The 176,595-nt window shown below is 59.0% G+C and carries 147 protein-coding genes and 1 riboswitch (1 of these 148 only partly in view); of the genes, 76 read left to right on the forward strand and 71 right to left on the reverse strand.

Features of this window, described 5'->3' with window-relative positions:
• From ACQZ5Y_RS08695 to ACQZ5Y_RS08710, 4 genes are all read right to left on the reverse strand, one after another.
• Positions 1 to 772, reverse strand: partial view of an HlyD family type I secretion periplasmic adaptor subunit gene (locus ACQZ5Y_RS08695; protein ID WP_065662595.1) — the 5' portion only. The gene continues 593 nt to the left of window position 1, outside the view; the window shows 772 of its 1,365 coding nt (coding positions 1-772); its start codon is at positions 770 to 772; its stop codon lies off the left edge, out of view.
• Positions 773 to 780: 8 nt separating this feature from the next.
• Complete coding sequence (locus ACQZ5Y_RS08700) at positions 781 to 3,003, reverse strand: type I secretion system permease/ATPase (RefSeq protein WP_174050498.1); 2,223 nt, start codon at positions 3,001 to 3,003, stop codon at positions 781 to 783.
• A gap of 76 nt (positions 3,004 to 3,079) precedes the next feature.
• The gene (locus ACQZ5Y_RS08705; protein WP_174050482.1) at positions 3,080 to 5,101 is read right to left on the reverse strand and encodes a hypothetical protein; all 2,022 of its coding nucleotides are present in this window, start codon (positions 5,099 to 5,101) and stop codon (positions 3,080 to 3,082) included.
• Positions 5,102 to 5,252: 151 nt separating this feature from the next.
• The gene (locus ACQZ5Y_RS08710; RefSeq protein WP_112152962.1) at positions 5,253 to 6,233 is read right to left on the reverse strand and encodes a fibrinogen-binding protein; all 981 of its coding nucleotides are present in this window, start codon (positions 6,231 to 6,233) and stop codon (positions 5,253 to 5,255) included.
• A gap of 908 nt (positions 6,234 to 7,141) precedes the next feature.
• Between ACQZ5Y_RS08710 and ACQZ5Y_RS08715 the strand changes: the two genes are divergently transcribed.
• Positions 7,142 to 7,912 (forward strand): helix-turn-helix domain-containing protein, encoded by a 771-nt coding sequence (locus ACQZ5Y_RS08715; RefSeq protein WP_003510893.1) that lies wholly within the window; start codon positions 7,142 to 7,144, stop codon positions 7,910 to 7,912.
• 59 nt (positions 7,913 to 7,971) lie between these two features.
• Here the strand turns inward: ACQZ5Y_RS08715 and ACQZ5Y_RS08720 are convergent, their stop codons facing one another.
• Positions 7,972 to 8,322 (reverse strand): hypothetical protein, encoded by a 351-nt coding sequence (locus ACQZ5Y_RS08720; protein WP_013761572.1) that lies wholly within the window; start codon positions 8,320 to 8,322, stop codon positions 7,972 to 7,974.
• A 395-nt stretch (positions 8,323 to 8,717) separates the two neighbouring features.
• Between ACQZ5Y_RS08720 and ACQZ5Y_RS08725 the strand changes: the two genes are divergently transcribed.
• From ACQZ5Y_RS08725 to ACQZ5Y_RS08745, 5 genes are read left to right on the forward strand one after another with little or no spacing between them, the layout of a single operon-like run.
• A complete protein-coding gene (locus tag ACQZ5Y_RS08725; protein WP_019564672.1) occupies positions 8,718 to 9,740 on the forward strand; it encodes a UDP-glucuronic acid decarboxylase family protein in 1,023 nt (340 codons plus the stop codon).
• Between the two features lies 1 nt (position 9,741).
• Positions 9,742 to 10,725 carry a UDP-glucose 4-epimerase GalE gene (galE, locus tag ACQZ5Y_RS08730; RefSeq protein WP_112524154.1) on the forward strand — a complete coding sequence of 328 codons (984 nt, stop codon included), beginning with the start codon at positions 9,742 to 9,744 and terminating at the stop codon, positions 10,723 to 10,725.
• On the forward strand, positions 10,722 to 12,650 hold the full coding sequence (locus tag ACQZ5Y_RS08735; protein ID WP_174050480.1) for a glycosyltransferase family 2 protein: 1,929 nt from the start codon (positions 10,722 to 10,724) through the stop codon (positions 12,648 to 12,650). The genes galE and ACQZ5Y_RS08735 overlap by 4 nt, the downstream gene beginning before the upstream one ends.
• Before the next feature lie 15 nt (positions 12,651 to 12,665).
• Positions 12,666 to 13,169, forward strand: coding sequence for a DUF995 domain-containing protein (locus tag ACQZ5Y_RS08740; RefSeq protein WP_003510879.1), 504 nt, complete (start codon positions 12,666 to 12,668; stop codon positions 13,167 to 13,169).
• Between the two features lie 12 nt (positions 13,170 to 13,181).
• Positions 13,182 to 14,147 (forward strand): glycoside hydrolase family 26 protein, encoded by a 966-nt coding sequence (locus ACQZ5Y_RS08745; RefSeq protein WP_003510877.1) that lies wholly within the window; start codon positions 13,182 to 13,184, stop codon positions 14,145 to 14,147.
• A gap of 48 nt (positions 14,148 to 14,195) precedes the next feature.
• Here ACQZ5Y_RS08745 and ACQZ5Y_RS08750 read toward each other — a convergent pair whose 3' ends face one another.
• Positions 14,196 to 15,380, reverse strand: a complete 1,185-nt coding sequence (locus ACQZ5Y_RS08750; protein WP_174050478.1) for an AGE family epimerase/isomerase — start codon at positions 15,378 to 15,380, stop codon at positions 14,196 to 14,198.
• 433 nt (positions 15,381 to 15,813) lie between these two features.
• Between ACQZ5Y_RS08750 and bcsN the strand changes: the two genes are divergently transcribed.
• From bcsN to ACQZ5Y_RS08775, 5 genes are all read left to right on the forward strand, one after another.
• Positions 15,814 to 16,713 (forward strand): cellulose biosynthesis protein BcsN, encoded by a 900-nt coding sequence (bcsN, locus tag ACQZ5Y_RS08755; RefSeq protein WP_019564667.1) that lies wholly within the window; start codon positions 15,814 to 15,816, stop codon positions 16,711 to 16,713.
• 82 nt (positions 16,714 to 16,795) lie between these two features.
• Positions 16,796 to 18,985, forward strand: coding sequence for a UDP-forming cellulose synthase catalytic subunit (bcsA, locus tag ACQZ5Y_RS08760; protein ID WP_003510865.1), 2,190 nt, complete (start codon positions 16,796 to 16,798; stop codon positions 18,983 to 18,985).
• The gene (locus ACQZ5Y_RS08765) at positions 18,982 to 21,468 is read left to right on the forward strand and encodes a cellulose biosynthesis cyclic di-GMP-binding regulatory protein BcsB (RefSeq protein WP_174050476.1); all 2,487 of its coding nucleotides are present in this window, start codon (positions 18,982 to 18,984) and stop codon (positions 21,466 to 21,468) included. Before bcsA ends, ACQZ5Y_RS08765 begins: the two co-directional genes overlap by 4 nt.
• Entirely contained in the window at positions 21,465 to 22,520 is a 1,056-nt protein-coding gene (locus ACQZ5Y_RS08770; RefSeq protein WP_019564665.1) for a glycosyl hydrolase family 8, read from the forward strand. The genes ACQZ5Y_RS08765 and ACQZ5Y_RS08770 overlap by 4 nt, the downstream gene beginning before the upstream one ends.
• Positions 22,517 to 24,859, forward strand: a complete 2,343-nt coding sequence (locus tag ACQZ5Y_RS08775; protein ID WP_174050474.1) for a cellulose synthase — start codon at positions 22,517 to 22,519, stop codon at positions 24,857 to 24,859. The genes ACQZ5Y_RS08770 and ACQZ5Y_RS08775 overlap by 4 nt, the downstream gene beginning before the upstream one ends.
• 30 nt (positions 24,860 to 24,889) lie before the next feature.
• On the opposite strand, the gene ACQZ5Y_RS08780 is transcribed toward ACQZ5Y_RS08775, so the two are convergent.
• The gene (locus ACQZ5Y_RS08780; protein WP_174050472.1) at positions 24,890 to 26,044 is read right to left on the reverse strand and encodes an amidohydrolase; all 1,155 of its coding nucleotides are present in this window, start codon (positions 26,042 to 26,044) and stop codon (positions 24,890 to 24,892) included.
• A 60-nt stretch (positions 26,045 to 26,104) separates the two neighbouring features.
• Positions 26,105 to 27,751: a GNAT family N-acetyltransferase gene (locus ACQZ5Y_RS08785; RefSeq protein WP_174050470.1), complete on the reverse strand. Its 1,647-nt coding sequence runs from the start codon at positions 27,749 to 27,751 to the stop codon at positions 26,105 to 26,107.
• Positions 27,752 to 27,984: 233 nt separating this feature from the next.
• On the opposite strand from ACQZ5Y_RS08785, the gene ACQZ5Y_RS08790 reads away from it, so the two are divergent.
• Together ACQZ5Y_RS08790 and ACQZ5Y_RS08795 are read left to right on the forward strand one after the other, a co-directional pair.
• On the forward strand, positions 27,985 to 28,719 hold the full coding sequence (locus tag ACQZ5Y_RS08790) for an SDR family NAD(P)-dependent oxidoreductase (RefSeq protein WP_003510849.1): 735 nt from the start codon (positions 27,985 to 27,987) through the stop codon (positions 28,717 to 28,719).
• Positions 28,720 to 28,757: 38 nt separating this feature from the next.
• On the forward strand, positions 28,758 to 30,110 hold the full coding sequence (locus tag ACQZ5Y_RS08795; RefSeq protein WP_113090243.1) for an aspartate aminotransferase family protein: 1,353 nt from the start codon (positions 28,758 to 28,760) through the stop codon (positions 30,108 to 30,110).
• Positions 30,111 to 30,166: 56 nt separating this feature from the next.
• On the opposite strand, the gene ACQZ5Y_RS08800 is transcribed toward ACQZ5Y_RS08795, so the two are convergent.
• Positions 30,167 to 30,604: an EamA family transporter gene (locus tag ACQZ5Y_RS08800; protein WP_019564660.1), complete on the reverse strand. Its 438-nt coding sequence runs from the start codon at positions 30,602 to 30,604 to the stop codon at positions 30,167 to 30,169.
• A gap of 192 nt (positions 30,605 to 30,796) precedes the next feature.
• Positions 30,797 to 32,143 (reverse strand): dicarboxylate/amino acid:cation symporter, encoded by a 1,347-nt coding sequence (locus ACQZ5Y_RS08805; protein WP_013761559.1) that lies wholly within the window; start codon positions 32,141 to 32,143, stop codon positions 30,797 to 30,799.
• A gap of 236 nt (positions 32,144 to 32,379) precedes the next feature.
• On the opposite strand from ACQZ5Y_RS08805, the gene ACQZ5Y_RS08810 reads away from it, so the two are divergent.
• Complete coding sequence (locus ACQZ5Y_RS08810; protein ID WP_174050468.1) at positions 32,380 to 34,221, forward strand: sensor histidine kinase; 1,842 nt, start codon at positions 32,380 to 32,382, stop codon at positions 34,219 to 34,221.
• A 1-nt stretch (position 34,222) separates the two neighbouring features.
• Positions 34,223 to 35,587, forward strand: a complete 1,365-nt coding sequence (locus ACQZ5Y_RS08815) for a sigma-54-dependent transcriptional regulator (RefSeq protein WP_065661620.1) — start codon at positions 34,223 to 34,225, stop codon at positions 35,585 to 35,587.
• 100 nt (positions 35,588 to 35,687) lie between these two features.
• Here ACQZ5Y_RS08815 and ACQZ5Y_RS08820 read toward each other — a convergent pair whose 3' ends face one another.
• On the reverse strand, positions 35,688 to 36,200 hold the full coding sequence (locus ACQZ5Y_RS08820; protein WP_003510838.1) for a BA14K family protein: 513 nt from the start codon (positions 36,198 to 36,200) through the stop codon (positions 35,688 to 35,690).
• Between the two features lie 176 nt (positions 36,201 to 36,376).
• On the opposite strand from ACQZ5Y_RS08820, the gene ACQZ5Y_RS08825 reads away from it, so the two are divergent.
• Entirely contained in the window at positions 36,377 to 37,087 is a 711-nt protein-coding gene (locus ACQZ5Y_RS08825; protein ID WP_025595694.1) for a GntR family transcriptional regulator, read from the forward strand.
• A gap of 52 nt (positions 37,088 to 37,139) precedes the next feature.
• Here the strand turns inward: ACQZ5Y_RS08825 and ACQZ5Y_RS08830 are convergent, their stop codons facing one another.
• Both ACQZ5Y_RS08830 and alr read right to left on the reverse strand, forming a co-directional pair.
• The gene (locus ACQZ5Y_RS08830; protein WP_174050466.1) at positions 37,140 to 38,396 is read right to left on the reverse strand and encodes a D-amino acid dehydrogenase; all 1,257 of its coding nucleotides are present in this window, start codon (positions 38,394 to 38,396) and stop codon (positions 37,140 to 37,142) included.
• Positions 38,397 to 38,403: 7 nt separating this feature from the next.
• Positions 38,404 to 39,570 carry an alanine racemase gene (gene alr, locus ACQZ5Y_RS08835; protein WP_065687749.1) on the reverse strand — a complete coding sequence of 389 codons (1,167 nt, stop codon included), beginning with the start codon at positions 39,568 to 39,570 and terminating at the stop codon, positions 38,404 to 38,406.
• A gap of 127 nt (positions 39,571 to 39,697) precedes the next feature.
• On the opposite strand from alr, the gene ACQZ5Y_RS08840 reads away from it, so the two are divergent.
• Positions 39,698 to 40,156 carry an Lrp/AsnC family transcriptional regulator gene (locus ACQZ5Y_RS08840; RefSeq protein WP_003500727.1) on the forward strand — a complete coding sequence of 153 codons (459 nt, stop codon included), beginning with the start codon at positions 39,698 to 39,700 and terminating at the stop codon, positions 40,154 to 40,156.
• A 227-nt stretch (positions 40,157 to 40,383) separates the two neighbouring features.
• On the opposite strand, the gene thiD is transcribed toward ACQZ5Y_RS08840, so the two are convergent.
• Genes thiD through ACQZ5Y_RS08865 form a run of 5 tightly spaced genes read right to left on the reverse strand, consistent with a single transcriptional unit; the run spans position 40,384 to position 44,296 of the window.
• Positions 40,384 to 41,181, reverse strand: coding sequence for a bifunctional hydroxymethylpyrimidine kinase/phosphomethylpyrimidine kinase (gene thiD, locus ACQZ5Y_RS08845; RefSeq protein ID WP_003510831.1), 798 nt, complete (start codon positions 41,179 to 41,181; stop codon positions 40,384 to 40,386).
• Positions 41,178 to 41,840, reverse strand: a complete 663-nt coding sequence (gene thiE, locus ACQZ5Y_RS08850; protein ID WP_174050463.1) for a thiamine phosphate synthase — start codon at positions 41,838 to 41,840, stop codon at positions 41,178 to 41,180. Before thiE ends, thiD begins: the two co-directional genes overlap by 4 nt.
• The gene (locus tag ACQZ5Y_RS08855) at positions 41,827 to 42,567 is read right to left on the reverse strand and encodes a hydroxyethylthiazole kinase (RefSeq protein ID WP_019564651.1); all 741 of its coding nucleotides are present in this window, start codon (positions 42,565 to 42,567) and stop codon (positions 41,827 to 41,829) included. The genes thiE and ACQZ5Y_RS08855 overlap by 14 nt, the downstream gene beginning before the upstream one ends.
• 2 nt (positions 42,568 to 42,569) lie before the next feature.
• Complete coding sequence (locus ACQZ5Y_RS08860) at positions 42,570 to 43,514, reverse strand: ABC transporter substrate-binding protein (protein WP_174050461.1); 945 nt, start codon at positions 43,512 to 43,514, stop codon at positions 42,570 to 42,572.
• Positions 43,511 to 44,296, reverse strand: a complete 786-nt coding sequence (locus ACQZ5Y_RS08865) for an ABC transporter permease (RefSeq protein WP_174050459.1) — start codon at positions 44,294 to 44,296, stop codon at positions 43,511 to 43,513. Before ACQZ5Y_RS08865 ends, ACQZ5Y_RS08860 begins: the two co-directional genes overlap by 4 nt.
• A gap of 128 nt (positions 44,297 to 44,424) precedes the next feature.
• Positions 44,425 to 44,527: riboswitch (TPP riboswitch) on the reverse strand.
• Between the two features lie 181 nt (positions 44,528 to 44,708).
• On the opposite strand from ACQZ5Y_RS08865, the gene ACQZ5Y_RS08870 reads away from it, so the two are divergent.
• Positions 44,709 to 45,998 (forward strand): TadE/TadG family type IV pilus assembly protein, encoded by a 1,290-nt coding sequence (locus tag ACQZ5Y_RS08870; protein ID WP_174050458.1) that lies wholly within the window; start codon positions 44,709 to 44,711, stop codon positions 45,996 to 45,998.
• An 85-nt stretch (positions 45,999 to 46,083) separates the two neighbouring features.
• On the opposite strand, the gene ACQZ5Y_RS08875 is transcribed toward ACQZ5Y_RS08870, so the two are convergent.
• The 6 genes from ACQZ5Y_RS08875 to ACQZ5Y_RS08900 form a co-directional block, all read right to left on the reverse strand.
• Entirely contained in the window at positions 46,084 to 48,078 is a 1,995-nt protein-coding gene (locus tag ACQZ5Y_RS08875; protein ID WP_174050456.1) for an alpha-glucosidase, read from the reverse strand.
• A 12-nt stretch (positions 48,079 to 48,090) separates the two neighbouring features.
• Positions 48,091 to 48,948, reverse strand: coding sequence for a carbohydrate ABC transporter permease (locus ACQZ5Y_RS08880; protein ID WP_003500737.1), 858 nt, complete (start codon positions 48,946 to 48,948; stop codon positions 48,091 to 48,093).
• Between the two features lie 4 nt (positions 48,949 to 48,952).
• Positions 48,953 to 49,864: a carbohydrate ABC transporter permease gene (locus ACQZ5Y_RS08885; RefSeq protein ID WP_003510821.1), complete on the reverse strand. Its 912-nt coding sequence runs from the start codon at positions 49,862 to 49,864 to the stop codon at positions 48,953 to 48,955.
• Between the two features lie 173 nt (positions 49,865 to 50,037).
• Positions 50,038 to 51,273, reverse strand: a complete 1,236-nt coding sequence (locus tag ACQZ5Y_RS08890; RefSeq protein WP_013761547.1) for an ABC transporter substrate-binding protein — start codon at positions 51,271 to 51,273, stop codon at positions 50,038 to 50,040.
• Between the two features lie 54 nt (positions 51,274 to 51,327).
• On the reverse strand, positions 51,328 to 52,404 hold the full coding sequence (locus tag ACQZ5Y_RS08895) for an ABC transporter ATP-binding protein (protein ID WP_003510819.1): 1,077 nt from the start codon (positions 52,402 to 52,404) through the stop codon (positions 51,328 to 51,330).
• A 332-nt stretch (positions 52,405 to 52,736) separates the two neighbouring features.
• Positions 52,737 to 53,441 (reverse strand): GntR family transcriptional regulator, encoded by a 705-nt coding sequence (locus tag ACQZ5Y_RS08900; protein WP_065661628.1) that lies wholly within the window; start codon positions 53,439 to 53,441, stop codon positions 52,737 to 52,739.
• A 100-nt stretch (positions 53,442 to 53,541) separates the two neighbouring features.
• On the opposite strand from ACQZ5Y_RS08900, the gene ACQZ5Y_RS08905 reads away from it, so the two are divergent.
• From ACQZ5Y_RS08905 to ACQZ5Y_RS08925, 5 genes are all read left to right on the forward strand, one after another.
• A complete protein-coding gene (locus ACQZ5Y_RS08905; RefSeq protein ID WP_174050453.1) occupies positions 53,542 to 54,699 on the forward strand; it encodes an LLM class flavin-dependent oxidoreductase in 1,158 nt (385 codons plus the stop codon).
• Entirely contained in the window at positions 54,699 to 55,592 is an 894-nt protein-coding gene (locus tag ACQZ5Y_RS08910; RefSeq protein ID WP_019564643.1) for an aldo/keto reductase, read from the forward strand. The genes ACQZ5Y_RS08905 and ACQZ5Y_RS08910 overlap by 1 nt, the downstream gene beginning before the upstream one ends.
• On the forward strand, positions 55,592 to 56,116 hold the full coding sequence (locus ACQZ5Y_RS08915) for a flavin reductase family protein (RefSeq protein WP_013761544.1): 525 nt from the start codon (positions 55,592 to 55,594) through the stop codon (positions 56,114 to 56,116). Before ACQZ5Y_RS08910 ends, ACQZ5Y_RS08915 begins: the two co-directional genes overlap by 1 nt.
• Positions 56,117 to 56,348: 232 nt before the next feature.
• Positions 56,349 to 60,317, forward strand: a complete 3,969-nt coding sequence (locus tag ACQZ5Y_RS08920; protein ID WP_174050451.1) for an autotransporter domain-containing protein — start codon at positions 56,349 to 56,351, stop codon at positions 60,315 to 60,317.
• The gene (locus ACQZ5Y_RS08925) at positions 60,317 to 60,901 is read left to right on the forward strand and encodes an invasion associated locus B family protein (protein WP_111804205.1); all 585 of its coding nucleotides are present in this window, start codon (positions 60,317 to 60,319) and stop codon (positions 60,899 to 60,901) included. Before ACQZ5Y_RS08920 ends, ACQZ5Y_RS08925 begins: the two co-directional genes overlap by 1 nt.
• A gap of 56 nt (positions 60,902 to 60,957) precedes the next feature.
• Here the strand turns inward: ACQZ5Y_RS08925 and ACQZ5Y_RS08930 are convergent, their stop codons facing one another.
• The 7 genes from ACQZ5Y_RS08930 to ACQZ5Y_RS08960 form a co-directional block, all read right to left on the reverse strand.
• Positions 60,958 to 64,101 (reverse strand): efflux RND transporter permease subunit, encoded by a 3,144-nt coding sequence (locus tag ACQZ5Y_RS08930; protein WP_080801184.1) that lies wholly within the window; start codon positions 64,099 to 64,101, stop codon positions 60,958 to 60,960.
• Positions 64,098 to 65,399, reverse strand: coding sequence for an efflux RND transporter periplasmic adaptor subunit (locus ACQZ5Y_RS08935; protein ID WP_111800209.1), 1,302 nt, complete (start codon positions 65,397 to 65,399; stop codon positions 64,098 to 64,100). Before ACQZ5Y_RS08935 ends, ACQZ5Y_RS08930 begins: the two co-directional genes overlap by 4 nt.
• A gap of 294 nt (positions 65,400 to 65,693) precedes the next feature.
• Positions 65,694 to 66,890, reverse strand: coding sequence for a polysaccharide biosynthesis/export family protein (locus tag ACQZ5Y_RS08940; RefSeq protein ID WP_013761539.1), 1,197 nt, complete (start codon positions 66,888 to 66,890; stop codon positions 65,694 to 65,696).
• 412 nt (positions 66,891 to 67,302) lie between these two features.
• Positions 67,303 to 67,461: a hypothetical protein gene (locus ACQZ5Y_RS08945; protein ID WP_174050449.1), complete on the reverse strand. Its 159-nt coding sequence runs from the start codon at positions 67,459 to 67,461 to the stop codon at positions 67,303 to 67,305.
• Between the two features lie 158 nt (positions 67,462 to 67,619).
• Positions 67,620 to 68,138 carry a helix-turn-helix domain-containing protein gene (locus tag ACQZ5Y_RS08950; RefSeq protein WP_174050447.1) on the reverse strand — a complete coding sequence of 173 codons (519 nt, stop codon included), beginning with the start codon at positions 68,136 to 68,138 and terminating at the stop codon, positions 67,620 to 67,622.
• Positions 68,139 to 68,419: 281 nt separating this feature from the next.
• Positions 68,420 to 69,544 carry a glycosyltransferase family 4 protein gene (locus tag ACQZ5Y_RS08955; protein ID WP_174050445.1) on the reverse strand — a complete coding sequence of 375 codons (1,125 nt, stop codon included), beginning with the start codon at positions 69,542 to 69,544 and terminating at the stop codon, positions 68,420 to 68,422.
• 178 nt (positions 69,545 to 69,722) lie between these two features.
• Entirely contained in the window at positions 69,723 to 69,923 is a 201-nt protein-coding gene (locus ACQZ5Y_RS08960) for a hypothetical protein (RefSeq protein WP_127966203.1), read from the reverse strand.
• A gap of 136 nt (positions 69,924 to 70,059) precedes the next feature.
• On the opposite strand from ACQZ5Y_RS08960, the gene ACQZ5Y_RS08965 reads away from it, so the two are divergent.
• The 5 genes from ACQZ5Y_RS08965 to ACQZ5Y_RS08985 all read left to right on the forward strand — a co-directional run bounded on the left by ACQZ5Y_RS08965 (position 70,060) and on the right by ACQZ5Y_RS08985 (position 75,438).
• Positions 70,060 to 71,586: an ABC transporter substrate-binding protein gene (locus ACQZ5Y_RS08965; protein WP_026330678.1), complete on the forward strand. Its 1,527-nt coding sequence runs from the start codon at positions 70,060 to 70,062 to the stop codon at positions 71,584 to 71,586.
• 233 nt (positions 71,587 to 71,819) lie between these two features.
• The gene (locus ACQZ5Y_RS08970; RefSeq protein WP_003510794.1) at positions 71,820 to 72,761 is read left to right on the forward strand and encodes an ABC transporter permease; all 942 of its coding nucleotides are present in this window, start codon (positions 71,820 to 71,822) and stop codon (positions 72,759 to 72,761) included.
• Positions 72,761 to 73,636, forward strand: a complete 876-nt coding sequence (locus ACQZ5Y_RS08975; RefSeq protein WP_019564634.1) for an ABC transporter permease — start codon at positions 72,761 to 72,763, stop codon at positions 73,634 to 73,636. The genes ACQZ5Y_RS08970 and ACQZ5Y_RS08975 overlap by 1 nt, the downstream gene beginning before the upstream one ends.
• Position 73,637: 1 nt before the next feature.
• Positions 73,638 to 74,861, forward strand: a complete 1,224-nt coding sequence (locus tag ACQZ5Y_RS08980) for an amidohydrolase/deacetylase family metallohydrolase (RefSeq protein WP_112524219.1) — start codon at positions 73,638 to 73,640, stop codon at positions 74,859 to 74,861.
• A gap of 82 nt (positions 74,862 to 74,943) precedes the next feature.
• Positions 74,944 to 75,438 (forward strand): RidA family protein, encoded by a 495-nt coding sequence (locus ACQZ5Y_RS08985; protein WP_019564632.1) that lies wholly within the window; start codon positions 74,944 to 74,946, stop codon positions 75,436 to 75,438.
• 6 nt (positions 75,439 to 75,444) lie between these two features.
• Here ACQZ5Y_RS08985 and ACQZ5Y_RS08990 read toward each other — a convergent pair whose 3' ends face one another.
• A complete protein-coding gene (locus ACQZ5Y_RS08990) occupies positions 75,445 to 76,281 on the reverse strand; it encodes an IclR family transcriptional regulator (RefSeq protein ID WP_013761532.1) in 837 nt (278 codons plus the stop codon).
• A gap of 89 nt (positions 76,282 to 76,370) precedes the next feature.
• On the opposite strand from ACQZ5Y_RS08990, the gene ACQZ5Y_RS08995 reads away from it, so the two are divergent.
• Both ACQZ5Y_RS08995 and ACQZ5Y_RS09000 read left to right on the forward strand, forming a co-directional pair.
• Positions 76,371 to 77,567: an aminotransferase class V-fold PLP-dependent enzyme gene (locus tag ACQZ5Y_RS08995; protein ID WP_013761531.1), complete on the forward strand. Its 1,197-nt coding sequence runs from the start codon at positions 76,371 to 76,373 to the stop codon at positions 77,565 to 77,567.
• Between the two features lie 48 nt (positions 77,568 to 77,615).
• The gene (locus tag ACQZ5Y_RS09000) at positions 77,616 to 79,451 is read left to right on the forward strand and encodes an ABC transporter ATP-binding protein (protein ID WP_013761530.1); all 1,836 of its coding nucleotides are present in this window, start codon (positions 77,616 to 77,618) and stop codon (positions 79,449 to 79,451) included.
• A 6-nt stretch (positions 79,452 to 79,457) separates the two neighbouring features.
• Here the strand turns inward: ACQZ5Y_RS09000 and ACQZ5Y_RS09005 are convergent, their stop codons facing one another.
• The gene (locus tag ACQZ5Y_RS09005; protein ID WP_003510777.1) at positions 79,458 to 80,087 is read right to left on the reverse strand and encodes a glutathione S-transferase family protein; all 630 of its coding nucleotides are present in this window, start codon (positions 80,085 to 80,087) and stop codon (positions 79,458 to 79,460) included.
• A 1-nt stretch (position 80,088) separates the two neighbouring features.
• The gene (locus ACQZ5Y_RS09010) at positions 80,089 to 80,454 is read right to left on the reverse strand and encodes an ArsR/SmtB family transcription factor (protein ID WP_003510774.1); all 366 of its coding nucleotides are present in this window, start codon (positions 80,452 to 80,454) and stop codon (positions 80,089 to 80,091) included.
• Positions 80,455 to 80,666: 212 nt separating this feature from the next.
• Here ACQZ5Y_RS09010 and ACQZ5Y_RS09015 point away from each other — a divergent pair, with 212 nt between their 5' ends.
• From ACQZ5Y_RS09015 to ACQZ5Y_RS09030, 4 genes are read left to right on the forward strand one after another with little or no spacing between them, the layout of a single operon-like run.
• On the forward strand, positions 80,667 to 81,533 hold the full coding sequence (locus tag ACQZ5Y_RS09015; RefSeq protein ID WP_013761527.1) for an ABC transporter substrate-binding protein: 867 nt from the start codon (positions 80,667 to 80,669) through the stop codon (positions 81,531 to 81,533).
• Entirely contained in the window at positions 81,530 to 82,657 is a 1,128-nt protein-coding gene (locus tag ACQZ5Y_RS09020; protein WP_025595728.1) for an LLM class flavin-dependent oxidoreductase, read from the forward strand. The genes ACQZ5Y_RS09015 and ACQZ5Y_RS09020 overlap by 4 nt, the downstream gene beginning before the upstream one ends.
• 31 nt (positions 82,658 to 82,688) lie before the next feature.
• The gene (locus ACQZ5Y_RS09025; protein ID WP_174050443.1) at positions 82,689 to 84,521 is read left to right on the forward strand and encodes a TRAP transporter large permease; all 1,833 of its coding nucleotides are present in this window, start codon (positions 82,689 to 82,691) and stop codon (positions 84,519 to 84,521) included.
• 16 nt (positions 84,522 to 84,537) lie between these two features.
• Positions 84,538 to 85,536 carry a TRAP transporter substrate-binding protein gene (locus tag ACQZ5Y_RS09030; protein WP_003510767.1) on the forward strand — a complete coding sequence of 333 codons (999 nt, stop codon included), beginning with the start codon at positions 84,538 to 84,540 and terminating at the stop codon, positions 85,534 to 85,536.
• Positions 85,537 to 85,593: 57 nt separating this feature from the next.
• Here the strand turns inward: ACQZ5Y_RS09030 and ACQZ5Y_RS09035 are convergent, their stop codons facing one another.
• Positions 85,594 to 87,105 (reverse strand): aldehyde dehydrogenase (NADP(+)), encoded by a 1,512-nt coding sequence (locus ACQZ5Y_RS09035; RefSeq protein WP_013761523.1) that lies wholly within the window; start codon positions 87,103 to 87,105, stop codon positions 85,594 to 85,596.
• Between the two features lie 245 nt (positions 87,106 to 87,350).
• On the opposite strand from ACQZ5Y_RS09035, the gene ACQZ5Y_RS09040 reads away from it, so the two are divergent.
• Entirely contained in the window at positions 87,351 to 87,704 is a 354-nt protein-coding gene (locus ACQZ5Y_RS09040) for an antibiotic resistance protein VanZ (RefSeq protein ID WP_034501960.1), read from the forward strand.
• A 28-nt stretch (positions 87,705 to 87,732) separates the two neighbouring features.
• On the opposite strand, the gene uxuA is transcribed toward ACQZ5Y_RS09040, so the two are convergent.
• The 7 genes from uxuA to ACQZ5Y_RS09075 form a co-directional block, all read right to left on the reverse strand.
• Positions 87,733 to 88,941, reverse strand: a complete 1,209-nt coding sequence (gene uxuA, locus ACQZ5Y_RS09045) for a mannonate dehydratase (protein ID WP_174050439.1) — start codon at positions 88,939 to 88,941, stop codon at positions 87,733 to 87,735.
• Between the two features lie 16 nt (positions 88,942 to 88,957).
• The gene (locus ACQZ5Y_RS09050) at positions 88,958 to 90,004 is read right to left on the reverse strand and encodes an L-idonate 5-dehydrogenase (RefSeq protein WP_174050859.1); all 1,047 of its coding nucleotides are present in this window, start codon (positions 90,002 to 90,004) and stop codon (positions 88,958 to 88,960) included.
• A 72-nt stretch (positions 90,005 to 90,076) separates the two neighbouring features.
• Complete coding sequence (locus tag ACQZ5Y_RS09055; RefSeq protein WP_115062632.1) at positions 90,077 to 91,483, reverse strand: TRAP transporter large permease; 1,407 nt, start codon at positions 91,481 to 91,483, stop codon at positions 90,077 to 90,079.
• A 4-nt stretch (positions 91,484 to 91,487) separates the two neighbouring features.
• The gene (locus tag ACQZ5Y_RS09060; protein ID WP_111800201.1) at positions 91,488 to 92,060 is read right to left on the reverse strand and encodes a TRAP transporter small permease; all 573 of its coding nucleotides are present in this window, start codon (positions 92,058 to 92,060) and stop codon (positions 91,488 to 91,490) included.
• 61 nt (positions 92,061 to 92,121) lie between these two features.
• On the reverse strand, positions 92,122 to 93,096 hold the full coding sequence (locus ACQZ5Y_RS09065) for a sialic acid TRAP transporter substrate-binding protein SiaP (protein WP_013761518.1): 975 nt from the start codon (positions 93,094 to 93,096) through the stop codon (positions 92,122 to 92,124).
• 61 nt (positions 93,097 to 93,157) lie between these two features.
• Positions 93,158 to 93,874 (reverse strand): FadR/GntR family transcriptional regulator, encoded by a 717-nt coding sequence (locus ACQZ5Y_RS09070; RefSeq protein ID WP_174050437.1) that lies wholly within the window; start codon positions 93,872 to 93,874, stop codon positions 93,158 to 93,160.
• Positions 93,875 to 94,105: 231 nt separating this feature from the next.
• The gene (locus tag ACQZ5Y_RS09075; RefSeq protein ID WP_019564617.1) at positions 94,106 to 94,792 is read right to left on the reverse strand and encodes an HAD family hydrolase; all 687 of its coding nucleotides are present in this window, start codon (positions 94,790 to 94,792) and stop codon (positions 94,106 to 94,108) included.
• A gap of 410 nt (positions 94,793 to 95,202) precedes the next feature.
• On the opposite strand from ACQZ5Y_RS09075, the gene minC reads away from it, so the two are divergent.
• From minC to minE, 3 genes are read left to right on the forward strand one after another with little or no spacing between them, the layout of a single operon-like run.
• A complete protein-coding gene (gene minC / locus ACQZ5Y_RS09080) occupies positions 95,203 to 95,931 on the forward strand; it encodes a septum site-determining protein MinC (RefSeq protein WP_003510754.1) in 729 nt (242 codons plus the stop codon).
• Positions 95,932 to 95,968: 37 nt separating this feature from the next.
• The gene (gene minD / locus ACQZ5Y_RS09085) at positions 95,969 to 96,784 is read left to right on the forward strand and encodes a septum site-determining protein MinD (RefSeq protein ID WP_003510752.1); all 816 of its coding nucleotides are present in this window, start codon (positions 95,969 to 95,971) and stop codon (positions 96,782 to 96,784) included.
• Positions 96,781 to 97,041, forward strand: coding sequence for a cell division topological specificity factor MinE (gene minE, locus ACQZ5Y_RS09090; protein WP_003510750.1), 261 nt, complete (start codon positions 96,781 to 96,783; stop codon positions 97,039 to 97,041). The genes minD and minE overlap by 4 nt, the downstream gene beginning before the upstream one ends.
• A gap of 45 nt (positions 97,042 to 97,086) precedes the next feature.
• Here the strand turns inward: minE and ACQZ5Y_RS09095 are convergent, their stop codons facing one another.
• From ACQZ5Y_RS09095 to ACQZ5Y_RS09105, 3 genes are all read right to left on the reverse strand, one after another.
• Complete coding sequence (locus ACQZ5Y_RS09095; protein WP_003510747.1) at positions 97,087 to 97,989, reverse strand: amino acid ABC transporter substrate-binding protein; 903 nt, start codon at positions 97,987 to 97,989, stop codon at positions 97,087 to 97,089.
• 67 nt (positions 97,990 to 98,056) lie between these two features.
• Complete coding sequence (locus ACQZ5Y_RS09100; protein ID WP_060642281.1) at positions 98,057 to 98,950, reverse strand: amino acid ABC transporter substrate-binding protein; 894 nt, start codon at positions 98,948 to 98,950, stop codon at positions 98,057 to 98,059.
• Positions 98,951 to 98,980: 30 nt separating this feature from the next.
• Positions 98,981 to 101,299, reverse strand: coding sequence for an EAL domain-containing protein (locus ACQZ5Y_RS09105; RefSeq protein WP_174050435.1), 2,319 nt, complete (start codon positions 101,297 to 101,299; stop codon positions 98,981 to 98,983).
• A 346-nt stretch (positions 101,300 to 101,645) separates the two neighbouring features.
• Between ACQZ5Y_RS09105 and ACQZ5Y_RS09110 the strand changes: the two genes are divergently transcribed.
• On the forward strand, positions 101,646 to 102,998 hold the full coding sequence (locus ACQZ5Y_RS09110) for an amidase (protein WP_174050433.1): 1,353 nt from the start codon (positions 101,646 to 101,648) through the stop codon (positions 102,996 to 102,998).
• Positions 102,999 to 103,045: 47 nt separating this feature from the next.
• Here ACQZ5Y_RS09110 and ACQZ5Y_RS09115 read toward each other — a convergent pair whose 3' ends face one another.
• From ACQZ5Y_RS09115 to ACQZ5Y_RS09125, 3 genes are read right to left on the reverse strand one after another with little or no spacing between them, the layout of a single operon-like run.
• A complete protein-coding gene (locus ACQZ5Y_RS09115) occupies positions 103,046 to 103,687 on the reverse strand; it encodes a ThuA domain-containing protein (protein WP_003510737.1) in 642 nt (213 codons plus the stop codon).
• A 17-nt stretch (positions 103,688 to 103,704) separates the two neighbouring features.
• Positions 103,705 to 104,805 carry a Gfo/Idh/MocA family protein gene (locus tag ACQZ5Y_RS09120; protein WP_174050431.1) on the reverse strand — a complete coding sequence of 367 codons (1,101 nt, stop codon included), beginning with the start codon at positions 104,803 to 104,805 and terminating at the stop codon, positions 103,705 to 103,707.
• A gap of 53 nt (positions 104,806 to 104,858) precedes the next feature.
• The gene (locus tag ACQZ5Y_RS09125; protein WP_003510733.1) at positions 104,859 to 106,058 is read right to left on the reverse strand and encodes an ROK family transcriptional regulator; all 1,200 of its coding nucleotides are present in this window, start codon (positions 106,056 to 106,058) and stop codon (positions 104,859 to 104,861) included.
• 196 nt (positions 106,059 to 106,254) lie between these two features.
• On the opposite strand from ACQZ5Y_RS09125, the gene ACQZ5Y_RS09130 reads away from it, so the two are divergent.
• The 6 genes from ACQZ5Y_RS09130 (at position 106,255) to ACQZ5Y_RS09155 (ending at position 112,954) form a co-directional block, all read left to right on the forward strand.
• Positions 106,255 to 107,556 (forward strand): ABC transporter substrate-binding protein, encoded by a 1,302-nt coding sequence (locus ACQZ5Y_RS09130; protein WP_174050429.1) that lies wholly within the window; start codon positions 106,255 to 106,257, stop codon positions 107,554 to 107,556.
• Positions 107,557 to 107,625: 69 nt separating this feature from the next.
• The gene (locus ACQZ5Y_RS09135; RefSeq protein WP_112650720.1) at positions 107,626 to 108,564 is read left to right on the forward strand and encodes a carbohydrate ABC transporter permease; all 939 of its coding nucleotides are present in this window, start codon (positions 107,626 to 107,628) and stop codon (positions 108,562 to 108,564) included.
• Complete coding sequence (locus ACQZ5Y_RS09140) at positions 108,557 to 109,405, forward strand: carbohydrate ABC transporter permease (RefSeq protein WP_003510727.1); 849 nt, start codon at positions 108,557 to 108,559, stop codon at positions 109,403 to 109,405. Before ACQZ5Y_RS09135 ends, ACQZ5Y_RS09140 begins: the two co-directional genes overlap by 8 nt.
• Before the next feature lie 17 nt (positions 109,406 to 109,422).
• Positions 109,423 to 110,496: an ABC transporter ATP-binding protein gene (locus ACQZ5Y_RS09145; protein WP_174050427.1), complete on the forward strand. Its 1,074-nt coding sequence runs from the start codon at positions 109,423 to 109,425 to the stop codon at positions 110,494 to 110,496.
• 146 nt (positions 110,497 to 110,642) lie between these two features.
• Positions 110,643 to 111,695, forward strand: a complete 1,053-nt coding sequence (locus ACQZ5Y_RS09150; protein ID WP_003510723.1) for a sugar phosphate isomerase/epimerase family protein — start codon at positions 110,643 to 110,645, stop codon at positions 111,693 to 111,695.
• A 71-nt stretch (positions 111,696 to 111,766) separates the two neighbouring features.
• Entirely contained in the window at positions 111,767 to 112,954 is a 1,188-nt protein-coding gene (locus tag ACQZ5Y_RS09155) for a Gfo/Idh/MocA family protein (protein WP_013761506.1), read from the forward strand.
• 117 nt (positions 112,955 to 113,071) lie between these two features.
• On the opposite strand, the gene ACQZ5Y_RS09160 is transcribed toward ACQZ5Y_RS09155, so the two are convergent.
• From ACQZ5Y_RS09160 to ACQZ5Y_RS09170, 3 genes are all read right to left on the reverse strand, one after another.
• A complete protein-coding gene (locus tag ACQZ5Y_RS09160; RefSeq protein WP_003510719.1) occupies positions 113,072 to 113,320 on the reverse strand; it encodes a hypothetical protein in 249 nt (82 codons plus the stop codon).
• A 115-nt stretch (positions 113,321 to 113,435) separates the two neighbouring features.
• Complete coding sequence (locus ACQZ5Y_RS09165) at positions 113,436 to 114,707, reverse strand: glycerate kinase type-2 family protein (RefSeq protein ID WP_174050425.1); 1,272 nt, start codon at positions 114,705 to 114,707, stop codon at positions 113,436 to 113,438.
• Positions 114,708 to 114,711: 4 nt separating this feature from the next.
• Positions 114,712 to 115,065: a DUF1304 domain-containing protein gene (locus tag ACQZ5Y_RS09170; protein WP_174050423.1), complete on the reverse strand. Its 354-nt coding sequence runs from the start codon at positions 115,063 to 115,065 to the stop codon at positions 114,712 to 114,714.
• Between the two features lie 228 nt (positions 115,066 to 115,293).
• Here ACQZ5Y_RS09170 and ACQZ5Y_RS09175 point away from each other — a divergent pair, with 228 nt between their 5' ends.
• The 3 genes from ACQZ5Y_RS09175 to ACQZ5Y_RS09185 are packed head-to-tail and all read left to right on the forward strand — an operon-like array spanning position 115,294 to position 120,765.
• A complete protein-coding gene (locus tag ACQZ5Y_RS09175; protein ID WP_025595750.1) occupies positions 115,294 to 116,058 on the forward strand; it encodes an ImuA family protein in 765 nt (254 codons plus the stop codon).
• Positions 115,973 to 117,490, forward strand: coding sequence for a Y-family DNA polymerase (locus ACQZ5Y_RS09180; RefSeq protein WP_174050421.1), 1,518 nt, complete (start codon positions 115,973 to 115,975; stop codon positions 117,488 to 117,490). Before ACQZ5Y_RS09175 ends, ACQZ5Y_RS09180 begins: the two co-directional genes overlap by 86 nt.
• Positions 117,487 to 120,765: an error-prone DNA polymerase gene (locus ACQZ5Y_RS09185; RefSeq protein ID WP_174050419.1), complete on the forward strand. Its 3,279-nt coding sequence runs from the start codon at positions 117,487 to 117,489 to the stop codon at positions 120,763 to 120,765. The genes ACQZ5Y_RS09180 and ACQZ5Y_RS09185 overlap by 4 nt, the downstream gene beginning before the upstream one ends.
• A gap of 112 nt (positions 120,766 to 120,877) precedes the next feature.
• Here ACQZ5Y_RS09185 and ACQZ5Y_RS09190 read toward each other — a convergent pair whose 3' ends face one another.
• Complete coding sequence (locus ACQZ5Y_RS09190; RefSeq protein ID WP_003510708.1) at positions 120,878 to 121,816, reverse strand: AraC family transcriptional regulator; 939 nt, start codon at positions 121,814 to 121,816, stop codon at positions 120,878 to 120,880.
• Positions 121,817 to 121,998: 182 nt separating this feature from the next.
• Between ACQZ5Y_RS09190 and ACQZ5Y_RS09195 the strand changes: the two genes are divergently transcribed.
• On the forward strand, positions 121,999 to 123,216 hold the full coding sequence (locus ACQZ5Y_RS09195; protein WP_003510707.1) for an MFS transporter: 1,218 nt from the start codon (positions 121,999 to 122,001) through the stop codon (positions 123,214 to 123,216).
• Between the two features lie 127 nt (positions 123,217 to 123,343).
• On the opposite strand, the gene ACQZ5Y_RS09200 is transcribed toward ACQZ5Y_RS09195, so the two are convergent.
• The 5 genes from ACQZ5Y_RS09200 to ytfQ form a co-directional block, all read right to left on the reverse strand.
• Positions 123,344 to 124,078 (reverse strand): FadR/GntR family transcriptional regulator, encoded by a 735-nt coding sequence (locus tag ACQZ5Y_RS09200; protein WP_013761497.1) that lies wholly within the window; start codon positions 124,076 to 124,078, stop codon positions 123,344 to 123,346.
• Positions 124,079 to 124,095: 17 nt separating this feature from the next.
• The gene (gene yjfF / locus ACQZ5Y_RS09205; protein WP_003510704.1) at positions 124,096 to 125,076 is read right to left on the reverse strand and encodes a galactofuranose ABC transporter, permease protein YjfF; all 981 of its coding nucleotides are present in this window, start codon (positions 125,074 to 125,076) and stop codon (positions 124,096 to 124,098) included.
• Positions 125,073 to 126,116 carry an ABC transporter permease gene (locus ACQZ5Y_RS09210; protein ID WP_038493917.1) on the reverse strand — a complete coding sequence of 348 codons (1,044 nt, stop codon included), beginning with the start codon at positions 126,114 to 126,116 and terminating at the stop codon, positions 125,073 to 125,075. Before ACQZ5Y_RS09210 ends, yjfF begins: the two co-directional genes overlap by 4 nt.
• Complete coding sequence (locus tag ACQZ5Y_RS09215; protein ID WP_025595758.1) at positions 126,116 to 127,639, reverse strand: sugar ABC transporter ATP-binding protein; 1,524 nt, start codon at positions 127,637 to 127,639, stop codon at positions 126,116 to 126,118. Before ACQZ5Y_RS09215 ends, ACQZ5Y_RS09210 begins: the two co-directional genes overlap by 1 nt.
• 78 nt (positions 127,640 to 127,717) lie before the next feature.
• On the reverse strand, positions 127,718 to 128,677 hold the full coding sequence (gene ytfQ, locus ACQZ5Y_RS09220; RefSeq protein WP_003510698.1) for a galactofuranose ABC transporter, galactofuranose-binding protein YtfQ: 960 nt from the start codon (positions 128,675 to 128,677) through the stop codon (positions 127,718 to 127,720).
• Positions 128,678 to 129,197: 520 nt separating this feature from the next.
• On the opposite strand from ytfQ, the gene ACQZ5Y_RS09225 reads away from it, so the two are divergent.
• Positions 129,198 to 131,009 carry an IlvD/Edd family dehydratase gene (locus tag ACQZ5Y_RS09225; RefSeq protein ID WP_003510695.1) on the forward strand — a complete coding sequence of 604 codons (1,812 nt, stop codon included), beginning with the start codon at positions 129,198 to 129,200 and terminating at the stop codon, positions 131,007 to 131,009.
• A gap of 270 nt (positions 131,010 to 131,279) precedes the next feature.
• Here ACQZ5Y_RS09225 and ACQZ5Y_RS09230 read toward each other — a convergent pair whose 3' ends face one another.
• The 7 genes from ACQZ5Y_RS09230 to ACQZ5Y_RS09260 all read right to left on the reverse strand — a co-directional run bounded on the left by ACQZ5Y_RS09230 (position 131,280) and on the right by ACQZ5Y_RS09260 (position 137,773).
• Entirely contained in the window at positions 131,280 to 131,474 is a 195-nt protein-coding gene (locus tag ACQZ5Y_RS09230) for a hypothetical protein (RefSeq protein ID WP_013761494.1), read from the reverse strand.
• Between the two features lie 158 nt (positions 131,475 to 131,632).
• Positions 131,633 to 132,751 (reverse strand): pyridoxal-phosphate-dependent aminotransferase family protein, encoded by a 1,119-nt coding sequence (locus tag ACQZ5Y_RS09235; RefSeq protein WP_174050417.1) that lies wholly within the window; start codon positions 132,749 to 132,751, stop codon positions 131,633 to 131,635.
• A gap of 3 nt (positions 132,752 to 132,754) precedes the next feature.
• Positions 132,755 to 133,540: an ABC transporter ATP-binding protein gene (locus tag ACQZ5Y_RS09240; RefSeq protein ID WP_174050416.1), complete on the reverse strand. Its 786-nt coding sequence runs from the start codon at positions 133,538 to 133,540 to the stop codon at positions 132,755 to 132,757.
• On the reverse strand, positions 133,537 to 134,340 hold the full coding sequence (locus ACQZ5Y_RS09245) for an ATP-binding cassette domain-containing protein (protein WP_019564598.1): 804 nt from the start codon (positions 134,338 to 134,340) through the stop codon (positions 133,537 to 133,539). The genes ACQZ5Y_RS09240 and ACQZ5Y_RS09245 overlap by 4 nt, the downstream gene beginning before the upstream one ends.
• Entirely contained in the window at positions 134,337 to 135,167 is an 831-nt protein-coding gene (locus ACQZ5Y_RS09250; RefSeq protein WP_038493908.1) for an ABC transporter permease, read from the reverse strand. The genes ACQZ5Y_RS09245 and ACQZ5Y_RS09250 overlap by 4 nt, the downstream gene beginning before the upstream one ends.
• Positions 135,164 to 136,153, reverse strand: coding sequence for an ABC transporter permease (locus ACQZ5Y_RS09255; protein WP_038493905.1), 990 nt, complete (start codon positions 136,151 to 136,153; stop codon positions 135,164 to 135,166). Before ACQZ5Y_RS09255 ends, ACQZ5Y_RS09250 begins: the two co-directional genes overlap by 4 nt.
• A 9-nt stretch (positions 136,154 to 136,162) precedes the next feature.
• Positions 136,163 to 137,773 carry an ABC transporter substrate-binding protein gene (locus ACQZ5Y_RS09260; RefSeq protein ID WP_113555717.1) on the reverse strand — a complete coding sequence of 537 codons (1,611 nt, stop codon included), beginning with the start codon at positions 137,771 to 137,773 and terminating at the stop codon, positions 136,163 to 136,165.
• Between the two features lie 375 nt (positions 137,774 to 138,148).
• Here ACQZ5Y_RS09260 and ACQZ5Y_RS09265 point away from each other — a divergent pair, with 375 nt between their 5' ends.
• Entirely contained in the window at positions 138,149 to 140,857 is a 2,709-nt protein-coding gene (locus ACQZ5Y_RS09265; RefSeq protein ID WP_174050415.1) for a DNA translocase FtsK, read from the forward strand.
• A 91-nt stretch (positions 140,858 to 140,948) separates the two neighbouring features.
• Positions 140,949 to 142,025: an Ldh family oxidoreductase gene (locus ACQZ5Y_RS09270; RefSeq protein WP_003510674.1), complete on the forward strand. Its 1,077-nt coding sequence runs from the start codon at positions 140,949 to 140,951 to the stop codon at positions 142,023 to 142,025.
• Positions 142,026 to 142,069: 44 nt separating this feature from the next.
• On the opposite strand, the gene ACQZ5Y_RS09275 is transcribed toward ACQZ5Y_RS09270, so the two are convergent.
• Positions 142,070 to 144,064 (reverse strand): putative bifunctional diguanylate cyclase/phosphodiesterase, encoded by a 1,995-nt coding sequence (locus ACQZ5Y_RS09275; protein WP_174050413.1) that lies wholly within the window; start codon positions 144,062 to 144,064, stop codon positions 142,070 to 142,072.
• Positions 144,065 to 144,380: 316 nt separating this feature from the next.
• On the opposite strand from ACQZ5Y_RS09275, the gene ACQZ5Y_RS09280 reads away from it, so the two are divergent.
• From ACQZ5Y_RS09280 to ACQZ5Y_RS09305, 6 genes are all read left to right on the forward strand, one after another.
• Positions 144,381 to 145,427, forward strand: a complete 1,047-nt coding sequence (locus ACQZ5Y_RS09280; RefSeq protein WP_115062606.1) for a class I SAM-dependent methyltransferase — start codon at positions 144,381 to 144,383, stop codon at positions 145,425 to 145,427.
• Positions 145,428 to 145,570: 143 nt separating this feature from the next.
• Positions 145,571 to 146,395, forward strand: a complete 825-nt coding sequence (locus ACQZ5Y_RS09285) for a bifunctional allantoicase/(S)-ureidoglycine aminohydrolase (RefSeq protein WP_065659479.1) — start codon at positions 145,571 to 145,573, stop codon at positions 146,393 to 146,395.
• 174 nt (positions 146,396 to 146,569) lie between these two features.
• Entirely contained in the window at positions 146,570 to 148,075 is a 1,506-nt protein-coding gene (locus ACQZ5Y_RS09290) for a sensor domain-containing diguanylate cyclase (RefSeq protein ID WP_003510668.1), read from the forward strand.
• A gap of 263 nt (positions 148,076 to 148,338) precedes the next feature.
• Positions 148,339 to 149,862 (forward strand): sugar ABC transporter ATP-binding protein, encoded by a 1,524-nt coding sequence (locus tag ACQZ5Y_RS09295; RefSeq protein ID WP_003510667.1) that lies wholly within the window; start codon positions 148,339 to 148,341, stop codon positions 149,860 to 149,862.
• 51 nt (positions 149,863 to 149,913) lie between these two features.
• Positions 149,914 to 150,915, forward strand: coding sequence for an ABC transporter permease (locus ACQZ5Y_RS09300; protein ID WP_112199101.1), 1,002 nt, complete (start codon positions 149,914 to 149,916; stop codon positions 150,913 to 150,915).
• A gap of 89 nt (positions 150,916 to 151,004) precedes the next feature.
• Entirely contained in the window at positions 151,005 to 151,958 is a 954-nt protein-coding gene (locus ACQZ5Y_RS09305) for a substrate-binding domain-containing protein (protein ID WP_003510665.1), read from the forward strand.
• A gap of 207 nt (positions 151,959 to 152,165) precedes the next feature.
• Here ACQZ5Y_RS09305 and ACQZ5Y_RS09310 read toward each other — a convergent pair whose 3' ends face one another.
• The gene (locus ACQZ5Y_RS09310; RefSeq protein WP_003510664.1) at positions 152,166 to 153,059 is read right to left on the reverse strand and encodes a LysR family transcriptional regulator; all 894 of its coding nucleotides are present in this window, start codon (positions 153,057 to 153,059) and stop codon (positions 152,166 to 152,168) included.
• Between the two features lie 537 nt (positions 153,060 to 153,596).
• Between ACQZ5Y_RS09310 and odc2 the strand changes: the two genes are divergently transcribed.
• From odc2 to ACQZ5Y_RS09340, 6 genes are all read left to right on the forward strand, one after another.
• Complete coding sequence (gene odc2, locus ACQZ5Y_RS09315; protein ID WP_003510663.1) at positions 153,597 to 154,730, forward strand: ornithine/lysine decarboxylase; 1,134 nt, start codon at positions 153,597 to 153,599, stop codon at positions 154,728 to 154,730.
• 193 nt (positions 154,731 to 154,923) lie between these two features.
• Positions 154,924 to 155,493 carry a GNAT family N-acetyltransferase gene (locus ACQZ5Y_RS09320; RefSeq protein WP_013761478.1) on the forward strand — a complete coding sequence of 190 codons (570 nt, stop codon included), beginning with the start codon at positions 154,924 to 154,926 and terminating at the stop codon, positions 155,491 to 155,493.
• 144 nt (positions 155,494 to 155,637) lie between these two features.
• Positions 155,638 to 156,039: a MarR family winged helix-turn-helix transcriptional regulator gene (locus ACQZ5Y_RS09325; protein WP_003510658.1), complete on the forward strand. Its 402-nt coding sequence runs from the start codon at positions 155,638 to 155,640 to the stop codon at positions 156,037 to 156,039.
• Positions 156,040 to 156,130: 91 nt separating this feature from the next.
• Positions 156,131 to 157,426, forward strand: coding sequence for an MFS transporter (locus ACQZ5Y_RS09330; RefSeq protein WP_013761455.1), 1,296 nt, complete (start codon positions 156,131 to 156,133; stop codon positions 157,424 to 157,426).
• Positions 157,427 to 157,707: 281 nt separating this feature from the next.
• Positions 157,708 to 158,406 carry an OmpW/AlkL family protein gene (locus tag ACQZ5Y_RS09335; RefSeq protein ID WP_019564584.1) on the forward strand — a complete coding sequence of 233 codons (699 nt, stop codon included), beginning with the start codon at positions 157,708 to 157,710 and terminating at the stop codon, positions 158,404 to 158,406.
• A gap of 212 nt (positions 158,407 to 158,618) precedes the next feature.
• Positions 158,619 to 159,062: a glyoxalase superfamily protein gene (locus ACQZ5Y_RS09340; RefSeq protein ID WP_003510652.1), complete on the forward strand. Its 444-nt coding sequence runs from the start codon at positions 158,619 to 158,621 to the stop codon at positions 159,060 to 159,062.
• A 48-nt stretch (positions 159,063 to 159,110) separates the two neighbouring features.
• Here ACQZ5Y_RS09340 and ACQZ5Y_RS09345 read toward each other — a convergent pair whose 3' ends face one another.
• From ACQZ5Y_RS09345 to ugpB, 4 genes are all read right to left on the reverse strand, one after another.
• On the reverse strand, positions 159,111 to 160,172 hold the full coding sequence (locus ACQZ5Y_RS09345; protein WP_065659475.1) for a sn-glycerol-3-phosphate import ATP-binding protein UgpC: 1,062 nt from the start codon (positions 160,170 to 160,172) through the stop codon (positions 159,111 to 159,113).
• On the reverse strand, positions 160,172 to 161,020 hold the full coding sequence (gene ugpE, locus ACQZ5Y_RS09350; RefSeq protein WP_003510648.1) for a sn-glycerol-3-phosphate ABC transporter permease UgpE: 849 nt from the start codon (positions 161,018 to 161,020) through the stop codon (positions 160,172 to 160,174). The genes ACQZ5Y_RS09345 and ugpE overlap by 1 nt, the downstream gene beginning before the upstream one ends.
• Positions 161,021 to 161,030: 10 nt before the next feature.
• Entirely contained in the window at positions 161,031 to 161,912 is an 882-nt protein-coding gene (ugpA, locus tag ACQZ5Y_RS09355) for a sn-glycerol-3-phosphate ABC transporter permease UgpA (protein ID WP_003510646.1), read from the reverse strand.
• 68 nt (positions 161,913 to 161,980) lie between these two features.
• The gene (gene ugpB, locus ACQZ5Y_RS09360) at positions 161,981 to 163,291 is read right to left on the reverse strand and encodes a sn-glycerol-3-phosphate ABC transporter substrate-binding protein UgpB (RefSeq protein ID WP_173865420.1); all 1,311 of its coding nucleotides are present in this window, start codon (positions 163,289 to 163,291) and stop codon (positions 161,981 to 161,983) included.
• Between the two features lie 355 nt (positions 163,292 to 163,646).
• Between ugpB and ACQZ5Y_RS09365 the strand changes: the two genes are divergently transcribed.
• From ACQZ5Y_RS09365 to ACQZ5Y_RS09375, 3 genes are all read left to right on the forward strand, one after another.
• A complete protein-coding gene (locus ACQZ5Y_RS09365) occupies positions 163,647 to 164,753 on the forward strand; it encodes a CobW family GTP-binding protein (protein ID WP_174059994.1) in 1,107 nt (368 codons plus the stop codon).
• Positions 164,750 to 165,028: a hypothetical protein gene (locus ACQZ5Y_RS09370; RefSeq protein ID WP_174059993.1), complete on the forward strand. Its 279-nt coding sequence runs from the start codon at positions 164,750 to 164,752 to the stop codon at positions 165,026 to 165,028. The genes ACQZ5Y_RS09365 and ACQZ5Y_RS09370 overlap by 4 nt, the downstream gene beginning before the upstream one ends.
• A gap of 94 nt (positions 165,029 to 165,122) precedes the next feature.
• A complete protein-coding gene (locus ACQZ5Y_RS09375; protein WP_003510639.1) occupies positions 165,123 to 165,560 on the forward strand; it encodes a YqaA family protein in 438 nt (145 codons plus the stop codon).
• An 83-nt stretch (positions 165,561 to 165,643) separates the two neighbouring features.
• Here the strand turns inward: ACQZ5Y_RS09375 and zigA are convergent, their stop codons facing one another.
• Positions 165,644 to 166,849 (reverse strand): zinc metallochaperone GTPase ZigA, encoded by a 1,206-nt coding sequence (gene zigA, locus ACQZ5Y_RS09380; RefSeq protein WP_003510636.1) that lies wholly within the window; start codon positions 166,847 to 166,849, stop codon positions 165,644 to 165,646.
• A 357-nt stretch (positions 166,850 to 167,206) separates the two neighbouring features.
• On the opposite strand from zigA, the gene aztA reads away from it, so the two are divergent.
• The 9 genes from aztA to ACQZ5Y_RS09425 all read left to right on the forward strand — a co-directional run bounded on the left by aztA (position 167,207) and on the right by ACQZ5Y_RS09425 (position 176,489).
• A complete protein-coding gene (gene aztA / locus ACQZ5Y_RS09385) occupies positions 167,207 to 168,022 on the forward strand; it encodes a zinc ABC transporter ATP-binding protein AztA (protein ID WP_174059992.1) in 816 nt (271 codons plus the stop codon).
• On the forward strand, positions 168,015 to 168,881 hold the full coding sequence (aztB, locus tag ACQZ5Y_RS09390; RefSeq protein WP_029658870.1) for a zinc ABC transporter permease AztB: 867 nt from the start codon (positions 168,015 to 168,017) through the stop codon (positions 168,879 to 168,881). Before aztA ends, aztB begins: the two co-directional genes overlap by 8 nt.
• A gap of 29 nt (positions 168,882 to 168,910) precedes the next feature.
• On the forward strand, positions 168,911 to 169,894 hold the full coding sequence (gene aztC / locus ACQZ5Y_RS09395; RefSeq protein WP_065661668.1) for a zinc ABC transporter substrate-binding protein AztC: 984 nt from the start codon (positions 168,911 to 168,913) through the stop codon (positions 169,892 to 169,894).
• Positions 169,895 to 170,318: 424 nt separating this feature from the next.
• Entirely contained in the window at positions 170,319 to 171,011 is a 693-nt protein-coding gene (locus tag ACQZ5Y_RS09400) for a FadR/GntR family transcriptional regulator (RefSeq protein ID WP_003510624.1), read from the forward strand.
• The gene (locus tag ACQZ5Y_RS09405; protein WP_174050401.1) at positions 171,008 to 172,180 is read left to right on the forward strand and encodes a PLP-dependent transferase; all 1,173 of its coding nucleotides are present in this window, start codon (positions 171,008 to 171,010) and stop codon (positions 172,178 to 172,180) included. The genes ACQZ5Y_RS09400 and ACQZ5Y_RS09405 overlap by 4 nt, the downstream gene beginning before the upstream one ends.
• 37 nt (positions 172,181 to 172,217) lie before the next feature.
• A complete protein-coding gene (locus ACQZ5Y_RS09410; RefSeq protein WP_019564577.1) occupies positions 172,218 to 173,477 on the forward strand; it encodes an ABC transporter substrate-binding protein in 1,260 nt (419 codons plus the stop codon).
• Between the two features lie 152 nt (positions 173,478 to 173,629).
• Positions 173,630 to 174,574: a carbohydrate ABC transporter permease gene (locus ACQZ5Y_RS09415; RefSeq protein ID WP_003510618.1), complete on the forward strand. Its 945-nt coding sequence runs from the start codon at positions 173,630 to 173,632 to the stop codon at positions 174,572 to 174,574.
• A gap of 3 nt (positions 174,575 to 174,577) precedes the next feature.
• Positions 174,578 to 175,408 (forward strand): carbohydrate ABC transporter permease, encoded by an 831-nt coding sequence (locus ACQZ5Y_RS09420; RefSeq protein WP_003510396.1) that lies wholly within the window; start codon positions 174,578 to 174,580, stop codon positions 175,406 to 175,408.
• A gap of 4 nt (positions 175,409 to 175,412) precedes the next feature.
• Positions 175,413 to 176,489 carry an ABC transporter ATP-binding protein gene (locus ACQZ5Y_RS09425; protein WP_003510617.1) on the forward strand — a complete coding sequence of 359 codons (1,077 nt, stop codon included), beginning with the start codon at positions 175,413 to 175,415 and terminating at the stop codon, positions 176,487 to 176,489.
• The last annotated feature ends 106 nt before the right edge of the window (positions 176,490 to 176,595 follow it).

Below are 176,595 nucleotides of genomic sequence, written 5' to 3' on the forward strand. Positions count from 1 at the left end.
TGGCGATTTCAGCCTCGCTCTGGTTCATCTCGCCGGTCAGTCGGGCGATATCGCCCATGGCATCGGCAATGGCGCGCTCCAGCGCCAGCATGTCGGTCTTGCGGATGACACCGTCCTTGGCAAGCCTTTCCTTGGAATCACGCTCCTGGGTCAGAAGTGCCAGTTGACGGTCGAAGGACTGCTTCTGCCCCTCATAGCCTGCATAACGAAACTCCAGCGACTTGATGTTCTTTTCGATGAGATTCAGTTGCTCGTCGAGCTTCACGATCTTGCTGTGGAACACGATGTTCTGGCTCTGGATGATGGATTTGATATCAGGATCGCTGGCTTCCTTCATGACGATGTCAGGCACCTTGAAGCTTTTTTGGCCCTGTGCCTCGGCGCGCAGGCGCGTGACGATGGTTTCGAGGCGAAGGCGTCTCAGCTGGAACATGCGCTCGTTGGCGAGTGCCGTCGTCTTGTCGAGCGTCAGAAGCACGTCTCCTTCCTTGACGGTGTCGCCTTCGCTGACCATCATTTCCTTGATGATGCCGCCCTCCAGATGCTGCACGACCTTGTTGTTGCCTGTGGCGACAAAGCTGCCCTGGGCAATGATGGCGGCGGAGAGCGGTGCAGTGCCGGCCCAGTACCCGAAACCGCCGAAGGAGGCGAGCAGCACGGCAAGACCGATTGAACTGTGGAGGCGAATGGAACGTGGCACTTCGCTGTACCACTCAAGCTGGCCCTGGGGTTTTACCTCTGCGACGGCGACGGCGGTTTTTTTCTTGAACATGACGATCCTCAACCCTCGATCTGCGGAGACTGGCTACTTTGCCGGCCATTGCCGGAAATAGCCTTCAGTACGTCCATCCGTTCGCCGAACATGGCGACCGATCCGTCCTTCAGCACCATTATCTTGTCGACGCACTGAAGAAGTGCGGGTCGCTGGGTGATGGTGACGGTGGTGATGCCCTGTTTCTTGGCGTGCAGAATGGCTTTTGCCAGCGCCTGTTCGCCCTGCGTATCAAGGTTGGAGTTTGGTTCGTCCAGAACCACGAATTTGGGATCACCGAAGAAGGCGCGGGCAAGCGCGATGCGCTGCTTCTGGCCGCCCGAAAGCGGTGCGCCATCGGCGGCAACCACGGTTTCGTAACCCTGCGGGAAACCGGCGATCAGCTCGTGTACGTCAGCGAGCACAGCCGCCTCGTAGATCTGCCGGTCTTCAACATCGTCACGCATGCGACAGATATTGGCCTTGATGGTGCCGGGAAACAGCTGCACGTCCTGGGGCAGATAACCGATGCTTTCACCGAATTGCCGCTGGTCCCAGTTGCGCAGGTCCATGAGGTCAAGGCGGACATTGCCGGAAGTGGGAAGGATGGAGCCGACCAGCATCTTGCCAAGCGTCGTCTTGCCGGAACCGGAATTGCCGATGATGGCGAGGGATTCACCTTTCTTCAGCGAAAAGGAAATGCCGTTCAAGATCACCTTCTTCTGCGGCGGCGGCACGAAAAGGATACGTTCCACATCCAGACGCCCTTCCGGATTGGGCAGGCGCAGACGCGGGAAATTGAGCGGTGAGGTGATGAGAAGCTGCTTGATACGGCTATAGGAGGCTGCAGATTTGTTGAACTGATGCCAACCCTCGATCGCCCCTTCGATGGGCGCCAGCGCGCGGCCGGAAATGATGGATGCTGCGATCACCATGCCGCCGGTCAGTTCGCCTGCGAGAGACAGATGCGCGCCCCAACCCAGCAGTGCGACCTGCGTGATCATGCGGGCTGCTTTGGAAACACCTGAGAACATGATGTTGCGATCCTGCGCCGCCACATGCGACTTCAGTGATCCGGCTGTTTCACGACCCCACATCTTCACGGCCTCTGGGATCATCGCCATGGCATTGATGATCTGCGAGTTGCGCGACATGGAATCGAGATGGAAATTGGCGCGGCTCAGATAACCGGAGGCTTCCGCGAACTGTCTGGCGGTGAAGCGCTGGTTCAGCCAGGCTATGATGAACAGCACCGCGCAGCAGACCATGATGATGATGCCGAGATGCGGATGTACAAGATAAACCACCACGATGAAGAGGGGCATCAACGGCGCATCGAGAAAGGCGATCAGGGTGCCGGAGGTAATGAAGGAACGCAGCTGCTGCAGGTCCTGCAGAATCTGGTAGTCCTTGCCGCTGCCATGCAGGGAGGCACGGGCCGCTGCCGACAGGATCGGCGCTCCAAGCTGCACTTCAAGCTCGACAGCGGTGCGCATCAGGATGAAGCGCCGGATGGCGTCCATGAAGGCTTGCAACAGAACCGCGCCGAGAACGGCGACCGTCAGCATGACGAGTGTATCCATGGAGCGGCTTGTCAGGACCCGGTCCGAGATTTGAAACAGATAGAGCGGGATGGCAAGCAGCAGAACGTTGATGGCGATGGTGAACAGCATCACGATCGCCATGTTGCGCCGTATCGCGGCGATGCCCTTGGCGAGGCTGGCGGCGAAATTGACGGGTTCACTGCGCTTGTGGAAGCCGCTCTGGCTTCCGCCGCCGCCTCCGCCACCACCGCCATTCTCCGTCGGCTCCTTGCCGTTGCCGCCGCCGCCCGTCACCGGACGGCGCTCGTTTTCACGGATAGGCCCGTCATTATTGTCGATGGTCTTGACGAAGGGCAGGTCGGGTGCGCTTTTCAGCTCGGTATTGTCCACCTTTGCTTCCGGCTCCGGCGGTGAGGCGGGGCGCCGGTCTTGCTGCGGCGGCACTGGCCTTTCCTGCGGAACGTCACGCATTTGCGGTTGTTCGGCGTATGGGGAATGTTGCGGAAGGGGCCGGGCCGGTGTGATCTCAGGGGAGGGCGGGGCTGCTTTCGCGCTCGGTTCCGCGCCGGACAGATGGCGCAGGTTTTCGACGGCCTCGTTTATGGCCGAAATGCAGGCATCAGTCAGCTTGCTGTCTTCCGCATCCTGATCCAGCGGCAAGTCCAGCGAGTGCCCGACGGTAATGTTTTTTCTTGAAATATGATCCATTTTTTTATTAATCCCCTCGGTGATCTCGCGGTTTCTGCGGCTTTGGCGGCGGGTGTTTCTCCCCGCCTGTCAAAACCTATGCAGTGACCGCCTGCATGACGTCGGATGAATGCGCGCTCGACCACGACATGTCGTGACCGGCGTTGATGACGCCATCGGATTCATTCTGAATGGTGGCGGGATCGTCGTGCAGAAACGCGATCACTTCGTTTGCCAGCTGCTGGCCTTGGTGACCCGGTTGCGACGCATCGTTTTCGATGATGCCGCCCTGTATCAGGATAGCATCCGAATAAAGCCCGCCTGCGACGTAGGTGGTGGAACCGAAGCTGTCGTAATCGATAATCTGCGCGAGATTGATGACGGCGTTGCTGCCGGTATCGATATGGATCGTGACGTTCTCGTTGTTTTCGAGAATCTTTGCTGCTGCCTGCGTCACATAGTCGGAATCGCCCAGCACGCTCACCTGTTTGATGATGCTGACGTCATAAAGATTGCCAGTGATGTAAAGGACGTTGATCCCCTGATAGCCCGCAAAATTGGCATCGTGGGCAAGCGCGTCCGGCATGTTCGGATCACGCTCGTTAATCGCTTTCACCGTCTGCGCCATGTAGTCCGGCATGGTTTCGAAACGGTCGTTGCTACCGACATTGTGGATGCTGGCGTCGTTCCACAACAGGTTGTTGCCGGACTGAACGGTGGCACCCTCAGGCGCGTCGGGGTTGGCGCGGATCCAGTCATTGTCGTAAAGCACGGCGATCTGGCTGATGAGGTTCATGTCCAGCACATTGCCGCCGACGATGACCAGATCGTATTGCATGCCGATGCCGAGGAAATTGGCGATGTTGAGGGCAGCGTTGCCACCGCTCAGCAAGCTGACGCTGGCACCCGAAGAGGTAACCGTCAGTGTGTCGTTGTCGCTGATGAACTGGTACTGCTCGATCCAGTGGACGAAGGACACGTCTCCTTCGAGGACGCTGACACGCCAGGCAGTGGGAAATATTGGCGTTTCACCACTATCCTGGCTGCTGTCGGCGCTTTCCGCACCCGGATAGACACTGCGTGAGAAGGTCGCAATATTGTAGGCGGCGGTTGCGTCGTGGTCTTCGGACTGCGTGAAAACGGAATCGACCTCATCGCGGTCGCTATAGACATAGGCCTGGGTGATTGCGTCGATCTGGTGATAATCGCCCATGACGGTGGTGACGGAGGCCATGACGGCAGTATTGACCAGCGTTGCTATGTTGGCGACGACATTTGCGCCGGCAGCTACATCGAGGCTGTTTCCGGCGGGGCTATCCTCATGCAGCGAAACATCGCTCTTTTCCGGCTCTTCAGCGGGCTTGGCAATGCCACGATCCGGCATGAAGTCGTCGAGCGTTGGCTTTTCGCTTGCCATTGAGCCATTGATGTAGAGGCCGTTGATGTCATTGCCGGCGAGAACGAAATCCTGTTCCGCGCCGGTTCCAAGGAACGTCACGTCATTTTCGCGTGCATGGTCGATATAATCATGTGCTGATTTGGCGAGCGCCTGCAACGCGTCGTAGCTGTCGGTGCGCTGGAAAACGGAAAAGGGCGTGAAGACGGCTGCTTCGTTATAGAACTCGACGGTGCGCTGGGTCACGAAACTGGTGTCGCGCGCCACATTGGGGCCGTCCGTCATGTTCAGATAGTCGTCGTCCTGAAGAATGTTGACCTGCGTGACATGGGCGATAACCGAGCCGGGGCCGGTGTGCACCACCAGTTCGCGTTCTTGCTCAAAGGAGACACTGCCCGGAAAACGGAAATGCGCGGCTGACATATCGACCGGTATCGCATTTGCAAGCTGCTGCATGTCGTGTTCGACCATGCGAGCGAAATGCGGTTGCAGATAGTCGAAGTCGTAATAGCCGGCGCGATATTTAACGCCGGGATCGTAATCCTGAAGCTGCAAGTCGTAGTTCTTGTCTAGCAGTCTTGCCGCGTCATCATCCGACAACCGGTCTTGGTTCGCGTGTGCCGTGCCTTCTGCATAGTTGCTTCTTAGACGCGCTTCCTCGATCACCGTGTCGAACAGGCCGATGAAATGCGCAATCATGTCTGAAATTCTGTCGATTTGCATTGCAGGTCCCTCCCTGATCATCGCGGCAGAGCCTGGGCGGCGGGCGGCACACGTCCAAGAGGCGGTGCTTCGTCTTCGCGCAAACCCGGTCCTTCAACCGCAAACTGCACCGGCGAATGCCGGTGCAGCTTTTTTCCTAGAGAGGTACTCGTCAGGAGCCGCTGTCCTCGCCGGTATCAGAAACATGCGAGTTACCGCCTGTGACCGAGACATCAACGGCATTGGAGAGCATGTTGGCGCCCTGCACCAGTTCCAGATGGAAGCCGGAATTTGCAAGGATAGCCGATGCATCTGCAGTGCTGGTACCCGCAGCGTCGTCGCCAGCCTTGAGGTCCCATCCCTTGCCGTCCATGCCTTCTGCGCCAAAGGCGTCGCCGGCATTCGCGCTCAGGTGGTTCTGGGCACCACCATTGTCCATCCTGACATCCCAGGCCTGATCCTGATCCGCCAGGTGGTTGGCCTGCACAAGGCTGAAGCCCGTGTCGTTGCCTTCGCCGTTGAGCGAGCTGTTGAGGATATTGTCGACATCAAGTGTGAAGGAGAAGTCGTCACCGAGGTTAAAGGTGAGGTCTCCGCCAGCGATGCCGAGATTGCCGACATCCTTGACGCCGGCGATGTTGCCGAAGTCGTCATCCGACTTGTAGAAACTGTCGGCAGAGTTGAAGCTGCCGGACGTCGCCGTTGTTGTTGTCGATGTGTCGTTGTCGGAATATGAGAAGGTCTTGGTGTCCGTATCCGTGACCGTCTTCACGTTGATGTCGTTGTCGCTGTACGACTTGCTTTCATAGCTCCAGTCGTAATCCGACTTAATTTCGGTGTTGGTTTCGGTGCTTGTCTTTGTGGTCGTGTCGTTGTCGCTGTAGGACTTGCTGTCATAGCTCCAGTCATAGTCGTTGTCGCGATTGTCGCCGTTGCCCACTGCGACGTCGATTTGGGCATCAACATCCACATTGGTGCTGTTGTTACTGTTGTCACTGTTATCGCTGTTGTCGTTGTTGCGGTTTTCACCGTTTGCGGTGCCGACATTGCTGTCGTCCACCGTCGCGTCATTGGTCGAGGTGTTGGCGAAACCCTCCGAAAGCGCGCCAATCTTGGTGATGTCGTCGCCCGCAGGCTGTGGATTGTAACCCATTTCGATTTCCTCCGAAAAAGCTCGGAGCAGCTTTCGAAATCCCTCTCATCTAAAACGGGATTTTTTCGCGCTTGCTCCGCGTTGCACAAAGATTGATGTTCTGCAGATGCACTCGGTACGTCTCATCTGCGGCTTGGCATCGGCCCGTAACCGGGCTCTTCTCGTTCAGCCCTTGTGCGCTACTCGGTATTAGGGCGCACAAATCCGTTCCTCGCTCCGTTGGGAGCGCGGTGGCTTCGTCTTTTTGCTTTCGTTATGTCTTGAAAAGGAACCGGCGTTTCCAAACACACGTCAAAGGCCGGGGTTGTCTTTCCATCGGTCACTGTTTGCAGCGACGGTCAGACTGTGCAGCAGAAAAATCGCGCTTCCTAGCTATCAATTCGGGCTAAACATATCGGCACCCTTACCACCAATATATATGTCGGAAGGCGGTCGCATGGAGATTTGCCGCCGGTTCAGACGCAAATAATTGCGCTCAGGCCGGGAAAAGCTGCTTTTTCTAAAAATATAGTCAATGGCGGTGAGAAGGGTCCCTATCCCGAAATGGCACATTCCGGAAGCTCGTTTGCCGGGCAGGTATGTAAAGGGATATCAACCAAAAGTTATATTTTCCCGGATTGCAAAACCGGAGCGAAAGCTTTTCCGATGTGTTTGTTTTTACACTGGTTCCGGGCTCAACGATTCATTACGGGCGTAACCAATTTTGTACGTCAATTGCAAGAAATAACCCATTTGGGCCATTTCTTTGCACAGCTTTTCGTATTAGCCTCCTTAATTAACGGGTAATTAATGATAGTTGACATGGCGTGAAGCGGGAGTTGCCCCATTTGTTTCTAGGGGTATCCCGGCGAATGACAGAGCACACAACCAAAAAGAACGTAATGCGTAGCGCTTTAGGGGAGACGTCGATGTTCATGGGAACTTCAGATTATGCGGCAAAACAAAGTGGAGCCGTTGCGCCTATAAATGGAACTTTATTGATCATCGCGGATCCGGACCTGTTTTCCGAGTGCCTCGTGGAGGCGCTGGGCAAAAAGTTCCCTACATTCGCTGTGATGAGCGTTATGTCCTCGGCAACGATCGACGATGACTATGGCGCCGATGTCCGGCTAGTCCTGCCGTACCGTATGTCGGGCGAGCGGCTTCATAGCGTTCTTTCGGCAGTCCACGAAAAGCATCCGGATGCCCCAATTGCACTTGTCGTCGAAACCATCGACAAGTTTGAGGAGCCGCTGAAGCAACTGGTGGGGATGCGTATCATCGATGGCGTGCTGCCGCTTAATCTGCGGCTCGACGTTTTCATGGCGGCGGTTGATCTCCTCATGAAGGGCGGGGAGCATTTTCCCGCTGCCCTTCTCGGCAAGCTCACCCCCTATTCCCAGGCCGTGAACGGCAAAAGCGTTCAAAGCAACGCCGTGATCGCCAACCGCGCCGATGCTCTTGCCGTCAGCAAGAGTGAAATGGCGGCGCTGACGACGCGCGAGGTGCAGATCCTCGACCTGCTTTGCAAGGGAACGCAAAACAAGATTATCGCCGACCGGCTTCACCTGTCCGAGAATACCGTGAAGGTGCACGTTCGCAACATCTACAAGAAGATGAATGTGCGCAACCGAACGGAGGCAGCGTCGCGCTTCTTTCACAAGGACGACGACGCGGCTATCTCCGGCTGGAGAAACTGAACATCTGGCGGCCTGATGCCGCGATGACGCCAGTTTCAAGCAGAGGTTATGCCTGAGGCTCAGGGCCTCAGGAAACAGCGGGACTTCTGACCAAATCCGCTCGGTGAGCAGATATAGGGAGAAGAACCGGAATAGGAATGCCGCGGCGATATCGTCGGTGTGTCGTAAGTATCGGCAACAAGCGTGACGGCTGCGTTGCCTGTCTTGTCATAGCCGTAGGACGCCTTGGCTGGAGCAACCCGGCTCTTGATCGTCGCCGTATTAGCAGATGCGGTCTTGATCAGAACGGCATCTTCAACGACGGAGCACGAGGCCGTTGCGAAAGTGAACGTCGCAAGTGCGGCGGCAACAAGTGCAAAACGACAGCGGCGGGCCGCTTTGCTGTTATGGGAATAAGGCATTTCATTCATGATGTATGTCCCCTGAAATCGACTAGCTGTCGCATCTCGCCGGGTGTTTTGCCCCGGTGGACCGAGCCTTACAAAACCAGAATAGTCCCGACTGGTTGAGCGAAGCTTGCGCTAATGCTCAATAAGAAAGGCATAATGGAGGCGTAGTTAAAAAGTATTAAATCGAGTGATTAATACGAGTAATTCGGGGTAATCAATTGTAATATTTCGATAAAATAAAGTTGACCTGTTTTATGACGCGCCTATCATAAAAGTTGAAATATACCGAATCCAAATATTGAAACCTCCAGAAGAAATAAAAACCGGAGGTGACATTCGAAATATCCTGCAATCTGGAGTTTGATCTAGTTCAAGTCGAATCAGCCGGGCTGGTTCCTCATTGGGAGGAGTGTGTAATGCGTAATTTCGTTCCCAACGACCATGACAACGGCGCTACAATCTATTCCGAGTGGCGGCCAGGCCAGCGCGTTCTGGTCAACGGCGGGGCTGGTTTCCTTGGCTCCCATCTTTGCGAACGTCTGTTGGCTTGCGGTCATGAGGTGATCTGTCTCGACGATCTTTCGACTGGACGGACCGTGAATGTTGAGCATTTGCAAGCCAACAAGCGGTTTTTGATGGTCGAGCATGATGTCCGCAAGCCCTATGACATCGACGTCTCGCTGATCTTCAACTTCGCGTCGCCGGCCTCGCCGCCGGACTACCAGCGTGATCCAGTCGGCACCCTGCTTACCAATGTGCTCGGCGCGGTCAACGTTCTCGAAGTCGCTCGCAGATGCGGTGCAACCGTAGTGCAATCCTCGACATCGGAAGTCTATGGCGACCCGCTCGTCAATCCGCAGCCGGAAAGCTATTTCGGCAACGTAAATACAATCGGGCCGCGAGCCTGCTACGATGAGGGCAAGCGCAGCGCCGAAACGCTTTTTTTCGATTATCACCGCTTTTATGGCGTCGATATCAAGGTTGGGCGCATCTTCAACACCTATGGGCCGCGCATGCGCCCCGATGACGGGCGGGTGGTCTCCAACTTCATCGTCCAGGCGCTGAAGGGGTCGGACATCACCATTTATGGCGACGGCAGCCAGACGCGCTCCTTCTGCTACGTCGATGATCTGATCGACGGGTTCCTGCGTTTTTCAGCCAAGCCGAAGGATTGCACCGGACCGATCAATCTCGGCAACCCGAGCGAAATTCCGGTGCGGCAACTGGCCGATATCGTCATCCGCATGACGAATTCCCGCTCGCGCATCGTGCATCTGCCTGCCGCGATCGATGATCCGCAGCAGCGCCGTCCCGATATTTCGCGTGCCAAGGAAATGCTCAGATGGCAACCGCGCGTACCGCTCGAAACCGGTCTGGAGAAAACCATCGTCTATTTCGATGCGCTGCTGGCCGGCAAGAAGGTTGCGGAGGCCGTATGAGATGTCCCGTACAATCCTCGTCACGGGCGGGGCCGGATTCATAGGCAGCCACATCTGCAAGGCGCTGGCGCATTCCGGCTTCAAGCCCATTGCTTACGATAATCTCTCGACGGGTCACGCGGATTCAGTTCGCTGGGGTCCCTTCATTGAAGGTGACATTCTGGATCGTAGTCTCTTGAAGGCCACGCTCAAGGAGTTCTCGCCAGCCTTCGTCATCCATTGCGCCGCAAATGCCTATGTTGGCGAATCCGTCGAGGATCCGCGCAAATATTACCGCAACAATGTCGGCGGCAGTCTGGCGCTTCTGGATGCCTGTCTCGACCAGAATATCGGCGGGCTGGTATTTTCCTCCAGCTGCGCCACCTATGGCGTGCCGCCGCAATTACCGATCCGCGAGGAAACGGCGCAGATGCCGGTCAATCCGTACGGTCGTACGAAGCTGATTTTCGAAATGGCGCTCGATGATTACGCTGCCGCCTATGGCATGCGTTTCGTCGCTCTGCGCTACTTCAATGCGGCGGGTGCCGACCCGGATGGCGAACTTTACGAACGCCACGAGCCGGAAACCCATCTGATCCCCCGGGCACTGATGGCCGCCGCCTCGCGGCTGCCGCAACTTGACGTCTTCGGCCAGGACTACGACACCAGCGACGGCACCTGTATCCGCGACTACATCCATGTCAGCGATCTGGCTGATGCCCATGTGGCCGCCGTCAACTATCTTGCCGATGGCGGCGAGACCCTGCGTGTCAATCTTGGCTCCGGCCACGGCACATCGGTCGGGGATATCATCCGCGCGATCCATCGCGTCACGGGACAGGAAGTGCCGGTGCATTTCGGCGCAAGGCGCGCCGGTGATCCGCCCGCCCTGTTCGCTGATATAGAAAGAGCGAGGGTGACCCTCGGCTTTGCGCCGAAGCGCTCCGATATAGACACCATCATCCGCACGGCTGGTCCCGGCTTCGGGCTGGAGGTGCTGTCATGAAAGCTCGCTCTACCCCTTCCGTACCATCATCGCGTCCCGTCGCGGGCCAATTGCCAATGCTGCCCGTCTTCACCGGCTGGAACCGCATGGCCTATCGTCTCGGCATTGGCGGTTGGCTGGTGACGCTTGCCTATTTCTGGATCTGGTGGCTGGACCGGGATCGGGTCATCGACTGGCCGTATTTTACGGTCGTTACGGTAACGCTCGCGTGGATCACGCTTCTGCCGTCCTATTTCATCTTCATATTCCTGAACGCCAGGGTCGTCGACCGGCGCTCTCCTCTGCCGCAGGGCAGGGTGGCGATGGTTGTAACCAAGGCGCCGTCGGAGCCATTTACCGTAGTACAAAAGACGCTGCAGGCCATGCTGGAGCAGAAGGGCCTGGAATTTGACGTGTGGCTTGCGGATGAGGACCCGGATGCGCAAACGTTGAAATGGTGCGGCGCGCACGGTGTTTTCGTTTCGACCCGGAGGGGTGTCGTCGATTATCACCGCAAGACATGGCCTCGCCGCACCCGTTGCAAGGAAGGCAATCTCGCTTATTTCTACGATCATTACGGGTATGAGCGTTATGATTTCGTCGCGCAATTCGACGCCGATCACGTTCCGGAACCGGACTATCTGAGTGAAATCATCCGTCCTTTCGCCGATCCGGCGGTTGGATATGTCTCCGCACCAAGCATCTGCGATGCCAATGCAAAGGAGAGCTGGGCTGCGCGTGGCAGGCTTTATGCCGAGGCAAGCCTGCACGGCGCCCTGCAGCTGGGTTACAACAACAGCTGGGCGCCGCTTTGTATCGGCTCGCATTACGCCGTGCGCACCAAAGCCCTGCGTGAGGTGGGCGGTCTGGGACCCGAGCTTGCCGAGGACCATTCCACCACGCTTTTGATGAATGCGGGCGGCTGGCGCGGCGTCCATGCCGTCAACGCAATCGCGCATGGCGACGGGCCGGTGACTTTTACCGATCTCGTGGTGCAGGAATTCCAGTGGTCACGCAGTCTGATGACCATCCTCTTGCAATATTCGCGGCATTACGTGCCGAAGCTTCCCTTGCGGTTGAAATTCCAGTTCCTGTTTTCACAGCTCTGGTATCCCCTGTTTTCCGGCTTCATGGCACTGATGTTCGTGCTTCCCGCTTTTGCACTGTTGAGCGGCCAGGTACTCGTCAATGCCTCCTATCCAGTGTTTCTGGCGCATTTCCTGCCGATTTCATTCATCATGATCGTGTTCGCCTTTTTCTGGCGGGCCACGGGGGCCTTTCGCCCGCATGATGCGAAACTCTTCGGGTGGGAAGCCATCGTGTTTCTGTTCCTGCGCTGGCCCTGGTCGTTGATGGGTGTGCTTGCGGCGATACGCGATACGATCCGTGGTGATTTCGTCGACTTTCGCATTACACCCAAGGGCACGCAGGCGAAACCGCCGCTGCCGCTGCGCGTAATCGCGCCTTACATGGTTCTGGCGGCACTAAGCCTTCTCGCAATGGTGCTGGCGCCGCATGAAAACGCTGCGGAAGGTTTCTTCGTCTTCGCCGCGATCAATGTGGCGATCTACGCGGGCCTTTCGGTTTTTCTTCTCGTCCGACACACCATGGAAAACGGCTTGCCACGGCTGCCGGCATTGCGCGGTGGGGCGACGGTTGCCTCCTGTTCGTTGCTGCTTGTGGCAGGTAGTGCCGCGGAACTCAGTTCCCATGCGATTGGTGGGCTGGAGGCCCTGTCGCACGGGCAACCCTATGTCAGCTTCACCGAAACGCGGTTCACCGTGGCCGGTGCTGGCGTGGAGGGAGCGAGATCGGTGCGTCTGAAACTGCGCATCGTACTGCCGGGAATGCCCGGAATTCGAAACATGCAGGCGGAGCCCATGGTGCCGCCACCGGTCATGACAACCGGAGAAATCATGCTGGCCGACAATAGGGTCGGACAATAGAAGGAGGAGGCTGTGATGAGAACAACAATAAGCAAATGCGGGTTCTCCGCTTTCGTACTCTGCCTTGCGGTGATCGCGCCAAGTGCCGTCCACGCCGCGGGCGGCACGAAGACGCCGAAACCGCTCCGGACCAGCGAAGTCGTAGATATGTATTACGACAAGACCTGGAAATGGGAGACTGGTGGCGGACGCTTCATCGCCGATGGCCGCAAGTTCATCGCCCTGACTGAAGAGAAAGGCAAGAAAGCCGTCGGTGAAGGCCGCTGGACCGTCGATGCCAAAGGTACGCTGTGCATGCGCGCTACCTGGAAAACCGATGCCGGAAACGGCAAGGCCGACACGTGTTTCGACCACGGTCGCATCGGTCAGGTGCTTTACCAGCGCAAGCAGGGCGGCCCCTGGTACGTCTTCCGGCATAATCCGCCACGGCCCGGAGATGAATTCCTGAAACTTGTCCGCAAGGACGACGTCACCCCGCAAATCGCCGCCTATGGCAAGGCGATGACTGCGACGAGGTAGGAGGAAAGTGTCATGCAAATAACAAGAAGAAGACTGCTTTTTGCAAGCGGGGCTGCTGTTGCTGCTTCAGCCAGCATGTACCCCATATTCAAACTGGATGCCCAGGGGGTCGCGCCCATGGGCTCCACGGGCATGAAGACGCTTGCCGACAAACGTCCGACATTGCACGCGGATGGTATACGCTTCGGCGCCTACGATCCGCACGGCGATTTCACCGGCCAGACCGGGGTGGCGACGGAACATCTGTTCCTGCCCTGGGAGGACGTGGATCTCGACAGCCTCGCGCTCGCAGATGCCTATGCTCTGGAGCGCAAGCGTAATGTGTTGATCACGGTCGAACCCTGGTCATGGGACGTCAACTGGCGGCTCACCTCCGACGAGTTGCGTCGCAAGGTGATGGGAGGCGACTACGACAAGAACATGCAGGCGATCGCCGCACGCATGTCCGCAATGAAGAGCCCGCTGATCCTGCGTTGGGGACAGGAAATGGAAGACACATCCGGCCGCTTCTCGTGGTCGGGCTGGAACCCGCAGGACTATATCACGGCCTACAAACGCATGGTGGACATGACCCGCAAGGCGGTCCCCGGCGTCAAGGTGATGTGGTCGCCGAAAGGTCTCGACGGTCTGCGCGCTTACTATCCTGGTGACAATTACGCGGACCTGGTCGGTCTCTCGGTCTTCGGTCTCGAGGACTATGACAAGATCGAATATGGCGGGCCGCAGAAGTTCACCGATCTACTGCGCAAGGGCTATGGGCTTGTCGAAACCTTCAATAAACCGGTCTGGGTTGCTGAACTGGGTTATGAAGGCGGCGATTCCTACGTCCGTCCATGGATGAACGACGTGACGCTGAAACAGGCGGATTTTCCCAAGCTGGAAGAGGTCGTCTATTTCAACGACAAGGACGTGCACCCATGGCCGCACAATCTCGGCAAGCCCGACTGGCGCGTTGTGCGCCCGGCGCGGCTTAACTGAGGCTGGAGCGGGTAGAGCGGACGCCCGGCCCGCTCGCCCGCCCGGACTCTAATGGCTGGAGGCGAGTACGGCCTCGGCCTCATAGATGGCGCAGACGATGTGGTAGAAAGTGCTGGCCGGTGCCGGTTCGTCCAGCATCGGCTTGTCGGCCGGCCATTTGTCGAACCAAAGCCCTTTGACCGGTGTATCGAGGAAAGGCTGCAGCGCGCCGATGGCCCTCAGGCCCGAGGCAAGATAACGCTGTCTTTCTTCACCAATGGTCACGCTGGCAAGGCGCAAGGCTGCCTTCAGCCATTCCGTCTGCGGCCAGAGCCGTGCCAGCCCGTCATGTACCGAAAAATCATCGTACAAGCTCATGATCGCGACCTTGCGGCGTGGGCAGATGCCATGCGCTTCGCCGATCTCGAACATGCGCTTGGCCTTGGCGATTGCCTCGCCATTGTTGCGCAGGCTGCCCCAGCGCACCAGAAGCCAGGCCCATTCGAACTGGTGACCGGGCTCCATGATGCGGCCCTTCTCGCCTTCAAACGGCATCCAGTCATGGCCGAAGAATTCGCGTAGCCCGCCATTGCTGCCATCGATGAAGCGGGTGAGTGCAAGGCCGGCGATCTCGTCGGCCAGCGCGGTCCATGGACCTTCGGGGTCCTGCACTTCCCAGGCAAGCATCGCCTCGAAAAGATGCATATGCGGATTGGAGCAGAGCGGCGTGCGCGGCGGGTTCGCTTCCTCAAAGCCGGCGACGGGGTGTTTGTAGTTGCGATTGAGGACGGCGAGGATATCGAGCGCCCGGGCACGCATCTCGTCCTTGCGGTCGGGAAGGGCTGCGGCCGTCTGTGCTGCGGCGAAAAGCGCGAAAGCCTGATTGTAGAGATCGAAGGACGGATCGATCAGCTTGCCGGTCTGGTCGGCGAGGTTGCCGTAAAGGCCGTTATCGAGGCGATAGACCTTTTCGAACCAGCTCAACCCATGCAGCAACGCATCCTTCCACGGACCCTGCCAGCCGTTCTGGCCGGCGGCAGCGAAACAATAGGCCTGACGAGGCTGCACGCGGGCGCGGCGGTCATCAGAAAAAACCGGTTTCGCATCCTGGCCGAGGCGCTCGTAAAAACCGCCGTCCGGACGGGCGGAGCCAACCTCCCACCACAGCGGCAGTGCGTCCTCTTCAAGCCATTTCCGTAAGGTTCCGATCTCTTCGGCCAGCGCCTGAACGATACTCGGAAATTGCACAGTCATGCGTCAACTCTCTGTTTTTACAGTTGAATGAAAAAAGTGATCAATAAAAATACGTCATTATAGACGCAAGTAGACCATGGGACATATTGCGCTGCAACCGTAAAAATATCGACCTCACGCCGAGCGAACCCGCACCAGCGCGATTTGGTTCCGTCGTCTCGTCCGGCAAAGAAGGGATCCGAAACGATTCGGAGGCCACAAAGCATCAGAAATTACAATATAAATTTGATATTGCTTATTCGCCTGCCTCCAGTATTTCGTAACAATGGTCTGGTCATTAGTGATTCGGTCTCCTTTTAACCTGTTAGGGCTTGGGGAAATAAAGGGGCACGGGGCAGTGAAATTTTCTGCCTTTACTTCATTGCTATTCTCTATTGCAGTTCTTTCGGGCTGCAATACTCCCTCGGGCGTCAGGTCGTTCGGGGGCGCAAAGATGTTGTCTGCGTCCGAAGCACTGGTTTTCCCACCGCCCGGCGGTCCGGAAATCGTCACCGTAGTCAATCGCACCTACTCCAATGCCGTGGCACAGCAGGTCGTATTGCGCGCCGAAGCCGCTACGCCCGGACAGAACTACATCAAGGCCGAGTTCTTCGGTCCGCAGCAAGCCGGCGACACTGATCGCGATGCTTTGACTTTCTCCGGCTTTAAGGCATCCTCCGTCGCGCGGGAAATCCGCTCGGAGTTTCCGGGTGAGAACATCGTCATGTCGGCGAATTATCTGCAGAACGGTTACGGCGCCTTTTCTTATGCGGCCGGCAAGGGCCGGGGCAGCGATACCTGCCTTTATGGCTGGCAGGACATCCGCTCACCCGAAAGCATGCGGCAGGATTTCCGCAACCTGGGGCGTATCAAGGTGCGACTGCGCCTCTGCCAGTCGGGGGCAAGCGTCGAGCAGCTTCTGACGGTCATGTATAATTACACGATCACCGGCACCTATGCCTCGCAAAGCTGGAACCCCTATGGCACGCCGCAGGCGGTGGATCAGAACCTTGGGCGGCCGGGCCATCCGGTCTATCCCATGAAGACCAATGAGGTGCCGATGCGGCCCGGCAGTGAAGTGACTGCGAGCATACCATTGCAACCCGTGCGCCGTGCTGCCGTACCCGTCACGCCTGTTCAGCCGACGGCGCAGCCGCTACCGCCGGTGGCGGCAGTCAGTATTCCGTCACCCGCATCCGTTGGCGCGCCCGCCCAGCCCGCAAGGCCTGCTGTAGTCGGCAGGCGCGCGGCCAGCGTGCAGGTGGAGAGCCAGCAGCCGACGCAGGTTCCGCAGGTGGCTATTCCGTCGCCCACATGTCTGTCCGGTTCGGCAGCGCCTCCGGGATGCAGGTGATGGCTGGAGCAACAGCAGAAGAGGGCATTGCAAAAGATCCCGGTAAAAATTCCGGGCGGGGAAGAGAGCGGAAAGTTTCGGGATGAACAAGGCCATCACAATCATTGTCTGGTTTCTTGTGTCGCTTTGCGTTCTGGCCATCGTCACGATGCCGGTCAGCCTGCAGACGCACCTGGTCGCCACGGCGATCTCGCTCGTACTTCTCGCTACAATAAAGAGTTTCAACGGGCAGGGAGCCTGGCGGCTCGTGGCGCTTGGTTTCGGCACGGCCATCGTGCTTCGCTATGTCTATTGGCGCACCACGAGCACGCTGCCGCCCGTCAACCAGCTCGAAAACTTCATTCCCGGCTTTCTGCTTTATCTCGCTGAAATGTACAGCGTCGTGATGCTGGGTCTCAGCCTCGTCATCGTGTCGATGCCGCTGCCTTCCCGCAAGACCCGGCCTGGCTCGCCCGATTACCGGCCGACGGTCGATGTTTTCGTGCCGAGTTACAACGAGGACGCGGAGCTTCTCGCCAATACGCTGGCGGCGGCCAAGAACATGGATTACCCGGCCGACAAGTTCACCGTCTGGCTGTTGGACGACGGCGGCTCGGTGCAGAAGCGCAATGCCAGCAATATCGTCGAGGCGCAGGCGGCACAGCGCCGCCATGAGGAGTTGAAGAAGCTTTGCGAGGACCTCGACGTGCGTTATCTGACGCGCGAGCGCAACGTCCACGCCAAGGCCGGAAATCTCAATAACGGCCTCGCCCATTCCACCGGCGAACTGGTGACGGTGTTTGACGCCGACCATGCGCCGGCGCGCGATTTCCTTCTGGAAACGGTGGGCTATTTCGAGGAAGATCCCCGGCTCTTCTTGGTGCAGACGCCGCACTTCTTCGTCAATCCCGATCCGATCGAGCGCAATCTGCGCACCTTCGAGACGATGCCGAGCGAAAACGAGATGTTTTACGGCATCATCCAGCGCGGTCTCGACAAGTGGAACGGCGCGTTTTTCTGTGGTTCCGCCGCCGTGCTGCGGCGCGAGGCACTGCTGGATACGGAAGGGTTCAGCGGCGTCAGCATCACCGAGGACTGCGAAACGGCGCTCGCGCTGCATTCGCGCGGCTGGAACAGCGTCTATGTCGACAAGCCCCTGATCGCCGGGCTGCAACCGGCCACCTTCGCAAGCTTCATCGGCCAGCGCAGCCGCTGGGCGCAGGGCATGATGCAGATCCTGATCTTTCGCCAGCCTCTGTTCCGCCGTGGTCTCTCCTTCACGCAGCGTCTTTGCTACATGTCGTCGACGCTGTTCTGGCTTTTCCCGTTCCCGCGCACGATCTTCCTGTTTGCGCCGTTGTTCTACCTGTTCTTCGATCTTCAGATTTTCGTGGCTTCCGGCGGCGAGTTTTTGGCTTATACGGCCGCGTATATGCTCGTGAACCTGATGATGCAGAACTATCTCTATGGCAGCTTCCGCTGGCCGTGGATTTCTGAACTCTACGAATATGTGCAGACGGTCCACCTTCTGCCAGCCGTCGTGTCGGTGATCTTCAATCCCGGCAAGCCGACCTTCAAGGTGACGGCGAAGGACGAATCCATCGCCGAGGCGCGGCTTTCGGAAATCAGCCGCCCGTTCTTTGTCATTTTCGCACTTTTGCTGGTTGCGATGGCCTTTGCCATCTGGCGCATCTACGCCGAGCCATACAAGGCGGACGTCACACTCGTCGTCGGCGGCTGGAACCTGCTCAACCTTATCTTCGCGGGCTGTGCGCTTGGCGTCGTCTCCGAGCGCGGCGAAAAATCGGCGTCGCGGCGCATCACCGTCAAGCGGCGCTGCGAGGTCAAGCTTGAGGGTAGTGACGCATGGGTGCCGGCCTCCATTGACAACGTGTCGGTGCATGGCCTGCTGATCAATCTTTTCGACAGCACCACCGCTATCGAAAAGAACACGACAGCGATCATTAGGGTGAAGCCTCATAGCGAGGGCGTGCCGGAAACCATGACCATCAATGTGGTCCGCACGGTCCGGAACGACGGTTTCATTTCCATAGGCTGCACATTCTCGCCGCAGCGCGCCATCGATCATCGCCTGATCGCCGACCTGATCTTCGCCAATTCCGAGCAATGGAGCGAGTTCCAGCGCGTGCGCCGCAAGAACCCCGGCCTCATCAGAGGCACGGCGATCTTTCTGGCGATATCGCTCTTCCAGACGCAGCGCGGCCTGTTCTATCTGGCCAAGGCGCTCCGGCCCGCCTCCAAAACCGTCAAACCTGCCGGAGTTGTAAAATGAACGGCGGTAAAACGATCAGGAGTTCACTGACAGCGCTGATGTTGGGTGTCGTCGCAACCGGTGCGATGGCGCAGTCCTCACCCTTCGACATGTCGCCGGAGAAGCCCGCACAGACAGCCCCGGCACCCGTGCCGTCGCCGACACTTCCCCCAGCTGTACCGCGCCAGCCGCAGCCAGCCCAGCAATCGACCCAGCCTGCAGTGGGCCAGCCTCATGTGGTAATGCAGCCCGCACCTGCGCCGCAACCGCCGCTGCGGCCGCTGACGCCACCCGTATCCATGCCGCCGCAGGGTCAGGCGAGACCCGCACCCGTTCAGGCATCGTCACCCGCGGCGGATAGCCGTCGCCGGTATATCTTGCCGTACGAAAAGCTCAGCCTTTCCGGCGAAATGGATCGGCGGCAGTGGAGCATTTATCTGACGCCCGAGCAGGTGAATGCCGCCGTTTCGCTGAATATTGGTTATCAGAACGCCATCGTGGTCGCGCCGGAAGACTCGAATTTCCAGGTCAGCCTCAACAATGTTCCGCTGGAGACGGCGCGCATTGAGGCGCCCGACGGTGAGGGCAATGTTTCCTTGAAAATTCCACCCGGTGTCCTGCAGGTGGGCGCGAATGTCGTGACGCTTGGCGTGCAGCAGCGCCACAGAACCGATTGCACAATCCAGTCCACTTATGATCTGTGGACCGATGTTAATCCGGCAAATACCTATATCGGCTTTAACGCCGATGTCGCGGGCAACTTCACCAATATCGACGATATCCAGGCAACCGGTCCGGACGCCAAGGCGGCAACGTCGATCGAGATCGTTGCACCTGCCCTCGGCAATCCGGCATTTGCAGATTCGCTGCTGCGCCTTTCTCAGGCTCTGGCACTCCGAACCCAGATGCCGAACCAGACGATCCGTTTCGTGGCAGCACCCTCCGCCGAACGCAAGGCGGGAACGCTGGTGGTTCTTGTCGGCACCGCACGCGAGATTGCCGGCTTCACCGGCGCGGTGCCGCCCGAGGCGTCGGCGGGTGCTTTTGCCGGCTTCGATACCACTGCACCGGGTGGCCTCTCGCCGCTCTTCGTCAGCGGTCCCACCCCGCAGGCGGTACAGGCGGCGATTGAGACGCTGTTTTCCTCGATCGCGCGCACGCCCGGTGCCCAGAGAACGACCTTTTCCACCCGCAGCTGGCATGCGCCGGATGTACCGCTCGTCATGTCGGACCGTCGCATCGCGCTTTCCGAGCTTGGGCTTGAGAGCAGCGAATTTGGTGGACGGCGTTTCCGCAACGAATTCTACGTCGGCATGCCCGCCGATTTTTATGCGTCGGCCTATGGCGAGGCGGCCATGCTGCTCGATGCCGCCTATTCCTCGCAGGTGCTGCCCGGTAGCCATATAGACATCTACGTCAATGACGAGATCGCCTCGACCGTGCCGATCTCCAACAATGGTGGCGGCATTTTCCGGCATCTGCCCATCAATGTGACGATGCGCCACTTCAAGCCTGGCCCGAACAAGATCACCATCGAGGCCGTGTTGATGACGGCGCAGGATCAGGTCTGCGCGCCGGGAGCGCCGGCCAGCACGACCCCGCGTTTTGCCCTGTTCGACACATCGGAAATCCATATTCCCGATTACGCGCAGATCGGTCGCAAACCGGATCTCGCCGCGATGTCCGGTGCCGGGCAGCCCTACAGGTTTGCCGCAAATCCCGTCGCGCTGTCGCTTGATCGTTTCGATAACGACACCATGTCGGCGGCGGCGACATTGGTCAGCCGGCTGGCAAGCGCTGCGGGATATCCGATCAATGTCGAGACCGTGGCCTCTCCGCTGGTGATCGGCGACCGTGACGCCCTGTTCGTCGGGACGATTTCGCAGTTCCCGCAATCGCTGATCAGCCAGTTCAATCTTGTCCCTTCCAGCCAGATATCCTGGAAAATGGGAACGGGCGTTCAGCCGCCTGCGCAGAACAGCGAAACCCTCTTTAATGACTGGCGAGAGCGGGTGGACGGCGGCATCTGGCAAGGCCAGGTTTCCTCCTTTGAGGAGTGGATGAAGCGGAATTTCGATCTGAGTTCCGATACGCTGCGTTTCCTGCCGGCGGCCGAGCAGCCCTATGCGCCGCCCGGCAATGTCTCCTTCATGCTGGTGCAGGGTCTAAGCCCTTCCGGCGAAGGGGTCTGGACGCTGGCTACCGCCCCGACGTCGGCGGAGCTTCGTGACGGCATGTCTTCGATGGTGCGTGAAAACCATTGGCGCGACGTCACCGGGCGGGTCGCAGCTTACGATGCCGGTGCAGAAAAGATCGAAACGGTCGAGGTGGGGCAGCCGTATTTCTATGTCACGCGGGCGTTTTCCCTCTCGAACTGGAGGTTGATCGCTGCTAATTGGCTGTCTTCCAATGTTCTTTCCTATTCGCTGGCATTCATCGGGTTCGTGTCGCTCCTGGGCTTTGCCACCTTCGCGATGCTGCGTATGATGGGGCGACACCGATGAGGCGTGGGATTTTTAGACTTGCCGGCATTTTCTGCGTGTCGCTGATGGCGTTGATCTCAGGCATCTCGATTGCCCGCGCCGCATCTGTCTCGCCTGAGGCCTGGTCGGCCTATAAAAGTGCGTTTCTCGATCCCGGCGGGCGCATCATCGATACCGGTAACGGCAATATCAGCCACAGCGAAGGCCAGGGTTACGGCATGTGGCTTGCCGTTCTTTCAGAGAACATTGCCGACTTCGAGCTGATATGGAGTTTTACCCGCACGGAACTCCTGGTGCGCGACGACGGTCTCTCCGCGTGGAAATGGGACCCGCGCACCAGACCGCATGTGACTGACATCAACAATGCCACGGATGGCGATATTCTGATTGCCTACGCGCTGGCGCTGGCTGCCGCGCAGTGGAACCGGCAGGACTATGCAGAGGCATCGGCGGCCATCGCATCGGCGGTCCTCAAGAAGACTGTCGTTCAGCGCGGCGGGCGAACGCTGCTTTTGCCCGCCGCCAGCGGCTTTGGCGAGGTTGACCGGGGCGACGGCCCGGTGGTCAATCCTTCCTATCTGATTTTCGAAGCATTTCCGGTCCTCAATCTCGTCGCACCATCGCCACTCTGGAAGGCGCTTGCCGACGACGGCGTGGCGCAGATCGCCACATTTGCTTTCAGCGACAGGAAACTGCCCGCCGACTGGGTGTCGATGAAGACGAAACCGCAACCGGCATCGGCGTTTCCGCCCGAGTTCGGTTACAATGCGGTGCGGATTCCGCTTTATCTTGCAAGGGCGAAAATGGGCTCGCCGGAGCTGCTTGACCGCCTGAAAAACGGCATGACGCTGGAAAGCGGTGCTGCGGGAACCTTCGATCTCAAGAGCGGCGCGGTCAAGGACGTTCTGTCGGATCCCGGTTATCGCATCATTCCGGCGCTCGCAGCCTGCGCCGGCGGCGGCCCGGCTGTGCCTGCCGAACTGAAAGGCTTTCAGCCAACGCTTTATTATCCTTCTACATTGCATCTTCTGGCATTGTCGTTTCTGGCAAGGAATAACGGGGAGTGCCGATGAACAAACCGCTGTCTACCTCGGCTCTCATCCTGCTTCTGATTGCTCTCGCCGCCTTCCACTGGCGCGACACCATTCTCGGACGTGTATCGGACATTCATACTTCGGCGGTTGGCGGCAACCGTGCGGCGCAGCGCGTTTCTCCAGCGGCAGCCAATCCGGCCCAGATCAACGCGTTCCTTAAAAATCGCGAGATGGCGCAGCTAACCCAACCCGTGACGCCAGCGGTAACGGTGCCGGCGACTGATCCGCAACCGCCGGTTACGCAGACACAGACGGGTGGACAGATATCGCAGCCCCAAATGGCGCAGGCGCCCGCACCCCGCCAGACCCAGCCGGCGTCATCAGACATGCCCGAGGTCGATCTCAGCGCGCTGCGCTATTTCGCGGCCAAGGGCGATACCCAGCGGCTTCAGGCTGAAATCGCGAGGCTGCGCACGCTCTATCCGAACTGGACACCGCCTGCCGATCCGCTCGCCATTCCCGTTAACGGCGATCCCCGGCTCGATGCCATGTGGCAGCTTTATAGCGACGGCCGTTACGCCGAGGTCAGAAAGGCGATCGCCGACCGCCAGCAGGCGGAGCCCGGCTGGCAGCCTCCCGACAATCTGACCGGCATGCTTTCCCTCGCCGAGGCTCGCCAGCGGCTCGTCAACGCTTCCGATCTCAAGCAATATTCGACAGTGGTGGACGCGGCCGCCAGCAATCCCGGCCTGCTGACCTGTAGCGAGGTGGATGTCCTGTGGCGGGTTGCCGATGCGTTTGCCAATACCGACCGCATGGGACGGGCGCGCGACGCCTATCTCTACATTCTTAACAATTGCACGACGCCAAGCGACAGGCTCGCCACGGTGCAGAAGGCATCCGCGCTTTTGCCTGCGGAGATGATCGGCGATTTGCTTGCCAAGGAAAAGCCGAACGCAGACGGTCAGCTGGAATTCGAACCGGTCAAGAACGATCTCGCCCGCCAGTTCGTGGCCAAGGCAGGCGAGAAGGAGGGAATTTCCGTTCCTTCCGCCTATCTGATGCGGCTTGAAAGGCTTGCCGAGACCGACAAGCTTGCAAGCGATGCCTTGTTGCTCGGCTGGTATAATATCCGCCAGAAGAACATGGCGGAGGCGGAAAAGTGGTTTCGCAAAGCGCGGGAAGAGGAAGACAGCGCGTCTGCTTCGCAGGGGTTGGCGCTGGCGCTGATCGACCGCAACGAGCCACGTGAAGCCGAGGACGTCATGTATAAGTGGCGCACCGCTTCGGACGACGGGCTTGCGACCTATCTTGCCGCGACAGCCAATCTTCTGGCGCTTGAGCCGCCTGTGGTCCTGCCGCCGGATGTGCTGCAGCGCATCGCCGCTGAAACAATAACTCGCAAGGATGCGGCGACCGCGCAGCAGTTCGGCTGGTATTCGCTTGCTTTCCGGCAGACGCCGCTCGCCTTGCAATGGTTCAGCACAGCACTTGGCTGGAAGGCCGATGACGAACCATCGGCCTATGGCATGGCAGTCAGCTATCACGATCTGCGCAATCTTGCCGGTCTGCGCAGCATACAGCAGCAATGGGCAAGCCGCTCGCAACGCATCGCTGATGTGGGAACGGCACGTATGGTGGACCAGTCCGCGCAGCAGATAGCGCCCGTCACCGCACCGCCTGTCGCCACAGCTTCCCAGACAACGGCACCCGCGCCCTATGCGCCGCAGCCTGAGACAGTGGCGGCTTATAGCCAGCCGTCTGTCCAGCAGCCGGCTCCGGAACCTTCGCGCAAGCAGGCGCGTCTGCCAGCGCAGACGCAGAGGACCGTAAGTGCCTCGTCACGTCCACGCTCCTGCGCGGTCTATCCCGATCCCCAGCGCCTGCCCGCACAGCAGGCGCTTGATCTCGGCTGGTGCCTGATGGAGACCAACCGGCCGGCGGAAGCCCTGAAGGCTTTCGAATCCGCCATTGCTGGCGGCCAGTCGACTGTTAAAAGCGATGCGGCCTATGGCCAGAGCCTTGCCTATCTGCGCATGGGGCTGACGGACCATGCCGCTGTCTCGGCGACGAAATCGCGCATGGACCGCCCGCGCGCGACTGAGTTGCAGGTTTCAATCCTGGCCGACAGGGCGGTTTCCGCCTTCCAGTCGAAACGTTATGCGGAAACGCTTCTCCTGCTTGATCAGCGGGCGCGGCTTGCCGATGAGCGTACCGATCTCATGGTATTACGCGGTTATTCCTATCTTGCCATGAACCGCTACGCCGATGCTGCGCAGATTTTCGAGAGTCTGACGTCCATTGGCGATAAGGAGGGCATCAGGGGACTGGCAGCGGTCCGTGCCGCCCGGCCGAGCAGAGGGCCCCAGGGCGGCTGATGGCGTTGGGCGGCAATGGGCTACCGTTGCTTACCCCGCGTCGGTGAGGTTGCGGATGATGCGCATGAAGATGCGTGCGCCGATATCGATCAGCCCATCCGGAAAGTCGTAGTCGGGATTGTGCAGGTTGGGATAGTCCTTGCCTGCACCCAAAAAGAACATGGCCGATGACGAGACGGCGCGGAACCTTCCGAAATCCTCGGAGGCCCGCATCGGCAAACCTTCCGACCCGTGGGAAATTTTCTCCGCAGTCAGCGCCCGCAGGATATGGTCGACGGCTTCCGGCGCATTTTCGCAATGCAGGAAAATATCATCATAGGCGATATCGAGTGTCAGTTTCTGTTCTTCGGCCACCTTTTTTGCCAGCGCTTCCGCATCCGCGCAGAGTTTTTCCATTCGGTCGTCTGTCAGCGTCCGGAGCGTCGCCCAGATTTCCGCATCTGCCGGAGAGATGCCGAAGGCCGCTTCACCCATCACGGCATGGGTGATTGTCACCATCGAAAAATCGGGTTGCGGTGGAAAGCCGGAACCGAGATCGGTCAAAGCCGGCATCAACTCAGATATCGCCCGCATCGGCGAGACGCCATGCTCCGGTGAGGAGGCGTGCGCGGTCTTGCCGGAGAAGCGGATTTTGATGCCGCGTGATGCGCAGTTGACCGGCCCTTCCACCACGCTGACATGGCCGAATGGCAGGCCTGGAAGATTGTGAAGAGAAAAGGAATAATCCGGCTTCATCTCGCCAAAGCGCGGATCGGCGATGACGGCGGCCGCGCCCGCACCTGTCTCTTCTGCCGGTTGGTAGAGCAGTACGACGCTGCCGGTTTCCGGGCGCTTTCTGGAAAGTCCGAGTGCAAGCGCCGTTAGAATGGTGGAATGACCGTCATGGCCGCAAAGATGGCCCTTACCATCGGTGCCGGAGCGGTGTTCGGCGTCGGTTTTTTCCTGAATGGGCAGAGCGTCGAGTTCCGAGCGGATGAGGACTACCGGACCGCTTTTGCCGCTGTCATAGACCGCTGCCACGCCATGACCACCCAGATCGGTGAACATCCGATCCGGTTTTGCCTGCTCGAGGAAATCGCGAATACGCCGCGCTGTTTCCTTCTCCTCGCCGGAAATTTCCGGATGGCGGTGCAGCTCATGGCGCAGCTCGATGAGGTCAAGCATATCCTTGTTGGTCAGAAACATAAAAAACCCTTGCAAGTCGTCCGGCCGATTTTTTCTGCCGCAACTTACAGGTCATTACGTTCAATGCAAAACCTTTGGCGGACGCCAGCGCTTGCCCGTCGATTTTGGCCTGGCGCTTAGCGTGATGACATCGGCAGGCAGCGGAATCCTGGCCTTTCCCAGTTCCAGCCGGGCAAGGGCTGCGCGCGCCTTTTCGGCATATTCCAGATGCGTAGCGTCGTCAGAATGGTAATGCTGCAATCTGTCGAGGATTTCGGCGCCTTCCATCGTTCTTTCGGCCGCAATCAGCGCCACGGCGCACTTGTAGAGCGCCTCGCGGTGGAAGGGGGCGCGATTGGTCACCTGACGGAATGCTTCGGACGCCTCGTGATATTGCCGTTGCGCCAACCGCGCTTCGCCTATGCGCATCCACAGCAGAACCGGGTCCTGACCGCTGCCGAGGAGACCGAGGAAAGCGATTTCCGCTTCGCGGAATTCACCGCGGTCGAAGGTCAGATTGGCCAGCCCGAATTGTGCGCCAAGGTGATCGGGCGCGGCTGCCAGCACCTGGGAAAAGGCGATGTTGGCGGCCGCCTTCTTGCCCGTCTTGTAAAGTTTGAGACCCTCTTCGTAGACGAAGCGTATGCTGCGCGGGTGGAGCTTGCCACCGAGATTGTCGCCCGAGCGGGTGCGGAACAGCGTGCAACTGAGCTTGTGCTCCTCGGGGCCGAAGAAATATTTGTACGGCTCGTTGCCTCGCAGGAAATCATAAGTCTTGAAACCCTGTTCGATCGCCCTGCGGATGCAGTGTCCGTGCAGCACGAGGCCGGGTGAGGGGGTCTTCCAGTTCTCGTCACGACCGGTAATGTAGAACAATACCGACTTTTTCTGCCGGTCGATGATGTTGGCAAGCGCGCCGAGCGGCTGGTCGCCGAACCACAGGACCGGCACTTCCAGATCGCCGCGTATATAGACATCCATCAGCATTTGCCGTGTTGCGCCGATCAACAGTTCGGTGCGCTCCTTGCCCTTGTGGGGCGCCCAGCGGATGCGCCAGAAATCGAACAGGATGCCCATGTCCCGCTTGATTGTTTCTCTCGTTGCGAAGGTGATGCGGTATTCGTCACCGCCTTCCACCTTCCTCATGAAGCGGCGGAGCTTTTGCCGGGACTGGCTGCTCATATGGCTATCGAGATAGGAGTCGAACGTGTCCGGCAGGGCCACGACCGGGCAGATGCAATTGTTGATGTTATAGGGGTTGGTCGGCATGTTGTCGCGGAACATGACGAGCGGTCCCTGAAGCGCGCGGATCATCGCGTCGCGCCGCTCCGGTGGGCCGGAAAGATAGTCGAGCTTGAGTTCGGTCCAGTTCTGCTGCCGCATATAGGAACAGAAACCGGCAACCGCGTTATTTTCATATTCCGGCAGGGTAATGAAGCCGGTGTAATCCGCCGCGGCATTGCCAGCCATGACGATGCTGTCGTGGAAGCGGCCGGTTTTCTTGTCCGGTTCGGTGACGATGCGTAGCGGAAAAAATGCCACATAGGGCGAGCCTTCGGGACGTTCCCTGAGCGCCAGGATGAACCAGCGCTTGCGGCGCGGCATATAATCCCGCAGCCAGCCCCAGGACAGGAAGTGTCGGGAATGGGGATCGGCCATGAACACCGTTTCCCAGTTTTGCCGGATCGCCTCGAAGCCGGCGTCGGTGTCGATGATGTCGATACGCATTCGTCCCCCTCCCAATACGGATCACAGATTCGGGAGGTTGCATTTTATGAGCAAATGGCCGGCTTCAAATATTCCCTTCGGGTGAAAGGCCTATATCAAATGGGATTAGCCCGTGACGCGGCTCCCATTCGTGCACCGCGACAAAATAGCCCTTGTCAGCGGGTCGCAGCACTCTAACATGCGGGCTGAATGCGCGACCGGCTCAACGGTTCGCATGGCAAAGGAGTTCTTTCATGGCTGTTCCTTTTATGCTTTTGACTGGTGCGAGCCGCGGAATAGGGCATGCCACCGTCAAGCTGTTTCAGGAAAAAGGCTGGAGAATCCTGACCGTATCGCGACAACCCTTTTCGGAGGAATGCCGCTGGCCATCTGCGCGCGAAAGCCATATCCAGGCCGATCTGGAGGACCTGTCCCGCATCGACGATCTGGCCGACGAGGTGCGCTCGCGCCTGCCGGAAGGAAAGCTGGCCGCACTCGTCAACAATGCCGGAATCTCGCCGAAGGGCGAAGGCGGTAGCCGCCTTGGCGTTGCCGACACAACGGCGGAGATCTGGACGCGGGTGCTAAACGTCAATCTCGTCTCGACGGCGCTTCTTGCCCGTGCGCTTTTGCCGGAACTGGAGGCGGCAAAAGGCTGCATCGTCAACGTTACCTCCATTGTGGGCTCGCGGGTGCACCCTTTCGCGGGCGTCGCCTATGCCGCATCGAAGGCGGGACTTGCGGCGCTGACACGGGAGCTGGCGCATGAATTCGGGCCGCGCGGCGTGCGCGCCAATGCCATAGCGCCCGGCGAAATCAACACCGCCATCCTTTCACCCGGAACCGCTGAACTCGTGGAAGCGCAGGTCCCGCTCGGGCGGCTAGGCACAACGGCGGAGGTGGCGCAGACCATCTACTTCCTCTGCTCGGAGCAGTCGAGCTACATCAACGGCGCAGAAATTCTCATCAATGGCGGCCAGCACGTCTGACGCTTCAGTCCATCCAACCGAAACGGAGCCTTTATCCCATGACCATTCTGCCGAATTCCGTCGAGGCACGCGATATCGCCTACCAGATGCATCCGAACGTCAATCTGCGTAAATTCGAAAAGACCGGTGGTCTGGTCATCGAAAGTGGTGAAGGCATCTATGTGACCGACAGCAGCGGCAAGCGTTATATCGAGGCGATGGCAGGGCTTTGGTCTGTGGCGCTTGGCTTCGGTGAACAGCGACTGGTGGACGCTGCGACAAAGCAGATGCAGAAGCTGCCCTATTACCACACCTTCTCCTACAAGACGCACGGCCCGTCGGTCGATCTTGCCGAGTTGCTGATCGAGCTTGCGCCAGTGCCGATGTCGAAGGTTCATTTCACGTCTTCGGGATCGGAGGCGAACGATCTCGTTGCCAAGATGGTGTGGTATCGCTCCAATGCGCTGGGCAAAAAGGACAAGAAGAAGATCATTGGCCGCATCAAGGGTTATCATGGCGTGACGATTGCCTCTGCCTCGATCACCGGCCTGCCGCGCAACCATGAAAGCTTCGACCTGCCGCTGGACCGCATGCTGCATACGGCCTGCCCCTCCTATGTGCACTTCGGCAAGCAAGGTGAAAGCGAGGCGGATTTTACCGCGCGTATTCTGAAGGAACTCGAAGATCTGATCCTCAGCGAAGGCCCGGAAACCGTTGCCGCCTTCTGGGGCGAGCCGGTGATGGGTGCCGGCGGGGTTCTTCTGCCGCCTGAAGGTTATTGGGAAGGTGTGCAGGCGATCCTGAAGAAATACGACATTCTGCTTGTCGTGGACGAGGTCATCTGCGGGTTCGGCCGCACCGGCAAGATGTTCGCCTGCGAGACCTACGGCATCAAGCCGGATGTGCTTGTTGTTTCCAAGCAGATATCCTCATCCTACATGCCGCTGTCGGCGATCATCATGAATGACGGTTTCTACCAGCCGATCGCCGACGAATCCGACCGGATCGGCTCCTTCGGCCATGGTTATACCGCCTCCGGCCACCCGGTCGCGACGGCCGTCGGTCTCGAAAACCTGAAGATTATTCAGGAGCGCGATCTGGTCGGTAATGTCGCGAGGCTGGAAGGCAAGTTCCTCGATCATCTGAAAGCGCTTTCCGACCATCCGCTGGTGCATTCCTCGCGCGGCGTCGGTCTTCTTGGCGCGCTGGAGATAAAGCCGTGGGAAGGTACGAAGCCGGGCGATGCGACGCTCGTCATTGCCGCCGGCATTGAGGATGAGGGCGTGATCACTCGCCCGATCGGCGAATCGATCTGCTTCTGCCCACCGCTGATCATCACGGCCGAGCAGCTTGATGAGCTGTTCGCCGGCGTTAAGCGGGGACTGGACAAGGTTGCGGCCGCACGCGCCTGATGACTTTGCGAATGTCCCGGCCGGTTCGTCCGGCCGGGCGCCGCTGTTAGCTTGCCTTATCCCCGGTATGCCACAAGCACCGCGCCGCAGGCGATTAGCACCACACCCAGCCAGTTGGGCAGCGACAGCCGTTCCCCCAGAAACAGAACCGCGAAGACGGCGACGAACACGACACTGAGCTTGTCGATGGGGGCGACGCGGGCGGCATCGCCGATTTTCAGCGCCCGGAAGTAACATATCCAAGATGCGCCGGTCGCCAGCCCCGAAAGCACGAGAAAGGTCCAGGTACGCGCCGAAATGGTGGAGGGCTGTTGCCAGTTGCCGGTAACATAAACCATCAGGCCAGCGGCAGCGAGAATGACGATGGTGCGTATGAAGGTGGCGAAATCGGAATTGACGTTTTCGATGCCGATTTTCGCAAAAATCGCAGTCAATGCCGCAAAGGCCGCCGATAGCAGTGCCCAGAATTGCCAGGCCAGAAACAGGTTCTTCATAAGGGCCTACTCCGTTTTTCGCATTCGTTCTCGCTCGATCTGGCCTATAACATCCGCACGGCGATAAAAACCGTTTTCGACGGTTGGGAGGGCTTCAAACGATGAAAGGCCGGAGCATCGATCTGATGCGCCGGCCTTCATTCGAGAGCCTGCCCGGACGAACCGGGACAGGCTGGACCTTGGGAGGTCGTGTTATTCGGCGGGCTGAACCGCACCCGGAAGCGAATCCACATCGGCGATGCCAGTGAATTCTTCCTTGCCGCTGAGAACGCGGGCGAGCTGTTCCTGATCCAGTTCACCTTCCCAGCGGGCAACAACGATGGTCGCGACCGCATTGCCGACGAAGTTGGTGAGTGCGCGGCATTCCGACATGAAGCGGTCGATGCCGAGGATGAGCGCCATGCCGGCAACCGGAACCGACGGCACGACGGAGAGCGTTGCGGCCAACGTGATGAAGCCAGCGCCTGTGATGCCGGCAGCACCCTTGGAGGAGAGCATGGCCACGAGCAGCAGCAGGATCTGTTCGCCGAAGGAGAGGTGGATGCCGGTCGCCTGTGCGATGAACAGGGCAGCCAGCGTCATGTAGATGTTGGTGCCGTCGAGGTTGAAGGAATAACCGGTGGGGATGACGAGACCGACGACGGAGCGCTTGCAGCCCGCCTTTTCCATCTTGCTCATCAGGCCCGGCAGGGCGGCTTCCGAAGACGAGGTACCGAGAACCAGAAGCAGTTCTTCCTTGATGTAGCGGATAAGCGCGACGATCGAGAAGCCGTTATAGCGGCAGACAGCGCCGAGGACCACGAACACGAACAGTGCTGATGTGACGTAGAAGGTGCCGATCAGCATCGCGAGGTTGGTGACGGACGAGATGCCGTATTTGCCGATGGTGAATGCCATGGCGCCGAAGGCACCGATGGGGGCGGCCTTCATCAGGATCGCGACCAGCTTGAAGATCGGATACATCATGGCATGCATGAAATCGGTGACGGGCTTGCCCTTTTCGCCGACGATACCGAGCGCGATGCCGAACAGCACGGAGAAGAACAGCACCTGCAGGATATCACCGCTGGCGAATGCGCCGACGATGGTGGTCGGGATGATGTTCATCAGGAAGCCGGTGATGGTCTGCTCATGGGCCTTGTCGGCGTAGGTCGCGACGGCCTTGGCATCCAGCGTGGCCGGATCGATGTTCATGCCGGCACCCGGCTGCACAGTGTTGGCGACGATGAGGCCGACAATGAGCGCGAGGGTGGAGAACACGAGGAAGTAGATCATGGCCTTGCCGGCCACGCGTCCAACCTTCTTCATATCGTTCATGCCGGCGATGCCGGTTGCGACAGTGAGGAAGATGACGGGAGCGATGATCATCTTGACGAGACGGATAAAGCCGTCGCCGAGCGGCTTCAGCTGTTCGCCAAAGGCCGGATAGAAATGGCCAAGCGCGATACCGGCGATAATGGCGACCAGAACCTGGAAATACAGGTGCTTGTAGAATGGCTGCTTGGCGTGGCCTGCCGCCACGGTTGTTGTATCGATCATGTTTTTTCCTCCTCGGCCTCACCCTGCCTTAATTGGCCTCCCGGGATCGCCGTGTCGTTGACGGCTTCGCGCCGATTGAGGAGTCATGTGCAATACGCATGCCAGACTTGCTTATTTGGTGTAACTGGCTGATTTAAAAAGTACTTTTTATTGACGCCGTATCAGCTCGCCGATGTATGTGCGGATATCCGGACAAAACCTCTTGCGGTCTGTGTGTAAATCCGCACAATTGTCGCATGACCCAAGAAGATCAGGCCTCTCATTCCCAGGCACGACGGCGCGCTCAATGGCTGGCGTTGGCGGGCTTGTGGCTGCTCGTCAGCCTGGGAGTTCTGTTGGTTGCCGATGACTTTGCGCGAAACCAGGCAATACGCACCGCCGCGTCCGAGGCCTCCACCGATGCCGAACTCAAGATCGCGCTTCTGAATGTTGCGCTGGAGCGGCCGCGCGCCATTCCGCTGGTTCTGTCCGGCGATCCCGACCTTGCGATTGCGCTGGATGGCGGTGGCGCGCCTGCCATTGACCGGCTGAACCGCAAGCTGGAGGGGCTGATCGAAGGTACGCAGTCCTCTGTCATCTACGTGACCGGACCGACCGGCTTGACAATTGCCTCGAGTAACTGGCGACAGGCCGACAGCTTCGTCGGCTCCAATTATGCCTTCCGCGAGTATTTTCAGGCGGCGATGAATACCGGCATGTCCGAACATTATGCGCTTGGCAATGTCAGCCGCCGGCCGGGCCTTTATATCTCGCGCCGCATCGATGCCGCAGACGGTCGGCCGCTCGGCGTCGTCATCGCCAAGGTGGAGTTCAACCGTCTGGAGGCGGATTGGAACATCGGCGGCAAACCGGTCTATGTGGTTGACAGGAACGGCGTCGTGCTGATGACGAGCGTGCCGGATTGGCGCTTCAAGACCGTAGCGCCGATTGACGAGGCGCGACGCAAAGCCATTTCCGAAAGCCTGCAATTCGGTAACGAGGCGCTTACGACGCTGCCGTTCCGGATGGAGCGACTCTCGAGCGAGGGCGTTCCGCTCGTCCGTGTCGATGACCCGGCAAGTGAGCGCGGCGATTATCTGCGGTTGGAAACGCCGGTGCCGACGACCTCATGGACCCTGCATTATCTGCAACCGGTGGCACCGGCGCTGAACGCCGCCATTCGCGAGGGCAGGGTGGTGGCGCTGGCAACGCTGATGCCGCTGATGGCGCTTTCGGCTCTGTGGCTGTGGCGCAGGCACAAGGCGCTGAGGGAAAAGGAAGAGGAGCAGCGCGCCCGCACCGAGCTGGAAATGAAGGTGCAGGAGCGCACCCGTGATCTGACGAGGACCCGCGACCATCTTCAGGCGGAAATTGCCCTGCACGAAAAGACGACAGGTGAATTGCGCAACGTGCAGCACGAGCTGGTGCAGGCCAACCGTCTCTCCATTCTAGGGCAGGTGGCGGCGGGCGTTGCCCACGAAATCAACCAGCCGGTAGCGACGATCCGCGCCTTTGCCGACAATGCCCGCACCTTGCTGAAACGCGACCGCATGGCGGAGGCCAACGAAAATCTCGAAAACATCGCGGCATTGACCGATCGCATCGGCACGATTACCGGCGACCTGAAGATATTGGCGCGCAAGGGCCGCACCGCTGCCGAACCGGTCAGTCTCAAACTGGTCATCGAAGGCGCGGTGATGCTGTTGCGCAGTCGTTTTTCAGGACAAATGGATGCACTTGATATCGTGTTGCCGGATCAGGACCTGAAGGTGCTTGGCAGCCGCATCCGGCTCGAGCAAATTCTCATCAACCTTCTGCAAAACGCACTGGAAGCCACTGAAGCGATTGATGCGGCGCGTGTCGAGGTGCGGGTGCGCGAGGAAGAGGACATGGTCTTGCTTTCGGTCAGCGACAATGGGACCGGCATTCCCGAAGCGATCCGCGCCCAACTTTTTTCGCCCTTTAATACATCCAAGGAAAGCGGCCTAGGCCTTGGTCTCGTCATCTCCAACGATATCGCCTCCGACTATGGCGGGCGGATTGAGGTAACGAGCAGCGAGGCAGGCACGTCTTTTTCCGTATATCTGAAGCGAGCATGACATGATGGCAGGTGGAACCATATTTCTGGTGGATGACGACTCCCAGCTGCGCAAGGCGATGGTGCAGACGTTGGAACTCGACGGATTGCCCGTCACCTCCTTTTCCCGCGCCGAACAGGCACTTGCGGCGCTCAACGAGGATTTCGACGGCGTCGTCATCACCGATGTGCGCATGCCCGGCATGACCGGGCTTGAGTTCTTCGACCATGTCCGCAGGATCGATGCCGACCTGCCGGTTATCCTCATCACCGGCCACGGTGATGTGCCGATGGCGGTCGATGCCCTTCACAACGGCGCCTATGATTTCATCGCCAAACCATTCCCCGCCGAACGCATGGTTGAAAGCGCCCGCCGCGCGCTGGAAAAGCGCCGCCTCGTGCTGGAAAACCGCGCGCTTCGCCGGGCGAGTGCTCAAGCCGAGGACGATTTGCCGCTGATTGGCCAGACGCCCGCCATGGAACGTCTGCGCACCACGCTCCGGCACATTGCTGATACGGATGTAGACGTGCTGGTGGCAGGTGAGACGGGCAGCGGCAAGGAAGTGGTGGCAACGGCGCTGCATCGCTGGAGCAAGAAGCGATCCAGGGGCAATTTTGTGGCGCTGAATTGTGGTGCGCTGCCGGAAACGGTGATCGAAAGCGAGCTTTTCGGCCATGAGCCGGGTGCTTTCACCGGTGCGCAGAAAAAACGCGTTGGTCGCATCGAACATTCAAGCGGCGGCACCCTGTTTCTCGACGAGATCGAAAGCATGCCGCTTGCCGTACAGGTGAAGATGTTGCGCGTTCTGGAAATGCGCGAGGTCTCGCCACTCGGTTCAAATGAGGAGCGACCGGTCGATATTCGCGTGGTGGCGGCGGCGAAGGTGGATCTCGGCGACCCGGGTGAGCGTGGCACGTTTCGCGAGGACCTATATTACCGGCTGAATGTGGTGACGCTGTCGATACCGCCGCTGCGCGAACGCAAGGCGGATATTCCGCTGCTGTTTTCGCACTTCGTCACCAAGGCCGCCAACCGGTTCAACATGCCGGTGCCGCAGATCAGCGCCGGCGTTTCCCGCCGCCTTAACGACTACGACTGGCCGGGCAATGTGCGCGAACTCGGGCATTTCGCTGAAAGGGTAGTATTGGGGCTGGAGATGGATGCGGCCACCACGACTGTTTCGCAATCGAGCATTCCGGCTTCCGGCACCCTGCCGGAGCGAATGGATGAAATAGAAGCGCAGATCATTCGCGAAACGCTTGTGCAATCTAATGGCGACGTGGCCGAAACCATTGCGACACTCGGCATTGCCCGCAAGACCTTTTACGACAAGCTGCAACGTCACGGCATCAACCGGGCGGATTATGTGAAAAACGGCGCTGCTTGAGGTGCCGCAGGATCTGGGGTGACACTTAATGAAAAGCCGCGGACGTTTCCGTCCGCGGCCTGATTATTAACAGCGATAACTGCGCAGACGTTGTCCCCGATCAGCCCGCTACGCAGAAATGACGCTGGCCGTCATTGCCGACATAGGTGCCGGAGCGGCCGTTGAAGCTGCGATAACGTTGCGAGCAATAGTCGTACCAGGCATTCGTCCATGGCTCGATGGTGCGGTAGGTACGGCGTTGCTGGTAGTAGCCGGAATTATTGTCATAGACCGGTTGGGCACGGTAAACCGGTGCCGGACGATAGACCGGAGCGGGTCGATAAACGGGCTGCGGCTGCGGCTGATAATAGCGGTAGTCCGGCTCTTCGTACACATAGCTCGGTTCATAGCGACGCGGCGGGTCGATATAGACGCGCTCGTCGTCTACCGGTGCCGGGCGGGAAAGGGCTGAGCCAACGGCGACACCGGCGGCAAGGCCAAGCACGCCACCCAGAATAGCGGCATCGCGACGGTCGCGGCGGCCCCAGTCATCGGCGGATGCGCTGTTGAAGGGCACGATGGTGGCGGCGGCGACGGCGATAGCCAGAACGGTTTTAGCTGCAAAGGACGACATGATCTTCTTCCATCCGGATGGCAGGGCGCTGCCAGTTGCAAATTCGATGGTTAAAGAAATATAGCGCGCCTGCTGAACGGGCGCTGAATGAATTGTGGCGGCTGGCGACAGCTCGCAATTCCTGTTTGCGCAAGCCGCGCTTCGCGCTAGAACTCAAGTTCAAACAGGACAATTCCATGAGCCTTGCCCATATAACCGTCAATTCCGATTCATCCCACGAAGACCGTGCCCAGGCTATTCGAGATACGCTGCGCGACGCCATTGTCGACCGACGGCTTGCCCCGGGAACGAAGCTGTCGGAATCGGAAGTGGGAACGCTGTTCGATGTCAGCCGCACGGTGGTGCGGGCGGCTCTTCAGATGCTGGCTTACGAAGGACTGGTCAAGGCCGAGCGCAACCGCGGCGCTTTTGTCTCCAATCCCACACCGGACGAAGCGCGGCAGGTCTTTGCGTCGCGCCGGCTGATCGAGCCCGGCGTTCTGGACGCCGCAATCGAAAAGATCACGCCTGCGGCGGTGAAGCAGCTGAGAGAGCATCTGGTTCAGGAAAGCCGCCACCAGCATGAGCGCGGCCCGCACGCCAGGCGCGCGGAAATCAAGGCATCAGGCGATTTCCACCTGATGCTGGCCTCGCTTGCCGGCAATGCCATCCTCGAAAAATTCATGGACGAACTGGTCGCCCGCTCGTCTCTGGTTATCGCGCTCTACGGGCGCTCGGGCGTTTCAAGCTGCGGCCACAACGATCATGCCGACCTGCTCGATGCACTGGAGGCGAAGGATGCGGCAAAGGCCCGTGCCTTGATGCTGCAGCACCTCGATCACATCGAGGCCGATCTCGACCTTCGCATGAAGGAAGGATTGGCGCTGAAGGATGCACTGGCACTTTGAGCGGCCACCATCCCCGCCTTTCAGACGGGGATAAGCGCCGCCCTGTCGCACTTCAGGCTGCGTAACGGCTGAGTGCCAGATCGTGCGTGTCTATCTCGGGCTTGTTCCCGCTGATGAGATCGGCAAGCACGCGGGCCGAGCCGCAGGACATGGTCCAGCCAAGCGTACCGTGGCCGGTGTTGAGATAAAGATTGCTGTAGCGGGTGGCGCCGATGACAGGCGTACCATCCGGCGTCATCGGGCGCAGGCCGCACCAGAATTTCGCCTGGCTCTGGTCACCTGCGCCGCCGAACAGGTCTTCCACCGAATGGGCCAGAGTTTCCTGTCTTGCTGCGGGCAGATCCTTGCTGAAACCGGCGATTTCCGCCATGCCACCGGCGCGGATGCGCGAGCCGAGCCGGGTGATCGCCACCTTGAACGTTTCGTCCATCACGGTCGAAACGGGCGCGCGTTCCTCCTTCACGATCGGAACCGTGATGGAGTAGCCCTTGACCGGGTAAACCGGCAGGGTAAGGCCGACCTGGCGGACGAATTGCGGGGAATAGCTGCCCAGTGCGGCGACGAAAATATCGGCTTCCACCAGCCCCTTGGTGGTCTCCACGGCCTTGATACGGCCTGCCTCGACGATGGGGCGCATGATGCCGGTATCGTAGATGAAGGTGACTCCCGCCTCTTCAGCCATGCGCGCAAGTTCGGTGGTGAACATGAAGCAGTCGCCGGTTTCATCACCGGGCAGGCGCAGGCCGCCGACGATCTTTTCCCTGGAAGGAGAAAGGCCGGGCTCGATGGCGGCGCAGCCGTCGCGGTCGAGAATTTCGAAAGGCACGCCACCTGCCGTCAGCACGTCCACATCCTTGCCGATGGCATCGAACTGCTTCTGGGTGCGGAAAACCTCCAGAGTGCCCTGCATGCGCTGGTCGTATTCTATCCCGGTTTCGTCGCGCAGCGCCATCAGGCAATCGCGGCTATATTCGGCAATGCGCACCATGCGGCTCTTGTTGATGGCATAACGCGCCGATGTGCAATTGCGCAGCATCTGGCTCATCCAGCGCCACGCCGCCGGATCGGCGGTCGGGCGGATGATGAGCGGGGCATGTTTCATGAACAGCCATTTCATGGCCTTCATCGGAATGCCGGGCGCGGCCCATGGCGAGGAATAGCCGGGGGAAACCTCGCCGGCGTTGGCAAAGCTGGTTTCAAGTGCTGCGGCCGGCTGGCGGTCGATCACCGTCACCTTGTGTCCGGCTTTGGCCAGATACCAGGCGGAGGTCACGCCGACGACGCCGGCTCCGAGGATAGTGACGTTCATGATCGTCTCACTTATGGCTGACAGATGTTGAAGCGACGGCCGGGGTTTCGCCCGGCTGAATATAATTGCGGCGGTAACGGCGTCCGAGGCCGGTCAGGATTTCATAGGCGATCGTGCCCGCGTCCTCGGCAATGTCTTCCAGCGTCTGGTCAGGCCCGATCATCTGCACGAAGCTGCCTTGCGTCAATGTTCCCAAGGGCAGGGCGGATATGTCGAGAATGATGCTGTCCATTGAAACGCGACCAGCAATGGGCAGGCGAACGCCATTGTACCATGCCGCACCGCGATTGCTGAGCGATCGCGGCAGGCCATCGGCATAACCAGCAGCGATCGTCGCAAGCCGCGTCGGCCTGGCCGCTTCGAATGAGCCGCCATAACCGACCAGCGATCCGGCGGGAACGTCGCGGGTCTGAATAACGGCGACATCAAGCCGGACAACCGGTTTCATCGGGTTGGGACGGGTAACGGAGGGCGCGCCGCCATAAAGCGCGATGCCGGGGCGTAGCAGGGAGTTGTGATAGTCGTTGCCCAGAAAGATGCCGCCGGAATTGGAAAAACAGACGGATACATCAGGAAAAGCGACAGCGGCTTTTCGCATCACAGAGAGTTGGGCGGCATTGGAGAGGTGATCCGGCTCGTCGGCGCAGGCGAGGTGGCTCATCACGAAGGCGATGTCGATACCATCAAGCAGTTGCGGCCGGGAGGCGAGGACTTCAAGCTCCTCGGGAGAGAGGCCGAGACGGCACATGCCGGTGTCGATCTGCACTGCGGCGGGTAATGTCTTGCCAAGATTTTTGGCGTGGGCCGCCCATTGGGCGATCTGCTCGAGCGAATTCAGAACCGGTGTGACGGCCATGGCTGCGCAGGAGGTTTCGTTACCGGGCTGAAGCCCGTTGAGGACGAAAATCCGCGCTTCCGCTGAAAGACGCAGCCGGAGCGCCAGCGCTTCATCGATATGGGCGACGAAGAAATTCCGGCAGCCCGCGTCAAACAGCCCCTGCGAGACGATATCCGCGCCGAGGCCGTATGCGTCAGCCTTGACGACCGCTGCCGTCTGCGATGTGGGTGCCATTGCCGCAAGCGCGAGATAATTATCGCGCAATGCGCCAAGATCGATGGTCAGATGGCCGCTTGCACCACCCGCTGCATGCTGGCGGCTGATCTGCATGTCCATGGTCGTTCACCCTCATTTTTATCATATGAGAGTATTGCAACGATTGTCGAATTTCTTGGCTATTGTTCGAATAAGATGCGATAAAAATGTAAACTACGCAACTTTCATTGTCATATTGGAATTTTCTATGTCGTCACTCGACGCGACAGACCGCCACATCATCCGCCTGCTCCGGCTCAATGCCCGCATCAGCAATGCGAAACTTGCTGCGGAAGTCGGCCTTTCGGCCTCTGCCTGCCTTCGCCGGGTCGATATTCTGGAACGGGAGGGTATCATCCGGGGCTATACGGCGCTGACCAGCGGCCTTGCCGGCGGCGAGGTGATCTCGGTCATCGTGCAGATCACGCTCGACCGCCAGACGGAGGATTTTCTCAACAGGTTTGAGAACGCGGTGCGGCGTTATCCAGAAATTCGCGAATGTTACCTGATGACGGGCGGGTCGGATTATTTCCTGCGATGTGAGGCGGAAAGTGCGGGCGATTTCGAGCGCATCCATAAGGAGATTCTGTCGAAGCTGCCGGGTGTTTCGCGGATTCATTCGAGTTTTGCGATCAGGAATGTGCTGGCGACGCCGAAGGCGAGGTGAAGGCGGATGCGCAGAGCGTGGGGCTCACCCCCCTCTGTCCTGCCGGACATCTCCCCCTCAAGGGGGGAGATCGGGTGAGGTTTTCGCCTCGGTACCCATTAACGTCGGTATCGCGATCTCGTCCGCCAACTAAAACGCCCGGGGCAGGCCACTTGTCGATCTCCCCCCTTGAGGGGGAGATGTCCGGCAGGACAGAGGGGGGTAAGCCCTACGCTCCACTCTAACCTTCACCCCCACCACCGATAAAAATGATGCACCGGTCCCCGACCGTTCCCGACGGCAAGCCCCCGACCAGCGTCAAGCGCCCCATTCAGATAGTCCTTCGCAAGACCAACCGCCTCCGCCAGGTTATGCCCCATGGCCAGATGCGCGGTGATCGCCGCCGCCAGCGTGCAGCCGGTCCCATGGTCGTTTTTCGTGTCCACTCGCATAGCGGAAAGCGCCTGCACGGTGCCGTCTGCAAACAGATAATCCGTACTCTGCGGCCCGTCGCCATGGCCGCCCTTGATGAGCACGGCTTTCGCGCCCACCTTCAGGATCATCTCGGCCTGACGGGTGATCTCCGCCTCGGTGTCTGCAATAGGCAAGCCGGTGAGAAGCGCTGCTTCAGGCAGGTTCGGCGTGACGATGGTGGCGAGCGGCAGCAGGTCGCGCCGTAATGTCTCGATCGCATCCGCATGCAACAGACGGTCGCCGGAGGTCGCAACCATCACGGGGTCAAGCACCACCGGCTGGGGCTGCTGCCGAAGCCTTGCAGCTATGGCCGCGATGGTTTCGATCCGCGATACCATGCCGATCTTCACCGCATTGACGGCAAGATCGGAAAAAACCGCATCCATCTGCGCGACGATGGTGGCGACGGAAATATCCTCCACTGCCGTCACACCTTTGGTGTTCTGGGCGGTGATGGCGGTGATGACGCTGGCGGCATAGGCGCCGAGTGCCGAGAAAGTCTTGATGTCGGCCTGAATGCCCGCGCCGCCGCCGCTGTCTGAGCCGGCGATGGTCAATGCGATTGCTGTCATGACTGTCTCGCTTTCAGCGCTGCATCGACTGCCGCGCGGAAGTCCCTGGTTGTGCTGGCAATATCGTTTGCGCGGAAGATTGCAGAAATGACGGCGACACCATCCGCACCGGCGGCGATGACGTTCGGCACCCGGGCAAGATCGATACCGGCGATGGCGCCCACCGGCATGCCCGGCCGCAATTCGCGGAGCAGAGTGCGGAGCGTCGTAAAGCCGTCAAGGCCGACAGGCTTGTCTGGATTGACCTTGGAAACGGTTTCGAACACGCCACCAATGCAGGCGTAATCGGTGGGCATGGAGGCCGCCCGCTCGGCATCGGCGCGGTTCTTGACGGTGAGGCCGATGATCGCCTTATCTCCAAGGATGCGTCTGGCGGTTTTGGCATCCATATCATCGGCGCCGAGATGCACGCCGTCCGCGCCAGAGGCGAGCGCCACATCCACCCGGTCGTTGATGACCAGCGGCACGCCCGTGCCGGCAATGGCTTCGCGAATGGCGCTGGCGTTTTCGATCATCTCCCGCGTGGAGGCGTGTTTGTCGCGATATTGCAGAATGGTCGCGCCGTTGAGTGCGGCCGCCAGAGCAAGCTCGCCCAAGGGCGCAACATCGCCGATGCTCGCATCGACCAGCGCGTTGAGACGGTAATCAACCTTGTTCATGCTCAATCCTCGCATGGTTTATTATGTCTTCGCCGGAAATTTCTGAAAGCACATCCAGAAATGCCGGCTCGAATGTGCCGGGGCCTTTGGCGTTTTTCGCTGCCAGTTCGGCTGCGACACCCGTGATGGCGAGGGCGGCGGCGGCGGCCGTCAGTGCGTCTTTTTCCACCGCCATGAAGGCGGCGATGACGCCACCCGATAGGCAACCCGTGCCTGTCACCTTCGCCATCCACGGGTGACCGTTGACGATTCTGACGCTCCTTGTGGCGTCGCGCAGGTTATCGACAGGTCCGGTCTCTATCCTGATGGCGTTCGGAACAGCACCGATCAGGCTCATCTCAGCGCTGTTGCCGCGCACGATGGTGGGTCCAAGCGAGATCAGGTCACGCGCGAACGCCAGTCGCGATGGCGAATAGTCGCAATGCACGGGGTCCAGAATCCACGGCTTGCCAGCCGCGCGGGCGATCTCGACGGCAAATCGAATGACTTTGCGCCGGTCGGCGTCGAGCGTGCCGAGATTGATCGTCACCGCATCGGCTTTTGTGACGAAAGCACCGATTTCTTCGAGTGAAGTCGTCATCGAGGGTATGCCGCCGACGACGGTAATGCCGTCCGCGGTGAATTTCTGTACCACGGTGTTCATCAGGCAATGCACGCGCGGGCGCGTCTGCCTTACCCTTTCGAGGATCTCTGCGGCCTTCGCCGCAGTCGGAAAACTGTTTGCCATGGTTATTGCAACTCCACGGCAATGTCTTCCGCTGCCGGCGCCTGCTTGATCAGTTGCATGTCCTGCATGAAGGTGCCGAAGCGTGTGTAGCGGGCGCGATCGAGTGCGGCTGGACGTTTGGCGAAACGCGGCAGCGTATCGAAAAACGCCTGTTTGTTCAGCGCGTCGTCAAGGTTCGGATAGGCCTTGATGAAAAGCTGCCAGGATTCTTGCGGGTGGTTGGTGATGAAAATCGCCGCCTGCTCAACGGCCGAGAGAAAACGCGGCAGGCGGCTATCTTTCACGAGATCACGATGGGTGACGAAGATGAGCTCGTCATATGCGGGCACGCCATGTTCCTCGGGGAAGAACGAGCGGCCTTCGTGGCCCTCAAGCTTCATCTGCGTCAGTTCGAAATTGCGGAAACCGCCAAGCGTGGCATCGACCTTGCCGGCGATCAGGGACGGCGAGAGTGAGAAATTGACGTTGACCAGTTCCACATCGTCTTTCGTCAGTCCCTCCTTCTCCAGCATCCGCTTCAGCATCGCATCCTCGAAGCCGGAAACGGAGAAGCCGACCTTCTTGCCCTTCAGGTCCTTCAGGCTCTTGATCGGCCCGTCGGCCAGAACGGTGACGGTGTTCAGCGGGGTTTCGACCAGCGTGCCGAAACGGACGAGCGGCAGCCCGGCATCGTGGTCTAGATAGAGGTTCGGCTGGTAGTGAACGCCGATATCGGCCTGTTTTGCCGAGACGAGACGCGGCACGGCGGATGGGTCCGCAGGCGGAACCAGCTCAACGTCCAGCCCGGCATCTGCGAACAGGCCGCGTTCCTTGGCGATCACCATCGGTGCATGGTCCGGGTTCACGAACCATTCCAGCAATACGGTAAGCTTGTCGGCCGCCTGCGATTGCACGGGCGCAAACACGATTGCTGCCGCGACGACGAGGGAAAGAAGAGTTCGTTTCATGGTGCCGAAAGTCTCCGCAAATGTTTGAAAGGAATGAGATGGTCTGTTTCTTTGGCCCAGGGGGCGAGGTTGGCCGTTGCCCGGTCGACGACAAGCCGCAGCAGCACCGCCATGACGGCGAGAATAGTCATGGCGGCGAACATTGTGTCGGTCTGCATGCGGGCATTGGACTGGATCATGACAAAACCGAGCCCGGCGGAGGCGCCCACCCATTCGCCAATGACCGCGCCGAGCGGGGCGAGCGGAGCTGCGACCCTCAGCCCGGAAATGAGTGCGGGAAGCGCCAGCGGCACACGCAGCCGGGTGAGGATTTGCCAGTGGCTCGCCTCCGTCAGCGAGGCGGCATCGAGGATTGTCCGATCCGTGCGGTTGAGGCCGTCGGTGAAGGCTGAAGCGACGGGAAAAAAGATGATGATCGCCGTCATGACAACTTTCGAGGCCATGCCGAAACCGAACCAGAGTACGAGAATAGGGGCCAGCACGAAGACCGGAAATGCCTGCAACACGAGAACCATGGGCCAGACGAGGCGGCCAAAACGCGGGACGGCGGCAATCGTAAAGGCAACGAGAATGCCGGCGGCAATGCCAGCCGCAAGCCCGACAGCCATTTCACCTGATGTCACCATGGCCTGTCCGAACAGGAAGGCTGGCTGGCGCAGGAGTGCTGCGGCAACATCGGCGGGCGAGGGCAGGATGTAGCGGGGCGGTGCAAACAGCCAGATGCCCAGCTGCCAGACAATCAGAATAAGAACGACGCCCTTCAGCGCATGGGAGGCACGCATCGGCCGGGACTCAGACGCAGCCGTACCGTATACGAAGGGAAGGATGTTTCATCATCATCGTTCGGTCTCCAGCTGTGGCGATCACGGAGATCCGGGCAAAGCGGAGAAGAGAAAGGGCAGTAACGCAAACGCGCTACAGTTTCCGTTCCTACGCCGGCATGACCCGGATCAGGTTCAAGGGTCCGGCTCATCGCCATCTCAGCACCGTCAGGTGCTCCCCTCGGAAGAGACTGTTTTGCTAGGAGGGTTTTGAAGTAATGTCAACGTTGAAAGTTAACGAGAATATTGGCGAATTTGCCGCGAACATATTAGTTGTTGATTATATTAAGTTTATCAAAAATTAGTTATTTATTGAAACCGCTTTTCAATTCCGCTGTATTAGCTTTATCTCCCAGATTGGTTGGGGGCGAACTTGAAAAACTTCTGGCGAGAGAAATCTGGAAATTTTGGCATTCTGACCGCGCTGCTCATGGTGCCTCTGTGCGGGGCTGCCGGTGTGACGCTCGATATTACGCGCGGCATGTCGGTCAAAGCCGATCTGCAGCAGGCAGCGGATTCCGCGGCTCTGGCGGCAGTCGCCGATATGTCCGCAAGTGTTCAGGCGGCAAAGAAGATGTCGGGGGACGGTGTCATTCCCGTCGGCAATGAAGAAGCCCGGGCATTCTTCGATGGCAATCAGCGCGGCGACGCGGACTACACCATTACCTCGGTCGATGTTTCGGTGATCAAGCACGGCAATGTGGTCGAGTCGTCCGTCAGCTTCAAGGCGTCGGTCAGCACGACCCTCTCAGGGCTTCTGGGGAAGGATTTCGTTTCGGTTGCCGGCACGGCCACGGCCAAATACGAAACGGAAACCTTCAGCGATTTCTATCTTCTGCTTGATAATACGCCCTCCATGGGAGTGGGCGCGACACCCACGGATGTTGCCACCCTGGTTGCGAATACTGGCGATAAATGCGCTTTTGCCTGCCACATCGTGAAGGACGGCGTGGCAGACCCGAACAGCTATTACTTCAAGGCCAAGAAACTCGGGGTTACGACGCGTATCGACGTGGTTGCCAAGGCAACCGCCAGCCTGATGGACACGGCAAAGTCCACGCGCAAAAGCAGCAATCAATATCGCATGGCCGTCTATACCTTTGGGGAACGGGCGGAAGATACCAAGCTGCTTGAGGTCGTTTCGCTAACATCGGATCTGGACGCAGCAAAGAAAAAAGCTGGTGAAATCAACCTGATGTCGATCCCCTATCAGGGATACAACAACGACCAGCAAACAGATTTCGACCGGGCACTGATCCAGATTGGAGATAAGGTCGGCAGTTCGGGCACGGGCGCAAGCTCGGCGAACCCGGATAAGGTTATTTTCTTTGTTTCAGACGGGGTGGGCGACAGTTACAAGCCGTCCTCCTGTACGAAAAAACTGACGGGAGGCCGCTGTCAGGAGCCGATCGACATCAAAGACTGTACGAAATTGAAGGAAAAGGGTTTTCGTATCGCGGTGCTTTATACCACCTATCTGCCGCTGCCGACGAATGATTGGTATAATAGCTGGATCAAGCCCTTTCAGGCGGAAATCGGCTCACGCATGCAGAGCTGTGCTTCCCCGGGCCTGTATTTCGAAGTCAGCCCGTCCCAGGGCATCAGTGATGCGATGACGGTGCTGTTCAAGAAAGCCATTACATCACCACGCCTGACGGGCTGATGGCCGTTTAGCGGGGCCTGTTAGAGCATCGGTTGAACGCCGCAATATTTGCGGCGTTTTTTGGAAATGGCCGGAAGGTGATGCTTCAAGCGATATTGCGAAGCTGTTCAAATAACGCAGTAAAGGGCGTTTCAGCGCGGTAGAACACAGCCGGCTGGCCTATCGGAGCCTCCACGGTGATCTCGTGCCCGCCAAAATACCGCGCGCCACTCCAAAGATGCACCCATTCCCCATCACCCGGAAGGTAAAGCGTGCGCTGCGTCTCCCCCGCCTTCCACACGGGTGCGACCAGCATGTCGGCCCCGTAGAGATAGCTGTCCTGAATGGCATAGGTCTGCCGGTCGTTCTCGTGATGCAGGAAAAGCGGGCGCTGTACCGGCAGGCCGGTTTTGGCCGCTTCAGTGGAAAGCGATTTGAGATAGGGGGCGAGTGCGACATAGATTGCCGTCATGCGGGCAAAATGGCCAAGAACGGTCTCGTCCTGATCGATCTGGAGATTGTCGCGCGGGCGATTGCCCTCATGGGTGCGCATGACAGGAGTAAAGGCTGCCATCTCCGCCCAGCGCATGATGAGTTCCGGGGTTCTGACATTGCCGAACAGGCTGGTATAACCGCCAATATCGGAATGGTGATAGGCATTGCCGAGAAGACCGGAGGACAGCGCACCGCATATGACGGTGACGAGACCGTCATGGCGGGAGAAATCGACGGACTGGTCACCGCCCCACAGCAGCGGGCAGTGGGCTTGCACACCGGTAAAGCCCGCGCGCATGAAGAACAGCGCTTCGCCGGTTTTGCCGCGGCTTTCAACGGCCTTGGCGTTGACCTCTGCCCAGAGCGTCGGCCAGGCATTGTGCATCAGCTTGGCGTCGATGCCGTTCGATAGCGTGATGTCGATCGGCAGATATTCGCCGAAATCGGCCATCCAGCCGGAAAGGCCGAAATCAAGCATGTTCTTGCCGATGATCTCTTCGGAAAACCACTCGGCTGCGGCCGGATTGGTGAAATCGACCACGCCACAATCGAACTCGCCGAAATCCACGAGCGCCGTCTTGCCGTCCGCGCCGGTGGCGAAATAACCGGCCGCCTCCGCCTCCGGAAAAAGCGGGCCGTCGACGCAGAGATAGGGGTTCACGTATCCCAGAAAACGAATGCCCTGATCGGCAAGCTCGGCGATCTTCTGACGCAGATGCGGATAACGCGCCTCATTGGCCTGCCAGTCCCAGAATAGCCGGGCGCCGAAGGATGTCTGGCGAAGCCCCACCCAGTCCTCGCACCACAGGCCGGAGACCTTGGTTCCGGCAGCGCGGATTTTTTCCAGCCGGGCAAAGGAGTTGGCGCCATCCTTTAACCCGATGATCGCGCCGCTATAGACCCACCCCGGTAGTTCCGGCTGGCGTCCGAACCGCAGCGAGAGGGCAGAAACGATATCGGTGAAACGATCGCCGGTGAAAAACTCAATTCTTTCGGGGATCGCCCAGATCTCGACTTCGTGGAAATCTTCGTTGCGGAAATCGAAGACCGAATAGGCGCTGGTTTCCACATGCAGCGCATATTTGCGCGACGACAGATAGGTCGGCTGCGGGTAATTGGTGTTGTAATAATCGCCACCCGCCTTGCCGCTGACGTCAGCCTTGAAGGTGATTTCAGCGGTCTTGTCGCGGCCGACACCGGGTTCGGAGGTCCAGAGCGGAAAGCGGCGGCCGCGCATGTCGAAATAGGACATCTGTTCGCCACCGCCCCAGACATGTTCGTCCTCATCTGCGATGATCCGCAGCCACAGCCGATTGATGGTTTCATCCAGCGCCGTGACCCTGATGGCATTTCCATCCAGCGCCAGATGAAGGCGCGCGGCCTGCCCGGGTGCGGAAGACAGCGTAACGCTGTCGCCACTGACTTCGGCGTGGCGGAGCGCAGTTCGTTCGATGACATAGTCCTCGATATCGAAATTGCCGCGATACATATCCATCCGCTCCTTGCCGAAACCAGCAAAGAAAGCCGGGTTCTCAGGCGAATGAGAAAGAATGGTGTGGCTGCCAATCGCAAGCGTGAAGCCGTCTTTGGTCTTTTCGAATTGCATGACTATACCTGTTTAACCCTTAAGACCGCCGGCGGTGAGACCGGAGACGACGCGTTCCTGAAAGATGACGATCAGGATCGCAACCGGGACGATGCCGACCACCAGCGCCGCCGAGATGACGGGCCAGGGGAAAGCGAACTCGCCCTGGTAAAGCTGGATGCCGACCGGCAGCGTGCGCAGTGCCGGATTGGAATTGAAGGAAAGCGCCAGCAGGAATTCGTCCCAGGCGTTCACGAAAGCGAGAATACCGGCGGTGAAGACGCCTGGCGCGCATAGCGGCACGACAACCTTGAACAGCGCGCCGATGCGGGTGCAGCCATCAATCATGGCGGCGTTTTCCAGATCGCGCGGGATGCTTTCGAAGAAGGACACCAGCATCAGCGTGCAGACCGGCAGTGAGAGCACGGTGTAAGGCAGTATAAGAGCGGTCCAGCTATTGAGCAGGTTGAGCGCACGCATGATCTCGAACAGAGGCACCAGCAGCGTTACCAGCGGGAATGTGGAAACGGCGATGATGAGCGAGAGGATCAGCGCCCGGTACTTGAGATCGAGCCGCGCCAGCGCATAGGCTGCCAGCACCGAAATAAGAATTGTGAGTGCCGTGGAAAGCAGCGCGACCATGAAGCTGTTGAACAGGAAGAGGTGCAACGGCTGGTCGGAAAAGGCCTGCATGTAATTGGCGAGCGTCGGCGCATGCGGAAACCATGTGATCGGTTTCACCGTCAGTTCCGCTTCGGTTTTCAGCGAGGTGAACAGGATCCATATCGCCGGAAACAGGCCGTTGACCAGCAATATGGAGGCCGCAATGAAGCGCAGCGGCTTGCCGGAGAAGAAGGAGGACAGACCGGAGGAGGTCGCAACGGTGCTCATGGGATCAGTCCTTCGTCCTGATAATGCGGAGATAAACGGCGGTGACGCACATGGAGAGCGCAAACATCATGACCGCCAGTGCCGAACCGTAACCGAGATCGAGGAAGGAAACAGTGTTCTGGTGAATGTACATGGCGAGCGTCGTGGTTGATGTGCCGGGGCCGCCGCCGGTCATCATGTATGGTATATCAAAAGTCTGCAGCGCCGTAATCGTACGGAAGATGAGAGCAACGACGATCGAGGGCTTTAGGAGCGGTAGCGTGATCTCGAAGAATTGCCTGAGCTTGCCGGCGCCATCCACATCGGCGGCTTCATAAAGCGAGCGCGGAATGGTTTGCAGCCCTGCAAGGATCATCAGTGCCATGAAGGAGGAGGTCTTCCAGATGATGGTCAGGCAGATGGCCGCAAAGGCCCAGTTCGGCGAGTTGAACCAGATGATGCCTTCAAAGCCCAGCCGGTTCAGCACATCGTTGACCACGCCGTATTCGTAGTGGAAAAACCACGCGAAGATGAGGCCGGCGAACGACAGTGGCAGCGCCCAAGGGATGAGCAGTGACAGGCGCATCGGCCATTGCATCGAAAACGGCAGGTTGGCGAGGAGCGCAAGGCCCAGGCCCATGAACAGCGCTCCAGGCACCGTTATCAGCGTTATCAGCACCGTATTCCAGGTCGTTTCCCAGAAAATCGGGTCATCGAGCATCGCCGTGTAGTTTTCAAAGCCGATGAATTCCGCCGGCAGGCCCGATGTCAGCGAAAGGCTGAAAAACGAGGTGTAGACGAGACGCGCCACCGGATAGACGATGATAAGCGAAAGAAGAATGGCTGCAGGCGCCAGCAAAAGCACGGCAAGCGACCGGTCACCGAGATCGAGCCACCGCGTCCAGCGCGGCTGCGGTTTCTCGTCCACCCTGACCATTGTTCTCTCCGGCATCGTCACGTCTGCCACTCCCGCAACTGAATTCACGTCATCGTCTCCCGATCAGACCGGTTAAGTCCCGGCCCGTTTATCGCGCCGTTCAGGCGATTTTCACTGGTTCGGCCAAACAGGCCGGTAACGGCATGTCCTGTATGCCGCCCCGGCCACAGGGCTTAGCGCAATACGCGGCGCAGACGGCTTTCCATCTGCTTTGCGCCGTCTTCCGGCGACATCACGCCCGCAAGCACGCCATTGACGGTGGTGCGGATCGTTTCGCTGACCTCGTTGTAACGCGGTGTGACCGGACGGGCCTTTGCCGTTTCAACAACCGGAAGAGCATCCGCAAACCAAGGGATGGACTTGGTCACATCAGCATCCTTGTAGAGCGAGGCATAGGTGGGCAGCAGCGCGGCATTGATGGCCATGAACTTCGAAACATCCTGGCTGGACAGATATTCCACCAGTTTCTTGGCTTCGTCCTGCTGCTTGGAATAGGCGGAAACGCCGAATTCCCAGCCGCCGAGGCACGTCGTCTGCTCTCCGCCCTTGACGGCCGGCAACCGGGCGACGCCAACCTTGTCGTTCACTTGGGATTCCTTGCCCTGAAAATGGGTCCAGGCGTAGGACCAGTTGACGGCGAAGAGAACCTTGCCCGCCTGGAATTCCTTGCGCGTGTCGTCGGTCGCCACTTCGGAAATGTTCTTCTTGGAAATGCCTTCGTCGACGAAGCTCTTCCAGAGCTTCAGCGAATCCACGGCCGCCTGATTGTCGAAATTCAGCTTGCCGTTTTGAACCAGCGACTTGCCTTCGCTCCAGTAGGGGAGCAGGAACGTGCATACCGCACCTTCGATGGCCTTACCCTGGAAGGAGAGGCCCTGAAGTTCGGGGTTCTTTTCGCCCTCCATCACCTTTTTTGAGGCTTCCTTCAGCTCATCCCAGGTGGTCGGCGGCTGGATGCCGTATTTGTCCAGCAAGTCCTTGCGATAGTAGAGGAACATGGAATCGGCGAATGCCGGCAGCGCCACAATCTTGCCGTTCACGGTGTTTGCTTCTGCATAGGTCGGCAGGTAGGCGGACAAGTCCTTGCCGGAGAAATCGCTGGTCCAGCCAGCGGTTGCGAACTGTGCGGGACGGATGACATCGAGCATCAGCACGTCGAGGCTCGAATCCTTGGCAGACATGACGGTGTTGAGATATTGCGCCTGCATTTCGGAGGTGTTGCCGCCGGTCTCGATCACGACTTTCACGCCCGGCGTCTTCGCCTCATATTGATCGAGCGCCTTGCGCCACACGTCGGGTTGATGCTGGCTGGAAACGAAGATTTTGAGTTCGGCGTCGGCAAAGGCCTGTCCCGAAAAGCTGAGCATCGTTGCGCAGAGCGCCGCTCCCGTAAGGGCTTTGAATTTCATGTTTTCCTCCCGTTATTGAAATCTTGAAGCCGGGCCGGTGGCGGCCCGATCCTGTCACTGAATGGAGCGTTCCGTCGTCACGTCGAACAGGTGCACCTTCGATGGGTCGAGGCCGATCTTCAGTTCCTCATTCGGAGCCGGTTTCATCTCTGGCGGCATTCTCGCTGTCAGCGCCGCATCACCGAGGGTGAAATGCACCAGCGTATCCGACCCCAAAGGCTCCACCACCTGCACCTTGACGGAGAGCTGTGTGTCAAATCCCCCGGCAGGACCGAAATGTTCAGGGCGAATGCCGACGATGACCTCCCGTCCATCGAGCGCCGTTTCACGGGACGGTCTGATTGCTGCCAGTGGAAGAGAGTTACCGTCCGTAAATGTCAGCCTGTCGCCGGTCACTCTGGCGCGGGCGAAATTCATGGCAGGCGCACCGACGAAACCGCCGACGAACACGCTTTCCGGACGGTTATAGACCTCGTCCGGCGTGCCCACCTGCTCGATATCGCCGCCGCGCAGAATGACGATGCGGTCAGCCAGCGTCATCGCCTCCACCTGATCATGCGTCACGTAGATGATGGTGGTGCCGAGCTGCTGGTGCAGGCGCTTGATTTCCGTGCGAACCTGTCCGCGCAGTTTTGCGTCGAGGTTGGAAAGCGGCTCGTCGAACAGGAACACCTGCGGGCGGCGCACGATGGCGCGACCCATGGCCACGCGCTGGCGCTGGCCGCCGGAAAGCTGGCCCGGACGACGGTCCAGCAGATGGCTGATGCCCAGCATATTCGCTGCCTCATCAATGCTGGCATTGGCCTGCGAGGCGCTGACACCACGTACCTTCAGGCTGAAACCCATGTTTTCACGCACCGTCTTGTGCGGGTAAAGCGCGTAGTCCTGAAACACCATGGCGATGTCACGCTCGCGCGGCGGCAGTTTGTTGACAACGCGGTCGCCGATCATCACCTCACCGCCGCTGATGCTTTCCAGCCCGGCGACCATGCGCAACGTCGTGGATTTTCCGCAGCCGGAGGGGCCGACGAAAACCACGAATTCACCATCGTTGATTTCAAGGTCGATACCCTTGACGATGCGCAGGGCACCGTAACTCTTGTCCAGCTTGCGCAGGCTGACTGAAGCCATCTTTTCCTCCTCACGTCCGGGGCGTCCAAAATCGGATGAACGCAAACCCGGCATCAACCTTCAAATCCACGCATCGCTTTTCGAAAAAATCATCCCGATCGTCCGGCGATATCGTGGGACGGCCAAACGCCTGTCTCCCTAGGCCCGTGATATTACCTTTCGTCAAAAGGAAATCAATAGTGTATCAATTTTATTTCTGACAGAAATCAAAAACCGGCAAAGCTTTGATTTGTAGAAATATTTCAACGAAAACCCCTGCGTGGCAGGTCGCGGCTTCCTTGCCTGTGGTCAATTTTCTCTGTCCATGTGGATCACGCGAATTTCGTGCGTTTTCAACGTATGCGTGAAACATACCGTGCGACGGTGTGGTCGAACCATGTCCATGAGACTTCAGCCACGGCTCCGTCCTGCCCCTGGCTCAGGCGAAGGACACGGGGCACCGACGCGCCGGATTTCTGGCCGAATTGTGCAGGCGCCCATTCTGGCACTTCCCCGAGGTCGATGCGGTCTTCTGCCTTCGATATCCAGAGATTGAGGCGGGTGCGATAATAGAGATAGAGCGATTCCGACAGGTTCTCGATGGTAATAGTGTCGACATAGGAACCGTCTAGCCAGATCTCCTCGATTGCCGCCGGTTTCCCCGCGATACGCCTCAGGCGGCGGATGCGGTGGCCTTCCGGCGATGTGCCAAAGGCGGGTAGGGTGGATGGCTTGGCAAGGCGGGCAACATCCAGCACCTCCGCCGTTGGCAGGCCACCGCCTTCGATCATCTCCAGCCGGAAGAAGGCATAAACGCTCTGGGGATCGCTGACCGCGCGGATATAATTGCCGGAACCCTGCACACGCTCCAGCAGTCCACGCTCCTGCAACTCCGCAAGCGCCTTGCGAAGCGTGCCGACAGCAATGCCGAGATCGGCTGCCATATCCCTTTCGGGAGCAAGCTTTTCACCATCTGTCAGACGGCCCGCAGCAACTTCGCGCACCAGCATTTCGGCGATCTGCAAATACATAGGCAGGCTGCCGCCCGTGTGTTTCATGATGCTATCCCCTCCGCAAAACAAAAATTGATACATCATTGATTTACATATTTCTTGATGTTATGCAAGAAAAACGAGAGCGGCCTTGAGGAGGAATTGCATGACCGTCGTACCCGTTACATCCGCTGATCTCGATGCTGCCGAGGTCTCCTGGTTTTCTGCCCTTTGTTCCGATGATTACGCCTATCTGGGCGTGCCGGATGGCAGCCTGCGCTCCAGCTTCGAACATTGCTCGGATATCGTCAAAAAGGCCGAGGAACTCGGTTTTCGCAACATTCTCTGCCCCTCTTCCTATCAGGTCGGCCAGGACACGTTGAGCTTCGTGGCGGGTTGCGCTCCGATCAGCGACCGCATCAATTTCCTTGCTGCAATCCGTTGCGGCGAAATGCAGCCGATCATGCTGGCGCGTACGGTGGCGACGCTCGATCACATGCTGAAGGGCCGCCTGACGCTCAACGTCATCAGCTCCGATTTTCCCGGCGAGGTGGCTGACAGCGCGTTTCGCTACAAACGCAGCCATGAAGTCGTGCAGATTTTGCGCCAGGCCTGGACCCGTGACACGATTGACCATGACGGCGATATCTACCAGTTCAAGGGTATCTCCACCGAGCCTGCACGTCCGTACCAGCAGAATGGCGGTCCGCTGCTCTATTTCGGCGGTTATTCGCCGGATGCGCTGGAGCTGTGCGGCGCGCAATGCGACGTGTATCTGATGTGGCCCGAAACGAAAGACCAGCTCGCAGACCGCATGCGTGCTGCCCATGAGCGTGCCGCAGCCCATGGCCGCACGCTGGATTACGGCCTGCGAGTCCACATGGTCGTGCGCGATACCGAACAGGAAGCGCGCGAATATGCCGAGCATCTGGTTTCGAAGCTCGATGACGAGTATGGCCAGCTGATCCGCAACCGCGCCCACGACAGCGGCTCACTCGGTGTATCGCATCAGGCGCGGGCCCGGGAACTGGCCGACCAGTTCGGTTATGTCGAACCCAACCTGTGGACCGGCATCGGCCGGGCGCGCTCCGGCTGTGGTGCAGCGCTCGTCGGCTCCACCGATAAGGTCCTTTCGGCGCTGGAGGAATACCAGAAAATGGGTATTCGCGCCTTCATCCTCTCGGGTTATCCGCATCTCGACGAGGCTGAACACTTCGGAACCAAGGTCCTGCCGCAAATGAAAACCTGCTCCCTGCCGCATGCATACGGCCGGGTGCCTTCTGAAACACCTGCTACGCCGCTGGGCAACGGGGAACGCCACTGATGGAACGTATCGCTCTTTCTGAAAACCTGGAACTTAGCCGCATCGTTTACGGCATGTGGCGCATCGGCGACGATGCTGATACTTCGCCTTCCCATGTACAGGCAAAGATCGAAGCCTGCCTGGCGCAGGGCATCACCACCATGGATCAGGCTGATATATATGGTGGATACACGGCGGAAGCCATTCTGGGTGCCGGCCTCAAGGCAGCTCCATCCCTTCGCGACAAGATCGAGATCGTGACGAAATGCGGCATCGTGGCGCCAGCCGGGCGTCACTCAGCCGCCCGCGTCAAGCATTACGATACCACGGCTGGCCATATCAACGCTTCAGTCGAGGCCTCCTTGCGTGACATGGGCACAGATCATGTCGATCTCTTGCTGATCCACCGGCCCGATCCGCTGATCGATCCCGAAGAAACCGGCAAGGCGCTCGATGCACTGGTAGCGTCCGGCAAGGTCAAGGCCGTGGGCGTTTCCAATTTCCGCCCTTGGGATTTCTCCCTGCTCCAATCGGCTATGAGCAATAGGCTGGTTACGAACCAGATCGAAATGAGCTTGCTTGCTACCGATAGCTTCACCAATGGCGATCTGGCCTTCCTGCAGGAAAAGCGCGTTTCACCGATGGCGTGGTCGCCGCTTGGCGGCGGTTCGCTGTTTTCCGGTGCGCATGGTGGAACCATGGCTGCCCTGCAGCGCATCGGCAACGAGCAGGGCGTCGATGCCACTGCCGTTGCCATCGCCTGGCTGCTGCGGCATCCGGCAAAGATCGTGCCCGTGCTCGGCACCAACAATATTCAGCGCATAAAAACGGCGGCCGATGCCCTGCGCGTCACCATCGACCGCCAGACCTGGTTTGAGCTTTACACACTTGCAATTGGAAGCGAGGTGCCGTGATGACAGTCGCAGAAGCGATCAAAATGCCCAATGAGCATGTATTTGTTCCCGGCGGCGAAAACAGCCGCAGCTTTCGCAATGCGCTCGGCGCTTTCACCACCGGCGTAACGGTGGTGACGGCAACGACGCCCGAAGGGCCGATCGGTATGACGGTCAACAGCTTCGCGTCGGTATCGCTCGATCCGCCGCTGGTGCTGTGGTCGCCTGCCAAAAATTCATCGCGCTATCCGGCCTTCAGCGGCGCAACGCATTTCGCCATCCATGTGCTGAGCGCAGATCAGGACGTGCTGAGCGCCCGCTTCACCCGCAACGGCCGCGCATTTGACGATCTTGACTGGGAAATCAACGACGAGGGCGTTCCGGTCATTCCGGGCACGCTCGCCCGTTTCGAATGCCGGCAGGCGGCAGCCCACGATGCGGGCGATCACACCATCATCGTCGGCGAAGTGCTGCGTGCCGCCCACCGCGATGGCGATCCCCTGTGCTTTTCAGGCGGAGCCTTCGGCCGGTTTTCAAAGCAGTAGGCAGAACGGGATTTTCCCGTTCGATCTCGGTAGAGATTTACTCCAGCCATCTGTTGCTTATTTAACGGAGCACGCCTGTCGTGCTCCGTTTTTGTTTCGTCTGTCAGTAAAAACCACGCTTTGCGCTGTTCATATTGGAAATCATCTTTCAAACTGGCGTAGTTGATCTGATTCAAAAAATGATTCGCTCGATCAAAGGAAGACCGCACGTCGCGCGGGTTAGGGAGACTGAATGTCCGCTTGTTTCTGCCATGTTTCGGAAGGGGAAACCTGTCCGACAGCGGAAATGCGTGCCTTGACGCCAAGCAGGCTTTTCGTCTGCGGGACGGCGGGTCTTTTTTTCTTTATATTTTCGCTTGCCGCTACATCGGAGGCTATCGCCGAAACGTTGCTCTGGACGGGGTCCGATGGGGGTGACTGGTTTACCGACGCGGACTGGGGTCCGTCGCGCCGCGTGCCTGGTGCCAGCGATGATGTGGTGATCGATACCTACGGCCCGGTCATTACGATAGGGACAAGCGCCAAAGCCCGTGAATTGTTGATAGGCACCGCGCCAGGGGCCGGCACGCTGGTAGTGCAGGGCGGCTTGCAGACAGATTCAGTTTTTCTCGGCGCCGTCAGTGGCGCGTCCGGCACGGCAAGTTTCATCGGTGCGAAATGGCAGAATGACGGTGATGTCTCCATCGGTGGCAGCGGCGTGGGTAACCTTTCCCTTTTGCACGGCACGACGGCATCGTCGAAGAACGTCCTAATTGGCGGAAGCGGGACTGGAAATGGCTCCCTCAAGCTCGATAACTCTTCCACTCTCACGACTTCCGACACCGTTTTTGTGAGCGGGTCGTCTTCCGGAGCTGGCGGCGGTGGAAATCTGGATGTGCTCGGCGCCAGCGAGCTTTACAGCGCGAGAGGCGTTCTGGCCGAAGACCTCGGCACGACGGGAACCGCGCTGGTTTCCGGTGAAGACAGCCACTGGACCATGTCCGGGGATATGGTCGTTGGCGAAGCAGGCGTTGGTAAGCTCACCGTAACCGGTGGCGGCACGGTCATCAGTCAGACAACGACGGTGATTGCCAATCTGGCTTCTGCGGACGGAAGTTCTGTGACGGTAAGCCGTCTGGGCTCCGCGCTGCAAAGCGGCGGATCGCTCGTCGTTGGCAATTCGGGAGCTGCAACGCTTCTCGTAGAGGCCGCAGGGACCGTAACCAGTGGCGAGGCCATTGTCGGCCGCCATTCGGCAAGTGAGGCGACTGTCACCGGCGACGGCTCCAACTGGAGGACCGGCGACCTGCAGGTCGGCGGCGATGTCGCCGATCCGGGCGGTGCCGCCGGCAATGGTAAGCTCAACGTTATGGCGGGTGGCTCCGTTGATAGTACGACGGCGCGGCTTGGTGTTGTGGCGGGTGCGACGGGCGCTGCCGCCGTGGATGGGCAGGGCTCGGTCTGGACAGTCAACCGTGGCGATCTCGAGGTGGGGGTGAATGGCACGGGTTCGCTGGAGGTCACGGGCGGCGGCCTTGTCGATGCAGCGAATATCATCATCGGAACAAATGCCGGCGGTATTGGTTCCGCCCGGGTATCCGGCGCCGGCAGCAAATTGCAAAGCCGCGCCGATCTCAATGTCGGCCTTGACGGCAACGGTTCCATGACCGTCGAGGCCGGTGGCACGGTGGAAAGCCGCGACGGCTATGTTGCGGCCCATGGCGGTTCCACTTCCACCGTAACGGTGGCGGGCAACGGATCGAGCTGGGCGATGACCGGAACGTTTTTTGTCGGATACGGAGGCGGGGCTACAGGAAATGTGTCGGTCAGCGCTGGCGGCGGTATCAAAGCTGCCAAGGTGATGCTCGGTGATCTTGCCGGTTCCTCCGGCACGATGACGATCACAGGAGCGGGTTCGAACGTCACCGCTTATATCGACAACGGCGTTGTGAACTCCGGCTCCGTCGATGTGGGTTTTGAAGGTTCCGGAAGCTTGACCGTTACGAATGGCGGATCGCTTGATGCCTATGATCTCTGTGCGGGCAGTGCGGCGGGATCGAATGGAAATGTTCTGGTCAGCGGTGTGGGATCGCGCGTTGCGGTTGGCAATCTCATGGTCGTCGGCGATGCCGGAAACGGTTCCGTGGAGATAACCGGCGGAGCCTCGCTGGCTGCGCCCACTATTCTCATTGCCGCATCGGCGGGTTCCACAGGGGTGCTCAACATCGGAGCTGCCGTGGGCCAGACCGCCCGCTCAGCCGGTGCGTTGGAAGCGCGCACGATTGCTTTCGGTGCAGGCAACGGCAGCATCGTCTTCAACCATTCCGAGACCGGCTATATACTCTCAGCCGATATTTCAGGTGCGGGCAAAGTCGTTGCCGAAGCTGGCGTCACAACGCTTGGCGGCAATAACAGCTATTCCGGCGGCACCACGATTTCTTCCGGCACGCTGAAAGGCACCTCAAAAAGTTTCGGCTCGGGCGGCATCGCCAATGATGCGCAACTCGTTGTCGATGGTGCCGGCACGCTTTCCAATGCCATCAGCGGTACTGGCACCTTTGAAAAGACCGGCGATGGTAATCTGGTCTTGACCGGAAATAGTACCTATACGGGCACCACTGCGGTTTCCTCTGGAAAGCTCAGCGTCAATGGTTCGGTTGCAAGCGCTGTTTCGGTCGGTCCCGGTGCCACACTCGGCGGCTCCGGCACCATCGGCGGCCTGACCGTCGGCTCGGGTGGCACGCTCGCGCCCGGCAATTCGATCGGCACGCTGGCTTCCACGGGCAGCGCAACATTTGCTAGTGGCTCTCGCTATGAGGTTGAAATCGACGCCGCCGGCAATTCCGATAGGCTTGCCGTGACCGGAACTATCACCATCGACAACGATGTCAGTCTTGTCGTTACGTCGCTGGCGAACCAAACTGCCTATAGCCTCAGCACCCGCTACACGATCCTGACGGCAACGGGTGGAATTACCGGTACGTTTTCAAGTGTCGGCGAAAATTTCGCCTATCTGACCGCAAGGGTAGCCCGGAGTGCCGACGACGGCAGCACCTATCTTTCCTTCGCCCGGGCATCACCGGATGCCGGCTTTCTGGCCGCTGAAACTTCGACGGCCAATGCGCGCGGGGCCGCCAACGCCATAGAGGCGCTTGGGGAAAGCTCGCCGCTCTACGAGGCGGCCGTGTTTCTGCAGCAGGGCGAAACCCAATCCGCCTTCGCGCAGCTTGCCGGGGAAGTTCATCCCTCGCTTGCCATGGCTTTGATCAACCGCAGCCAACTCACCCGCGATGTCATTCTCAACCGGCTGCGCAGTGCTTTCGAAGGTGTCGATGCGCGCCCGATCCTGCCGGTCGCCTATGCTGAAGGCGGATCAAACCCGTTTGACATTGACGAGGGTTCACTCACGTTCTGGTCCAGTGGTTTCGGCTCTCGCGGCCGCATCGATGGTGATGGAAACGGCGCATCGGCCGACATGAAGGGCGGCGGCGTCCTCTTTGGTGTTGACGGAGATCTGGCTGATGGCTGGCGTGCCGGGGTGGCGGCCGGTTACGGCCGCGATGTGATCAGCCAGGGTTCTCCTGCTGCATCCGCTGACGTAGACAGCTACTATGTGGCGGGTTATGCGGGCAAAACAATTGGCCCTGCATCCCTGCGTCTTGGTGCAACCCATGCCTTTCAGGATGTCGAAACGCGCCGGGCAGTTTCCTTTTCAACATTGAAGGATGACCTCACCGCCGGTTACGACGCTTCCACCACGCAGGTCTTTGCCGAAGCCGCCTGGCGGTTCGATTTCGATCTCACCCATATCGAGCCTTACGCCAATATCGCTTACGTGAATACGCGGACGGATGCTTTCCGGGAGATGGGCGGTATCGCCGCCGTGTCTTCGGGTGCCGTCAGCCACGACGAGTTTTATTCGACGCTCGGGGCGCGCATCAGCCGTGACATTGCGTTGGAGGGGATGCTTGGACGCGCGATGCTCGATATCGGGTGGCGTCATGCCTATGGCGATCCGATGATGGAGAGCGCACTGTTCTACGATGGTGGCAGTGCGTTTTCTGTGACAAGTACTGCCATGGCGCGCGACGTGGCATTGATCAATCTGGGGCTTAGCTACAATCTCAACCCATCCGCCACCTTGACATTCCGTTACGGCGCGGTTTTTGGCGCGGGTCTGCTGGATCAATCTGCTTCAGCCCAACTTGGAGTTCGTTTCTGATGAAGCGCAGTCAAAACACGCTTTGGAAAACGGCTCTCACGGTGTTCCTGTCCGCCGGTTTGGTGGCAGGCGGTGCTCCCGCGCAAGATGCAGAAAAAAAGGCGGACGCGCCGTTGCGTGAGGTTCACGGGAGTTGGCAGCTTGCTTGCGTCGCGCCTGCGAAAAAAGATGATAATGAAGCCAGTAAGCCGGTTGCGGAGACGGCAAAACCGCTCTGCGCCATCGCTCAGGTCCAGCTTGAGGAGAAGACACGCAAACTGGTCGTCTCCGTCGAGTTCCGGCTGGATGATGTCGGGACGCCGGGTAAGCTTTCCGGCACCATGGTCATGCCTTTCGGCCTTGCCGTCACAAAGCTGTTTTCGGTAAAATCCGGAAATGTGCGGTTGCAGGAAGTTCAGGTCAGCACGTGTCTGCCCGTGGGCTGCATCGTTTCCTTCACGCCGTTCGTCGAACTTGTAACTGCGCTGAAGGCCGGACAAACCCTGACGATAGAGGCCCCCGATCTGCAGGGCCGAACGGTTTCGTTCCAGTTGCAGGGACAGGGATTTTCCGAGGCACTGGAGCGCCTCGGAAGCTTGCATTAGAGCATTTCCGGTAGAGACCGCATCGCGGTTTGTGTCCGGAAATGCGTATCTACGATCTATGCCGCGACGGAATCGGGTTCGCTGGCACTTTCCGGCTTTTGCGGTTCCGCGTGTTTTTCGGCCGATTTCTTGCGCGAAAACAGCCCGGTGAGGTAGGTACCCAACCTGTCCATTTCCACGAAGATGACCGGGGTGATGAACAGCGTCAGCAATTGCGAGACGATGAGACCACCGACCACGGCAACACCAAGTGGCTGGCGCAGTTCCGAGCTGGCGCCTGAGCCGAGGGCGATGGGCAGGGCGCCCAGCAGCGCGCAGAAGGTCGTCATCATGATCGGCCGGAAACGGCGCACGCAGGCTTCGTGGATGGCGCTGGTGGGCGGTTCGGCCTTTTCGCGGATCAGTTCCACCGCAACGTCGATCATCATGATCGCGTTTTTCTTGACGATGCCGATCAGCATCAACAGCCCGATCAGCGCAATGATCGAGAAATCCATGCCCATCACCTTCAGCGCCACCAGCGCGCCAAAAGCCGCCGCCGGCAGACCGGAAAGGATGGTCAGCGGGTGGATGAAGCTTTCGTAAAGCACACCCAGCACCACATAGATGGTCAACACCGCCGCAAGAATGAGGATGCCGGTATTGCCCTGGCTCTGCTGGAATATCGCCGCCGTGCCGCCATAGCTGGTGAACACGTCCTGCGGCAGGCCGATGGTGGTTTTGATCTGGTCAATACGGCTCGTCGCATCCGAAAGCGCCACGCCATCCGGCAGGTTGAAGGAGACGGTCGTAGAAACGAGCTGGCCCGTCTGGTTGATGGTCACCGGCGCCTGCGTGCGGGTGAGGGTGGCGAAGTTGGAAAGCGGAACCAGAACACCCGATTTTGCCGAGAGAATGTTGATGTCGCTCAGGAAATCGTCATTCCACTGTTTCGAGCTGTCGAATTCGACGATCACATCATAGCTATCACCGGTCGACTGGATTTGCGCCGCCGTATAACCGCCGAACGACATTTCCAGCGTCTTGCGCAATTGGTCGTTGGTAATGCCGAAGGCGGCTGCCTTTTCCGGGTCGACCGAAATCGTCGCCGCAATTGCGCCGTTCTGAGCGTCGGAATTGACGGCGGCGAATGTGCGGTCGCGGCGCATCGCCTCCATCAGCTTGTTCGACCATTCATTGGTCGCGTCGGCGTTCAGGCCCTGAATGACGAGTTGGTATTGGCTGGCGGAGCTGCGCCCGCCCAAACGTAAGCTTTGCTGGGGATTGATATAGGTGCGGATGCCCGCCACCTTCGATGTCGCCTGGCCAAGTTCCGCCAATACCTGGCTTAGCGGTGCACGCTCTTCCTTCGGCTTCAGCTCCACGAACATCGAGCCGTTATTCAGCGGGTTGCGGGAGTTGCCGCCGACTGTAGAGGTCACATGCACCACGGCCGGGTTCTTGCGGATCTGATCAGCCACCTGCGCCTGAAGATCGCGCATCGCGGTATAGGAAATGTCCTCACGCGCCTGCGTCGACACGGAAAGGCGACCGATATCCTCCTGCGGGAAGAAGCTGGAAGGCAAAGTCTCGAACAGATAAAGCGATGCTGCAACCGATGCCAGGAATGCGCCCAGAACCACGCGGCGATGGGAAAGGCACCAGCCGACGGCCTTGCCATAGAGGCGAAGCGTGCGCTCGAAGCCGGCGTCGAACCAACGGATGATGGCTGGCGGTCTGGAGGAATGACCCGAAAGCCTTGAGGCGAGCATGGGCGTGACAGTCAGCGAAACCAGCGCCGACGCCATGATCGCCAGCGTGACCACCATGCCGAATTCGTTAAACAGCCTGCCGATCACTCCGCCCATCAGCAGAATGGGAATGAACACTGCGACCAGCGAGATGGACATGGACAGAATGGTGCCGCTGACTTCCGCGGCGCCCTGAAGGGCCGCCTCGCGCATCGTCAGGCCTTTTTCTTCGTGCAGTCGCAGGATGTTTTCCAGCATGACGATCGCATCGTCCACCACAAGTCCGACCGACAATGTCAGTCCGAGTAGCGAGATATTGTCGATACTGTACCCCAGAACATACATGGCGCCGAAGGCGGTAATCAGTGATAGCGGCACGGCAAGGCCCGGAATAATGGTCGCCGTCAGATGCCCGGTGAAGAGATAGATAACCGCAACCACCAGCCCGATTGTGAGGAGCAGCGTGAACTGTACGTCGGCAATCGCGTCCTTGATTGCAGTCGAGGCGTCATTCATGACGTTGATATTGACCGATGGCGGCAATTGCTGGCGCAGCGCCGGTAACTTGGCCCGGATGGCATCCACCACATCAACGGTGTTGGCGTCCGGCTGGCGCTGCACGGCAAGAACGATCGCCTGTTCGCCATCGAACCAACTGCCGGCATTGGGGTTGTCGATACTGTCGGTGACATTGGCGATATCGCCGAGATGGATGGAAGCACCGTTGCTTGTCGCCACCACCAGCGAGCGGAAGGCCGCTGCATCGGTGCGCTGGGTGTCTGCCTCTATCGTCAGGCGCTGGTTGTCATTCTGCAACGCGCCCACGGGCACCTGATTGTTCGCCTGCGCGATGGCGGTTGTGACGGTATCGACGCCAAGCCCTCTTGCCTGAAGCTGCGAGGGATCGAGGCCAATGCGCACGGCATAGGTCTGCGCGCCGTAGATACTCACCTGCGCGACACCGGAAATGGTTGAAAGCAGCGGCGAGATGATATTCTCGGCGATTTCGTCCACCTTGCTGGTCGGCATCTCCTTGCTGTTGATGGCAAGCAGCAGTACCGGCGCATCGGCCGGGTTGGTCTTGCGGTAACTCGGCGTTGTCGTCATGTTGCTTGGCAACTGCCGCTGTGCGCGCGAGATCGCCGCCTGAACATCTGCTGCCGCTGCGTCGATGTCACGGTTGAGATCGAATTGCAGCACGATGGAGCTGTTGCCCAGAGTGTTGGTGGCGCTGATTTCGCTGACACCCGGAATGGTCTCGAACTGCTTCACCAGCGGCGTGGTGACTGAGGTGGCCATGGTTTGCGGCGAGGCGCCCGACAGCGACGACGAAACGCTGATCGTCGGAAAATCGACTTTCGGCAGCGCAGCGACGGGCAACAGGCGGAAACCGGCAAGCCCGGCGAGCACGAGGCCGATGGCGAGAAGGGTGGTTGCGACGGGTCGGTTGATGCAGAAATTCGGGATCATGGGTTACCCACCTGTTCCTGCTGGGGAATATTGGCGGCCAGATTGGCGGCCGCGCCGCCCTTGTCCGAGAATTGCTCGACCACCTGTTGACCGTCGGCAAGTCCCGACTGGCCTTCGATGATCACATGCTCGCCGCCGGTGAGGCCACTGGCAATGGCTGTCATATCGCCGTTGGAGCGGGCAACTTCCACGGTCGTCATATGAACACGGTGGTTGTCATCGACAGTGTAGACGAAATTGCCCTTCGGCCCCGGCCGCACGGCAACCGTCGGCACGACGATCATCTCCGCGTCGGAGACGAAATGAGCCGTGACGTTGACGGACTGGCCGGGCCACAACAGCCCGCGATCGTTCTTGAATTCCGCTTTAGCAAGTACGGTACCGGACGTTTGGTCTACGACGTTGTCGTAAAAACGCAGCATGCCGCTCATGGGCTCGCCGCCGGTTGCCGCCGGGTCTACATCGACCGCCGTGTCCTTCTGAACGCCTTCGCGCAATTGCGGCAGGTAGCGCTGCGACAGGCGAAAACTGACAGAGATGGGATCGTATTTCGTGATCGTCACAATATTGATGCCAGCGCTGAGATAGGCACCGGGGCTGACGGTAACATCGCCCAGTCGCCCATCGAACGGCGCACGGATCTCCATATGTTCGAGCGTTACTTGGTCGGAAGCAAGCGTCGCCTTGTCGGCATCGATCTTTGCGGCGGCGCTGTCCCTGGCTGCCCTTGCCTGATCCAGCACCTGCTGGGACTCTGCGCTCTGCTTGACCAGATTGGCGGCGCGCTGGAAGGCGGCTTCCGTCTGTTCCAGCGTTGCCTGATCGGCAGCGATATTGGCCTTGTCCTTGTCGACGGCTGCGCGGGCGATACGGTCATCCATCTTGAGGATCAGATCACCCGCCTTGATATGCTGGCCGTCCTTCGCGGAGATTTCCGTGACGAGACCGGCCTGAAGCGGCGCTATATTGGTGATGTCGGCGGCAACCGCCCATCCCGTCGCCGTAGCATCCATTGGCAACGTCGCCTTGTTGACGGCGATGGTGCTGACGGTAGGCGGCCCGCCATTGCGCCGCCCGCCACCTTGCCTCTGGCCTGTCTGCTGGCCGGCTTGACCGTTCTGCGACGTCTGGCCCTTCTTGCCGGCAGATCCATCGGCCGTTGCCGTTTCTGCATGTGGCGAAACGCTGGCGAATTGTTTGAGGTAGGGAATTTGATCAAGGGGCAGGCGATCTTTAAAATACCACGCGCCGGCGGCTGCGATGGCGAGAACGCTGAGGGCGGTCCAGAAACGTTTCATCTGACGGTTCCGCAAAATGAGAGCAATACATGTTTCCCGAACATGTTCGGCAAGCCCTGGGAGCAGCTTTAGCTCCCACAAGACACCCAATGCGCTGCAAAATCACCTTAAACTTTTGTAATGGCGGCGACGATGTCTGCCGTCATGTTGCCTTGCGAAACAAGGGTTGTGGCGCTTTTGGGCATATGCCCGTCGCCGGGCTCGATGCGCGGAACTTGACCCCAATCGTGACCAAAATAAAAAGGCGCCTCGTTTCCGGGGCGGCTTTGAACAGGAGCGGCGAGTTGCCGAGGATCAGAACGCCCGGATTGCGTTGCGCGTCGCAAGTACATCCTCGGAGACGTTGCCGGCCGTTGCGGGAACGGAGCCGACGAGGTCCAGGAACTTGTAAAGTTCGGTTGCCTGCGAGTTGGTGACGTAGATGATATCGCGATCCTGCATAGGGAATTTCGTGGTGGCAAAGAAGGTTGAAGGATCGCGCAGGTTGGCGCGGAAGATGACCGGAACTTCCTGCCCCGGGAACTTGGACATGTCGATGCCAAGCTTCACGAGAAGATCGCGTTTGACGGTACGATAGACATAGACCTGCGCAGGGTCGGCACGGGAATCGAGCAATCCGCCCGCCTTGCCCAGCGCATCCGAGAGCTTCAGCGCGGCGTCCTCAAATTCGAAACGACCATTGAGGCCGGAAGCGCCGAAAGCGAGATAGGTACGGCGTTCACGCTCCACCATGACCGTGTCGCCCGGAACCACATAGATGTTCTCGGAAGGCGTGCTGACAAGGTGATTGTAGTTGACGCGCGCGGTCTTGCCGCGACGGATCAGCGTGACATAGGATTCGATATTTGGGGCGCTGAGGCCTTTTGCATAGGAGATGACGTCGAGAACGCGGTCACCCGCTTCTGAAAGCTGGACCTTCGTCGGCTCCTTGACGTCGCCAAGCACGGATGCCTGTGCGGAGCGGCTGGAAATCTTGGTGATGAGGACCTGCGGTTCGATGGCCCGGTTGGCCAGACGCTCCTCGATCTCGCTCTGCACATCCTCGACATTGCGGCCTGTTGCGCGGATCTTGCCGGCATAGGGAACGCTGATATTGCCTTCCCGGTCTACCGTCTGGTTCGGCAGGCTGATGAAGTTGCCGGGACGGCTGCCCGCATCGTTTGGAATGAAAAGTCCGCCCGCCTGGCTTTCGAAGATTGCGACCTGCACCACGTCACCAACGCCCATCGGCAACGCCGGAACACCACCCTTGCCGCCGCCGAAACTGCCGAGCAGGGTAGCGGTGGTGGTATCGCCGACATAGTTCAGGACGGAACTGTTGATATCGATGAGAGCGTAGTCAACGCCCGCAGTTTTCTTTTTGTCCTTGGAACTGAATTTCACTGAAGCGTTGGATTCGATTGTTGCCGCATCGGGGCCTGATGCCGCGGTGACGGTGCACCCCGCAAGTGCTGCGGAGGCAAGCAGAATCGAAACATTCAATAAACGCATTTGGTCCTCAAAATAAATTTCGTCCGAAAAAAGAAACAAACCGGACATCGTATAGTTTTATAAAAATCGGCACTTCATATTTGACACCGGTAAATCAAATCTCAACCGGGCATTACATCCGTTCAGCAGAATCGTTTCACGAAATGTCTACGCTGGCATCAGGCTTATTGCCTAACTTAAGGCGATGCTTCAAGTTAAGTCGTCGCTCGATTGCGCCGGAAAATCCGTAACATTCACAATCTTCACGAACCCGAATGGCGTCAGTATCATCGTTCTTCAATATTCAATCGGACGGCATAATCACTGCGATTACCGCATAGCGCTAGTGCAGTTTTGTCACGCTTGTCCAGTTTCTTTCATGTTTGACTTAAAAACACGATAATTGGTTGTTTTGCAGTATGTTTTCCCTAAGTCAGCGGCTGATCCTTAGTCCCCGGTTGGTCTGCGGCGCCAGCCGCTCATTGACCCCGAAACGGATAGCGGCCATCATTCCCGTGTGGTCAAAAACGACCAGAATGCCGAGACCCTTGGCTATATCATAGCTGTGATCACGCAACGCCTTATCTTCCATGAAAACACCTAATGTAAATTTTAAAATTATTTATAATTCAGTGAAATATTTATTTGATGTGGATACAAAATTTATTATGAAATACTAATCGTGTATCGGAAGTATTGAATGAGGTTAAAAATCTGTCTATTGTGGCAGCTGTATAAATATGCTTAATATTAAAAACTTGAAGATTCGTATTTGCCGAGTCCCGATCCTGGTGTTGTTATACGCTCCCTGAAGCGTAGCAGAAGTACGGGTAAAATTGCTTCTACCATCTGGACGTCGCGAATGTCCGATATGGTTTTGGCCAGTTCGTTATAAATAAGCGCGGCCTCCGTTATTGTAGACCGTGTAGGCGACTTTTGGCGACACTCCGCGAAGATCGTCTCGACCCGGTCGCTGATTTTTTGCAGCAGGGCAACGTCGTAGGCAAGCGTAGGTGCCGCTGGCGCCGTGTCAAACATGTCGCCCATACCGGCCACGAGCCAACTTATATTGATGCCGAACCGCTCACGATAGAGCGCCAAAACGCCAGCGTCGGGAATACGGTCGCCCCGTTCATAGTAACCAAGCATTGCGACTGTCAGGCCTATTGCCTCAGCAAATGGCTCACGCTCGTCAAATTTCAGTGCTTCGCGGACCTCGGTCAGCCGTTTTCCCAACGGCGTCTTTGGCTCGACGCGTTTCCTGCTCATAATTCCGCATAAATATCACGATTTGGTATTTACTAGATACCAATTTGTGATATTCCTCTGTTTGTACAAAGACCAAATCACTCATGAGGTAGGCCGGTCAGGGCCGCCTCGCTCACAACGAGGAATCATTATGCACGGCGACTGCATTGCGGACAAGGCGACGGCGAGCCTGCGCTGGATAAGAGAAGGCCGGTGACGCCACTTGCTTTACCTATGAGTGTCTCTGTCGACGTCAACAGAGTATATCCAATATGGATATATTCGACCTTGAAAATTGCATGTCAGGCCCGTTCGGCCAGCGCAAAATTCACGGTATCGGCAAATTCTCGCAGGAAGCGTTCACTTGAAAAGCGGGCGGCGTTGTCGACACAGGCGTTCTTGTCGAAACTGTCGGAGTTATCGACAAACTCCTGCACCGCAGCGCAGATGGCTTCAGGCGTTTGCTCGCGGAAATAAAGGCCGGTCGGCTGATTGGAGGCGCCGAGAGGAACAACGGTCTCTAGTACACCGCCTTTTCCATAGGCGATGACGGGTGTTCCCAGCGCTTGCGATTCAACCGGGACGATGCCGAAATCGTCTTCGGCGGCAAATACGAATGCCTTGGCTTCCGCCATGTATTTGTGAAGCTCGTCATTGCCGACGAAACCGAGGATCTCGACATTGGGAGTGGCGATTTGCTTGATGCGTTTCATGTCCGGGCCGTCGCCGATGACGACCAGTCGTCTATCGGGCATTTTTGCAAAGGCTTCTACGATGAGGTGGACCTTCTTGTAAGGCACCAGCCGCGAAGCCGTGACGAAATAATCGCCTTTCAGGTCGGAAGGGGAGAGATGGGAAGTATCCACGGGCGGATAAATAACCGTAGAGTCGCGTCCGTAGCATTTGCGAACCCGGCTGCGAATGAATTTGGAATTGACCGTCATGAGATCGACGCCATTGGCGGTGCGGATGTCCCACATGCGAATATAGTGAAGAACGGCACGGGCGATCCACGAGGCGAAACCGCGACTAAGCTTCGATTCTTTCAGGTACTGGTGCTGGAGATCCCAGGCGTAACGGATGGGGCTGTGAATATAGGAGACGTGAAACTGGCCGGGTCCGGTGATAACGCCCTTGGCGACGGCGTAGCTTGAGGAAATCACCAGATCGTAGCCGCTGAGATCAAATTGTTCGACGGCCAGCGGCATCAGCGGCAGATAGGAGCGATATTTTTTACGAGCGAAAGGCAGTTTCTGGATGAAGGAGGTGTTGACCGGCCTGCCACCGAGAAAGCCCCGGTCTCGATCGCTCATGAAATCGACAAGGCAATAGAGATCCGCGTCAGGATAGATCTCAAGAAGGTTGTGAAGCACTTTTTCGGCCCCACCTCTGTCGGTGAGCCAGTCATGCACGATTGCCGTCTTCATGATTTCCTCAATAATTTCAACGTAATAAAAATTTATAACCCGCCCCGGAATAAAGCTCGGCGGTTTAGAATATCTGGTCTGTCTGCAGCCCTTAAAAACACGGCTGGGAAGGCGAATAACGTAACGATTAATAAGAATGCGAGATTATGTCTGTCGTAATCTGGTCTTGGTCTGATCCTCAATAGCACTTTGTTCGCAAATGCGAAATATCAAAGCCTCTTAATTCCTCCTCTTCGTTTTCCAGTTGAAAGCCAGCCGTAGTTTCCGCAGTTCCGGCTGGCAGCAGCGGTGTTTGCCGCGCGCCGTGTTTCGGGCGAAATAGCCTGTTTTCCATCGACTTACGTTCCGTTTCCGCCTCTTGCGAAGGCCCGTCTTCCATTTCGCCTGTCTTGGAAACCCTTCCTCGCACCGCATTGTCATTGACAAGGCGTCTTATCGAGTTATTCTGTTATAAAGATTGCTATAACATAATAATGGAACTCATAAGGTCGGAACCAAGAGCTGGGAGCTTAACAATGAGACGTAAACTTGCATTTCTCGCCACTGCTGCTTTGATGCTAGCGCCGGGCGTGATGATGGCTGCGGAAAAGGGCGGTGTCATCAATGTCGCCACGATCGGCGAGCCGCCGACACTCGATCCCATGGCCTCGACGGCCGATCTCGTAGGTATTGTCACGCAACATATTTTCGAAACGCTCTATACCTTCGACAAGGGGTGGAAGGTGACGCCGCTTCTGGCGGAAAGCCTGCCTGACATCAGTGCGGACGGCAAAACCTACACGATCAAGCTGCGGAAGGGCATCAAGTTCCATGACGGCAGCGATATGACCTCGGAAGATGTCGTCGCCTCGCTTGGCCGCTGGATGAAGATCGCATCACGCGGAAAACAGGTCGCCGGTTTCATCGACAATATCTCCGCGCCTGATGCCGAGACGGTGACAATCACCCTCAAGCAGCCCTATGCGCCGCTAACCTCGCTGCTTGCTTTCAACAACTCCGCAGCCATCATTCTGCCCGCTGAAAAGCAGGCTGAGCCGATGACAGAATTTGTCGGCACCGGCCCTTATATGCTGAAGGAACGCAAGGCGGACCAATATATCCAGCTCGTCCGTTTCGACGGCTACAAGTCTCGTGACGGTGAAAGTGACGGATATGGCGGTGCGCGCCATCAGTATCTCGATGAAATCCGTTTCGTTCCGGTTCCCGATCCGAATACCCGTGTCGAGGCCGCTGTTTCCGGCCAGTATGACTACGTCGATTCCATTCCGGTGGAATCCTTCGCCAAGGTGAAGTCCTCCTCGGCCTCGCAGCCGTTGATGCTGAAGCCCTTCGGTTATCCGGTCTTTGTATTCAATACCAAGGAAGGTTTGTCTTCCAAGCTTGAGGTCCGCAAGGCGGTGACCGAAGCGTTGAACATGGAGGACATGCTGGCGGCGGCGTTCGGCAGCACGGATTTCTATGCGCTTGATGGCGCCTACTATCCGTCCAATTTCTCCTGGCATTCGGAAGAGGGCGTCGAAGGCAATTATAATGTCGGCAACCCGGAGGCCGCAGCCGAAAAGCTGAAGGCCGCCGGATATAATGGCGAGCCGTTGCGCATCCTCACCAGCCGTCAGTATGAGTTCCACTACAAAATGGCGCAGGTGGCAGCGGAGTATCTGAAGCTTGCCGGTTTCAAGGTGGATATGCAGGTGGTGGACTGGGCGACGCTGACACAGCGCCGTGCCGACCCGAAGCTCTGGGATATCTACATCAGCCACAGCCCCTTCCTGCCGGAGCCGGCGCTGATTGGCGCGCTTTCCACAGGTTCGCCGGGCTGGTGGGACACGCCGACGCGCAAGGCGGCGGTGGACGCTTTCACCTCGGAGGCTGATCCGGAGAAGCGCGTTGCTCTCTGGGCCAAGGTGCAGAAGACGATTTATGACGAGCTGCCGCTCATCAAGATCGGCGACTTCAACGCCGTGGCGGCGAAGTCCAACAAGCTTGATGGCGTCGATCCGGCTCCCTGGCCCTATTTCTGGAATGCTTCGGTTACGAAGTAAGACCGCTCCGCACTCCGTGACCCCGGACTGAATCCGGGGTCCAGCGCGATCAAGTCTTTGACCGCAAGAGGACGCCTTCACCACGCAGACGCGCGGTGGCTGGATGCCGGATCGGATCCGGCATGACGGAGGCGGGAGTTTTCCAGCCATGAGCGCCGGGGTTACCGGCACTCGTCGACAACTCTGTTCAACCGCGTGAGAGCGGCCCATCACGCGCTTCGGAGCATTCATACGTGATACGGTATATTTTCCAGAGACTTGCCGGAATGATCGTGGTGATGTTTCTCGTCGTCACCATCGTTTTCATCATCCTGCGCGTCACGCCCGGGGATCCGGCGGCGGTGATGCTCGGGCCGGACGCTTCGGCACAGGACATCGCGGAGTTGCGCACCAGACTTGGCCTAGATCAGTCGCTTGGCGTGCAATATGTCTACTATATCGGGCAATTGCTGCGCGGCGATCTCGGCCAGTCGATCTTCCTCAACATGCCGGTTGGATCGGCGCTTCTGGATCGGGCGGAACCGACCTTCTTCCTGACGATCTTTTCGCTGTTGATCGCCAGTGCCATCGCGCTTCCCATCGGCATCTATGCCGCTTACCGGCGCGGTTCCTTCGTGGATCAGGCAGCGACAACCATTGCGATGCTGGCGGCGAGCATTCCGAGCTTCTGGCTTGGCCTGATCCTCATGCAGTTCTTCGCCGTCCGGCTCGATATGTTTCCGGTGTCGGGATATGGCGGTCCGGGCGCAAGCTTCCTCGAGCGCATGTATCACCTAACCTTGCCGGCCATCGCACTCGGCCTCGTTTCTTCCGCCCTCATTCTGCGCTTTACCCGCGCCTCGATGCTGGATGTTCTCGGCGACGACTACGTCCGCACCGCCAGAGCCAAGGGCGTCAAGGAACGCCGGGTGGTGATGAAACACGCGCTGAAGAACGCACTCATCCCCATCCTCACCGTGCTTGGTCTCACCGCCGCCGTGCTGATTTCCGGCGCGGTCGTTACGGAAACCGTGTTTGGCCTGCCGGGCGTAGGCAATCTCGTCGTGTCAGCCGTCTTGAGGCGCGATTATCCGGTCATTCAGGGCGCGCTTCTCGTCATCGCCGGGCTTTACGTGCTCATCAATTTTGCCATCGACATGCTGTATCTGCTGGTCGATCCGAGGGTTCGTTACTGATGGCCGATATCACCTCCACCGCCCAGCCGGCGCGCAACCCGACCATCCTGTTCATTCGGCGTCTGTTGAAGCGCAAGACGGTCGCAGCCGGTCTGATCGTGCTGCTCGTCTTCGTGCTGCTCGCCGTTTTCGCGCCGATGATCGCGCCTTATTCGCCGTCGAAACTGTCGATCGTCAACCGTCTGAAACCGCCGAGCGAACTCTACTGGTTCGGCACCGACGAGTTCGGCCGTGACGTTTTTTCCCGTACCATCTTTGCGGGAAGGCTGTCGCTTCTGGTCGGGGCCGCCGTGGTGGCGCTGTCGGCGTTGATCGGCATCACGCTCGGCCTGCTTGCCGGTTTCTTCCAGAAGCTGGATACGCCGATCGCGCGACTGATCGATGCCATGATGGCGTTTCCGGATATTTTGCTGGCCATCGCGCTAGTGGCCGCACTCGGGCCGTCGCTGACGACGGTAATCATTGCACTTGCCGTCGTTTATTCGCCGCGCCTTGCCCGCATCGTGCGCGCCTCGACGCTGGTTATCCGGGAATTGCCCTATGTGGAGGCGGCCAAGGCGCTCGGCATCTCCACCTTCCACATCATGACGCGGCATGTGCTGCGCAATCTGATCTCGCCGATCCTCGTGCAGTGCACCTTCCTTTTCGCCAGCGCCATGTTGGCCGAGGCCGGCCTTTCATTTTTGGGGCTGGGTGTCAGCCCCGAAATTCCGACCTGGGGAACCATGATCTCTGCCGGCCGCCAATATATCGGCCAGGCGGACTGGATGACCTATTTCCCCGGCTTTGCCATCATTCTTTCCGTGCTCTCGCTGCAAATGGTCGGCGACGGGCTGCGGGACATGCTCGACCCAAGACTGCGAAGGGATTTGTAATATGACGTCCGGTGAACAGGCAAAAACGCCTTTTCAAGCTCCCATTCTTCTCTCCAATGTGAAACCCGTCGGCTTCGAAAAGGGGGCGCCACAGGCCCAGACCGATATCCTGATCGGCGGCGATGGCAAGGTCGCGGCGGTTGGGCCTGCCCTTCAGGCGCCGGCGGATGCGCAGCGCATCGACGCAAAGGGCGCATTCGTCTCGCCCGGCTGGGTGGATCTGCACGTGCATATCTGGCATGGCGGCACCGATATCTCCATCCGCCCCTCAGAATGCGGGGCCGAGCGCGGCGTGACGACGCTGGTGGATGCCGGTTCGGCGGGGGAAGCAAATTTCCACGGTTTTCGCGAATATATCATCGAACCATCGAAGGAACGCATCAAGGCCTTCCTCAATCTCGGCTCCATCGGGCTTGTCGCCTGCAACCGGGTCCCGGAACTGCGCGATATCAAGGATATCGACCTCGACCGCATCCTTGAATGTTATGCCGAGAACAGCGAGCATATCGTTGGCCTCAAGGTGCGGGCGAGCCATGTCATTACGGGTTCTTGGGGTGTTACGCCGGTCAAACTCGGCAAGAAGATCGCCAAGATCCTGAAAGTGCCGATGATGGTGCATGTGGGTGAACCGCCTGCGCTCTACGATGAGGTGCTGGAAATTCTCGGTCCCGGCGATGTCGTGACCCATTGCTTCAACGGCAAGTCCGGCTCCAGCATCATGGAAGATGAGGACCTGTTCAACCTCGCGGAGCGCTGTGCGGGGGAAGGCATCCGGCTGGATATCGGCCACGGCGGTGCATCCTTCTCCTTCAAGGTGGCGGAAGCGGCGATCGCGCGCGGCCTTTTGCCTTTCTCGATCTCCACGGATTTGCATGGCCATTCGATGAATTTCCCCGTCTGGGATCTGGCGACGACCATGTCGAAGCTGCTTTCGGTCGATATGCCCTTCGAAAATGTCGTCGATGCCGTCACCCGCAATCCGGCCTCCATCATTCGCCTCGACATGGAAAACCGCCTCGACGTTGGCCAGCGCGCGGATTTCACGGTTTTCGATCTTGTCGATTCCGATCTGGAGGCGACCGATTCCAATGGCGATGTTTCGCGTCTCAAGCGGCTGTTCGAGCCGCGCTATGCGGTTATCGGTGCGGAGGCAATTGCCGCCAGCCGTTATGTCCCAAGAGCGCGCAAGCTCGTGCGCCACAGCCATGGCTATTCCTGGCGCTGAACCGACTGGAGCGGCGGGGAGGGATGCTCTCCGTCTTCCGCAAAGAATAGGGATACCCGTCCCGGTATTATGAGGAATTCGCGTGAAACAGTCTTCGCTTGAGGCAGATGGGCGTCATTCGCCCTACGACCGGCTTGCCGCGCTCGGCATCTCGCTGCCGCCGCCACCGCCGCCGATCGCCAATTTCGTCACGCATGTGGTGGAAGGCAACATGCTCTATCTTTCGGGGCAGGGCCCGAGGGAGGAGAACGGACACCTGTACGCCGGCAAGGTCGGAGCCGAGATCGGGCTGGACGAGGCGTACCAGCATGCGCGTTTAACCGGCATCAATCTTCTTGCCGTCATGCATGAGGCGCTTGGGGATCTGTCGCGGGTGAAGAAGGTGGTCAAGCTGCTGGGCATGGTCAATGCCGTCAGCGATTTCCGCGATCATCCAAGCGTCATCAACGGTTGTTCGGATCTCTTCATCGATGTGTTCGGCGATGCGGGGCAGCACGCCCGCTCCGCCGTGGGGTTCGGTTCGCTGCCGGGCAACATCACCGTCGAGATAGAAGCCATCATCGCCCTTAGGGATTGAGGCCGTTCAATGGTTGCGCCAGCCCATCAGCTTCTCGATCCTTTCGGCCGAAACCCTGACCTGTTCGGTATAGTGGTTTTCGTCCGCCAGCACCTTCTGTTCCGGCAGCACGATGGAGATCGTCGCCACGCATTCTCCATTGGTGTCGCAGATCGGCGAGGCGATGCAGGCAACAGCGTAGTCGGATTCCGCAACCTGTATCGACAGCCGGTCACGGAACGCCGTGCCTGCCGATTGAGAAAGCGCTTCCGGATTGATTTCCGCACGGCCGGTGGGCGACGTGCGGGCGCAGCGTTTGAAAAGCTCGACGCGCTCCTCTTCCGGCAGATGGCCAACGAGCAGGCGGCCGGATGCCGTCCAGTTCAATGGAACACGGGTGCCGACGCGCGAGGCAACCTGGAAATGGCTGGGGCCATCCGCCATGGCGAGCACCAGCATATGGTCACCGTCGCGACCGCAAAGCTGCACCGTCTCACCCGCATGGCGGCACAGATCATGCATTTCGTGGGTGGCGACACCCATGAAATCCAGCGAGCGGGCATAGGCAAGGCCGTAGTGATAAAGCCGTGCGCCGAGCCATATGTTACCTTCGGCGTTGCGCGCCAACATGTTCTTTTCGACCAGATCGTCAACGATCACATAGACGGTGGAAAGTGGCGCCTTGATCGCCTTGGCAATGGCGTAAGCGCCAGCTGGCGATCCGGTTTCGTAAAGGTAATCAATCACCTGAAGAGCGCGATCAATGCCGCTGACACGCGAGCGCTTGGACACCTTCGCGTCCGGGTTTTCCTCGGTCGCGGACAAGGCGTGTGAAGACAATTCGTCCAGTTTATGGGCGTCCAATTTCGGGCTCCTCATGAATTTTGAGAAGCTATTACATTATTATGGCATATATGTCGATGCCTATCGCATCGCAAAGACAGGAGAAAGACATGACCGAGGATATCAGAAGCAGGATCGGCCTTCGCCCGGTCATCAACGTCTCGGGCACCATGACGTCGCTCGGTGCTTCCATCGTCGTTCCAGAGGCGGTTGAGGCCATGGCGGCGATCCTGCCGCAATTCGTAGAGATCAACGATCTGCAGCGCAAGGCAAGCGCGATCATCGCGAGACTGACGGGCGGCGAGGCTGGTTTCGTCACTGCTTCCTGCTCTTCCGGCATCAGCCTTGCTGTTGCCGGCGCCATCACCGGCAACAATCTCCTGGCCATTGAAAAGCTGCCTGATATCGCACCGGAAAAGAACGAAGTGCTGGTGCAGATGGGGCATGTGGTGAGCTACGGCGCGCCGGTGGATCAGGCGATCCGGCTTGGCGGCGGCAAGGTGGTGCTGGTCGGGCAGGCCACATCGACCCATCGCTTCCACATGGAAAACGCCATCACCGAAAAGACGGCGGCGGCGGTCTATGTCATCTCGCACCATGTCGTGAGTTACGGCCTGCTGCATCTTTCCGAATTCGTAGAGATCGCCCATGCCAAGGGTGTTCCGGTTATCGTGGATGCGGCGTCCGAATATGATCTGGAGCTGTTTCTGGCCACCGGCGCAGATATTGTCCTCTATTCCGGCCACAAGTTCCTCGGTGGCCCCACCTCCGGCATCGTGGCCGGAAGTAAGGAACTGGTGCGCAACGCCTTCCTGCAAAATATGGGCATTGGCCGCGGCATGAAGGTCGGCAAGGAAAGCATCTATGGCGTTATGGCGGCACTGGAAGCCTGGGAAAAGCGCGACCATGCCGGCATCCGTGAGCGCGAGACCGGATATCTCAATCTCTGGAAGGAAACGCTGGATGGCCGCCCGGGCGTGACCGCGCTCATCGAGCCGGATCCGACCAATAACCCGCTCGACAGGCTGCGCGTCATCATCGATGCCGAAGAAGCGCATATCACTGCCTGGGACCTGACGACAGCGTTGGCCAGGGGCAATCCTCCCATCATCACCCGCGACCACGAGGTAGAGCATCGCTATTTCTATCTCGACCCATGCAATCTGCATCCCGGACAGGAAACCATCGTGGCGTCTCGTCTGGCCGAGGAACTGGACAAGGCGCGTGCCTCCAACGAGGTGATTGCAACACCTTTCGAAGACCGGAGCCGACACCGCTTCGACGGCATGCTGCGCTGGCCGGACTAGGCTTGACCGCTTGCGCCGCCAAAACCTAACGACAAGAAGGGAACGATCATGACCATGCCGCAGGCCGCACCCGTTGGTGCCGAAGATGCCGTGCTTTCCGTCCGCAATCTCACCACGTCCTTTCACGTGGATGGCGGCTGGAAACCCGTGGTTCGTGATATTTCCTTTGATGTCGGGCCGGGTGAAACGGTCGCGATCGTCGGTGAAAGCGGTTCGGGTAAAAGCGTTACCTCCCTCTCCATCATGCGGCTGCTGGATCGTGAAAGCAGCAGGGTGGAGGGTGAAATCCTGCTTGGAGGACGCAACCTGCTGTCCCTCTCCGAAGATGCCATGCGGCAGGTGAGGGGAAACGAGGTCGCCATGATCTTTCAGGAGCCGATGACCAGCCTCAATCCGCTGTTCACCATCGGCGACCAGATTTCCGAGGCCTTGTTATGCCACCAGCCGATGTCGAAAACCGACGCGAGGGCGGAGACGGTTCGGCTGCTCGAAAAGGTCCGTATTCCTTCAGCCGCATCGCGTTTCGATGAATATCCGCATCGCTTTTCCGGCGGCATGCGCCAGCGCGTGATGATCGCCATGGCGCTTGCATCCCGGCCGAAGCTGCTGATCGCCGATGAGCCGACGACCGCACTCGACGTGACTATTCAGGGCCAGATCCTTGACCTCATCAAGACGCTTCAGGAGGAGGAAGGCACGTCGGTTCTGTTCATCACCCATGACATGGGCGTGGTGGCTGAGATCGCCGATCGTACCGTTGTCATGTATCGCGGCGAGCAGGTGGAAGTTGGCGCGACCGCTGATATCTTTCATCGCGGCAAGCATCCCTATACCCGCGCGCTTTTGTCCGCCGTTCCGGTTCTGGGTTCCATGACGGGTGAGGAAAGACCGCTCAGGTTTCCCATCGTCAACACCACCACAGGCGAAACGCAGCAGCCGGCGCGGCCGGGCGATACCGTCGATTCGAGTGCCCAGCCGGTGCTCAAGGTAGAAGGGCTGACCAAGCGCTTCGATATTCACTCCGGCCTTTTGGGACGGCTCAGCGGCCGCGTGCATGCGGTGGAGAATGTGTCCTTTGATCTCAGAGCCGGCGAGACATTGTCGTTGGTCGGCGAAAGCGGTTGCGGCAAATCGACCACCGGGCGCGCCATCATGCGGCTGATCGAGCCGGATGCCGGCTCAGTGATGGTTAATGGCGAGAATATTCTCGCCCTCGACAAATCAGGCATGCGCGAGATGCGCAAAACGGTGCAGATGATCTTTCAGGACCCCTATGCCTCGCTCAACCCGCGCATGACGGTGGGTGCGGCGATTGCCGAACCGTTTCTGGAGCACCGCATGGGAAACGCCCGCGAGGCAAAGGATGTTGTGGCCGATATGCTGGCGAAGGTCGGCCTTTCGCCCGATATGGCGGCGCGCTACCCTCATGAATTTTCCGGCGGCCAGCGTCAGCGTATCTGTATCGCCCGCGCGCTTGCGCTCCAGCCGAAGGTGATTGTCGCCGATGAGAGCGTTTCGGCGCTTGATGTTTCGATCAAGGCGCAGGTCATCAACCTGATGCTGGATCTGCAGCAAAGCCTCGATCTCGCCTTCCTGTTCATCAGCCATGACATGGCGGTGGTGGAGCGCGTCAGCCACCGGGTAGCGGTAATGTATCTCGGCGAGATCGTTGAAATCGGCCCACGTGCGGCGGTGTTTGACAATCCGCAGCATGATTACACCCGCAAGCTGATGGCCGCCGTGCCGGTGCCGGACCCGGACCGCAGAAACACCCGGCGAAACGCCGCGAATGACGAGCTGAAAAGCCCGATCCGCGCGATCGATTACGTGGTGAAACCGCGTGAGTACCGTGAGGTCTCGCCCGGTCACCTTGTCGCCTGCTAAAGCGGGTTAAAGACCCGGTACATCGGATGTCGCGAAAGGCACGCGGTAACCGCGCCGGAAGGTTTCGCGCTGTCCGAGCTGGCGATACCATTGCTGTACCGCCGGAAAATCGTCGAGGTCGATTTTATGGCGCGCGAAACGCGAGACCCATGGCCAGATGGCGATATCGGCTATGGAAAAATCACCGGCGATGAATTCCCGGCCCGTCAGGCGCTGGTTCAGTGTGCGGTAGAGGCGCTCCGTATCCGAGGCGAAACGCGCCTCGGCAAAGGGTGCCTGTCCGGTATTGTAGGTCAGGAAATAATGGGCATAACCGAGTGTCGGGCCAAAATTGGCGGCTTGCCACATCAGCCATTCGGTGACTGCCAGCCGCGCAGCAGGGGAGGCAGGCAGAAGACGCCCGGCCTTTTCGGCGAGATAGATCAGAATCGCGTTCGATTCCGCTAGAACTGTGCCGTTATCGCGGTCGATGATTGCCGGTATTTTCGAGCCGGGATTGACGCGGGTATAGTCGGCTGAGAATTGTTCGCCTTTTTCAATGTCGATGGCGTGGCTGATATAGGGCAGGCCGAGTTCCTCCAGCGCAATCGAGATTTTCAGGCCGTTCGGGGTGATCCAGGTGTAGAGGTCGATCATGCTAATCGAACATCGCCTCATCTAGTGGCAAAGCTCGCCTGCCTTTCTTGCCGGTCACATCAGAAAGATCAGTATAAAGACCGCGCAATGTCGCAACGAGCTGGATGATGCGCGGATCGGTGACGCGATAAATCACCTGTTTGCCTTCCCGCGAGCCCTCGATCACACCGGCATCGCGCAATTCGGCAAGCTGCTGGGAAAGTGTCGGTTGCTGAATGCCGAGCTCATATTCCAGTGCGGAAACGGAAGCCTCCGTTTCCATGAGATAACAGACGATGGCCAAGCGATTGGCGTTGGCGACAAGCTTCAAAAGCTCGCTCGCCTCCACCACGCTGCGGCAGATGAGATTGGAAACCGGTTTCGTCACGACTACAGGTCCATTTTTCAAACTATAAAAAAGTAAATTGTATTGCGATAAATTTCAATGGTTTGATTAGGCCGAGTTTGACCGCGTTAGGAAATTTTTTAAAATCTACAGGATTGATAGATTTCTCTTTCGCTTTCCCGCAGAGGATCGCCAAAACGTTCCTCGAAAACATTCTATAAAAAAGTAGATTGATTGAGAAATGAGGTGTCGACATGAAAATCGGGGTCCATCCCAACAATCTGCATTTGCGGCTCGCCCGGCTCTGGCCCGGCGCGTTTGATGAATTCGATCCGGAATTCGTGCCCTACCGCGAGGGGCGCGATACCGCAGCGCTTTTGGAAAAAGGCGAAATTCATTTCGGCGGCACGGGCTCGACGCCGCCAATCGAGGCGGATGCGCGGGGGCTTTCCGCAGCTTATATCGCTGCCTCGGCACCACGCCCCGCAAACGGCGCGATCCTCGTGCGGCGCGACAGCCCCATCCGCTCTGCGGCCGACCTTTCGGGAAAACGCATATCGCTGATTGACGGGTCTTTTCATACCTATCTTCTTGCGCGTAGCCTGGAAGGGGCGGGGCTTGGCCTTGCGGATGTAATACGCATCGAGAGCGGTGACAGCGATAGCCTGCGCGATCTCGTGGAAGGCCGCGTCGATGCCTGGGTGACGATGTCGCCACGGCTCGAAAAAGCCCTGACCCATGACGGGATCAGTCTTCTGGTCCGTTGCGGCTCCACCATTCCCAACCGTTCGCTGTTCTGGACGCTTGCGCGTCACACTGTGGCGCTGGAACAACGCGATGCGATTGCCGCCGAACTGGACCGCGTTGGCCGCGCCGTCATGGCGGATATAGACAGAGCCGCGGCCCTTCTTGCCGCCGAGCCGGGCAGCGAAGGCGATGCGCAGTCCTGGGCAAAGGTGCTGCGCTCACGCGATCTTTCGGTGGTGCCCGCCGCCGAAAATATCCTTGCCGAACAGCAGGAGGAGGCCGATACGCTTTACAGGCACGGCCATTTCTCTCTACCGGTTCTGACCGGGCAGAGACCGGCCCCACAATCGGCCAGCGCGGGAGGCGACAGATGAACGTTTTCTGGTACATGTGCGCGCCCGATGGCGCCTATCCCTGGCAACCGGAAGGATCCCGCAAGGTTGATCTCGGTTATTACAAGCAGCTTGCGCTTGCTTATGATCAGCTTGGTTACACAGGCGCCCTGTTTGCCACCGGCGCGCATGATGTCTGGGTTCTGGCTGGCGCGCTGCTTTCCTATACCGAGCGGCTGAAGTTTCTGGTCGCGATTCATCCGGGTCTTGTCGCGCCAACGCTGCTCGCCAAGATGGCGGCGACGCTTCAGGAATTTTCGCGCGGACGCCTGCTGATCAACGTCGTCTCGGGCGATGCCAAGATGCTCGGTGCATATGGCATGACCATGCCGCATGACGAACGCTACGATATGGCGGATGAATATCTGCAGATCTGGCATCGTCTTTTTGCCGGTGAGACGGTCGATTTCAAGGGCCGCCATTTCCAGACCGAAGGCGCAAAGTTGGCACTGCCGGTGGGGCAAGGCATAGAGCCACCACCGCTATGGTTCGGCGGCTCTTCGGACAAGGCGATCGAGGTTGCCGCCAAACATGTCGAGACCTATCTTTCCTGGGGCGAAACGCCCGACCAGATCGGCGCGAAGGTCGATCTCGTCAAGGCGCGGGCGGAGAAACTCGGCCGTGAGCTAGAATACGGCATTCGCCTGTACGTTATTGTCCGCGATACGGATGAAGAGGCATGGGCCGCCGCCGCCGATCTTTACGGGCGCATGGACGAGCGTGCCATTGCAGCCAACCAGCGTTTCGTCGGCAAGACCGATTCCGTCGGCCAGCAGCGCATGACGGCGATGCATGGTGGACAGAAGCCTGAGAACCTGCGTGATCTCGAAATTGCCCCCAATCTCTGGGCCGGCATCGGTCTTGTCCGGCCGGGACCGGGCACCGCAATTGTCGGCTCGCCCGATACGGTCATCCGCACGCTGGAGGCCTATAAAAAGGCGGGCGTGAATACCTTTATTCTGTCCGGCATGCCATTGCTGGAAGAGGCCTTCCGTTTCGGGGAAAAGGTTCTTCCGCGTCTTGATGTATCGCGGGAAGTCTCGTCAGCCAAACAATTCACCTGGTCGACTTTGTTCGACCGCGACCTCTCGGCAAAGGCATCGTAAACATGGCCTTCCGGGAGTGGAGAAAAAAGACATGACGGCTGGTCCGGCAACAACGATTGCACAACGGCGCATCGGCCCGCAGCGTGCGGCGGAGCGGGCGCTTGCCGTTCTGGACAAGGCGCTTGGCGCGGTCGCCGCCGCAATCCTTGCGACTCTTCTCGTGGTGGTGCTGGTCAATGTCACCCTGCGTTATCTGTTTCACACCGGCTTCATCGGTGCGGAAGATCTCGGCATCTGGCTGCATGTGGCGATGATCGCGGTCGGCGCGCCGCTCAGTCTCAAAAGCGCACTTGCCATGCGGCTCGATGTTTTCGTGCGGTTTTTGCCTGAGCGGTTTCATGCCGCCACCGAAGTTCTGGCGGATGCCTTCTCCTTCATCGCAGCGCTGATCCTCGCCTTCGGTGGCGTTGAAATCGCGGCGATGCTGGGCGGTACGTCTCCGACGCTCGGTCTGCCGGAATGGGTGCGTTTTGGCTTTCTGGGTGCAGGCGGCGCGTTGATCCTTCTTTACCTGGCGCTTCAGCGTGTCAGTGAGGGCAAGACATTTGCCGTTCTAGTGTCTCTCACCATTGCAATTGCGGCCTATGTCGGCCTGCCGGAAGTCTTCGTAGATACGAGCTTGCCGCCCAGCCTGTTTCTGGCGCTGACGGCGGCGGTGGGGCTGGTGCTGGCAGCACCGCTCGCCCATGCCTTTCTCGCCGCAGCCTATGTGGCGATCGCCTTCGGCAGTACCTTGCCGGAGCCGGCCATCGTTTCCTCAACGGTAACAGGCATGTCGAAATTCCTGCTGCTCGCCATTCCCTTCTTCCTGCTGGCCGGAAGCCTGCTGACGGAATCGGGCGTTGCCAACCAGCTGGTTCGGTTCGCCGCCTCCATGGTTGGACACCGCCGGGCAGGGCTGGCGCAGACGACGCTGTTGACCAGCGTGCTGTTTTCCGGCGCATCCGGCTCCTCTGTCGCCAACGCCGCCTTCGGCGCTTCAACGTTCCAGCCGGAACTGGTCAAACACGGCTATCCGCCGGCGCAGGCGGGCGCGATCATCGCTGCAACGTCGGTGCTCGACAATGTCATCCCGCCCTCCATTGCCTTTCTCATCCTCGCAACGGCTACCAACCTGTCGGTGGGCTCGTTGCTGGTTGGCGGCTTTTTCGCCGGCGGGCTGATGGCGATCTGCCTTGCGGTGGCTATCCATTGGAGCGTGCGCAGCGTCGATACGCTGCCGCGCGCCACGGGCACGGAACGCTGGCGCTCGGCTATCGCCGCCATACCCGCCTTCGGTCTCGGCGTCATCGTGGTGGTCGGCATCCGCATCGGCGTCGTCACTACCACGGAGGCGGCCGCACTTGCCGCACTCTACACGCTGCTTCTCGGCTTCGGGTACCGGCTGGGCGCGGGGCGTATTTTCTCAACTTTCCGGCAATCAGCTGGTGAGGCGGCGGCCATCGGTCTCCTTATCGGCACGGCAGGCCCCTTCGCCTTTCTTCTGGCGGTCGATAATGTCTCCGGCCTCGTCACGGATTTCGTGACATTGCTTGGCGGCAGCAAGATCGCGGTGCTTCTGCTTTCCAACCTCATCCTGCTCGTGGTGGGGCTGGTGCTGGATATCGGTGCGGCCATCCTGCTGTTTGGACCGATCCTGTTGCCCGCGGCCGTTGCGGCCGGCATCGATCCCATCCATTTCGGCGTCATTCTCGTGGTCAACCTGATGATCCATGGCCTCACACCACCGCTCGGCATGCTGATCTTCGTCGTCAGCGGTGTCACCCGCATTCCGGCGACAGCGCTATTCCAGGCCGTCGTTCCCTATCTCCTATCCCTTCTCGTTTCCCTCGCCATTCTGTGCGCCTGGGCCATTGTCTTCTAAATCCGGGGTTTTATTCATGACTATTATCGATCGTCGCAATCTCCTGAAACTCTCCGCTGCGGGTGCGGCAGCACTTGCCACGCCCGCCTTCGTGCGCAACGCAAATGCCAGGACCCGCAACATTACGGTCGCCTCCCTGTTCGCGGACGACAAGCCGGAGACGAAAATCTGGGTGAAGATCAGCGAGCTTGTGGAGGCAAAGCTGCCCGGCCGTTTCCGCTTCAACATCGTCAAGAGCGGTGCGCTGGGCGGCGAAAAGGAAGTGGCGGAAAATATCCGTCTCGGATCGGTTCAGGCGAGCCTATCCACGGTCTCTTCGCTCTCCGGCTGGGTGCCGGAACTGCAAATCCTCGATCTGCCCTTCCTGTTCCGCGATGCAGACCATGTGCGCAAGGTGGTGACGGGCGAGACCGGCAGCGAGCTGAAGACCAAGCTCGGCGCGCAGCAATTCGTGGCCGTAGACTTCATCAACTACGGCGCCCGCCATCTCCTGACCAAGGAGCCGGTAACCCGGCCAGAGCAGCTCAACGGCAAGAAGATCCGTGTCATCCAGAGCCCGCTGCACACCAAGCTGTGGAGCGCCTTCGGCACCACGCCGGTCGGCATTCCCATCACCGAGACCTATAATGCACTGTCAACCGGCGTAGCCGACGCCATGGATCTGACTAAGTCCGCCTATGCCGGTTTCAAGCTTTACGAGGTTGTGCCCTACATGACCGAGACCGGCCATATCTGGGCATCGGGCGTGGTTTATTATGGTGCGGCTTTCTGGAACCAGCTCGATGACGAAGAGAAGAAGGCCCTGACCGAAGCATCAAGCGAAGGCGCGCTCTATTTCAACCAGTTGATCGTCGAGGACGAGGCGAAATCGGTGGAGCTCGCCATTTCGAAGGGCGGCAAGGTGTTGCAGCCGGAAGCCTTGGATGAGTGGCGCAAGGGTGCGCAGGGCGTCTGGCAGGATTTTGCCGGCACTGTCGGCGGCATCGAGAAAATACAGGCGATCCAGTCGGCCTGATACCAATGCACTATTGTGAATGGGGAGGGCGCAGGAGCGCCCTCCCCATTTTTTTGATCAGCGGATATCCTGCGGCAGAACGTCCGAAGGAATATTCTGGTAGGAAACAGGGCGCGTGAAGCGGCGGATCGACATGGTGCCGACCGAGGTCGCGCCGAAGTTCGTGGAAGCCGGGTAGGGGCCGCCGTGAACCATGGCTTCGGAGACTTCAACGCCGGTCGGGAAGCCGTTGGCGAGAACGCGGCCGGCCTTGCGCTCGAGGATCGGCAGCAGCTTGCGGCCGAGTTCGGCGTCACCTGCGTCAAGATGCATGGTCGCTGTCAGCTGACCTTCGAAGCTCTTTGCCACTTCGATCATTTCTTCAGCGCTGTCGACCGTCACGATCAGGCCGAGCGGTCCGAAGACTTCTTCGGCGAGCGCGTGGTTGGCAACCCAGTCCTTGCCCGAAACGCGGAACAGGTAAGGCGTTGCGTTACGAAGGTCGCAGGTGGTGGTCAAAACGTCGCGCACGCCGTTACCGGCTGCGATGCGGTCGCGACCGTCACGATAGGCAGCGGCGATACCGTCGGTCAGCATGACCTGCGGGCCGACTTCGGAAAGGGCCGCCCGTGCGGTTTCCGACACGGCATCCGCCTGCGAGGCAAGCACCACGGCAATGCCGGGATTGGTGCAGAACTGGCCAGCACCCATGGTGAGCGAACCTGCCCAGCCCTTGGCGATGGCTTCACCGCGCGCGGAAACGGCTTCCGGCAGCAGGAACATCGGGTTGACAGAACCGAGTTCGCCGAAGAACGGGATCGGTTCCGGACGCTGGGCGCAGAGATCGAACAGCGCGCGGCCACCGGCGAGCGAGCCGGTGAAGCCGACTGCCTTGATGCGCGGATGCTGGACGAGCGCGGAACCGACATCGCGGCGGCCGCCCTGGATCAGCGAGAAGACGCCGGGATGCAGATTGTGCTTCTTGACGGCGGCGAGAACGGCCTCGGCAATAATTTCACCGGTGCCGGGATGGGCGGAATGGCCCTTGACCACAACCGGGCAGCCGGCTGCGAGAGCGGCGGCGGTATCACCACCGGCGGTCGAGAAGGCGAGCGGGAAGTTGGAAGCACCGAAGACCGCAACGGGGCCGATCGGACGCTGCATCAGACGGATATCCGGGCGCGGCAGCGGCTGGCGGTCCGGAAGCGCTTCGTCGTGGCGGCGGTCGAGATAGTCGCCCTTGCGGATATGCGATGCGAAAAGGCGAAGCTGTCCGGTGGTGCGGCCGCGTTCACCCTGCAGGCGTCCTGCGGGCAGGCCGGTCTCGGACGTGCCGATCTCAGTGATGGCGTCGGCGCGGGCCTCGATCTCATCGGCGATGGTGTCGAGGAATGCGGCGCGCTCTTCGCGGGTCGTATAGCCGTAGCTCCAGAAAGCCTCTTCGGCTGCTTCTGCGGCCGCATTCACCAGATCGACGGTGCCGACCGAAAAATCGAAAGCTTCGCCATGTGCAGGCTCGCTGCGGAATTTCGCTTCCGTGGCGACCCATTCTCCTGCAACCAGATGTTTGCCGTGCGGCTTGAAACTCATTGTGCTCTTCCCTGAAAATCTGATCCTGTGTGGAAAATCCACCCGATACCGTAAAACCGGACCGAAGGGCGACAGCCTGAAAGGCCATCAGCCGCGATCCTTGTCCGGTTGCCCTCTGCCTTAGCCCGAGTAAGGCTTCAGCGAAAGCCGGTTTGTGCAGTATCTGTCCAAAAAGTGTGATTTATTGGGCGATGGAAGAAAAAGACGATCTTCCGTTTATGCGCGCAGCGCTCTATTGTGACGCCATGATGACAAATAGACTTCCGAAATACATCGCCTGGTCGGTTCTGCTGCTGATCGTGATCGTTACAGTTTGCCCGATCGGGCTTCGGCCGCATACGCTGACGACCGTCGGCATCGACCGCGCCGCCGCCTTTGCCTTCTGTTCGGCTGCCTTCGTGCTGGCCTATCCGCGTTACTGGCTTGCCATCATTGTCGCAGGTGTCGTGGCGGCTTTCGGCATCGAGGCGCTGCAATTTCTGTCGCCCACACGGCATCCGCATATGACAGATGCAGTTGTGAAAGCCGTTGGCGCCATTGCCGGTGGGCTTGCCGCCTTTTCGTATCTTCAATTCAGGACGCGATTGACCGCAAGCTAAGAGGCTGCCGGCAGCCAATCGTGTCGGCTTAATTCGCCTGCTTCGCCAATCCGAAACGGCCATGCGACAGCGTGCGCTCGATGCCGCGAAGCTCTGCCAGCCCCTTCAATCGGCCGATGGCGGGATAACCCGGCTGCGCCCCGCGCGTCAGGTCATCAAGGATTTCCTGGCCATGGTCGGGCCGCATCGGAATGGTGTGGTCTGCACGGCCCTCCGCACGACGGCGGGATTCTTCTGACAGAAGTGCTGCGATAACGGCGACCATATCCGTTCCACCTTCCAGATGCTCGTCCTCGAAGAAGGAGCAGGGCACGGTGTCCGTGTCGCGCGTGACGTTGCGCAGATGCACGAAATGGATGCGGTCTGCAAAACGGCTGGCGATGAAGGGCAGGTCGTTATCCGCCCGCGCGCCGAGCGAGCCGGTGCAGAGCGTAACACCATTGGCCCGGCTGTCGACTTGCGAGAGCATATGGGCGTAGTCGGACTCCGTTGAAAGAATACGCGGCAGGCCGAGCAGCGGCCATGGGGGATCGTCGCCGTGGGCGCAGATGTTGATGCCGACCTCTTCCGCGACCGGCGTCACTTCCGACAGAAAATCGATCAGGTTCTGCTGCAGTTTTTCGCGGTTTATGCCGTGATATGAGCGCAGCTTTTCGAGAAGCTGGCTGAGCGTGTAACCATCCGCCGAACCCGGCAGGCCCGCGCCAATATTACGTCCGAGTGAGGCGATCTTCGTATCCGGCATGTCGGCGAAACGTTTTGCCGCTTCCTCGATCAGCCACTCCGGATAATCGGCCTTTGCGTCGGGGCGTTTGAGAATGTGAATGTCGAAGGCGGCGAAATCGGAAAGGTCAAAACGCATGGCTTTTGCGCCGTGCTTCGTTTCCCAGCGCAGATCGGTGCGGGTCCAGTCCAGCACCGGCATGAAATTGTAGCAGACGGTGCGAATGCCCGTGGCGGAGAGGCGGCGCAGCGTCTCCTGCCAGTTGGCGATATGGTTTTTCCAGTCGCCCGTCTGGGTTTTGATCTCCTCGGAGACCGGCACGCTTTCCACCACGTCCCAATACAGCCCACCGGCCTTGATCGCCTCATGCCGTTTGGCGATCTCGTCCACCGGCCAGACATCGCCGGTGGCGATGTGGTGCAGCGCGCTTACGATGCCTTCCGCCCCTGCCTGAGCCGCATCCTGAACCGTGACCTTGTCCACCGGGCCGAACCAGCGCCATGTATGTCTCATTTTTTATCCTCAAACATCATTCTGCGGAAAATGTCAGCTGCACCTTGCAGGCGGCGGAGCGGTCTCCAGCCTGCTCGAATGCGGATTTCGCTTCTTCAAGCGGGAAGCTGTGGGAAATGATCGGCCGCACATCGATCCCGCGCGTGGAGATCAGGCGGGCGGCAATGGCGAATTCGTCGTGGAAACGCTGCGAGCCGCGCCAGAGGATTTCCTTGCCCACCAGCGCATTGAGCGGAATGGTTATGTCACCGGTGACGCCCACCTGCACGACAGTACCGCGCGGACGTACACAGGCGAAGGCGGCGCGAAGCGCAGGTGCCGCGGCGGAGCAATCGAAAACGACGTCGAAATACCCCTTATTGTCCTGATAGGGTAAAAGTGCTTCTGCGTTTTTCGCGACATTGATGGTGCGGTCCGCCCCCATGGCGGGCGCGCGCTCCAGCGCCGCATCGGTCAGGTCGGTGGCGAGAATGATGCCGGCACCGGCATGGCGGGCGGCGGCAATCGTCAAGAGGCCGATCGGCCCGGCGCCCGTTACCAGCACCTTGGCGCTGGTCAGATCGCCCGCTTGTGCGACGGCATGCAGGCAGACCGCAAGCGGTTCGGTGCAGGCGGCTTCAGCGGGCGAAGTGGTGTCTGAAAATGTCGCGCATTGTTTTGCGGGAACCACGAGCCGATCACGGAACATGCCCTGTTCGTGCGGCAGGCGCATGGCGCTGCCCATGAAGCGCATATCGAGGCAATGGATCGGTTGGCCCTTCAGGCAGAAATGGCAATGGCCGCAAGGCTGCGAGGGATTGACGGCGACGAGCTGGCCGAGTGCGAGCCCGCTGACGCCTTCGCCCAGCGCCTGCACCCGCCCCGATGCCTCATGGCCGCAGATGATCGGCTCGCGCACCCGCACAGGCCCGAAGCCGCCGTCCTGATAATAATGTAGATCGGAACCGCAAATGCCGCCCGCCGCCATGGTCAGCAGCACTTCACCGGGGTCGGGCGCCTGCATGTCCTGCGTTTCGACGCGGATATCTTCACGGCCGTATAGACGTGCCACGCGTGTCTGCATCACCGTGCCTCTCATCGTATGTGTATTGGATGAATGAAACCCGCGCGGCTAGCCGCGCGGGCAGTGCGTCGATTAGCGGATCAGGCCCATCTCGGTCGGCAGCCACAAGGTGATTGCCGGGATGAAGGTGATCAGCAGCAGCGCCACGAACAGCGGCACCAGCCATGGCAGAATGGCGACGGTGGTGCGCTCGACGGAGAGTTTCGCCACGCGTGAGAGCACGAACAACACCATGCCGAGCGGCGGATGCAGCAGCCCTATCATCAGGTTGAGGGTGATGATGAGGCCGAAATGCACCGGATCGATATTGAACTGCAGCACCAGCGGCAGCAGGATCGGCACGAGGATGGTGATTGCCGCAATCGTGTCTAGGAAGCAGCCGACGAACAGCATCAGCAGGTTGACCAGCAGAAGGAAAATCCACTTGCTGTCGGTGATCGTCAGGATCGCCGCCGATAGCAACTGTGCTGCCTGGCTGACCGTCAGAAGCCATGCGAAGATTGATGCCGCCGCAACGATGAAGAGAACCGATGCCGTGGTCTCTATCGTGTCGAAGGTCGATTTTGCCAGCGACTTGAACGTCATCGTCCGGTAACGGACAAGCCCGAGGAACAGAGACCACAACACGGCTGCGACAGCCGCCTCCGTCGGCGTGAACCAGCCCATCGTCATGCCGCCGATCAGGATCACCGGCGTCATCAGGGCCATCACGGCAGAGAAGTCGAAATACCAGTCGCAGGCGAGCAAGACCACCAGCACGATCAGGATCGACAGGTTGAGTGACAGGCCAAACAGCGTCAGGAGATAGATGCCGAGCGGCACCATCATGACGATGAGCACTTCAAGCGAAGCGCCGAAGATGGTTCTGAGGTTGAACGGCGTATCGGAACCCCAGCCCTTGACGTAGGCGAAAACGGCAACGGTGATCATCATCAAAAGCGTCATGACGACGCCCGGAACGATGCCGGCCATGAACAGTGCGCCGATCGAGACGTTTGCCATCATGCCGTAGATGACGAAGGGCAACGATGGCGGAAAGATCGGTCCGAGCGTTGCTGAGGCGGCAGTGACGCCGACGGCCGCTTCGACCGGATAACCATGATCCTTCATGGCCTTGATTTCGATGGTGCCGATGCCGGCGGCGTCGGCGAGGGCCGTGCCGGACATGCCGGAAAAGATTACCGAGCCGATGATGTTGACCTGTGCCAGACCACCTTTCATCCAGCCGACCAACGCCACGGCAAAGGAATAGATGCGTCCCGTCACCCCCGCCGTGTTCATGAGATTGCCGGCAAGGATGAAGAAGGGAACGGCGAGAAGCGGGAAGCTTTCCACGCCCGCAATCAGACGCTGCGCCGCGATGATATCTGGCGCGACATTATACGAGACGATGTAGAGAAGCGATGCCGTGGCCATTGAAATGGCGACCGGCAGGCCGATCAGCATCAACAGAAGAAACGAGCCGATAAGAATAAGCATATGTTCAATCCCCCGCGCTCTGGAATTCTTCCGGCCGTTCCAGAACGGAATAGCCACGCTGCATATTGGCGATGAAGACCTGCACCGAACGGAAGAACATCAGGACGAAAGCCGCCAGAACCGTATAGAAAACGATGTTGCGCGGCAGGGCGACGGTGACCATTTCCTCGTCCGCGACGATTTCCAGATACCGCCACATCAGCCACGAGGTGTAGGCGAAGAACACGATGCGCAGCAAGTCGACAAGGATCGACATGACGCGGGCAACCTGCGGCGGAACGTAGTGATAAAGCACATCCACCTGAATGTGGCGTGACATGCGCACGCACATGACCGAACCTAGAAACACCACGCCAATCAGGCAGTTGACGGCGATTTCTTCCGTCCAGGCATAGCTGTCGTTAAGCACGTAACGGGTAAAGAATTGAAGGAACACGCAACCTGTCATCAGCCAGAAAAGGCCAAGCGTAACCCAGTCCTCGAAGGCGTAGACCTTCAGGTCGACTTCGGGCGGCGCCTCGTCAAACGTGTGGGCGAGTTCTTCAGGCGTGACCTGAGTATGAATTTCCTGCGACATTGAGATATCCCGTCTGGAGAGAAAGGGCGGTGCGGCAACGGAGGCCGCACCGGATCTTGGCTCACTTGACGGCGCGAATGGCTTCCCAGTCGGCCTTGTCGTAACCGAAGTCCTCGAACTTCACCTTCTCCATGACGTTCTTCTCAAAGTCCGCCTTGTCCACCTCTGCGACGTTCAGGCCACGCTTCTTGAACTCTTCCACGAGGCTTTTTTCGCGTCCTTCGATGGTCTTCGTGGTCCGCACGGCGGCTTCCTGCATGACGTCCGTGAAGATTTTCTTGTCTTCATCGGAAAGCTTCGACCACAGGTTCTTCGAGATCACCGTGTTGAGGTGGTCGACGATGTGGCCGGTCAGCACGATGTTCTTCTGCACTTCGAAGAACTTCTTTGCCTCGATGGTGGTCAGCGGGTTTTCCTGTGCATCGACCGTGCCGTTCTGAAGCGCCAGATAGACTTCTGCGAATGCGATCGGCGTCGTGTTGGCGCCGCAGGCGCGTGGCATGGCGAGATAGGCCGGAACGTCGGGAACACGCATCTTCAGTCCCGCCATATCGGCGCAGTTGGCAATCGGCTTGTTCGACGTGGTGTGGCGCGTGCCGTAATAACTGACGGCGGCGATGTGGTTGCCGGTCTTGTCCTCGTAACCCTTGGCAAGACGCTTGAAGATATCACTCTTGGTATAGGCGATCAGATGGCTCGGGTCGCGGAAGATATATGGGAAATAGGTGACGCCTATCGGCTTGAAGTCACGTGCGGCAAAACTGGAGCCGGAGATGATGATATCCACCGTGCCGATCTTCAGGCCCTGGTTGATATCCGCTTCCTTGCCGAGCTGCGAGGCGGGGAATACATCCACCTTGTAGCGGCCGTCGGTGCGCTTGGCGATTTCTTCCGCAGCCCAGACCGAATCCGTGTGGAACGGTTCGGAGGTCTCGTAGACATGCGCCCATTTCAGCGTTGTTTGCGCCTGTGCCGCCAAAGCCGAAAGCAAAATGGCAGCGGTTGCGCCCATCAAAGTCGACAATCTGATTTTCATTCTTAACTCCTCCCGAATTAAAGCCAGATTTCTGTTTTTCCCGTCGCCGGTTTCGGCGCGGTCACTCTTCTCCGATCGTTTCCTCCCCGAAACTCTCGGAAAATCTCCTTTGCGACAGCGTCAGATGCTGGCGCATCGCCTCGCGTGCGCCTTCCGGATCGTTCGCCGCGATCGCGTCGCGGATCACCCGGTGTTCCTGAACCGCAAGAATCCATGTGTGAGGACCCTCGAAATAGCTGGCGAGCTTTTCGAAATAGGGCGAAAGGCTGCGCTCGTCATAGATCAGGCCGGTAAAGCGGTTCAGCGCCGAGTTGCCGATGATGTCGGCAATGGCGGTGTGGAAGGCGCGGTCCAGGTTGAGGGCCTGCGGCGAATTGTCGAGCGCCCCGGCCATGCGTTCGATGATGTCGTCCAGCCTGGCGATGCATTCAGACGTGGCAAGCCGCGCGGCCTCCTCGGCAATAGCGCTTTCAATGATGCAGCGTGCCTGCAGGATTTCGAAGGGGCCGTGCGCGTCCGGTACGGGCGGTTTTGCCTTGTTAGCCGTGCGGGACGTGTTCACATACACGCCCGAACCCATGCGGATATGGATATGGCCTTCCACTTCCAGAACGATCAGTGCTTCCCGCACCGTCGGGCGGGACACGCCAAAACGTTCCGCCAGATCGCGCTCCGCCGGCAGGCGCTGACCGTCCGTCAGTTCCCCGCTCTCGATAAGCAAGCGAATTTGTTCCGCGACCAGCCTGTAGAGGCGGCGCGGCTCCAGAGCCACAAACATGATGTCCTCCCAGCGCGAAAGTCTCCCCCCTTCGCGCAAGCGGTAAGATGGTCTTACCAATTTTATTAGGTAGGATTTATGCGGTGCTGTCAATTGGCCGCTAGCGGAAAACTACACGGCGAAAGACTGGGGACCGGTGCGGCAGGCTCGGCGCAATGGATTGGATTTTACGAAACGTGATTGATCCTCGGGACAGACCCGAGGATGACACCGCATGTGTGGATCGGCTTTTCAGCCCTTGTTACTTGTGAGCTTCAAGCCGCCGTCGTCGCCGATGGTGACGTCCAGCTCACCGTACCCACCGATCGAAAGGTGTGGCGTTTCGATGGGATGCGAATGAGTGGCGTTAATGACCACGACCGTGGCGCCCATGCTTTCCCCCGCCAGAATGCCGGCGGGCGCATCTTCGAAGACGACGCAGTCTTCAGGTGCGACGCCTAGCTTCGCAGCAGCCTTTCTGTAACCCTCCGGGTCAGGCTTGCCGTTCACAACGTCCTCGGCACAGATCATCACTGGAGGCGGTGTGAGGCCTGCCGCAGCCAACCGGAGTTCGGCAAGGGCGCGGGCGGCGGAGGTGACGATAGCCCATTTTCCGGCCGGCAATTTCTCAAGAAATGCGGCTGCCTGCGGAATCTGGAGGATGCCGTCAACATCGTCCATTTCCTTTTGCAAAAGCATATCCGCCTGTTCCTGGATATCGAGGCCGGGAACTGCCTCGCGACGCACAACCTCGGATGCGCGCATGCCATGGATGCGCTGCAGGAAAGCCTCCGGCTCTATGCCGTTGTCTACGGCCCATTCGCGCCAGACCCGCTCCACCACCGCAATGGAATTCAGCAGCGTTCCATCCATGTCGAACAGGAAGGCGCCATATTCGCGCGAGGAGATCTGGGCGGTCGCCGGGACTTTGCTGTGCATCGCATTCTTCCGTTGGATGTGTCGGGTTGGCCTCGTGTCTATAGCATCGGCAGGCATAACGGAATCGTTTTTCCGCTCCTCAAGCAAATGGCGACCCATCCGCCAGTGGCGGACATCGTGCCGGAATCGGACAGTTTGCACGGACTGCGACTCGGGGCATGGTCGGGCAGGGGAGGCGGCGTCCGCATACGGTCATGCGGGCGTCAGGTTGCAGCAAGGATCAACTGCTATTGTGAGTTTTCGAAAGCAGTCAAAGTTCGCAAAATCAAAAGCTAAACGGAGCTTGTGAATGTTGTGCATGAGATTTTTCGCAGCGGAATTCTCTTAACGAAACCGTCGTTTAAGGGGTGTTGTTAACCATTTGTTAACCATATTCGAGGTACCTAATTGTCAACGATTTGTTTACCAAGATGACCAAAGTGCTAACAGACCAGCGTTCGATCCGTATCAAAGGCCGCTCCTTCCTCGCGGTCGTTCTGTCCCCTGAAGCTCCGCTCGATCAATGGCTGGAACGGCTGGATGATCTTGCTGCACGTTCAGCCGGGTTCTTCCTGTCGCGTCCGGTGGTTCTGGATGCGTCTGAGCTGTCGCTGGACAAGGCAGGGCTGAAGGCTCTGCTGGCAGCGCTGACGGAACGTAATGTCGGCATCATGGGGATCGAAGGTGTTCGCCCCTCGATGATCGAGCCGGGCATGCCGCCGTCGCTGAAGGGCGGAAAGCCCGCTTCAGATGTCGAGGTCGAGCCCGTCGCCATCGCTGCCGAATTGCCGGAAGAAAAGCCGCGTGCTTCGGGCGAGGTTCGGGCCGTGGTCCAGTCGCTGGTCATCAACGAGCCGGTGCGCTCCGGCCAGTCCATCATGTTCCCCGAAGGCGATGTGACCGTCATCGGTTCGGTCGCCTCGGGTGCGGAAATCATCGCGGGCGGGTCGGTGCATATTTACGGGGCGTTGCGCGGTCGCGCCATGGCCGGTTCGCTTGGCAATGTTTCGGCGCGCATCTTCTGCCGCAAGCTGGAAGCGGAGCTACTTGCAATCGACGGCGTCTACAAGGTTGCCGAGGACATTGACGACAAGCTGCGCGGCCAGCCCGTTCAGCTGTGGCTGGAAAACGATACGATAAAGGCCGAAAAACTTGGCTGACGAGATAGAGAAAACAACACAGGAACAGGAGAGCCGTATGGGGAAGGTAGTCGTTGTTACTTCCGGCAAGGGCGGGGTTGGCAAGACCACCTCGACCGCAGCGCTTGGCGCCGCATTGGCGCAGAACAAGCAGAAGGTCGTGGTTGTCGATTTTGACGTCGGACTGCGTAACCTCGATCTCGTCATGGGTGCTGAACGCCGGGTGGTTTACGATCTCGTCAACGTCATCCAGGGCGATGCCAAGCTGACGCAGGCGCTGATCCGCGACAAGCGCCTCGAGACGCTGTTCCTGCTGCCCGCCTCGCAGACACGCGACAAGGACAATCTGACGCCCGAAGGCGTGGAATGGGTCATCGCCGAGTTGAAGAAACATTTCGACTGGGTCATCTGCGACAGCCCGGCCGGTATCGAACGCGGCGCGACGTTGGCCATGCGCCATGCGGATGTGGCCGTCGTGGTCACCAATCCGGAAGTCTCCTCGGTGCGTGACAGTGACCGCATCATCGGCCTGCTCGATTCCAAGACGCTGAAGGCCGAACGCGGCGAGCGCATGGAAAAGCACCTGCTTCTGACGCGCTACGATTCGGCCCGTGCCGAGCGTGGCGACATGCTGAAGGTCGACGACGTTCTGGAAATCCTCTCCATTCCGCTGCTCGGTATCATTCCCGAAAGCACGGATGTGCTGCGTGCTTCCAACGTCGGTGCACCGGTTACGCTCGCGGATGCCCGTTGTGCACCTGCCATGGCTTACTTCGACGCTGCCCGCCGCCTGTCAGGCGAGGACATTCCGGTGGTCATTCCGGGCGAAAAGCGGGGTATCTTCTCCAAGATCTTTGCTAGGAGGGCTGCATGAGCATTTTCGGCCTATTCCGTAAACAAAAGTCGGCACCGCTTGCGCGCGAGCGACTGCAGGTGCTGCTTGCCCACGAAAGGGCGTCGTCGGGAACCGATCTCGTCGCCGTCCTCCGGGAAGAAATTCTCGCCGTCATCGCCAAGCATGTGCAGATCGATAACGATCGTGTGCATGTGAAGATGGATCGTGACGAGCACGTCTCCATACTGGAGATCGATGTCGAGATACCGTTGAGCGCCGACCTGCGCGCCGCGTGATGGTTTCTCCGAATACCGCCGCCCCTTGCAGGGCGGCGTTTTTCTTTACTCGGCCGTCGTATCGACCGGCATTCTAAATGCCTCGGCCAGATCGTCGGGAAGCGGGCGCTTGAGGTTTATGCCGTTTGGCGGGATCGGCGCGTTGAACCACTTGTCGTAGATCGCGTTGATTTCGCCGCTTGCATAAATTTTCCCAAGGGCTTCGTTGACGGCGTTCTTGAAGGCGGTGTCGCCCCGTCGGAGCATCAGGCCATAGGGCTGTGGTGGGGCGAGATATTCGTTCGAGATGGAATAGTCTTCGGGCTTGCCCGTTTCAGCGACGAAGGACCTCAGAAGAATATCGTCCATGACGAAGGCCGAGGCTCGATCTTCCGTCACCATGTCGAAACTGCCTTCCGTACTGTCATTTTGCAGGACGGCGATGTTCAGTCCCAGTTTGCGGTTAAGCACATTCAGCTGACTGATATTGATCGTTCCCGTCGTCACCACCACGGTTCGCCCGGCAAGATCGCTGACGCTTGTCATGTTGCTTGATTTCAGCGCGACATAACGCGTGCCGGTGATGAAGTGGCTGTAGGAAAACCACACTGCCTTGCGTCTTTCCTCCGTATTCGTACTCGCCACGCATTCCATGTCGATTGTGCCGTCATTGAGAAGCGTGATGCGGTTGCTGGGTGTGCGCTTGACGAAATCGATTTTCAATTCCGGCAGGCCCAACTTCTTCTTGATGGAATCCGCCACCTTCAGGCACAGTTCGATGCTGTAACCGATCGGCTCCGGACCAATTCCCATATAGGAAAAGGGAAGATTTCTGTCGGCAAAGCCGAGCCGGATGGTGCCGGTTCTGGCAATGGTTTCGAGTGTAGGCGGTTGGGTCTCGTCGGCGGCTGCAATGGTGGGTAAAAGACTAAAAACCCCAAGCATGAGCCACAATGTCGATCTCTGCATCGCGCATCTCCAGCCAAAATTATCTGTCAAAACATTTTCATAAAATAGAGGTGGGGTTTTTACGCCCTCAGTCCCGGTATTCGCTCGGATGGTCATAGGCTTGTTTCAAGGAGGCGGTCATCGGCAGGTTCAGGTTCATGCCATTGGGCGGAATGGGTTTGGTGAACCATTTTTCGTAAAGGCCGTGAATGGTGGGACCGGTGAAGATCTGCCGCAGGCTTTCGTTGACCGCCGCCTTGAAGGCCGGGTCGTTGCGCCGAAACACCAGGCCGTAAGGTTCGGGTGCGCTCAGCGTTTCGTCCGAGAGCGCGTAGAGGTCGGGATTCTCCGATGTTGCCGCCAGCGCCGCCAGCAATATGCCATCCATGACGAAAGCAGAGGCCTTGCCGGCAACGACGAGTTCGAAAGCCTCCTCATTGGTTTTTGTGGGCATCACCGAGATATTGAGGTTCTTTTCGCGGTTCACCGCATTCAGCTGCTCGATGTTGACCGTGCCGGAGGCGGATGTGACGGAGCGTCCGGCCAGATCGGCAAGGCTCTTCAGATTGTCCTGTTTACGGGAGAGAAATTGCGTCGCGGTCATGAAATTCGGATAGGAGAAATCCACCATTTTCCGGCGTTCGCTGTTGTTGGTCGTCGCCGCGCATTCAATATCGATCTTGCCGCTACGGACGAGAATGAACCGGGTTGCGGGCGTGGCCTTTACATATTCAATGTCGAGTTTGTCCAGCTTCAGTTGCGTGCGGATGTCCTCGCTGATCGCGCGGCAAAGATCAGTCGAGAAGCCGGTCACTTCTCCATCCGGCAGCTGATAGGAAAACGGCGGTTCGGCCTCACGATAACCGATGCGGATTTTCGCGGTCTTGGCAATCTGCCGAAGCGTATCGCCTTCGCCGGCGGCCTGCACCGGAGTTGTGGGGATAAAGCATGTGAGGAAAAGGCAAAATACTGAAATGCGCATTTTATGTCCTTTTGGCTGTCAGCCGCGTTCTCAAATCGCTTTTTGTGGCGGGTAATAGGTTTCCTGCATCGGTCGCCCGACGTCGCTATATTCGTCGTTTCCGGTTTGGGCGATGACGGCACGGTTCTTGAGTATCCGGGCAAGCGGCGCCGGCTCGGCAAAATAATAGCCCTGTGCCTCGTCGCATCCGGAAAGCTTGAGGGCCTCGACCTGTTTCTTGTCTTCCACGCCCTCGGCGGTGACTTTCAGGCCGATCTGTTCTGCCATGTCGATGATGGTGTTGACGATGGCCGAGCACATTGGATTTTCCGGCAGGCCGGAAACGAATTCACGGTCGATCTTGATCTTGTCGAAGGCAACATGCGTCAGCGTGCTCAACCCGGCATAACCGGTGCCGAAATCATCAAGCACGAGGCGGACGCCCATTTCCTTCAGCAGCTTTAAAGCCCTGGCGCTGTTGTCGCGCTCCAGCATTGCCGTTTCCGTCACTTCAAGCTCGAGCCGCTCGGCCGGGAAGCCGGAGGCTTTCAGCGCGCTGTCGACGATCGGGACAATATCGTCATTGCAAAGCTGCACGGCGGAAAGATTGACGGCAAGTCGGATATCCCTGGGCCAGGTCATGGCGTCCATGCAGGCCTGCGCCAAAACCCATTCGCCCAGAGGTTTGATGAAATTGTTTTCTTCAGCAAGCGCGATGAAGCGATCCGGCGTGATGATGCCAAGCTTGCTGTGCCTCCATCTGGCAAGGGCCTCGTAGGCGACAATGCGGCCGCTCTCCAGATTGACCACGGGCTGGTAATACAGCTCGAATTCGTGGTTTTCGAGCGCGGATTTCATGTCTATTTCGAGCGCGTGCTTGTGCTGCGCCGCCATGTCCATGCCAGGCTCGTAAAAGACGAAAAAGCCGCATCCCATGGATTTCGCCCGGTAGAGACCAAGGTCCGCATGTTGCAGAAGCTGGGTGGCGGAGTTGCCGTGATCGGGCGCGCAGGCGATGCCGATGCTGGTATCGACGCTTATATGGCTGCCTTCGAGGCTGAAGCTGCGCGAGACCGCATGGACCACGCGCTTTGCCAGCGCGCCCGCATCCTCGCGACAATTATCGGTCACCGCTTGTATGATCGCAAATTCGTCGCCGCCGAGCCTGCTCACCATGTCGTTTTCACCGAGCACGGAGGAAATCCGCGAGGCCACGGCCACCAGCAGGGCGTCACCGGCCGCGTGTCCCAACGTATCGTTAACGGCCTTGAAGCGGTCTAGATCGAGCAGCATGACGTTGAACGGCTGGCCGGATGAGGAAAGGTGTTCGAGACGGTTCTCCAGCGTCTTCATCAAGAGCACGCGGTTGGGAAGCCCCGTCAGCGCATCATGATGGGCCATATGTTCCAGTTGCTGCGCCATGTCGCGTATCTGCCTGAGCCGTCCACGTTCCAGAACGGCCTCCCGCAGGGTTTCGATGGCGGTGGCCATATCGCCGATCTCGTCCCGTCGATCCTGAAACGGTGTGACGACATCGGTTTCCTCACGGGCGATCCTGAGTGTCGCCTGCACCAGCGCCGGAACGGGTTTCAGAAAATGCCTGGCAATCAGCGTCACGAGAACGCCGGTGACGGTCAGAACAACGATCAGGGCGACGAGCGAATTGTAGATGAGCTTGCGCTGCGCGCCATAAAGCGCGTCCGAACCGCCGATGCTGACGGCGACCGCGCCAATCGGCTTTTTCGTTTCCGTGCTGATGATCGGCAACAGGCCGATATAATGGCTGGAATCGCCAATCGTCGCAAAGCCGGTGGCAAAACGCGCGGCGACCGCATCTCTGGAGAAGATGGGGTCGGTGGCAATTGGTTTTTCGTCGTCGTCGGTGGCGTTGTCGAAGGCCGCCGCGATTTGACGGAATCCGGAATCGGCCTCGTCGTAGCGGAAAAGCCAGACGGCATTCTTGGTCTGCGCACCGATGAGGGCGAGAACGTCGCTGGGGTTGAAGCCGGTAACGAGGATGGAAGCGTCGTCGCCAATCGGCTTGTCGGTCAAGATGCCGTTCACCTGTCCGTCCGTGTCGGCGGTGACGCTGACATAGGTATAGATGCTGCGCAGGGTGGCGCTGGCAATCTGTGAATTGACGCGGGCCTGGTTGAGCCATTGCTCGCTGGCGGCGGCAACGAACATGTACCAGCCGACGAGCGCCCCGATGCTGTAGGAAAAGATCACGCCGCCGAGAAATATCAGGGTTATCTTGCTGGCGAGCGAACGCCGCCGCGAAAAGCGGCCTGGTACCGGCTGCGTCGTTGAGCGAAGCGTGTCACCGGTTTCAGTCTGTCTATCTATCCCCCGATAGGCAGTCTCTTCCATTCGCGATATTCCCCCGCGATGTCGCGTTATGATTGTTTTATGGAATTTTTATAGGGCATGTATTTCAATGGTGTCTGCTAAATAATTCAACAAAGTTTAGATGCGATTAAGAATTAATCCGTCTTTTTATAGTCGCCGCTTATATAAGGCGCCGAAAATATGTACCTCAGGTTGAAATATTCGATGGCTTGTGATGGGACATCGACGCCAAATACGCCGATGCATTGGGGCCTCTTTTCGCGCTCATCAACCGGGCTTTATGGTTGCAAGGGTACCGCGATTGACCTTGCCAAGCTGCCGATAAAGGGCATGTTGTGCGTAACATGCCGGTTTCAGGGAACATATCATGGCTCACAAGGGCAAAAACATCGCGCAGCTTTCCATTCTCATCCAGAGCGGCCATCTTGATCCGCGCGCCTTGGCGGAAGAGACCCTTGATGCAATCGGGAAATCGGATGACCGGGCGATCTTTGTCGGCTTGACGGCGGAGCGGGCCATGGCGGAGGCGGAAGGCGCCTTGAAACGCATTCGCGAAGGACGATCCTGCGGCGTGCTCGATGGAATTCCGGTCGCCTGGAAGGACCTTTTCGATCTCGAAGGCACTGTGACCACGGCTGGATCGACGGTGCTTTCGAACGATGCGCCTGCGTCCCGTGACGCGGATGTGGTGAGCGCGCTGAAGGAGGCCGGGATGGTCTGCATCGGCCGTACCAATATGAGCGAGTTCGCGTTTTCCGGCCTTGGCATCAACCCGCATTACGGAACGCCGCGCAATCCCACGGATGGCCACCGGCTGCCGGGCGGCTCTTCTTCCGGCGCGGGTGTCGCGGTTGCGGCCGGTCTGGTGCCGGTGGCAATCGGTACGGATACCGGCGGATCGGTGCGCATTCCCGCCGCCTTCAACGGTGTGGTGGGGTACAAGGCGAGCCGCGGCCGTTACTCGATGCGCGGCGTCTATCCGCTGGCTAAAAGTCTCGATTCGCTCGGCCCGCTCACTCGTACTGTGCAGGACGCCGTGTGGGTAGATGCCGCCATGCGTGGCAAGGCGGCTTTTGACGCGGCGCGTACGCCTCTGTCCGGCTTGTCGCTCGTCGTGCCGGAAACAGTGTTTTTCGATGGCATCGAGGAGGGCGTCGCGGTCGCTTTTGAGCAGGCAGTGGAACGGCTTTCCCGGGCCGGCGCTTCTGTACGGCGGCAGGCATTCCCGGTCTTTTCGCAATTATTCGATCTTATCAAGGAAAAGGGTGCGCTGGTAACGGCGGAAGCCTTCGCCCTGCACAAGGCGCGGCTGGAAGGTGCTGATGCGGCGCGCATGGACCCGCGCGTGGTTGCGCGAGCAAGACTGGGCGGGAATATCTCCCTGCCGGATTACATCGCCATTATCGAGGCGCGCGAACGCATGACGGCGGCTCTTTCGGGCATGATTGGCAAGAATGAGCTGCTGATATCGCCGACATTGCCTCATGTCGCGGCCAAGGTCGCACCGCTTGTGGAGAATGATGAAACCTTCTTTTCCATGAATGCCAAGACCCTGCGCAATACCCAGATCGGCAACTTCTTCGATCTCTGCGGCGTTTCCATTCCCTGCGGCACGGGTGAGGCGGGCATGCCCGTTGGCCTGCTGCTATCAGGCCTGCACGGCACGGATGACCACGTTCTGGGTGTGGCGATGGCTGCGGAAGAGATTATTCGGGGCTGATGATGAAGAAAAAGGCGGCCTTGTTTGGCCGCCTCTCAATGCACGCTTCAACGTGCCGCCCAGTTGGCGCCGCGGCGGAACATGGTTTTCATCTGCGGCACGGAAAACTCCTTGGCCTGATGGCCGAGCGCCGAATAGAAGACGCGGCCCTTGCCGTATTTGCGTTTCCAGACCACCGGCATCACTACACCGTCGATCCACCAGGCGTGGTCGCCGGTGAATTTTGTCGTCGCCAGCACCTCGTTGGAGGGATCGACATGCATGTAGTATTGCTCCGATGTGTAGGGGAAATCGGAAATTCCCTCCATCAGCGGGTCGTCGGGGCGGGTGATGTTGACGTGATAGTCGATGATATTGCCGGGATGGGCGACCCACTGGCCGCCGATCATGAACTGGTACTCGACGCAGTCGCGGAAACTGTCCCCTGCACCACCGTGAAAGCCGGCAATGCCGACGCCGTTTTCGACGGCGGCGGTGAGGTTCTTGATCTCTTCCTTCTCGATCTTCGACATTGTCACGATCGGCACGACAAGGCTCAGATCATGCACGGAAGGATCGGCGAACGCCTCCGTGCTGTGTTCGACATATACCTTGAAACCATCCTCTTCGAGAATATCCTTGACGATGGTGGCGCATTCCTGCGGCTCGTGGCCGCTCCAGCCGCCCCAGACGATGAGTGCTTCGCGCATTTATTTCCTCCTCGGGATTATTTGCCGAGCTGGCCGTCGACCAGCGAAGTTTCAAGGGGAGCAGGGCGCTCCACCTCGGTGGTGATGGAAACGGTGGTGCCGCTGTCCGCTGCCGTCTGGAAGGCCTCCATGACCTCCAGCACGTGCAAGGCAAGATCGCCATTGGCGCGGTGCGGGCGGTTTTCGCGGATCGCATGGGCCATGTCGGCCACGCCGATCGAGCGGTAGTTGCCGTCAGCATAGGGCGAAGACAGTGCCTGCGGCTCGAACTGGCCGCCCTTTTTCAGCAATTGCACCTCACCGCCGAAATGATTGGGGTCGGGCACGATCAATGTGCCTTCCGTTCCGTAGATTTCCAGCGGTACATGTTTGTGGCCCGCCACATCGAAGCTCATGCCCACCTGCACCACCGCGCCGTTCTTGAATGCCAGCACGCCGGAAACATGGGTGGCGACATGGACTGGGATTTTCTCGCCATTCTTAGGTTCGCTGGTGATGAGGCGTTCGTTGCGCGGCGCGATGGCGAAACCTGCCACCTTGGCGACCGGGCCGAACAGGTTGACGAGATCGGTGATGTAATAGGGTCCCATATCCAGCATCGGCCCGCCGCCGACTTCGTAATAAAAGGCGGGGTTGGGATGCCAGCGCTCATGGCCGGGGCACATGAAGGTAGCCGTTCCGCCAACCGGCTGGCCGAGCACGCCTTCGTCTATCAGGCGGCGCGCGGTCTGGTGCCCGCCGCCGAGGAAAGTATCCGGTGCCGAACCGATGCGCAGGCCCTTTGCCTTTGCCGCGTCCGCAAGCCGTTTACCCTCCGCGAAATTGATGCCGAGCGGCTTTTCCGAATAGGCATGTTTTCCCGCCTCAAGTGCGCGCAGGCCCACCTCCACATGCGCCTTGGGAATCGTCAGGTTGACGATGATTTCCACGGAGGGGTCAGACAGAAGTTCGTCGATACTTCTTGCCTGAAAGCCGAACTCGTCTGCCCGCGCTTTCGCTGCCTCCTCGTTCATATCCGCCAGTCCGCGAATGTCGAGAATGGGAAACGACGCCATCGCCTTGAGATAGGCGCTGGAGATGTTGCCGCAGCCGATGATGCCGATGCCGACCTTGTTCATGTGATTTCCTCCCGTAAATCAGAAATGCCTAAGCCCACTCTCAACCTTGCCGGCTAGAGCGCCGGCCCTGTGGTGTTCCATGGCGATTCGTAAAGCTCGTAAAGTGCGACGGCTGCCGCCCCCTGCGCCCACAGTTCGTCGCTTGCAACGTCGAAAACCAGCTCTGCGACGCCTGCCAGCGATGGCGGCACGGCGGCGTTGTAACTGTCGCGGATGCTGGTAATGAAGGGCTCGCCGAGCTCGAGACTGGAGCCGGTGATGATGACCCGTGGCGGCGCAAACAGCGTGACGATATTGGCAAGCGTCAGGCCAAGGGCTGCACCGGCGCGCAAGGCTGCCGCTATAAGATCGTTGTCTTCCGCCGCAATCAGCGCATGGGCATGCTGCATGCCGCGACCAAGCCGGATAGCTTCTGCAAAACGCCCGTCCACCGGGCGGGAACCGAGAATGGCGTTCTCGCCCGCCTGGCTCGCCAGCCGCACGGTTCCTTCACTGGCAAGGCCGATCACGAGGTCACCGAGATTGTGGCTGAGGCCGCCTGCACCACGAAACAGCTGGTTTTGATGCATCACGCCAAGCCCGAGTGTCTGCTCGAGCGAGATCAGCACCATGTCCTCAAGATCGCGCGCATGGCCGAACCAGTGATGGGCAAGCGTGATGGCGTGGGCGTCGCTTTCGATGATGGTGGGGGAATTCAGCCGTGAGGTCATTTCCTCGGCAAAATCGACGTTTACTTCCCGCAGGATAGGGCTGCTGCGGATCCTGCCGGTGCGATGTTCGATGACGCCTGGCAGGCCAAGGCAGACCATGTCCACATCTTCCAGCGACAGTCCGGCATCGACCACGCAACGCCTCACCCCGTCTTCCACCAGATCGGCAATGACGCCGATCGGTTGGCGGTCTACACGGATCGGCAGGGCGAGGGTGGACAGCACGTTGCCGCAAAAATCGGTGACGACGAAGACCATGCGGCTTGCCGCAATCTTGGCGCCCACCACGCGCGCCGCATCCGGGTTCAGCTCCAGCATCACCCGCGGCCTGCCGCGTGCGCCCTCCGTGCGGATATCGCCGATATGGCGGGTAAGGATAAGCCCGTCATCGAGCAGCGATGCGGTGATCGCCGATACGGTGGTGGTGGAAAGCTGCGTTCTTTCGCTGATTTCCACCCGGGAGATCGGTCCGTGGCGGCGGATGCTGTCCAGCACGCTTAGCCGGTTGATCGCGCGCATCAGTTCTGGGTCTGCGGTCTTCATGGGGTCCTGCTGCGATCAATGCCGGTTCGAAAACCAATTTATGTCGGATTGCGGATTAAATAACGGTGTCAGGGAGGGGTGTGTCAAGCCATTCGCTCAAAAAATCAGCATGGCGCCTTGACAATGAGCGAGTGCTAAGGTGAATTAATCCGCATTGGGGAATAAATGAGGAAATCCCCGAGGGAGGATCACGATCATGACGATTAGGCACGCAGGCGCAAGCCTGGGCGGCAGGCTGATAGGCTTTGCCACAACGACAAGCATTGCTCTCATGCTCGGCGCCGCAAGCGCCTCGGCCGCAACGGTCGTTAAATGGATGCATGTGGAGCTGGACCCGAAATCCGTGGCCGTCTGGGAGGAGATTGCCAAGGACTATGAGGCCAAACATCCTGACGTGGACGTGCAACTGCAGTTTCTGGAAAACGAGGCGTTCAAGGCAAAATTGCCTACCCTGCTGCAGTCCAACGACGTTCCCGATTTCTTTTATAGCTGGGGTGGCGGTGTTCTTGAAGAGCAGTCCAAAACCGGTGCGCTGAAGGACCTGACGGAAGTTTTCGACGCCGATGGTGGCAAGCTGCGCCAAGCCTATAGCGCGGCCGCAATCGATGGTCTGTCGTTTGACGGCAAGGTCTGGGCCGTGCCTTACCGCGTCAGCCTCGTCAGTTTCTTTTATAACAAGGAGCTGTTTGCCAAGGCGGGCGTAAAAGCGGAAGACATCAAGACCTGGGACGATCTCGGCGCCACCGTCAAGAAAATCAAGGCAGCGGGCATCGTTCCGATTGCCGGTGGTGGCGGCGAAAAATGGCCGATCCATTTCTACTGGAGCTATCTCGTCATGCGCAATGGCGGGCAGACCGTGTTCGACGCCGCCCGCAAGGGCGAGGGTGAAGGCTTCATGGATCCCTCCATCATCAAGGCGGGCGAGCAACTGGCCGAGTTCGGCAAGCTCGAACCCTTCCAGCCCGGCTATCTCGGCTCCACCTGGCCCCAGGCGCTCGGCGTTTTCGGTGATGGCAAGGCCGCGATGATCCTCGGCTTTGACAATACTGAAGCCAACCAGCGCAAGAATGCCGGTGACGGCAAAGGCCTTGCGGCAGAGAATATCGGTCGCTTCGCCTTTCCTGCCGTCGAAGGTGGTGCTGGCAAAGTCACCGACACGCTGGGCGGTCTGAATGGTTGGGCAGTCACGAAAAACGCTTCCAAGGAAGCGATCGATTTCGCGGCCTTCCTGACCAGCAAGGAAAGTGAAGAAAAGATGGCGGCTGCGGGCATGATCCTGCCGGTTGCGACGGGTGCGGATGGAGCGGTCAAGAACCCGCTGCTGGCGGATTCGGCCAAGCAGCTTGCAAGCTCTACCTGGCACCAGAACTTCTTCGACCAGACACTGGGCGCTGCCGTTGGCCGCGTGGTCAACGATGTCTCCGTCGAAATCGTTTCCGGCCAGATGAGCGCCGAAGAGGGTGCCAAGCAAATTCAGGATGCTTTCGAGCTTCGCTGATTTCGGTTCCATGACGGCGCCGCGCGGGACGCGGCGCCGCAGTATCTGCCTGAATGAAAGCGGATAGAGATGACGGATATTTCCATGACTTCTGCGTCCATACCGGCGCGCGGCGCGTCGAAGACGAAGCGCAAGCAAAGCTCAGTCGCGCATGACCGTGCGCTGACCCTGCTGGTCTTCCTTCCGCCCGCATTGCTGCTCTTTACCCTGTTCGTCATCCTGCCCATGGGCGAGGCGGCATGGTACAGCCTTTACCGCTGGAACGGTTACGGCACGCCGACCGATTTCGTGGGCTTGAAGAATTTCCAGGTCCTGTTCGGCAATGCCGCCTTTTCGCAGGCTCTGCTCAATAACGGCCTCATCATCCTGATTTCCGTGCTGATCCAGATCCCGCTGGCGATCTGGCTTGCCATGATGCTGGCGCACCGCCTTCGGGGCGTCGTTGCCTTTCGGCTGGTTTTCTTCCTGCCCTATGTCCTTGCGGATGTCGCGGCCGGCCTGATCTGGCGCTTCGTTTATGATGGCGATTACGGCCTTTTCGCTGCCATCTCCAATTTCTTCGGCTTCGCCAACCCTTACGTCCTGGCCGACAAGGATGTGGCGATCTACGCCGTGCTTGGCGTCATCGTCTGGAAGTATTTCGGTTTCCACATGATGTTGTTCATCGCCGGCCTTCAATCCGTCGACAAGAACGTGCTGGAAGCTGCCGAAATCGACGGCGCCTCCGGCTGGCAGAAGTTTCGATACGTCACCTTGCCGATGCTCGGCTCAACGGTGCGCCTGTCCGTCTTTTTCGCGGTGATCGGCTCGCTACAGCTGTTCGACATGATCATGCCGCTCACCGGCGGCGGTCCGTCCAACTCCACGCAAACCATGGTCACCTTTCTCTATACCTACGGCGTCATGCGCATGCAGGTGGGGCTTGGCAGCGCGGTGGGTGTCGTTCTCTTCGTTATCTGCGTGACGCTCGCCTTCGGTTACAAAAGGATTTTCATGCGCCATGACTGAACCATCCACTTCCGTCCGCATGCCGCTGCAAACAAAGCTCTATCTTTATATATCGCTGAGCCTGATCGCGGCCATCGTGCTCATCCCGCTTCTGACGACGGCGCTTGGCGGCTTCAAGACGCTGGGGGATCTCCGCGTCAACCCGTTCGGCTTGCCAGCCGAGTGGCAATGGGCCAATTACGGCGATATCCTCTTTGGCAAACGCTACTGGCTGCAGATATTCAATTCGCTGGTGATTGCGCTGTTGACGGTCTTTTTGACGCTGACCGTCTCGGCCATGGCCGCCTTCACCTTTGCGCATGTGAAATTCTTCGGCTCGTCTTTCCTGCTGAATTACTTCCTGCTGGGACTGATGTTCCCGGCAGCGACCGCCATCCTGCCGCTGTTCATCCGCATCCGCGATCTCGGTCTGCTCGATACCTATTGGGGCGTGGTTCTGCCGCAGGTGGCTTTTGGGCTCGGCATGAGCATCCTTCTGTTTCGCAATTACTTCCGCAATCTGCCGGAAGAGTTGTTTCAGGCCGCTTTTGTGGATGGTTGCGGCTATCTGCGCTTCTTCTGGCACATTTCGATGCCGCTCTCACGACCCATCGTGGCGACGGTGGGGATCGTTTCCTTCGTCGGCAGCTGGAACAGCTACATTCTGCCGCTGATCATGCTGAACTCGGAATCGAAATATCCTTGGCCACTCGGCATCATGGTATATCGCGGCGAATTCGGCACGGAATGGCAGCTCGTGCTCGCCTTCATCACGCTGACGATCCTGCCGACCGTCATCGTCTTCTTCCTCGCACAGAAACACATCATCGCGGGCCTGACGGCCGGTGCCGTCAAATCGTGACTTGAAAGGAGCAAAACATGGCTTCCGTCGAACTTAGGGATATCCGTAAGTCCTATGCCTCGCTCGATGTCATTCACGGCATCTCGCTCGATATAACCGATGGCGAATTCATTGCGCTGGTCGGGCCTTCGGGCTGCGGCAAATCTACCCTGCTGCGCATGGTCGCCGGGCTGGAGGAAATCACCGATGGGGATATCCTCATTGGCGGCACCGTCGTCAATTCCATGACGCCGCGCGAGCGCAATATCGCCATGGTATTCCAGTCCTATGCGCTTTATCCGCATATGACGGTCGCCGAAAACATGGGCTTCAACCTGAAGCTTGCCGGGCAGCCGAAAAACGTCATCGATGAGCGCGTGGCGGAAGCCGCACGCATGCTCGATCTCGGCAAGCTTCTGGACCGCAAGCCCTCGCAGCTTTCTGGTGGCCAGCGCCAGCGCGTCGCCATGGGCCGCGCCGTGGTGCGCAACCCGGCCGTCTTCCTGTTCGATGAGCCGCTGTCCAATCTGGATGCCAAGCTGCGCGTGCAGATGCGTAGCGAAATCAAGGCTCTGCATCAGAAAGTAGGTACGACCTCCATCTACGTCACCCATGATCAGATCGAGGCAATGACGCTGGCCGACCGGGTGGTGGTGCTCAATCACGGCCGTATCGAGCAGCAGGGCACGCCGCTCGAACTTTATAAGACACCTGCCAATCTCTTCGTTGCCGCCTTCATCGGCTCGCCGGCCATGAACCTCATCGAAGGCGTGGTCGACGGCGAGGGCGATGAACCCGCCGCCCGGCTGAAGGACGGGACGGCGATCCGCATTGCCGCCTCAAGAAATGTCAAGCGCGGCCAGCCGGTGACGATCGGATTGAGACCGGAACATATCGGTTCGACCGTCGGCGGCGATATTTCACTGTCCGGCAGGACGGTGTTGGTCGAGCCGACAGGCGCGCAGACGCATGTGGTCTTCGAACTGGCGGGCGATCAGGTTACGGCGGTGGTGGATGGCGAGCAACTGGTCAAGGTCAACACCCCCTTTGCCGCCACCGTGCATCACGAGCGTGTGCATGTGTTCGACAGGGCAAGCGGTCTGGCGCTTTAGACGTGTTTCGTTTTTTAGTGGAATAACGAAATTCTCTCGCTCCCCGGCATTTGGGGCTTGTCTGAAAATTATGAGCGGTTAGCTTGACAAATTGGGAGCCAAAGCGGTTTTACCGCTGAACTGTATCGATACAGGAGGAGATTTTTATGAAAACGATCAAGGGACCGGGTCTTTTTCTCGGTCAGTTTGCCGGTGATGCTGCGCCTTTCAATACATGGGACGGCATTACCAAATGGGCGGCAGAAAAGGGTTATGCCGGCGTGCAGGTTCCCACCTGGGCCGGGCAGTTGATCGATCTGAAAAAGGCTGCGGAATCCAAGGATTATTGCGATGAATTTGCGGGTGTCGCCCGCCAGAATGGCGTCGAGGTAACCGAGCTTTCCACCCATTTGCAGGGCCAGCTGGTAGCCGTTCACCCCGCCTATGACGAAGCCTTCGATGGTTTTGCAGCACCTGAAGTGCGCGGCAATCCCAAGGCTCGCCAGCAATGGGCGGTGGAACAGGTGAAGCTTGCCCTGAAGGCTTCGAGAAATCTCGGCATCAACGCACATGCGACCTTTTCGGGTGCTCTTGCCTGGCCCTTCATCTATCCGTGGCCGCAGCGCCCGGCCGGTCTGGTGGAAACCGCCTTTGACGAGCTGGCAAGACGCTGGACGCCGATCCTTGATTACGCCGATGAGCAGGGCGTGGATGTCTGCTACGAAATCCATCCCGGCGAAGATCTGCATGATGGCGTGACTTTCGAGATGTTCCTGGAGCGTGTGAAGAACCACAAGCGCGCCAACATGCTCTATGACCCGTCGCATTACGTGCTGCAATGCCTTGATTATCTTGACAATATCGACATCTACAAAGACCGCATCAAGATGTTCCATGTCAAGGACGCTGAGTTCAATCCGACCGGCCGCCAGGGCGTGTATGGCGGTTATCAGGGTTGGGTCAACCGTGCGGGCCGCTTCCGCTCGCTGGGTGACGGGCAGGTGGATTTCGGTGCGGTGTTCTCGAAAATGGCTGCCAATGATTTCGACGGATGGGCAGTGGTTGAATGGGAATGCGCGCTGAAACATCCTGAAGACGGTGCCCGGGAAGGGGCCGAGTTCGTCAAGCACCATATCATCCGCGTCACGGAAAAAGCCTTTGATGATTTCGCATCTGCCGGCACCGATGATGCGGCCAACCGGCGCATGCTTGGGCTTTAAAAGCATTTCCAGGAAAAGTGTGAAGCCGTTTTCCGTGTGGGAATGCGCTTAGAAAATGCCGAGGAGACATTATGGCTATTGAAGGAAAGACAACCGACAAGGCGAACACGCGGATTCGCCTGGGCATGGTGGGTGGCGGTTCGGGTGCATTTATCGGCGGCGTTCACCGCATGGCCGCGCGGCTCGACAACCGCTTCGATCTCGTGGCCGGGGCCTTGTCCTCGACACCGGAAAAATCCCTCGCCTCTGGCCGCGAACTCGGGCTTGCTCCAGAGCGTTGCTATGGGTCATTTGAAGAAATGGCAGAGAAGGAAGCGCTTCGCGAGGATGGTATCGAGGCGGTAGCGATCGTCACGCCCAACCACGTACATTATCCTGCGGCGAAGGCGTTTCTGGAACGCGGCATCCATGTCATCTGCGACAAGCCGCTGACCTCCAATCTGGAGGATGCCAAAAAGCTGAAGGACGTGGCGGACAAGGCGGACGCGCTGTTCATCCTCACCCATAACTACACCGGTTATCCTATGGTGCGGCATGCGCGTGAACTGGTGGAAACCGGTGCGCTCGGCAACATCCGTCTGGTGCAGATGGAATATCCGCAGGATTGGCTGGCTGAGCCGTTGGAGCAGACCGGTGCGAAACAGGCCGTCTGGCGCACCGATCCGGCGCAATCCGGTGTCGGCGGCTCCACAGGGGATATCGGCACCCATGCCTATAATCTCGGCTGCTTCATTTCCGGTCTGGAAGCCGATGAACTGGCAGCGGATGTACATACCTTCGTGGAGGGTCGCCGTCTGGACGACAATGCGCATGTGATGCTGCGCTTCAAGCCAAAGGACGGCAAGCAACCAGCCAAGGGCCTGCTTTGGTGCAGCCAGGTGGCTGTCGGGCATGAAAACGGACTGAAGGTCCGCGTTTACGGCGACAAGGCAGGCATCGAGTGGACGCAGGCTGATCCGAACTATCTCTGGTTCACGAAGCTTGGCGAGCCGAAACAGCTCATCACCCGCGGCGGTGCTGGCGCCGGTGCTGCGGCCGCGCGTGTCACGCGCATTCCCTCGGGCCATCCGGAAGGATATCTCGAAGCCTTCGCGACCATCTATACCGAAGCGGCTCACGCCATCGAAGCCCGCCGCACCGGTTCGGAGCTAGACAAGGCGGTCACCTATCCGACCGTCGATGACGGTGTCAAAGGCGTCGCTTTTGTCACCGCCTGCATCGAATCCGGTAAAAAGAATGGCGGCTGGGTGAAGCTGTAAGATCGACATGGCTTCGCGGCGTATTTCTTCTTCCTGGGGGGAGAAGGGCCGGATGAGGGGGCAAGCTCTCGGCTTATCTCTGCCTGCTTTCCCCTCACGACCCACCTGAAGACGTGATCAATTTACGCGTGTCATCTGCTGCTGCATTCGTTCAGTCACGGGGCAACCGTCCTGTATTCTCGTCCAGGATGAGACGTTGAGTTTCATTTCGCAGCGCGCGAGATAGGAGCCGCCATCGACCCTGAGGCAGGATGTCTGGCCGAGTTCGAACATGACACCGCGATTTCGGCATTTGCAATTGTGGGCATCCGCCAAGGTGGGGATCAGGGCCAGGGCTAGACCAATTACGAGCACTCCAAAACGCATGGCTGAGGCTCCAAAAGACAGGCCACCAGATTATACCTGTCCGACGGTATAGTCAAAACAGCCACCTTCAACGATGCGCACCGCAAGGCCATAACAGGCTCGAACTCTCCTGCTTTCACCCGATCAAAATCGCCCTGATATCATTCACATTCGTCAGCGTCGGACCGGTGACGACAAGGTCGCCAACCGCCTTGAAGGCGGTGTAGCTGTCGTGTCCCACCAGCGACTGGCGCGGATCGGCACCGGCGTTGCGCATACGCGCAAGCGTATCGGGCGTCACCAGTGCGCCTGCCGCATCCTCAACGCCGTCTATGCCGTCGCTATCGCCGGCGATGGCCCAGATACCGCCTGCACCCTTCAGCGTCAGCGCAAGGCTCAGCAGAAATTCCGTGTTGCGCCCACCCTTGCCGGCCAGCCCTTTGCCGATCGTCACCGTGGTTTCTCCGCCGGAAAGCACCACGGCCGGGCCTTTGACTGGCAGGCCCTTGCGGCTGGCGGAGAGGGCGATACCCGCCATCACCGCGCCGACATCCTTTGACTCGCCCTCCAGCGAATCCCCGAGGATGAGCGGCGTAAGGCCAAGCTTCACCGCCTCGTCCGCCGCCGCCTGTAGGGCGAGCGAGGGTGTCGCGATCAGCCTGATGTCCTCTTCTATATCGCCTGCCTTCGGCGTTTCCTCGCCCTTTTCCAACACTTTGCGCACATTCTCGGGAAGATCGAGCGCATAACGGGAGACGATTTCCCGCACATTGTTGATATCGCTCGGATCGGCAACCGTGGGGCCGGAAGCGATTTCGGAGGGATCGTCGCCCGGTACGTCTGAAATCAACAGCGAAACCACTCTGGCCGGTTTGGCGGCCAGCGCCAGTCGCCCGCCTTTGATGCGGGAGAGGTGCTTGCGCACGGCATTCATCTCGGAAATCGTCGCACCGCTGGCAAGAAGTGCGCGGTTGACGGCCATCTTGTCCGCAAGCGTCATGCCTTCGGCGGGTGCGACCATCAGTGCCGAACCGCCGCCGGAAATTAGCGCGATCACCATGTCGTCTGCAGTCAGCCCTTCAACGGAGGCAAGAATGCGTCTTGCCGCTTCCGCACTCATGTCGTCGGGCACGGGATGGGAGGCCTCGATGATTTCGATGCGCCCGGCCGGAACGGCATGACCGTAACGGGTTACGACGATACCGGAGAGGTTCACATCCGCCCAGGCCTTATCAAGCGCTGCGGCCATGGCAGCCGAGGCCTTGCCCGCGCCGACCACCACGCACCTGCCCTTGGGCGGGGAAGGAAGATGATGTTGCAGCACCTTTGCGGGATCGGCACTCGCCACTGCCGCCATAAATATGCGGTTGAGGGCGTCTTTTGCGCGGAGATCGTTCCATGCGGTCATATGTTCATACTCCGATCCAGAGGAAGCCGAGCGCAAACAATGCCGGCAAAGCCTGAATGAACAGGATTTTCATATTGGCGGTAATGGCGCCGAAAATGCCGGCTACCAGGACGCAGGTGAGGAAGAAGACCTTGAAACTCAGTCCTTCATCGCCCTGCGTGAGCCCATAGATCAATCCGGCTGCCAGAAAACCATTGTAAAGCCCCTGATTGGCGGCAAGCACCTTCGTCTGTCGCGCAAAATCCGCAGAGAGGCCGAAGGCCTTGCGGCCGGCCGGCTTTTCCCACAGCAGCATTTCCAGAATGGTGATGTAAACATGGATGGCCGCAACCACGGTAATCAGAATGCTGGCGATCATCGGCGTTTCCTCCAAACCCTGATGTCCGGCGCGTCAATTATCCGCAAAAAGGGAAAGGCCGACCGGATAATCCGTTTTAACGGTGGTAAACATGGCCGCAAGGCCATAATCCCTCTCTTCCTGCGCAAACCTGTTGAAGAACCGCACGGCATTGCTTGACTCTTTGCTGAAATAAGAACAAAACAGGAACAATAAAACTGAAAAACCGGAATTGAAACCTGTCATGCCATGCAAAAGCGCGCGGAACAGTTGCTCGTTGTCGAAGAGCTGCGTGAAAGGCTGGAAAGGATCGGTGGCGGTCCTCACCGCCTGCACGAGGCCTTGCCTTTCGGCGTGGATGCCATCGATCACCATTTGCCTGGAGGCGGGCTGAAGCTCGGTTGCCTGCATGAGGTGAGCGGCGGCGGCAATGGTGCCGCCGATGGTGCGGCAGCGGCGCTTTTTGCGGCCGGTGTGGCAGCAAGGCTGTCCGGCAAGGTCTTATGGTGTGTCACCCGCAGGGATCTGTTCATGCCGGGATTGACGCAGGCGGGCCTGTCGCAGAACCGGGTCATCATCGTCGAATGCCGCGATGAGAAAGGCGTGCTCGACTGTTTCGAGGAAGGCTTGCGCTGCAACGGTTTTGGCGCCGTGATGGGCGAGCTTGCGAAGTTGCCGATGAATGCCTCGCGACGGTTGCAACTGGCGGCGGAAACCTCTGGTGTCACGGGCATCGCCATCCGCCGCTTCCGGCGCCCGGCCGATGCGGCGTTGTTTGGCGAGCCGACGGCCGCTGTCACCCGCTGGCGTGTCTCTGTCCGGCCATCTTCGCCCCTGCCGGTGCCGGGGGTGGGCAGGCCACGCTGGTTTCTGGAACTTTTGCGATGTCGCGGCGGCGAAAGCGCTGCATTTGAAGTGGAAGCCTGTGATGCAAAGGGTCGTCTCGCTTTACCTGCCGACATGGTCGACGGATCGCTACCGGCGTCTTTCGGGGCAGAACGTGCCGCCGGTTGAAAAGCCGCTGGTCATGATCGGCCATCAGGGCAGCCGCCGCCTGGTGCTGGCGCTGAACAAGGCAGCAAAGGCGGCGGGCATCCGGCCCGGTACACCCGTCAGCAAGGCGCAGGCTTTGGTGCCGGGTCTCGTTGTCGAGGATCTGGATGCGGCGGCGGATGCCCGCGCCCTGCAACAGCTCGCTTTTCATTTCCTGCGTATCTATGCCCCAATCGTCGCCGCAGATCCGCCTGATGGGCTGGTGCTGGATACGGCAGGTGCGGACCATCTGCACGGCAATGAGACGCTGATGTTGAGCGGCATGGTGAACCGCCTGCATGCCGCAGGCTTCGCCGCCCGCGCTGCCATTGCCGATAGCTGGGGGGCGGCCCATGCGCTTGCCCGGTTTGGCCGTAAGGAGATCAGCATCGTATCGCCGGGCGGGCAGCGGGCGGCGATCAGCGAGCTGCCGCTGGCGGCGCTCAGGCTGGAGGAGCGTATCGTTTCCGGATTGAAGGTGCTCGGTTTTCGCACCATAGGCGAACTTGCCGAGGCTCCACGGGCGCCGTTGACCCTGCGTTTCGGCCCGGAAGTGGTCAGGCGGCTTACCCAGGCTTTCGGCGAGACTGGCGAACCTATCGAGCCGGTGCGCATTGCCGAACTGGTGGAGGTGCGCCGCGCCTTTCCCGAGCCGATCGCGGCGGCGGAGACAATTGCCCGCTATGTGCAAAAGCTGGTTGCTGAGCTTTGCGTCTCGCTGGAAAAGCGCGGCCTTGGCGCACGTCGCGTCGATCTGGTGCTGCACCGGGTGGATAGCGGCTTGCAGGCCGTGCGGGCCGGCACCTCCAGACCGGTGCGTGATGCCAAACAGCTTGTCCGGCTTCTGACCGACCGGATCGACACCATCGATCCCGGCTTTGGCATCGAGATGATGGTGCTGACCGCCACCCATGCCGAGCCGCTTATCGCCGCGCAGGCCCGGTCCTCGCTTCTGGAGGAAGGGCGTGCGGAAATCGCCGATACGGTCGATGTCATCCTCAATCGTGGCCACAGGGTCTATCGTTATGCGGCGGTGGCAAGCGACGTGCCGGAACGTTCTCTTGCCAGCGTTGCGGCGCTGGCACCTGAGGATACGCTCGGCTGGCCTTGCCACTGGCCGCGCCCGGTCAGGCTTTTTGCAAGGCCGGAACCCATCGAAACTCTGGCGCTGCTTCCAGATCATCCGCCGCGTTATTTCATCTGGAAAGGCGTGCGCCATAATGTGCGGCGCGCTGATGGGCCGGAACGGGTGTTTGGCGAATGGTGGAAACGCGACCGCGAAAAGGCCGCCGTGCGCGATTATTTCACTGTCGAAAACGAAAGCGGCGAGCGTTTCTGGATTTTCCGCTCCGGTGATGGCGAACATACCGAGACGGGCTCGCAGGGCTGGTTCATCCATGGGGTCTTCGCATGAGCACGCCGCGCTATGCCGAGCTTCAGGTGACCACGCATTTCTCCTTCCTGCGCGGTGCAAGTTCCTGTGATGAACTGTTCGAACAGGCAAAAAATCTCGGTATCGAGGCACTCGGCATCGTCGATCGCAATAGCCTTGCGGCCATTCCCCGCGCTTATGAAGCGGCCGATAATCATGGCATCCGGCTCGTCATCGGCTGCCGGCTCGATCTGGATGACGATCTTTCCGTGCTTGTCTATCCCATGGATCGCCCGGCTTACGGGCGGCTTTGCCGGCTGCTTTCCGTCGGCAAGAAGAGGGGTGGCAAGGGTAAGTGTCGGCTCACATGGGACGATCTCGTAGCTTATGGCGAAGGCCTTATCGTGGTGCTGCTCGCCGATCTGGCTGACGATCTCTGCGCGCTTCGCCTGCGCCGGTTGAAAGCTGCTTTTGCTGACCGGGCCTATATGGCGCTGAGCCTGCGAAGACGACCCAACGACCAGATGCGGCTTTTCGAATTGTCGAATATGGCTGCAGCCGCTGATGTGCCGACTGTTGTTACCAATGACGTGCTGTTTCATGTGCCCGAGCGGCGCATGCTGCAGGATGTCGTTACCTGCATCCGGCACAATTGCACCATTGACGAGGCGGGTTTCCGGCGCGAGCGGCATGCCGACCGCTATATGAAGCCGCCTCAGGAAATGCACCGGCTGTTTGCCCGCTACCCGGAAGCACTGGTCCGCAGCCTCGAAATCGCGAAGCGTTGCACCTTTTCGCTGAAGGAGCTGGTCTATCAATATCCTGAAGAGCGCAGCCTGCCGGGGCTGACGGCGCAACAGGCGTTGGAAAAGCTCGTCTGGGAAGCGGTGCCGGGGCGTTATCCGGATGGTCTGCCGGAGAAGGTCGAAAAGGCACTGCATCATGAGTTGGATGTTGTCGGCAGATTGCAATATGCGCCCTATTTCCTGACCGTGAGTGCTATCGTCCGACAGGCTCGCAAAATGGATATCTTGTGCCAAGGACGCGGTTCTGCGGCAAACTCGGTTATCTGTTTTGTACTTGGTATCACTGCCATTGATCCTGCTCGTTTCAGCAATCTCGTCTTTGAACGTTTCGTTTCCGAAAACCGGGGTGAACCGCCTGATATCGATGTGGATTTCGAGCATCAGCGGCGTGAGGAAATTATTCAATGGGTCTACAAAACCTATGGCCACGATAAAGCCGCGCTTTGTTCAGTCGTTACCCGCTATCGTGGTCGAGGGGCATTGCGAGATGTTGGTAAAGTACTAGGTCTGCCAGAAGATCTGACCAAACTTCTATCCTCGCAGGTCTGGCGCTGGAGCGAGGGCGTTGGCGAAAAACAGGTCAAGGAATTGAACCTCAATACAGAGGATCGTCGCCTGCAACTCGCTTTTGAATTAGCCAACCAGCTTGTTGGCACGCCACGCCATCACAGTCAGCATCCCGGCGGCTTCGTGCTTTCCCATGATCGGTTAGATGAGCTCGTCCCGATTGAACCAGCTGCCATGAACGATCGACAGATCATCGAATGGGATAAGGATGATATCGATATCGTGCGGTTCATGAAAATGGATTGCTTAGCGCTTGGAATGCTCTCCTGCATGAAGCGTGGCTTCGATCTGTTGGAAGCGCGTACTGGAGAGAAATACGATCTCGCTGCGATGCCGCCGAATGATCCTGCAACATTTGCAATGATTCAAAAGGCAGACACGCTAGGCACTTTCCAGATCGAAAGTCGGGCGCAGATGTCAATGTTGCCCCGTTTGAAGCCCGTCGAATTTTACGATCTTGTAATTCAGGTCGCTATCGTTCGTCCCGGTCCCATTCAGGGAGATATGGTCCATCCATATTTGCGGCGCCGTCAGGGAAAAGAGCCCGTTCGATATGAAAAACCAGAGCTTAAAAATATTCTCGAAAAGACGCTGGGTGTCCCGCTATTCCAAGAGCAGGCCATGAAGATTGCCATCGACTGCGCCGGTTTTTCTCCCGGCAAGGCGGACCAGTTGCGCCGCGCGATGGCGACTTTCAAGAATGTCGGCACGATCTCCAAGTTCCAGCAGGATTTGATCGATGGCATGGTGGAACGCGGCTATGACGAGGACTTCGCCAAACGCATCTTCAAACAGCTAGAAGGGTTCGGCAGTTATGGTTTCCCGGAAAGCCACGCGGCGTCCTTCGCGCTGATTGCCTATGCTTCCGCATGGCTGAAGTGCCATCATCCGGATATTTTCTGTGCCTCGCTTCTGAATTCGCAGCCCATGGGCTTTTACGCCCCGGCGCAGATCGTGCGCGATGCGCGCGATCATGGGGTGGAGGTTCGCCCGGTTTGCGTCAACAACAGCCGTTTTGATTGCACGCTGGAGCCCACGGGCAAGAAGAATGCGAACGATAAAGAGCGCTACGCCGTGCGGCTTGGCCTGCGCATGGTGAAGGGGCTTTCCAACGATCATGCAGCAAAAATCGTCGCCTGCCGTCAGGATCGCGATTTCGTTTCCGTGGACGATCTCTGGCGGAGGGCAGGTGTTCCCGCCGCTGCCCTAGTCTGTCTCGCCGAAGCCGATGCCTTTCTGCCGTCGCTGTCGCTTTCCAGACGCGAGGCGCTGTGGGCCATCAAGGCGTTGCGGGATGAGCCGCTGCCGCTTTTTGCTGCCGCTGCCAGTCGGGAAAACGCTGTGGTGGATGAGCTTTCCGAACCCTCCGTCGCGCTGCGGCCCATGACTGATGGCGGCGAGGTGGTGCAGGATTATGGCCATGTGGGGCTGACCCTGCGCGAACACCCCATGTCCTTCCTGCGGCGCGATCTTTCCCGCCGGCGCATTGTCAGCTGTGCGGAGGCGGTGCGCGTCCGTGATGGCACGTGGCTGGAAACGGCGGGGCTGGTTCTGGTGCGCCAGCGCCCAGGCTCGGCAAAGGGAGTGATCTTCATGACTCTGGAGGATGAGACGGGTATTGCCAATGCGGTTCTGTGGGTAAAGACCTTCGAAAAATACCGGCGCGTGGTGCTTTCCGCCGGGATGGTCGGCATTTACGGCAAGATCCAACGGGAAGGCGAGGTGGTGCATCTGGTCGCCCACCGGCTGACCGATCTGTCAGAGGCGCTGGCAAGCGTGGGTGAGCGCAACCACCCCTTTCCTCTGCCGCATGGGCGCGGCGACGAGTTCCACCACGGTATTCCGCCGGACGATCATCGCAACATCAGGAAACGTCCACCGCCTGCGACCCAGGATGGAGATGAGGTGGAGCGGATAAAGGTCATTTCCCGCAATTTCCATTAGAGCATTTCCAGTAAAAGTGCGTAGCGGTTTTACGTCCGGAAAATGCGTAAAAACAAAGAGATAGAGCGCGTCAAAAGTTTCCGTTTAAACCGGACGTGCTCTAAGATGCGCTCTATGCCGCATCTTCCAGACCAGATGTGTCCTTCCTGCGGAACTGGCTGGGCGGCGCGCCGATCACGCGTTTGAAGGCGCGGCTGAAGGATGCCTCGGAATCGTAGCCGAGCTTTTCCGCCGCCAACGTGACACGCATACCCTCGCGCAGCCACAGTCGCGCCTGATGCATGCGTACGCGAACGACATAACGGGCTGGGCTTTCACCCACCACACGGGTGAAGCGTTCTGCAAAACTCGAGCGGGATGCACCCATCAGGGAGGCAAGCTCTTCCACGCTCCAGTCTTTCTCGGGGGTAAGGTGGATCGCTGCAAGCACCCGTCCGAGTTCGGGATTGCGCACGGCGGCAAGCCAACCGCTGGAATCGCCGCAACCATATTCTACCCATGTGCGGATCAGTGTTGCCGTCAAGACATCGGCAAGCCGCGCCAGAATGCCACCGGCACCAACGCGGTTCAGTTCCACTTCGCGCGCCATGGCTTCCAGGAGATGCGGAATGGCCGGATCGCTTTTGGCGAGATCGCTGGTCAGCATCACATCCGGCATCAGTTGCAAAAGCGGATGCAGATTATCCATGTTGAAACGCATCGAGGCGGTAAAGGCTACCGTGTCGCCGCCGGCACCGGCACATTCCATGTCGAAAATGCCCTGACACACTTCCTTTTTACCGAACCGGTCGAAGAGGGCAGGCGTTACATCCTCGCCGCTGCCCAGCACATGGGCGTGGCCACGGGGAAGAAGCACTGCATCGCCGCACGTAAGCGTTAGCCATTCTCCGGAAGGTTTGCGTAATTTTGCCTGGCCCACGCCGATAAAATGAAACCGCGCCGCCTCCTGCTCGGGAAAGGCCGTCGCCCAGGGCGTTGCCATGCGGCAGCGGCCATATTCCACGCCGTCAAGCCGCAGACCACGCAGCATTTCCGTCAATGCATCATTCATGGCAACTCACAAATTCGGACGTTTGGTTAAGGAATGCGGATTTTTTAGCATGGAAACGCCGAGCTGTCACGCGTAGCTTACGACCATCGATTTGTGAGGCGACGCACCGGGCTCCCACCGGCTTCATCGTTTTGCCATTCCGTTTCAGGGCTCGTTCCCAGAATGCGCATCAGGAGATTTTCATGAATAACCGAACAATCAACGAACTTGAATATGCGCCACACAGACAAGAGCCGGATGCGAAGTGGGCGGCGGTGGTTTCGCTTTCGCTCGGTGTCTTCGGGCTGGTAACGGCGGAATTCCTGCCGGTCAGCCTTCTGACGCCACTGTCGACCGATCTCTCCATCAGCTCCGGCATTGCCGGCCAATCCATCACCGTCACGGCACTGGTCGCAGCGGTTGCCGGTCCCGGCGTCGTCATCGGCACGCGCAGCATTGATCGCCGGTGGACCCTGCTTGGCCTCACGACGTTGCTGATCATTTCCAGCACATTGGCCGCTTTTGCCAACGGTCTTTTCATGCTGTTTACATCGCGCGTTTTGCTCGGCATCGGCCTCGGCGGCTTTTGGGCCATGTCGGCGGCGCTGGCGCTAAGGCTTGTTCCGCTGGATAAGATGCCGCGCGCCATGGCCATCATCCTAACCGGCGTTTCGGTTGCCACCGTTTGCGCAGCCCCTGTCGGAGCGTGGATCGGCGCGACGCTTGGCTGGCGTGCGGCCTTTGCCGTCGCCGGCGTGCTGGGTGTCATCGCACTTGTCGTGCAGTTGCTCACCGTTCCCTCGCTGCCGCCGGCCGGTGCGCCCGGCCTGTCCACCATGTTCCGGCTATTGCAGCGCCCGCAGGTCAGGATCGGCCTTCTGACGACGCTATTCATCGTCGCGGGCCACTTCGCCGGCTTCACCTATGTTCGCCCCTTCCTCGAAGACGTGCCGCAGCTTGGCGTCGAAGCAATCTCGCTCGTTCTTCTGGCTTACGGCGTGGGCGGTTTTTTCGGTAATCTCTTCGGCGGCTTCCTCGCTGAGAAGAACACGGCATGGGCCGTGACGTTTGCCGCCACCCTGATTGCCGCATCCGCTTCCGTGCTGGTGATTGCCGGTGCATCTCCCGTTGTCGCTGGCTTTGCCATTGCCTCCTGGGGTTTCGCCTTCGGTGCGCTTCCTGTCAGCGTGCAGAGCTTCATCACCCGCGTCGCCTCAGACGAGGCCGAAAGTGCAGGCGCGTTGCTGCTCACCACCTTCCAGATCGCCATTTCCAGCGGCGCTGTTCTGGGCGGACTGCTGATCGACCTTCAGGGTGCGACGATGGTCTTCGTTTTCGTCAGCATTGCAGCACTCCTCGGCGCATCGCTCATGGCATCGCGCCGTGGCGTGGTGCCGCAGATTGAAGCGTCGCAGGGGTAAGATACTTGCCGGAAGAAAAAGGGCCCGCATCCGTGCGGGTCCGAATTTTATGATGAAAAGCCACCCCCTCCGTCATGCCGGCATCAGGCCCGGGGTGACAGAAGGGATGTCGATAGGCTTTTCGCCTTCAAGGCGTCTTGATTGCCTTTCGCGTCCGGTCCTTGCCGACCTCGATTACATGGCGCATGGCTTTCACGGCGGCGTCCGCATCACGGGCGGCGATGGCGTGCACGATCCGCAGATGGTTTGCGGCGATCTCGGCGATGGTTCCGGGCGACGAGGCCGGGGATGAAAGCTGGAATGAGATCGCAAGGGCGGCCTCGATCAGCCCGCTTGCCGAACGCATGAACGGATTGCCTGACATGTGCGCCACGGCGAGGTGGAATTCGAGATCGACCTTGGCGATGGTTTCCGGGGTATGCTGCGGATTGTCGAATTTGGCGGCAATCACATAAAGGGAAACGATATCGTCATTCGATGCCTGAAGCGCGGCAGCTGCCGCCGCCGCCGGTTCGAGCGCGAGGCGGATTTCCGCCAGATGTGTAACGAATTCCTGGTCTATCCCGGCTTCGCAGCGCCAGCCCAGCACATCCGGGTCAAAGAAGTTCCAGCTCGAACGGTCGAGAACGCGGGTGCCGACCTTTGCCTTGGGTTCGACCAGCCGCTTGGCCGCCAGCGTCTTCATCGTCTCGCGCAATACGGTGCGCGAGACCCCGAAACGGAGAGACAGTTCGGCATCGTTAGGCAGCAGGGATCCTTCCGCAATCCTGCCCGAGACGATGGCGCTGCCGAGTTCGGAGACCACATGCGCGTGGCTGTTCCGGCGTTTTCGCCCGCTTATCGTCGTTTCGAGCAGCCCCAATAAAGCCTCCGTGTTGGTTATGCCGGATGTGGTCCGGCCAGTCTCCTGTTTGAATACCAGATGATTGCGCGCTGCAACACGATGAAGACAAAAAGCAGCACGCCAATAACGATTTTGGTCCACCAGGATGACAGGGTTCCGTCAAAAACGATGTAGGTCTGGATCAACCCCTGGATCAGCAGTCCGACGAAGGTTCCCGCCACCAGCCCCATTCCACCCGTCAGAAGCGTTCCGCCAATGACAACAGCTGCAATAGCGTCCAGCTCCACGCCCACCGTCGCCAAGGAATAACCCGACGAGGTGTAGAGCGTGTAGACGATGCCGGCGAGGCCGGACAGGAACCCGGAAAGCGCGTAGATGCCGATTGTCGTTGTACCGATCGGCACCCCCATTAGTTCGGCCGATTGCGGGTTACCGCCAAGTGCGTAGACATTCGCGCCGAAGCGGGTGCGGCTGGCAATCAGCATGCCGGCGGCAAAGACGAGAAGCATGACAATAGCAAGTGCTGTCAGCCTGCCGCCGCCGGGAAAGCGGAAATAAAATCCCTGTATCGCATCGATGAAGGGATGCGAGATCGGTACGGATTGCGTCGAGATCAGATAGGCCGCGCCACGCGCCAGGAACATACCCGCCAACGTCACCACGAATGGCGGGATCGACAGGAAGCGTATCATCGCCCCCATCAGGCAGCCGAACAGCGTCGAGATCACGAGCACGATGGCGAAGGCCAGCAGCGGGTGAATATTATAGGTGCCGACCATGACAGCCACGAAAACGCTGGTGAAGGCGATGACGGAGCCGATGGACAGATCGATACCACCCGACAGGATCACGAAAGTCATGCCAACGGCAGCGATGCCGAGAAAGGCATTGTCGGTCAATAGATTGCCGATCACCCGCGTCGACAGGATCGCTGGATATTGCAGCACGCACAGAAGATAGGCGATGAGGAAGATCGTCAGTGTGGTGAGGAACGGAAGATTGCGGCTGTGGATCATCGCGCGGTACCTTCCTTGGTCATTCCGTTGGCCGTGGCCGGTTTTGCGTGTGGCTTTGGCGTTTTGACAAAGCCCAGAACCGCCATGATTGCCGGCGATTGCAGCGTGAGCACCACCATGATGATGCCAGCCTTGATGATGAGGTTGAATTCCGGCGGGAAACCGGAGACCAGAATGCCGGTATTGATGGTCTGGATGATGAGCGCGCCGATCAGCGATGCGGTGATGGAGAAGCGGCCGCCATTCAGCGATGTACCACCGATCACCACCGCCAATATGGCGTCCAGTTCCAGCCACAGCCCGGCATTGTTGGCATCCGCGCCGCGAATGTCGGCGGTCACGATCATGCCGGCGATGGCCGCGCAGAGACCGGAAACGGCGTAGACGAAAAACAGGAGGAAGCGTGCCCGCACACCGGCAAGTGCCGCCGCGCGGCGATTGATGCCGGTTGCCTCAATCAGAAAGCCGAGCGCGCTCTTGCGCACCAGAAGGCCGATTACCAGCGCCGCCGCCACCCAGATGATGACGGGCAGGGGAATGCCTGCGAAGGAGCCGGAACCGATGGCGGAAAAGCTGTCGTCGTTGAAGGTGAGAATGACACCTTCGGTGATGAGCTGGGCGATGCCGCGCCCCGCCACCATCAGGATCAGCGTGGCGATAATCGGCTGGATGTCGAGAAGGGCGACCAGCACCCCGTTCCACAGGCCGCAGGCAATGCCGACAGCAAGCGAGATGGCGATGACGGTTGGGATGGAATGGCCGTTGCTGATGAGTGTTGCAGCCACCGCGCCACAAATGGCGATAACAGCACCGATCGACAGATCGATGCCCTTGGTAGCGATCACCAGCGTCATGCCAATGGTCAGGAGCGCCACGGGTGCGGCACGCACGAGAATATCCATCAGACTGCCGTAAAGCCTGCCGTTCTGGAACGAAACATGCAGGAAGCCCGGCGAAACGATTGTAATCGCTGCCAGAATGACGAAGAGGGCGATCAGTTGGGGAGCAAGCCTTTTCAGGCGCCGTGTCACAGCCACCATCATGCCGCCTCCGTTCTGGCCGCATCCGCAATTGCCCGCATGATGTTGTCGGCCGTCACCTCGCCGCCCTTCAATTCGCTGACATGCCGGCGGTCGGACAGCACGACGACCCGGTGGGCAACGGCGGTCAGTTCTTCCAGTTCGGACGAGATGACGACGAGCGACATGCCCTCGGTGCAGAGTTTTTCGATCATTTTGAGGATTTCCGCATGGGCGCCGATATCGATACCACGGGTCGGCTCATCGAGGATAAGAAGCCGGGGATGGGTTGCAAGCCAGCGCGCCAGAATGGCTTTCTGCTGGTTGCCGCCGGACAGGAATTTTATCGGCCGGTCAGGATCGGCCGGGCGGATGTCGAGGGATTTGATGAAGCTTTCGGCCAGTTCCACCTTCTGCCGGCGCGAGAGCGGTCGCGCCCACCCTTGGCGGGCCTGGAGAGCCAGAGCAATATTGTCGGTCACGGAAAAGTCGCCGATGATACCGTCAGTCTTGCGCTCCTCCGGGCAGAAACCGAACCCGGCCGTGATTGCGGCCTCAGGCGAAGAAAGAGCGATGGTCTTTCCGTCTATCGTGGCCTTACCGGTATCGGGCTTGTCGATGCCGAACAGCAGGAAAGCCGTTTCCGTTCGTCCCGACCCCAAAAGACCGGCGACGCCGACGATCTCTCCCGGACGAATGCCGAGGTCGAAGGGGGCGATGCTGCCGCGTTTGCCGTACCCCTCGAAACGGATCGGCGGTTCGCCCTCGGCAACCGTGTCGTCAGTGGCCTGATGCTCGTGGGTGATGTGCTGAAGCTCGCGACCAAGCATCATCGCAATGAGTTCGGACCTCGGCAGGTTGCCGATGTCGCGCGTGCCAACGAGGCGGCCGTTGCGCAAAACCGTGACACGGTCTGCGATATCGTAGACCTGGTTTAGGAAGTGGGTGATGATGACGATGCCGATGCCGCGGGCGCGCAATTTTCGCAGCACGCCGAACAGCATCTCGACCTCATGGGCATCGAGGCTGGCTGTCGGCTCGTCCAGCACCAGCACCTTGCCGGAAAGATCGACGGCGCGGGCAATGGCGATGATCTGGCGGATAGCCACGGAATAGCTGGAAAGCAGGGCGTTGACGTCGATCGAAAGCCCGTATTGGGACAGCAGCGCCTGCGATTGTCTCTGCATCGAGGCTCTGTCAATGAGCCCGAAGCGATGCGGTTGGCGGCCGAGAAAGAGGTTTTCAGCAACAGTCAGATTTTCGAGAAGGTTTACTTCCTGATAGACGGTGCCGATACCGAGGGCCTGCGCTTCGCCGACATTGGTGGGCGATATCTCGCTACCTTCCAGAAAGATGGAGCCGCTGTCGCGGTGGTAAACGCCGGTCAGTATCTTGATGAGTGTTGATTTCCCCGCGCCGTTTTCGCCGAGAAGCGCGTGAATTTCACCGCGCCCGAGCGAAAAATCGACGCCGTCCAGCGCCGTTATCCCGAGAAAGGATTTACCGATGGCGCGTGCTTCCAGAAGTGGTGCCGTTTCGGACATTGCGCAGGCCCTGCATGAAAGAAGCTGTGACGGAGCGGCACGCATGACATGCCGCTCCTTCCGAAGATAAGGGGTCTATTAGTAGCCCAGACCCTTCTTCGCCTCGTAGACCTTCATCGGGTCGTCAGACGCCGTGTAGAGCTTGGATTCGGTCTGAATCCACTTCGCCGGTGCCTTTTTGTCTTTCAGATAGGCTTCGAGAGCGTCGAAGGCAGGACCGGCCATGTCAGGTGTCAGTTCCACCGTCGCATTGGCTTCACCGGCGGCCATGGCCTTGAAGATGTCAGGTACGGCATCGATGGACACGACCTTGATGTCGGATCCCGGCTTCAGGCCGGCTTCCTTGATCGCCTGGATCGCGCCGACGGCCATGTCGTCATTGTGAGCGTACACGGCACAGATATCCTTGCCGCCGCCTTCGGCCTTGATGAAGCTTTCCATCACTTCCTTGCCCTTGGTACGGGTGAAGTCACCCGTCTGCGAGCGCACGATCTTGATGTTCTTGTGCGAAGCGATGGCTTCTTCGAAGCCCTTCTTACGGTTGATGGCGGGCGAAGAGCCGGTCGTGCCCTGCAATTCGACAACCTTGCAGTCCTTCGCGCCGACATCCTTGACGAGCCAGTCGCCGGCAACCTTGCCTTCGTGAACCTGATCCGAGGTGACCGCGGTCAGGTAAAGATCATCCGGCGCTTCGATCTGGCGATCGAGCAGGATGACAGGGATTTTTTCTTCCTTTGCTTCCTTCAGCACGGCGTCCCAGCCGGTTGCGACGACAGGTGCGATCAGGATCGCATCGACGCCCTGCGCGATGAAGCCGCGAACGGCCTTGATCTGGTTTTCCTGCTTCTGCTGTGCGTCGGCGAATTTCAGCGTAACGCCGCGCTTTTCGGCCTGCTGCTTGGTGACAGTGGTTTCAGCGGCGCGCCATCCGGATTCGGAGCCGATCTGCGAGAAGCCGACGGTCAGCGATTGTGCGGAAACACTGGATGCAAGGCATGCGGAAACGGCGACAGTGATTGCCGCAAGAGCTTTTCTCATCTTATCCTCCCAGAAATGATGTCAGCGTGACGACGTCACTATGAGCATATAGTAATACTCTTGAAAAGGGGTTTTTTAGCGGATTTCCAATTCACGTCATGCCGATTTTATGGAGGTACAGCATTAAACAATTACAAATCAATGGCTTATTGTGTGTATTCTAATTTCTGCGCCGTGCAAAACTCGCCCGCAATATAGTCTGATCCGGCTTGACAGGCCGCGCCGCTATCTAATAGTAATACAAATAAGCAAGTCAGGTCGTGACGGAATGTGGGGCCTCGGGTCAGTTACAATCCGGCAAGGCAGGGAGGGAAGAGGCCATTGCGCAACGTCGGTATGGTCGTAAACACCGAAAAATATTCGGCTAAAGCTGAAGAACGGCTCCAGGTCACTCGTCTGGCGCTCGTCTGTCGGTTATGCGTGCTTCCGAGAAGCTGATTCCATTTTCCTTGCGCACAACATAAGCTTGTCGCATTTCGTAATATTTTACCGTTGGCCACTTCCGGCTGGAGACCGCATCATGACCAAATCCGACAATCTGCCCGCAACCCAAGGCAAGCTTCGTTCGCGCGCGTGGTTCGATAACCCCGCAAACGCTGATATGACCGCGCTTTATCTCGAGCGTTACATGAACTTCGGTCTCAGCCAGGCCGAGCTTCAGTCCGATCGCCCTATCATCGGCATCGCGCAGACCGGCTCGGACCTTTCGCCCTGCAATCGCCACCATCTGGAGCTGGCGCATCGCCTGCGCGAAGGCATTCGTGAAGCGGGCGGCATTGCCATTGAATTTCCGGTGCATCCGATACAGGAAACCGGCAAGCGCCCGACGGCGGGTCTCGATCGCAACCTCGCCTATCTCGGCCTCGTGGAAGTGCTTTACGGCTATCCGCTCGACGGCGTTGTTCTGACCATCGGCTGCGACAAGACCACGCCTGCCTGTCTTATGGCGGCGGCCACCGTCAACATTCCGGCCATCGCCCTTTCCGTCGGCCCCATGCTGAACGGCTGGTTCCGTGGCGAGCGCACCGGTTCCGGCACCATCGTCTGGAAAGCGCGTGAACTGCTGGCCAAGGGCGAGATCGATTATCAGGGCTTCGTCAAGCTCGTCGCTTCTTCCGCACCTTCCACCGGCTATTGCAACACCATGGGCACGGCGACGACGATGAACTCGCTTGCCGAAGCACTCGGCATGCAGCTGCCCGGCTCGGCCGCCATTCCGGCGCCTTACCGCGACCGTCAGGAAATATCCTATCTCACCGGCCTTCGCATCGTCGAAATGGTCAAGGAAGACCTTAAGCCTTCCGACATCATGACCAAGGATGCCTTCATCAACGCCATCCGCGTCAACTCGGCCATCGGTGGCTCCACCAACGCGCCGATCCATCTGAACGGCCTAGCACGCCATGTCGGCGTTGAACTGACGGTCGATGACTGGCAGACCTACGGTGAAGACGTGCCGCTGCTCGTCAACCTGCAGCCGGCCGGTGAATATCTCGGCGAGGATTATTACCATGCCGGCGGCGTTCCGGCTGTCGTCAACCAGCTGATGACCCAGGGGCTCATCATGGAAGACGCCATGACCGTGAATGGCAAAACCATCGGCGACAATTGCCGTGGTGCCATCATCGAAGACGAAAAGGTCATCCGTCCCTATGACCAGCCGCTCAAGGAGCGCGCCGGTTTCCGTGTTCTGCGCGGCAACCTGTTCTCCTCTGCCATCATGAAGACGAGCGTGATCTCGGAAGAATTCCGCAAGCGTTATCTCTCGAACCCGAACGACCCGGAAGCCTTCGAAGGCCGTGCCGTGGTGTTCGACGGTCCGGAAGATTACCATCACCGCATCGACGATCCGTCGCTGAAGATCGACGCCAACACCGTTCTCTTCATGCGCGGTGCCGGTCCGATCGGTTATCCGGGTGCGGCAGAAGTGGTGAACATGCGTGCGCCTGACTATCTCTTGAAGGAAGGCGTCAATTCGCTGCCCTGCATCGGTGACGGCCGCCAGTCCGGCACGTCTGGCAGCCCGTCCATCCTCAACGCTTCTCCGGAAGCAGCGGCAGGCGGTGGTCTGGCCATCTTGCAGACGGGTGACCGCGTTCGTATCGATGTGGGTCGTGGCAAGGCCGACATCCTGATTTCCGGCGAGGAACTGGCCAAGCGTTACGAAACGCTCTCCGCCGAGGGCGGCTTCAAGTACCCCGATCACCAGACGCCATGGCAGGAAATCCAGCGCGGCATCGTCAGCCAGATGGAAACCGGCGCGGTTCTGGAACCGGCCGTGAAGTATCAGCGCATTGCCCAGACCAAGGGTCTGCCGCGCGACAACCACTAAGGCAGGGTCGTTTACGGCTCTTTGATGGAAAGGGCTTTGCCCTTTCCATCGTCATGCCCGGACTTTGTCCAGAGCATCTGCAAATATTTGATTGTTCGAGATTTTGTAAATCCTCGGGTTAAGCCCGAGGATGACGTCGCATATGTTTAAAGTGTACGTCACGGATCGACTGTTTGACCGTGTCTGAGGCTACGCTGAACACATTTCGGCTCAAGGTCGCAGGACGGGAAAACGACGTTCCAATCGCCCCGTCAGCCTGCGCTTAAAAACTTAAATCACAGGATAAAGGGACCAGAAGAACAGTTCGTATTCCTGATCACGGTCGTCATCGTTGGACTGGTCGTCCGGTCTGCGTGGCGTCCTGTCCTGCAAATCCTTCTCGACCCGCTCGTTTATGGCGGGCGTTCTTCGGCCGATGCCAAAGAGGTCAAAGGAGAGCATGTTGAACCCTGCTACCATGGCCATTTCCCTTCTTCACGCGAGTTAACAGTGCGTTAAGTTTCGCGCGTTGCCATGATTTCGTCAAGATTGACCAAGGAATTTGTCTACCATTTTTAACAACAATGGCGTGACTGACGTTCCGCCAGCACCCGATTTCGCGCAACGAACGTTTATCGGCGCTGTCAGAGTCGCTTCGAGGAGGTGCCGGAATAGCTTTTTTCGGCCGCTTCCAGCGCGGAATCGGTATCTGCGGCATGGCCGAGGCTTTTCAGGGCGCTTGAAACAGCGGTTATATTGGCTTGCACCGAATCCGGATTGGCGCGCCGGCCGGTGTGATTGAGCCTTATCAGCCGTTCCGCACCGGGGCCGACACCGCCCGAGACATCCGCACCTTGCTCCCTGGACGCAGCCACCAGAAATGCGCCGGTATCCACCGTGTCCGGCAAGATCGCCGTCGAAACCAGAGCAGACGCGTCAGTCTCCTCCACCCACGTCGACATGCCAAGGGCCTTGATGCCGTTACGAGTGGCTGTCGCCGCTCGTTCGTGGCGTTCATTGGCGGATGCCAGACCCTCTGCCTCTATCCGGTCGAGTGCCGCCTCCAGCGCATAGAATTCCAGCGGCGCAGGTGTTCCCGGGAGCGCGCCGCGGCCGGTATCGAGCCAGAGTTTCTTCTGGTCGAGAAGTGAAAGCATGGAGTTTTCAGGTGCATTGCCATGTGAAAGAAGTTTCCAGGCACTTTCGCTGACGGAGATGGCGGATAAGCCGGCCGGGCCTGCCAGCGCCTTTTGCGGGCCGATGACCGCAATATCTATGCCGAGCTGGTCAACCTCGAAGGCATGGCCGCCGATGGAAGCGACGGCATCGACGACCGTGACGATGCCTCTGTCTTTGGCGAGCGCGGCAATGGCGGGCAGGGGGTTGAGAATGCCGCTTGCGGATTCCGCGTGCACGATAGCGAGAAGATCAAAACCTGGCCCTTCGTCCAGCGCTCTCTCGACCTCGTGAAGTGATATCGGCTTTGCCGGAGCGGTGGTCAGGTTGCGAACCGTTGCGCCGCCACGCTCCAGCCAGCCACCAAACCACGCGCCATAGGGACTAGTGACGATATTGAGCGCTCTCAGACCAGGCCGCGCGAGGCTGGTGGCCGCAGCTTCAAGCGCAAGCACTGCTTCCGCCTGTACCAGAAGCACATCGTTATTCGTGCTCATCAGCGCCGCCAGCCGGTCGGCGAGAGCGGCGTAACGGTCTGCTGGAAAGGCGGGCGGGTCGAGCAGCAATGCGTAATCCGGGGCGGGCATGTCTTATCCTTGCGTGGTGGTGGTCAGGCGCGGCGCAGCCTCGATCAGGGTTCTGGCGGTCGAGGATTGCGGCGTGGAAACGATGTTTGCTGCCCTGCCGATCTCGACGATCCGACCCGCCTCCATGATGGCGACGCGGTGGCAGACGGCGCGGATGACCGCGAGGTCGTGGGAAACGAAAATACAGGCGACGGCCGTCTCTCGCTGTATTTCGACCAGCAGTTCGAGAATTTGCCTGCGTACGGAGACATCGAGCGCTGAAACGGCCTCGTCCAGAATGAGAAGGGATGGTCTGAGTGCGATGGCTCTGGCAATTGCCACGCGCTGCCGCTGGCCGCCGGAAAGCTCGAACACCGAGCGGTCAGTATAGCTGGCGGGCAGCCCGACTCGCTCGAGAAGGCGGCGGATTTCCGCCGGGCGTTCGCGTCGTTCGACGATGCGATGAATACGCAGCGGTTCGCCTATGGCATCCTCGACGCTGGCGCGCGGGTTGAACGCGCCATGCGTATCCTGAAACACCATCTGCATATGCCGCCGCGCCGCGCGCAGTTCACCGCCATCAAGCGCCAGCCAGTCGCGAGTTTCAAAACGGACCGTGCCTTCGTCGGCCGGGATCAGCCGCATCAGGATGCGTGCCAGTGTGGATTTTCCGCAGCCGGAGGGGCCGGCAAGCCCAAGCGTCTCGCCGGGCTGAAGCGAAAAGGATATATCGGACAGTGCTTCCACCGTGCGTGCGCCGGTCCGGTAGGTTTTCGAGAGGTTCTCTACGCTCAGAAGGGCTTCGTTCATGATGCGGCCTCATTGATCAGAGGCGGTGTCGAAAGGTCGAGATAGTCGGAGAGCAGTGCGCGCGTATAGTCGTGCGCAGGCGCGGATAACACCCGCCTGGTGGTGCCGTGCTCCACCAGCCGTCCGGCATGCAGAACGGCGATCTCGTCGGCAAGGCCGGAAGCAAGACCAATATCATGGGTGATGAAGACCAGCGTTCTTTCTTCTTCACGCACCAGCCCATCCAGCAGTGCGGCAATGGCGGCCTGGCTTACCGTGTCGAGCGCGCTTGTCGCCTCGTCGGCGATCAGGATTGCGGGGTGCGCGGCAATGGCGGCTGCAATCGCCACACGCTGTCTTTGCCCGCCGGAAAGCTGGTGCGGATAGGCGCCGAGGAGATGGGTGGGATGCGGCAAACGCACCCGTTCCAGAAGGTCGCGGGCAAGATCTCGTGCCTGCTTCCATGAAAGGCCCAGATGCCGCACAGCGCCTTCCGCCACCTGTTCACCGATGGTGAGAACCGGGTTCAGCGTCGCACCGGTATCCTGGAAAATATAGCCGATATCGCGGCCCGGCTGCGGCCTGTCTGTGAAAAGACCGCTGTCGCGGCTCCAGGAAATATCGCCGGAAACCCGTGCGCTCACAGGCAGAAGCCCGGCAATTGCCTTGGCGAGCGTCGATTTGCCAGAACCGCTTTCGCCGATGATCGCCAACCTTTGTCCCTGCCGGATCGTCAGCGAAATATCCTGCAGCGCCGGTCCGTCGCCGGCCGCATAGCGGACGCTGAGATCGTCGATCCTGCAGAGTGCATTGCCGCTCATGGCGTTTCTTTCCTCGTCGCCATCGCTTTGTTGATTCCCTCCGCGAGAAGATAGACGCCGAGAACCGTGACCAGAAGACCGATGCCGGGGATGACAGAGAGAAACGCCGCCGAGCGCAGGACGTTGCGTCCTTCCGCGATCATCGAACCCCAGGTGACGATATTCGGATCGCCGAGGCCGAGGAAGGACAATGCCGCCTCGGTTAAGATAGCGGCAGCGACGATGATGGCGGCGAGCGCCAGAACCGGCGGCAGCGCATTGGGAAGTATTTGCCGAAACGCGATCTCCAGCGGATACATGCCGATGGCGCGGGCGGACTGCACGTAATCCCGCTCGCGGATACTCAACACCTGCGCCCGCATCAGTCGTGCTGGATCCGCCCAAGCGCCAAGCGCAATCGCAAGGATGACGATGGGCATGGATGGGCCGATGGTGCTGACGAAGGCGAGCGCCAGAAGGAAATTCGGCACGATCTGGAAGGCGTCGGTAACACGCATCAGCGCCTCATCTACGAGGCCACCGGCAAATCCGGCAATTGTGCCGACGACGGTGCCGATCATGAGGGCGGCAGCGGCAGCGCCGATGCCGACGAGCAGGGATGCCTGCGCACCGTGGGAAAGTCCCGCCAGTACATCGCGGCCCAACCGGTCGGTGCCGAGGGGGAAGGCGGCGTCGGAGAAGGGCGCGATGAGCGGCTCACCGACGATCGACAGCGGGTCACCGGGAAACAGAAGGGGAGCGGCGAGCGCTGTCACAGCTAGCAGTGTCAGGATGATGGCGCCTGCTGCACCTTCGAAACTGCGCAGGAGCCGGAGGGTGAAACTCATGTCTGTTGCTCCCCGCTGCCGATGCGCGGATCGAACACGGCATAGAGAATATCAACGACGAGATTGATCAGGATAACGAAAACGGCACTTGTCAGAATAATGCCCATCAAGAGCGGTGTGTCGCGGCCGCTGACGGCTTCCTGCGCAAGCCGGCCAAAACCGGGAATCGCAAAAACGCTCTCGATCACCACGCTGCCGCCGAGCATGGTTGCCGCTTGCAGGCCAAGCACGGTGACGAGGGGCAGTGCGGCGTTGCGTGCGACATGGCGCAGCACGATCCGCCGTCTCGAAAGCCCTTTGGCCTTGGCGAAGAGTACGAAATCCAGCGGCCAGACCGCCGCCATGGCAGTACGCATGACACGCAGGAAAAGCGCCAGATAGATCAGGCCGAGACTGGCGACCGGCAGGACAAGATGGCGGGCAATATCGAGCGCCCTTGCAAATCCCTGTTTTCCGGATGCGATGGTTTCGATGCCGGATGTTGGCAGCCACCTCAGTTGCACGGCAAAGACGATGGCGAGCACAAGGCCGAGCCAGAACCCCGGCGTGGCGTAGAGCGCCAGCGACAGGGCCGAGAGTACCCGGTCGGTCAACCCGCCGGGATGGGCGCCCGCCAGGATGCCGAGCGCGGTGCCGGTGATGAAAGCAAGTGCGGTGGCACTGCCCATCAGGAGCAGCGTGTTCGGCAGCCGTTCGAGTATCAGCCCCAGCACCGGTCGGTCAAACGCAAGCGACCAGCCGAAATCGAGTCGCAGCACCGAGCTGGCGTAAAGCCAGAAGCGGGCCAACACCGAACCGTTCAGACCATATTGCTCGCGCAGGGCATCCCGCAGTCCGGCGTCGCCGCCACCGATGGAGACGAGATAGGCGTCAACCGCGTCACCGGATGCGTTTTCAAGCAGCACGAAGGTAAAGACTAGAACGATCAGCAGCACTGGAATGGCGCTGATCACCCTTCGCCGTAGCAATGTCGCCGCGCGCCTCACGGCGCTTCCTCAGGTGCCGACCACCGTATCCGCCCAGTTGGAAACGGCCCAGCGTGGATTGCTGGCGACGTGTTTGACAGTATCGCGCGCAACCGTGATGAAACCCCATTCGGCGACATTGATCAGCGGCAGATCGGCGGCGACCTGCTTCTGGAAATCCTTGTAGAGTACCGTGCGGGCTGCCGTGTCCACGGTTTCCGCCGCCTTGTCGATCAGTGCATCGAGCGCCTTGTTCTCATAGCCTCCCTGATTGGAGAAGCCGACGCCGGCTGGAATGCCGGAGCGAACGAGAATGGTGGTGGAGATCGCCGGATCGCCACGGAAGACCGGGGGCGCGATGGCGAGATCGAAGGCATGGTCGGTATAGACGGCCTTCTGGTGCGCGGCGGCATCATTGTTGACCAGCTCAGCATCGATGCCGATTTCCTGTAGCGCCTGGCGAAGATAGGAACCGAATTGCTTGGTTTCATTGAAGTAAGGGGCCGGCAAAAGCTTCAGTGAAAATCGCGTTCCGTTCGCTCCGCGTGCATAACCCGCCTCGTCCAGCAGGGCGTTCGCCTTGGCGACGTCGAAATCGTATGTCTCGACGTCTCCCGTGTAAAACTGGGGTGCATTTTTCGGTACGGGGCCGGTCGATGCTGTGGCGTAACCGAGGAAGACCTTGTCGATGACGAATTTCTTGTCGATGGCGTGGGCGATCGCCTTCCTGACCTTGAGGTCGGCCAGCTCCTTGCGGCGGTGGTTAATTTCCACGACGAGCTGATAGGTGAGGGCTTCGTAACCCTCCGGGATGACCTTGATGCCCGGCTCCTTCGCGATGCGGGCAAGATCGGCAAGCGGCACGGCGGAAAAGGCAGCGAGGTGGATTTCTTCGGCTTCAAGCGCAGAAGCGGCGCCCGCCCGGTCGGGCAGAACGCGATAGATGATCTCATCGAGTTGCGGCTGGTTCTTGCCCCAGTAATTGGGATTGCGAGTCAGGCGGTAATATTCGCCGGGCTTATATTCCGCAAAAACGAAAGGTCCGGTGCCGACTGGTTTCGTATTGGCCGGATTGGTGGCGATATCGTTGCCTTCATAAAGATGTTTCGGCACGACGCTGGTGACAACCGGCAAAGCGTTGCGGATGAGCTGGAAGGGTGTCGGCTTGGAGAAGCGGAAAATGGCCGTGTGGTCATCAGGCGTATCCACTTTTTCAAGATTGGCAAAGACCAGCCGCCCAAGGTTTTGCAGCGGCTTCCAAACAGAAAGTGCGGAAAAGGCCACATCTGCAGAGGTGAAGGGTTTGCCGTCATGCCAGGTCACTCCTTCGCGCAGCTTGAACGTGGCACTCAAACCGTCCTCCGATCCATGCCATTCCGTCGCAAGCCTTGGTTCCAGCCCGTCCCTGCCATTGAAGGAGGCTTCCGCCAGCGGCTCAACGATCTTGCTCGAGATATAGAACACGCCGTTGGAGGCAACGATGGCCGGGTTGAGGTTCTTCGGCTCCGAATCGGCCGCAACGATCAACCGCCCACCGGGCTTTGACTGCTGCGCGGCGGCAATGCCCGCAAGTCCGGTGGTTGCGGCAAGAAGGAGCGAGGTTTTGAGAAGCGAGCGGCGGGACAGGTGGACAGGCGACATGAGGTTCACTCCGGAATGAGGGCGGGCGGGCCTTTCCGCTGGGCCGCGGCCTGCCCGATCTTAAGACTGCAACCGCAGCAGTGTCCACGTTAATTCACGGGCTTTACAGCAATGATTTTACGTTGCGCGACCGCTTGCGGAAACAATATGCTTCAAGGCGTCACTCCCCTTTTCTTAAGCCGCGCCGGTTGCCGTAAAACGGCGATGAAAAAATGATTTAACGCAATAAATATAGAGGCTTGGAGTGCCGATTCCTTGCTGGTGCATGTCACGTCTCACCTGTGGCTAAAGCGAAATTCTGCCTGCGTGACCCGGTTTGGAAAGGGGTAATTAACCTTTATTTTCTATTTCAGGGAGACCGAAATATGTACGTTTATGATGAGTGTGCACGCTGCCATGAGCTTCTCCCGATCCAGATTCCAGAATTCGTCCAATAGCGTAGGGGAGGGGAGCGATAAGGCTCGTCATGCCGGCGGCAAGGCCGTTGCCGGTCAGGAGCAGGCCGCGGCAATGAAGGCGGGTGTTGTGCCCCGGCCGAATGCCGATGTCAGTGCTGCCGACGCCATCGAAGGCCGCGCTGAAATGCCGGGCTGGCAGAATGCTTTCGTGCTTGGCCCGAATGTGCGTTTCACCCGCACGCCGGAAAGCGCCTTTAGCCGGCGCATGCCGGTCGAGACGCCGCATCTTGCGGAAGAGGAGGCACCCGCCGACATCCTGTCTGTAACTGCCGGGCCTGAGATGGTCGTGCAGCCGGAGGCTGCTGTACAGGAGCCTGCACTTGCGACGGTCGTAAAGTCGCCGGAGCCGCGCATTCAACCGCCACGCATGCCGTTTCTGCCGCAGCCGCCGGATGCGCGGGGCGCAAGGGCGCTGACCTACAAATTACGACTGGAGCTTGCGCGCAAACAGGCGGAAGAAGCCGCTGCAGCAGCGCTGATGCCGCCTCAGCCGGTTGACGCAGCCGCCGTCTTCGAAGCGCCGGTACCGGGAAACGATTCACCTGTTCAGCCGCTGCCCGCCGCGTCGGTTGCATCTGTTGAACAGGTTGCAACGCCGCAGGCATCCATTCCCGCCTTTGCCGCCCATCTGCCGGATGAGCTTTTCTGGGAAGTGATGACGCTCGATCTGCCGGATGACGCCGGCGAAGGCCTTCCCGCATCTGCGCGCACCGTTCTCGCAAACCCGTTGCTGACGGCGCCTGCGATTGCCCCGACGCTGGCATCCGCATCTCCGGTCGCACCGGCAATCCGGCTTTCGGCCGTACCGCCCGTCATCAGGATTCCGGGTGGTTCAGCGATCAGGCTTTACCGCGAAATCGGCGTGCATCATCCTGCAATTCCAGCTCCAACTCAGGTCGTTGAACCAGAGATCGCTCCGCAGCCGGTCGTGGAGACGGTCGCAGTTGCTGAGCCGCAGAGGCCTGTTGAGCAGGTTCAGGTGGCGGAAAGAATCGTTGCCGAGCCGCGTTTCACGCCCCGCGCGCCCATCCAGGCCTCGCAGCCGATGTTCCGGGAAGCGCCGGTCTTTGCAGACGGCGAATATGAATACCCCTCCATCGATCTTCTGCAACAGGCCCGCGTCCAGCAGACCACGACCATGACGCCGGAGGCGCTCGAGCAAAGCGCCGGCCTGCTGGAAAGCGTGCTGGAGGATTTCGGCATCAAGGGTGAGATCATCGATGTGCGCCCCGGCCCAGTTGTGACGCTTTACGAATTCGAGCCCGCCCCCGGCGTGAAGTCCTCGCGCGTTATCGGCCTGTCGGACGATATCGCCCGCTCGATGTCGGCGCTCTCGGCGCGTGTCGCCGTCGTGCCCGGCCGCAATGTCATCGGTATCGAGCTTCCCAATCCGGTGCGCGAGACGGTCTATCTGCGCGAGCTTATCGAAGCGACCGATTACAGCGAGACCCGCCAGAAGCTGGCCCTTTGCCTTGGCAAGACCATTGGCGGCGAACCTGTCATCGCCGAACTGGCGAAGATGCCGCATCTGCTCGTTGCCGGTACCACCGGTTCAGGCAAGTCGGTCGCCATCAACACCATGATCCTGTCGCTGCTCTACCGGTTGAAGCCGGAGGAATGCCGGCTGATCATGGTCGATCCCAAGATGCTCGAGCTTTCGGTCTATGACGGCATTCCGCATCTTCTGACCCCTGTCGTCACCGATCCGAAGAAGGCGGTCATGGCACTGAAATGGGCCGTACGCGAAATGGAAGACCGCTATCGCAAGATGTCGCGTCTCGGTGTGCGCAATATCGACGGTTACAACGCAAGGGCCGCTGCCGCCCGCGCCAAAGGGGAAACCGTGTTCTGCAACGTGCAGACGGGCTTCGACCGCGCAACCGGCGAAGCTGTCTACGAGCAGGAGGAAATGGACCTCACCGCCATGCCCTATATCGTCGTCATCGTCGACGAGATGGCCGACCTGATGATGGTCGCAGGCAAGGAGATCGAAGGCGCGATCCAGCGTCTTGCGCAGATGGCGCGCGCTGCCGGTATCCATCTCATCATGGCCACCCAACGCCCCTCGGTCGATGTCATCACCGGCACGATCAAGGCCAACTTCCCCACCCGCATTTCCTTCCAGGTGACCTCGAAGATCGACAGCCGCACCATCCTTGGCGAACAGGGTGCCGAACATCTGCTCGGCCAGGGCGACATGCTGCACATGATGGGTGGCGGCCGCATCTCCCGTGTCCACGGTCCGTTCGTGTCGGACGAGGAAGTGGAAAAAGTCGTGGCGCATCTGAAGACCCAAGGTCGGCCTGAATATCTCGGCACCGTTACGGAAGACGCCGACGAGGCTGACGACGAGGCGGAAGAGGAAACGGCGGTCTTCGACAAGACATCGATGGGCGACGACGATAGCGACGATCTCTATGAAAAGGCCGTTAAGGTAGTGATGCGCGACAAGAAATGCTCCACCTCCTATATCCAGCGCCGCCTGTCGATTGGATACAATCGTGCCGCCTCCCTGGTCGAGCGCATGGAGCAGGAAGGCATTGTCGGTCCCGCCAACCATGTCGGCAAGCGCGCCATCATCGCCGGTGAGCGCGACACCTACGAGGCGATTGGCGGCGACGACTGATTGATCCATTCGGGGCGCGATATTCGATTGCAAAAACGCGCCCCGTGACTAGCTTGTGCGGCATGGATTCTGGAATCGGGAGGTTCCCCTGATGTCGCACAGCAATGAAAATGTCACCGTCCTCGCAAGGCTGGATGAACTGGAGCGGTTTTGCCGTTCCGTTTTCCTGGCTGTCGGCACCGATGATGAAACCGCCGATGCGGCGACCCGCGCCATGATGCATGGCACACGGCTGGGCGTAGACAGCCACGGCGTTCGGCTTCTTGCTCACTACATCGCAGGACTTGAAGGCGGGCGTCTCAATCCGCGGCCGCAGATCAGCCGCGTGTCCGGTTTCGGCGCGGTGGAGACGATCGATGCCGACCATGCCCATGGCGCCCGCGCTACCTATGCGGCCATGGACAGCGCCATGGCGCTTGCTGGGAAATTCGGCATCGGCGCCGTTGCGATCAGGAATTCCTCGCATTTCGGCCCGGCCGGCGCTTACGTGCTGGAGGCGGCGCGGCAGGGGTATATCGGCATTGCCTTTTGCAACTCCGACAGTTTCGTGCGCCTGCATGACGGCGCGATGCGTTTCCACGGCACCAACCCCATTGCAGTCGGCGTGCCGGCAGCCGATGACATGCCCTGGCTTCTGGACATGGCCACCAGCGCCGTGCCCTATAACCGAGTTCTGCTTTACCGCAGCCTGGAACAGCAATTGCCGGAAGGAGTTGCGTCTGATGGCGACGGTATCGACACGCAGAACCCCAATGCCGTTGAAATGCTGGCTCCGCTGGGCGGTGCCTTCGGTTTCAAGGGAGCGGCGCTTGCGGGAATGGTGGAAATCTTTAGCGCCGTTCTCAGCGGCATGAAGCTCAGTTTCGATATCGCCCCAATGTCGGGGCCAGATTTTTCCAAGCCGCGCGGGCTTGGGGCCTTCGTCCTGGCGTTGAAGCCGGAAGCCTTTCTTGAACGCGAAGTGTTCGACGAGGGCATGAAACGCTATCTCGAGGTACTGCGGGGATCGCCAGCGCGGGAGGACTGCAAGGTCATGGCGCCGGGCGATCGGGAATGGGCGGTAGCGGCAAAGCGGGAGAGGGAAGGCGCACCTGTCGATCCCGTCACGCGTGCTGCGTTTTCGGAACTTGCGGCAAAATTCTCGATCATTCCGCCCGCATATCACTAAGACGGGGCGTGTCGGTAACGGCGCTTGCCGCCGCCATCGCATCGTCAGGCGGGGCGCTGTAGCATTTTGGGCTGCGGGTAAGGGGTAGTCGCCACGTTCAGCCTTTCGGCGACGACCGGGCGTCCGATATAATAACCCTGCGCATAATCGATCTCGAGCTGGCGCACGAGCCTCAGCTGCTCTTCCGTCTCCACGCCTTCGATCAGGATCTTGTGGCCGCGATTGCGGATGAGACGGATCATGTCCTGCAACATCGCCCGGCCGCGGGGTGTCTTGCTGTCATGCAGGAAGGAGCGGTCAATCTTTACGGTATCGAAATCCGTCATCCGCAGCCATGAAAGGCCCGCAAATCCGGTTCCGAAATCATCTAGCCATATATTGATGCCGAGCGTCTTCAGATCGTTCAGACAGCGTAATACATCCGAATGCATCTCCATATCCAGACCCTCGGTGATCTCGAAGGCCAGCCTGCCGCCGGCAATCCCAGCCTCAACGAGGATCGCTGCGACCGAAGTGGCAAAACCAGGATTCTTCAGCTGCATCGGCGATACGTTGACGCTGACCACCGATACCTTGTCATCGGCCAGTATCTGCCGGCAGGCGGTCTTTATGGTCCAGAGACCGAGCTCCATTATCGTGCCGGTGCGTTCGGCAATCGGGATAAAGGTGCCGGGCGAAACGGAGCCACCGTCGAGCAGGCGAAGCCGCATCAACGCTTCGGCTCCCGCCGTCTCGTTGGTCGATATGTTGAGGATCGGCTGATAAACGAGAGAAACGAGGTTTTCCGCGACAGCGATTTTCAGAAGTGCGGCGATATTTTCGGTTTCGTCGCTGGTCTGCGGATCGTCCGGATCGAACAGCTTCATGCAATTGCGGCCATTGGCCTTGGCAATATAAAGCGCCCGGTCGGCCTCGTTGATGATCTTTTCGAGCTTGCCATCCGGATTGGGACGGGTGAAAGACGCGCCAATGCTGACGGTGACGATGAAGGTTCCGTCCCGGCGCTGATCGTGCGAAAGCGACAGGTCTTCGACGGTGTGGCGGATGGTTTCGGCAAGCTCACCCACCTGCTGTCTGGATTTGAACGGAGCGAGTACGATGAACTCCTCACCGCCATAACGGCCGATGGAGGCGCCATGGTCGATGATCGCGTCCTGCAGGGCGTTGCCCACTGTCACGAGGCACTTGTCGCCTTCCTGGTGGCCGTAGCGATCATTGTATTTCTTGAAGAAATCCACGTCGATCAGAAAGACGGCGAAACCTTCCCTCTTCTTGCTCCAATTGTCCCACAACAGGCGCAGATGCTGGTCGATGGCGCGGCGGTTCTGCAGGCCTGTCAGGGAATCGGTATTTGAAAGCCGCAACAGCGCCTGCCCGCGCTCGTCCGCCGCTTTCTGCTGGGCCTTGGCTTCCAGTGCGTTGAGAAAGACGTGGTAGCGTTCCCGGTTCAGGTTCCAGTTCACGTAAGAGGTGAAGACGAAGCAGGAGATATAGAAGGTGCCGAAAGCGAGCTTGTAGAACGCATCTTCGGGAAACTGCGTCGCCGCCAGAAAGTAGGTGACGAGAATGATGCCCGATGACACGAGCGAAAGATGGAAGCGGAAGGTGAAAAACAGATTGGCGCCCATCATGAAGATCGCCCCGAAAACCATGTAATAGGACATGTTTTCGAGATTGTCGGTCAAGAGCGAGGGCACAAGCCAGCCAATATAGCCCATGACGAGCGCAGTGGCGCAGGTGAGGTCAAGTGCTGCGGTGCTCGCGCCCATGCGCAACTGAATTTCGAGCGTCAGCAGGGACGTCAGGACGACGATAACTCTTGCGATTATGGTGTAAAAGGCGACGTCTGGCACCAGAATGATGTCGGTAATGGCAAATAGCAGATAGATGAAAACAGCCGTCCACAGGCCCCGCCTGATCGAACCCCGGCGGCTACGCTCACCTTCCTGCTGGTAAAGGGCAAGAAGTTCATCAGAAAACCGGGCGTCCGGCCGCCGATATTCTTGCTGTCCACTCACCTCGCCTAACGTGTGCTTCATGCACTTTCCCATAGTGTTGCGTATACTTTATCAAGTAACTGCTTATTCGACCTTTGCGTGTACTTTCACGCTACGCGCGATTTCCTGCCGATTTCTCTCCATGCGGGCGGAAACATGAAAAGCAAGAGCGCATCATACGCTCGCAACATTAAGTTTCACTAAATCGCGTATCCGCTTTCTCCTCCGGTCCACGAGTGTGACCAAAAAAATACGCTAATAAACTATTGTATCCCTACACTGCTCAAAAATCGAAAGCGAGTGGCCTTCCGTCTCCCAGAAACGTATAGTTAACAATGTGTTAATACTGGAGGCTGAAGTGAGGCAGGTAAAGAAAAGAAATCTGGACGGGGCAAGTCTGATCACTCCTGATACTGTCGCAAAAGAGATTTTTGCGCGGAAAACGGAAGCGTTCGATGAGCATTTCGCAGTTGCGAAAGCAGAGATCGCGATCATTCTCGAATTGGCACAACAGCAGTTCGAAAATGGTGTTTCAGCACATGAGATAATACATCGAACGGCTGGCGCACTGCATGGCCTGCGCGAAAAGCTCCACTCAAGCGTGTGGGCTGAACTGATTCCTCTGGTGCAGAATCACTCCGTGTCGGACTATTTTCTGGAAGATCCCTTCACGCGCTGGTCGTTCGAAAAGCCGCGGGGCTATTCGGGCGATGCGCAGCTTCTCGACTTCATCTACGGTCACGACAGCGTTGCCGATAAGGTGAAGAACGCAACGCCGCTTGGCGCGGCTCTCTACGATTATACGAAGGACGCCAGTTCCTCGGTCGCTGTCCGCGAGCGGCGGGATTTGCTGACCCGGTTTGTTGACGAGGCTGCGGCCCGGCATGGATGCGAAACGGAAATCCTCACCATTGCATCGGGACATCTGCGCGAGGCGGATTCATCCGTGGCCTTGAAAGAGGGCAAGATCCGGCGCTGGGTGGCGCTTGATCAAGATCCCCTGAGTGTCGGTTCCGTTGCCCGCGATTTCAACGGCAGCTGCATCGAGGCGATTGACGGTTCGGTGCGTGACATCGTCCTGCGTTCGCACGAGCTCGGCAAATTCGATCTGGTATATGCCGCCGGTCTTTACGATTACCTGAACGACAAGGTGGCGATCAAGCTCACGCGGCGCTGCATGGAGATGCTGAAGCCTGGCGGAATGTTCCTCTTCGCCAACTTCTCCGAAGACATTGTGGTCGATGGCTACATGGAGACCTTCATGAACTGGGCGCTGCTGTTGCGTTCGAAGGCGGATATGTGGCGGATCGTCAACGCCAGCGCCGATCCCGCAAGTATCGAGGCGGAGGTATTTTTCGGCGAAAACCACAATATCGTCTATGCCACGATGCGCAAAAAGGCCTGAGCCCAACCTCGTTTCGCATGTCCGCGCGAAATAGGCCGCCCGCATTTTACCATGCGGGCGGCAAGCCCTGTGCACGCCAATAATTATTTGATTAAACGTCGCTACAGGCCTAAGAATTCGCGCGAAATGCGTTGCAGAATGGAATGGCTGAAATGAAGAAATATTATTCGGATATGGGCGGTCTGCCGGGTCAGACGGAACTGCTGTCGAGCAAGGCTGTTTTCAAGACTGCCTATGCGGTCATCCCCAAAACCGTCATGTCCGATATCGTGACGAGCGTGCTCCCGCACTGGACCGGGACGCGGGCCTGGATCATCGCCCGGCCGATGACCGGTTTTGCCGAGACTTTTGCGCAATATATCGTTGAAGTGCAGCCCGGCGGCGGCAGCGAGCGGCCGGAGCCAGACGCAAGGGCGCAAGCGGCGATCTTTGTCGTTGATGGTGAAATGACCGTGGAGTTTGAGGGCGTGCAGCATGCATTGCGGACCGGCTCCTTCGCCTTCCTGCCCGCCGGCTCGCGCTGGCAGCTGCGCAATTCCGGCACGGCACCGGTCAAGTTCCACTGGGTCCGCAAGGCGTTTCAGGCGGTGGACGGGCTGGAGCCGCCGCCGGCGATCTTCACGCATGAAGATGAACACGCTCTGTCGGCGATGCCCGATACGGACGGCAAATGGGCGACCACCCGGTTTATCGATCCCGACGACGTGCGTTACGACATGCACCTCAACATCGTCAGCCTGGAGCCGGGCGCTACCATTCCTTTCATGGAAACTCATGTCATGGAGCACGGTCTTTACGTGCTGGAAGGAAAGGCGGTTTACCGGCTGAACGAGGATTGGGTGGAAGTGCAGGCGGGTGATTTCATGTGGCTGCGCGCTTTTTGCCCGCAGGCTTGCTATGCAGGCGGGCCGGGCCGTTTCCGCTACCTGCTCTACAAGGATGTGAACCGCCACGTGAAGCTCTGGTAACGGGCGGAATCTTGGCGAAACCGAGATTTATCGCGCAATCCGTTGGCTTGCGCGATAAAGGCTTGCGTTGGATCGAATATCCCTAATAAATCCAGATATGCGGTCAGTCATCGCTGTCTCGCACGATTTCGGCATTCGGCATCCGCCCTTATTATCCTGAAGAAGACTGCCCGTATGATTGAAACGATCGATACCAATATCTTCAATCTTGCCCCTGTGGCGATGTGGATCGAGGATTTCAGCGAGGTGAAAAGCCAGTTCGATATCTGGCGGGCGCAGGGCGTCGAGGACATCCGGGCGTTTTTGCTGGAAGATCTATCGCGGGTGGCGGCGTGCTCGCAGAAAATCCGCGTTGTGCAGGTTAATGCCAAGACACTTGAACTGTTCGAAGCGCGGGACAAGGCGCATCTGATCGATAATCTGCACCGGATTTTCCGCGATGACATGCTTGAAAGCCATGTGAACGAGCTTTCCGAGCTTTGGGCTGGAAAAACCGAATTCATCAGCAACGCCGTCAATTACTCGATTGGCGGAAAGCGGCTGGATATCCAGCTGCGCGGTGCGGTAATACCCGGCTACGAACAGACACTCGGGCGGTTGCTGCTGACCACAGAGGATGTGACGGAACGTGAGGAGGCTCGCCGCAAGGAGCTTTTCAACCGCCGTTATGCTGAAGGCATGTTCCAACATTCGCCGGTTTCCCTGTGGGTGGAGGATTTCAGCCGGGTTCGGCGTCTGATCGAGGAGGTCAGGGAACGCGGCATCATCGACTTCCGGGTGTTCATGGATGTGCATCCTGAATTCGTGCGCCAATGCATGAGCGAAATCCGCGTGATCGACGTCAACCGGGCAACACTTGACCTGTTTTGTGCGCCGGACCGCCAGGTTCTTTTGCAGCGGCTTGGCGATATTTTCCGTGGTGAAATGGAAAAGCCCTTCCGCGAACAGCTGATGGAGCTGTGGAACGGCAATCTTAACCATCATCGCGAAGTGGTGAACTACGCGCTGGATGGTTCAGAGCGGCACGTGCTGCTGCATTTCTCCGTTTTTCCGGGCCACGAACGCGACTGGTCACTGGTGCAGGTGGCGCTGACTGATATTACGGCGCGGAAAAAGGCGGAAGCCTATCTCGAATATCTCGGCAAGCACGATGTGCTGACCAAGCTGCACAATCGCGCCTTCTATTCGGACGAAATGAACAGGCTGGAACGCAGCACGATCCGGCCCGTTTCGGCCATCGTCATCGATCTCAATGGCCTCAAGGACGCCAATGACAAGCTCGGGCACGACGCAGGCGACGCGCTGTTGCGGCGCCTTGGCGAAGTCCTGAACGGTGTCGTTACTGCGCCGAACCATGCTGCGCGCATTGGCGGTGATGAATTCGCGATCCTTTTGCCCGGCGCAGACAAGCAGATCGCCGCGGCGATGGTGGATACCATTTACGAACTGCTGAAGATCAACAACCAGTTCTACTCCAATGCGCCGCTTAGTCTTTCGCTGGGCGTGGCAACCAGCGAGGCCGGAGAGACAATGGAATCGCTGGTGCGCCGTGCAGACATGCATATGTACGAGCAGAAAAACGCCTATTACGCCGCGATGCGCAACAGGTCTGCCGACAACAGCGATACAACGAAGGCCTCCCCGCAACCGGAAGCCAGCTCCCTGAAGCGCCTTCTCTAGCCACAGGCATCCCGTGTGTGCCTTGCCTCACTGAGGATTTCCAACGCTCTGTGGGACCATGGCCGCCTATTTTTTAGCCTTTAGGCACCATCGTCCTGGTCAAATTTGAGTGTATTCTAAAAGACCAGCGAAATTTGCTTTACGTACCTCAAAACGGACGTTAGCTTCTTCCCAAGAGCTTTGGGAGGAGTTCGTGCATGATGATTTCAAGTAAAATCGAGGGGCAAGATCCGTTCATTCGCACCGGGTACCGGTGACGACACATGGCTTTTGCTGAGGAATCTCCAGATCAGGTCCTTATACGGACTGTCGGGTTGTCCAAGTCTTTCGGTCCCGTCCAGGTTCTGAAGGATATAGAGATTGCCGTGCGCGCCGGTGAAGTTCACGCCATCATTGGCGAGAACGGCGCTGGTAAATCGACGTTGATGAAACTGCTTGCGGGCAATGAGAAGCCTTCGAGTGGGGAAATCAGGATCGATGGCGAGGCAGTTACGCTGAGCGGACCTGTCGACGCCGAACATCGCGGCATCGTTCTCGTGCATCAGGAAATATTGCTGGCCCCGGATCTGACGGTGGCTCAGAACATCTATCTGGGCCGCGAATTATGCAAAGGCCCGATGATGGACGACCGCGCCATGCGTGCCGGCGCCCTGAGGGCTATCGCCGATCTCGGCGGTACGATCGATCCCGATGCCGTCGTCGGCAGCCTGTCGATTGCCCAGCGCCAGCTGGTGCAGATAGCCCGCGTTCTGCTCGTGCCGCATCGCGTCGTCATTTTCGACGAGCCGACCGCAAGCCTCACGCCCATTGAAACCGATGCGCTGTTGAACGTTATCAGGGACATAAGGGCAAAGGGCGTGGCCGTGCTCTATATTTCGCACCGCCTGCCGGAGGTGAAGGAGATTGCCGACCGTGTGACCGTTCTGCGCGATGGCAGGTTGGTCGGCTCCCACCCGATATCGGCGCTTGAGCCCGCCGATATGGCGCGGTTGATGGTGGGACGCGATGTCGCCAAGCTCTATCCGGACAGGAACGCCGGCGGCGAGCACGAGCCTGTCTTGCAGGTGGAGCATTTCACCGTTCCCGGCTATGCGCAGGATGCCGGTTTCAGCCTGCGAAAGGGCGAAATCCTCGGTTTTGCTGGTCTCGTCGGCGCGGGCAGAACGGAGCTTATGGAGGGCGTGCTTGGCCTGCGTCCAGGGCGGGGGACGATCCGCCATCTCGGAAAGCCTGTGCATTTTGCAAAGGCGGAAGACAGTCTGAAGGCCGGTATCGTTTATCTGAGCGAGGATCGGAAGGGCAAGGGATTGCTGCTGACGAAGGACTTGCGGGTCAATCTCACACTCGCCTCGCTGAGGAAATTCAGCCGCCTGTTCCAGATCGATATCCGTCGAGAGAAGGCAGCGCTCGATGATGCGGTGCGTGATTTCGATATTCGCACGGGAAGCAAGGACTTGCTCGCGGGCCAGCTGTCCGGCGGTAACCAGCAAAAGCTGCTGCTCGCCAAGATGATGCTGCTCGATCCATCGATCGTCATCATCGACGAGCCAACACGCGGCATCGATATCGGCACCAAGGAACAGATCTACCGTTTCATAGCAAAGCTTGCAGACGAGGGCAGGTCGATCATCGTCGTGTCTTCGGAGATGCCGGAACTGATCGGCATCTGCGACCGCGTCCTTGTAATGCGCTCCGGCAGGATCGTCGGCGAGGTGACGGGGGAACGCATGACCGAAAACGATATCGTGGCACTCGCGACTGGCGTGCACACGCAGGAATTCGCTTGAGGGCTGATGTCCCGGCAGATTGGCCTGAAGAAAAGACAATTGAGGGGAAATATGACTGAGGCCGCACTTGATAACGGCAAAACGCCGAAGACCTCGAAAGACTGGGACCTGCGCGCCGTTGCGCCCTTTGTGGCGCTGGCTTTGCTGCTGGTTCTCGGCGCCGTCGCCAATCCGAATTTCATCGGCATCGACAATCTGCTGAACGTGGTAACCCGCAGCGCCTTCATCGCCATCATTGCGCTTGGCGCCACTTATGTCATCACATCCGGCGGACTTGATCTCTCCGTCGGCGCGATGGTGGCTTTCGTTGCCAGCCTGATGATCCTGTTCATGAACAGTGGCGTTATTGCCAATCCGCTGGTGATGTTACTGGCCGCCATGGCGCTGGCTATCGCCATCGGCGCCGCTTGCGGGCTTGCAAACGGCCTTATCACCACCATCGGCCGCATCGAGCCCTTCATCGCCACGCTTGGCACCATGGGCATTTATCGTGGGCTGACCACCTGGCTGTCGCAGGGTGGCGCGATCACGCTGCGCAACCCGGAAATCCAGACGCTTTATCGCCCGGTCTATTTCGGCAATGTGATCGGTGTGCCGGTGCCGGTCATCGTCATCTTCGTCACTGCCGCCATCGCCGCTTTCGTGCTTTACCGTACTCGTTACGGCAGGCATCTGACGGCGGTAGGTTCCAGCGAGGATGTGGCGCGTTACTCCGGTATCTCGGTCGCTCGCGTCCGCACGATTGCCTATGTGGTTCAGGGGCTTTGTGTCGCCGTTGCCGTCCTGCTTTACGTGCCGCGTCTTGCCTCCACTTCGGCCACTACAGGCATGTTGTGGGAGTTGCAGGCCATCACCGCCGTTGTCGTCGGTGGCACGGCGCTACGGGGTGGTGTGGGCCGCATCTGGGGTACGATTTGCGGCGCCTTCATTCTGGAAATCGTTGGCAACATCATGATCCTGTCGAACTTCGTCAGCGAATATCTGATCGGTGCCATTCAGGGCGCGATCATCATCATCGCCATGCTGGTGCAGCGTTCGCTCAGCCGCAGATAGCCGGACGATCGATGAGACATCTGGCCGCGCAATCTGGGGCATGCGCGGTTTAAACAGGAGGAACGCCCCGGTCTTGGGAGGAAGAGACTATGCGTAGAAAATTCATCGGCGTGGCATTTGTCGCGCTGGCTGCCGTTCTTGCGGGTTCTGCCCATGCGCAGGAGAAGAAGGTAACGATCGGGGTATCCATTCCGGCGGCCGACCACGGCTGGACGGCGGGCGTCGTTTACCATGCCGAACGGGTGGCAAAGCTTCTGATGAAGGAGCATCCGGGTCTGAACGTCATCGTCAAGACCTCGCCGGATGCCGCCAACCAGGCAAACGCGCTTCAGGATCTTGCCGTGCAGGGGCTGGACGCACTGGTCGTGCTGCCGTCTGATCCCGATCCGCTCGTCAACGCCATCAAGGAGATCAAGGACAAGGGTACCTTTGTCGCGCTCGTCGACCGCGCGCCGAGCGTCAACGACAATTCGATCCGCGATCTCTACGTCGCGGGTAACAATCCGGCACTCGGACAAGTGGCAGGCGAATACATCAAGAAAACCACGCCTGATGCGGAAGTGGTGGTCATTCGCGGTCTGCCGATCCCGATCGACCAGCAGCGCCAGGATGGTTTCGACAAGGGTATTGCCGGCTCCAGCGTCAAGGTTCTCGACCGCCAGTACGGCAACTGGAACCGCGACGACGCCTTCCGCGTGATGCAGGACTACCTGACCAAATACAAGAAGATCGACGTGGTCTGGTGTCAGGACGACGACATGGCGGTTGGCGTGCTGGAGGCAATCCAGCAGGCGAAACGCACCGATATCAAGTATATCGTTGCTGGCGCCGGTTCCAAGGACATGATCAAGCGCGTAATGGACGGCGACAAGCTAATTCCGGTCGACGTGCTCTATCCGCCGGCGATGGTGGCGACCGCCATGCAGCTTACGGCTGGTCATTTTTACGATCAGGTGCCGGTTGCTGGCGAGTATATTCTCGACGCTACGCTCATCACCAAGGACAATGCCAAGCAGTTCTACTTCCCGGATTCGCCGTTCTGATAAGCCGTTTCCGGCTAAGCAACGCCCGCTGAAAGGCAGGCGTTGCATCCGCACTCCTGCACCCCGGACCAGATTCGGGGTGCAGCGCGATCAGGTCGTTGATCGCGATAGAGTCCTTCATAGCGCGGGCGCGCCGCGGCTCGATGCCGGATTAAATACGGCATGACGAGGGGAAGGTCGGCGGAAACTATACCGCTCCCCCGCTCTTCATCCATTTTTCCTGAACCACGCCGAGAGATAATCCACGAAGCTGCGCACTTTCGCGGGAAGGTAACGGCGGTGGGGGTAGACGGCGTATATGCCGCGGTCTTTGGAAATATAGTCGTCGAACAGGGTCACAAGCTCGCCGGACTGGATGAAGGGTCTTGCAATGAAGTCCGGCACCATGGCGATGCCAAGCCCTGCGCGGGCGGCCCGGAGTGTCGCCTGCGGGCTGTTCACCTCGATCGGTCCACTGATGGTAACGGAGTTCGAGCCGCCATCCGCTTCAAGATAACGCACGGTGTTGTGGAAGCGGGTGTTGGTGTCGATGATGAAGGGCACGCGGGAAAAGTCCTGCGGACCATTGAGCGGGCCGTGTCTGGCGACAAAATCCGCCGTCGCCACTGCATAGACCCGGAAATCGGAGATCTTGCGGGCGATGAGGCCTGAATCTTCCAGACGCGTTATGCGAATCGCAAGGTCGAACCCTTCCTCGATCAGATCGACGAATCGGTCATCGGCGACGATTTCCAGAGACAGTTCCGGATTTTCCTTGGCGAAATCGATGAGGCTCTGGCCAACATCGGCGTCGATGAAGGTGCGCGGAACGGATATTCTGAGCTTGCCCTTCAGATCGGCATTCTTCTCGCGCACCAGATCGGCGAGGTTGTCGATCTCCTTCAAAATGTCGGAGGCGGTGCGGTAATATGTATGGCCGGCCTCCGTCAGCGAGAATTGCCGGGTGGTGCGGTTGAGAAGCAGTGCACCGAGATCATCTTCCAGTTCCCGGACATATTTGGACAAAAGCGCCTTGGAACGCCCAGTCTTGCGGGCAGCGGCGGAAAAACCCTCCGCTTCGACAACGTCGATAAAGGCGCGGATGCGGGTGAGCGTGTCCATGAAAATCCTCCGGTTCGTTCCATATAATTGAACGCTGAGGCGCGACTGTTCAACCCGTAAAATGGTTGCCGAAAAAATCCGCTATATGGTGAAAAAATCCTCTTGATTATGACGGCGAATATTCTTATCTCCCGTGCTGCCCAAAGTCGCACGTGCCCATGTGTGTCCGCCGAGTCCTCGATGTGGTGAGGAGTTCGGTAAGGTACCTGGAACTAACCCCTCCAGTCGCTATTCCGGCCAACCGGGAAATGCGAGGACATATGAAGCAACGACGGTGCGGGCCTTTCTGGTTCTCTGCCGGCTTTCCATCAGCCGGGGTACTGAAGAGGCACACCATCATTGCCTGAAGTGCGGTCGGGTCATTCCCTCCAATCGATGGCAGACAAAGCCGAATGATGCTCTGGCAGGGCGTCATTCATATTTGCGCCTTGAGCGTATGCTATCGATTCTGCGCCTCCACCGGCTGATTCGTATGCATATCTCGAGCGTCCTTTGTCCTCCGGATTTTCCGGAGCCGGTTTTATAGGGAATATATCGATGACGACTGCACGCATTCTCGATTTCATCAAGACCCGACGTCCCGAAGGCCCTTGCCTCGTCGTCGACCTCGACGTCGTGCGCGACAATTTCAACGCGTTCCGGCATTCCCTGCCGAACAGCGCGATCTACTATGCGGTCAAGGCAAACCCGGCTCCCGAAATCCTGAAGCTGCTTGCTTCGCTCGGCTCGAACTTCGATTGCGCCTCCGTGGCTGAAATCCAGATGGCGCTTGATGCAGGTGCAACGTCCGACCGGATCTCGTTCGGCAACACCATCAAGAAGGAACGCGATGTCGCCCGCGCTTACGCGCTCGGCATCGATCTCTTCGCCGTCGACAGCCATGAGGAAGTCGAGAAGGTTGCCCGTGCCGCTCCTGGCGCGCGCGTCTTCTGCCGCGTGCTGACGGACGGTGAAGGTGCCGAATGGCCTCTGTCGCGCAAGTTCGGCTGCGTACCGCAGATGGCTGTTGATGTTCTGGTCTACGCACATCAGCTGGGCCTCGAATCCTACGGCGTTTCCTTCCATGTCGGTTCGCAGATGATGAATCTCGACGCATGGGATGCAGCGCTGGGCGATGCCAAGCGCGTTTTCGCTTCGCTGTCCAAGCAGGGTATTCACCTGCAGATGGTCAATATGGGCGGTGGTTTCCCGACCAAGTACCTGCGCGACGTTCCTGCTGCCGAAGAATACGGCCAGGCTATCGACACGGCGCTGCGCAAGCACTTCGGCAACCAGATCCCGAAGACGATCATCGAGCCGGGCCGTGGCATGGTGGGTAACGCTGGCGTCATCAAGGCGGAAGTTGTTCTCGTGTCGCGCAAGTCCGACAACGACAACCATCGCTGGGTGTTCCTCGACATCGGCAAGTTCGGCGGTCTCGCCGAGACGATGGATGAGGCTATCCGCTACCCGATCCGCACCGAGCGCGATCAGGACGAGATGGAGCCTTGCGTTCTGGCCGGTCCGACCTGCGACAGCGCCGACGTGCTGTACGAAAAGAACATGTACCCGTTGCCGGTCTCTCTGACCATCGGCGACGAGGTTCTGATCGAAGGCGCAGGTGCCTATACGACGACCTATTCGGCGGTTGCCTTCAACGGTTTCGAGCCGCTGAAAGCCTACGTCATCTGATCCGAACGCCGCCCGCTGAGTAAGGCGGCGTCTCGAACAAGCTTCCGTTCCGGCTTTGCCGATTGTGCTGTTGCGCAAATCCCTGCTTGCTGCTCCTCTTCCAGCCGAGGAAAGCGTGTCGGCGGGCCGGAACGGCTCCACCATTTTTGATCAAGGGCCGCGTGTGGGCGGTTGTGTGATGGAGGGCCGAGAGATGGCCGCTCTTCTTAATTCGGTACGTGCATTTTTCACCCCGCAGACATTTCATGTCGATCAGGAAAATCCGGGCGATGTCGTTGCCCGTGAAAACCTGCTCGATCGCGCCATGGGCGCTGGCCGCCGCCGCAAGTCTTCCGAAAAGCTGCGCGCCGGCCGCGTCCCAGCGGAAGGTCTGGCGCTCGTTGCCCGTGACGAGGACGGCCATGTCATCGGCACGGTGCGCCTGTGGAATGTCGAAGCTGGCATTTCGCGCGAAGGCCGCGCTGTCGAAGCGCTGTTGCTTGGCCCGCTTGCGGTTGATGCTGCCCATGAAGGCAAGGGCATCGGTTCGGCGCTGATGCGTGCAGCAATCTCCGAGGCAACCAAACGTGGCCATGGCGGCATTCTTCTGGTCGGCGACGCTGCCTATTATGAGCGCTTCGGCTTTTTTGCCGATAAGGCCCAGCACCTGATCATGCCCGGCCCGTTCGAGCGCAGCCGTTTTCTGGCGCTTGAACTCAAAGCCGGCTGGCTGGAAGGTGCGGCTGGTATGCTGGTCGCGAGCGGCCGCAGGCTCTCTGCCTGAGACGAGCCCTGCCACTGATATGAAACCCCGGCTTATTGCCGGGGTTTTTCTTTCTACCCTGTGGCCTGGCGGACGGCCTTTGATTGCCGGTAATTTCCGAACATCTCTTGCGCAGTAGAATTTGCGGGTATATACCCGAGACAAATGCCAAACGATAGTTGTCACTGCATCCTGTTGCGCAAAGCATCCCGTAAGGTCTCGTCCTATTACGATGAGGCGCTGGCGCCGCTTGGCGTCAATATCGGCCAGTTCAGCCTGTTGCGGAACATCAACCGCATGGCGCCGGTGTCGCTCACCGATCTCGCCGCGCGGGTGGAACTGGACCGCTCGACCGTTGGACGCAATACCAAGGTGCTAGCCCGCATGGGGCTGGTGGCCATCGGCCATGGCGAGGATCAGCGCGAAGCGATGCTGACCGTGACGGAGCAGGGACAGGAGATCCTGAAAACAGGCGCGCCCCTCTGGGACGGAGTACAGGACGAAATCGAGGCCAGGCTTGGCCCGGAAAAAACCGCTCAATTGCAGGAACTACTCGCAGCCCTGTAATTTTTTTGATGATAAAACGGGTATCTGCCCGCAATATAGGGTATATACCCGTAAAATTTCGGCCGCTGGCCGCTGGAAAGGGATTTTGAACATGCTCTCCACACGCCTTGCCAGCTGGATGGCCGACAGAAACATACATTATGGCTGGCTTGTTGCTGCAACCACCTTTTTGACGATGCTGGCAACCGCCGGCGCGATGGGATCGGCCGGGGTGATGATCCAGCCGCTGCATCAGGAGTTCGGCTGGGATATTGCCGATATTTCATCTGCCATGGCGGTCAGGCTGGTGCTCTTCGGCCTGCTCGGGCCCTTTGCCGCTGCCTTCATGAACCATTTCGGTATTCGCCAGGTCGTGTCGACGGCCCTTGCGCTGATCATGGGCGGCATCGTCGCCTCGTTCTTCATGACTGAGGTGTGGCAGCTGTTGCTGTTATGGGGCGTGGTGATCGGTGTTGGCACCGGCATGACGGCACTGGTGCTGGGCGCGACCGTGGCATCGCGCTGGTTTTCAAAGCGCCGGGGACTGGTGATCGGCCTGATGACGGCCAGTAACGCCACCGGCCAGCTGGTATTTCTGCCTTTGCTCGCGGCGCTGACGGAGGCCTATGGCTGGCGCACCGCGCTGACGCTATCCGTTGCGGTGATTGCTATCGCCATGATTCTCGTGCTGCTCTTGATGCGTGACCATCCCGCCGATGTCGGCCTGCCAGCCTATGGCGAGACGGTGGTGGTAAAACCGCCGAAGCAGGACCACAAGTTTCTTGCAACACTGGCATCCCCGATACTGACGTTGAAGAGCGTGTCCGGAAACCCGGTTTTCTGGGTGCTTTTCGGCACGTTCTTCGTCTGTGGACTTTCCACCAACGGCCTTATCCAGACACACTGGATTTCCATCTGCGGTGATTTCGGGATGGCGGCGGTCACGGCGGCCGGCACGCTGGCTGTGATCGGCATTTTCGATTTCTTCGGCACCATCTTTGCCGGCTGGCTTTCCGACCGTTTCGACAATCGCTTCCTGCTCTTCTGGTTTTACGGTCTGCGCGGGCTATCCCTGATCTATCTCTCCTTCTCGGGCTTCAGCTTCGTGGAGCTTTCGGTCTTCGCCGTATTTTACGGGCTGGACTGGGTGGCAACCGTGCCGCCAACGGTGAAGCTTGCCGCTGAGAGTTTCGGCCGCGAAAAAGCGGGCCTGGTTTTCGGCTGGGTGTTTGCGGGGCATCAGTTGGGGGCCGCCACCGCTGCCTTTGGCGCAGGTTTCTTCAAGAGCGACTTCGACACATACATGCCCGCACTGCAGATTGCCGGCGTGATGTGCATGATCGCTGCTGTCTCGGTGCTGCTTCTCAAAAAGCCGGGTTCCGCGACTTTGGCACCGCAGGCCGCCTGAGATTGCAAAGGAGAAGGCTTGTGAAACAGGCCAACTTCCGACTGCCGGCCCCGCTATTTTGACCGTTGTCATGGCTATCCGTTGCGTATTTGTCACACCAAGCACCGGGTAGCTGCCCGGGCTTATCGTTGGCCTTTCGGTTTGATCCATCTCAATCCGCTCACCTCTCCCTTGGCGATAGTGGCCGTAGCGGCTGCGGCAAGCGAGGATTCGCGAAGGCCCGCCGCCATCAGCCGGTTTGCCGGGCTTGCCCGGCTGCGGCGCGCGATAGGAGAGATGGAATGACGAACAGAAAGAAAAAAACCGCCTTGCTTGCCAGTGTGACGGTGAGTGTCGCGGCGATGCTGATGTCGGCCAACGCGATGGCGGCAGATCTGGCCCCGCCGGCACCAGCCCCCACCGCTGAAGAGGCGATTGCGGCGGCGAGTCCATGGATGCTGCGCGTGCGTGGTCTCGGGGTCATTACCCATGACAGCGGCAGCGTTGACGGTGTGCCGGGTGCGGGTCTCTCCTATTCGGATACGGTTATTCCTGAGCTCGACATCAGCTATTTCTTCACCCCGAATATCGCTGCCGAACTCATCCTTGGCACCACATACGCCAAGATCAACGGCGAGGGTGTGCTGGCCGGCACGCCGGTGGGCAAGACATGGTTGCTGCCGCCGACGCTGACCCTGCAATATCACTTTACTGATTTCGGCGCCTTCAAGCCCTATATCGGCGCGGGCGTGAACTATTCGATGTTCTACAACCAGTCCGAAAAACCCGGCTTCAGCAATCTTGATGTCAAGAACAAGTTCGGCGCGGCCGTGCAGGTGGGTTTCGACTATATGTTGGACGAACATTGGGGCGTGAACTTCGACGTGAAGAAGATTTTCCTGAAGACCGACTGGACCGCAGAACTTGGCGGCACGCCAATCAGTGGCAAAGCGAAACTCGATCCCTGGTTGATCGGTGCGGGTATCACCTATCGCTTCTGACCCCTTGGCCTCGCGCCGTCGCTGCCTTTGACGGGCGGCGCTTTCTAAGCTATATGGACGGCCACGGGCAGAAGAGCCCCGGCCGTCCGCAGGCGTTTACGCCCTTGGTGAAGCTCTTTTTGGAATAACGGTCATCCCCATGTTTTGCATGTCGTCGATGGCAACGCGGACCCCTTCGGAAAAATACGGCATGCGCATGTTGGAGAACCGTTATGAACGTGTCCAAACCGCTTCCCGCGCTTGAGGGATTGAAAGAGCAGGCAAAACGGCTGCGCGCCGCCCTTGAAGGGCAGGGGCAGGCAATCACCCATTCAAAGGCGCTTGAACTCATCGCCGCGCAATATGGCTTCCGCGACTGGAACACCCTGCATGCCACGGCGGGAAACCGTCCCGCATTCAATCCCTATCTTCTTGGTTCCCGGGTGGAAGGCCTCTATCTAGGCCAGCCCTTCGTAGCATCCGTTCTGGGCGTGCAAACGCTAGGCGGCGACCCGGAACGCTACCGGCTGACCCTGCATCTCGACGATCCCGTGGATGTGGTGACCTTCGAAAGCTTCTCGGCTTTCCGGCAGCGTATCCACTGCAATATCGATACGTCCGGACGCACGGTGGAGAAAACCTCCAACGGTAGGCCACAGGTTGAGCTGGTCTGGTAGTCCGAGCACCCGCCGAGAGGCGGGTGTCTCCTTGTCCTTCGTAAGACCCTAAATCCGCTTCCCCGCCGCATCGAACAGATGGAAGTCCTTCGTCTGGGCGGCAATCCGCAGGTTCTCGCCGATGCCAAGCTGCGAACGGCCAGGAACGCGGAAGACGATGGTGGTGCCGTCGGTGAAGGAGCCATGCACGTAGCTTTCCGCGCCCACCAATTCCACGGCGTCCACCCGCACGGTGCCAGTGAAAGCGGCATCGGGAACTTCTGTTTCCGCGAGCGTAATGTCTTCCGGACGGATGCCCAGTGTTGCGGTGGTTTGCGGCAGCGCGCCTGATCCATTCACCGACCACCCGGATGCGCCGTTAGCCGATGGGGGGCCGTAGGGCAGGAGGTTCATGGAGGGCGAACCGATGAAGGTGGCGACGAAGGTGGTGGCCGGTTTTTCGTAAAGCTCGATCGGAGTGCCGATCTGCTCGATGCGGCCGGCATTTAGCACCACCAGGCGGTCGGCCAGCGTCATGGCTTCCATCTGATCATGGGTTACGTAGACGCTGGTGGTGGCGAGAGAGCGTTGCAGGCGGCGGATTTCGACGCGCATCTGCACGCGCAGCTTGGCATCGAGGTTGGACAGCGGCTCATCGAACAGGAATGCGGCGGGCTTGCGCACGATGGCACGGCCCATCGCCACGCGCTGGCGCTGGCCACCCGAGAGCTGGCGCGGCCTGCGCTCCAGATATTGTTCGATTTCCAGCGCCTTGGCTGCCTCGGTGATACGCCGGTCGATCTCGTCCTTCGGCGTGTTGCGGTTCTTGAGGCCATAGGCGAGGTTCTGCCGCACTGTCATATGCGGGTATAGCGCGTAGTTCTGGAACACCATGGCAATATCACGGTCTGACGGTTCGAGATCGTTGACGACGCGGTCGCCGATGACGATCTCACCGCCCGATATGCTTTCCAGCCCGGCGATCATGCGCAGCAATGTCGATTTTCCGCAGCCAGAGGGGCCGACCAATACGATCATCTCGCCATCGGCTATATCCATCGATACGCCCTTGATGGCGTCGACATTGCCGCCGTAAACCTTGCGGACGTCTTTCAGCGCAATTTTTGCCATTACTTCTCGGTCTCCACCAAACCTTTGACGAACCAGCGCTGCATCAGCACCACAACGATAATCGGGGGGATGATGGCGAGGATCGCCGTCACCATCACATAATTCCAGGGCGTCGAAGCGTCGGTGAAATCCACCATGCGCTTGAGGCCGATGATGATCGTGTTCATCTTGGCGTCGTTGGTCACGAGCAGCGGCCAGAGATACTGGGTCCAGCCATAGATGAACAGGATCACGAAGAGAGCGGCGATATTGGTTTTCGACAGCGGCAGCAGAATATCGCGCATGAAGCGGAACGGCCCTGCATTGTCGATACGAGCCGCCTCGACCATTTCGCCGGGAATGGTCAGGAAAAACTGCCGGAACAGGAACGTCGCCGTCGCGGACGCCATCAGCGGAAGCGTCAGTCCCGCATAGGTATCGATAAGCCCGAGGTCGACGATGACCTTGTAGGTGGGCAGGATACGCACCTCGACCGGCAGCATGAGCGTGATGAAGATCATCCAGAAGAAGCCCATGCGGAAGGGAAAACGGAAAAACACGATTGCGAAAGCCGACAGGAAAGAAATGACGATCTTGCCGATGGCAATGGCGAGCGCCACCACGAAGCTGTTGAACAGCAGCCGTTCAAGGCTGACGCCGACCACTCTTTCGACGCCGCCGACCATGGCGTCTGTATAGTTTTCACCAAGATGGTCGCCGGGCAGCAGCGACATCGGTGGGCGAATGATGTCATTCGACGTCATGGATGACGCGATGAAGGTGTAGTAGATCGGGAAGGCCACGATGATGATGCCGAGAACCAGCATCAGATGGGCGATCACGCGGGCGACCGGGCGATTTTCAATCATCAGGAAATCCTCAGCCGTAGTGCACGCGCTTCTCGACGAAGCGGAACTGGAAGGCGGTCAACGCAATGACGATCACCATCAGGATGACGGATTGCGCGGCGGAAGAGCCGAGGTTCAGGTTAACGAAGCCATCATTGTAGACCTTGTAGACCAGTGTTTCCGTCGCCTTGGCAGGGCCGCCGCCAGTAACTGCGTGGATGATGCCGAACGTATCGAAGAAGGCATAGACGGTGTTGACGACCAGCAGGAAGAAGGTTGTCGGCGCCAGCAGCGGGAAAACGATAGTCCAGAAGCGCCGCGAACCACGTGCGCCGTCAATGGAGGCCGCCTCCAGCAATGATTTCGGAATTGCCTGCAAGCCTGCGACAAAAAACAGGAAATTGTAGCTGATCTGCTTCCATGCGGCGGCTGCGACCACGAGCAGCATGGCCTGATTGCCGTTGAGCAGCGGGTCCCACATGATGCCGTTGCGGCGCAGGATATAGGAGAAGGTTCCCATGGCCGGATTGAACATGAACAGCCACAGCATGCCAGCGACGGCGGGTGCCACAGCATAGGGCATGATCATCATGGTGCGGTAAAAACCCTTGCCGCGCACCACGCGGTCTGCCGCCGTTGCCAGAAGTAATGCCAGCCCCATCGAGACAAGTGCGGTCAGGACGCTGAAAATGACCGTGACGTGCAGCGCGTTCAGATAGCTTTCATCCGAAAGTACGGCGGAAAAATTGGCCAGCCCGACGAAATTGCTGTTCAGCCCGAAGGCATCCTCGCGCATGGTCGACTGGTAGAGTGCCTGACTTGCGGGCCAGAAGAAAAAGATCACCGTCAGGATGATCTGTGGCGCGACCAGCAGATAGGGCAGGATCTTGTTGGGGAATACGACGCTTTGCACGGCGATCTCCTGATGAAATGGGAATACCGCCCGCACCGGGTAAGGATGCGGGCGGGGGCAGGGATCGTTTAGTTGCCGGTTGCCTGCTTGATGGCCGCATCACCGCGCGTGACAATCTTGTCGAGTGCGGATTTCGCGTCCTGCTTGCCGGCCAGCATCGCCTCGAACTCTTCGTTCATGATGTCGCGGACCTGCGGCAGGTTCACGAGGCGCACGCCCTTGGAGTTTTCTGTCGGTGGCTTGCCCATCATCTGCAGAAGTGGCGTTTCGCGGCCGGGATTCTTGTCATAGAAGCCGGATTTCTTGGTTTCCTCATAGGCCGCGATCGTTACCGGCATGTATCCGGAGACCTGATGCAGACGAGACTGGATCTTGGTCTGGGAAAGGAAATGGAAGAACTCGGCCACACCTTTATATTCGGCATCGCTCTTGCCGCCGAAGACCCAGAGGCTCGCGCCGCCGGGAATGGTGTTCTGCGGACCATGACCCTCGTAATAGGGAAGCTGGCCGATACCGTAATTCATGCCGGTCTTGATGATATCGCCAAGGCCGCCGGAGGATTCGGTAAGGATGCCGCATTCGCCGGACATGAACAGCTGCTTGGCTTCCGAAGTGCGCCCGCCGTAACGGAAGGTGCCGTCTTTCGCAAGGTCGGCAATGGCCTGGAAGTGTTCGACGAAGAGCGGCGCGTTGACGGCAAGCTTCACATCGGTGCCGCCCAGCCCGTTTTCATTGCTGCCATAGGAGACGTTGTTCCATGCGGCAAAGTTTTCGGTCTGGATCCAGGTCAACCATGTTGAGGTGAAGCCGCATTGGGCAGCGCCGCTTGTCTTGATCTTCTTGGCCGCTTCGAAAACTTCCGGCCAGGTCTTCGGCGGATTTGCCGGATCAAGGCCTGCCTTCTGGAAGGTGTCCTTGTTGTAATACAGGATCGGCGAGGACGAATTATAGGGGAAGGACAGCATGGTGCCGTCAGGCTTGGAATAATAGGCGACGATGCCGGCCAGATATTCTTCCTTGTTGAAGGTGTAGCCGCCTTCCTTCAGTACTTCCGCCACCGGTTTGATTGCGCCGGCAGCACCCATCATCACGCCGGAACCGGCGTCGAAGACCTGAATGATCGCCGGCGGCTGCTTGGCGCGGAAGGCCGCAATGCCGGCATTCAGGGTTTCCGGATAGGTGCCCTTGAAGACGGGCATGATCTTGTAGTTTGTCTGGCTATCGTTGAACTCTTTCGCGAGCGCGTCCACGACCTCGTTATTGGCGCCGGTCATGGCATGCCACCATTGAATTTCCGTCGCGGCGAATGCGTTCGATGTGACAAAAAACGAAAGCGCAGATGCCGCAGCAAGACGGTAGCTGAGTTTTTTCAAGGCGATTCCTCCCATTTTAAAAACAGTAAAAGATACAGCCCCTTATTGCAGCCTATCCTCCTCGATATAGCTGCGGGCGAGCTTTTCTGTATTAGCGGCCTGATTTAAAGCGAACTCTAATGAAAATGCAATAGATGGTGGAACGAAAAAAACGAAAGTGAACGAAACGGTTTTATTATTCCATTTTGGGTCCGCTTTGGTTTTTTCGTGTGCTTGTGGGCATGGCTCGGGACGGGATACCGGAAGCGGTCTGCCGAGGCCATGTTCAAGAGGAACTTCTAACAAGGGGTATTGATATGTTATTACATTACGTATTAAGTCTCTCCAAGATTTGCTGCTTGAAGGTGCGGATGTGTTCGGAATGAAGCGGAAGAAGGCGGTTGCACCAGAAGACGTCTCGTCCGTCACCCCATCCACCGGAACGGTGCCTGTCACACTGCTTACCGGCTTTCTGGGGGCGGGCAAGACCACGCTTCTGAACGAGCTTCTGAGCGAACCGGAAATGCGTGGTGCCGCCGTCATCGTCAACGAATTCGGTTCGGTGCCCATCGATCACGGCCTGGTCCGCACCGGTTCGGAGCGTTATTTCAGGACCACGACCGGCTGCATCTGCTGCACCGCCACCAGCGATATCCGCACCTCGCTTTACGAGTTGCATCAGGCCTTTCTGGAAGGGGTGGTGCCGGAAATATCTCGTGTCGTCATTGAAACCACCGGCCTTGCCGATCCTGCGCCGATCATCAACAGCCTGATTCCCGGCGGTACGCCTGCCGCCGGCCTGCGCGACCATATCGTCGCCCGCCACTTTCATCTCTCCGGTGTCGTTACTGCTTTCGACATTACCTCCGGCCAGGCGATGCTCGACAGTTTCATCGAGGGCTGGAAACAGCTTGCCTTTGCCGATCACATTGTTTTGACCAAAACCGATCTCACTGACGGGGCGGAGATGGGCTGTGAGAGCCTCTCCGATCTCAATCCTGCCGCGCGTCTGCATGACCGCAACGCGCGCGACTTCAATCTGATGTCGCTGTTTGCACCGGCGGATTATTCGTTGCGTAACAAGCCGGAAGACGTGACGGGCTGGCTTGCCGCCGACAGGCTGAGCCTGCATGCCGCGCACGGGCACGATATCAACCGTCATGGTGCGGGGGTAGAGGCGTTCGATTTGACGTTCGATGGGGCTTTCGATCCGCAGGCGATCGTTACCTTTCTCGAACTCGTCACCAGCAATGTGCATTCCGGTCTGCTGCGGCTCAAGGGAATTTTCGGTGCGACGGATGATCCGGACCGTCCAGTGGTCGCCCATGCCGTGCAGCACCGGCTTTATCCGCTGAGCCGTCTGGAAAGCTGGCCAGATGGCAACCGTGCAACCCGTGTTGTCCTCATCGGCATGGATATGCCGCAGCAGCCGATCCGCGATCTTTTCGAGGCATTGGCCTCGCAGGCGGCAAGAAGGGTTTCCCGATGACGGCAAGAGCAAATCCGCTTGCACGCAGCGGCTCTACGATAGTCTCTAAGGCCCGTCTTCTGAAACACTGGACGCGGGAACTGCTTGCCCTCCGCGAAGACGAGATCGTTTCCGTCAACGAGATTGCCTGCGTACAGCCGGATTGCCCGCCGAAGGAAACGGTAATCCTCGTTTTGTCCGCATCCGGCAAAACCCGGCAATTCTCAATTCACCAGGCGCTGCTGGATATAGAGCGTGATGATGTCGTCAGAGCCGTCGCCGCCAATCCGCCGTAAGGCCGTCTGTATCGAACGCCATGGCGCTTGACGACAGGTGTCGTCATCCGGCACTTCAGGAGCAGCGGGATTCGCTAAAGGTGAAGGGTACGGAATGGCCGATCTGGCGGTATATGCGGGTTTGTTTCTGACGGCTTTTGTCGCGGCAACCATCCTGCCCATGCAGTCGGAGGCCGCACTTGCCGGCCTGATCCTTTTGAAGTCCCAGCCGGTCTGGCTGCTGGTTACTGTTGCCAGCGCCGGCAATGTCGCCGGATCCCTCGCCAACTGGCTGCTCGGCCGTGGCATCGAACGCTTCCGGCATCGGCGGTGGTTTCCTGTGGGGGAAGCCGCGCTGCAACGTGCCCAGAACTGGTACAGGCGTTACGGCAAGTGGTCGCTGCTGCTCAGCTGGGCGCCGCTGATCGGCGATCCGCTGACGGTTGCGGCCGGCATCATGAAGGAGCCGCTGCCGGTCTTTCTTTTGCTTGTTACCATTGCCAAGGTTGGGCGTTATCTTGTGCTGACGCTGGTGACACTGAATTTTCTTTGAATTGCGTTGCCGATACCTTCTCCCCGGCGGGGAGAAGGCGAAAGAGGCATGCACTGGTCAAAAAGGTCGGAGTTGAGAACCAATCAAGCCGCCTGCCGGTCCCAGCTGGCGAAGGGGTCGGGCAGGTGTCGCCATGCGTCCGGGGTGAAGGCATCTGTGTCAATCAGGCATGCATCGAGCTGCGCGCGGATGCGCGCTTCGCTCATGGGATCGGAACCGATGAAGACGATTTCCTGCCGACGGTCGCCAAAGACCGGGTCGAGATAGGGCTTCATCATGTCGAGGAACTGCTGCTCGCGCGGCCATTGCTCGCTCGGCACGGCGGACCACCAAAGGCCCATCTTGCCGGTGCGCACCAGTGCGCCGGCCTGGCTTATCTCGCCGACATAAGCTGGCCGCGTGGCCAGCCAGAAGAAGCCTTTGGCGCGCACCACACCGGGCCAGGCGCGGTCGATAAAACGTTGGAACAGCACGGGATCGAAAGGCTTCCTGGCGCGGTAAACGAAGGAGCGGATGCCATATTCCTCGGTTTCGGGAATGTGGTCCTTGAAACCGTGCAACTCCTTGAACCACAGCGGGTGTTCTTCGGCCTTGGCGAAATCGAATCGGCCGGTGCCCAGCACCTCCTTCAGTTCCACCTTGCCGAAATCGGCCTCAATGAGTTTCGCATCCGGGTTCAGCCCGACGATGATCTTGCGGGCGGCGTCCCGCTCATCCGGCGTGGCAGTGCCGATCTTGTTGAGGACGACGACATCGGCAAATTCGATCTGCTCGACCAGGAGGTCTACGATGGTTCGGTTGTCGCCTTCGCCTGCCGTCTCACCACGGTCGGCAAGAAAGTCAGAGGAACCGTAGTCGTTGAGAAGATTGGCGGCATCCACCACCGTTACCATCGTGTCCAGATGCGCGACATCGGAAAGGCTGCGACCGTTTTCATCGCGAAAATCGAAAGTGGCGGCCACTGGCAGCGGCTCGGCGATGCCGGTGGATTCGATCAGCAGATAATCGAACCGGCCCTGCTCGGCGAGCGCGCGTACCTCATTCAGAAGGTCGTCGCGCAGCGTGCAACAGATGCAGCCATTGGTCATTTCCACAAGCTGTTCCTCGGTGCGCGAGAGATTGGCGCCGCCATCTCGCACAAGCGCCGCATCGATATTGATCTCGCTCATGTCGTTGACGATCAACGCGACCCGCAGACCGTCGCGGTTGGCGAGAATATGGTTGAGAAGCGTTGTCTTTCCGGCACCAAGAAAGCCGGAGAGGACAGTGACGGGAAGTTTTTTCGACATGCGGGCCTCGTTTTATTAGCGGTGGTAGCGTGGGAGTCATCGTCGTCACGACTTGCGGTTTGAGAACGGCGGAGCTGGTAGCCACATCGCTTGTTGCATGTAACGTAATAACATTACATAGACGCGACGTGTCAACTGGCTTTAAAAAAATTGCTTGCCGGGTGCTCCTCTGGTTTGTCCCGGGAATCCAGAACTCGGCATGATCACACGCCCGAGGCGATCCCGCGGTTGTCGTCCAATGTGAGATGGAACCCACCTTTCCGATAGTTGATGTTATTTCATTACATATTTGTTTGACGAATGTAATAACATTACATATGAGGGGTCATCAAATGACATCATGCCCCGGAGGGATCGATGAACGATCCGTGCCTTGACTTTAAAAATCTGACACTCGGATATGCCGGCCGCGCGGCGGTGCATCATCTGGATGGCGATATTGCCAAAGGGTCGCTCACGGCGGTGGTCGGCGCCAATGGGTCGGGAAAGTCGACGCTGATGAAGGGGATCGCCGGCATTTTGAAGCCACTTGGCGGTGAATGCCGGGTTACTCCAGGCGTTTCCGTCGCCTATCTACCGCAGCAGTCTGAACTCGACCGTTCCTTTCCGGCACAGGTGCGCGATCTGGTCGCGCTTGGTCTCTGGCCCAAACGCGGCCTGCTCGCTCGCCATCGCCAGTCGGACCGGGCGGCCATGGCCCATGTGCTGGAAGCGGTCGGACTTTCCGGCTTTGAAAAACGCAATATCGATTCACTCTCCGGCGGCCAGATGCAGCGCGCTCTTTTTGCCCGCGCCATGTTGCAGGATGCGCAGCTGATTTTGCTGGATGAGCCCTTCAACGCTGTCGATGAGCGCACCGTCGCCGACCTCATGGTGCTGATCAAAGCATGGGTTGCCGAGGGGCGCACGGTTCTGGCCGTTCTTCATGACTACGAGCTGGTGCGTCAGCATTTTCCGCAAACGCTTCTGCTTGCCAGACGGTTGGTGGGCTTTGGCCCGACACGGGAGGTTTTAAGGCCCGAAATGATGCAGCAGGCACGGCGGTTTCACGAGGCATGGGACGGCGACGCCCCGTGGTGCGAACCCGCAGCAGCGACGGTGAAAGCCGACCTGGCGGAAAAGCCGCAGGATTTCCCCAAACACTCGCAGGCGCATTCGCATATCCATGTCTGATTTATTCATCGAGCCATTCATCCAGTATGTCTTCATGCAGCGTGCGCTTGCCGGTGCCTTGATCCTTGCTGTCAGTTGCGGGCCGGTCGGGGTGTTTCTGATGCTGCGCCGCATGAGCCTGACGGGTGATGCCATGTCGCACGCCATTTTGCCGGGGGCGGCGGTGGGCTTTCTGTTTTACGGGTTGGAGATTTTGCCGATGACCATCGGCGGGCTGGTCGTCGGTCTTCTGGTGGCACTGGGTGCCGGTGCGGTTTCGCGCTTCACCATCCAGAAGGAGGACGCCTCGCTTGCAGCCTTTTACCTCATTTCTCTGGCGCTCGGCGTGCTGCTCGTCTCCTGGCGCGGCTCCAGTGTCGATCTCATGCATGTGCTTTTCGGCACGGTGCTGGCACTGAACAATGAAGCGCTCGGCCTGATCGGCGGTATCTGTGTCGTCACACTGACGGTGATGATGGTTTTCTGGCGCGCGCTGCTGGCGGAATGCCTCGATCCCCTGTTTCTGCGCTCGGTCAGCAACTGGGGGAGCCCCGTGCACTTCCTCTTCCTCGCCATCGTCGTCCTCAATCTGGTCGGCGGGTTTCAGGCGCTCGGAACCCTGCTTTCGGTTGGCCTGATGATGCTGCCCGCTGCCGCCAGCCGCTTCTGGTCCAATCGCGTCGCGCCAATGTGCTTCATCTCGATCGGCATCGGCATGGTCTCGTGTTTTGCAGGCCTGCTTCTGTCCTATCACGCGTCGCTGCCATCAGGTCCGGCGATCATCCTGTCCGCAGGCGTCATTTATGTCCTGTCCATCGTCGTCGGCACACGCGGTGTGCTTCGCGATCTTCTCGGTTCCGGTCGTCACAGAACGGCCTGAAACAGCGTTTGAAAAAAGGAGAACCCTTCATGTTCCAAACCCTACGTCTTGCTACCTGCGTAAGCCTTCTCTCCCTTTCCCCAGTCCTGATGGCGCAGGCTTCTGCGGCTGAACTCAAGGTCGTGGCCAGCTTCTCGATCATTGCCGACTTCGCGAAGAATGTCGGCGGCAACCGCGTCGAAATCACCACGATCGTCGGACCTGACGGCGACGCGCATGTCTACGAGCCGCGCCCGGCCGACGCCGTTGCTGTCAGCAAGGCGGATGTTGTGCTGGTGAACGGCCTTGCATTCGAAGGCTTCCTGAAGCGGCTGATCGATACCAGCGGCACAAAGGCGCCGGTGGTGGAACTGACCAAGGGCGTGAAACCCCTCAGGATTTCCGACGAGCCAGCCGGTCACGCACATCCGGAAGCCGAGGAAGAGGCGGGTCACGACCACAAGGCAGAGGAAGCGCATGACCATGAGGGACACAATCACGGTGAATTCGATCCGCATGCCTGGCAGTCAATCAAGAATGCGGAAATATACGTGAAGAACATCGCCGGCGCATTTTGCGAGGTCGACAAGGCCGGTTGCGCAACTTACACCGCCAATTCACAGGCCTATATCGCCAAGCTCGCGGCTTTGAACGAGAAGGTGAAGACCGAGATCGCCGCCATTCCGCCGGAAAAACGCAACATCATCACCTCACATGATGCCTTCGGTTATTTCGAGCATGCCTATGGTCTCGAATTCCTGGCGCCGGAAGGTATCTCGACGGATTCCGAAGCGTCTGCCGCCGACGTCGCCAAGCTGGTGGATCAGATCAAGCACGACAACGCCTCGGCGATCTTCGTCGAAAACATCACCGACAAGCGGTTGATGGACCAGATTGCCAAGGAAACCGGCCTGAAAGTTGGCGGAACGCTTTATTCCGACGCGCTCTCGACAGCCGACGGCCCGGCCGCAACCTATATCGATATGGTCAACCACAACATCGATACCATCAAGGCGGCCGTGCTTAGCCAGTAAGAAGACAAAACGGGCGAGGGTGGCACCAGCCACCCTCAGACACCTGACTAACGTATCCCCACACTCGATGTCATCCTCAGGCCCGTTCCGGGGATCCAGTCACGTATCGTAAAATCAATAGCTGGCAGATGCTCGCGATAGGCTCGAGCACGACGGAGGAGAAGTTTTTTCCTTCTGTCCTAGGCCCCACGGTCGATTGTGCCGTCTCTCAAATTTTGCCCAGCCGGTAAGCGTTCTCCAGCGTTACCAACGCCCAAATCTCTAATTTCCTTCTATTTTTTCCCGAATACGCGGTTCAACAGGGATGTGATCTCCCTGTTTTAGGCTGCTCGCGTTCCCCGTTGACAATCGATCGACCGTTTGAAATGGTAAGATGTCAGACCAATTCAAAGGGTAAGTCTTGGATAGATCCAGCCGCGAACTGATGCAGCCTATTCCACCCAGCGACCGTGTGCGCCAGGTCGAGGCGGCACTCTCCGATTACGTCGAGAGGGCGGGACTGAAGGCTGGAGATCGGTTGCCGGCCGAGCGAGAGCTGATGGTGGCGCTGGGTGTCGGCCGTTCCACCATTCGCGAGGTCATCCGTAAGTTTCAGGCGCTGGGCGTTATCGACAGCCGCAAGGGCAGCGGCAATTATCTGCTTAAGCCGATTTCCGCCGCAACCGTGCATATGCCTATCTCCATCGATGCCGAAAGCCTGCGCGATGCGTTGTTGATGACGTTGGAAGTCCGGCGTGGCATCGAGGTTGAGGCCTCGATGGCTGCGGCGCGCCGGCGCACGGTGGAGGATATCGCCACGATGGAAGCGCGGCTCGATGAGATGGAGCGGGTGCATCTGGCTGAAGGCACGTCCGGCAAGGCCGACCTTGCCTTCCACCTCTCCATCTATGACGCTACGCATAATTCGCTGTTCAAGCAGCTGCTCGAGCAGATGCGCGAAGGTTTCGAACGTTTCTGGCTGAAGCCTTTCGACCGGCCGGACTTTGCAAGCCGCTCCTTCCCCTTTCACCGCACGCTGTTCAACGCCATCGCCGCCGGCGATGCGGAGACCGCCCGTGAAGAAACACTGAAAATCCTCGCTGTCGTCGAGGAGGATATCAAGGACATGTCGAAATGAACCAAGGCAACGATCTCTTCGATCCCGCCTCCCTGATCGTCGCCCATGACGAGACCCACGCTTTCGAAGCTGTGGTGCCGCCCCTTGTGCAGACTTCGCTTTTCACCTTTTCCAGCTACGACGAAATGGTTTCCACCTATCGCGGCGAAAAGGTGCGGCCGGTCTATACGCGAGGGCTCAACCCGACCGTCAGGATGTTTGAGGAAATGCTGGCAAAGCTTGAGGGCGCGGAAGATGCGCTTGGCTTCGCCAGCGGCATGTCGGCCATTTCCTCCACCGTTCTCTCCTTCGTTTCGCCGGGTGACCGCATCGTCGCGGTGCGCCATGTCTATCCCGATGCGTTTCGCCTGTTTGGCACCTTCATGAAGCGCATGAATGTCGAGGTGGTCTATGTCGACGGCCGCGACGAGGCGGCGGTTGAAAAGGCTATGCCCGGCGCGAAGCTCTTCTACATGGAAAGCCCGACCAGCTGGGTGATGGAGGCCCATGATGTCGGTGCGCTCGCCGCGATCGGCAAGCGCCATGGCGCCGTCACCGTCATCGATAATTCCTGGGCAAGCCCTGTCTTCCAGCAGCCGATCTCGCTCGGTGTCGATCTCGTCGTGCATTCGGCGTCGAAGTATCTCGGCGGGCACAGCGATGTGGTCTCCGGCGTGGTTGCCGGTTCAAAGGCAATGATCGACCGCATTCGTGCAGAGACCTATCCCTATCTCGGTGGCAAGATGTCGCCCTTCGATGCGTGGTTGCTGATCCGCGGCTTGCGCACCCTGCCGCTGCGCATGAGGGCGCATCAGGCATCGGCGTTGGATATTGCCAGCCGCCTGCAGGCGCTCGATGTGGTGGAAAAGGTTTGCTATCCGGGATTGGCGAACCGCCTGCCGCCCGGCCTCAACGGTACGTCTGGCCTGTTTTCCTTCATTTTCAAGGAAGGGGTGGATGTGCGCGCTTTTGCCGACCGCCTCAAACTTTTCAAACTGGGTGTTTCCTGGGGTGGGCATGAAAGCCTGATTGTCCCGGGTGAAGTGGTGCTTGAACAGAAGGCGCAGCCAAACTCCGCCCACACGTTCGGCATCAGCGCGCGTTCCGTGCGCCTGCATGTCGGACTGGAGGGCACAGAAGCGCTCTGGAACGATCTCGAACCCGCGATCAAGGCGGCCTCGGCCGTCTGACGCGTCTTAAAACTGACGACAAAAAGGGGAGAACGACATGAAAAAACTGGTAGCAGCAGCAATCTTTACCGCCCTGATGACCGGAACGGCGCTGGCGGATACGACCTTGAAACTGGTCGAGGTCATTACAAGTCCCGAACGGACGGAAACGCTGAAGGGCATCGTCTCGAAGTTCGAAAGCGCCAATCCCGGCACCAAGGTGGAGATCATCTCGCTGCCCTGGAGCGAGGCCTTCCAGAAATTCGCCACGATGGTCTCCGCCGGCGATGTGCCTGATGTCATGGAAATGCCCGACACCTGGCTTTCGCTTTATGCCAATAACGGCATGCTCGAAAGTCTCGAACCCTACCTCGCCAAATGGGAATACACCAAGGGTCTGAGTGAACGCACGCTGGAACTCGGCCGTGATGTAAAGAACACGGCCTATATGCTTCCCTACGGCTTTTATCTCCGGGCCATGTTCTACAACAAGAAACTGCTGGAACAGGCTGGCGTGAAGGAGCCGCCGAAGACGCTCGACGAATTCGCCGATGCCTCCAAGAAGGTTGCAGCACTTCCCGGCAAATACGGTTATTGCCTGCGTGGCGGGCCGGGCGGACTTAACGGCTGGGTCATGTTCGGCGCGTCCATGGCGGGATCGAACGAGTTCTTCACCAAGGACGGCACCTCCACCTTTGACAGCCCTGGCTGGGTGAAGGGCCTGACCTATGTGATCGATCTCTACAAGAACGGGTTGGCGCCGAAAGACAGCGTCAACTGGGGCTTCAACGAGATCGTCGCGGGCTTTTATTCCGGCACCTGCGCTTTCCTCGATCAGGATCCGGACGCCCTTATCGCCATTGCCCAGCGCATGAAGCCGGAAGATTTCGGCGTCATGACCATGCCGAAGGGACCTGACGGCAAGACCTTCCCGACCATCGGTTTCGCCGGCTGGTCGATCATGTCGGCATCCGCCAACAAGGACCTCTCCTGGAAACTGGTCGAGACGCTGGAAGGGCCGGAAGGCAATATCGAGTGGAACAAGAAGACGGGTGCGCTGCCGGTGCACAAGTCGGCGGAGAAGGACCCCTTCTACGCCAGCGAGCAGTTCAAGGGCTGGTTCGACGAACTGGCGGACAAGAACGCCGTGCCGACGAAGATGCCGACCTATCTTGAGGAATTCGCATTCTTCAAGGATTCGCTTGTTATCAAGACATCGCAGGAAGCGCTTCTTGGTGATATCTCACCGGAAGACCTCGCCAAGCAATGGGCTGACTATATGACGAAGGCGCAGCAGAAGTTCCTCGCCTCCAAATAAACCACACGGTTGGCCGCGCGAGGTTTGAACCCGCGCGGCCGTTCTTGCGGGCTGTCCCAAACGGCAGGCCCCATTTCAAAACGTGCGGACCGGCTGGCCAGAAGCGTTAGAAAAACCTGTCCGCCCCGCCGTCCGATCAGGAGCGATCAATCATGTCCTATGCCCATGGCGCCGGACCCGTGGCCGCGCGCAACCGCGCCGGCAAGCCGGCAATGCAGCGTTTTGCCGACTGGGCCGAACCCTGGCTCTATAGTGCGCCGGTTCTCGTGCTCATTGTTGCCGTCATGCTGGTGCCGCTGGTGCTCGGCCTGTCCTATGCTTTTCGCGACGTGCAGCTGCTCAATCCTTTTTCCGGCGGTTTCGTTGGCTTGAAACATCTGGAGGCACTGTCGCAGGATGCGGCCTTTTACCGGGCGCTGAAAAATACGCTGTGGTGGACGGGGGCATCGGTATTCCTGCAGTTTTTCTTCGGTCTCATTCTGGCGCTGCTGCTGGACAAGCCGTTCGCGGGCAGGGGGCTGGCCCAGGCGCTGGTGTTTCTTCCATGGGCCGTGCCAACCTTTCTTGCCGGTCTCAACTGGGCGTGGCTGTTCAATCCGGTCATAGGACCGCTGCCGCACTGGATGGTCTCGCTCGGGCTTCTCTCCGCGCCCAACAATATTCTTGCCGATCCGCAGCTTGCCATGTGGGGGCCGATCATAGCCAATGTCTGGTGGGGCATTCCCTTCTTCGCCATCACATTGCTTGCCGCACTTCAGGCGATCCCGCGTGATCTTTACGAGGCTGCTTCCATTGACGGGGCAAACCCGTTGCAGCGCTTCACCTCCATCACCCTCCCATTTCTCGCACCCACCATCGCCATCACCGTTTTGCTGCGCACCGTCTGGATCGCCAATTTTGCCGATCTCATCATCGTCATGACCAATGGCGGACCGGCAGACCGCACCCAGATCGTTGCGAGCTACATCTTCACGCAGGCCTTCCGGCGGCTTGATTTCGGCTATGCCTCGGCCATCGCGCTGGTACTTCTGGTGCTGCTCCTGGCCTATTCCATGCTCATCGTGCTCCTGCGTCAACGCCTTATCGAGAAGGACTGACCGATGACATCAAGGATATTCCTCACCCTTGCCCATCGCCTGGCGATCCTCGCCTATATCGTCTTTGCGCTGTTTCCGCTGTTCTGGCTGCTCAAGGTCTCGGTCACGCCGAATGACCTGCTTTATAGCGAAGGCGTGCGAATGTGGCCGTCGCACGCGACGCTCGATCATTATCGATATGTCATAGAAAACAGTGCCTTCCCGACATTTTTTAAGAACAGCGTCATCGTTGCCGGCTCCACGGCACTTGCCGTTACGGTGCTCTCGTCACTGTCCGGTTATGCGCTGTCGCGGTTCCGCTTCAAGGGCAAATACTGGATCGTGGCGCTGATGCTGATTACCCAGATGTTTCCGCTGGTCATGCTGGTCGCGCCGATCTTCAAGATGCTGTCGCCGCTCGGCCTCACCAACAGCCTGACGGGTCTCGTCATCGTCTACACCGCCTTCAACGTGCCGTTTGCCACTTTCCTAATGCAGTCATTCTTCGACGGTATTCCGAAGGATCTGGAAGAGGCGGCGATGATCGACGGGGCAAGCCGCTTCACGGCATTCCGCCAGATTATCCTGCCGCTGACATTGCCGGGCATCGCTGCGACGCTGGGCTTCGTCTTCACCGCCGCGTGGAGCGAGTTGCTGTTTGCGCTGATGCTGATTTCGGGCAACCAGAGCGCCACATTCCCGGTCGGGCTGTTGACCTTCGTTTCAAAATTTTCCGTCGATTTCGGGCAGATGATGGCGGCGGGTGTGCTGGCGCTCATTCCGGCCTGTCTCTTCTTCCTGCTCATTCAACGTTATCTCGTGCAGGGCCTGACGGCCGGCGCGGTGAAAGGATAATCCCATGGCTTCCATCGAGCTGAAGAATGTCGGCAAGACCTATGGCGACCTTGCGGTCCTGCACGGGGTCGATCTGAAGATCGAGGACGGCGAATTCATCGTCCTCGTCGGCCCTTCCGGCTGCGGAAAATCGACACTGCTGCGAATGATCGCCGGTCTGGAGGAGATTTCAGCGGGCGAATTGACCATCGACGGTGAGCGCGTCAACGACCGCAAGCCGAAGGACCGGGATATCGCCATGGTGTTCCAGTCCTATGCGCTTTATCCGCATATGAGCGTCGCCGACAATATGAGCTACAGCCTGCGCCTGCGCCGCAGCACCAAGGAAACAATCGCGGCGGCCGTGGCCGGTGCTTCGGCGAAACTCGGTCTCGATCCCTATCTGGCACGCCGTCCGAAGGCACTTTCCGGCGGCCAGCGCCAACGCGTCGCCATGGGCCGGGCCATCGTGCGCCAGCCTAAGGCATTTCTGTTCGATGAGCCACTCTCCAACCTCGATGCACGGCTTCGCGAGCAGATGCGGGCCGAAATCAAGCGCATGCATGCTGATCTCGGCGCCACCTCGGTTTATGTCACCCATGACCAGATCGAGGCGATGACGCTTGCATCCCGTATCGTCGCGATGAATGCCGGCCATGTGCAGCAGATCGGCGCACCGCTCGATCTCTACGATCGCCCAGCCAATCTGTTCGTCGCTGGTTTTATCGGTTCGCCGGGCATGAATTTTCTGGAAGGACGGCTCGGACGGGAGAATGGCGGTAGTTTCGTCGTGCTCGGCGATGGCACACGCCTCGAACTCGGCCGCGACGTGAAGCTTGCCGATGGTGAGCCGGTCACACTTGGTATCCGGCCGGAACATGTCACCGTCTCGCCTGCGGATGGTGCTGTCGAGGCGACCGTCGATCTCGTCGAGCCAACGGGTCTCGGCATCATCCTGCACCTGACCGTGCATGGATTGCCCTTCAAGCTGTTTTCTTCTGATCGGGCGCTGTTGCAGCCGGGCAAGTCCCTGCGGGTCGGTTTCCCGCAGGAACGGCTTCATGTTTTTGACCGAAACGGTGTCAGGATCGACGAGGCCTGAACTTGAGGCGTCATATCGCGATGCCCTTGTCATCGAACCTGTGGATTTTGGCATCATCTGGTGTGATGAAGACGGTATCGCCGTGTTTGCATTCGAATTCACCGTC

Source organism: Agrobacterium sp. A3-95 (assembly GCF_053521785.1).

Excerpts from the sequence above, each read along its gene's own strand:
- ACQZ5Y_RS08700 (WP_174050498.1), bottom strand. The coding sequence starts at position 3,003 with ATGGATCATATTTCAAGAAAAAACATTACCGTCGGGCACTCGCTGGAC.
- ACQZ5Y_RS08705 (WP_174050482.1), bottom strand. The coding sequence starts at position 5,101 with ATGCAAATCGACAGAATTTCAGACATGATTGCGCATTTCATCGGCCTG.
- ACQZ5Y_RS08710 (WP_112152962.1), bottom strand. The coding sequence starts at position 6,233 with ATGGGTTACAATCCACAGCCTGCGGGCGACGACATCACCAAGATTGGC.
- ACQZ5Y_RS08715 (WP_003510893.1), top strand. The coding sequence starts at position 7,142 with ATGTTCATGGGAACTTCAGATTATGCGGCAAAACAAAGTGGAGCCGTT.
- ACQZ5Y_RS08720 (WP_013761572.1), bottom strand. The coding sequence starts at position 8,322 with ATGAATGAAATGCCTTATTCCCATAACAGCAAAGCGGCCCGCCGCTGT.
- ACQZ5Y_RS08725 (WP_019564672.1), top strand. The coding sequence starts at position 8,718 with ATGCGTAATTTCGTTCCCAACGACCATGACAACGGCGCTACAATCTAT.
- galE (WP_112524154.1), top strand. The coding sequence starts at position 9,742 with ATGTCCCGTACAATCCTCGTCACGGGCGGGGCCGGATTCATAGGCAGC.
- ACQZ5Y_RS08735 (WP_174050480.1), top strand. The coding sequence starts at position 10,722 with ATGAAAGCTCGCTCTACCCCTTCCGTACCATCATCGCGTCCCGTCGCG.
- ACQZ5Y_RS08740 (WP_003510879.1), top strand. The coding sequence starts at position 12,666 with ATGAGAACAACAATAAGCAAATGCGGGTTCTCCGCTTTCGTACTCTGC.
- ACQZ5Y_RS08745 (WP_003510877.1), top strand. The coding sequence starts at position 13,182 with ATGCAAATAACAAGAAGAAGACTGCTTTTTGCAAGCGGGGCTGCTGTT.
- ACQZ5Y_RS08750 (WP_174050478.1), bottom strand. The coding sequence starts at position 15,380 with ATGACTGTGCAATTTCCGAGTATCGTTCAGGCGCTGGCCGAAGAGATC.
- bcsN (WP_019564667.1), top strand. The coding sequence starts at position 15,814 with ATGTTGTCTGCGTCCGAAGCACTGGTTTTCCCACCGCCCGGCGGTCCG.
- bcsA (WP_003510865.1), top strand. The coding sequence starts at position 16,796 with ATGAACAAGGCCATCACAATCATTGTCTGGTTTCTTGTGTCGCTTTGC.
- ACQZ5Y_RS08765 (WP_174050476.1), top strand. The coding sequence starts at position 18,982 with ATGAACGGCGGTAAAACGATCAGGAGTTCACTGACAGCGCTGATGTTG.
- ACQZ5Y_RS08770 (WP_019564665.1), top strand. The coding sequence starts at position 21,465 with ATGAGGCGTGGGATTTTTAGACTTGCCGGCATTTTCTGCGTGTCGCTG.
- ACQZ5Y_RS08775 (WP_174050474.1), top strand. The coding sequence starts at position 22,517 with ATGAACAAACCGCTGTCTACCTCGGCTCTCATCCTGCTTCTGATTGCT.
- ACQZ5Y_RS08780 (WP_174050472.1), bottom strand. The coding sequence starts at position 26,044 with ATGTTTCTGACCAACAAGGATATGCTTGACCTCATCGAGCTGCGCCAT.
- ACQZ5Y_RS08785 (WP_174050470.1), bottom strand. The coding sequence starts at position 27,751 with ATGCGTATCGACATCATCGACACCGACGCCGGCTTCGAGGCGATCCGG.
- ACQZ5Y_RS08790 (WP_003510849.1), top strand. The coding sequence starts at position 27,985 with ATGGCTGTTCCTTTTATGCTTTTGACTGGTGCGAGCCGCGGAATAGGG.
- ACQZ5Y_RS08795 (WP_113090243.1), top strand. The coding sequence starts at position 28,758 with ATGACCATTCTGCCGAATTCCGTCGAGGCACGCGATATCGCCTACCAG.
- ACQZ5Y_RS08800 (WP_019564660.1), bottom strand. The coding sequence starts at position 30,604 with ATGAAGAACCTGTTTCTGGCCTGGCAATTCTGGGCACTGCTATCGGCG.
- ACQZ5Y_RS08805 (WP_013761559.1), bottom strand. The coding sequence starts at position 32,143 with ATGATCGATACAACAACCGTGGCGGCAGGCCACGCCAAGCAGCCATTC.
- ACQZ5Y_RS08810 (WP_174050468.1), top strand. The coding sequence starts at position 32,380 with ATGACCCAAGAAGATCAGGCCTCTCATTCCCAGGCACGACGGCGCGCT.
- ACQZ5Y_RS08815 (WP_065661620.1), top strand. The coding sequence starts at position 34,223 with ATGATGGCAGGTGGAACCATATTTCTGGTGGATGACGACTCCCAGCTG.
- ACQZ5Y_RS08820 (WP_003510838.1), bottom strand. The coding sequence starts at position 36,200 with ATGTCGTCCTTTGCAGCTAAAACCGTTCTGGCTATCGCCGTCGCCGCC.
- ACQZ5Y_RS08825 (WP_025595694.1), top strand. The coding sequence starts at position 36,377 with ATGAGCCTTGCCCATATAACCGTCAATTCCGATTCATCCCACGAAGAC.
- ACQZ5Y_RS08830 (WP_174050466.1), bottom strand. The coding sequence starts at position 38,396 with ATGAACGTCACTATCCTCGGAGCCGGCGTCGTCGGCGTGACCTCCGCC.
- alr (WP_065687749.1), bottom strand. The coding sequence starts at position 39,570 with ATGGACATGCAGATCAGCCGCCAGCATGCAGCGGGTGGTGCAAGCGGC.
- ACQZ5Y_RS08840 (WP_003500727.1), top strand. The coding sequence starts at position 39,698 with ATGTCGTCACTCGACGCGACAGACCGCCACATCATCCGCCTGCTCCGG.
- thiD (WP_003510831.1), bottom strand. The coding sequence starts at position 41,181 with ATGACAGCAATCGCATTGACCATCGCCGGCTCAGACAGCGGCGGCGGC.
- thiE (WP_174050463.1), bottom strand. The coding sequence starts at position 41,840 with ATGAACAAGGTTGATTACCGTCTCAACGCGCTGGTCGATGCGAGCATC.
- ACQZ5Y_RS08855 (WP_019564651.1), bottom strand. The coding sequence starts at position 42,567 with ATGGCAAACAGTTTTCCGACTGCGGCGAAGGCCGCAGAGATCCTCGAA.
- ACQZ5Y_RS08860 (WP_174050461.1), bottom strand. The coding sequence starts at position 43,514 with ATGAAACGAACTCTTCTTTCCCTCGTCGTCGCGGCAGCAATCGTGTTT.
- ACQZ5Y_RS08865 (WP_174050459.1), bottom strand. The coding sequence starts at position 44,296 with ATGCGTGCCTCCCATGCGCTGAAGGGCGTCGTTCTTATTCTGATTGTC.
- ACQZ5Y_RS08875 (WP_174050456.1), bottom strand. The coding sequence starts at position 48,078 with ATGCAATTCGAAAAGACCAAAGACGGCTTCACGCTTGCGATTGGCAGC.
- ACQZ5Y_RS08880 (WP_003500737.1), bottom strand. The coding sequence starts at position 48,948 with ATGAGCACCGTTGCGACCTCCTCCGGTCTGTCCTCCTTCTTCTCCGGC.
- ACQZ5Y_RS08885 (WP_003510821.1), bottom strand. The coding sequence starts at position 49,864 with ATGGTCAGGGTGGACGAGAAACCGCAGCCGCGCTGGACGCGGTGGCTC.
- ACQZ5Y_RS08890 (WP_013761547.1), bottom strand. The coding sequence starts at position 51,273 with ATGAAATTCAAAGCCCTTACGGGAGCGGCGCTCTGCGCAACGATGCTC.
- ACQZ5Y_RS08895 (WP_003510819.1), bottom strand. The coding sequence starts at position 52,404 with ATGGCTTCAGTCAGCCTGCGCAAGCTGGACAAGAGTTACGGTGCCCTG.
- ACQZ5Y_RS08900 (WP_065661628.1), bottom strand. The coding sequence starts at position 53,441 with ATGAAACACACGGGCGGCAGCCTGCCTATGTATTTGCAGATCGCCGAA.
- ACQZ5Y_RS08905 (WP_174050453.1), top strand. The coding sequence starts at position 53,542 with ATGACCGTCGTACCCGTTACATCCGCTGATCTCGATGCTGCCGAGGTC.
- ACQZ5Y_RS08910 (WP_019564643.1), top strand. The coding sequence starts at position 54,699 with ATGGAACGTATCGCTCTTTCTGAAAACCTGGAACTTAGCCGCATCGTT.
- ACQZ5Y_RS08915 (WP_013761544.1), top strand. The coding sequence starts at position 55,592 with ATGACAGTCGCAGAAGCGATCAAAATGCCCAATGAGCATGTATTTGTT.
- ACQZ5Y_RS08920 (WP_174050451.1), top strand. The coding sequence starts at position 56,349 with ATGTCCGCTTGTTTCTGCCATGTTTCGGAAGGGGAAACCTGTCCGACA.
- ACQZ5Y_RS08925 (WP_111804205.1), top strand. The coding sequence starts at position 60,317 with ATGAAGCGCAGTCAAAACACGCTTTGGAAAACGGCTCTCACGGTGTTC.
- ACQZ5Y_RS08930 (WP_080801184.1), bottom strand. The coding sequence starts at position 64,101 with ATGATCCCGAATTTCTGCATCAACCGACCCGTCGCAACCACCCTTCTC.
- ACQZ5Y_RS08935 (WP_111800209.1), bottom strand. The coding sequence starts at position 65,399 with ATGAAACGTTTCTGGACCGCCCTCAGCGTTCTCGCCATCGCAGCCGCC.
- ACQZ5Y_RS08940 (WP_013761539.1), bottom strand. The coding sequence starts at position 66,890 with ATGCGTTTATTGAATGTTTCGATTCTGCTTGCCTCCGCAGCACTTGCG.
- ACQZ5Y_RS08945 (WP_174050449.1), bottom strand. The coding sequence starts at position 67,461 with ATGGAAGATAAGGCGTTGCGTGATCACAGCTATGATATAGCCAAGGGT.
- ACQZ5Y_RS08950 (WP_174050447.1), bottom strand. The coding sequence starts at position 68,138 with ATGAGCAGGAAACGCGTCGAGCCAAAGACGCCGTTGGGAAAACGGCTG.
- ACQZ5Y_RS08955 (WP_174050445.1), bottom strand. The coding sequence starts at position 69,544 with ATGAAGACGGCAATCGTGCATGACTGGCTCACCGACAGAGGTGGGGCC.
- ACQZ5Y_RS08960 (WP_127966203.1), bottom strand. The coding sequence starts at position 69,923 with ATGGAAGACGGGCCTTCGCAAGAGGCGGAAACGGAACGTAAGTCGATG.
- ACQZ5Y_RS08965 (WP_026330678.1), top strand. The coding sequence starts at position 70,060 with ATGAGACGTAAACTTGCATTTCTCGCCACTGCTGCTTTGATGCTAGCG.
- ACQZ5Y_RS08975 (WP_019564634.1), top strand. The coding sequence starts at position 72,761 with ATGGCCGATATCACCTCCACCGCCCAGCCGGCGCGCAACCCGACCATC.
- ACQZ5Y_RS08980 (WP_112524219.1), top strand. The coding sequence starts at position 73,638 with ATGACGTCCGGTGAACAGGCAAAAACGCCTTTTCAAGCTCCCATTCTT.
- ACQZ5Y_RS08995 (WP_013761531.1), top strand. The coding sequence starts at position 76,371 with ATGACCGAGGATATCAGAAGCAGGATCGGCCTTCGCCCGGTCATCAAC.
- ACQZ5Y_RS09000 (WP_013761530.1), top strand. The coding sequence starts at position 77,616 with ATGACCATGCCGCAGGCCGCACCCGTTGGTGCCGAAGATGCCGTGCTT.
- ACQZ5Y_RS09005 (WP_003510777.1), bottom strand. The coding sequence starts at position 80,087 with ATGATCGACCTCTACACCTGGATCACCCCGAACGGCCTGAAAATCTCG.
- ACQZ5Y_RS09015 (WP_013761527.1), top strand. The coding sequence starts at position 80,667 with ATGAAAATCGGGGTCCATCCCAACAATCTGCATTTGCGGCTCGCCCGG.
- ACQZ5Y_RS09020 (WP_025595728.1), top strand. The coding sequence starts at position 81,530 with ATGAACGTTTTCTGGTACATGTGCGCGCCCGATGGCGCCTATCCCTGG.
- ACQZ5Y_RS09025 (WP_174050443.1), top strand. The coding sequence starts at position 82,689 with ATGACGGCTGGTCCGGCAACAACGATTGCACAACGGCGCATCGGCCCG.
- ACQZ5Y_RS09030 (WP_003510767.1), top strand. The coding sequence starts at position 84,538 with ATGACTATTATCGATCGTCGCAATCTCCTGAAACTCTCCGCTGCGGGT.
- ACQZ5Y_RS09035 (WP_013761523.1), bottom strand. The coding sequence starts at position 87,105 with ATGAGTTTCAAGCCGCACGGCAAACATCTGGTTGCAGGAGAATGGGTC.
- ACQZ5Y_RS09040 (WP_034501960.1), top strand. The coding sequence starts at position 87,351 with ATGATGACAAATAGACTTCCGAAATACATCGCCTGGTCGGTTCTGCTG.
- uxuA (WP_174050439.1), bottom strand. The coding sequence starts at position 88,941 with ATGAGACATACATGGCGCTGGTTCGGCCCGGTGGACAAGGTCACGGTT.
- ACQZ5Y_RS09050 (WP_174050859.1), bottom strand. The coding sequence starts at position 90,004 with ATGCAGACACGCGTGGCACGTCTATACGGCCGTGAAGATATCCGCGTC.
- ACQZ5Y_RS09055 (WP_115062632.1), bottom strand. The coding sequence starts at position 91,483 with ATGCTTATTCTTATCGGCTCGTTTCTTCTGTTGATGCTGATCGGCCTG.
- ACQZ5Y_RS09060 (WP_111800201.1), bottom strand. The coding sequence starts at position 92,060 with ATGTCGCAGGAAATTCATACTCAGGTCACGCCTGAAGAACTCGCCCAC.
- ACQZ5Y_RS09065 (WP_013761518.1), bottom strand. The coding sequence starts at position 93,096 with ATGAAAATCAGATTGTCGACTTTGATGGGCGCAACCGCTGCCATTTTG.
- ACQZ5Y_RS09070 (WP_174050437.1), bottom strand. The coding sequence starts at position 93,874 with ATGTTTGTGGCTCTGGAGCCGCGCCGCCTCTACAGGCTGGTCGCGGAA.
- ACQZ5Y_RS09075 (WP_019564617.1), bottom strand. The coding sequence starts at position 94,792 with ATGCACAGCAAAGTCCCGGCGACCGCCCAGATCTCCTCGCGCGAATAT.
- minC (WP_003510754.1), top strand. The coding sequence starts at position 95,203 with ATGACCAAAGTGCTAACAGACCAGCGTTCGATCCGTATCAAAGGCCGC.
- minD (WP_003510752.1), top strand. The coding sequence starts at position 95,969 with ATGGGGAAGGTAGTCGTTGTTACTTCCGGCAAGGGCGGGGTTGGCAAG.
- minE (WP_003510750.1), top strand. The coding sequence starts at position 96,781 with ATGAGCATTTTCGGCCTATTCCGTAAACAAAAGTCGGCACCGCTTGCG.
- ACQZ5Y_RS09095 (WP_003510747.1), bottom strand. The coding sequence starts at position 97,989 with ATGCAGAGATCGACATTGTGGCTCATGCTTGGGGTTTTTAGTCTTTTA.
- ACQZ5Y_RS09100 (WP_060642281.1), bottom strand. The coding sequence starts at position 98,950 with ATGCGCATTTCAGTATTTTGCCTTTTCCTCACATGCTTTATCCCCACA.
- ACQZ5Y_RS09105 (WP_174050435.1), bottom strand. The coding sequence starts at position 101,299 with ATGGAAGAGACTGCCTATCGGGGGATAGATAGACAGACTGAAACCGGT.
- ACQZ5Y_RS09110 (WP_174050433.1), top strand. The coding sequence starts at position 101,646 with ATGGCTCACAAGGGCAAAAACATCGCGCAGCTTTCCATTCTCATCCAG.
- ACQZ5Y_RS09115 (WP_003510737.1), bottom strand. The coding sequence starts at position 103,687 with ATGCGCGAAGCACTCATCGTCTGGGGCGGCTGGAGCGGCCACGAGCCG.
- ACQZ5Y_RS09120 (WP_174050431.1), bottom strand. The coding sequence starts at position 104,805 with ATGAACAAGGTCGGCATCGGCATCATCGGCTGCGGCAACATCTCCAGC.
- ACQZ5Y_RS09125 (WP_003510733.1), bottom strand. The coding sequence starts at position 106,058 with ATGAAGACCGCAGACCCAGAACTGATGCGCGCGATCAACCGGCTAAGC.
- ACQZ5Y_RS09130 (WP_174050429.1), top strand. The coding sequence starts at position 106,255 with ATGACGATTAGGCACGCAGGCGCAAGCCTGGGCGGCAGGCTGATAGGC.
- ACQZ5Y_RS09135 (WP_112650720.1), top strand. The coding sequence starts at position 107,626 with ATGACGGATATTTCCATGACTTCTGCGTCCATACCGGCGCGCGGCGCG.
- ACQZ5Y_RS09140 (WP_003510727.1), top strand. The coding sequence starts at position 108,557 with ATGACTGAACCATCCACTTCCGTCCGCATGCCGCTGCAAACAAAGCTC.
- ACQZ5Y_RS09145 (WP_174050427.1), top strand. The coding sequence starts at position 109,423 with ATGGCTTCCGTCGAACTTAGGGATATCCGTAAGTCCTATGCCTCGCTC.
- ACQZ5Y_RS09150 (WP_003510723.1), top strand. The coding sequence starts at position 110,643 with ATGAAAACGATCAAGGGACCGGGTCTTTTTCTCGGTCAGTTTGCCGGT.
- ACQZ5Y_RS09155 (WP_013761506.1), top strand. The coding sequence starts at position 111,767 with ATGGCTATTGAAGGAAAGACAACCGACAAGGCGAACACGCGGATTCGC.
- ACQZ5Y_RS09160 (WP_003510719.1), bottom strand. The coding sequence starts at position 113,320 with ATGCGTTTTGGAGTGCTCGTAATTGGTCTAGCCCTGGCCCTGATCCCC.
- ACQZ5Y_RS09165 (WP_174050425.1), bottom strand. The coding sequence starts at position 114,707 with ATGACCGCATGGAACGATCTCCGCGCAAAAGACGCCCTCAACCGCATA.
- ACQZ5Y_RS09170 (WP_174050423.1), bottom strand. The coding sequence starts at position 115,065 with ATGATCGCCAGCATTCTGATTACCGTGGTTGCGGCCATCCATGTTTAC.
- ACQZ5Y_RS09175 (WP_025595750.1), top strand. The coding sequence starts at position 115,294 with ATGCAAAAGCGCGCGGAACAGTTGCTCGTTGTCGAAGAGCTGCGTGAA.
- ACQZ5Y_RS09180 (WP_174050421.1), top strand. The coding sequence starts at position 115,973 with ATGCAAAGGGTCGTCTCGCTTTACCTGCCGACATGGTCGACGGATCGC.
- ACQZ5Y_RS09185 (WP_174050419.1), top strand. The coding sequence starts at position 117,487 with ATGAGCACGCCGCGCTATGCCGAGCTTCAGGTGACCACGCATTTCTCC.
- ACQZ5Y_RS09190 (WP_003510708.1), bottom strand. The coding sequence starts at position 121,816 with ATGAATGATGCATTGACGGAAATGCTGCGTGGTCTGCGGCTTGACGGC.
- ACQZ5Y_RS09195 (WP_003510707.1), top strand. The coding sequence starts at position 121,999 with ATGAATAACCGAACAATCAACGAACTTGAATATGCGCCACACAGACAA.
- yjfF (WP_003510704.1), bottom strand. The coding sequence starts at position 125,076 with ATGATCCACAGCCGCAATCTTCCGTTCCTCACCACACTGACGATCTTC.
- ACQZ5Y_RS09210 (WP_038493917.1), bottom strand. The coding sequence starts at position 126,116 with ATGGTGGCTGTGACACGGCGCCTGAAAAGGCTTGCTCCCCAACTGATC.
- ACQZ5Y_RS09215 (WP_025595758.1), bottom strand. The coding sequence starts at position 127,639 with ATGTCCGAAACGGCACCACTTCTGGAAGCACGCGCCATCGGTAAATCC.
- ytfQ (WP_003510698.1), bottom strand. The coding sequence starts at position 128,677 with ATGAGAAAAGCTCTTGCGGCAATCACTGTCGCCGTTTCCGCATGCCTT.
- ACQZ5Y_RS09225 (WP_003510695.1), top strand. The coding sequence starts at position 129,198 with ATGACCAAATCCGACAATCTGCCCGCAACCCAAGGCAAGCTTCGTTCG.
- ACQZ5Y_RS09230 (WP_013761494.1), bottom strand. The coding sequence starts at position 131,474 with ATGGCCATGGTAGCAGGGTTCAACATGCTCTCCTTTGACCTCTTTGGC.
- ACQZ5Y_RS09235 (WP_174050417.1), bottom strand. The coding sequence starts at position 132,751 with ATGCCCGCCCCGGATTACGCATTGCTGCTCGACCCGCCCGCCTTTCCA.
- ACQZ5Y_RS09240 (WP_174050416.1), bottom strand. The coding sequence starts at position 133,540 with ATGAACGAAGCCCTTCTGAGCGTAGAGAACCTCTCGAAAACCTACCGG.
- ACQZ5Y_RS09245 (WP_019564598.1), bottom strand. The coding sequence starts at position 134,340 with ATGAGCGGCAATGCACTCTGCAGGATCGACGATCTCAGCGTCCGCTAT.
- ACQZ5Y_RS09250 (WP_038493908.1), bottom strand. The coding sequence starts at position 135,167 with ATGAGTTTCACCCTCCGGCTCCTGCGCAGTTTCGAAGGTGCAGCAGGC.
- ACQZ5Y_RS09260 (WP_113555717.1), bottom strand. The coding sequence starts at position 137,773 with ATGTCGCCTGTCCACCTGTCCCGCCGCTCGCTTCTCAAAACCTCGCTC.
- ACQZ5Y_RS09265 (WP_174050415.1), top strand. The coding sequence starts at position 138,149 with ATGATGAGTGTGCACGCTGCCATGAGCTTCTCCCGATCCAGATTCCAG.
- ACQZ5Y_RS09270 (WP_003510674.1), top strand. The coding sequence starts at position 140,949 with ATGTCGCACAGCAATGAAAATGTCACCGTCCTCGCAAGGCTGGATGAA.
- ACQZ5Y_RS09275 (WP_174050413.1), bottom strand. The coding sequence starts at position 144,064 with ATGAAGCACACGTTAGGCGAGGTGAGTGGACAGCAAGAATATCGGCGG.
- ACQZ5Y_RS09285 (WP_065659479.1), top strand. The coding sequence starts at position 145,571 with ATGGCTGAAATGAAGAAATATTATTCGGATATGGGCGGTCTGCCGGGT.
- ACQZ5Y_RS09290 (WP_003510668.1), top strand. The coding sequence starts at position 146,570 with ATGATTGAAACGATCGATACCAATATCTTCAATCTTGCCCCTGTGGCG.
- ACQZ5Y_RS09295 (WP_003510667.1), top strand. The coding sequence starts at position 148,339 with ATGGCTTTTGCTGAGGAATCTCCAGATCAGGTCCTTATACGGACTGTC.
- ACQZ5Y_RS09300 (WP_112199101.1), top strand. The coding sequence starts at position 149,914 with ATGACTGAGGCCGCACTTGATAACGGCAAAACGCCGAAGACCTCGAAA.
- ACQZ5Y_RS09305 (WP_003510665.1), top strand. The coding sequence starts at position 151,005 with ATGCGTAGAAAATTCATCGGCGTGGCATTTGTCGCGCTGGCTGCCGTT.
- ACQZ5Y_RS09310 (WP_003510664.1), bottom strand. The coding sequence starts at position 153,059 with ATGGACACGCTCACCCGCATCCGCGCCTTTATCGACGTTGTCGAAGCG.
- odc2 (WP_003510663.1), top strand. The coding sequence starts at position 153,597 with ATGACGACTGCACGCATTCTCGATTTCATCAAGACCCGACGTCCCGAA.
- ACQZ5Y_RS09320 (WP_013761478.1), top strand. The coding sequence starts at position 154,924 with ATGGCCGCTCTTCTTAATTCGGTACGTGCATTTTTCACCCCGCAGACA.
- ACQZ5Y_RS09325 (WP_003510658.1), top strand. The coding sequence starts at position 155,638 with ATGCCAAACGATAGTTGTCACTGCATCCTGTTGCGCAAAGCATCCCGT.
- ACQZ5Y_RS09330 (WP_013761455.1), top strand. The coding sequence starts at position 156,131 with ATGCTCTCCACACGCCTTGCCAGCTGGATGGCCGACAGAAACATACAT.
- ACQZ5Y_RS09335 (WP_019564584.1), top strand. The coding sequence starts at position 157,708 with ATGACGAACAGAAAGAAAAAAACCGCCTTGCTTGCCAGTGTGACGGTG.
- ACQZ5Y_RS09340 (WP_003510652.1), top strand. The coding sequence starts at position 158,619 with ATGAACGTGTCCAAACCGCTTCCCGCGCTTGAGGGATTGAAAGAGCAG.
- ACQZ5Y_RS09345 (WP_065659475.1), bottom strand. The coding sequence starts at position 160,172 with ATGGCAAAAATTGCGCTGAAAGACGTCCGCAAGGTTTACGGCGGCAAT.
- ugpE (WP_003510648.1), bottom strand. The coding sequence starts at position 161,020 with ATGATTGAAAATCGCCCGGTCGCCCGCGTGATCGCCCATCTGATGCTG.
- ACQZ5Y_RS09365 (WP_174059994.1), top strand. The coding sequence starts at position 163,647 with ATGAAGCGGAAGAAGGCGGTTGCACCAGAAGACGTCTCGTCCGTCACC.
- ACQZ5Y_RS09370 (WP_174059993.1), top strand. The coding sequence starts at position 164,750 with ATGACGGCAAGAGCAAATCCGCTTGCACGCAGCGGCTCTACGATAGTC.
- ACQZ5Y_RS09375 (WP_003510639.1), top strand. The coding sequence starts at position 165,123 with ATGGCCGATCTGGCGGTATATGCGGGTTTGTTTCTGACGGCTTTTGTC.
- zigA (WP_003510636.1), bottom strand. The coding sequence starts at position 166,849 with ATGTCGAAAAAACTTCCCGTCACTGTCCTCTCCGGCTTTCTTGGTGCC.
- aztA (WP_174059992.1), top strand. The coding sequence starts at position 167,207 with ATGAACGATCCGTGCCTTGACTTTAAAAATCTGACACTCGGATATGCC.
- aztB (WP_029658870.1), top strand. The coding sequence starts at position 168,015 with ATGTCTGATTTATTCATCGAGCCATTCATCCAGTATGTCTTCATGCAG.
- aztC (WP_065661668.1), top strand. The coding sequence starts at position 168,911 with ATGTTCCAAACCCTACGTCTTGCTACCTGCGTAAGCCTTCTCTCCCTT.
- ACQZ5Y_RS09400 (WP_003510624.1), top strand. The coding sequence starts at position 170,319 with ATGCAGCCTATTCCACCCAGCGACCGTGTGCGCCAGGTCGAGGCGGCA.
- ACQZ5Y_RS09405 (WP_174050401.1), top strand. The coding sequence starts at position 171,008 with ATGAACCAAGGCAACGATCTCTTCGATCCCGCCTCCCTGATCGTCGCC.
- ACQZ5Y_RS09410 (WP_019564577.1), top strand. The coding sequence starts at position 172,218 with ATGAAAAAACTGGTAGCAGCAGCAATCTTTACCGCCCTGATGACCGGA.
- ACQZ5Y_RS09415 (WP_003510618.1), top strand. The coding sequence starts at position 173,630 with ATGTCCTATGCCCATGGCGCCGGACCCGTGGCCGCGCGCAACCGCGCC.
- ACQZ5Y_RS09420 (WP_003510396.1), top strand. The coding sequence starts at position 174,578 with ATGACATCAAGGATATTCCTCACCCTTGCCCATCGCCTGGCGATCCTC.
- ACQZ5Y_RS09425 (WP_003510617.1), top strand. The coding sequence starts at position 175,413 with ATGGCTTCCATCGAGCTGAAGAATGTCGGCAAGACCTATGGCGACCTT.